Here is a 230,686-nt window from a genome sequence, read left to right as displayed (position 1 = left end):
AGAAGAGCAGGTGATTAAGCCTGAGTTGATGACGTCGAGCGATACACCGGGAGCCGCTGTCGGAACTGGCTGGCAAACTTATCAAACTTTATTATCGGGTCAATTTTCTGGCGCGGAGCGACTCGATTCAATACTTTACCCTTCGGCACGAGATATGCTTGTATATGCGCAGTGGGCATTTGCCAATCGCTGCCTTGTGAGTGCAGAGAAAGCCGAACCGGTTTATCTTCGCGATAAAGTCACTTGGCAGAAGCTTCCCGGTAGAGTTTAAACAAAAGGACGATGAGCGTGAAAATACAGGGCCTTGGCCAGCCCATACCGCAGCAATCGAAAACTCAGCAACGAGTCGCGGGCACCGAACTCAGTGTGGCAACGAAAGCCACTAAAGGCGTGGTACCTTGGGCGGGAATGGATGAACAAAGCGTTGAAAAACTACGTTATGAGCATGCTCAAGGCAGTGCTGATCACGCTGTGTCTCATTATCAGGATGTCGCGAATCAACTCAAACGTCAGCAAGTGAATGAGATGTTTGGCATCGATTTGTTCGCTTAGCCTAGTACATACTCGTCAGCATGTTGATTGAATCACAGTTACCAATAAGCCAACTTTGTTACCTTGAGCAAACCGCAGATAGCCCATTTTGCTTGGTGATGCTTCATGGCTGGATGGACAATGCCGCCAGTTTTATTCCTCTGCTCCAGTCGCTCCCTGATTATCATTGTATTGCTCTTGATTTCCCCGGCCATGGTCACTCACCACATCGCCAAGGTCACTATCATTTTGTTGACTATGTGGATGATCTATTTAGCGCTTTAAGCGAATTGAATTTAAACAAGCCTATTATCTTGGTGGGCCATTCTTTAGGTGCTTTGGTGGCGAGTACTTATGCTGCCGCTTTTGGGGAAGGTTTACTGGCACTGATTGCGATAGACGGGTTGGGGCCTTTGAGTTTGCCGATCTCAAATACGACGACTCATCTGGCAGACGCTATTCGTCAACGCCATCGATCGATGTCGGTCAGGGGGTTTACGGACTTAAATCAGGCGATTAGATTGCGGGCAAGAAGCAATGGTTTGAGTCGGGAAAATAGTCGGCTGTTAGTTACCAGAGCCACCAAGCAGAGCCAGGGTTTATGGTATTGGCGACATGATCCCAAGCTGAAATTGAGCTCTCCCCTGCGCTTTAGTGAGTCGCAAGCAAAACAAATTTGTCAGTCAATTCAACGACCCTGTTTGTTGATTGCGGCACAAGAACATCCTTTGCTGAGCGCCGAATTTATCCGTCAGCGACAAACTTGGTTTAGCCAATTATCTATAGTTGAATTGGTCGGCGGCCATCATTTACATATGCAAAACTCTGCGGCTTGCGCAGCATTGATGACCAACTATATTCAAACGATTGTTTGAACTGCTTCACTGTTTTCGATCTAAATTCATTTCCATATTGTTAAAATATTGTTATTCCAAGGTTGCCGTGAAACAATCGTTTGAAATTTGGCGCGTCGACTCTAATTGGCTCGTTGAGTCAGTGCATTATTAAATTCACAATAAGCCAAATTGGTAAATTATAATTAATGGAATATAAATGTTTAGGAGAGCTGCGTGGATAAGGTTTGGTTAAATCGATACCCCAAGGATGTGCCTGCAGAAATAGACTCTTCGCGTTATCAAACGCTGCTCGATGCATTTGAAGAGGGTGTCACTAGGCATGCCGATAGAGTTGCGTTTATTAATATGGGGCAGGTGCTTACCTATCGCAAGCTAGAGCAGCAATCTCGTGCTTTCGCCGCCTATTTGCAACAAGAGTTACAACTTAAACAGGGTGATCGGGTGGCCCTGATGATGCCGAATTTGTTGCAGTATCCCATTTGTTTATTCGGAGCGTTACGTGCGGGTTTGGTGGTGGTGAATGTCAACCCCCTGTATACGCCGCGTGAGCTGAAACATCAGCTCAATGATAGTGGTGCAAAAGCGATTGTGATTGTGTCTAATTTTGCCCACATCCTCGAAGAAATTGTCGATGAAACTGGCGTTGAACACGTTATTCTGAGTCGTTTAGGTGACCAGCTTTCGGCAACGAAACGAACGTTAGTTAATTTTGTGATTAAGTACGTTAAAAAAATGGTACCCAAGTATCATTTGCCGCATGCGCAATCTTTGCGCTATGTATTAGCGAAAGGTGAGCATCTGCAGTATGTTCGACCGGAGCTTTCTGCTGATGATTTAGCTTTCTTACAATATACAGGGGGCACAACAGGAGTCGCCAAAGGGGCAATGCTTTCGCATTGCAATATGGTCTCAAACTTGTTGCAGGCTTTGGCTATTGTTGGCCCTTGTCTGCGAGAAGGAAAGGAAGTGGTGGTAACAGCTTTGCCGCTATACCATATCTTTGCGTTAACCGCTAACTGTATGGTTTTTTTCGCGCTGGGTTGTCAAAATCTTTTGATTACTAATCCACGAGATATCCCTACCTTTGTGAAGGAACTGGCAAAAGTGCCGTTCACCGCAATTACAGGAGTGAATACTTTATTCAATGCTTTATTGAATGATCCCAACTTTGCTCAGTTGGATTTTTCTCGGCTCAGATTATCTTTAGGCGGTGGGATGTCGGTACAGCGTGCAGTGGCTGAACGTTGGCAAAATGTCACTGGTTCTCGTCTTATAGAAGGTTATGGATTAACAGAGTGTGCGCCGTTGGTGACGGTTTGTCCTTACGATTTAGAGGCCTATAACGGCAGTATTGGTTTACCTGCGCCATCTACCGATATTAAGTTGGTGAATGATGCGGGAGAAGAAGTTGCCGAAGGAGAGTCTGGGGAGATTTTAGTGAAGGGCCCGCAGGTAATGGGAGGCTATTGGCAGCGCCCAGAGGCGACCGCAGAGGCCATGCCCGGAGGCTGGTTTGCCACCGGCGATATTGCGACCATCGATCAACAGGGTTTTTTACATATTGTGGATCGGAAAAAAGATATGATTTTAGTTTCAGGATTTAATGTTTTCCCGAACGAAATTGAAGCAGTGATTGCTGGCAATCAGAAAGTTCTCGAAGTGGCTGCGGTGGGCGTACCAAACGAGGTGTGTGGCGAAGTCGTGAAGGTTTTCATTGTTAAAAAAGATGATTCACTAACCGAAAAACAAGTGTTGTCTCATTGTCGAGAGTTGTTAACGGGCTACAAAGTTCCTAAGTTAATTGAGTTTCGTGATGAATTACCGAAAACAAATGTCGGTAAGATCTTACGTCGAGCCTTGCGTGCCGAGGCATAAACCGTAAAATGAAGGCTAATTAGATGTTTTCCCTTAGGACGCCGCAATTTTGGCAGACGCAAACTTTGAAATGATCGATACAGAGGCGCAACTTGCGCCTCTGTTAGCTTATTTAAATCAACAGCCCCCTCTGACACTGGCCCTCGATACTGAATTTGTTCGAACTAGGACCTACTACGCACATTTGGGTTTACTACAGATTTATGATGGTGTGACTTGTTATCTCATCGACCCGCTTAGTTTAGATATGCAGCCCTTATGGCAGGCGCTAGCCAAGCATCATTGGGTTTTGCATGCCTTTAGTGAAGATTTAGAGATCATTCAGCGGCTTAGTGGCCAGTTTGGACTGTCGGTGTTTGATACTCAGGTGGGGGCGGCGTTCCTCGGTCATGGGATCAGCTTAGGCTATCAGCGGTTTATTGATACCGAGTTAGGCATTCAATTGGATAAAGGAGAGTCGCGCACCGATTGGCTTGCGCGGCCGTTGCGAGCCTCTCAATTAGATTATGCGGCTTTAGACGTTATTTATTTATTGCCAGCGTACCTTAAGATTAAGCAACAGCTGGAACAACTGGATCGTTATGACGCGGCTTTAGAGGAAAGTGCTCGCTTAGCTGCCCAAAAACAACAAGCGAATAAATCGGAAGATGCTTATAAAGAGATCAAGAATGCTTGGAAGTTGAATCCTCAACAACTTGCAGTACTTAAAGTTTTGAGTGATTGGAGAATGAAACAAGCGATGAGTCGCGATTTAGCCATTAATAACGTGGTGCATGGCGATAATTTATGGGCTTTAGCCCGTTATCAGCCAAGCAATATGGAACAATTACAACAACTTAATTTACCTGCACAAGAGTTGCGGATCCATGGACATCGTTTATTGAAGTTAGTGCATCAAGCAAAGCAGCTTACGGCCAGTGATTATCCTCAAGCGATCAAGCGTATTGTTGACTATCCAGATTACAAGCAAAAGATCCAAGCACTGAAATTGGTTGTGACCAAAGTGGCAGAGGAGTCAGGTTTGCCTGAGGATGTATTGGCCAGCAAAAAAGTATTAAATCAGTATCTAGCTTGGTTATGGAAGATGCAACCGTCAGCTACAAAGTTACCTTTGTTGCTGACGGGATGGCGCCAACCGCTATTTGCTAGTCACGTTGCTCAGGAAGCGTGATGTTAAGCTCTAATACGCTGATGTCATCGCTCTTATTATCAAGACTGACTTGGACCTGATCGGACTCGATGGCCACGTATTTTTTTATCACTTCGATGATATCTTGTTTCATCGCTGGCAAGTAATCGGGGCCACTGCGTTGGCCACGTTCATGGGCGACAATGATTTGCAGTCGTTCTTTGGCGGTTTGCGCCGTTTTAGACTGTTTTGAGGTTCGAAAGTAGTCTAAAAGAGACATTGTTATCCTCCAAATAAACGGCTAAATAAGCCTTTCTTCTGTTCTTCTAGGAAACGAAAGTCGACAGTTTCGCCAATTAGTCTGGCCACTGCATCTGAGTAGGCCAGACCTGCGTCACTTTGGGTATCAAGGATCACTGGCTCACCAGAGTTTGATGCCTTGAGAACCGCAGGCGATTCGGGTATGACTCCCAATAAGGGGATCGCCAATATGTCTTGCACATCTTCAACACTAAGCATGTCACCTCGATTCACGCGTTCTGGATGGTAGCGGGTGAGTAGCAAATGTTCTTTCACTGGCTCTTTACCTTGTTCTGCTCGTTGTGATTTACTAGCAAGCATGCCAAGGATCCGATCGGAATCGCGTACCGATGAAACTTCTGGATTGGTGGTGACAATCGCTTCATCAGCAAAGTACAGAGCCATAATCGCCCCAGTTTCGATCCCTGCAGGGGAATCACAGACTATGTAATCAAAATCTTGGGTGGCTAAATCTTCTAATACCTTCTGAACGCCTTCTTTAGTGAGCGCGTCTTTATCACGAGTCTGCGATGCTGGTAAAATAAATAGATTTTCGGTGCGTTTATCTTTAATCAATGATTGACTGAGGTTCGCTTCGCCTTTGATCACGTTCACGAAGTCGTATACGACTCGTCGTTCACATCCCATAATAAGATCAAGATTACGTAAACCGATGTCGAAATCGATGATTACAGTTTTAAAACCTTTGATGGCGAGACCTGTTCCAATTGCGGCGCTGGAAGTTGTTTTCCCAACGCCACCCTTCCCGGAGGTCACGACGATAATTTTAGCCATTATCTTTCCTTTATAAATTGCTTAATTCAGCTAAGCCAAATTATTAAATACGATTTGCTGATTTTCTATTTGAATGCACTGGGGCAAGTTCGCGTGCTCTCCAATTTGTTCATGCAGCATATAAGTGCCTGCAATAGAAATTAGTTCAGCTTGTAAATTTTGACAGAATATTTTGCTATCTTTTCGACCACTGGCGCCAGCGATGGCTCTTCCACGGAGAGCGCCATAAATATGAATGTTGCCATCGGCAATTACTTCTGCGCCATTACCCACTGAGCCAATAATAACTAAATCTGTGTTTTGTGCGTAAATTTGTTGCCCTGAGCGGATTTGACCTCGGACGACTTTGCAAGGGGGCGTTGGAGCTTGGGTGACGATTTCAGCAGGTGGTTCCTGCTTCGGCTCTGGTTTCGCCGCAACTTGCTGTCCACCGCTAGTCATCACAGCTAAACCTGCGGCTCGAGCTGCAATCTTTTGCTCGTTATGACTACAGCCAGTGACGCCAACTAAGACAAAATCTTGAGTTTCAACAACTTCTTTCAACTGTAAGAAGTCAAAATTTGTTTCGACTTCACTCACATTGACAACGATAGGCGCACAATTAAAAAACTGAGGGGCCTGTGCGACCTTCTCCATCAGCTTATTATTTAACGACTCTAAATCATTTTTTCCGAGGTAAACAACAGAAAGGGTGAAGTTTGTCCCTTTAAATTCTATTTCCTGTCCGGACATGAACAGCAGATTCCTTTTTACATTTGTATTGTAGCGATGACGCCACACTAAATATTCTGATATAGTCAGGGTTTTAGCATAACCCGATCAACCCCTAGGATACTAACATTTTCATGTTCTGTGCAGTCTATAAAAGTCTCAAAAAACAGCAAACTTATCTTTATATTGAGAAGAAGGACGATTTTTCTAAAGTTCCCGATTCATTGGTGGCTTTAATGGGGGCTAAAGAGTTAGTCATGTTGGTTCCCAAACGACCCACTAAGGACTTTTCCTGCGTGAGTATTGAGTCGCTAGAGCTGGCTTTTAAAGAACCGGGTTACTATTTACAACTTCCCCCGCCTCCTGAGAATTATCTTAAGCAGCACTTAGCTGCACAAGCCAAGGCCAAGTTATCCAAGAAGGAAAGTGAGTGAAAAAATTTTTAGCAAGTTTGTTATTCTCTGTGGCCTTTTCTGCTCAGGCTGACCCTGGCTTCGACGCTTATGTTGAACAATTGAAAATAGATGCGGCTGAAAGGGGGATCTCTCAAGCAACCATTGAGGCGGCGTTTGATGGCGTTAAGTTTTACCCGCGTGCAGTGAAGGCCGATAAGCAACAACCCGAGTTTAAGTTAACCTTAGACACTTATTTGCCTAGAGCAATACCGAGTTGGAAGGTACAACAAGCGAGAGCCCTCTACAAAAAGCATTACCCTTTGCTCAAACAGTTGGAAAAAAAGTATGCGGTTCAGCCGCGCTTTATAGTGGCTTTGTGGGGGGTAGAGTCTAATTTTGGTAAGTTTACTGGTAACTATAATGTGGTTTCGGCTTTAGCCACTATGTCCTATGAAGGTCGCCGTGAAGCTTTCTTTAAAAAAGAATTGATGCATGCTTTGGACATTTTGCAGCAAGGGCACATCAGCGCTGCGAAGATGAAAGGTTCTTGGGCAGGAGCAATGGGCCAGGTGCAATTTATGCCGAGTTCATTTGTACACTATGCGCAAGACTTCGATGGCGATGGTCATAAGGATATTTGGAATAATACTGCCGATGCCTTAGCTTCCGCAGCAAATTATTTAGCTCAAAGTGGTTGGCATCATGATTTAACTTGGGGACGTCAGGTACAGTTACCGAAAGGCTTTGATTCTAAATATAGTGGCCTCGCGACCAAAAAGAGTTTGAGTGAATGGCAGGCTTTAGGGGTACGCCGTTATGATGGCGCCGATCTACCGATACGAGACATCCAAGCGTCAATTGTTCAGCCAGATGATGCCCACGGCCGAGCTTATTTGGCTTACGCTAATTATGAAGTACTGATGAAGTGGAATCGCTCACACTATTTCGTGGCGGCTGTCGGTACTTTAGCCGATCGTATTTCTTATCCTCCGGTGTTTTAATATGTATCAACATATAGATGAACAAGGACGAGTTTTGCCCCTGGCGGCGAATAAAGCCGTTTGTGTCGGGCAAAACTACTTGGCTCACATGCGAGAAATGGGTGGCCAGCCGGTGAAACAAGCGCTGTTTTTTATTAAGCCAAATAGTGCCTTTGTCAACTTAACCGAGCACTTAGTCATTGCTGGCCTAAGTGGTGCTGTGCACTATGAGCTAGAGCTGGCATTGTTAATTAGTAAACCATTAAAGAATGCTAAACCAGAGCAGCTTGATGCCGCGGTTTGGGGTTATGCTGCAGCGTTAGATCTAACCTTACGTGACCAGCAGGCCGAGTTGAAAAAGCAAGGGCATCCGTGGGAGCGGGCAAAAGCGTTTGATGGCAGTTGTGTACTTAGCTACTTTAAGCCAATAAATGGTTTAAATGAGTTAGCAGACGTGGCTTTGAGCTTTGAGCAGAATGGTCAGGTTAAGCAGCAAGGTTCAACCGGACAAATGATCCGTGACATGTCTAGTTTACTTTGCGAAGCCTCTAGTTGTTTTACCTTACAACCAGGTGACGTTTTGTTAACCGGCACGCCTGCTGGTGTTGGGCCATTAAATCAGGCTGATAATTTAGTGATAAAGGTGGCGGGAATTTCTGCCACAACAGAGGTTGTTTTAAGTGAGTGATGTTCGGTTTTGGGAAACAAAAACGTTGGCGCAGATGTCTGCCCAAGAGTGGGAGTCTTTGTGTGATGGCTGTGGTAAATGTTGTTTATCTAAATTAATTGATGAAGACACCGATGAGTTATATTTTACTAATATTGCTTGTGTCTTATTAAATAGTAAAAGTTGCCAATGTAGCGATTATCAGCATCGTTTTGCCAAGGTTCCTGATTGTGTGAAAATCACTCTCGATGATATCGAGGTGTTTCACTGGTTGCCCCCTAGCTGCGCTTACAAACGTTTGATCGAAGGTAAGAGTTTGCCTGCTTGGCATCCTCTTCTTCATGCAGGTAAGCATTCTGAAATGCATAAACGCGGTGCTTCGGTACGTGGCAAGGTGGTATGTGAGACCCAATTAAACGGCCCTTCACAAAACTATATTGTTCGTTGGCCAATTGACGAATGTGAATAATGATTGGTTTTTATTGTGAAAAAAGCCGATTGCTTAAGTTATCGGCTTTTTTGAATTGAACTAATAGTGACATCGTTTGGAGCCCGTCTATGCGGGTTTAGTTGGTTTTCTGATGGTTATTTTTTCCGCCATTGTAGGACAAAAAACACAATACCCAAGGCGAGGAAACCAGCAAAGATAGCAATTAGCCACTGGGGCATCGACCAGCCTAAAAACATCCAAGCGATCTCATCACAGTATCCGATTGGATTAAACATCCAAGGGAACCACTGATCTAATTTAAACCAATCAGGGAAATTGGCAAAAAAGTCACAGGTGGCAAATGGACTCGGATTCATTTGGTAATCAGTGTGAGTGAGTGCCAATTGTAAGCCCCAAGCGGCACTGGCGATCCAAAGTGCAAATCCGGTCAGGCGGAACAATAAATAATTGGGAGCGATACAGGTAAATAAGCCTGCTAGAGTTAAACCAAGCATTGCTACTCGCTCATAAACACACATTACGCAGGGATCTAACTTCATAACGTGTTGAAAATAGAGGGCGCAAAACTCTAGTGATAAGCCGCCAATAAAAAGCAATAACCAAGGCCCGCGTTGATAGGGCATTTGGTTTAGAAAGCTGAACATAAACAATTAGCTCCAGTTACAAAAAGGCGACGCAAGCATCGCCGTTTTTCAGTTTAATGTCCAGTAGTAACAGCCGATACCGCGCTTGCAACATGATGGCTAATCCAGCCTAGTTCATAGAAATATTGAGTCATGGGAACAAGTGCAAACTCAACCGATAACAAACCGATGCCAGCTAAAACAATCGTGTAGGGCAGGGCCATCCATACCATACGCCCATAAGACAAACGCAGTAAAGGCGCTAACGACGAGGTGAGTAAGAATAAAAAGGCAGCCTGACCGTTCGGGGTCGCAACAGAAGGGAGATTGGTGCCGGTATTAATGGCGACCGCTAACATATCAAATTGGTCGCGAGTTATTTCACCCGCTAGCCAAGCAGATTTTACTTCGTTGATATAAACGGTGCCTACAAATACGTTGTCACTGACCATCGACAACAAGCCATTTGCAATGTAGAACGCAACCAGTTGTCCCTCATTCTCAATGGAAAGCACCCAATGAATGATGGGTTTAAATAGATCTAAGTCGATGATGACAGCAACAATCGAAAAGAATACCGCGAGTAATGCAGTAAAGGGGAGGGCTTCTTCAAAGGCCTTACCCAATTGATGTTCTTCAATGATACCGCTGAATGCAGTGGCGAGAATAATTACTGACAAACCGATTAAACCAACGGCGGCCAAATGTAGCGCTAAACCAAGGATTAACCATACCGCAATCACAGCTTGAATGATTAATTTAGCTCGATCACGGTTATTGCGTCGCTCGTCTTCATATTGATCATAGTCTTCAAGGATGTGTCGTACGTTGTCTGGCAAAGTATGGCCGTAACCAAATTTGTGGGTTTTTTCTAATAAAAAGCAGGTTAGTAAGCCAAAGGCCAATACAGGCATCGAAACCGGGGCCATACGTAAGAAAAACTCGAGGAATTGCCAGCTGGATTGATCGGCAATAATCAAGTTTTGTGGTTCACCAACCATGGTGCATACGCCACCAAGAGCGGTCCCAACACCGGCATGCATCATTAAGCTACGTAAGAATGCGCGAAACCCTTCTAAGTCATCACCACTTAGATCATCGCTGGTGTGGTCGTGATTTTGGTTAAAATCTTTTCCAGAGGCAACTTTGTGATAAATGCTGTAAAAGCCAATCGCTACGCTAATTACTACGGCTATCACCGTGAGCGCATCTAAAAAGGCGGAAAGAAACGCACCTGCAATACAGAAGGCTAAAGACAAAATGGCTTTATCTTTAATCTTTATGAGTAGCTTGGTAAACACGAATAGCAATAATTGCTTCATGAAGAAAATGCCTGCGACCATAAATATAAGTAGCAGAACCACTTCAAAATTCCCCACTAGCTCATGCTTCACTGTTTCTGCTGAAGTCATTCCAATGGCAACCGCTTCGATTGCGAGTAAACCACCCGGTTGCAGTGGGTAGCATTTTAAGGCCATGGCTAAGGTGAAAATGAATTCTGTGACTAACAGCCAACCAGCGATAAAGGGATTTATATAGAAGACGATGGGATTGATAATAAGAAATAAAACGATGGCTTTTTTATACCATATAGGAGCATTACCAAGAAAGTTCTTAGCAAATGCTTCTGAAAGACTAATGTTCATCCTGAATTCTCTTTGTTGATCAAACGGCAGGTGGGATTCTAGTGAAGAAACCCGTAGGGATTGTATGTGAATTACTCAATTTTTGGTAGGCATTAGTAAACTAAACCTTGAATTTATTGAATAATTTAGTAATAAAATAGCTTGACTCTAGGCAAAGAGGTTGGAGCTCAAACCACTTGCTTTTGCTTTGGTTAATGGTTTGTTATTATCAGCATAATAAAATGAAAATAGACTGAGTAATTGATGGTAATTAAAGCAAAAAGTCCAGCGGGATTCGCTGAACAATATATTATTGAATCTATCTGGAATAACCGTTTTGCGCCTGGCACAATCTTGCCTGCTGAAAGAGAATTATCGGAGCTAATTGGCGTTACCCGTACCACCTTGCGGGAAGTATTACAACGTTTGGCCCGAGATGGTTGGTTAACGATTCAGCATGGTAAACCAACTAAGGTTAATAATTTTTGGGAGACAGCCGGATTAAGTATACTCGAAACATTAGCGCGTTTAGATCATGAAGGGGTTCCTGAGCTCTTTGAACAACTGTTGTCCGCTCGAACCAATATTAGCGTTATTTTTATCCGCGGTGCGCTGAAGAATAATCCTCAAAAAAGTAAACAGTTGATCGAGCAGTACCAGACTTTAGCCCAAAGCGGCGAAGCTTATGCTGAATTTGATTATCAAGTGTTACATGGTTTGGCCTTTGCTTCCGGAAATCCTCTGTATGCGCTGATCCTTAACGGTTTTAGAGGGATGTATCAGAGTGTTGGAAAATACTACTTTGATGATCCAGAATCACGAGTTTTAGTGGACACATTTTATCAAGACTTAATTGGCTTGGCTGAATCAGGGGAGCATGATAAGGCCTTGCAGGTAGTTCGTAATTACGGGCTTGCGAGTAGCGAAGTTTGGAAACGGCTACGTGATGGTATGCCGAGCAATATCATGGAAGTTGATTAGCGTTAGTATGCTTGGGATAAAATTAGGCTCCGCAATGCGGTCGGAGCCTAGCTTTTTAAGCTATTTTTCTTTCTAAATAGTCGATAATGTCATTCGATTCATATAGCCATTTAACTTGTTCTCCTTGTGCAATGCGTAAACAAGGCACTTTTCTTGAGCCACCTTGGCTGACCAGCTCTTCCAAGTATTCAGGTTGTGCTTTAATGTCTCGTAAATCGATATAAATACCATTTCGTTTCATGGCTCTTCTCACTTTGACACAAAAAGGGCAAGCCGGCAGTTGATATAGCTGTAAACCCTTTAGTTTTTGGTCGATAAGGGCCTGCGTTGCAGCATCGCGTTCTACCGATTTTGGTGAAAAAATCGCATTTAATAACAAGATCACCCGCCCTAATAGCCAACGAATCGCTTTCATTTAATTACTCTCTATAACAATTTGCGGCAGAGTGTAACATAAAATGGATTGGCTTGAATGCTTGCTACTGATAGAAAATGGTGAGTAATCCCAAACTCAAAAATAGTAGCGAAGTGAGGCGGTGAATTAGTTTCAATGGTAATTTTTCTACACCAAGCTTACCGATTAATACCACCGGAATATTGGCAATGCACATACCAATAGTGGTCCCTAGGATCACTAAGCTTAATGAATCGTATTTGGCGGCCAAAATCACGGTCGCTACTTGAGTCTTATCACCAATTTCTGCGATGAAAAATAACACGAGTGAGGCGAGGAAAGGGCCATACTTGAGCAAAACACTCTCTTGATCTTCGATTTTGTCAGGGATCAGCACCCATAAAGCCATCGCAATAAATGATAGCCCGACAAGCCAGCGTAACACTTCAGGCTGTAACCATTGTTGGAGGGCTGAGCCCAACCAAGCTGCGAGCGCATGATTAAACACCGTTGCAATGATAATTCCGGCGATAATCGGCAAAGGTTTACGAAATTTGCAGGCTAACAGTAGGGCTAAAAGTTGGGTTTTATCACCAATTTCAGCGATTGCGACCGCGGTGATGGAGGTGAACAGGGCTTCCATTTAATTCTCGTTAAGAGGTGGGTAAATAAACCAATGCACAACAGTAGCGCCCACCTCTTAGAATGTGCTGTTGTGCAGTTGGTCTTGCCAGGCCATTAATGGCTGCATTTACCATAGTGATTTTGCACTAAGTATGTTGATAAATGCCTTATTGCTAAACAGCTATAAGCGGCTACTCCCCAAAAGTTCCGAGAATATAGCGAAATAGACGTTGGTATACAAGGCCTTAACCGCCAATTCGCTTGGTTTTATAGTCTCGTTGCTTTAACCAAGCTTCTAACTTGTCCCGTTGATCACCTTGGATTTCAATGATGTAGTCCTTTACGCTACCACCAACTCCACAATGTTTCTTCATGTCTTTACAAAGTGCTTTTAATGCCGATTGCTCGAGACCAAAGTCGCTTAGACAAGTCACGCCTTTGCCTTTACGGCCTTTCGTTTCGCGTCGTAGTTTTATAAAACCATCGCTTGGAGGGATCTGTTCGACTTCAGTCTCAGGCTCAATGCGGCCTTGATCTGTAGAATAAACCAGTTGTGATAATTGATCTTTAAACGACATTTTTAGCTACCATTAGAATGAATAGCAAAATGGTAGCCTATTTCGCTAAGAGCTTTCAAAAAAATAATCTAAAAATTTCATCGTGACATAAAACAACATTTGACATGGATCAATGTTGCGAGTTACATAGTGGCGCACAATCAATTAAATGCTAATCATTGTTATTTAGAATTATTTTCGGAGCAACTATGTCATTGGATGAAATTGTAACTGGCCAGCAAGCTCTGATATTGAGTTTGCAAAGCTTAAACAGGATTAACCGAAAAAAATTTATGTCTTTGGGAATCATGCCTAACACCATATTAACGGTTGTTCGTCGAGCACCCTTAGGTGACCCCATTCAGGTGACTGCACCAGGGATTAATCTGGCTTTAAGTGCTCAGCAAGCAAAATCGATAGAGGTACAATCATTATGAGTGGGCATCTAATCGCAACGGTCGGTAATCCAAATAGTGGTAAGAGTACTTTGTTTAATGCTTTAACCGGCAGCAAACAAAGGGTCGGGAATTTCAGTGGTATTACCGTCGACAAAAAGTCTGGTTTTATATCACAAGACGGCTGGCAAGCTGAAGTCGTTGATTTACCAGGGGTCTACAACATCGACCCGCAACTCGATAATAGCTCGCTAGATGAAAAAATTGCTTGTGAATATTTACAAACTGAAGCGCTTGATTTAGTTATTAATGTCGTCGATGCAAGTGCCGTAGAACGTAGTTTGTACTTGAGTATTCAATTAAAAGAACTGGGTTTACCAGTGGTATTAGTGCTGAATAAAATGGACACCGCAAAAGCGAAACTTTTAAAGATTAAAGTGCAGCAGTTTAGCGAGCGTTTTCAGGTTCCGTTAGTTTGTTTAGCCGCAACCAATAACAAACAAGTCGCAAAATTTAAGCAAGAGCTACCAGCTCTAATGCGTGAAGCTCAGCAAACTGAGGCTTTACAGTTGGTTTATTCTGAAGAGCTTGAACAATTTGTGAGTGATTGGCAAGGTAAATTGGGCCTTTCCCGTGGTCAAGCAATTCGACTGTTAGAACAAGATCCCTTGCAGCTTGAGCCGCTTGACGCTGAGCAGCAACAGCAAGTACAACTGGCTATCGCAAGCTTAGCCGATGTTGATATCGATTTGGCCTTGGCTGGTAGCCGCTATAACCTTATTTATGAGTTAACTCAGTCATCAATTACCAAGAAAGGGGAGTTGAGACGAGATTATTCGATGTATATTGATCGGGTGTTGCTTAATCGCTGGATCGGTATTCCTGCGTTTTTAGTGGTGATGTATTGCATGTTTATGTTTGCCATCAACGGAGGTGCAGTCTTCATCGATTTCTTTGATATTACCGCTGGGACTATTTTTGTTGACGGGGTGAGTGAATTACTTGCGAGTCTGGGAGCTCCGCAGTGGCTTACCGTGGTGCTAGCAAATGGTGTTGGTGTGGGGATCCAAACGGTCGCTACATTTATTCCGGTGATTGCCTGTTTGTACTTATTCTTAGCCTTATTGGAAAGTTCCGGTTATCTGGCTCGCGCTGCATTTGTGGTGGATCGGGCTATGCAAACCATAGGCTTACCAGGCAAGGCGTTTGTGCCGATGTTGATGGGTTTTGGTTGTACTGTTCCGGCAATCATGGCTACTCGTGTTTTAGAGAAGCATCGTGAACGGGTATTAACTTCAGCAATGAGTCCTTTCATGTCTTGCGGTGCTCGCTTACCGGTTTATGCCTTATTTGTGGCAGCTTTCTTTCCAGAGCAAGGTCAGAATATGGTGTTTGCACTGTATATGGTTGGGATCCTTGCCGCAATTGCGACGGGTCTATTGCTCAAGCATACCTTATTGCCAGGCAGCGCCCAAGAATCTGTTCTTGAGCTACCCGATTATCAGTTGCCAACCGCTTTTGGTGTGATGTTATTGACTTGGCAAAAAGTCAGAGGTTTTATTGTTGGTGCAGGTAAAACGATTGTGTTGGTGGTCGCGATATTAAGTGTGCTTAACCATATTGGTACTGGCGGTGAGTTAGATGCTGAAGGCAAAGAAAACTCGTTATTAAGTCGTGCTAGTCAGTTTGTGACACCTGTTTTTACCCCCATGGGGATTGAAAAAGACAACTGGCCAGCAACCGTTGGTATTGTGACGGGTTTATTCGCTAAGGAAGCCGTTATTGGTAGTCTCAATAGCCTATATTCTCAAGAAGGTGAAGCGGAAGAAGAGTGGACTTACTTAGGTCGTTTTCAGGATGCGGGACAAACTATTATCGATAATTTTAATGGTTTGAACTATAGCGACCCTCTGGGGATTGCTATCGATCAGGCGGACGATTTAGCTGGTGCCGCTGAAATGAATGGGGTGAACTTGACCACCATGTCGCAGTTAGAAAAGAACTTTACCGCGGAGTCTGCCGTCGCCTTCATGTTGTTTATTTTATTGTACATGCCCTGTGCTGCGGCGATGGGCGCTTTAGTGAAGGAGCTTGGGTCAAAATGGGCTCGCTTGATAGCGGTATGGTCCACCTTGTTGGCTTATAGCATTTCGACTATTTACTACCAGTTGGCTACATGGCAACAAGCACCGATATCTGCCAGCATATTATTGTTAGCAATGGTGATGATGTTAGCACTCTGGGTGGTATTTTTAAAACGTCAGAAGGTTGAGCATTTTGATATTACACAAGCTTAAAGAGTACATTCAGCAAAATCCTGGCTTAATGTTAAGTCAGTTGGCGAAACATTTCTCACTGAGTGAAGATGCAACGTTGGCGATGTTGCAACCCTGGGTTAAACGACATCGCATAAAATTGGTAAAACTGGCGGCGTGTTCAAGGGGCTGTGGTTGTGGTGCCAATGAAGCGCAGTGGCAATTGTATTGGCAGAGTGAGCAACAGATAGGCATTACTTGCTAATTTGAGGGGGGCTGCACGTTTGCAGAGCTCATTTTAGAGTAAGCATCACTACGCATCAAAAGGATTGTGCTTGCACAATCCTTTTGTTTTCCGGTTTCGATTATTTTGTCTGTTGCTGTGATGCTAGATATAACGCAACAAAATCGCTTATCGCCATTGCTTCACCAAACATTTGTCCTTGGCCGTACTCAACCTTTAGATCTCGTAGAGCTTCGGCTTGGATTTCATTCTCTATCCCTTCAGCCACGATTTTGAGTTTGGATTGACGCGCAATATCTACAATATGCGGAATGAGGCTAGAACGCACCGTTCCATTGGCTAACTCACATACAAAGCTTTTATCTATTTTGAGGTAGTGGCAGCGAAAATGCTTCAGTTGCTTGAGGTTAGAGTATCCAGTGCCAAAGTCATCAATAGCTACTTCGAAACCTTGTTGAATAATCAGATTGATATTACGTCGTGCATTTAATCCGTCGAGTTGCAGGTCTTCGGTGATTTCAAGGGTGATATTGCCTGAAAATTGTTCAAGCTCTGGTTGTTGGCGTAATTCTGCAATTCTGTTGGTTTCAACATCCAAGGGAAAGATATTAAAACTGATTTTAGTTGACGCTTGCATCGCCTGGCTTGCTTGTAGTTCTGTTAGTGCGCCTTTGATGATGTGTAGAGTAAAAGGCCAAGTCATACGTAGTTTAGGCAACAATGGAATAAATTCTTCGGGAGTAAGGCTTCCATGGGGATCGGTAAATCTGGCTAATACCTCACCACCAATGATTTGTTGTGTTTTCAAATCAACCAAGGGTTGGATTTGATAGTAAAAATAGCCTTTCTTAAGCCCCCTACGGAGTCGGGCATTCACACTAAGGTGGCGTTTTATTAGTGTTACTGCCAGCATGCTGCTGATGACGCCAACAGTGACACTCAGCAATAAGCTTAATAGTAAGAAAGTTAGTCTGTTTTTCACCAACGAAGAATTATAAAGCTTTAACGCGATACAAAATTGATAAGTGCTGTTACATTGATGAAAATAATGGTAACTGAGGGTAACTTCACTGTCGTTGTCTCTCCCCACCTGACGAAATAGCTCTGGTGTACCACTTATATGTCGGTATTGTCCTTTAAAACCACTGACCATTTCCCAGTAATTATCACCATAATCAAGGTTAGCAAAAGTTGTATTGGCAATAACGACATTGAATTGGCCCTTCTTCATGATCAAGCCAGAGTTGAGCCTATTTAAGGCAATGAGTTTTTGATTTAGCCAAACATCCAGCCCTTGTTTACTGGTGAAGTCTGGTGGAATGACAACAATAGGCTCTGTTAAGGGCCCCCCAATACTAGTGCAGAGCAATTTATCTTCTTGAAGTACTCCAATATCTTTAATGAAATTACTGAGGAAAACTATTTGCCTGATTTTTATCAGCAGGTCTTTTCCGCAATCATGGTGTTCTAAGCTATTGAGCGTCTCTAGAGTTTGCAGTGATTCGTAGATCACCGCCTGAGCCAGTCCGAGTGATTCGTTGGCGTAATATTGCTGGCTTTTGCTAATGTCTTTCGAGAGTAAAAAAAGGGAAATGAACATGGCCAGCGTTCCCATGAGGATCCCACTGGCGGTGACGACAACTCGTTGCTTTATTTCTTGCACTAATTTCAATCTCTGCGGATGGTTGCGGATATTAAAACATGAAATTAGTGGTAAAACCTAAGGCTAAAAGTGTTTACTGTGTTTTTGTGAGGCGAATTACTTGATAGTGACCTGAGCGCGTTGAGTTGCGCGCTGTCAGCAATATCAGTTTGATGTGAACCAAATTATTGCTCAGCTGAGTTGGGCTTTCTCATTTATCAGCCGGATCAGCAGGCTGCCGTCGAGTAGGGCACGCTTAATTAAGGCTAAACCTCCCATCGTAGGATTGTTTTGAAAATGAGCCATTTCAATCGGCAGGTCTTTGGCAAAAGATTTCAGCGCTTGATGTTGAATACACTGGTTAATGGTCGACAGTAAAATGTCTTTGGCGATCATGATTTCGCCAGCCAATATTATCTTTTCAGGATGAAACAGGTTGATGGTCAAAGCAATACTATTACCCAGCATTTTACCCACTCTTCGTAGTACTTGATGGCATAACATATCGCCTTGATTGGCGGCTAAGCAGATATCTTCTATGCCAAAATTGTTTTCTAAGATCGACGGACAGCCTTGGTCGATTAAGGTTTTGACTCGCTGAACGATGGCCGTATTTGAGACGATGGTTTCTAAACAACCAACGTTGCCGCATTGGCACTTATCACCAAGGGGATCCATTTGAATATGGCCGATTTCCCCAACGTCACGATGTTGGCTCATAAAAACCTTTCCATCGACAATAATGCCTGCGCTGGTACCACTATGAGCGCTGATCAGGATTGAATCGAGACAATCGCGGGTAGCTCCAAAATAGTGTTCAGCGAGCGCCATGGCCCGGGTATCGTTGCCGATGTAGGCTGGTAGTTTAAAGCGCTGCTCAATTAAGTTTGCGAGTGGACATTCACGCAACTGGTAATGTGGTGTGTAAACCACAATACCTTCGCCAGGATTGACCAAGCCCGACAACGTAACCGCGATAGCAATTAATTGCTGGTTTGGATTAAGCCGTTGTTCAATAAATTGTTCTATATTACCTAATAACCGAGCGACCAGAGGGGTTTGCTCCACTTCACTTAAATACAATTTGCTATGCGCATGTTGAATGCCACTTAAATCAAACAACGATATATCCATTTCACCGCGGCCTAAGCGCACTGAAATAAAGTAGTAATGACTTTGCTCGGTCATGAGCGAAATAGCTCTGCGCCCCCCGGTAGAAGCTTGTTGTGCCACTTCTTTAATCAGGCCGGTTGTGAGAAGTTGGCGAGTGATTTTGGTGACGCTCGCGGGGGCTAATTGACTTTGTTCGGCAACTTTGACTCGGGAGATTGGACCTTGTTGGTCGATCATTCGATATACCGCGGCCATGTTGATCCGTTTTACTTGGTCTACATTTACGATTTGTTTGTCATTCATACCATTCATTGCTTAAAACTGAGTCAGTTTGCCATCGCTAACCGTTAAAGTTAGCTTGAAGTCTTTATTAAAGGCGCTTAGGTTTGCACTGTAACCAGGTTTAATTCGCCCTAATATATCATCTATTGAAAGTGCTGATGCTGGGTAGAGAGAGGCCATTCTTAAAGATTCAGTGAGAGATAAGCCAACCGTTTGTACGCAGTTTTCTATCGCTTCTATCATCGTTAAAGCTGAGCCGCCGAGTGTACCATCATCACCTATACAAACGCCATTCTGTACTTGGATCTCTCGGCCAACAAAATCGAAGTGGCTAATGTTCGCGCCTGCTGCTGCGGTCGCATCCGTGACTAAATATAACTTATGCTCGAGTAGGCGCTTCGCGAGGCGAATGTTGGCTGCGGCAACGTGGTGGCCATCCACAATAATACCTGCATAAAGTTGGTGGTCGAATACTGCGCCTACGACGCCGGGCTCTCGACCGGTGATTGAGCTCATGGCGTTAAATAAATGTGTGGCGAAGCTTGCGCCGGCCTTGATTGCGTCGCTGGCTTGCTGGTAACTTGCGTTAGTATGACCAAGTGAAACGAGTATGCCGGCTTCGGTTAATGCTTGAACATCATGGGCGGTTACATGCTCAGGGGCCAAGGTGATCTTTTTAATCGCGTCATGATTGTCTAATAAAAACTGCAGGCGTTGTTGATTAAGTTGACGAATATGTTGTTCACTATGGATCCCTTTTTTGATTTTACTTAAATAGGGGCCTTCTAAATGTAGGCCTAAGTTACCTGAACCATGATTCTGTTGATTGCTACGAGAGACTGCTATGGCTTGTTCCATCTCTTGATCGTCGGTGGTAATTAAAGTCGGTAGAAAATGAGTGGTTCCACTTTTTAAATTGGTGCGATGCATCAGTTCCAGATTTGTGTTGGAAAAGTCACCGTTTAGCATCACCCCGCCACAACCGTTGAGTTGCAAATCGATAAAGCCGGGGCACAGCGTGGCTCCATTTAAATTGATTTGCTTTATCTGAGGTGAAACGTCTTGCTCGGGGCATACGGCCGCAATACGCTCTTTATCGATGATAACCGCGTAGTTATTTAGCAATTCGTTGCCGTCAAAAACTGAGGCATTAGTAAGGGCATACATCATTCGACTTATCCTAAATATTTTTTATGTTATTTGCTTCAAGTTCATGGAAGTAACGCACGGTTTTTACTTTTAGCTCCATGGTGGAGGGTTGGTCGCAGACAATCATCGATCGAGGATGTAATTGTAAAGCAGAAATCGTCCATAGATGATTAACGCTACCTTCTACAGCAGCCTGCAGGGCTTGCGCCTTATTATGTCCGGTCACCAATATTAAAATTTCTTCCGCATCGAGTAAGGTACCGACCCCAACGGTGAGTGCAAGTTTAGGCACTTCATCAAGATGATTGAAGAAACGAGAGTTTGCGATTCGGGTATCTTCAGTCAGGGTTTTAATTCTGGTCCGAGAGGCAAGAGAGGAAGCTGGTTCATTAAAGGCAATATGTCCATCCACACCAACACCACCCATAAACAAATTGATTTTGCCGTAGTGTTTGATCTTTTGTTCGTAACGTTCACATTCTATTTGCAGATCGGGTGCATTACCGTCCAGCAGATTAATATTTTCTGGCTTAATATCAATGTGTTCAAAGAAGTTATTGTGCATAAAGCTACGGTAGCTTTCAGGATGTTCGGCAGGGATCCCCACATACTCGTCCATGTTAAAGGTCACCACGTGCTCAAAGCTAACTTGGTTTTGGCGATGCAGCTCGATTAAGTGCTGATAAGTATATAACGGTGTACCACCAGTTGGACAACCCAGAACAAAGGGCCTCTCTTGGCTAGGATTATAAGACTTAATTTTCTCTGCGATATAAAGAGCAGACCAGCGCCCAACCTGCTCTTTGTTTAGTAATGGTATTAATCTCATTGTTTCTCTCCGATATTTTTAACTTAGCTTAGCAGTTTTATTCTCGCTGAAAAATAAGTTTTATAAAAACTGTGAGAGAATTTGGATTACCGTCTAATTATGCGGGTGTAGATCACGTTTTAGAAGCGCTTTGTTTGTTGCTGTACTTTTATTTATTTACACTGCGAAATAAGTTCTTGGCGAATATAGAAACAAATGATAAGTTGTTTTTCTTCGCAAAGGAGATTTGGCGGAATCGCCAGTTTAACGAAGTTTGCTTAATTACAGCTATGAAGAGGGATGCTATGTTTAGCTATTTACAAAAGATTGGTCGGGCGCTGATGGTGCCTGTTGCAGTATTACCTGCTGCTGCCATATTAATGGGTATTGGTTACTGGATTGACCCCAATGGATGGGGTGGAAACAACGCATTAGCGGCGTTTTTAATTAAATCTGGTGCGGCAATTATCGATAATATGTCGGTATTATTTGCGATTGGTGTCGCCTATGGTATGTCACGCGATAAAGACGGCGCAGCCGCCCTTGCTGGTTTTGTGGGGTACATGGTCATCACCACTTTGTTGTCGCCAGGTGCTGTAGAGCAGATTGGGCTCGTGACCTTAAACGAGTCAAGTACTTTAGCTTTTTCCAAAATTAACAACCAATTCGTCGGTATTATTAGCGGTATTATTGCTGCCGAGTTATACAATCGTTTTTATCAAGTGGAGTTACATAAGGCTTTATCTTTCTTTAGTGGTAAGCGATTAGTTCCGATCCTGACTTCTATCGCAGGTATTGTGGCAGCCTTCGTCCTTATGTATCTATGGCCGTTAATTTTTGGTGGCTTGGTGAGCTTTGGTGAAAGCATCACTGGTTTGGGTTCGGTAGGTGCAGGTATCTATGGTTTCTTTAACCGCCTATTGATCCCCGTGGGTCTGCACCATGCTCTGAATGCGGTGTTCTGGTTTGATATGGCAGGCATTAATGATCTTGGGAAATTCCTCAGCGTATCGCCAGATGCGATCCCTGGAGAAACCGGTCGTTATATGGCTGGTTTCTTCCCAATCATGATGTTTGGTCTGCCCGGTGCTGCATTGGCGATTTACCACACGGCGAAACCCGAGAATAAGCAGAAAGTTGCATCATTAATGATCGCTGCTGCTACGGCCTCATTCTTTACGGGTGTCACCGAACCTTTAGAGTTTGCCTTTATGTTTGTGGCTCCTGCACTGTATGTTGTGCATGCGCTGTTAACTGGCCTTTCGGTGTTTATTGCTTCATCAATGCATTGGATGGCTGGATTTGGCTTTAGTGCTGGTTTAGTCGATATGGTGTTATCGTCACGTAATCCCTTGGCGACTGGCTGGTACATGCTGATCGTACAAGGTTTGGCGTTCTTTGCAATCTACTACTTTATCTTCAAAACGATGATTGTGAAGATGGATCTGAATACTCCCGGACGTGAAGACGCATCAGAAGGTGAAGCGAGTGTTAGTGTTGGAGGCTCACATCGTGATACCGCAGGTCTAGTGCTTCGTATGTTAGGAGGACAAGAGAACTTGGTTCTTGTTGACAACTGCGCGACTCGACTTCGTTTAGAGGTGAAAGACAGTTCTAAGGTACAAGCTTCAGAATTGAAGAAACATGTCCCTGGGGTGATTATTCCAAGTAAAACTGCGGTACAGGTAGTGATTGGACCTCATGTTGAGTTTGTTGCTAACGAACTTAAGATTTTAGCCGCTAAATAACGCGTTGTTTTGTTGGTGTTAGATAAGCCCTCTCTATGTAGAGGGCTTTTTTTTGTTTAGAGAGCTTATTGAGTTGCAGCTAGTGGTGTTTGATAAGCTTTGGTTCCCCATAATGGCACTGTAGACAGGCTGTGCTTGAAACTTCCCTCGGTCTCTTTAGTGGTGTACGACAAATAAAGAAGCGTTTGATTTTCTGCATCGTAGATCCGTCTAACTTTCATCGTTTTAAAGAAAATACTTTTAGACTGTTTAAACACAACCTCACCTGATTTACTTTTGTCGATAGTTGCGATCATCTCGGGGGTGATTTCGCCGGTCTGACGACAGGAGATAGAGCTATCACTTGGATCAGACAAGCTTAAATTGGCTTCAATTGATGCAATATGACAAGTTACACCAGAAATTTTATCGTCATCCATATTCGATATTTTGATGTCCTTGGTGGTGAGTAAACCTAAGGAGACATCGCCAACTTCGTTGTTATCACAGCCGAATAATAGGCATCCAGTGACGAATATAATAAGAGAGTTTTTCATTTTCTGTATGACTTCCTATGGATGAATTTTGAGCTGAATCCCAGCCTAATGACAGGCTTAACTTTATTAGAGGCTCGCGGCTCTTTAATTTAGCTTATATCATCTATTCAACGCTACTGTTTGCTTAAGCTTATGGCAATCAATAATTGTGTTTGGTCGAGGGTTAAAAGAAACAACTGCTTATCCTTAAACTTATCGATATTTTCGTGAATGGAGTTAATCGGTGCCCCTGGGACTTGCCTCGATTTGATTCAACACTCTAAATTATGTCTGTTCTTTAGTTTAGTTCACTGCCAAAAACTAGAATCTAGATTATCTATTGGCTTTGTTGTTAATTATTAGATTTTAATTTTATTAAAACAAATTTGACTGCGCCAGTTTAGTACAGCGTAACTCTATTTTGGTGCAAATACTCTAAACCAGCGTTTCAATCATGTTCCCTCAGGCCTTTCAGTAGGCCTGTTGAGTGGATTTTATTACAATGGCATAGCTTATGCTGTTGGCTTATTAGGATTATAAATTAGTGGATGGATTTTATGAGTCAGCATCAGTTGAAAAAAACTTTGGGGCCAATCATGCTTTGGGGTTTGGGCGTCGGATATGTTATCTCCGGTATGTATTTTGGGTGGAATTTAGGTCTCGCCGAAGGCGGTACTCTGGGCCTTGGCATTGCCACCTTGTTTATTATTACCATGTATGTGTGTTTTACTTTTTGTTATACCGAAATGGCTTGTGCCATTCCCAAGGCGGGTGGCGCATTTGATTACGCTGATCGCGCCTTAGGCAAACGTTGGGGATTTTTAGCAGGTATGGCGCAAAATATTGAGTTTGTATTTGCACCACCAGCGATTGCTTTTGCGATTGCCGCCTATCTTAATCACTTTATTCCCGGCGATCATACCCTCACCATTGCAATCATTACTTATATGATATTTACCCTCGTGAATATTATTGGGGTGCGGTTTGCGGCAACCTTTGAATTGGTGATTACCGTGATTGCGGTTGGCGAACTCCTATTATTCTGCGGTTTAACATTACCTCATGTAGAGTTATCTAATTTGAGCTTGAATGCGTTACCTAATGGCGCTTCGGGCATATTGGCTGCGATACCCTTTGCAATTTGGTTCTTTTTAGCCATTGAAGGTGTTGCGAATGTCGCCGAAGAAACGGTAAATCCACAGCGTAACATTGCCATCGGTTTTGGTGCCGCGCTTGCCACTTTAGTTGCACTATGTTTGTTAGTTTTTATCTCTTCAGTTGGGGTGAGTGGTTGGGAAACCGCGGTTTATTCAGCTGGAAGCACTGAGGCTCAAGATACACCGCTAGTATTGGTATTGTCGTCGGTATTGGGTGACGGTTCTCCTTTTGTTCATCTGTTAGTTGGCATCGGTATTTTTGGTCTAGTGGCTTCGTTCCACGGCATTTTATTAGCTGGTGGACGGGCTACTTTTGAATTTGGTCGAGTGGGTTATTTTCCAAAAGCCTTTAAATATATTCATCCAAAACTGAAAACGCCGGTAGTCGCGCTCGTTGCGAATAGCTTGGTCGGGATTTTAGCGCTGCTCACGGGTAAAACTGGCGAAATTATTACCATGGCTTGTTTTGGCGCAATTGTGCTGTATGCCTTGTCGATGGTGTCGTTTATTCAACTGCGTAAGCAAGAGCCAGAATTGGAACGCCCTTATCGGGTGAAAGGTGGGGTCGTGCCAGCCTATATTGCCTTAGTCATCGCGGTGGTAGCGTTAATAGCTATGACTGTTTATAACTTAAGCATTGCCGCTATTTTCTTTGCTATCATGCTGGGTTCATATGCTTTGTTTATCGCCTTTGGTCGAAAATCTTCCGCTTTGAGCGCAGACCCCGCTTAATCGCGACCGTTTAACGATTAAGATGTCTAATCAAGCGCCTGTGATGGGCGCTGTTTTTTTTAGGACAAATGATGGCTGAATTTGTAATGAACGCTGGTGGAGAGCGCTTTTGCTTTGCCGACCTAAAAGACCTAATGGCAAAAGCTTCGCCATTACGCAGTGGTGATCAGTTAGCCGGGCTTGCAGCTGTTACCGACCAGCAGCGGGTGGCTGCGCAGATGGCTTTAGCCGAACTGCCGCTAAAACACTTCTTAAATGAAGCACTCATCCCCTACGAGCAAGATGAAGTGACTCGGTTAATCATCGATGGTCATGATGCGCAAGCATTTATCAGTATCGCGCATATGACGGTGGGAGATCTCCGTAATTATTTATTGAGTGAAACGGTCACATCGCTTGAACTGCAGGCTCTGGCTCCCGGTTTTACGCCAGAGATGCTGGCTGCGGTGAGTAAGTTAATGCGCATTCAAGATCTTATCTTAGTGGCGAGTAAGTGTGAGGTAGTGACCGCTTTTCGCAATACTTTAGGGCTTAAAGGCAGAATGTCGACTCGGCTTCAGCCAAATCATCCGACTGACGACCCAGCTGGTGTCGCGGCCAGTATTTTAGATGGATTGCTGTATGCCAATGGAGATGCGGTGATTGGGATTAACCCTGCAACTGATAATTTGCAGGCAGTGATGACACTGATGAAGATGTTGGATGATGTTATTGAGCACTACCAAATTCCGACTCAAAGTTGTGTTTTAACCCACGTAACCACGCATTTAGAGGCTATTTCTCGCGGGGCTCCTGTTGATTTAGTATTTCAATCGATAGCGGGTACCGAGCAAGCAAATCAGGGCTTTGGCATTAATTTAGCTTTATTAGATGAAGCCTATAGTGCGGCCTTGTCGTTGAAGCGTGGCGTGAAAGGCCAAAATGTGATGTATTTTGAGACCGGTCAGGGCAGTGCATTAAGCTCAAATGGTCATCACGGGGTCGACCAACAAACTTGTGAGGTGAGGGCTTATGCCGTCGCGCGTCGTTATCAGCCGTTACTGGTGAATACGGTGGTTGGTTTTATTGGACCGGAATATCTTTATAACGGGAAACAAATTATTCGGGCCGGCTTAGAAGACCATTTTTGTGGCAAGCTGATGGGTTTGCCGATGGGCTGTGATATTTGTTATACCAATCACGCCGATGCCGATCAAGATGATATGGATATGCTGTTGGTACAGTTGGTGAGTGCCGGAGTGAACTTTATTATGGGGATCCCGGGATCTGACGATATTATGTTGAATTATCAAACTACCTCTTTTCATGATGCGCTTTTTGCTCGGCAGATTTCGGGTAAAAAGCCCGCGCCAGAATTTGAAGCGTGGTTGCAACAGCAAGGGATTATGGATCGCAATGGGCGCTTGAGTGTGAAACAACAATTGCCGAAGTCTTTTAACTCAATTAGCAAGGAGTTAGGCGCATGAGTGACCACAATATGCAGCCGATGGCGGGCCTCGGGTATGCGGTAACCGCGGATGGTGATCCGCTAGTAAACCAAAATCCTTGGCAATCGCTGAAAAGTTATACCGATGCAAGGATTGCGCTAGGGCGTGCTGGAACCAGTTTGCCAACCCAAGCGCATTTGCAGTTTCAGTTGGCTCATGCTGCCGCACGCGATGCGGTATTAATGCCCTTGGACTATCGGGCCTTAGCAAATCAACTTGAGCACTTTGAGCTCGGTGTGTTTCACTTAAAATCGCAAGCAGATTCCCGATCTTGTTATTTACAACGCCCTGATTTAGGTCGTTTGCTTGATGAAACATCACGTCAGCACTTAGTTGACCATCAACATGGCTACGATATTGTATTGGTGGTTACGGAGGGTTTGTCTTCAAAAGCTATTATCGAAAATGTTCAGAAGATGTTAACTGAGTTACTCCCTAAAATTACCGGTTTAGGTCTGTCTGTTGCTCCTATCGCGCTGGTTGAGCAGGGGCGAGTCGGGGTAGGTGATGATGTTGCTCAGTCATTGGGTGCAAAAATGGTGGCGATATTGGTGGGCGAGCGACCCGGTTTAAGTTCTCCAGACAGTTTGGGAATTTATTTCACCTATCAAGCCTATCGTGGCATTGAAGAATCGAAACGCAACTGTCTGTCGAATATTCGCGATGCAGGGATGTCGGTCAAAGATGCCTCACATCGCTTGGAATATTTGATTAGCCAAGCCAATCAACGGGGTTACTCTGGGGTTGCTCTGAAAGATGAAACTCAATTGAGTCACGCGACTGTCGGTAGAAACTTTCTCTTACCAAAAGCTGATTGATAAAACTTGTAGCCAGCACCTTTGCTCGCTCATTGTGCTGGTTTAACCCGCACCCTAGTGGTTGGTGACTGCGGTGCGGTGTTTCTGCCTCTTTCATGCGATGTTGAAGTATAGCCGCTACAAATTCACTTATTTATCTTTACTTTGTGATTGGCGTTATCAAATAGCGGGGATAAACCGTTTGCTTCGGACTTTTTTCATGCGATGTTGAAGTATAGCCGCTACAAATTCACTTATTTATCTTTACTTTGTGATTGGCGTTATCAAATAGCGGGGATAAACCGTTTGCTTCGGACTTTTTTGCTGTGATTGCTTGAAATAATTTTTGTCATCCCCATATCGTCTATCAACTGACGTAGTATGTTTTAAAGCAAGGAAATATAACGATGACTGATGCAGCACATGCAGAAACTCATGGCTTTCAAACTGAAGTAAAACAATTACTTCAATTGATGATCCACTCCCTCTATTCAAACAAAGAGATTTTTCTCCGCGAATTAGTGTCTAACGCCGCCGATGCCGCAGATAAACTGCGCTTCAAAGCACTAGAAAATAACGCACTTTACGAAAATGACGGCGAGCTATGCGTTCGTGTTAGCTTTGATCAAGATGCCAAGACAATTACTTTGTCAGATAATGGTATCGGTATGACTCGAGATGAAGTGATAGAACATCTTGGTACTATTGCTAAATCAGGCACTAAAGAGTTCTTCGGTCAGTTGAGTGGCGATAGCGCTAAAGATTCTCAACTAATTGGTCAGTTTGGTGTTGGTTTTTATTCTGCTTTCATTGTGGCAGATAAAGTGACCGTTGAAACCCGTGCTGCAGGTGCTGATATAGACAGCGGCGTGCGCTGGGAAAGCGGCGGAGAAGGTGATTACACCGTTGCTAATATCACCAAACAAAACCGTGGTACCGACATTATTTTGCATCTACGTGAAGACGAACAAGAGTTTCTAGATAGTTGGAAAGTTCGCTCTATTATTACCAAATACTCGGACCATATTTCTATTCCAGTACAAATGTGGAAGGACGAGCAACCAGAAAGTGATGGACCTGATGGCGAGAAAATCGCGGCGGTTCCTGGTGTGTGGGAAGCAATTAACAAAGCAACTGCACTTTGGACCCGTTCTAAAAACGATATTTCAGCAGAAGAGTACAACGAGTTTTACAAGCACATCTCTCATGACTTTAGCGACCCACTTAGCTGGGCTCATAATAAAGTTGAAGGAAAGCAGGATTACACCAGCTTGCTGTATATTCCAAGCAAAGCACCGTTCGATATGTGGAATCGCGAGCGTCAACACGGTTTGAAACTATATGTTCAACGGGTCTTCATTATGGATGATGCCGATGAATTTATGCCGAGTTACCTGCGCTTTGTGAAGGGGGTTCTTGATTCTAACGATTTACCATTGAACGTTTCGCGTGAAATTCTTCAGGATACTAAGACAACGGCTAACTTACGTAGCGCATGTACTAAACGCGTACTCACCATGCTTGAGCGTATGGCGAAAAACGATGCCGAGAAATACCAAAGTTTCTGGGCGGAATTTGGTCAAGTATTGAAAGAAGGTCCAGCGGAAGACTTTGCTAATAAAGAACAAATTGCTAAGTTATTACGCTTTGCTTCTACCCACGCTGATAGCGCAACGCAAGATGTTTCCTTTGCTCAATACATTGAGCGAATGAAGGAAGGGCAAGATAAGATCTATTACGTCACTGCCGATAGTTACGCTGCAGCAGCGAATAGTCCGCACCTCGAAATCTTTAAACGTAAAGGTATTGAAGTCTTATTGATGCATGATCGTGTGGATGAGTGGTTGATTAGTCATTTATCTGAAGCTGAGGGTAAAGCGCTGGTCTCTGTGACAAAAGGCGACCTTGATCTTGGTGACCTCGATGATGAAGAAACCAAGAAGCAGAAAGAGCAAGATGAGACTGAATACGCCAGCTTCGTGACTCGAGTGAAAGAAAACCTTGGCGACAAGGTGAAAGATGTTCGTTTGACTTACCGTTTAACCGATACACCTTCTTGTATTGTGGTTGACGACGACGATATGAGCACTCAAATGCAAAAACTGATGCAAGCTGTTGGGCAAGATGTACCCGAGCAAAAATACATTTTTGAATTAAACCCTCAGCACAGCTTAGTGAAACGTGTTGCCGATGAACAAGATGAACAGAAGTTTGTCGAGTGGGTGAACTTGTTGTTGGATCAAGCAACTTTAGCCGAACGTGGCAGTTTAGATAATCCATCAGAGTTCATTAAACGTGTGAACCAACTGTTGAGCTAGTTGATAGCAGGATAAAAACGCTCGCTAAATGGCGAGCGTTTTTGTTTTTAAGGCTTTAAGAACATATAAATATTCGCTTGTTCAAAGTGAGTTCACTCACTGTAATAACAAAGAGCTAGGATGAGTATCGCCTGTTATCATCTCTCTTTGTAGGTTGCCAATCGGCTTGCTGGTCTATGCAATGGTCGCCAAGCATTGATCGTGATTATGGTTTTGAACGTATTTGATATTCATTTAACTTTGTTGATGGCACACCGTGAAAAATTTATCTGTGTTCAAGAAACACAAACCAGGGTTAATCGGGAATGGTCGGTAACCCATTATAATCTGTTAGTGTGAATGACCATTTGCTTTAGAGCGAGTCATTGAGATACTAAAATACGGATCACTTCGCTACCATCTAGTGATACTGTAGAGCTGTTAAATGTTGTTGTCTTGTTGAGACGGATTAGGTGCTGAATTAGTTGCCTGCTTCGTCGGCAGTACGCTCGTAAAATCGGACATGAAGAATGACCATAAGACTTCGGTCTATAACTTTTATTTTACTCATCTTAGTTGCCATCATACCGGTAGCTGTGCTGGCATTTACGCTTTACCAGCAAATGTACAACTTCGCCTATAAATCTGTTGATAGTCGTTTAGCTACCTCACTGAAACAAATTACTGCAGAATTATCTCATAGTCACCAAATTCTCACCAATGAGCTTTGGCTATTGTCTGAACAACCCCGCATTTTAAAGAGCTTAGATAACAACATACCAGCTAAAGAGTTAAGTTCATTTTTAGAACATTTTGTGCTTGATGCGCCCTTGATTGAATCCTTGTATTTGGTGAAAAATGACGGTCAAATTGTTGTTTCCTATGCTGGTAATGGTCTTGCGCTGTCCGCTGCTGATAATCTGTTCGATTACTTGCCTCATCCACCTGCTCATGAGAAGCAGCCAAGTCAACGGAAGGCGACGCTGGATTTGGCTGATGAGTATGCTTTGGTTAAACGTAGCGGTAAGCAACATAGCATCGTCCATATGATTCCTATTCATACCGGAAAAAATATAGGCATAAAAGGCTACTTGATTGCCGTAGTCCCCATGTATCGATTCATCGAAACAGCGAAGAAGCGCTTAGAACCGCATGAAAATTTAGCTATATTCTTCCGTCAAGAACTCTTGGATGATGATTCGGTGGCCGTTGAACAGGACGAGTTATTTCATGTTGCCGCTTTAGTGCTAACGGGGGGCGGTTATCAAAACGCAGTTTGGCTTAAAATTAGGGTCGGTGAAAGTTTACAAAGTTTGAGTTCACGAGTACAAAATTTTATAGCTCCTGGGGTCGCGAATAGCACCATTGTGATTGCGATTATTTTGGTTATTGTGGTGTTGTTTGCTCACTTTGTAGCGAAGTCTTTCGGTCAGCTTTACACGCTTATTAAAGACTTTGAAACGGATAAAGAGGCTTATTGGTTTAATTGTAGTAAATTTAGCATTCGGGAGTTTGCTGATGTCTCACATCTGTTGGTTGAAATGAAACGAACCATTGGTGAACAGCTCAGAACGGTGAATCATAAAAATAAGGAACTCGCAAGAATTGACCAACTTCGTGCGGGCTATTTGGAAGAAGTCCAAACTTTAAATAGTCAATTAGAATTTAAAGTGGAGGAGCGCACTCGTGACCTAGAGTTATCGATGGCAGATTTGGCCCAAAGTCACTTCTTTTTTCAACAATTGGTTCAATTTCGTCGGTCTTTAGAAGCCAGCTCGGGTAACAAACAAATTGTGCATGATGCTTTGCTGGCCTTAGCTGCTTGCTTTCCTGATATCGAAATAGTACTACACCTCCCAGCATCTGGTAAACATAGCCAAGTGACGGATAGTTTATCTGTTTCTGTGGCGAGTTTTGAAGATATAAAGCTGCAAGCATCTGAAGCCTTAAAGCCAAATGTGGAGCGAACCGTCATCGAGTTTGAACAGCAATGGGTGAATTTATTCGCAATTAGCTGTGGCTCTAAAAAAGAGGGGTGGTTATTAGTGAATCACTCGAGCTTAAGTGAACAAGTTTATAACCGACTCTTACTGGTTATTACGGAATTAAGTAGTTTCTTAGAAAATCGCAGTTTACATGAGGAATTAGATACGATTGCACGAACTGATTCACTTACTGGAATTAGCAATCGTAAAGCCTTCGATGAATTGCAATTCACCCTTGAAACTCAACTTGATGCCGAGGTGGGTTTGTTTGTGATCGACGTGAATGGCTTAAAAAAAATGAACGACGAAAAAGGGCATGAAAAAGGCGATCAGCTGATTATCTCGGTGGCTAGGGTGTTGCGCGAATGTTGTGATGGTATCACCGATAATTATTTTCGTATCGGTGGCGATGAATTTGCGGTGGTGCTGTCTGGAGTTCAATTGACGATGGCTGAAGTTTTATTGAAACGCTTGCGTTCTCAGCAAAATAACCGGGTATTTATTGACTTAGATAGTTTTGGAGGAGAGCCATTGGTGAGCTTTTCGGTTGGTTATGCAACAACTGAAGTGGTCCAATTTAGCGGATTATATCGATTGGCTGACCAAAATATGTACCATGATAAACAAAGCTATTACTTGAGGCTTCGTCAAACTGAACTTTAGTCGAGAGTCACTTGTAGTATTTGTCTCAGCAGTGTAAATTCACTTTTCTTAAAAATAAGCACGATAAAACTAGACCAAGGAATAGCAGATTATGCGTATCATTCTTTTAGGCGCACCTGGTGCGGGCAAAGGTACCCAAGCACAGTTTATTATGGAGCGTTACGGCATCCCCCAAATTTCTACTGGTGACATGCTGCGGGCAGCGGTAAAAGCAGGCACCCCCTTAGGCATTAAAGCCAAAGAAGTCATGGACGCTGGACAACTGGTCTCTGATGAGCTGATTATCGGCCTAGTAAAAGAACGTATTTTGGAAGACGACTGCAAAAAAGGTTTTCTTTTGGATGGTTTTCCTCGCACCATTCCGCAAGCTGATGCAATGAAAGAAGCTGCGATTAGTATTGATGCAGTACTTGAGTTTGATGTGGCAGACGAAGAAATCGTAAAACGCATGAGTGGTCGTCGCGTTCATCCAGGTAGCGGACGGGTGTATCATATTGTTTATAATCCACCGAAAGTGGAAGGTAAAGATGATGTCAGCGGTGAAGATTTAGTGATCCGTCCCGATGACGAAGAAAGTATCGTTCGTGACCGCTTAGCGATTTACCATCAGCAAACTAAACCTTTGGTTAGCTACTATGGGAAAGAAGCTGAACAAGGTAACAGTAAGTACTTCAAATTGGACGGCACCCAGTCGGTTGAAGCGATTAGCAAGCAATTAGTCGAATTACTTGATTGAATTTCGAACACTTGATGAGAAAGCGGCTTTTGCCGCTTTTTTTTATGGTCATAAATACCATACACTGAGTGCTGATGACTAGAGGAAGAGCTTAATGGCGCAAATAGATAAAGAATTAAAATGTGCGGTTATTTTGGTGAATTTGGGGACTCCAGAGCAGCCAACAGCGCGAGCAGTGCGAAAATTTCTGGCGCGCTTTTTAGCCGATAAACGAGTCGTTAACTTACCCAAATTATTATGGTTACCCTTACTTTATGGCGTTATTTTACCGCTTCGCTCACGACGAGTCGCTAAGTTATACCAACAAATCTGGCTGAAAAATGGTTCACCTTTACAGGTGATTAGTGAGCAAATTCAACAAAAAGTAGCGGCTAAACTGAATGCAGAGTATGAGGTGTACTTGGCAATGAGTTATAGCGAACCTTACATTGAACAAGTGGTACACGATGTTGTCGCATCTGGTCACCAAAAGGTATTGTTATTACCGATGTATCCACAATATTCAGTATCCACTACCGCGTCTGTCAATGATGCCTATCATCGTGCCTTAGCCAATAGCTATAATCTGCCGGAGCTTCGAACCGTTAAAGACTATTATGCTGAACCTGCCTATATTCAAGCGTTAGCAAACTCTATTCTGCAGCATTGGGAGGTTAGCGAGAGAGCGGAGGTATTGTTATTTTCATTTCACGGGATCCCAGAACGATACGCGCGTAATGGTGACCCATATCCTAAACAATGTGAAGACACTGCGGCTAAGGTTGCCGCTGCGCTCGGTTTAAAACAGCACCAGTGGCGTTTATGTTACCAATCGCGTTTTGGTAAAGATCCTTGGATCCAACCCTATACAGACCAGTTACTGCGTCAATTGGCAGCGCAGGGAGTAACCTCGGTGGATGTGATTTCTCCGGCGTTTGCCGCTGACTGTTTAGAAACCATTGAAGAAGTATCCTGCGAGTTGCGAGATGAGTTTCTCGATGCTGGTGGCAAGCAGTATCAATATATTCCAGCTTTAAATGATAGCCCTGAGCATGTAGCGATGTTTTGTGAATTAATCAAGAAACACACACAAGGCTGGCCGTGAATTGATTCAAGGGCTGCAGCTAACAATTAGCGGGCATTGTGTAAGGCCTGGTCAAACTCATCGGGCGATAGGATAAGGCCTTCTTCGAGATCGTTGGGAAATATCGCGATATACAATTCGTCGCTGCTGAGGCCTTCGGTCCAGCGGCTTCGCCATTTATTTAAAGAAATGGCCTCGGCAGTACAATGCTCCCATTCGCCTGTGGCCCAGGCCTCGGCAAATTCTTTGTTCGGCCATACCGGAACGCAGTCTTCCTCATCTGAGTTCAGCATCACACAACCATCTTGGTCGATTAAGATCCACAGTTGATTATGGTTTTTCACTTGTTTCAGTAAATATTGATAACGGCGCTCGCTGTCATATTGTTGAATCGTGGCAAGTTGAGATGAGTCGATAGTTGCAGACATGGTGGTTGTCCTAAATGTTCGAGTAATAACTTAGCATAATGGAAATTGCTTAAGCCGTCATATAAAGCCGAGTTTTAGTCATTTGTTCGCTTAAAACAACAGCAATTATCCCGCTCACAACGGAAGTTTTTGTGAGCCGTGTCGTTATATGTGCAGTGTTTGAACAAATTGTGGCATAATACGCGACCAAACTTTTAGCACTCTTGTTACGCAGTGTAATTGGCTCGGCGTAACCTAACTAAGCGGAATTTTTTACATTGCTTACTTCTTCTAATGTCACCATGCAATTTGGCGCTAAGCCTTTGTTTGAAAATGTTTCAGTTAAATTTGGCGAAGGCAATCGCTACGGTCTTATCGGCGCCAATGGCTGCGGTAAATCTACCTTTATGAAGATCTTGGGGGGAGATTTAGAGCCGAGTTCGGGAAATGTCTCTAAAGATCCCAATGAGCGGATCGGAAAACTGAAACAAGATCAGTTTGCCTATGAAGAATGCGCAGTGATCGACACTGTGATTATGGGCTATGAAGAGCTATGGTCGGTGAAATCGGAGCGTGATGCGATTTATGCCAATCCTGATATGACTGAAGAAGATGGTATACGAGCCGCCGAATTAGAAGCCGAATTTGCTGAAATGGACGGTTATACCGCCGAGGCTCGCGCTGGAGAATTGTTGCTCGGTGTTGGTATCCCAATCGAACAGCACTACGGGCCAATGAGTGAGGTAGCTCCCGGATGGAAATTGCGGGTATTGCTGGCTCAAGTTCTATTTGGCGACCCGGATATCATGCTACTCGACGAACCAACCAACAACTTGGATATTAATACGATTCGTTGGTTGGAAGGTGTGCTCAACGAGCGTAACTGTACCATGATTATCATCTCGCACGACCGCCACTTTTTGAATAGTGTCTGTACTCATATGGCCGATTTAGACTACGGTGAATTACGGACTTTCCCTGGCTCGTACGATGAATACATGACTGCAGCCACTCAGGCTCGCGATCAAATGTTATCTGATAATGCCAAGAAGAAAGCGCAAATTGCCGAGCTTAAAACGTTTGTGAGCCGTTTCTCTGCCAATGCGTCCAAATCTAAGCAAGCGACTTCTCGTGCTAAGCAAATAGATAAAATTCAGTTAGCTGAAGTGAAACCGTCTAGCCGTCAAAACCCATATATTCGCTTTGAAGAAGAGAAAAAGTTGCATCGCTTGGCTTTACAGGTTGAAGGTTTAGAGAAATCTTACGAGCAAAATTTGTTTAAAGATTTAAACCTGATGGTTGAGGTTGGTGAACGCATAGCCGTTATTGGCCAGAATGGTATCGGTAAAACGACTTTGCTTAAGTGTTTAGTGGGTGATACTGACTTTGACGGTGATATAAAGTGGTCTGAAAATGCCCAGCTTGGTTATTATGCTCAGGATCATTCTGCTGATTTTGAAAACGATAAAACTTTACTTGATTGGATGTGGCAATGGGGTAAAGAAGGGGATGATGAGCAAGTGATCCGTGGTACTTTAGGACGCTTATTATTTTCGCAAAATGATATTCATAAATCGGTGAAGGTGATTTCCGGTGGGGAACAAGGCCGAATGTTATTTGGTAAAATGATTTTACAAAAACCAAATATCTTGGTGATGGACGAGCCGACTAACCACTTGGATATGGAATCCATTGAGTCATTAAACTTGGCCTTGGAAAATTATCCGGGGACGTTGATTTTTGTAAGTCATGACCGAGAGTTTGTCTCAAGCCTTGCGACTCGCGTGATTGAAATGAAACCCGAGGGGATTGTTGACTTCCACGGTACTTATGAAGAGTACTTAAACAGCCAAGGTTTAAATGTTTAAGTCCAATAGCTAAGTGAAAAAAAGCAGCCTAGGCTGCTTTTTTGTATCTGTATGAGAGCTGGCGAAAAACTGAACCTTATTGTTGTTTTTCGCCAACGCTGGTTGTGCGACTTATAATTGGTCGACTAATTTTACTGCTTCGCCAATGTAGTTGGCAGGGGTGAGCTTTTTCAATTCATCTTTAGCGGCTTCTGGCATCTCTAAACCATCGATGAACACGCGCATCGCTTCTGCGTCAACTCGCTTACCGCGGGTCAATTCTTTGAGCTTCTCGTAAGGTTTTTCAATGCCGTAGCGACGCATTACCGTTTGTACTGGTTCGGCTAATACTTCCCAGTTATGGTCTAGATCACTGAGTAGGTTAGCTTCGTTAATTTGCAACTTACTCACGCCTTTAAGGGTCGCTTGGTAAGCAATTAACGAGTAAGCCATTGCTACTCCAAGGTTACGTAAAACCGTTGAGTCGGTGAGGTCACGCTGCCAGCGTGAAACTGGTAGTTTGGCCGCTAAATGACCAAATAAAGCGTTCGCAATGCCTAGGTTACCTTCTGAGTTTTCAAAATCTATCGGATTCACTTTGTGTGGCATGGTAGACGAGCCAATTTCACCGGCAATGGTTTTTTGCTTGAAATGGCCAAGACAAATGTAACCCCAGATATCGCGGTCGAAATCTAACAAGATGGTGTTGAAACGGGCAATTGCATCATAAAGTTCGGCGATGTAATCATGAGGTTCAATTTGAGTGGTGTAGGGGTTCCACTGGATCCCCAAACTGGTGACAAACTCTTCCGAAAATTGATGCCAGTCGACTTCTGGGTAGGCCGATACGTGCGCGTTGTAGTTACCCACCGCGCCGTTGATTTTCCCCAAAATCTCGACAGCTTCGATCTGCTTTAACTGGCGACGTAAACGCGCTACCACGTTAGCCATTTCTTTACCCATGGTGGAAGGCGACGCGGGTTGGCCGTGAGTGCGTGATAGTAAAGGCGTATCGCGTAGTTCCTTGGCTAGGGAAGTAATGGCATCAATTAGCTGTTGTAAATAGGGGACGAGGACCTCGCGGCGCGCTTCACTGAGCATCAGCGCGTGAGATAAGTTATTAATGTCTTCTGAAGTACAAGCAAAGTGAATGAATTCAGAAACCGCATTTAGCTCCGTATTCGCTGCCACTTTTTCTTTTAAAAAGTACTCAACGGCTTTCACATCATGATTAGTGGTGCGTTCGATTTCTTTTACGCGAGCAGCATCAGCTTCACTAAAATTGTCGTTTATTTGCTCTAAAAACGCGATAGCTTGTTGAGAAAAAGCAGGTACTTCAGCAATATTCTGCTGCGCCGCTAGCTTTTGTAGCCAGCGAATTTCTACTCGTACTCGGTATTTTACTAAGCCAAATTCGCTGAAAATACTGCGCAGTTCAAGAGTTTTGTCCCCGTAGCGTCCATCTATCGGGGAAATGGCTGTCAAGGTAGACAGTTCCATGGTGATCTCCTAAATTAACTAATCAATGGTGTTTAAAAGTTGTGTGGTTTGCTGTAAATATTTTTTTCGTGAAAATATAAGTTGGCGACGTTGACCGCCCAGTTGACGCCATAATACACAAGCGCGAATGCCTGCCAGTAATAAAGCGCGAACTTTGTGTTGTACAACTGGCTGTTGCAGGTAACTAACGTTCCCTGCGACTTGGATCCGCGGACCTAAGGGGCTAATAATATCGCTATAAATATCAGCAATGCCGCCCAATACCTGTTGCTCAAGCAAGCTAAAATGTTGTAGTTGGCGATCAAGTTGACTGATCCGCTCTCCCATCATATGCATTAGGTCAGGACGCTTTTGCAGACGTCGTTCTAGAGCGAGCATACTCACGAGATAGCGAGTGATCTCAGAGTTACGTTGTTGTTGTGAGCTATTCAATTGGGCATTCATCACGCTTAAGCCCAGCTTAATTTGGCTTAGGTCGCCGAAGACTTCAATTGTTTGTTGAGGATCGGTCACCAAAATGCTTTTTAAACTGGTACTTAAGTCGGCTTCTTCGCAGCTACTGGTGCGCGCCACATCTTGAACTAACTTGGCGGCTTGGCAAATTCCAGCAAAGGCAATCACTCGGTTAGATAGTTGACTACTCATGGTTGTTATAGGCCAATTTTATGTTCAATAATCGCTCCGCCTAAACAGACCTCATCGAGATAGAAGACCGCCGATTGTCCGGGCGTCACAGCAATTTGCGGTTCATCAAACCACACTTCTATTTCATCGTCACTGATCGGTTTGAGGGTGCAGGGCACATCTATTTGTCGATAGCGAATTTTAACGCTGCAGCGAAGCTCTTCGGTGAGAGGCAGACGATCGACCCAGTGTATTTGCCCGGCAATTAAGGCTTTGGATTTAAGGCGTGGGTGGTCATGACCTTGTCCAACGATCAAGACATTACGTTCAATGTCTTTATCAACGGTGTACCAAGGATTCTCATCACCATCTTTAGTGCCACCAATGCCTAAGCCTTTTCGTTGGCCTAAGGTGTGATACATCAAGCCCTGATGGGTGCCAATGACTTTACCTTCACAGGTTTCAATGTCTCCCGGTTGAGCGGGCAAGTATTGCGATAGAAAATCAGTAAATTTACGTTCACCGATAAAGCAGATCCCGGTTGAATCTTTTTTGCTGGCTGTGATTAAACCTTGTTGTTCGGCAATGCGTCGTACTTCAGGTTTTTCTATCTCACCAACCGGAAATAGTGTTTGGGCAATGTGCTTTTCTTCTAGGGTATACAAAAAATAGCTTTGATCTTTATTGCTGTCTAAGCCTCTTAACATTTGCCAATGTCCATCTTGAAAGCGTCGCTGTACATAATGGCCGGTGGCGATGTAATCGGCGGCCAATTCTTCGGCGGCAAATTCCAGAAAGGCTTTAAACTTAATTTCCTTGTTACACATGATATCAGGGTTGGGGGTTCGGCCAGCCTTGTACTCTTCGAGAAAATGTTCAAATACATTGTCCCAATATTCCGCGGCAAAATTAATCGTGTGAAGTTTAATGCCTAATGTGTCGCAGACTGCTTGAGCGTCGGCTAAATCTTCTGCCGCCGCGCAATACTCACTGTTGTCGTCTTCTTCCCAATTTTTCATAAACAAGCCTTCAACTTGGTAGCCTTGTTCAAGCAGCAAGTAGGCTGAAACGGAAGAGTCGACACCGCCGGACATACCGACAATCACTTTTTTAGTGTTGTTTGAATTCATGTTAAATCTTTGGGAAAAATTTGCGGCAAATTCTACCAGAAATTCTGTGATGAAAACAGCATTTCGCCAGTCTAGCTAAGCTATTTGCTCATCAATTAGCTGCTGGTATTCGCCGTTATTTATTCCTGCCAAGGTATAGCGACCAATTTGATAGCGAATCAAGCGTAAAGTTGGAAAACCGATTGCTGCGGTCATTCTCCGAACCTGCCGATTACGGCCTTCTTGAATCGTCATGCTTAACCATGTCGTCGGAATCGTTAAGCGTTTTCTTACCGGTGGATTACGTGGCCATAAATCTGGCTCGTTAATGAGCTTGACCTTGGCCGGTCGACAGGCCCCATCTTTTAGATGGATACCTTTCCTTAGTCTATCTAAGTCCTTCTCAGAGGGGGAGCCTTCTACCTGTACCCAATAGGTTTTATTGGTTTTATTTTTGGGATCTGCCAACTGGTGCTGCAGTTTGCCATCGTTGGTGAGTAGCAATAAGCCTTCACTGTCTCTATCTAAGCGACCCGCAGCGTAAATATCGGGGATGTCAATATAGTCTTTTAAAGTGGGTCGGCCTTGCCCATCGGTAAATTGGCTTAATACATCAAAGGGTTTGTTAAATAGCACTAAACGGCGCGGCCCGTTTAAGGTTTTTGTTGATTTTGAGTCAACCTTTCGTTTGAAACGGCGTGGCTTAGACGCGGGATTGGTATTTTTCATAGGGCAATTGTAACAGCTATTGGAACGACCACTAGCAAAACAATGTTAATGCGTTTGTAAATGGTTTATTATTTTTTCCGAATTATCGGCCGGTTAGCCCACAGCTGCGAGATTATCGTATGTTGTTGGTCACTGTTAACTAGCGCGCGGACTAGAGCGATTAACCAGTGATAGCCGCGGTGAAAGCAACCACAACTTTAGGGATCGACATGACGTCAAAGATTATTTATACCTTAACGGACGAAGCGCCAGCCTTAGCCACTTACTCACTATTACCTATAGTACAAGCGTTTACCAACGCCGCTGGTGTGCTCGTTGAAACTCGTGATATTTCTTTAGCTGCTCGTATTATTGCTAGCTTCCCAGAGTGCTTAACTGAACAACAACAGACTTCTGATGCCTTGGCTGAATTAGGCGAGTTGGCGAACCAACCAGAAGCCAATATCATTAAATTGCCCAATATTAGTGCTTCGCTCCCGCAGTTAAAAGCGGCGATAAAAGAGCTTCAGGCGCAAGGTTACGATTTGCCCGATTACCCTGAAGAGCCAAGCAATGAGCAGCAACTAACTGCTAAAGCTAAATACGACAAAGTGAAAGGCAGTGCGGTTAATCCAGTATTACGTGAAGGGAACTCTGACCGCAGAGCACCGGGCTCGGTGAAACAATACGCACGTAACAACCCGCATTCGATGGGCGCGTGGGCAAAAGACTCCTTAAGCCATGTGGCGAGCATGAGCCAAGGGGATTTCTATGGTAGCGAAGTGTCTACCACCATTAAGCAAGCCGGTTCGGTGTCTATTCAATTGAAAACAGATGCGGGTGAAGCGCTTGTTTTGAAAGATGCTTTTCCGGTACTCGAGGGTGAAGTGATTGATGCCGCCGCGCTCAATGTTGCCGAACTCGCTTCTTTCATTGAAGCTGAAATTGAAGATGCTAAAGCGAAAGGCGTACTGTTTTCATTGCATATGAAAGCCACCATGATGAAGGTTTCTGATCCAATTATTTTTGGTCACGTGGTGAAAGTATTCTTTAAAGACGTATTTGCTAAATATGGTGAATTATTTGACGAGTTGGGCGTCGATGTTAGTAATGGGTTAGGCGACGTTTACGCAAAAATCAAAAACTTAGATAGTACTCAACAGGCCGAGATAGAAGCGGCTATCGCTGCGGTGTACGCACAGCGTCCTAGCTTAGCGATGGTTGACTCGGATAAGGGGATTACCAACCTTCATGTACCAAGTGATGTGATTATTGATGCGTCGATGCCAGCCATGATCCGCGCTTCTGGTCAAATGTGGAATAGCGAAGGTCAGCAGCAAGATACTAAAGCAGTTATTCCTGATCGTTGTTATGCCGGTATTTATCAGCAAACTATCGATTTTTGTAAACAACATGGTGCATTCAATCCGACCACCATGGGCTCGGTTGCTAACGTGGGCTTGATGGCACAAAAAGCTGAAGAATATGGCTCGCACGATAAGACTTTCGTGGTTCCTGCTAGCGGTAAGGTTGAGGTGGTCAGCGATGATGGGACAGTCTTGCTGAGCCAAGTGGTCAATCAAGGTGATATCTTCAGAATGTGTCAGGTGAAAGATGCGCCCATTCGTGATTGGGTGAAACTGGCGGTTAATCGTGCTCGTTTAACCAATACGCCGGCAATTTTCTGGTTAGATAGTGCTCGTGCTCACGATGCTCAACTGATTGCCAAGGTTGAAACCTACCTAACTGAGCATGATGTGAGTGGTTTGGATATTCAAATCATGTCTCCTGATGAAGCAACCTTGTATTCATTAGAACGAGTGAAGCAGGGCTTAGATACTATTTCGGTGACTGGTAATGTGTTGCGTGATTACTTAACGGATTTGTTCCCGATCCTTGAATTAGGTACTTCTGCCAAAATGTTGTCAATCGTGCCCTTAATGAATGGTGGCGGATTATTTGAAACTGGGGCTGGTGGTTCGGCACCGAAGCATGTGCAACAGTTTACCAAAGAAAATCACCTACGTTGGGATTCTCTGGGTGAGTTTCTTGCTCTGTCGGCGTCACTGGAGCATTTAGGCCAAGTGAGTGACAATGCTAAGGCGAGCGTATTGGCGAGTACCTTAGACAAGGCCACCGGTATCTTCTTGGATAAAAATAAATCACCATCACGTAAGGTGAAAGAGTTAGATAACCGAGGCAGTCATTTCTATCTGAGTTTATATTGGGCTCAATGTTTAGCTGAACAAGATACCGATCCTTCGCTAAAGGCTACGTTCTCAGAACTTGCCGATAAGTTGACTATCAATGAATCTGTGATTATTGGACAGTTAAACTCAGTACAAGGATCAGGTGTAGACCTTGATGGTTATTACTTACCAGATACTGACAAAGCATCTGCCGCGATGCGTCCAAGTCTTAGCTTCAATGCGATCATCGATGATCTTCGCTAAACGTTGATTTAACACAGTATATATAAAGGCCTGCATCGGTTGTTGGCCTTTTTTGTGAGATCAGCAAATAATCATATATTTGTTAGCGCAAAATAAAATGCCAGTCTAGATGACTGGCATTTGTTTTTTTCTTGGCTTGGCGCGGTTTTAGTTTTGACTCTCATCGAATACGATGCTTACCGCGTGACTACCCTTTGGTCCCTGTTGTGTTTCAAATTGAACGGGTTGACCAGCTTTTAGCGTGCGGTAACCTTCCATTTGAATTGTCGAATAGTGGGCAAAGATATCTTCACCGCCTGTATCCGGGCAAATAAAACCAAATCCTTTTGCGTTGTTAAACCATTTAACTGTTCCGCTTGGCATACGACATTTCCCTATAAAATTTACCTACCAGACTCACTTGATTGGTCAATTGCGACACTTTTTCAAGTCAGCTGTGTAACAATCTAGTAAAATATTTACTACAGTCAAGTTTTCAATGAGTTTTTCTACTAGCGTTGTTAACTCAAAGCAGTTATGTTGAAAACAGAGACGCATTTTTAAGACTATAGTTTCATATGACCAAATTATCTGACTGGCTGGATGTTGAAGAAATAACCAAAGAAGCCAAAAGTGTTACCGAACCACCACCAATGTATAAGGTGGTTTTGAATAATGATGACTATACTCCAATGGAGTTTGTTATCGAAGTGTTGCAGTTGTATTTTAATATGGATTTAGACCAAGCAACTCAAGTGATGTTAACCATTCATTATAAAGGAAAAGGAGTTTGTGGGATTTTTACGGCAGAAGTAGCTGAAACCAAAGCTGCCCAAGTAAATCGTTATGCAAAGCAAAATGACCATCCTCTGATGTGTTCCATGGAGAAAGCATAGCTAAGTAGTATTGATTGTCTGTAGGGGGCCTATGCATGCTAAACAAAGAGTTGGAACAAACTTTAAATCAAGCATTTAAAGAAGCAAGACAACAACAACATGAATTTATGACCGTTGAACATCTGTTGTTGGGTTTATTAGAAAATGCCTCAGCAAAAGAAGCTTTAGTGGCTTGTGGCGCTAATCTTAACCAATTGACTCAAGAATTGAGTAGCTTTATTGAACAAACAACGCCTGTTATTTCAGAAGATGATAGTGAGCGTGAAACTCAGCCTACTTTAGGATTTCAACGTGTTTTACAGCGTGCTGTTTTTCATGTGCAATCTTCTGGGAATAGTGAAGTTAGTGGTGCTAATGTTTTGGTCGCTATTTTTAGTGAGCAAGAGAGTCAGGCGGTTTATTTTCTGAAAAAAGCTGATATTAGCCGACTTGATGTGGTTAATTATATCTCTCACGGGATCCGTAAAGAAGATGAATCTGATGCAGAGCAGGGAGCTGTTGAGAGTGACCTTCAATCGGAGGAAAGCAAACAGCTAGAAAATTTTGCCAGCAACCTCAATCAGTTGGTGCTAAAAGGTAAAATTGATCCACTGATTGGTCGTGATCAGGAGTTATCTCGAACTATTCAAGTGTTATGTCGTCGTCGTAAAAATAACCCGCTGTTAGTGGGGGAAGCTGGCGTGGGTAAAACAGCAATCGCCGAAGGCTTGGCTTATCGAATTGTACATGAAGATGTGCCTGATGTTATTAAAGATGCCACCATTTATTCTTTAGATATCGGTTCTTTATTGGCAGGAACTAAATATCGGGGGGATTTCGAAAAACGCTTTAAGTCCTTATTGAAGCAACTCGAGAACGCCGAGAATGCGATTTTGTTCATTGATGAAATTCATACCATTATTGGCGCTGGAGCTGCATCTGGTGGGCAGTTGGACGCAGCTAATCTGATTAAGCCATTGCTTAGTAATGGTTTGTTACGTTGTGTGGGTTCTACAACGTACCAAGAATATAATCAGATTTTTGAAAAAGATCGCGCCTTAGCGCGACGTTTCCAGAAAATAGATGTGGTTGAACCTACCGTTGAGGATACAACCAAAATCTTGATGGGCTTGAAAAGTCGTTATGAAGCGCATCATGAGGTTCGTTATACCAAGCAAGCGATGCGTAGCGCGGCAGAATTAGCGGCTAAGTACATTAATGAGCGTCACTTACCCGATAAAGCAATTGATGTTATCGACGAGGCTGGCGCGAGTATGCGTATGTTGCCGGTGAGTAAACGTAAAAAAACCATTGGTGCCGGTGATATTGAGGCCATTGTGGCCAAAATCGCTCGGATCCCTGAGGCGAAAGTTTCTTCATCCGATCGAGAAGTACTCCGAAATTTAAACGAAACCTTGAAGATGGTGGTATTTGGTCAAAACCCTGCGATTGATGTATTGGTCGATGCAATTCGCCTTAATCGCTCCGGTTTAGGGGCAGAGCAAAAACCAGTTGGCTCATTCTTATTTGCCGGGCCGACTGGGGTTGGTAAAACCGAAGTTACTCAGCAGTTAGCAAAGGCTCTTGGGGTTGAATTAATTCGTTTTGATATGTCCGAATATATGGAGCGGCATGCGGTATCCCGATTGATTGGTGCGCCTCCTGGTTATGTCGGCTTTGATCAAGGTGGTTTATTAACTGACGCAGTATTTAAACATCCTCACTGTGTGATCTTGTTGGATGAAATCGAAAAGGCGCATGAAGATGTGTTTAATTTGCTATTGCAAGTCATGGATCACGGTACTTTAACCGACAATAACGGGCGTCATGCTGATTTCCGCAATGTTATCTTGGTTATGACCAGTAACGCAGGTGTTAAAGAAACCCATCGCTCAAGTATTGGTTTTAAAGAACAAGATCTTAGCTTCGATGCCATGGCCGAAATTAATCGGATATTTGCGCCTGAGTTTAGAAACCGCTTAGACAATATCATTTGGTTTAATCACTTGGATGAACAAATTATTGAACAGGTTGTCGATAAGTTTATTGTTGAACTACAAGCGCAGTTAGACGCGAATGGTGTCTCAATGGAGGTGAATACAGAAGCTCGTTTGTGGTTGGCGGAGCAGGGCTACGATAAATCAATGGGCGCTCGACCAATGGCAAGAGTGATTCGCGAACAGCTACGCAAACCCTTGGCAAATGAGATCTTATTTGGACGTCTTAATCATGGAGGGCATGTTGATATTGCCATGAAAGATGGCCAATTAGATTTTCAATATGAAGATGTGGTTGCAGAGGTATAGTCTGAATGAGTTGAAGGCAAAAAAGCCAGCTAAATGCTGGCTTTTTTAATAATTACTTGCTCTGAGTAATTAGCGGTTTAGCGCGCGCGGAAAACAATGCGCCCTTTTGACAAGTCGTACGGTGTTAATTGAACCGTAACTTTATCCCCGGTAAGAATGCGGATGTAGTTCTTACGCATTTTGCCAGAAATATGGGCAGTAACAACATGTCCGTTTTCTAGTTCTACACGGAACATTGTGTTAGGCAAGGTGTCTAACACTGTGCCTTGCATTTCAATATTGTCTTCTTTCGCCATTGAGTCCTCTGTTTGACACGCACTTATAAAAACGCTGGGAGAATGCCAGATTTAGCGCCTTGTGTAAAGTTTATCCTCCAAAACTATTGCCATTTATCATTAATAAAGCGTTGATGCGGGGTATAATTTTGTTTGTAGCTCATTTTTCTGCAATCATCCACTTGGTATCCAAGGTAAAGCCATCTGCGTTTTTGTTGTTTTGCTTGCTCAATTTGTTTTAATACAGCCAAAGAGCCGAGCGATAAGCTCGCCAGCTCGGGTTCGAAAAACGTGTAAACGGCACTCAAACCATCAGTGAAAACATCGGTTACACATAATGCAAGCAATCTGTCGCCTTGATATAGACGTAAGTATTGGGTGTCTGCCCAATCACAGCTTAAAAATTGATGGAATGCTGCTTCGCTGGTGGGGTACATGCTACCGTCACGATGGCGCGCTTCGATGTAACGCTCAAATAAGCAGTAATCAAGATTACTTAAATGTTTACTCCATACCAGCTGAAGATCTTTGGTTTTGCTCAGGACGCGTTTTTGGGAGCGTGATGGTATAAAGGCATTCACATCGACCCTTAGGGACTGACAGGCCTGGCAGCCGCTGCAATGGGGTCGATACAGCTCTTGCCCGCTACGCCTAAAACCTAATTCAATGAGCTGTGGGTAATAGGCTTGCTTTTCTGGTTTAGAACAAAGCGCAAAACATAGCTGTTCTTGTTGTTCGGCTAAATAGGGGCAGGGCGTTACTTGGCTTAGGCCTAAGGGTAATTGCATTGCTTTAGTTCCTGCGGGTACCAGCACTGTGAACTGATTTGGTCCAATTTTGCTAGGTTGAGCTTGGTTATAAATTGTGCCCGCGGTAGGTTTTGCATTCCGAGGCTAAGTAAATGGGAATTTTCAACCTGTCCATCAATATAACTGCCGCCCCAATATTTAAAATGGTAGCAAAATAAATGAAAGGCCAGCTTGGAGGCGTTACTCTCTAGATGAAACATTGATTCGCCGCAAAACATACTGCCGACAGCGATGCCATATAAACCACCCACCAAATGTTGTTGATGCCACACTTCAACCGAGTGAGCATGTCCTAATTGATGAAGTTTAAGATAAGCCTCTATCATGTTGGGGTTTATCCATGTTTCATTGGCGCGTAGCGCTGCACAGTTGCGAATCACCGCTTCAAAACTGGTGTTGATTGTGACTCGTAAGGGGGTTTTACGGATGAATTTTCGCATACTTTTATTGATGGTATGCATTGATAAACTTAGGCCAATTCGCGGGTCTGGACTCCACCATAACACGGGTTGGTCCTCATTAAACCAAGGGAAAATACCATGGTGATAGGCCGAAATTAATCGTGTTGGGTTTAGATCCGCACCGATAGCTAACAAGCCATTGGGATCATCTAAAGCAAGGTTAACTGCGGGAAAGGGGCTATCGGTGTCAAGTAATATGGCCTGCACAAGTTTCTTTTTATCTGAAGTGATTTGTGGTTGATTATCAAGAAACTTGATTTAAAAGGCAAAATGAAAAAGCCGATAAGATTATCGGCTTTAAATTTAAGGTGTCGCGAGAATAAACTAGTGCTTAGTCGTTTAAGCTATCTAAGTAACGCTCAGCATCTAAGGCCGCCATACAGCCTGCGCCTGCAGAGGTAATCGCTTGACGATAGACGTGGTCAGCGACATCACCAGCCGCAAAAATTCCCGGAATGCTGGTTTGAGTGGCATTTCCTTCGGTGCCAGACTGAATTTTGAGATAACCGTCTTTCATTGCCAATTGACCCTCAAAAATGCCTGTATTGGGTTGATGGCCAATGGCGATGAAGGCGCCCATGACTTCGATGTCTTGGGTACTGCCATCTTGAACTTGCTTGGTACGAACATGAGTCACGCCCATCTCGTCACCCAATACTTCATCTAGGGTTTGATTGAGGTGTAACACAATGTTGCCATTGTTTACTTTATCCATTAAACGCTTGGTGAGGATTTTTTCACTACGAAATTCTTCACGGCGATGAATAAGATGCACTTCAGAGGCAATATTCGCTAGATAGAGTGCCTCTTCAACAGCCGTGTTTCCCCCCCCCACTACAGCGACCTTTTGATTACGATAGAAAAAGCCATCACAAGTGGCACAAGCAGACACGCCTTTACCTTTAAAGGCTTCTTCGGAGGGAAGGCCAAGGTATTTGGCAGAAGCTCCTGTGGCGATGATGAGCGAATCACAAGTGTATTGTTGATTGTCGCCTTTCAATTTATAAGGCTTTGTTTGAAAATCCACTTGATTGATATGGTCGAAAATAATTTCCGTATCAAATTTTTCTGCATGCGCTTGCATCCGTTCCATCAACACTGGTCCGGTCAAACCTTCTGCATCTCCAGGCCAGTTTTCAACTTCGGTGGTGGTTGTCAGCTGACCGCCTTGTTGGATCCCAGTAATAAGCACCGGATTGAGGTTGGCTCTCGCTGCATATACGGCAGCGGTGTAACCGGCTGGGCCGGAGCCAAGAATAATTAGTTGGTGGTGATTCGCATTACTCATGGTGGTTATCATTCCTTATAGTTCTTGCTTAAAATATGAGGGTGTAAATCTCAATATCAAGCGCTAATTACGTAAAATATGCTGTTGGACGCAAAGCTATATTTTCATGGATGCAGCATAATCGGCTTATATAATTCCAGCAAATAATAAAACTTTATATGGATATGCGTATTTATCTAGCTATTAATTCGGCTTTTTACTTGATAGTCGGTGAATTTTGTGGAATAAATAATGCTCGGGCGTAAAACAAAAGTTTAAAAAAGTCTGTTCACTTGGGTTTTAGCTCCGTATCTTGGTTGTAATGACTTATTTATGTGGGAATGGATAAACACATAACATATGCAATGACTGCCAGTTTTAATGCATAAACAGTCAGGTATAACTTAGATATTTAGGGACAATAAACGTATTACCACTAATGGAAGCAAAAGGTCGACCAATGAAGGAACTGGATCGTATTGATCGCAACATACTTAATGAGTTGCAAAAAGATGGCCGCATATCAAATGTGGAATTGTCGAAACGTGTAGGATTAAGCCCTACGCCTTGTTTAGAAAGAGTTCGACGTTTAGAGCGTCAAGGTTATATTTGCGGTTATACAGCAATTCTGAATCCACAATACTTAGACGCCTCGCTGCTAGTGTTTGTTGAAATCACCTTGAATCGTGGCGCTCCGGATGTGTTTGAACAGTTTAACCATGCGGTACAACAACTTGAAGAAATCCAAGAGTGTCATTTGGTCTCAGGCGATTTCGATTATCTATTGAAAACACGTGTAGCTGACATGTCTGCTTATCGTAAGTTGTTAGGTGAAACCTTATTGCGTTTACCTGGTGTTAACGACACCCGTACCTATGTTGTGATGGAAGAAGTGAAACAAAGCAATCGATTAGTCATTAAAAACTAAGCGAGCGGTTTCCCCCTCCAATTCATTTTTGGTAAAGTAAAACAAGCGGCTTAGCCGCTTGTTTTGTTTTTTAGTCAAAGATAAATTTTAGTTGGATTTATTTATATCCTTCAGGATAAGCCGATGGTCAACAAGATGGTTCGCGAAACCAATAAGGATAAGGCTGAGATGGAAGTGAGCGGAGAGTTCAGTTTTTCGATGTTTAAAGCCGTGATTATCGATTTTTAACGGTTAAAATGATTAGAGTATTATTTAAGTTGGTATTAGCTCAAGGGAACGCTTGTGACAGATATGACAGACAATAGATTGTCTGGTTTTGCCCGAATTGCCGAAGTAGGCGCAATTGCTATGGGGGCGCTAGGAGTATACCTAATGGTCGCCTTGTTAAGCTTTGACCCAAGTGATCCAAGTTGGTCGCAAACGGCTATTCAACAAAGCATTGCCAATGCTGCGGGAAGCTCCGGCGCATGGTTTGCTGACTTACTGTTGTTTAGTTTTGGATTCATTGCCTATAGCGTACCGTTGGTTTGTGGCTTTTTAGCATGGGCGCTATTCTGGCGGCCCTGTCCGATAGCCCAAGTTGATTTTTTTACTTTAGGCTTACGTCTTATTGGTTTCATTTTCACTTTCGCCAGCTTAACGACCTTAGCGAGCATTCATATTGACGATTTTTATTATTTTTCATCAGGAGGCTTAGTGGGAGATATTTTCACTCAGTTAATGATCCCGACCTTCGGTTTATTGGGTACTAGCATTATTTTATTGGCCGTATTTGCGGGTGGTATTACCTTGTTTACAGGTGTTTCATGGGTTCAGTTTGTTGAGTTGTTGGGTGAGGGCTTAGGCTCAGTGTTTACCAATCTGATTGATTTACCGAAACGAATTAGTGGTCGCAAACAATCACGGCTTGCCGCGGATGAATCGACCAATGAGACTTATCAAGCGCCTTTGCGTAAACCAGAGCTAGAAGAAGCTGCTATTAACCGAACGATTGACGAGCAAGCTCTTGATGACAGTGAAACTGCCCAGCAAGAGAGCTTTGAAGAGCCATTGGACACCGTCGCCGAGGGATCTTTACACGCTGTTGAGCCACATTTTAATCTTGATGATGATTTCGAGGAGCAATTGAGCCAAGCTAAAGCAGAAGTGGAGTTTGCTTATGAAGCTGAAGCCGTTGACCCTCCGAGTGTTATCCTAGATCAGAGCCCCCCTGAGCCGATGCCAGAAATTCCTTTTACTGAATCAAGTCAGCCAATGACCAATCAACCTTCCACGGCTGCTGAGGCGGTTAAGTCTAAACCGGCTCAGCCTCGTTTAAGCCCATTGCCTGATATGAACTTGTTAGATAGGCCCGACAAGAAACAGAATCCAATTTCCGCAGAAGAATTAGATCAAGTATCGCGACTGGTGGAAGCTAAACTGCTGGATTTCAATATTCAAGCAAGCGTTGTGGCTGTGCATCCCGGACCGGTGATTACCCGTTTCGAGTTGGATTTGGCGCCGGGGGTTAAGGTGAGTAAAATCACCAACTTGTCTAAAGACTTAGCCCGAGCCTTGTCGGCCATTAGCGTACGAGTCGTGGAAGTGATTCCCGGCAAGTCGGTGATTGGTTTGGAGCTCCCCAATCGTTATCGAGAAATTGTTTATTTGAGTGAAGTGGTTGATAGCAGCGTATTCCATCAATCTAAATCTCCGTTAACGATGGTACTAGGCAAGGATATTGCTGGCCAACCAGTGGTGGTTGATTTGGCTAAGATGCCGCACCTGTTAGTCGCGGGAACCACCGGTTCTGGTAAATCGGTTGGGGTTAACGTGATGATCGTTAGCTTGTTGTATAAGTCGACACCAGACGATGTTCGTTTGATTATGATCGATCCTAAAATGCTGGAGTTGTCGGTCTATGAAGGGATCCCGCATCTGCTCTCAGAAGTTGTGACAGATATGAAAGAAGCGGCCAATGCACTGCGTTGGTGTGTTGGAGAAATGGAACGCCGTTATAAGCTGATGTCGGCTATGGGCGTACGTAATCTTAAGGGTTTCAACCAGAAAGTTGTTGATGCCATCAATTCAGGAAACCCGATCATTGATCCGCTGTGGAAACCTGGTGATAGTATGGACGAAACGGCGCCCTTATTAGAAAAGCTGCCGCATATCGTGGTCGTGATTGATGAATTTGCCGACATGATGATGATTGTTGGTAAAAAAGTAGAAGAACTGATTGCTCGAATTGCCCAAAAAGCGCGGGCGGCGGGTATCCATTTAATATTAGCGACTCAACGTCCTTCGGTGGATGTGATTACTGGTCTAATTAAAGCGAATATCCCAACACGAATGGCTTTTCAAGTTTCGAGTCGTATTGATTCTCGAACCATTCTTGACCAACAGGGAGCAGAAACGTTACTCGGGATGGGCGATATGCTCTATCTACCAGCAGGTACTGGAGTCCCTACGCGTGTGCATGGTGCGTTTGTCGATGACCATGAAGTGCATGCGGTGGTTTCCGCTTGGAAGGCGCGTGGTGAACCAAACTACATCGATGAAATTTTGAATGGTGAAGCTGGACCAGATGCAATGCTCCCCGGGGAAGTGGCTGATTCAGATGAAGAGCTTGATACTTTGTTTGATCAAGCGGTGATGCATGTGACAGAAACGCGCAGAGGCTCGGTGTCGGGCGTACAACGTAAATTTAAGATAGGTTATAACCGTGCAGCGCGGATCGTTGAACAAATGGAAGTGCAGGGTATTGTCAGTGCGCCTGGACACAATGGTAATCGTGAAGTACTTGCGCCCCCACCGGTAAGAATTGATTAAGAAGAATTATTTATGAAAAAACTGGGTACAGTGATTGTGGCGTTGTGTTTATCCTCTGTTGCATTGGCGAATGATGCGGCAACCGAATTGAAGCAACATTTGTCGACGTTAAGTAGTTTCCAAGCCGAGTTTAAGCAAACGGTGCTGGATGCTGATGGTAGTCAAATTCATCAAGCCGAAGGCAAGCTTAGTTTAGCGCGTCCTGCCAAATTAAATTGGCAACAGGTTGCCCCAGAACAAGACATGATTGTTTCTGATGGTACGACCATTTGGTATTACAGTCCATTCGTTGAGCAAGTGACAATTATGAGTGCAGGTGAAGCGATCCGTCAGTCACCATTCATTTTGTTGGCCGATGACCGTAACGAGAGTTGGCAGCAATACCAAGTTGAAAAGGTTGATCAGGGTTACTTGGTAAAATCTAAGCGCGATCCTCTACAAGCAGCATTTTGGGTGAAGCTCAATGCTGATAATAGTATTGCTCGCTTTGATCTTATTGAAAGTACTGGCCAGCGAAGTGAGTTTAGCCTGCAAGCCTTTAAGGCGAACCCTAAGTTGAGTGACCGTTTGTTTCACTTCGACATTCCCAGCAATACTATGATTGATGACCAACGTTAATGAGTTTCGAGTTAAACTTCGACGCCGATTTTAGACCTTTGGCGGCGCGGATGCGCCCTACTGAGCTGGCTCATTATGTGGGTCAAAAGCATATTTTGGCTAAAGAGCAGCCGCTGTATAAAGCGATAGCTTCAGGTCAGCTACACTCGATGATCTTGTGGGGGCCACCTGGCACAGGAAAAACCACAATCGCTGAGTTGGCCGCATATTATGCGGATGCTGAAGTTGAAAAAATCTCGGCTGTAACTGGCGGTATCAAAGAGGTGAGAGCGGCTATAGGGCGCGCGCAGCAAAATCAGCAAGTGAGCCGACGGACGATCTTATTTGTTGATGAAGTGCATCGCTTTAACAAAAGTCAACAAGATGCGTTTTTACCTTATGTAGAAAATGGGACGGTAATTTTTATTGGTGCGACTACCGAAAATCCTTCCTTTGAACTGAACAATGCCTTGTTGTCTCGGGCTAAAACCTACGTGCTACGGTCTTTAGATAGTTCGGCGATTTTGCAGCTACTGGAACGCGCGATTCGTGATGATGAAATTTTAAAACAGCAGAATTTGCAGTTTGAATCAGGGGTGTTAGAAGCGCTAGCAGAGTTAGTCAGTGGTGATGCTCGTCGAGCTTTAAACTTGCTGGAAATGATGGCTGAGTTAGCGGAAGTTAGCAGTAGCGGTAAACAGCTTTGTTTTGATTTGTTAAAGCAGGTGGCTGGCGAACGTTATAGCCATATCGATAAGGGAGGAGACAAATATTACGATTTATTGTCTGCCTTGCATAAATCTATTCGGGGCTCATCTCCCGATGCAGCCTTATTTTGGTATTGTCGGATTTTAGAAGCCAGTGGGGATCCTTTAGCGGTGGCGAGACGCTGTTTGGCGATTGCCTCTGAAGACATTGGTAATGCGGATCCTAGAGCCATGCAAATCGCAGTGAGTGCTTGGGATTGTTATACTCGGGTTGGGGCCGCTGAAGGAGAGCGGGCGATTGCTCAAGCCGTTGTTTATTTGGCATGTGCCGCTAAAAGTAATGCCGTATATACGGCATTTAAAGCCGCACGAGCGGCGGCAAAAGAGTACGGTGATACCGAGGTGCCAGTGCACCTGCGAAATGCTCCGACCCAGCTAATGGCTGAGTTAGGCTATGGTGCGGAATATCGTTATGCACATGATGAGCCCAATGCTTATGCCGCCGGACAACAATATTTACCTGACGGGCTTACGGGGATGCAATTTTACTATCCACAAAGTCGTGGGTTAGAGCAAAAGATTGCAGAGAAATTGGCTTATCTAAAACAGCTCGATCAGCAAGCAGAATAGGCTGTGAGTATAGCAGTGATGATGTCGTTTAAACCGGGGGCCTCAGGATCGCTGAATCGTGGCTTTCAGGCTTTAGTTTATTTGTCGTCTGGCTAGCAAGGCTGATTATTCCTAGTTCAGCTTATTTACGGCATTTTATTGTTAAAACAAGTAGAAAGCCCGATTGTGTCTGCTATGAGTTGCTTTATAATGGCGACTTATAAATTTTATTGAAGCAGCGTAAATGTGGCTAACTAGCAATTGCAAGCCGCATCCACTGTTTTTTACTCATTGAATTGGAAGTAGGTTATTGAATGTTAGACGCTAATTTGTTGCGAAGCGATATAGAGAGCACTGCTCAGCGCTTAAAAACTCGAGGATTTGAACTAGATGTAGCTCGTTTGACGACTTTAGAGAGTCGCCGTAAAGAATTACAAGTTCTTACCCAAGAACTGCAAAATGAGCGTAACACTCGTTCCAAATCCATCGGGCAAGCGAAAGGGCGCGGCGAAGACATTGCCCCCTTGTTAGCCGAAGTTGGCCAATTAGGTGAAAAGCTCGATGCTGCTAAAGCCGAATTAAATGCGCTATTAGACGAAATTAAAGATTATTCTCTAGCGGTGCCTAATCTACCGCATCCGAGCGTACCGCTTGGTAAAGATGAGTTGGAAAATGTAGAGCTGCATACCTGGGGCGAGTTGCCGAGCTTTGACTTTGAGCTGAAAGATCATGTGGATGTTGGCTCCGATTTACAAGGTTTAGATTTTGCTAATGCGGTCAAAATTAGTGGCTCTCGTTTTATTGTCATGAAGGGTAAAATTGCTAAGCTGCATCGCGCTATTGCTCAATTGATGCTTGATACGCATACCGAAGAGCATGCATATCAAGAGATGTACGTACCTTACTTGGTTAATGCTGATTCACTCTACGGTACTGGTCAGTTGCCTAAGTTTGGTAAAGATCTGTTCCATACCCAGCCTGCAACAGAAGAAGGGATCGGCATGAGTCTGATCCCAACTGCCGAAGTGCCCTTAACTAATATGTTGCGCGATAGTATTGTGGAAGAAGCCGAGTTGCCGATCCGTATGACCGCTCATACGCCTTGTTTTAGAAGCGAAGCGGGTTCTTATGGGCGAGATACACGCGGTCTGATCCGCCAACACCAATTTGATAAAGTTGAAATGGTTCAATTGGTTCATCCCGAAAAATCTTACGCAGCCTTAGAAGAAATGCGTCAACATGCAGAAAATATTCTACAAAAACTGAACTTACCTTACCGTGTGGTGACTTTGTGTACTGGTGATATGGGCTTTGGTGCAGCGAAAACTTACGATTTAGAAGTGTGGGTTCCTGCGCAAAATACTTACCGTGAAATCTCATCGGTGTCTAACTGTGAAGATTTTCAAACTCGTCGAATGCAGGCTCGGTTCCGTCCTAATGGCGCTAAAAAGCCAGAGTTATTACATTCATTAAATGGTTCTGGTTTGGCGGTGGGTCGCACCCTAGTAGCAATTTTAGAAAATTATCAAAACGCAGATGGTAGCATTACTATTCCAGAAGCATTAGTTCCCTATATGGGCGGGCTAGAACGAATTAGTGTATAGTTTCATAGAATTATAAAAAAAGCGCCCGAGGCGCTTTTTTTATATGCATTTGACTGGTTTGGGTAAGCCCGCAATTTTTGTGGCCTGCTTGGCGGGCCCATCGGGAAATAATTTATATAAGTAGCGGCTATTGCCTTTGTCGGGGCCAAACTTTTTGGCCATTGCTTTGACTAAGGCACGCATTGCAGGGGAGGTATTAAACTCTAGGTAGAAATTTCTTACAAATATGACGACTTCCCAGTGGGCTTCACCCATCTCGATACCTTCTCGTTGGGCAATATGTGCTGCGAGCTCTTTTGACCATGCCTCTAAGTCGAGTAAGTAGCCATTCTTGTCAGTTTGATAACGCTGCCCATTAAACTCAATCATTGTGTCTTAATAAACCTTTTGAATCACTATAAGTTGCCGCTAAGTTTACCATCGACCATTTAATAATAATTGGCGAATTTGCTGTAAGTCTTTGCATATTAGTTGTAACTGGTAAGCAATTAGCAATTCGTCACCGACTAGTTTTGGCAATAATTTATTGATTTCGGTAAGTAGTCGCTCATGTTGTGGTTTTAAACTGGGTCGCTGGTCAGAAAATAATAGTAGGTAATCGTGCATTAGCTCCAACTCGCCATTTATTTGCTCGCCTAATTTAGCCAATTGATTCGCCGCATATCCAGATTGTAATTGGCTTCGATGGGTTGATAAGGCTGACAAGTGAGATAGTAAATTGTGGCTCATACCAACTAAGTGGTAGAGATCAGGAGAAAGTCGACGTTTGTCACTAGGCTCGGCTAGCATGTATTGCCAATGACGAACCAATTCGGCCTCGCTTTGATAAGCGTGGTAACGATTTAAGCGAAATTCGGTGCTTTCTGCCGGAGACGTACTGAAATATTGCTGGAAAATGGCACCTTGATAAGCTGCTATATTGGCAAATAGTTGACTCACAATTTTACGGCTGATCTTATGTTGCCAGTCAGGCCAGAAATAACGCATTGATGCTAAAGCCATTAACGCGCCAATCAAGGTGACAATGGTTCTAATGGTTAGAGCTTCATTGGCGGGATAACCTTGTAAATCCAGAGACATTGCAACAAAAATGGTGATAAAAGCCACTGAAATTGCATAGTTGAAATGAAAAAATAAAAAAAACATCAACACTAATATCGGCAGCAAACCGATACTCACTGAATCGGGAAGGTTTAAATAACTTAAACCTGCGGCGACAAATACTCCTGCGATGGTTCCGAATACCCGTTTCCCAACTCGCTTTTTAGTCTCATGGTAGTTGGGCTTAATGACTAATAGACAACTTAGCATCAACCAAAATGCGTGCTCGTCATTCATGATCAAGATTAAACCATAGGCAATCACCATGGTGCAGGCCATTCGCAAGGCGTGACGATTGACCTGTAGCTTTAGATCAAAAGCTTGTTGTAAATATTGTTTTATCGATAGGGTCTTAAAAGGAGAAAACCGATTTTCTGGTTCGGGAAAAGCTTGTTCGTTAAAGCACAATGCAGTGACTTTTTTTAAGTTTTTTAATAAATATTCAAAACGAGGAGGCAACAGGGGAAGTTGTGCTCGTTGTTCTTCTAAGGTATCGATGGCTTGATTGAGTTGTAATTCTACATCTTTGTCAAGTTGACTGGCACCAATGGCTCGTGCGATACGGACCATGATGGCTCGGGTGTCAGTTAACAATTGCCGAGGAAGAACGTTTTGTAGCCGCTCATAGTCGAGGTGAGATGAGTTGAGCCTTTCGTGGAGCAGCTGCGCTTTAAAAAATCGGTCCATTTGGCTAGAGCCCACCAGCTGCTTATTCCGTTGCTGATAAACGTAAAGGCCGTGACGAATCACCCCGAGTTGCTCTGCAATGTCTGCACTTTGGCGAGTTAAGCGGACCTGGATGTCGCTAATATTAGCCCCCCGTCGAAATAAACGAGTTTTGGTCAGTTGATAAAGACTAATTTGCCGAAATACTTGAGCCAGTTGCGCATCTAACCAGCGATTAGGGGCGACAGCATTAGCAACTAAGGAGAGTAGCGCATAACAGAGCGCACCTAATACCAACCACAGAGGTTGCATCCATGGGTTGCTGTAAGTGCTATATCCCAGCATGGTATAAATACCAATTATCAACGAACACATGGCAATGGAGCCATACTTTTGTCCTAAAACAGGCATTCGCATAAACAAGTAGGTGGAACTGAATAAGCCAATAGCAAACAGCCAAGGCCAGGGGTAAAGCAAGGTCACGGAAATGCAGGCGAGGGTAAAGCACCCCATCATTAGCAGGGTACTTTGTAGGCGCTGCTGGTAAAAGTCGGGACTATCAGCTAATCCTGCGGCAACGACCCCAAGGGTTAGGGATATTGCCAGTTCCAAGTCAAACACTAGACTTAGGCTTAGCATTAAGATCGCAAGACTCGCGGCCTTTAATGCCACAGCCCAATTTAAGCTAGAGGGATCGATTTTATATTTAACTAAAGCCATAAATGAAAACGCCCCGTATAAAACAGGGCGTGGGTATCCTTACCTAGTCGACTTAGTCGTCGTTTAAAAAGCCTAAAATGTGGAGTAGTGATATAAAGATATTAAACACATCTAAGTACAAACGAATGGTTGCGCTGATGTAATTTGTTTCGCGACCGCTGATAATATCGCTGGTGTCATACAAAATATAACCAGAGAATAGCAACACACACGCACCGCTGATAGTGAGACTTAGCATTGGTACATGCAAAAATATGTTCAGTAGGCTAGCAACCACAAGAACGATCAAACCGGCGAATAAGAAGCCGCCCATGAATGAAAAATCTTTCTTGGTGGTCAGCACATAACCGGATAAGCCAAAGAAGACCAAACCGGTCATTCCCAAGGCTTGCATCACAATCGCAGTACCTTGCGGAAACTGTAGGTAATGGGTCAGTAGCGGACCTAATGAGCCCCCCATAAGGGTGGTGAATACAAAAGTCCACACAAGTCCCATCGAAGAGTTGATGCTACGGGGGAGGACAAACCACACAATTCCCATCGCACCAAGCATCATTACCATTGATGCCATAGAGCCGATACCGGCAATGACCGCAAAAAATGCTGCAAGAGCACTGGTAAACAAGGTCATCGATAGTAAGGCGTAGGTATTACGCAAAACCTTATTGGTTTCCAGTGTCGATGCAGCGCTATAGTTTATCGTGCTGGGCTGATTCATTATTTCACTCCGTATTATGACTGAGTTAATGGTAAGTTTTGATAGAATGAATTTCTAGTATAACGATATTTTTGCTAAAGAGAATCAAATCTAAGATCTAAAACCGTACCGCTGGTTGATTAGAATGTCACAAAAACATATAGATAGCTGCTTGTTGTTGATTCTTGAGAGCGTTTTGCGACTAGATAATACGAAGGCACAGTTGCACTCGATGGCGCATAGCCCTATGATCACCGCTAACAGGGCGCTTTGCCTTAATCCTTAATCGTTCAAAGTGAGACGGATAACCAATGTTAGTTTTAGGACACACTAATCCAGACTGTGACAGTATTGCTGGCGCAATATCTTTAGCAGAGTTATTAACGAAGCAAGGCACACCAGCAACTGCTATAGCTCAAGGCGCGCCGAACCCTGAAGCGCAATTTTTACTTGATAAAATTGGCTTTGACGCGCCTGAGATCCGCAGCGAAATTGCTGGTGAAGAAGTCTGGTTAATTGATTACTCTGATTGGGGGCAAGCTCCTAAAGATGCTAAAAAAGCGTCTATTCGCGGTATTGTTGATCACCATAAACTGGGTGATATTACGACGGCGGAACCACTAGAATGTTGGATCCGTCCCGTGGGTTGTAGCTGTACGATTGTTTATAGCATGTACCAAGCAGCTAATATTACGCCAAGTAAAGAAGCCGCAACTTTAATGTTAGGTGCTATTTTAAGTGATACCGTTAAGTTTAACTCCCCTACTTACACCCCTGTAGACCGTCAAGCCGCCGAGGCTTTGGCTGAACTTGCTGGGGTTAGCGATATCAATGCTTTTGCTGACGAACAGTTTGCAGCTAAATCAGACGTGGCTTCTGTAGCCGCTGAAGAATTGGTGTTACGCGATCAGAAGGTTTACGAAATTAATGGTAAACAGTTTGCTATCGCTCAGTTGGAACTTACGTCGGTAAAACCAGTGCTTGCGCGTTTAGATGAGTTGGAAACAGCTCTCGTTGCGCTAAAGCAAGCCAATGGTTATCACACCGCTTTAGTGTTGCTAACAGATATTACAACTTTGAATTCAACGGGTTTAATTTGTAGTGATGAAGCAGAGCTTGTTGCCAGTACTCTAGGTGGCAAACTTGAGGGGAGTGTGATTGATTTACCTGGCGTGGTAAGCCGTAAGAAGCAGGTCATGCCGCCTCTACAGCGCCAATTTGACGTCTAGTCTGCATATCTTGTACTTTTAAAAGCCAGCGCAGAGTCGCTGGTTTTTTTATGTTTAAAATATGGGAGAGTCGATAGAGAAAGCTTGAAAGGCTTCTTTCTATTATACGGGCAAGTATTTTTAACACTCTTTAGATGAATATACCCGCAGACTTTTATCATTCTTGGATGCGTTTAAATAAGTCGTGTCCGCCGCGATGATTTACTTTTTAATGGTGAACTGTATTGACAGACTCCAATTTGTATGATGAATTGATGGGCAGGCAAAAAAACTAATACCAATCTGATTAATTACATGACCAGCTTATTGAGCAAATAAATCTGCTGATAACGAACCATGAAGCGCAGTAATTCGTGGCTCTAATCACAAAATATATAACGCTGTTGTGGTGATTTAGGCTAGCAAGAATGAACAGTTCATGACTTAGATTGGTATAAGGTGAGTCCTTTGGTTTGTATTTAGTACAAAATCTATCACGAAAGGGCTTTCTGCCAGATCATAGTCTGCGCTGTTGGCAAATTACGTTATTTTATTACCTTTGTGATTTATTTGACCTTTGTTAACTATTGATAGTGAATTTTTCTGCACAAAATGTGAAAAAAAACTCGTTTTTTTAGTTTGTTAGCAACTATTTTGAAAAAAAAATGCGTTTTATTTCAAATCAAGTCTGAAATTCGCTTTATATCTGTGGTAGCATTTCCTTTACTTTCGTGACGAATGGATTAACTCCTGCGTTATTGAATGCTGTTGTTTTGGAGGTTTAAAGGATAATCATCTAGCAAAGGCGATTGTTCACACATCATCGACAGATGGCGTGGCTCCTCTTTAAATGAAAATACTATTGAAGTTAACAGTCGCATTGTCTGAATAACTTTAATATGGCAGTAAATAGGAATTACTGGATGACAAACATAACTCAACACAATAAGAGCCTTTATCGGCCTGAATTCGAACACGATAGCTGTGGTATCGGATTTGTTGCCCATTTAAAAGGGCGAAAAAGTCATGATGTGATCGAAAACGCATTGACTATGCTAACTTGCATGGAGCATCGTGGCGGCACTGGGTGTGACGTCGATAGTGGAGACGGCGCTGGTATTCTTATTCAGCTTCCTCACGAGTTTTTCAAAGAAGAAGCAACTCAACTGGGTTTCGCTTTACCGAATCCCGGTGAGTATGGCGTGGGTATGGTTTACTTTCCTGCTGATGAAGCCATTCGTCGTGAATGTCGAGAAATTTTAAATCGAAATATTAATAAACTAGGTCTAAGTCTACTAGGCTACCGTGTGGTGCCTAAGGACAATTCTAGTTTGGGTCAAGCATCACTTGACAATGAACCTAAAATTGAACAAGTTTTTGTGGCTCGTCCTGCGAATATTGACCAACAAGTATTCGAACGTAAACTGTTTGTGTTACGTAAATACTCGCTACACTTGGCTGACGCCACAGTTACTGGTGTCGATGAAAGCTTTTATATGGCCTCGATGTCCTCGCGAACCATCGTTTATAAAGGTCAGTTAACCACGGCGCAAGTACGCAAGTACTATTTGGATTTACAGGATCCGCGTGTGGTATCGGCCATTGCCATGTTCCATTCTCGTTTCTCAACCAATACTTTCCCCGCGTGGCGTTTAGCGCAACCGTTCCGTTACATCGCTCATAATGGTGAAATTAACACGGTGAAGGGCAACGTGAACTGGATGCGAGCACGTGAATCTTTGCTTGCAAGTGTTAATTTTAGTAAAGAAGAGCTGGATATGATTCATCCAGTGTGTGATATCACGCGTTCAGATTCAGCTAACTTAGACATGTGTGTTGAGTTGCTGGTATTGAGTGGTCGTCCGCTTGAGCAAGTGATGATGATGGTGGTTCCGGAAGCTTGGCAAACTCAAGAAAACATGGACCCAGTGAAACGTGCATTCTATGAATATTACTCTTGCATCATGGAACCTTGGGACGGCCCAGCTTCTATTTCTTTTACCAATGGTAAAGTGATTGGTGCAACACTGGATCGAAACGGTTTGCGTCCATCACGTTATTTAGTGACCGACGATGGCCTAGTTGTGATGGGCTCAGAAACCGGTGCTTTAGTGGTTGATCAGTCTAAAGTGGTCCAAAAAGGCCGTTTACAGCCCGGTAAAATTTTCATTGCTGATTTAGAGCAAGGTCGCATCATCGCCGATGATGAAGTAAAACACACGGTTTGCTCCAAGCAACCCTATGGAAAATGGGTTGAAGAAAATAAAATTGTTATCGACGACCTGCCTCTTCCTGATGGATATAACGATCGTTTTGCCACTTTGCATAGTTTAGCCAAGCGTCAAAAAGCATTTGGTTATAGTCAAGAAGACGTTAATGCGGTTTTGAAGCCAATGGTCGGTACCACTAAAGAGCCGCTTGGCGCGATGGGAACGGATACACCATTGGCGGTGTTATCGGATAAAAACCCACATTTATCCCATTATTTCAAACAGTTGTTTGCTCAGGTCACCAATCCGCCTATCGATCCTATTCGTGAAGAGATGGTGATGTCGTTACGTACCTATGTGGGTGCGGATTTAAATTTATTGGAAGAGACACCGCTACACTGCCGTAAAGTTGAAATTAAGCAACCGGTGTTAACCAATGATCAATTGGCCAAGTTACGAAGTATTGACCATAACCACTTCCAAGCGGCAACGATTCACACCACTTTCCATGCCTCTGGCGAAGAGGGTGAACTAGAAAAGGCGTTAGAGCGGATTTGTCGACATGCAAAAGATGCCGTGGATGATGGTTTCTCGATATTAATTTTGAGTGACCGTAAAGTTGATAGCGACCACGCGGCTGTACCTTCAGTACTTGCGACAGCGGCGGTTCACCATTACTTAATTCGAGAGGGTATTCGCGCTCATGCCGATTTAGTCGTTGAATCGGGCGATATTCGTGAAACCCATCATTTTGCCACTGTATTAGGTTATGGTGCGGCAGCGGTTAACCCATACTTGGCGATAGAAACCTTGCTCGATATGCGAGACCAGGCAATCATCGATAGTAGTTTATCTAATGACGCGGTGATCTCGCGTTATACCTATGCAATTAATAGTGGTTTGTTGAAGATCTTCTCTAAAATGGGAATATCTACGTTGCAATCCTATCAAGGTGCACAAATCTTTGAAGCGCTCGGTATTAACTCTGAGGTTGTGAACAAGTATTTCACTGGTACCGTGACCCGTATTGAAGGCATGGATTTAGATTCGATTGCTACCGAAGCCTTAAATCGACATCGCGAAGGTTTTCCGACGGATGATAATCCATTTAGGGACTTGATCTTAAGCACTGGCGGCGATTATGCCTGGCGAAAAGATGGCGAGCGTCATTTATTTAATCCAACCACGATCCGTTTATTGCAAAATGCATCTTCGACCAATAACTATCAAGTATTTAAAGAATATGCGGCAGAAGTTGATCATCAGGCGAAAGAAGCATTCACCTTGCGTGGCTTACTTAAATTTAAGTCCGATCGCCCTAGTGTTCCATTACATGAAGTGGATTCAGCTGAAACGATCCTAAAACGTTTCGCTACTGGTGCGATGAGTTTTGGTTCGATTTCTTGGGAAGCGCATACCACCTTAGCCATTGCCATGAATCGCATTGGTGGCAAGAGTAATTCTGGTGAGGGCGGTGAAGATCCGATTCGTTTCGAACCGATGGAGAATGGCGACTCAATGATCTCTAAGATCAAACAGGTTGCATCGGGTCGCTTTGGGGTAACTAGTCATTATTTGGCGAATGCCGAAGAATTACAGATCAAGATGGCGCAGGGCGCTAAGCCTGGTGAAGGTGGTCAACTTCCTGGTGATAAGGTGGATGCATGGATTGGTAAAACCCGTGGTTCAACGCCAGGTGTGGGTCTCATTTCACCCCCACCACACCACGATATTTATTCAATCGAAGATTTAGCTCAGCTTATTTACGATTTGAAAAATGCTAACCGTGATGCTCGGATTAACGTTAAGTTAGTGTCTGAAGCGGGTGTTGGTACGATTGCTTCGGGTGTGTGTAAAGGCTACGCCGATGTGGTATTGATCGCTGGCTACGATGGCGGTACGGGTGCATCTCCTCTGAGCTCTATTAAACATGCTGGGTTACCATGGGAATTAGGTTTAGCTGAAACGCATCAAACCTTGATTCAGAATAAATTACGCAGTCGTATTACGGTACAGGCCGATGGTCAACTGAAAACACCTCGTGATTTGGCGGTCGCCACTTTGCTAGGTGCCGAAGAGTGGGGGGTGGCTACCGCAGCACTTGTTGTTGAAGGCTGTACGATGATGCGTAAGTGTCATTTAAATACTTGCCCAGTTGGGATTGCCACTCAAGATCGCCGTTTACGTGAACGTTATGCTGGTCAAGTTGATCATGTGGTCAACTTCTTCAAGATGATGGCGGAAGGTTTACGAGAAATTATGGCTGAACTTGGTTTTCGCAGCATCAATGAGATGGTTGGGCAAAGCCAATGTTTGACTCAGCGTGATGACATTGATCACTGGAAGTACCAAGCGGTTGACCTATCGCCAATCTTGTATAAAGCAGAAGTGGATGGTGACGAGACACTTTATCGTAGCCAAGAGCAGAAGCATTTGATTCACGATATTGTTGATCGTGAGTTAATTAAACAAGCCAGCGAAGCCTTAGAAAGTGGTAAAGCGGTAGCGCTTAGTTCTCCAATTATTAATACCAACCGAAGTGTGGGTACGATGTTGTCGAACGAAATCTCGAAACGTTATGGCTCAGAAGGGCTACCGGAAGATACTATTAAGGTTAAATTTAACGGTAGCGCAGGCCAAAGTTTTGGGACCTTTGCAGCGAAAGGTATTAAGTTTGAGTTAGAAGGCGATGCTAACGATTACTTCGGCAAAGGTTTATCCGGCGCGAAGCTGATTGTTTATCCTGATCGCAAAGCTCCATTTGAAGCACGTAACAACATTATTGTTGGTAACGTGGCCTTCTTTGGCGGTACCTCAGGCGAAGCCTATATTCATGGGATTGCAGGAGAGCGTTTCTGTGTCCGTAACTCTGGGGTCACTGCCATTGTCGAAGGTGTTGGTGATCATGGTTGTGAATATATGACTGGCGGTAAGGCGATTATTCTTGGCGAAACTGGTCGTAACTTTGCAGCAGGGATGTCTGGTGGGGTCGCCTATGTGCTCGACCGTAGTCAGCAGTTTGCTTCGCGTTGTAACATGGAAATGGTCCGACTTGGTGGCATTGAAGATGCCGCAGAAGCTGCCGAGCTGAAAGATTTGCTTGAAAAACATCTCGCTTATACGGGCTCAGACGTTGCCAAAGAATTGCTAGCCGATTGGGACAAGGCTCTGGCTATGTTTGTTCGCGTCATGCCAACGGACTATGAACGGATGCAAGACTACATGAAGCAGGCGAAAGCCACGGGTGACTATGAAACCGATTATGATGTCGCGGTTGCAGCATTCGATATGCACTTAGACAGTGTTGCCCAAGCAAAAAAAGCCAAGGCTGAACAAGCCAAACAAAAAGCTGAAGCGGTTTAGGAGAGAGACATGGCAAATCCAACAGGATTTATGGAAATAGATAGGAAGCTATCGGCAGACCGCGATCCAGCAGAACGTTTGATAGATTGGTTAGAAGTGAAATCGCCCATGAGCGAACAAGCTGTCAAAGACCAAGCTTCTCGTTGTATGGATTGTGGGATCCCGTTTTGTCATTCTGGTGACTCAGCTTACGCTCCGCGCGTGGCTGGTTGTCCGATTAATAACTTGATCCCCGAGTGGAATGATTTGGTTTATCGTGGTCGTTGGAAGGATGCTATCGATCGTTTACACAAAACCAATAACTTTCCTGAGTTTACAGGGCGAGTGTGTCCGGCACCTTGTGAAGACTCCTGTGTGCTTGGGATTAATGCGCCACCAGTAACCATTAAAAGTCAGGAAGTAAATATTATTGAGCGCGCATTTAAGGAAGGTTGGGTTAAACCAAATATTCCCAAGTGCCGCAGTGGTAAAACAGTGGCTGTAATCGGCTCAGGACCCGCTGGCTTAGCGGCAGCAGCTCAGCTTAATTCTGCTGGTCATCAGGTCACGGTATTTGAACGAGCCGATCGTATTGGTGGATTGCTAATGTATGGCATTCCAAATATGAAGCTGCAAAAAGAAATTGTCGAGCGCCGTATCGATATCATGCGAGAAGAAGGGATTACTTTTAAAACTTCGGTTGAAGTTGGCAAAGATATTTCAATTAACCGCCTAGATGAAGACTTCGACGCGCTACTCATTGCTACCGGCGCAACAGTACCTCGGGATCTGCCAGTCCCTGGTCGTGAGTTAAATGGGGTTCATTTCGCGATGGAGTTCTTAGCGAAAAATACCAAGAGTCTATTAGACAGCCAACTTCAAGATGGTCAATTCATCAGCGCTAAAGATAAGCATGTGGTGGTAATTGGTGGGGGTGATACAGGGACTGACTGTGTCGGTACCTCATTACGTCATGGTTGTAAGAGTGTGATTCAATTAGAAATTATGCCTCAACCACCGTTGGAACGTGGGCAAGATAATCCATGGCCAGAGTTTAAGCGTACCTTGAAACGCGATTATGGTCAGGATGAAGCGATTGCCATCCAAGGTGAAGATCCTCGTCGCTACTTGGTTATGACGCAAAAAATGGTCGGCAATGAACAGGGCGATGTCAGCGCTATTCATACCACCAAGATTAATTGGGTTAAAAATCCAAATGGACAAATGATCCCAGAGCCAATTAAGGGCAGTGAAGAAGTGCTTAAGGCTGACTTAGTATTACTGGCGATGGGCTTTATGGGTCCAGAAGCAGGGATTATTGATAGCTTAGGCGTAGAGAAAGACGAACGTTCCAACGCAAAAGCCGTTTATGGCCAATACGCGACCAATGTAAGCGGTGTATTTGCTGCGGGTGATGCGCGTCGTGGCCAGAGCCTCATTGTATGGGCGATTAATGAAGGTCGTGGTGCAGCGAAAGCAATTGATACCTTCTTAATGGGTAAGAGTTACTTACCTTCGTAAGCGACGGCATTCAAGGCCATCAAATAACCCAGCTTCGGCTGGGTTATTTGTGACCAACGATGACTTGGTTTCGCGACAAAGCAGTTGATTTTCAAAAAAACCATAAAAGACAGTTTACAAGCGCAAATTTGCTAGGTAATATGCGCCCCGTTGCTGCGGAGGGGTGGCAGAGTGGTCGAATGCACCGGTCTTGAAAACCGGCAAGGGTTAATAGCCCTTCGAGAGTTCAAATCTCTCCTCCTCCGCCATTTTGAAAAACCATGCATTTGCATGGTTTTTTTGTTTATAGCGCCATCCGATTTTAGCTCTCCCATTAAACTGCACTCGAATAAATTTCTTTCCAGCCTTTCAAAATAATATCAATCGGATTCATTATATGATCAACTTATTGCGCAGAATAAATCTGCCGATAACCTGACTTGATGTGCAGTAACTAGTGGCTCTAATGACAAAACACACCACGCAGTTAGCGGTGATTTAAGCCCGCAAGAATGAACAGATAATGAGTTAGATTGGTATCAGTCCTTGAGTTATGCCTGCTTCAACTATCGGTTTGTCGAACACCGCTAAAACTGCAGTTGTCATTAGAGTGCTTCGTTATAGGTGTTCACCAGTCTTAACAGTACCTTATGTATGATAAGTGACCGAGTTGGCTAAGGTTATTTTGTTGCTGATTTATTGTACGACAACTTCGTTTCAATCAACTAAAAAGTGAATAAGCAAAGATCTACGCATAACTTATAAAGTTTAACGCTTTAAATTCTCATCTTGATGGGATATAACGTCTGCTGCGTAGGTAAATTGAAGCCTGCCAACCCGCCCAATTAGTTGATTGATGTTTTAGTTACAGCGGAGAGAACGCTTGATAAACGTATTTCTGGTTGACGATCATGAGCTAGTGCGTACAGGGATCCGTCGCATTTTAGAAGACGTTAGAGGATTTAAAGTCGTTGGTGAAGTCGAGAGCGGTGAGAAAGCCGTTCAATGGTGTCGAAATAACCAAGCCAATGTTATCCTAATGGATATGAACATGCCTGGTATTGGGGGCCTAGAAGCTACGCGTAAAATACTACGCTATGATCCAGATGCCAAAATTATTGTATTAACTATACATAGCGAAAACCCATTCCCAACCAAAGTGATGCAGGCAGGGGCATGTGGTTATTTAACCAAGAGTGCCGCGCCGGACGAGATGCTAAAAGCAATTCGAGCGGTTAATTCTGGCCAACGTTACTTGTCTCCAGAAATTGCGCAACAAATGGCCTTAAGTCAGTTTAGTCCTGCGGAAGACAATCCTTTTCAACATTTATCAGAGCGTGAATTACAAATCATGTTGATGATAACCAAAGGTGAAAAAGTTACCGATATTTCTGAGCAGCTTAATCTTAGCCCTAAAACTGTGAATTCTTACCGTTACCGTTTATTTAGTAAACTCGATATTAACGGCGACGTGGAGTTAACTCATTTAGCTATTCGTCACGGTATGATTGATACTGACAAGTTGTAAGTTGTTTTGACTGACTCTATTTTTGATAGTAAAACCTTTTTAAGTCAAGTTTCTGAGTCTAGCGGCATATACATGATGTATAACGCCGCAGACGAGGTGATTTATGTTGGTAAAGCGAAGTCTTTAAAAAAACGTTTAACCAGTTATTTTCGAAAAACGGTCGATAGCAAGAAAACCCGCGCCTTAGTCACTAACATTGCCCGAATTGAAGTTACGGTCACTCATACCGAGACCGAAGCTTTGATTTTGGAGCACAATTTAATTAAGAAATATCTGCCTAAATATAATGTATTATTGCGAGATGATAAGTCTTACCCTTATATTTTAATTAGTCAGCATAAACATCCACGGATCTCGATGCATCGCGGTGCTAAGCGGGCCAAAGGACACTATTTTGGACCTTACCCTAACGGCAGCGCAGTGCGTGAAAGTTTGCACTTGATGCAGAAATTATTTCCGATCCGCCAGTGCAGTGATAGTGAATATGCCAATCGTCAGCGCCCCTGTCTGCAATACCAGTTAAAACGCTGTTCTGCACCTTGCGTCAACTTAGTGAGCGAGCAAGACTATTGCCAGCAGGTCGAGCTGGCCAGCCTCTTCTTAAAAGGTAAAAGCCAGCAGGTGATTAATCAGTTGGCAGATAAGATGTCACAGGCGAGTGAACAACTTAAGTTTGAAGCCGCTGCGACTTTTCGCGATCAAATTCAAGCCTTACGTAAAGTGCAGGAACAACAATTTGTGAGCGGTAATACAGCCCAAAGTGATGTGCTGGGTTTCGCGTTTAGAAATGGCATTGCGGTGGTGCATCTACTGTTGATCCGTGACGGTCAAGTGTTAGGTAGTCGTTCGTATTATCCAAAGGTCCCCAAACAAACTGAACTCCCTGAGGTATTGCGTAGTTTTGTTATTCAGTACTATCTCTCTGAGCAGCGCAAGGGTAACCAGCCGAATGAAGTGTTGTTACCTGATGTCGAAGGAGACTGGCCAGAGATTGAGAATGCGATAGAAATCGAATTGGGTGTGAAAGTTAAACTGAGTATCCCAAAACGTGGCGAAAAGTTTAGATTTGTTGCTTTAGCAAATACTAATGCTGAAAATGCATTATTAACCAAGCTCAACCAGGAAGCGACAATTCATCACCGGGTGACTGAGCTTGAGAGTTTGCTTAAACGAGATACGCCAATTAAACGGATGGAATGTTTCGATATTAGTCATACGCAAGGCGAACGTACGGTAGCTTCTTGTGTGGTGTTTGATCGCCAAGGGCCGAATAAATCTGAATATCGACGATTTAATATTGAAGGTATTACTGGGGGGGATGACTACGCTGCAATGGCACAAGCACTGAAACGTCGTTATCAAAAAGCCCAGTTAGCTGAAAAAATGCCCGACATTTTGTTTATCGATGGCGGAAAAGGTCAGTTATCGGCGGCTTTTGCTAGTATTGAGCCGTTGAACTTGGTACCGATGCCTTTGTTGGTGGGGGTCGCGAAGGGGACGACTCGTAAACCTGGTTTGGAAACATTGCTTATCGGTAAGGCAATGACCGAGTTACATTTACCCAGTGATTCAGCTGCGCTGCACTTAATTCAACATATTCGAGATGAAAGTCATCGCTTTGCCATTACAGGACACCGTAACCGTCGCGACAAGGCTCGCAAGACCAGTATCTTAGAAGAGATCCCCGGGATCGGTGCGAAACGTCGTCAAGCTTTGTTGACTCATTTAGGTGGAATGCAGCAAATGAAGAGTGCAAGTGTTGATGAATTGAAAAAAGTACCGGGAATTAGCCCTGCATTGGCGCAAAAAATCCATGATACGTTGCATCACTAAGCAAGATTAGGCAACATAGCGCCAGTAGTTTTATAAATGAAAAATAATGATAAATATACCAAATATACTAACCGCGTTTAGAGTTGTGTTGATTCCGTTTTTTTTGGTCGCCTTTTACCTTCCGGTAGAGTGGGGAATGTTAGCTGCAGCATTTATTTTTGGTTTAGCGGCAGCAACTGATTACTTAGATGGCTACTTAGCACGCAGGCTTGGCCAAACCACACCCTTTGGTGCCTTTTTGGATCCTGTGGCGGATAAGGCGATGGTGGTCGCTGCATTGGTGGTACTGGTTGAACATTATCAGTCGATGTGGATAACCATTCCCGCTTTAATCATGATATCTCGAGAAATTATAATTTCTGCGTTACGCGAATGGATGGCTGAACTTGGTAAACGCTCTAGTGTTGCGGTTTCTTGGATCGGTAAATATAAAACCGCGGCGCAAATGGCTGCGATAACTGGATTAACCGCTCAGCTTAATCCTTTGATCGATCAACTTAGTTTTGGGCTCTTTTTTGCCGCCACTGTACTTACCTTGTGGTCAATGATCAGTTATTTGGTTTTAGCATGGCCAGATTTACGACAAAGTGGCCAATAAATAGCGGCTTTCGACTAAAAATCAGGCGAACAGTTAGAAAGTTGGAAAAAGACTGTTGACGTAAAGATTTAGCTCGCTAAAATGCACAGCACATTCAGCGGGAACGCAGTTCTCTGGTGGATTTAGCGAAACGACTTAGGGAACTGTTTAGTGTTTTAAGTACGGAGCAACTTCGGTTGAAGGCTCAGTTTACTAAACAGTAAAATAAGTTAAGCGGCACTAGCTCAGTGTGGGTATAGAGAGTAGCGCAACCTTGGTTGAACTCTGATTCACACTAAATAGTGATTGTAAGTTAAGCGGCACTAGCTCAGTGTGGGTATAGAGAGTAGCGCAACCTTGGTTGACTCTGATTCACACTAAATAGTGATTGTAAGTTAAGCGGCACTAGCTCAGTGTGGGTATAGAGAGTAGCGCAACCTTGGTTGACTCTGATTCACGCTAAATAGTGATTGTAAGTTAAGCGGCACTAGCTCAGTGTGGGTATAGAGAGTAGCGCAACCTTGGTTGACTCTGATTCACGCTAAATAGTGATTGTAAGTTAAGCGGCACTAGCTCAGTTGGTAGAGCGCAACCTTGCCAAGGTTGAGGTCATCGGTTCGAACCCGATGTGCCGCTCCAAATTTACAGTAATAGAAAAACCATAGTATGGCGGGTTGGCAGAGTGGCTATGCAGCGGATTGCAAATCCGTGGACCTCGGTTCGACTCCGGGACCCGCCTCCATTACTATAAAATTGTGTCGCCCGGGTGGTGAAATTGGTAGACACAAGGGATTTAAAATCCCTCGTCTGAAAGGACGTGCCGGTTCAAGTCCGGCCCCGGGCACCAACTCCTTCTTTGAGTTGAGATTAAGCGGCACTAGCTCAGTGTGGGTATAAAGAGTAGCGCAACCTTGGTTGACTCTGATTCATACTAAATAGTGATTGTAAGTTAAGCGGCATTAGCTCAGTGTGGGTATAAAGAGTAGCGCAACCTTGGTTGAACTCTGATTCATACTAAATAGTGATTGTAAGTTAAGCGGCATTAGCTCAGTGTGGGTATAAAGAGTAGCGCAACCTTGGTTGAACTCTGATTCATACTAAATAGTGATTGTAAGTTAAGCGGCACTAGCTCAGTGTGGGTATAAAGAGTAGCGCAACCTTGGTTGACTCTGATTCATACTAAATAGTGATTGTAAGTTAAGCGGCACTAGCTCAGTTGGTAGAGCGCAACCTTGCCAAGGTTGAGGTCATCGGTTCGAACCCGATGTGCCGCTCCAAATTTCTAAAACTGCGTGGCGGGTTGGCAGAGTGGCTATGCAGCGGATTGCAAATCCGTGGACCTCGGTTCGACTCCGGGACCCGCCTCCATATTGCAGTAGTAACCAGCATTGAAGCTGGTTTTTTTGTGTCTGCTATTCCAACATTCCGCTTCGCTCTAAGCCTTATGGCAATCTGCAAAATGAACTGGTCAGGTCAATCCATTTCCTAGAACACATCTTTTCGACCTGCTGCGTGCATTGCAAAAACCTATTCCATGCTGCATAAACGTGTCAACAAATTCATCATAATCACTGCAGCTTTGATTGGCTAGGCGGTGTTGGCTTAACCAACTCTATACCTGTTCTATAGGGTTTAACTCTGGGGAGTATGGTGATAGTTTGATGATAGTGACGTTATTAAATTGATTGGCAATATCTTTCGTATGCCATCCTGCGCCATTCACAACAAGGGCTGACGTCCCTGTTCTGTGACTAATGGTATTTGCTTTAAATGTTCTATCATATGTCTTTATTGGCCTAAGGGACGACGATAGCCTCACCAGGTTGAACCAAATAGATAGGCATACTCAACTTCAAATTGTTGTTGCTTCACCGCTCTTGGGCGCTTTCCTCTTTCAGCCCATAAATTGCTTTTTGTTGCCCAAATCTGGCTTCATCCTGAAACCACTCATCAACCCACTCTAGAGCCTTATGCCCTAGGATTTTAAGGGTCGTTTCGAGTTTCAATTTTTTAAAATAGTCCTGTGTTTCTTGAAATTACTTAAGGCGTTTAGAGCGGGAAGTTATCTATGAAAGCCCATATGGTCGAGCAGACAATAGATGGAGTCTGGGTGGTCATGCTTGCCAAATTCTTTCACGACATAAGCGTGGATATTGGCATCTGTCAGTCGTCCACTTTGTGCATTATGAGCTTTGTCTTTGATATTGAACCAATTGCTCTCTTTGCTCAAAAGTTAAAAACGGTAGCCTTCTGGTTTTTGGTTTTTCCTGAAGTCTTACCAAGCCTTAATTAGGTCATGTTTTTACTTAGCTTGGTATAAACTAGCGAAGTTAAACGCAGAGTTCAGCATCAATAATCTCGCTTTATTGATCTATCACTGCAGCAGTATTAAACATTTTCCGTGATGACGCTAAATAGTGAGGCCTGATTTACATCTGTTCAATTGGCGGTGCCGAGAAGCAGAATTAGCCATGCAGATCGCTTTTTGAGCACTTGAACAAAAATCTTTAATTTATGGTTGACTCATTTTTTGAATACGTTAAAGTACGCCTCGTTCTCAGGCAATCGCGCTGAGACGAAGATTTAAACTTTTTGCCCGGGTGGTGAAATTGGTAGACACAAGGGATTTAAAATCCCTCGTTTGAAAGGACGTGCCGGTTCAAGTCCGGCCCCGGGCACCAATTCAAAAAAGCCAGTAGCATTTGCTACTGGCTTTTTTACATCTTTCGCTCAAGTGTTTATTTGTGGTGCCAGTCGTCGAGTATTTAAGCTAGCGCTAATTGGCATTAAAAAATGCCGCCATGTGTACAACATGCGACTTCAATTCTTACATTATCTCTTAGACTTACCACGAGTCGCTTTATGATGCATTTATCCCGGTTAGTCAGAATTTAACTAATTTAAATGGCAACGGCGTTTGTTGTTATTGGCCTATGCGGGCTAAAGTAGCAAGTATCGAAGGGGTGAGGAGGACGAGCAATGGAAAGCAGCATGATAAACTTATTTGTGACCAGCTTAGTCATCGTAATGATTGTTGGCTTGAGCGTATTGTGTTTGATTCTGATCCCGCAGGTTCCAAGCCGAGTCGAGAACCATTCAGGACTCGATTATAAACGACTGACTCAGGTAAAGTGCTTAGCCAAGTGCTCGCGTTATATTGCAAGAGATGGGACTTCCCTAGATTATCGGTATTATCCAGCGGATAGTGACATCGTTTTGATCTTGTTACATGGCTCTGGATGGCACAGTGGCTATCTGGAGCCTTTAGCCTCTCATCTTGCTCGCCAAGGTATCGCGAAGGTTTATACGCCGGATTTACGGGGTCATGGGATGAATCCATGTCGTCGTGGTGATGTGGATTATATTGGTCAATATAATGATGACTTGACTGATTTCATTGATTTGATTCACGAAGCTTCGCCTCAGACAAAAATCCTGCTGGCAGGACACTCTTCTGGTGGCGGTTTAGCCTTGCGCTTTGCGGGCAGTGCGCCAGAACGAGCCATCGACGGTTATTTATTGTTGGCGCCTTATCTTCACTATCAAGCCCCTACCATGAGGCACAACTCGGGGGGATGGGCTCGCCCCTTTATTCGCCGAATTATTGGCTTAGAGTTGGTGAATCGATTCGGTTTTAAAGCACTTAATCATCTTAAAGTGATTAGCTTTAATCTCCCCAGCGCATTTCGTGATGGCAGCGAAACCGATAGTTATAGTTATCGTTTGAATAAATCCTATGCTCCTAAACATTATCAACGGGAGTTACAAGCGATTAAGGTGCCGCTGTTGTTGGTTGTGGGTCGCCTAGATGAGGCATTCATGGCTGAGCAATACCAAGCATTGATCCGCGCCAACAGTGATGGCGATGTAAGTATCATCGAAGATGTTGGACATTTAGATCTTGTAAGTAATTCCGCGGCAATGCAAGTGATCGGCAAATGGATTTCGGAGCAGTTTAGCGACCATGTCTGAGCTAGTTGGTGGTGTTGCGATCTTTTGAGCGGTATCTTGGCTGTCTAGATATACCGTATATCGTCTCCGTAACAGCATCAGTGAATGAAGGGAGTTGAGCGGCTACCTTGATCAGTGCTTCTGTTGCCAGCACCACACAAATTGCGCATGCATCGATTAGCTAGGACCATCTATGTTGGTTGGATGCCATGGGATTATGGCGCTGCAACGGGCATCGTTAGAAAATGGGCTGATAAATACAATATCAATATCGATATGGTGCAAGTAAACGACTATATCGAGTCAATTAACCAATATACTGCCGGGGTTTTTGCTGCCACGGTAATGACCAGTATGAATGCACTGACCATTCCTACGGCAAGTGGCGTTGATTCCACTGCCTTAATCGTTGGCGATTTCTCTAATGGCAATGATGGGGTGGTGCTGAAAGGTGACAAGTCTTTAGCGGATCTCAAAGGCCAAAAAGTCAATCTAGTTGAGTTAAGTGTTTCCCATTATCTACTCGCGCGTGGTCTTCCCTTTGGGATCATTCAGTTTAGCCAAGCTCTCCATGACCGTAAGTTGCTGAGCATTGCGGCCTTGTTGCAGCAACACGATGGCTATCCCCTCGGTGCCACCGGACAGCCTTTGCCGCCCTTAGCTGAGCTCTCAACACTTGCGTCCTCAAGCGAGACAATTGAGCTGGCAGTCTGTGGCGCACATTTATCTGGTTTGGCCTTAAACCACCAGTTATTGGAACGCGGTGCGAGTCTGCTGAAACAAACCACCAGCGCAAGTTGCTATCATTTGTATGCTTTAGCAGGAGGGCCGCCTGCTCGACCTGGTTTAATTCGCGATGAAGCCCAGGGGCAGGCGATTGAACTCGAAGTATGGCGTATGCCCAGTGAACAGTTGGGCCGTTTTTTACAGGGCATTGCTCAGCCACTTGGCTTGGGCAAGGTGGAGCTGGCTGATGGTCAATGGGTGAACAGTTTTATCTGTGAAGGTTATGCGATTGCTAATGCTCAAGAGATCACCGCTTATGGTGGGTGGCGCAACTATCTGGCGAGTTTATAACGCATGGCGTATCAACAAAAAACCGGCTCAAGCCGGTTTTTTGTTGTGAGTACCTTGGCTGATGCGCTTAGAGCAAGTGCGAGATTAGCTGGATATTAACCAAATCCCTACGCAAATCATTAAACTGCCTGAAATCCGGTTAAGCAAACGAACATTACCACTTTGATTTAAAAACACTCGCAGGGTTTTACCGCCGGTGGCGTAGAGACTCATACAAACAAATTCTGAAACTAGAATAATTCCCACTAATAGACCCAATTGCAGGCTCAGCGAATAGTTGGGTTGGATGAAGGGGGGGAGTAGCGAAATCATAAAAGCCCAACCTTTGGGATTGGCAATAGCTGTCACAAAGCCTTGGATCACCAGTTGTGAGCGTTGCACTTGCTGAGGCTCAGCGATGGTATCCGGGATGGCCATCTTGCCCCTGGAACGCCACATTTGAATCCCTAAGTAGCCGAGATAAGCGCCGCCAATCCATTTCAATATCATAAATACCTCAGGGTAGCGCAACATGATTGCGGCCACCCCTAACACCGCCAAGATAGCGACAATGCCAACCCCTAGCATTTCCCCAAGCATCATCCATAAGGTACGACGCAGGCCAATGGTCATACCTAAGGTCATGGCGAGCGTCATACACATGCCCGGGGTTATCGAAACAAAAAAGAAAGTAGGGATAAATATTAATAAAATGGATAAATCCATATTGATTCCGTAAATTGGCGCAAAGTCCCCAGTTTACACAGCTCTGTTTTACGACAAAAGCGCTATTTGTTGCTAACTACATTGTTGCTGCATTGAGTGAATAGTCATTTTAAGGCGACAGTACCAATACTAAATTTCGTAAAAACCGATTAAGTTGTCACTCGTGCTGGTGCTACGCAAGATTCATATTTGGGAGAGGTGAGACTAAAAAATGAGCTAAGAGTCGACTTATCTATTGTCTGAAAATTAACTAAAATACTAATGGCTGTATATACTTAATTAAAAATAACCTGTAGTCGGCGGTTCTGCTGCGGTCCAAAGCTTGTTTGACAAGCGCGAGTCATATAGGTGTGCTACATGAAGATAAAAAATGTTAATTTAGGACAATCGCAAGCCGTCGACGCGACTGTAGCCGTTGCCGAATTTTATCAAGCTGTGAAGCAGCCTGATATGTCTTTCGTGCTATTTTTTTGTTCTAGTCAATATGACCTTGAGCGCTTGAGCCAGGAGATGAACCGCTGGTTTCGAGGCGTTCAGGTGGTGGGGTGTACCACCGCTGGTGAAATAGGCCCTGTTGGTCTTTTGCAACATAGTTTAGTTGGCGTCAGCTTTGCCGCAGATCATTTTACCGTCGCGTGCGGCTTGCTCAATGATTTGCAAAACTTTGAGCGCAATCAGGGGCATCAGTGTGTGCAAAGCTTATTGCAGCAACTCAAAAGTAAAGAGCCGAAATTTGATGTGGCGAATAGTTTTGCATTCATGTTGATTGATGGTTTGTCCAAACAGGAAGAAATGGTGGCGCATGCCCTGCAAGATGCCTTGGGAGATATTGTCTCGCTGGGTGGCTCTGCGGCTGATGACCAACGGTACAGCAATACTTATGTGTTTTTCCAAGGGCAGTTTCATGTTAATAGCGCAGTGCTGATGGTGGTTCACACTCGTTTGCCTTTCCTTGTATTTACCACCCATCACTTTGTTGGTAATACCGAACGTTTGGTGGTCACTAAAGCCGACACCCAAAGCCGCAGAGTTATTGAGATTAATGGATTACCAGCCGCTTCTGAGTACGCAAGATTGGTTGGAGTGGCGGAACACCAGTTGAATAGTGCGGTGTTTGCTGCTTCCCCTATGGTGGTCTTAATTGGTACTTGCGAGTATGTCCGTTCCATTCAGAAGGTTAACTCCGATGGCAGTTTGTCGTTCTTTGGTGCCATCGAAGAGGGCGTTGTCTTTAGAATTGGGGAGAGCGGACACATGCTTGAGAATGTAAGGCACAGCTTGGAGTGCGTGACCGAAAAGCTTGGTTCTATTCAGCTGGTGATCGTGTGTGATTGTATTCTACGCAGATTGGAAGCTGTTGAGAAAGGCATTAATCTTTTGATCGCCGAACAACTCGATGCACACCATGCTATCGGCTTTAACAGCTACGGCGAACAATATTACGGTGTCCATATGAACCAGACTTTAACTGGTATTGCGATTGGTTCGACCTCTCAGAACGCGGAAAACAGTCAGTCATGGTGAAACTCTTATCTCCTTCATATGCGGACTTACAGGCGGAGGTGATCCGTTTAAACAAAATGGTCGAGTCTTTAATGGATCGCGCAGAGTGTGACGCCAGCGCTGTAGAACGAAATTCGGGATTTTATTTATTTCAGACCGCCGCCGCGTTAGAGCAACAAGTGCGTCAGCGTACCCGCCAATTAGAAGCCGCGCTAAAAGAGAACGAAAAAATTAATCGAGTGTTACGCGAAAATGAACGTAATCACCGTTTGTTTCTGGATAACTCCCCGGTATGTATTCATGAAATCGATATGGGTGGCAAAGTTACATCGATGAGTAAAGCCGGGTTGCGGATGCTTCATGTGCAGCAGGAACAGCAAGTGATAGGTTGTTCCTTTTTAAACTTTATAAGTTTTGCTGATAGAGCGCGAGTGGCAGACTTGTTGAAAAGAGCTTATCAGGGGGAAATTGTTCACTTTGAATTTCACCCCATTGCGGCTTATCTCGACACCTTGAAGTCTTGTTTTGTTCCGATCAAAAACAATTTTGGAGATGTGCTCAGAATTATGGGGATCACGGAAGATGTTACCGAGCAGAAAAAGGCCGAAGAAGAGATCCGGGAGCTGGCATTTAAAGATACATTAACCCAATTGCCAAACCGTCGATTATTACATCAGCGCTTGATTCAGACGATGCTTGCTAGCGAGCGCAGTCGTCTTTATACGGCTTTACTGTTTTTAGATCTGGATAATTTCAAACCACTCAATGACCATTTTGGCCATGAAGTGGGTGATGAATTGTTAATTGAAGTGGGTCGACGTATTAGTGCAAGTGTCCGAGCAATGGATACGGTTGCACGGGTGGGGGGAGATGAATTTGTGGTGATGTTGAATGAATTACATTGTAATCGTCAATGTGCGGTCAATCAGGCTGCACTGGTCGCCGAAAAAATTCGCGAAGCGTTGGCTAAACCTTACTTCATTCAGCGGCGAAACGCTGGCAAACAAGCGTCTACGATTGAACATCACTGCAGCTCAAGTATTGGTGTTGCGTTGTTTGTTGGCCTAGAAGTGGCTGAACAGGATATTCTTAAATGTGCCGACGTTGCGATGTATCAGGCAAAGGCGAAGGGGCGTAATGCTGTGGTGTTTTGTTCTCGAAATGAGTCGAGCTAAAATATTGAATTTGTCAGATGAATTGAAAACAACCAAGCCAAGCTTATCAGAGAGCCTCAGACTGCGAGTGACTTCTGTCAGCAAGTAAAGTTGGTTTTTGCCCGGTCTTGTTGAATACCACGATGCTTGCTCTCAAGTGACTGACGGCTTTAGAGCTATCCGCCAACATTGCGTGACCTATTTGAATCATCACTAGGCAAGGTCGGTAAAATTAACACTTAAGCTTAAGTGTCGCGGGTGTATCAATATTGCGATAAATAAATATACAGTTACAGACAGGCTTCCCTGATTTGTTATAAAGTTAAGCTTAATAATATGTTTTTATAATAAGGTTGTGAGATGGACATGCTTGAGCCTCTGATCGTTGCTTGTGGTGGCAAAGATAATCTACAACGGATCCAAAAAGTTCATAACTTGTTAATTGCGGAGTTAGTTGATCCAGAGTTAAGGATGGTTTCTTCGCTCCCACTTACTTTTAATGCACCACAAGAACAAATCGTTTGGCAACCCGCGCCTCCCTTATCAACTCAGCAATGGCAAATACTCGGTAGTATAGTGGATACAAATTTGCGAAAACAGCTTCAAGAAAAAGCGGCGTCTGTTTCTTCACCGTATCGGCCAACTTGGCATATTTCTGCCGAGCAAGGCTTTCTCGGTGATCCGAATGCTTTTGTTTATTTTCAAGGGGCTTACCACTTGTTTTATGTGCTCAGCCCTGATTGTGAGGATAAGCGCATTGCTTGGGCACATGTAACTAGTACCGATTTAGTGAATTGGATAGAGCATCCGATTGCTCTGATGCCCAGTGATTGGTTTGATAGCCATGGCGTATATTCAGGTCATTGCATTGTGCATGACGAACAATTGATGCTTTTTTATACTGGTAATGTGCGGATTGGTGAGCAGCGACAACGAATGACTTATCAATGCCTAGCGACTTCAACAGATGGTTTCAACTTTCGCAAACAGGGGCCAGTTATTGAAGACTTACCGCCTCAGGTAACCGCTCATTGTCGTGATCCTAAAATTGTACGTAATGGCGATCATTGGTTGATGTTTGTTGGGGCTCAGTTGACCTCTGGTTTAGGGCGTCTAGCGAGCTATCGTTCAGCCGATCTGCATCATTGGGAGTTTGCCGGGATATTTGGTGACGAGCTCGGTGATTTTGGTTATATGTGGGAATGCCCTGACTTGATTGAAGTTGACGGGCAGCTGATAGCGATTATTTGCCCACAAGGCATCGTCTCTAACAGTCCCCACTATCAAATCGACCATCATAATGGTTATCTGAAGGCCAGTCTGGATCCGCAAGATGAACTGCATTTAGATGGCTTCTCAAGACTTGATTATGGTTTCGATTTTTATGCGATGCAAACGGGAAAAAGCCCCGATGGTCGCGCCTTATTAGTGGCATGGATGGGGCTTCCCGATGAGAATCAACACCCGACAAAGGCGCAGGGCTGGTTACATCAACTAACTTGTATTCGGGAACTGAGTTTTGAAGATGGTAAACTTTATCAACGTCCTGCCCGCGAATTACAGGCCTTACGCAGCGCTTATCAAGATTTTGAGTTAAGCGTGGCCGCTGAACAGCAGATAACACTCCCCAAAGGCCGAAGTTATGAACTGCAAATGAATTTGAGCTGGCTGATGGAGGGCGCTGTTGATTTGCACTTTATGAGCGACGAGCAGAGCTACTGTCGTTTTAGCTTAGATGGCCTGCGGCAGAAAATTGTACTGGATAGGAGCGGGGCTCTGCCTACCGACGGCGAAAAAATTCGCGAGCTGGACATGGTCAACCAACAGGATGTAAAACTGCAAATATTGGTCGATCAGTCTTCCATTGAAATTTTTATTAATGATGGGGAGTTTGTGATGACCGCGGTGGTGTTTACTGAGCCTGGAGATAGTCGCTTAAAACTGAGCGCAACTCAGCCGATGCCATGGCAGCCCATCCACTACTGGACCTTAGCCAAACCAGGGATGGGCCGATAAGGCTGCTGCAATAGCACTCATCTTTGAGTGGTATGGTATGCTGAAATAAAAGGCTCTCAAGTTTACGCGTGTCGGGTTGAGCCTTTAAACTATCTCGGCGCTTTCGCTCAGGCTTGGGCAAGCCAGGTGGGAAACAGGAGGTTAGGCACCTTTGTTAAATGGTATTCCGTCTAGTTTCCCAGCCGCAGCGGGATCCGACGGCGGCCAAAGCTGCCACAGTGCTCCGTCCAGACCCCCGCGATAGTTGTGCCACAATCGGGGCAGAGGCCTTGCGAGTTGAGCCGGTATTTTCCCAGTTGATAGCAATTTCTTTCCAATAATAGGTTGCCGCAGCCGGGACAATAGGTGCTTTCGTGGGACGGGTCGTAGACATTTCCCACATAGGCGTAGTGAAGTCCATGGTTAAGGGCTATTTCTCTCGCTCTTAACAGGGTGGCGATGGGGGTTTGGGTTTTATTTCGCATCTTAAAGTCAGGATGAAAGGCGGTGAAATGGATCGGGACATCAGCGCCCAAGTGCTCAGCTATCCAGGCGCACATTTGTTGTAGCTCTTGATTGGAGTCATTCTCTCCGGGGATCAGTAAGGTGCTTAGCTCAAACCACACATGGCTTTCATGTTTAAGGTACAGCAGCGTATCCAATACATCCGTCAGGTGGCCACTGCATACTTTTCGGTAAAAGGGTTCGCGAAAAGCTTTTAAATCGATGTTTGCAGCATCCATGTGAGTAAACAATTCAGCTCTTGGCTCAGCACAAATATAACCAGCGGAAACCGCGATGGATTGCAAACCAAGGGCTTTTGCGGCCTGCGCCACATCTACGGCATATTCTAGAAAAATCACCGGATCGTTGTAGGTGAAAGCAATGCCGCTACAGCCATATTTTTGTGCCAGCTGGGCCAGAGCGTCTGGCATGGCGGAGTCGGCGAGGGTATCCATTTGGCGTGATTTACTGATATCCCAATTTTGACAAAACTTGCAGCCCAAGTTACAGCCAGCGGTGCCAAAAGATAGCACCGCAGAGCCGGGATAAAAGTGATTTAAGGGTTTCTTCTCAATCGGATCGATACAAAAGCCACTGGAGCGACCATAAGAGGTCAGCACAATTTGCTGCTGATGATTCATTCGAATGTAGCAGACGCCACGTTTTCCTTGGCGCAGTTGGCAATGGCGGGGGCAAATATCGCATTGTATTCGGCCGTCGTCTAATTGCTGCCAATGCTGAGTGGGAAAGTACTCAGGAGGACTATATTGACTTGCCATAAGCGCTTCACCGTAACGGACTGAACTATACTTAACTTTAGTTGAAATAAACGGAATTGAGCGATGAAAAGTCGACCCGCAGCCGTGGCTGGACAGTTTTATCCCGCTGGTGCTGAGCATATCAAACAACAGCTTAGCCCCTGGTTGTTAGCGACACATTCAGAGTCGGCTCGGCTGAAGGCGTTGTTGGTTCCCCACGCTGGTTACCAATATTCGGGACAAATTGCCGCCGCCGCTTACCGATATTTAGTCAATCACCAACCAGCGTTTCGCCGAGTGCTTATCGCCGGCCCGAATCATCGGGTTCCATTGGCTGGGGTGGCCATTTCGTCGGCGGAACAGTTTGAAACACCCTTGGGAAGCTTGCCAGTTGAGCAACAGTGCTTATCTGAATTAACTCAGTTCGATTTTGTTCACTACTCTGATGAAGCGCATCGTCTGGAACATGCGATTGAAGTACAGCTGCCTTTTTTGCAACTTTGTTTAGCGCAGTTTGCCATTGTGCCATTAGTGGTGGGGAATGTCGCACCGGCGCAACTGGCGGCCCTATTTGAGGTGTTTTGTTCAGATCCACAAACCTTGCTGGTGATCAGCAGCGATTTAAGCCACTTTTTATCTTACCGAGATGCCCGTTTGAGCGATGAGGCTACTCTTAAAAATATCATCTCAGGGCAGGGCGGTTTGCAGGGGGAACAAGCCTGTGGTTACCAGGTTATTAATGGATTTCTAGCAGCGGCCAGGCAGCATCAGCTGCAAGCAAAATTAGTGGCGAAAGGCAATTCAGGGGATGTAACGAAGGATCATCAAAGGGTGGTGGGTTATGCCAGTATTGCGTTTTTCGAGCATTAAGCGCGAGCATCAACAAGCGCTACTGAAAGTTGCCCGATATGCGATTGAGCACTATCTGAGTGAGCAGCAGCGCTGGCAAGCCGAGCCTGAGCAATATCCCACAATCCTTCAGGCGCCGGCGGCAAGCTTTGTGACTTTGCACAAAAATGCGCAACTCCGAGGTTGCATTGGTACATTAGAAGCTTATCAAGCGCTGGTTCAGGATGTTGCCTTACACGCTTATCAGGCCGCTTTTGAAGATCGCAGGTTTGCAGCTCTGAACCCACAAGAGTTGCCACTCATTCATATTAGTATCTCTATTTTAAGCCCAAGCCAAGCGCTTCCCTCTCAGTTGAATGAAGCCGCATTAATCGCGCGACTTCGCCCCAATCAGGATGGCCTTATTTTGGCACAAGGCAACAAACGAGCGGTGTTTTTACCGCAAGTGTGGCAACAGCTGCCAAAGCCCAAGAACTTCATTCAACAGTTAAAACACAAAGGTGGATGGTCGCTCAATAGTCCAGTTGAGAAGATGCGCTGCTTCAAGTTTCAGGTTCTAGAGTTTGGTGAGTAACAGCCTGAGAACACAGCGGGTCACTTACAGGCCTCAATCACGGCTAACTGGTTATGGTATCTTGTATAGAGCCACCAGTGACTGCGCTTCATGCCTGGGTATCGGCAGACTAATTCTGCGCAATGAGTTGATTATATAATCAATCAGATTGGTATTAAGCAGGTATAGCTGAACATTTGATAACCAAACCAAGCTGACGAGTTTCAGTCATCACCCGATAGTTCAGAGGCATTCAAGGTTAATGTGAATTAGCGATTTTTAATGCAAATACATCGCGGCGGTTTGCAAACTATCAGTGACTGATTCAATAGGAATTTTCACTGTGGTTGGTTGTTATTATAAATTTCGATACGGTTACGCCCCTTGTGTTTGGCTTGATACAAAGCGTGATCCGCTAATTTCAGCAGCGAGCTGTAATCATCACAATGATCACTATCACAAATTCCCATGCTCACGGTAATATTGCGTTTACCTTTCAGCGCATCTAAGGTCATCGCCTGAATCTGCAGTAATAGCGCTTGAAAATAATCTCTTGCCTGTTGCTGGTTGCCCAAATAAAGGATAGTAAATTCTTCACCGCCCCAGCGTGCGACTTTGTTTGTGTCACCCACATAGTCGACTAAGGTGGTGGCTAATGCTTGAATCACTTTATCGCCCACCAAGTGGGAGTAGTTGTCGTTAATCGATTTAAAATGGTCGATGTCCAGCACCACCAAGCTAATGGTCTGCTGTTGCTGACTACACTGGCTAAATTGAGCGCTTAAATTGGCATCGAAGGCTCGTCGATTGGGAAGTTTGGTTAATGCATCTTCGTTCGATAAACGCTCGAATTGTGCGGATTGTTCTCGCAATGCTTTGACTTGTATTTCCACTTGTTCAGTCAAACGTTCTTCATTGCGTTTGAGTAAATAAATCCGGAAATAGACCATGCCACCAATCACCAACAGCAGTAACAAAGCCAATAAGGCCTGAATCTCTCTACGTTGCCAAAACAAGGGTTCAATTTTAAACTGATAGATGAAGTTGCTATCGTTCCATTCCCCATAAGGGTAACGAGCGCTGACCAGAAAGCGATAGCTTCCTGGCGGAAGGTTGGTGAATTCTGCCACTCGTTGAGTCCCGCGGTATGACCATTCACGGTCAAATCCTTCCAGTTTGGTTCTGAACTGCAAGCGCTTGGGCATAACGTAGCCTAAACCTGAATAAATAAAACGAACCAAGTTGGTTCCTGCAGGGGCTATCGATTGGGTATCGGGAGAGATGGATTGACTGTCAAATTGAATCGAATCTATCGTCACCGGTAGCGGGTGAGCAGAGAATATCGCTAAATCTTGCGGTTGGATACTTATTAAACCCTTAGCCGAGGCGAAGAGTAGCTGGCCTTGTTCAGTGATTGCCGCCGCAGGATTGGAACCACCATTGGCTTGGCTACTCGCCATGCCGTCTATTTCACTGTATAGCTCAAAATTAATTTGTTTTTGCTGACCGCTCGCGACTAAATGAGCCTGCTGATAGCTGATTTTCCATAGTCCTCGATTACTCGAAAGCCACAGGCTGCCCTGTTGGTCGTTCACGATTTGAAAAAACTTATCAATGGGAAGCCCTGCTGGGCGGCCAACCAGACCCATTTGTTGGGTGTGTTGCTGGTAGCGAATGATCCCGCGGTCGCTTGCTATCCATACATAACCAGGCTCAAGGTAAAAGCCGAAAGCATATTGCGCTTGCTCCAAGTTGTTAATTGGAACATTTGATACCTTATCGTCTCGAATAAATGCTAAGCCAACTCCAGTACCAACCCAAATTTTGCCAAATTCATCTTCAGCGATGGCTAGAATATAATTATCGGGTAAATTAGAATTTTGCTTGGTGAAATACTGCATTTCGCCTTGCGGTTTTACTTTGACTAAGCCATTGGGGGTGCCAATCCATAGGTTGTTATGGCTATCTTTGAGTAAGGCGCGGACTTCATTATGTGGCAGTCCTGAATCCTCATTCCAAAGCTGCTGTAGCTGATGGTTTTGCCATTGATAAACTCCATTTCTGTAGGTACCAACATAAGCTCCCCCCTGATGATTCTTAGCAAGGCTTAATATGCCTTGCCGAGAAACGGGGTCTTGCGTGGCTGCCATGGCCTGACCATCTTCGAGTAGGCTTAAGCCCTGACTGGTTCCAACTAGCACTTGCTTTGAATTAATTGGCAATACCGTTCGAACGTAATTGCCGATCAGCCCATCTTGTTCCGTGAATGATTGAAATGCCGCATTCCTAAATCGTATCAGGCCGCCATTGGTGCCAACCCAAATACTGCCTTCTTGATCTTCAAATAGCGAGATCACTCGATTATGTGGTAAGCCGCTGTTGGCATTTTTAAATTCAAGCTGATGATTTGCAATCCGTCCTACGCCTTGAGTGGAGGTTCCAAACCAAATATTACCCTCACGGTCTTCGATAATTGCGGTGGTAATTACATGATCTAAGGTGTTATTCAGTCGAGTAAATTGTTGGCCATCATAGCGCCAAGGTCCATGATTCGATGCTAACAGCAGCCGGTCTTGATGATCGAAAGCCAGAGAATAAACCCGAGTTCGATCGCCTAATAAGGGCAACTCGAGTTTATGGTAGCTTTTTGGTGTGACTCGATAGAGTCCATTATCGGTGGCCGCAAAAATGTCGCCAGAACTAGACTGGGCCAAGTGATAGGCACTAAATCCAGAGAGTATATGAACATCCGGTAAGTAGTTTCCATCTTTGCCTCGCGCTCGATAATAAACCCCCAGACCTTCAACCGCTATCCATAGATTTTTATGCTGATCCACCAGTGCATGATTCACTAAGCTGGCGGCATTGGCTTGATTTGACCATTGGTAACCTTTGCGCAGCGCCATGCTGCCTCTGGCACCCGCAAGCCAAAGGCTATTGTTGCTATCCGCGACCAGGGTGCGCGTGCCGGAATCTTTCATGCCTGTCGTTTCACCTCTACCAAATAAGGTAAAATGTAAGCCATCGTAACGAGCCACACCCTCCCAAGTGGCAAACCACAAATAGCCATCGTCGGTTTGAGTAATCGCATTAATACTGTTATGCGGCAGTCCATCAACCGAGGTCCATACATCGGTATAATAATCAGCCAACTTGAGTGCCGTAGCATGACTGGTGAAACTAAAGGTAGAGAGAATGGCAAAACAAATAAGCCAAGCTATACGAATATCTAACATAAATAAAATTATCCTTCACCAATCGATATGTTGGTGAGGACAACACGAGAGTAGACATCGGGCCACTTGGAGATGAAGGAACGAGGGATAACACAGCATGCCACAAACATTATTATTTCCATATTCATTCAAATAGATAGACTCACGAGAGCCACTCCGTGAGAGTTCATCGTCTCGAGTAAAGATTTGTGTTGAAATCATTTTGACCTAAAACAGCACATAAAGCGGCCTTACATTTTTGACTTAGCGGTCAGATATTATAAGTTCTTCATATCGGCCAATACTAAAAAATCTGAAATAATATTACGTAATAATAATGAATAAAAGCTTAATTGTCGTACTTTAAAATTTTTCAATTTCTGAATTGTTGGCCAAGATTCACCGACGAAACTTTTAACTAGTTACTTGCCCTAACAGCGATAAGAGGCCATTGGAAACGCCGTATCTTTGATAATATTTGCTGTATTTGAGCAAAATCAACGACAGCTAGTATCCTCTTATCAAATCAACTGATTCAGGAATAAGGCCGTCTTTTCTATAGGTGTGGATATTGTTCGCGACAATTTGAGAGGCGGTGTCTATATTGGTTGTGGCGGATATATGCGGTAATACCGATATTTTGGGGTGATACCAAAAAGGACTGTTTACTTCTAGAGGTTCTTGTTCAAACACGTCTAAGACGGCGTGTGATAAGTGATCGGAATCTAACATTGCTAGTAAATCTTGGTGGTTAATAATGCCACCCCTTGCGAAGTTTATCAGTTTGGCACCTTTCGGCAAAAGGTTTAAGGTTTGTTGGTTGAGTAAATGATGGGTTTGATCGGTGAGAGGGAGGAGGCAGATCAATATCTGGGTTTTTTGAAGAATAGCAGCTAAACCGTCATCTCCCGAATAGTGGGTTACATGGGCAATCTCTTTGTGACTTCGGCTCCAACTATTTACCGTAAAACCTTGATGAACAAGGGCTTTCATCGAAGCGCTTGCAAGTTTACCCGCTCCTAAGATGGATACTTGTACGGTATTCACTGAAGGGCTGGGGATTGGGCGCCAAATCCCTTGTCTTTGTTGAGCGATGTAGTCTGGAATATTGCGATATAAATACAAACTCCAAGTTAATACGGCTTCGGCCATGGTGTCGGCAAGAAACGGGTCGATGAGCCTTACCAATTGAGTTTGATATGTTTCTTTGTCGTGATTGAAGCTTCGAAAGCCGCTAACTAGTGCTTCAACACCTGCCCACAAACTTTGCACCCAGATTAAGTGAGGAAAGCGCTTTAGTTGATCGACATTTGGGTTGGCAACGATGGCTATTTCGACAAGCTGGGCTTGCTCATCGCTTAAATCTGTGGCTAATACAATGCTTTCATTGGGTAACAGCGTTTCGAATTTAAGTAGCCACTGCTTTTCTTCTTCGGCAGCGATGTTGTGAATAAAAGCGATGGTGTTCATGACAGAAATCCCTTGTCCAAATGGATAAATTTTTTAGTGCGACTGGATAAATCACCGAGTTTAACTCCAATTCTTGCCGCTTTCAGCTGATTCATGCCATTGATATAACAATAAAGCGGCAGAGTGACCGAGGTATAATAGATTTTGTTGTGTGAGGGATGTGAGCTAACGTCTGTGAATAAAAAAATGTTTGTCCGTAGGAACGATATGCAGTGTTCCTTTGGAGCTTAGGTTGTCGACACTATGACGCTTTGATCTATGGGGGGTTTTTGTTAGGTTTCTCGATTTGACTCGTCATATTGTAACGATATTTAGGCTGTCCATTGGGCTAAATGTTGTTACTTGTTGATAGTGACGTTGTCGAAAGTTTTATCTTCGCGTCTTTGAAAGGTCGCTTTGAACGGCAAAATAAAAGTGACTACTTTGTCGCTAGTTGTCTATGTACTGGGTTTTAGTTGAGCATTGCATATGTTTGCTTGATGTCGTCTTGCAGTTGCATTAGACAGGTTAGCGTTGTACTTGGGAAGTACCATTGGGGGGCTTTGACTCGGTATAGCGGCTAAGTTTTCAGCTCAAAATTGGAGTGAATTTCACTCAACAATTAAATATTTTAAAGGCATATATGCAGAGATTAACTTTTGTAGTTTGCTCATAAACAATGTGTTTGATCATCAATTTTGCTTGGGGGCATCCTAGTTTCACTGCTAGTTCTATAGGGATTTCCATATCAACTTGTTTGCACTTGAACCAAGATTGATACTGGAATGTTGAATGATGAAATGAGTTAACTATCTAAATGCATAAGAAAATTATTGACCTAAGCAATTATTTTACAAATAATTGTTGCATTAAAATTTGTAAGCTTGTAAATAATTAATTACAGGTGGATGTATTCGTGTGATATATGTGCTGCACATTCAGATTAAATGAATAGTCTGAAATGGGGTGAATAACAACGGAAGTTTAGAGTTAATACGGCATGACCCTTAATAAAAATGTGCTCACTCGCGCAGTTCTTACAACAGTATTTATCTTATTGGTCTTTATCGTTGACCCTTTAGGTATAAGAAATGCTGCGGAAAAGCATTATGAAGATCATATTCTTCGAATGTGGTCACCGTTTTATAGTCAAACGGTATCAAAAGATATCACAGTTGTTTTGTTAGATGATGAATTCTTACAACAAATTGAAACTTATCCTGTTAATTACGCCACGCTTTCACGACTTCTAAAAGTTATCAGTGCTCACCATCCACAATCTGTTTTTTTTGACATTTTACAACACCATGAACATTCTTCTCGACTCAACAAATGGCTTAAAACGCTTAACTCTCGCTCCTTTCCGGTGTTTATGGCAAGTGATACGGAATATGATACGGCAGCGGTTCTAAATGATCCAGATTCATTACGCCACAAGATTTCAGCAGTTAGTCAACTGACAGCGGTATCGTGGAGTGGTTATCAGCATTACTACCCTCTATCTGTTGATTGGCAGCAACAGCGCATGGATACTCCTGCGTTGGCTTTATACAAGTCATGGTGTCGAATTACATCTCAATGCTCCCCTGCGGAACAGTCTCAATATTTAGATCCTATGATCGTACAATGGAGTAATAAATCGGCGCTTAATCAGATTGATTACGACAACATAAAAAACTGCATTCCAGAGCATATGAGTCGGTTCAAACAGTTTATCAATATTACTTTTTTAAGTTTGACACAGGGCCTACGAAGTGATCAAGAACTGGATAAACAATTGCGGGAACGCTGTCCTCCATTCCTTACTTTGTCTGCCACTCGGTTATTTGAATCAGGGGCTGTTAAGTCTGCTCCTCTAAATGACGCTATCAAAGATCGAGTTATCATGATTGGTTATGATTTATCAGGTGGCGTTGATATTGTTCGGTCTCCAGTACATGGGACACTGCCAGGAGTGTTCTATCATGCAATGGCTTTAGATAATTTAATGACTTTAGAAGATGACTATTGGCGAGTTCCAAGTGCGACTGGATTCTTTAAGTTAAGTATTGCCGATATGCTAGAAATAGTGGTGCAAATAAGCACCTTATTTTTAGTCATTTGGTATCGGTATACTCATTTGGAGCAAAAGCAGAAGTTAGACACGCGAAAACAAATTATTTCGGGTTTGATGCCTGCCTTTATTATCTTATTCATTATTTTGAGTTCAGTACTTATTTCTCAGTTTATTCTTAAGGTTGGTGCGCCCAATTGGTACGGATTAATCCTCATTATATTTTTTGATTTACCTATTTTTTTATTTTATTTGTTCGAGAGCATGAAAAATAAATGCCAGAAATATCTAACAATACTCAATAAGTTTAGAAAGAAATTCCCCCAAATTTCAATAATAAAACGCAAGATAAAGGAGCATCTATGACAATGTCTAAAGTACTGTTGATTGGACTTATATTAAGCGCAACCTCGTTGTCCTCTTACGCGAAGAATGACCGTGTATTGATAATCGATTTTTTGCTTGATGAAGTTGAGATATGTAGCTCTGAATTTGACTGTATCGATGTAGCTAAAAGCAGTTTGCCTGATGCGACAAAACAAGCCATCCCTGTAAAAAAATATGATAAAAAGGAAGGTATGTTGATGTTTGAGGATGATGGAGAGGAAAAGTGGGTACATATCACAGAAGTCGAACTTAATATGAAAGCAATTGCTTCGGTGACTTGTACCGCAACAACCATTTCTAAAGCGAGTGATAAAGTTACTTTTGCTTCGTTTGGCTTAGGAGAAGGGTGTTAAATATGCGACTTATTTTCCTTTTAATCATTGCTACTTCTTTATTTGGGTGTGCTAGTGATAGCTTGAGCCGTTTAAATTTGAACAGCTTGAATAGTTTAACTGGTAGTACCTATGAATCTTTTGACGGTAAATATATTGACTATCAAACTCAACAAATTAGAGCTGAAACTGAAGTTGAAAAAACTGCCGAGCTGGGCTCGTTAAGTTCCAGAATGCGTTCGGCTGCAGACAAAAACTTGATCGTCAATCCATATGCAGAATTGTATCTAAATGAGATTCTTGAAAAGTTATTAGCGCAATGGGATCAACCATTAGAAAAAAAAGTGAATATCGTTATTTCTGCTGATAGAAATTACAGCGCCCTTGCGACACAAGATACAATTGTGGTGACTCAAGGGGTTTTAGCGGATGTTGAATCTGAAGACGAGTTGGCTTTTATTATTGCTCATGAGCTTTCGCATATTCTTCTAAAGCATCAGAATTCGAATGAGTACTTTGAGAAGCAAAGTGCGTTAGTGAGCAAAGCCACTAATGTTGCGATGGCCGCCGCCACTATCAAAGATTTGGACTCAAGTAAAACAGCCAATGGTTACAAGATTGTTGCTAGAAATTCTCGAGAATCTCAAGAGATGGTTGAGAAGTCATATAGAATTGGTGTATCAATAAACCGCTTGAGTCGAGATGTTATTAGCTCTTCGATGAGTCGTACTGATGAAGATGAAGCCGACTTACTCGGTATAGATTTACTTGTAAAAGCAGGCTACAGTCCAAGGGCTTATAAAGACACCATGGAACGTTTAGAGAGCAGTTTAGTATTTAATAAAACGCAGCTTGAAGAGAAGAAAAAAGATTTTAAGTCGTTTGTTTCCATGGCGACTAAAGCCAATAAGAATGTAACTGGTTTAAATTGGGAGACTGTGGGATATATGGCGGCAAATGAAGCTGCAACCAATTTGTTGCAGAAATTTGCGGATCGACATAATTCACCTGCAGAACGCAAGATAGATATTACCGCATATGTGAAACGCGAATATCGTAAAGAAAGGCGGCAGAATCTTACGACTAAAAGCTTAGATGCTGCTTTAAGAAAAGGTAAAGGGAAGCAAGTATTCGAAAATTATTGGGCGGCCTCTGAAGCGTTTCGAGCTCTTGAATACGGCGATATTAAGGCGGCTGAAAAGTTGGCCAGAAAGGCGACGACAGGCGTAACCAAGTACGATGCCTACACTCGTTTAGCATTTTATAGCGTGCGTGAGCGGCAAAATAAACAATCGAAAGCTTTACAGAACTTAGCGCTCATTAAAAATTGGGACAGCGCTTCAATTCAAACCTTTAGTTTGGCGGCTCAAGCCTATCGACAACAGGGAAAATTAGACAAGGCGGAGGAAATTCTGAATAAAGGGCGACAAATTATTGGAATTAGTGATCCATTTCTTCCGCAATATATCTCAGTCTATAAAGCGCGCGGAAGCGAACAAGAAGTACAGCATTATTTGGAGCAGTGTAAAGCTTTAGATGCGGAAAATATTGTTGCTCAGTGCTACGTTGCCGCCGATTTACAAATCCCTAAAAAATCAGACTCGAAAATAGGTTTTTTAGAATCATTAACCAAAATGATTGAAATTTAGAATTGCCACTAAAGTTTAAATGAACGCCTTTGTGATAACCGTCATTCAGGTGTTCAATATACGAGGATAATTGATAATTAATCTCTGAAACATGGCTATTTCTATATACCTGGACTCAGTTAAACATCTCCACCCACTAGCTACTCTAGTTGTGATTAGCCATTGATACCTTTTTGGTGAGAGCTATAGAAGTGCAGCAAGTCTGGTTGAAAGTTGAAGTTGGAATGTTGCAGTTAAGCTGTTTTTATGTTCTGCAATATAGGCTATCTTTTTGAATCTTTTCATGGCGTAATTATTCGAATACTTGTTTGTTTTGTGATGAGCAAGAGCTTGAGTTAAAAAATAGCGGGGCACTCGTGTGGAGTTAAATTTTATGGCGGATTATCTATCGAATGCTGTGGTGCCCATACTCCAGTCAAAGCAAGAGATTATCTGGCTAAATTCCAACAAAGTTTTGTTTCAGCAGAGCCAAGCAGAGCTCGCCTTAAACTGGAGCGATTTACTTGATGCGTCGCAGCGCTTGTCTCGTTTTGCGCCTTATCTGGCGAAGGTCTTTGCAGAAACAACGGTAACCAAAGGGATTATTGAATCCCAGTTGAAAGCCATTCCTAAGATGCAAGCAGCGCTTAAACAATGGCATGGCTTCGAGATCCCTGGGCGTTTATGGTTGAAATGTGACCACCAACTGCCGGTGGCTGGCTCAATTAAGGCGCGTGGTGGTTTTTATGAAGTATTACTGCACGCTGAAACGTTGGCGCTAGCCAATGGCTTGTTAAGGACGGGGGATAATTATCGAGTTTTTAACGACGCTCCATTTAAACAGCTATTTGCCAAACATAAAATAGTGGTGGGCTCCACTGGGAACCTCGGTTTAAGCATCGGCATGATGGGCGCGCAGCTGGGTTTTCAGGTCATCGTGCATATGTCTGCCGATGCACGCGAGTGGAAGAAAAATTTATTGAAAAGTAAAGGTGTTCAGGTTGTTGAACATCAGAGCGACTACAGTATTGCGGTGGCGCAAGGGCGTGAACAAGCGATGGCTGATGCGCAGGCCTATTTTATTGATGATGAAGATTCACGATCGCTATTTCTAGGCTACAGCGTGGCAGCATTGCGTTTGAAGGCGCAGCTTGCCGAGCAGGATATTACTGTCGACGCAGCGCATCCGCTCTTGGTTTATTTGCCCTGTGGCGTAGGCGGTGCACCTGGCGGCATTACCTTTGGGCTGAAGCAGGTTTTTGGTGATTATGTACATTGTTTTTTTGTCGAGCCGACCCATTCACCGTGCATGTTATTAGGTATGGCAACGGGTTTGCAGAATAAGATCGCGGTGCAGGATATTGGCTTAAATAACCAAACCTGTGCCGACGGTTTAGCCGTGGGCCGGCCATCGGCATTTGTTGGCTCGATGATGATGCATTTGCTTAGTGGTATTGTGACCGTCTCCGATGAAAACTTATATCGTTATTTGACGATGTTTGAGGATAGCGAACATATCTCGCTGGAACCTTCTGCGACAGCGGGCATTGCCGGTGTGACTCGTTTGCTTACCGAGGGCAAAGCTTATCTTGAGGCGGAACAACTGACAGACAAATTGTCTCAGGCGACGCATATTATTTGGGCGACAGGTGGTCAGAAAGTTCCCCTTGATGAGCACAAAAACGATTATCAGCAGGGGCTTGTTTTATTAGGCGCTTAAGCAAAACACCGTTTTTTTTAAGTATCGCTTGCTTCGTTGCACATATCTCTGTTGGGAGATTCATTGTTGCAGTGTTTTACCAGCAAATACTTAGCGCTTGTCGAGAGGCTCTCTGCGCAGACTAAGTGACCTTAGCTTTCTCGCAGTCTTGCTTGAAAGCTGAATACTGGGCTGGCGTTTAGTTTAAACATCTCTGTTGCTTCCCATGATAAATTTTGAGGATGCCGTTGCAGGTAAGCAATCCTACCGCCAGCCATATTGGGATATACGTTAACCATTGCTCTTGTCGGATCTGCTCACCGAGATACAGCGATATCGCAACCAGTAATACCGGCTCTACGTAGCCTAATAAACCAAATAAACTCAAAGGTAACAAACGACTGGCAATAATGTAGAACATAAATGACGTTGCACTCAAAATTGCTAGCCCGATTAATAGAAGATACAGCACAACATGACTTGGAAACGTAATGGTTGCACTGTGGCGAGTAATAATAAACCCAGCCACTGGTAACATCAGTAGTAAATCAAGCCAAAATCCACCGAGGTGATTAGTACCTAGCTTGCGTCTCAAAATAAAATAGCAAGGAAAACCCAGGGCGACTAATGCCGCTTCCCAGGGAAATCCCCCGAATAAATAGATTTCGTGAGAGACTCCTAACAGCGCACATAGCGCAGCCAGCCACTGTAAGCAAGAAAGGCGTTCATGATAAATAAATCGGCCAACCAACAGCATGCTAAGCGGGAGTAAAAAGTATCCAATGGAAACTTCTAAAGCCTGGCCGTTTAAAGGTGCCCACATAAATAGCCATTGCTGAATACCAATTAGAAAACTGCTGAGTATGAGCCCAAAGATCAGGCTTGGTCTTTGTAATAGTGCCGTAAATACAGATTTGATTAGTGGCAAATCTTTACTCATCAACATGAATAACGAAACAAAGGGGAGGGTAAGCGCCATTCTCCAGCCAAACACCTCTACGCCATTAAGCGGCGTGAGCAGTGTCGAATAGTAATAAATAGCGGCAAACAAGCACGACGAAGCGATGGAGAGTAAAATGCCATGAAACATAGTTAGATCCTCAATATTTTAAATAAGTAGGACGATGTTTGAAACGCTTATAGCAGCCCCGAGCTTGCCTTGGCGCTAATCCATTGTTTGAAGACCTGGACTGATGCTGGAGTATACTTAGCTGAGGTTCTGACAAAATAAACGCCGCCTTCGCCATCCAATATCCAATCTTTAAGAATATGGATGAGTTGGCCTTCAGCAATCGCTTGTTGAAACAACCATTCTCCGGCGCAGAGTATCCCGAGATCAGATTTGGCTGCTGCCAGAAGGGTGTCGTTATCGTTAGATATTAAATTTCCAGAAACCACTATTTTTTCTGATTGTTTACCCTGAAACAGTCGCCATTCGGGATAACTTTTAAAGCCACTAAATTGCAGACAGTTGTGCTGAGTAAGCTCTCGCGGATGCTGTGGCTCTCCAAATTGCTGGAGGTAGTCTGGACTGGCGCAGAGAATGCGACGGTGGGGTGCGAGTTTATTGGCGACCAGTCGGCTGTCCTTAAGTTCGCCAACCCGGATAGCAGCATCATAACCCTCGCTTATAATATCGACAAAACGATTGCTGTAATCTGCCGTGAGGCTGATCTTCGGGTACATCTTGATAAATTCAGGCAATAGTGGCGCGATACAACGTCGCCCCATTTCTGCGGGGAGTGCTAAGCGTAATCGGCCTGCAACCTCAGCGGCACCGCACAGCGCTCTTTGTTCGGCGGTGCTAATGATATCAAGCGCAGATTTGAGTTGTTCAACCAGTTCTAATGCAGCTTGGCTTAACCGTAGCTGGCGAGTTGAGCGTTCCACCAGGCGGATCCCTAAACGAGTCTCCATGGCTGCAATTCGTTTGGAAATAATGCTGGGATGACGTCGTAAGGCTTTTCCTGCCTGGGCAAATGAATGATGGTGAGCCAGGCTAATCAGTGCCGCTATTTCATCTGCATGTTGTGACGTGAATGAAGTCGATGTCCCAATTTTTGTTGTCACCATCGGTCTTATCTCCAAATCATCTATTTAAGCAAGGAATAACAGTATTGCACTGCAAATAATGCATGACAATACCGGTTATTTGCAGTTCATTGCTGCAAATAATGCAAGCATGCTTCGACGAATAATGCCCTGCGTTGATGCCGATACCTCGGCCTAAGGCTTTATGTTGATGTTTGTGAGGGCTCATTGCGTAGCCAAATGATTCGTTTGTTCATCATCACATTGTCTCTTCCTTCGCTGTTTTGTCGGTTTTACTACAATCTAAAACACTTATTTATCAATGTTTTAACTTTGGTTTGTAAGTTGCATTGTGCTTGATGTGAGATGTTTTAGTCACTCTGAGTATCGTCTGACAGAAGTAAAACCAATGTAATGAGAGGTCGCCATGAAGCGTAGTGATATAGCTGAATTATTAGACGAGCCCGCTTGCGAACATAATAGCGGTGAGAAAAGTGGCTGTGCTCGACCTACCCCAGGCGCCACTGCGGGTGGTTGTAGTTTTGATGGAGCACAAATTAGTTTGCTGCCCATCGCCGATGTCGCCCATATTGTGCACGGTCCCATCGCGTGTGCCGGAAATAGTTGGAATAATCGCGGTACCCGCGCCTCGGGTCGTAACTTGTTTCGTTTGGGCTTTACCACCGATCTGAATGAGCAAGACGTGATCATGGGGCGGGCCGAAAAGCGGTTATTGCACGCGATTAAAACCGTGGTGGAAAAACATCAGCCCCCCGCAGTGTTTGTATATGTGACCTGTGTGCCAGCCTTGGAAGGTAACGATGTGGGCGCAATTTGTAGTTTGGCGCAACAACGCTGGCAGATCCCGGTGGTGGCGGTGGATGCGGCAGGTTTTTATGGCAGTAAAAACTTAGGCAATCGGATTGCCGGCGAGGTGATGGTGAAACAGGTCGTTGGCAGCGCCGAGCCGCCAGCCAAACCGATGATGCAGCACGACCCGAGTCGTCTAGTGAACGACATTGTGCTGATTGGCGAATACAACATTGCTGGTGAATTTTGGCATGTATCCCCATTGTTAGAGCGTTTGGGTTATCGCGTGCTTAGCTGTATGTCGGGAGATACGCGTTACCACGAAATACAAACCATGCACCGTGCCGACGCCGCGATGGTGGTGTGTTCGCGGGCGCAAATTAATGTCGCCCGTTTGTTGCAAGAGCAGTGGAATATCCCGTGGTTTGAGGGAAGCTTTTATGGGGTAGAAGATACCTCGGCGGCGTTGCGTCAATTTGCCCAACTCATTAATGAACCTCGCTTACTGGCGGAAACGGAAGCTTTAATTGCCGAGCAAAAATCGAGGATCCGCCAACAACTGGCCCCTTACCAGCAACGCTTAAAGGGCAAGAAGGCGCTGCTGTATACCGGTGGTGTGAAATCGTGGTCGATTGTTTCGGCGCTACAAGAGCTGGGCATTGAAGTGGTGGCAACTGGGACTAAAAAATCCACCGCCGAAGATAAGGCGCGAATTGTCGACATTATGGGGGAGCAAGCCTTAATGCTTGACGAGGGCGGCGCGCGTAAGCTGCTCGATGTGGCGCAGCAACAGCAAGCCGATTTGATGATTGCTGGTGGCCGTAACATGTATACCGCGTTAAAGGCGCGACTTCCGTTTTTAGATATCAACCAAGAACGCGAACATGCCTATGCCGGTTATCAAGGGATGTTGACCTTTGCCAAAGAGCTTTGCCGTACCCTGGAGAGCCCGATATGGCAGTTAGTCAATGATGCACCACCTTGGGCAAATCAATCCCATCAAGATTGCCAGTAGGAGAGCTAATATGAGCAGAGTGATCGAACAAAATCGAAGTCCTTTAGTGGAGCAGCCACTGAAAACCAGTGCTGCAACGGGGGCGACTTTGGCCTGTATGGGGCTGGCCGACAGTATTCCGTTGATGCATGGCTCGCAGGGCTGTGGTGCCTTTGCTAAAGTATATTTAATTCAACACTTTAGAGAACCTATTCCGCTACAAAATACCGCCATTGACCATATCGCAGCGGTGATGGGTGGGGATGATAATCTGGCACAAGCACTGTTGTTGTTATGCGAACAACATCAACCACGCTTGCTGATGATTATGACCACTGGGCTAACCGAGATGCAGGGCTGCGATGTGACACGGGTGATACGGGAATTTCGAGCCACATATCCTCAATATCAGCATATTTACATTGTGCCCGTGAGTACCCCCGACTTTGTCGGTTCGATGCAGAGCGGTTTTGCCGCAGCGCTTGAGTCCTGCGTCGAGCAGCTACTGGCTGCGGCGAGCAACAAGTCCGAGTTACCAGCAACGCAAAGTAAGCAATTGAATGTATTTTGTTCGGTGGCACTAACTAGCGCCGATCTGGAACTGCTAGAGCGTTATTGCCATGCCTTTGGTTTTGAGCCGATCTTTTTACCCAATATCGCGCATTCCCTCGACGGTCATTTAGCTGCGGACGATTTTTCGGTGACCTCCACCGGCGGCACCACTATTGAGCAACTCACTCGGATGCAGTCTAGTGTTGCCAGCCTCGTGTTTGGCACATCGATGAACGCTGCCGCAGGCTTATTAGAGAAGCAATGTCAGATCCCCAGTTACCCTTTAGGCATGGCGATGGGTTTGGCGGCGACCGACCAACTGGTGCTGATTTTATCACAGCTTTCTAAGCAAGCCGTTCCCGGCTGGATCGCTCGCCAGCGTCAACGACTGCAAGATGCAATGCTCGATACTCACTTCTTGTTATCGGCCAGCCCGATGGCGTTGGCGCTGGAGCCAGATGCGGCCGAGGGTTACGCCAATTTACTGTCTGAAGTGGGCGCGGAACTAAAACTGGTGGTTACCACGATGAATAGCCCTGCTCTGAAACAACTCAAGGCTGAGCGTATTGTGGTTGGCGACTTATCTGATCTTGAACCCGATTTAGCCGTGCTTGAGATGGTGGTGGGCAATACCCATTGTGCCAATTTATGTGAGCCTCAGGTGCCGGTATTGCGCGCTGGCTATCCCTGTCATGATCAATTTGGCAATAGTGATGTATTGCAGCTGGGTTACGAAGGGGCAAGGGCAAGGTTGTTTGCGATGGCGAACTTATTCAAAAGTCACCATCAAGATGAAGTACCGGTCCATGTGAGTGCTTACCGTTTTGGCCCCGAGCAAACACAGACCAAATCACAGTGAGGCCGATATGCCACAAATACAACGCAAACTGCGGGTGATCGAAGATGTTCAGCAGCGTGAACACTGCTTTAAGGTCGCCTTCGCCAGCGACAGTAAACAGCACTTAGACCAGCATTTTGGCAGCGCTCATACCTTCTTGGTGTATGGCTTTGGTGATCAACATATTCAACTGATCGAGGCTTTGCAGTTTGAACCAAGCCTGCCGGGGCACGACAGTAAACGGCTGCAACAACGAGTCAACGCCTTAAAGGGTTGTGCTGCAGTGTTTAGTACTGCCTGTGGGAGAGGGGCGATGCAGCAACTGAAGCAGGCCGGGATCTTGGGGATTATGGCGGATGCTGGCGAGCCCCTGAGTGCTCTGCTGGAAGAATTACATCAACAGTTTGTTGAGTATCCACTACCGTGGATGCGTGCCACGGATGACTGCGCAGAGCAACAGCAGCAACGTCTCAACGAGCTACTCGATGAACCCTGGTAAGCCAACATTTGTGTTTTAAGTTAACAAAGGAAATAGCAATGAGTGAAAGTAAACATATGGGACTCAACCGCGAGGGAACGCCTTGGGAGCCACAGTTTGTGACCGATCTTGATCAAGCCGTCTGTATTGGTTGTGGTCGTTGTTACAAAGTATGTCCTCGGGATGTGTTTGACTTAGTGGAGCGGGAAATCGATGAAGACGATGACGCCTACGATGATTATGACGATGATGTGGTGATGGTGATGGCATTGGATAATCAAGGTGACTGCATTGGCTGTGGATCCTGTGCCAAGGTTTGTCCCAAAAATTGTCATACGCATACCTCGGCGAGTAGTTTGGCTTAAGTAATAGGAGCGAGCAATGGCGCAGTTGAAGATGCAAGTGGTGAATATTCATCAGAATTCTGTACAGTTGCAGGGGCAACGCCAAAGTGCCTGCAGCGCCTGCGCCAAGCAACAAACTTGTATTAGCTTCGAATCTGATTCAGGCGTGATGCATCGTGCAGAATTTAAGCTGACCGAACCTTTAGAAGTTGGCCAACAAGTGGCGGTGAATTGTGACGATGGTTTTTTATTGAAGGCGATTATCGTGCTGTTCATCCCCCCTTTAATCGGGATGTTATTGTTAGCCATTACTGTGCAACTGTACTTAAGTGATGCTACCAGCGATCTGCAAAACATTGGCTCAGGGCTCGCCAGCCTATTGGGGTTTGGCCTGGGCCTGTTGATTAGTCGTTTCTTAGCACACAATGTGGTTTCACAATTACGTCAACGCTTATCCATTTATCCTACCCATAGCACCTCAGTTAAAGCCGACAATTCGATGTCGCAAAACTAACATTAGTGACTTAATGTGATGTAGCTCACAGGATGCGAAGTTGCTCACCCAATACTAAATCCATTAAAAACAATATGTTAGTAATTATGTTCGTTTGGGTATCTTGCTTGCAACAACCTCTGTAGGCAATGACCAACTCGTGTAAGACCTTGACCCTTTCAGCAAGAAATGCTGTGTTTTAGGTTCCCAATGGCTTATCGACACTGAGCGAAGGCGTCATGATTGTTTTACCGTTTGGTCATTGCCTTTATTTAACAATAATCATCGTGGGGTAGCGTATGTGGAACTATTCAGAAAAGGTAAAGGAACACTTCTTTACACCTAAAAACGCCAAAGCCGTAGAACAAGCCAATGCGATTGGTGATGTCGGCTCAATCTCTTGCGGTGATGCTTTACGCCTGAGTTTGAAAGTGGATCCAGATACTGACGTGATCGAAGATGCGGGCTTTCAAACCTTTGGCTGCGGCAGTGCTATCGCATCATCTTCGGCATTAACTGAAATGATCATTGGTCGCACCATCGACCAAGCGCTGCAGATTTCTAATAAAGATATTGCCGATTACTTAGATGGTTTACCGCCAGAAAAGATGCATTGTTCGGTGATGGGCATGGAAGCCCTACATGCTGCAGTAGCGCAGTATCGTGGTGAAGAGATCGCCGAAGAACATGAAGAAGGTGAGCTGATTTGTAAGTGTTTCGCCATTGACGACGCAATGATTAAGCGAGTTGTTGCACAAAACCAATTATCAAGCTTGGAAGAGGTGATCAATTACACCAAGGCGGGTGGGGCCTGTGCTGCTTGTCATGAAAAAATTGAATGGGTATTGGAAGAATGTTTGGGTGAGCCCTTGCAAGAAACTAGCAAGGTGGTGAAGCCAGTTGTTGCCGCCAGTACCATTGTGGCAAGGATCCGCATCATTGAGCAGACTCTAGATGACATTCGTCCGCAGTTGCAAGCCGATGGTGGCAATGTTCAGCTCTCGGATGTGGAAGACGATATGGTGTTTTTGTCACTCAGCGGTGCTTGTTCTGGCTGTGGATTGTCGGCGGCCACCTTAGCCATGATTGAACAAAAAATCAGTGAAGCCCTAGGTGAAACCATTACTGTGTACCCAACAGGTGCGCCTAGCTTAGTGTAAGGGAGAACAGATATGAGCGAATTAAAGCCATTGGCTTATCTAGATAATAATGCGACCACCCAAGTTGACCCTAAAGTATTGGAAACCATGCTACCTTACTTAAGTGAACACTATGGGAACCCATCGTCGATCCATCAGTTTGGTGAGCAAGTCGGCAAAGCCTTGGAATTGGCGCGTACTCAGGTTCAGACAATGATCGGTGCCAGTCACAGCAGCGAAATTATTTTTACTTCCTGTGCCACGGAGGCAACCACCACCGCCATCATGTCGGCACTGGAAGCCTTTCCTCAGCGTAAAGAAATTATCACCTCGGTGATCGAGCATCCCGCCACTTTAGATCTGTGCCAAACCCTAGCGCGTAAGGGTTATAAAATTCATTGGATCGAAGTTGATTCTCGGGGACGTTTAGATATGGAGGCCTATAAAAAGGCGCTAAGCCCCAATGTCGCGATCGCGAGCTTTATGTGGGCAAACAATGAAACGGGTAGTTTATTTCCAATCCGCGGGATGGCCGAATTAGCCAAGCAGCACGATGTATTGTTTCATACGGATGCGGTTCAAGTTGCCGGAAAACTTCCGATCCAAGTTGCCGATAGCGGTATTGATTTGTTGTCTTTATCGGGTCATAAGTTTCATGCACCTAAAGGTGTTGGTGCTTTGTATTTACGTCGCGGCGCAAAATTTAGACCCTTGTTGCGAGGAGGCCATCAAGAACGTGGTCGCCGTGCTGGCACCGAAAATAGCAGTGGTATTGTTGCTTTGGGTAAGGCTTGCGAGTTAGCGCAGTTCTCGATTGAACAAGATTCACCTCGAATTAGTATGTTACGAGACCGACTCGAGCAAGGTTTGTTGGCGAAAGTGCCAAATTGCTTTGTGACCGGCGATCCCCGTCATCGTGTCCCCAATACCAGCAATATCGCCTTTGAGTTTGTGGAGGGGGAGTCGATTTTGTTGATGTTAGATCAACATGGTATCGCCGCCTCTTCAGGTTCAGCCTGTACCTCGGGGTCGCTAGAGCCTTCGCATGTGATGCGAGCGATGGACATTCCTTATACGGCAGCGCACGGGGCTATCCGTTTCTCATTATCGCGCTTTACCACCGATACCATGATTGATCAGGTATTAGCGGTATTGCCGGGAATTATTGCCAAGTTGCGGATGCTTTCTCCTTATTGGGATGCCGCAGCGGATCAACCTGCGCAGGAAAGTTTTAGTCCAGTTTATGGCTAACTTAGGCTTATTGTGGAATAACGGAGGTAAGCATGCTGATCATTAACGATACAACGCTACGTGATGGTGAACAAACGGCAGGCGTCGCCTTTAGTGCCAGTGAGAAGCTACAAATTGCGCAAGCGTTACAGGCCGCGGGGGTGAGCGAGTTAGAAGTGGGGGTGCCCGCAATGGGCGCTGCCGAGCGTGAAGTGATTCAAACCATTACTGGCCAGTTAAGCCAGACTAAAACGATGGGCTGGAGCCGTTTACATCGCGATGATATTGCCGCCGCCGCCAATTTAGGTCTGGATTATTTGGATATCTCGGTGCCAGCGTCGACCCAGCAACGCCAATCTAAAATGGCGATAAGTCAGGCAAGCTTACTACACCGTTTGCAATGGCATATCGCGCAAGCACAGGATCTGGGTTTGCAGGTTTGTGTTGGGATGGAAGATGCTTCGCGTACGCCGCTCGATGAACTCTATAGAATTGCTGATGCCGCGCAACGGGCCGGAGCTCTGCGTTTACGTTTTGCCGACACTTTGGGAGTGTTAGATCCATTTACCACCGAAATCTTGATCGCTGGGCTGAAAAGCCATTGTGATTTGCAGATCGAAATGCACGCCCATGATGACTTGGGCATGGCCACGGCCAATAGCTTGGCAGCAATTCGGGCGGGCGCTGACTCGGTTAATACAACAGTGATTGGCTTAGGCGAACGTGCCGGTAATGCGGCCTTAGAAGAAGTGGTTATGGCATTAAATGTGACTCAATTGGTGGATAAGTGCCAGCTTCCAGATATTCAATTAGCAAGTTTGCCCTCGATTTGCGCCATGGTGGAGCGGGCATCGGGTCGCGCAATTGGAGTGAATAAAAGCATTATTGGCCAACAGGTGTTTACCCATGAATCGGGGATCCACGTTGATGGTCTACTCAAAGACCCGAACAACTATCAGGGTTTTGCACCCGAATTATTGGGGCGCAAACATCACTTGGTATTGGGTAAGCACTCTGGCACAAAGGCGATCCGCTCAGTGTACCGTGAGCTGGGGATTGCTGTAGATTTAAAGCAGTGTGGTTTGCTCAAAGCCATCTTGAGTGATTGGGCGGAAACCTACAAGCGGAGTCCTTCTAATCAAGAATTAGTCGATTTTTATCAATACAGTCTTAAAAGCTTCAGTCCCTTAAGTTTGGAACTTAGCGCCTAACAGAGTGGAGTTACAGTGTGGCATTAGCAAAGCAGCAAGCGGCCCAGACGCAAGATATTGAACAATTGGTGGCCTCCTTAGACGGCGCCGAAGCGTTTTTACAGTGTTTTGAGGTGAGCTATCAACCCGCTTTATTGCAAGCTAAGCGGGTGGTGTATTTACGTTTATTAGGGCAGTTGTTGGAAAAAAAACCAGCCACGACTTATCAAGAGTATCAAGCAGCGGTCGCAAAGGCCTACTGTTTGTTGGAAAAAGGTGTGGTGGTGGCGCATGCCGCCCCAGCATGTAGTACCTGTAAAGGATGTTGAAGTTATAGAGGTAAAGCCGATGTATACAGCAAAATTTGGTTATGGATGTAAGGTTAGGGTGATTGAGAACATCCGTAATGACGGTAGTTTTCCAGGGTGTAAGAAAGGTGCGCTGCTGGTTCGACGTGGTGCCACTGGTTACGTTCGTCAATCGGGATATCATTTACAGAATCAAATTGTTTATCAAGTTCAATTTCTTAGCCGCGGTTTAACCATTGGCTGTAAAGAAGTTGAGTTGATGGATGCTGAACTGGTATGGCAGCCTAATCAATTTGAATATGGGGACAAGGCCGCTTTAACACTATCCTTGTCGCAGCAGGGGGAAGTGGTTGCGAGTAAAGGTAGTATTGTTGATGTACTGGCGGTAAGGCGAAAACCGCAGATGCAGCCACATTACCGAATTCAGTATGGCGAAATTGATGTGGAAGTACCGGAGCGAGCCTTGATGCCTTTAGAGGAATTGGCCTATGTTGGATGAATTAGGTTTATTAGCGCCAGTCTCGGAAGAAACTCAGGCTTACCTCGTGATGAAAACTAGCTTAGCGCTGTTTGAGTTAAATCCGGATCAATTGGATGCTGCGCAAACTAAAGAATTAGCCAGAGTGGTGAGCAAAACCCAAACCATTCAGCAAAAGGTGCTTGGCTCTGCCGAGGCCAGCCAGGTATATATCACTCCAGAGCAATTGGACAAGGCGATTGAGCTGGTTGAACACAGCTTTGATTCGCCAGCTGAATTTGCCAAAGCCCTGAGTGCCAATCAGCTCAGTGAGCAAAGCTTACGCAGTGCGGTGGCTCAGGAGCTGACCAGTGATGCGGTATTAGCCTATGTGTGCCGTGATATTTTACCGGTGAGTGAGCAGCAAGCCTTAGACTACTACCAACACAACATCGCCAAGTTTACTCAGGTGCAGCGGCGTGAAGCTCATCATCTACTGATCACCATTAATCCCCAATTTAAAGAAAATACTCCGGCTCAGGCGAAGGCGCGGATTTCTCAACTGGCTAAGCAAGTCAATGCGGACAACTTTGAGCAGCTGGCAGAGCGACATTCAGAATGCCCAACAGCGGTAAACGGTGGCTATTTAGGCTTAGTCGAGCAGGGGCAGCTGCTACCTGAGTTAGACATGGTGCTGTTTAATATGGCAGCAGAAAGCTTCAGCCCTGCTATTTTGTCGGACATGGGTTATCACCTAGTTTGGTGTAAGCAGCATGTTGCCGAGCATCAGGTGCCTTTTGCACAAGCCAAGCAAAAAATCCAAGATGGTTTGCTCAATCAGGCGCATAAGTTGCGCCAGCGGCAGTGGTTAACTCGGCTTTGTCAGGGCGGACAGTTGAATTAGCAGGTGAGGGGCGCAATATCATTTGTAAATAGGTCTATCTAACTTAGATATAATTTTTGCACCACGACAGTTCTAAGGGGCTGGCGACGCCGTCGGCCCCCATATTCAATACATGAGTATAGATTTGGGTGGTTTGGATATCGCTACGCCCCAGTTGCGTTTGAATGGTGCGAGATCCCTTTGTTTAGCTCACTTAAAAAGCGCTCAACTTCTCGGTTGTGCATGTCTTTGGGATGGCGTTTTGGGTTGAACAAAATAAAGCGCTTTATCCATGCTAAGTCCCTTCGAATTGTTGTTTCTCTAAAGCGCTTTAAGCGCATTTGTTCCTCGATAAACGCGAGATATGGTGGGCTCATATGTCGACCTTTGTACTGTGATTATATGGCTCTTCACCGTTCTTGGTGGAAAGTCATATCAAGCCCTCCAAAGTGAAATAAAATAGCTCGCTTAAAGCGTTCTTTATTTCTAAAACCCATCGAACGTATTTTTAGGCGCTGAATGTTTCCATTTATCGCTTCCGCTAAGCCATTTGATACCTTATAACGCATCGCATTGATGATGCCCTTTAAGTGCGTTTTCACGGTTTCTGCTGCTGTCATCATCGGCCTGATTTGACTGACCTTTATGAGTGCCAACCAATCATTCCAAGCCGCTTTGGCGTTAGCTGCATCGCCATACCAAATGGCTCTTGCTTGCTCTTTAAATATCCAACTCAAGCCAGTATTTTGCATCATTTTGGCCAGCGCATTCACTCTTTCTCTCAATGTCCCATGTAGGTGGCTGTTTCGTTTTAACCATCCATACCGTGTTTGGTGGCACTCTCTTTTTAAATGCTGGGGCAACGCCATGAGTTCGCTTTTTCTCACTTCATTCACCGCTTTAGTGAGCACCTTTGCGATATGAAAATGGTCTATGGCTATCATCTGCTTAGCCCGCTCACCGAAGTAGTCATAGGCTGCGCTTATATACGCTCTGCTCATGTCCATCGATATGGAACGTGTAACCATTGTTGACTCAGGGGGCAATGCCTTAAAGCAAGCTGATAAGCTCAGGCCTGTTCGACCGTCTTCAACCGATATCACCTGACCATCACGATTGGATAATACCGTGACATAGTCATGGCCTTTCTTAAATGCCGTTTCATCGACCAACAGGTCTTGGTAGTTGATGGTGGTTCTGGCTGTCAGGCCGCGTTGAACGGCTCGTGCCATAATACGGTCGATGGCTCCCCAGCTAAGCCGATAGGTTTTACTCACCGCGTATAAGGAACTGACTTTAAGCATCTCTATAACGCGAGCCTCAAACAGCTCTGTGTAGCGGCTCTTACTCGTGGCCCAAGGCACTTGAAGTGTTTATACCCCATGCTCGGGGCAATCAGCTCGAGGGACTTCAGCCTCAATACGTGTTTCAAACTGACAGGTATCTAAATGTCGCCAAACCCGCCGCCGAGTATCGTGTCGACGAACAGCCTTACCGCAAGAGGGGCAAGCCGTTAATGAAGCTCGGTCATAGTCAACGCGTACGGTGATGGTTTGGGTTGACTCATTGAGTTCAACAGATGAAACAGCCCAAGGATGAGTTAATCCAAGAATGGATTGATAAAGCGTCGTGTCTTGCATAGTCGCGAGGTATTCATGAACGTTTACTTATTATCTCGCTCATTAATGTTTGTTGAAAGTGTTTCCACTACATTCGGTGAAGAGCCGTATTTGCACAGTGTTTCTGGTTTTGTTTGCGTCATTTGTCAAAGCAATCAATGAAAGAAATGGATCGACGATTGATTGATGCCGAGTAAAAAACTATGGTAGACAATGGGTTAATATCAAATCACTAATTGATGAGCGAATGTGATGAAGGTCATGTTTTTTGTGATAGGCCGCGCGCTCATTGAACGGGATAGGCCGCACGTGCGACCTACTTAGCGTTAGAATTTTATGGGGCATTATGAAATATCCTCTATTTTTTTATAAATTCGTTTCTTTTGAAAGAAAAGATATTTTAGAAAATGGCTTGATTCGTTTTTCCCCTATTGGGGAGTTTAATGATCCATTCGAACTTGAACCTACAATAACTCCATATTCTAGGAAATTTGTTGAGCATTGGTATTCTTCAGATGGAGATCTTAGAAGCATCGATTTCAATGGTGAAGATTATAGGTTTTCTTCTGAGCGTTCTGAGCAAGTAGGATATTACAAGGAACTGTATAAAAAAGAGATCGGTAAATATGGTGTGCTAAGTCTTAGTTCTAATAAAGAAATTAATCAACTGCATACAGTTTCTGTCCCTAGTAAAAAAGACCCAAGAACAAATATATTGATGTGGTCACATTATGCTGATTCGCATAAGGGCTTTGTAATAGAGTTCTTTTCTGACTTTATAGACGGAATAGAATTAAAACGTGTAGATTACTCCAATAGTAGGGGCTATTTAACTTTTGAAGACGTGAAAGAAAATTCGTTTAGCCATATCTTTTATAGTAAATCAAGCGAATGGTCTTATGAGCAAGAGTATAGGGCTGTTTTGCCGTTAAAACAGGCTTATGAAACTAAAGATGGCAAATACCACTTATACAAAATAAAGAAAAGCTGCATTAACTCAATTACATTTGGATGTGCAATGAGTGAAAGTAACAAAGCAAGTATTATGAGCTTAATTAATAAAGATAAGGAGTTTCAAAATGTGAAACATGTTCACGCATGCTTAGCTGACGAAGGATTTTTCCTAGATTTTTATGCTGATGATGGTCGTTGGACAAATAATCCAGATGTTACAGGGGTGAGAAAAATACCTATACAGAAAAAATTCTAATCGGGTAGCCGGAGGTATCTAACCTCCAGCCCCCACAACACCCTGCATGCGGCTCCGCACAGGGCGTTTCACTTAGAATGGTGAAGCTTAATCCATCCATCTCGAAGCGCAAATAGACCTTGGGATTTCAAGTAAGCATTCGATAATGCTTGTTGGATCCCCGGTGTTTTCGAGCTTCTCCATGGGCCTTTACTGGTTATGCCACAGGCTACCGCGGCTTGAACATGTACTCCTCTACGCATCAGATTTCTTACTTTGGTTCTCGGTTTTCGCCACTGTCGCCAGTAGGCCATTCGCACTCTGCGCCTTATCCAGTGATCTAGATCTACGCACAGTTAATAGCAATTCGCGATCCCAAAGTAGTTTATCCATCCTCGCAAGTATTGGCTTACTTTAAATAGCTGATAGCCCATCGACACGCCCCAGTTACGGTTTGTTAGACGCCTAATTTGTTGTTTAAAACGGTGTAACGTTTTGGCATGAATTTGCAGCCGTCCCGCTTTAAAGGTAAACCCTAAGAACTTACTCTTCGCCGTTTTAACCACCTGACTTTTGGCTGTATTAACCACAAGTTTTAAGCGCCGTTGCAAGAAGCTACTAATGCTCGTAAGCACTCGTTCACCCGCACGCTGACTTCTCAGCAAAATGGTAAAATCATCGGCGTAACGAGCAAACTTATGCCCTCGCTTTTCCAGCTCTTTGTCCAATGGATCGAGCATGATATTGGCCAGCAAGGGCGATAATGGTCCCCCTTGCGGTACACCTTCTCGACTTTCCTGATAGCACTGGTTATGGATAAAACCCGCTCTCAGGTATTTTCCAATCAGTGTCAGTAGCCGTTTATCTTGCACGCTTTGTCCCAGTTGACTCATTAATAGATCATGGTTAACTCGGTCAAAGAATTTAGATAAATCGACATCAACGGCAAAGCGTCGGCCTTGCTTGATGATGCTTTGCACTTGTTTCACCGCTTGTTGCCCATTCTTGTTTGGCCTAAATCCAAAGCTGTTCGCTGAGAAGCTAGGGTCAAAGGTAGGCGTTAGCACTTGGGCAATGGCTTGCTGGATGACACGGTCGAGCACGGTTGGGATCCCCAGTAGGCGCTTCCCGCCATCGGGTTTATCTATCTCCACACGGCGTACCGGTTTAGGCTGATACTGGCCATTACGCAGCGCAGCAGCAACCTGCTTCCAGTGTAGTTTTGCCCAAGAAGGAAATGCATCAATGGACATGTTATCCACTCCAGCCGCCCCTTTATTGGCTCGAACACCTTGCCACGCGAGCTGAATATTCTGCCGCGTTAGCATATGTTCGAATAGATGTTGGCTAAAGGTTGGCTGCGAGTTATTACGCTGAATCGCATCTACGCCGGACGGCGAATGGGTGTTCAAGTTTAACAAGGCACCTCCTTTATTCTAAGTGTTCAGGCCTTCACCGTGTCCCAACCATTACGATGGGCGTTGGGCTACTATGCCGTCTGCTGACTTCTGCTTAATCACCGTTTGAGTTACCCCAAATAGCGCTATCGTTGTTCATCGTATTTGCTCACTTAAGTTGATGAGACTTAAGTGCCAGGCCTGTTGAACTAGCGGCCAAGCTAGTGAGTTTAACGATCGCCTGTTAAGCAGACCTCCCCAGATAAGAACATGCACTGTCTCTGCACTGCTGCATCATTTACGGTGGCCGTTAGATCACATGGCTTCGTTGTCTTGTGCCAACTCGCCTCCAGCCTACGCCTCATATGATGTTCTTGTTCATCAGCTCGCAGATTTGCGTCCGGCTTCCTTCAGACATTCCCTCGCGGCAATGCCCTTGCCATTCGCTAGTAGTTAGCGTTTAATAATCAGAATGTTATTAAACGGTGACCTTCCTACAGAGGACTTTCACCTCATAAGTTCATGCCCATGCTGGGCGTACACAAGTCATTTCAGCAGGACAAAAATTAGCTGGTTTTTGCTCGTGCCTCGCTAATTTTAACCAGCTATTTTATTGCCTCTGAATGAGGCGTTAAATTTTAAAGGGTAAGCTCGACAAAAATGATTAATTTGTCTGATTATGAACACTGGATCGCGATTTCAATTACTGGAGTAATTACGGCTCCAATTGTACCTTTGGGGCTTGGGCCTGACATGTACATTTGTCGTGAAAGCCATATGCCAAGTAGCCTGAAAGGCGTATTTACAGAGTCCTTAAGACTGTCTTTTGAAAGTTTTGGCTTGGAAGCATCTACTAAGCTAACTCTCAATGACCCAAAGTTACTGCTGGTTCCTATTTGTAATAGCGATGAAAAGACGATTAAAGAGGCTTTGATCGTTGCTGATATGGCATTAGCGTTATTTAATAAAAAGTACTTTTCTGCGAAGGCAAAGTTTATTAATTGGGATCGCAGAACTGGGGAAGCTGTGGGTGTTATTAGTACTAAAGGAAAGTTGACCCCGATTTTGGCGAACAGTCAGTTACATGGACCGGCAATTGCGCACCCGTTAGGTCAAGATGTATGGGACTGGTTACTAGGTTCTTTTTTAAGAGGAAGCCTTACTGAACTGGGCAGTCGTGTATATCGATGTTTAGAGTGGGAGCGAGAAGCACAGTTTTCATCCCATATTACTCATAAGTTTGCTTTTAACTGGATTGGACTCGAGGCTATGTTGCCGGACGGAGAGGTGAGTCAAGCTTATCTAGTGCAAAGATATTCATTGGTTATCGGGGCTCCTAGGGGCTCTGATTCTAAGAAATTGATGGACTCTCCCTCGAAATCATTATTCTTGGAACATAGAAACCCTGAAGGAAAGAAATGGGTAAAAGAAATAGAAAATATGTACAACTATCGTTGTGCAATTTTTCATGATGGGTCGAGTGACTTGACGTCCGAAGACATTAATCCTAAAAAGGTAGATTGGTATTACCATTTATCAAATCACTTAAGCATGCGGGTTATTGGCTATGCGATCGCAGCTATATGCGATGGCGTCGAAACAGTTGAAGATTTTTGGGGAGACTACATGCTCCATAAGGTTTTCCATGAAGACAACACGTGGTTAAAAAATGGAACTTTTCACCTAAATGATGCAATTAATTTTGATTGGGATGGTGAAGAGAAGTTTTACGAAATATAAAATTTAATCGGGTAGCCGGAGGTATCTAACCTCCAGCCCCCACAACACCCTGCATGCGGCTCCGCACAGGGCGTTTCCTGAAAACGGTTAAAATACAACGGCCGATTAGCTCCTTTGCATTCCAATGATGGCTTCTGTTTTTGCGCCATGACTCCTCAGTCCGGTCGGATACGGAGACAATGAGCTGCACAGGCTCCTCATTGATTTTCAGGTTCAGGCCTTCACCGTGTCCCAACCATTACGATGGGCGTTGGGCTACTATGCCGTCTGCTGACTTCTACTTAATAAAAGACTATGGACATCCATGATAATAACCATAGAGACAGCAACACCGTTTGTGAAAGAACAAAGACTATGGACATCCATGAAAAAAAGACTATGGTAAAGACTATGGACATCCATGATAATAATCATGGAAACAGTTACGACGTTAGTGAGCTGAACACCACTGCAACCATTTAGTCCTCAGGCTGTTGTCATGCCGATTAACGGCTTAATTCATCATTTATGACTCATCTTGATGATTTTTGACGCAATGAGGGCCTCAGCAAGACTGATGATTGAGGGAGGTTCGAAAGTAAACTCGCACTTAAGTGCGATTTAGTGTGTTAAAGTGGACATCCATATTAAAAACCATAAATACAGTAACAGCGTTGGTGAAGTGAACACCACTACAATCATTTAGTTCTGAGGCGATTGTCATGCCGATTAACGGCTAAATTCACCGTAGGTGACTCGGTTTGATAATTTCTGGGCCAATGTGCGTCTCAGCAAGGCAAGGTATCCCCCCATACAAGGCTGATGATTGAGGGTGGTTCGAAAGGAAGAGCATGGACATCCATCATAAGAACCATGGAGACAGCAACACCGTTTGTGAAAGTAATTCGACTGTAATTATTTAGTTCTGAGGCTGTTGTCATGCTGATTGGTGGCTGAATTCACAGTAAGTGACTCATCTTGATGATTTCTGAGGCAATGCACGCCTCAGCAAGGCTGATGATTAAGATATTGTTCGAAAGTAAACTCGCGCTTAAGCGCGATTTAGCAAACGTTTGCTGTGTTAAAGTGGACATCCATATTAAAAACCATAAATACAGTAACAGCGTTGGTGAAGTGAACACCACTACAATCATTTAGTTCTGAGGCGATTGTCATGCCGATTAACGGCTAAATTCACACTAGGTGGCTCAGTTTGGTGATTTCTGGGCCAATGTGCGTCTCAGCAAGGCAAGGTATCCCCCCATACAAAGCTGATGATTGAGGGTGGTTCGAAAGTAAGCTCGCGCTTAAGCGCGGTTTAGCAAACGTTTGCTGCAACTTAAACCGGCCGTTCGTTGATGCCCCATATGCTGATGGTATTCCCTGAGCAAGCGCTCTTGACCAACAGCCCCAGAAAAGTGCCGTTCAAACTCACCGCTTAAAGTCAGCCACTGCGCTTCATTTATCCCTAAGCGTTGGATTATGGAACTTTCTCCACTGTCGATGTAACCCCGTTTATCTTCTCTTACCATGCGTCCGGTCATATCGACTAACTCAAGGTAGTCTTTCAGCTCAAAGGGTAAGCCTTGGGGCATCGGCTCTCTTGGGTTACCCACAAAGGGAAACAGGTTTGTTGCCTGGGCTTGTTTTAGCTGAGCTGCTTTTGCTCGTCGCTGTACGCTGGTATGGGCCGAGTCCTCCGGAGTGCTCGCCATCTTGGCTCTGATGGGGTTTAAGTCTACGTAAGCCATACACGCCATGAGTGCGGCTTCATCCAAAAGCGCTTGGGATTTAAAGCGTCCTTCCCAAAATCGACCGGTACATTGGTCTTCTTGATTGGCGGCTCGCGCAATGTGTTCGTTTAAATGGCGCATAAACCAGCTTAAGTCATACAGGCGAGTCCGATACACTTCAGCGGTGGCGCTGATGGCTTGTAGTTGCACCTCACTCAACTGCGGACGTAATTCAAGGTTGAGATACATCTGAGTCAGTAAGGTGCCCTGATGCAAGCTATGCCAGCGTTCTAACACTTCATCCATTGACCAGGCTTCTGCTTGTTGCGGATTAACATGTAGCACGAGGTGGGTATGATTACTCATGACGGCATAAGCACAAACATCAATGGCGAACACTGACGCTAATTTGAGTAGATAATCCTCGACCCACTGGCGGCGGTGCTCATAGCTTTTGCCGGTTTGTTGGTCTTCGCCACACAGAAACGCCCGTCGAACACAACGGGAAACACAATGATAGTAGGGGGTATCCGATAAGCTCACTTGCGAGCGTCTTGGCCGAGGCATAATGATAACTCCCCAAATAAATCACTATTGATAGTTTAGACTATTAAAAGCGTTTCGTTAGTTGGAGTGGGTGTCTCGTTTGACGTTGTCTAGGAGTGGGTGTCTCGTTTGACGTTGTCCTGGGGTGGTGCACTTAGATCTTGAATTCGGATGTTTGACGTTTATAGCCGAAGCCTGAGTCGACTGTATGGCGATGTATTGCATAGTCTATTTAAGTGGTTAAATCGCAGAAGTGGACGGCGAAGTTACAATTGGCTGGGGCTTAAGCAAATGTTACAGTGTTTTCATATTGAGAAGTTACGCGTTAGCAAACGAGCTATTGTTGTTGACTGGTACTAGGGTCGTGTTTTACACGAGCGAATATAACTGAGGAGCCGGATGCGGTCGTTCTACCACGACGGCATTCAAGGATGAGTATGATTAAATTTAAAATGGTAAGTGTAATTACCGCAGTTATAGCACTTACATTGTGTCTGGTTTTTCTGATCACGCCTGAAGTTATATTTATGTTGTTTAATATCGATGAGAATAGCTCGGCTTTCTTTATTGGTAGAAGAGCTGCAATGTTATTTTTGGGGATTTCATTAATAACTTGGGTCGGTCGAAATGCCTCCCATTCAGACTCTAGGCAAGCAGTATGCCTGGGCCTTGCCATTTCTATGTTTTCGTTGGCTGTACTTGGGACTATAGAATACCTTCGTGGGTTTGCTGGTTTCGGTATTTCTTTAGCCGTTATGACAGAAACTTTTCTTGCTTTACTATATTTTAAAATATGGTTTAGTTGTAAAAATGCCATACAATAAGAATAGGTGTCGCGTAGCCGCCACCTTATTCGGGTGTTGAACAAGCCCGATGCTCCCTTCTATAGTAAATAACGGTATTGATGTTGGCGGGGCCAAGGCCTTGTTACTTTTTACAAGGCGAGTTTGGCAACAGTCAAACAAGACACCCACCCCAACTACTCAAACGCAGCCCCATGGAATACAAGATCAAGAAGAAGACTTGATAGCGGTCTAGCTTCACGGTTCTTCACGAATGGGTAACGGAGGTAATCCGTGACGAAATTTATTGGAATGCGATCAAACTAAATTGTCTTCCGACAAGGTCTGGCTACTGAATAACAAGCATATAGCCCTTGGTTTAGCCACATTTTTTTAGTTTGAATTAGCGCTTAGCTCCAAGCCCAACTCAGGTTTACTATTCACTAGAAACGCGGTTGTTGCGGACCAGACCCCGTTTAACATTTCTACACAATTTGCCAAAACGAGAGAGATCATCAAAGCTGGGGATCACCCCTCGCCGAATCGCATGTTCCCAGTAAGTGAGCTGATCGTCTACCAGTTCCATTAATTTCTTAGGGCAGCCAATACAGCTGTTATCTGGTCCGCATACAAAGGTATCTTCTTGATAAAGCGGGAATTCTTGTTTAACTGCGTGAATTATTTGTAGCATGGCGGTCACTCGGTCGGGCTTTTTACTCAAGGCTTGAATCATTTATTGTCTTTAGTCATACAATTAATTTCTCATTTACTCTAAAGTTTTTCAAGTCTGGTCGTTACTGGCTAAACCGAGGGTGTCGACGCGGAGGCTTTAGCACGGCAGTTGAGCTGTATTATTAGGTATTTCAGTCGCTCTTATAAAAAATTCATCAAGTTATGAATATTGAAGAATTATTTTACTAAACAATCACTTCTGCTTGTCTCTATACTGTTTACATAGAGTTTTAAAGGAATGAATCATGAGACGTATTTTTTGGTCTTTGTTGATGTTGGGGGGCCTGAGTGCTTGCGACTCTTCAACACCATCTCAGGCCCTAGGGACCATAGAGCGTGATCGCATCACGCTTAGTGCCACCAGCAATGAAATTATTCGCAGTTTGCCAATGACCGAAGGTTCAGCGGTAAAGCAGGGGCAGCTGTTGGTGCAGCTAGATAACCTTAGCCAAACGGCAATTGTCGCTCGAGCGAAGGCTGAACAGGCAAAAGCCCAAGCTTACCTATTACGCTTAAGTAATGGTGAGCGGAGCGAAGATATTGCGAGTGCTCAAGCAGAGGTTAATCGGGCTCAGGCTCGGGTTGTAGAAATGCAAAAAAGTTATTTGCGAGCCCAACAATTGGTGAATCAACAATTAGCGAGTCAATCGAGTTTAGATAGCGCTTTGGCCGAGCGAGATAGTGCTCAGGCTAGTTTAGCCGCTGCGCAGGAAGGCTTTGCTAAGCTGACTGCAGGGTCTCGATTTGAAGATGTAGAACAAGCCAAGGCCGCTTTAGATGCCGCTCGCGCCGAAGTTGCCTTACAACAACATAAATTGGATGAGCTGAGCATTGTGGCTACCCGAGATGGGATCTTAGACAGTCTCCCCTTCAACTTGGGGGAGCGAGTGACTAACAATGCGGTGGTGGCGGTGTTGCTCGCCGATCGTTTGCCCTATGCACGCGTGTATGTGCCCCAGTCATACCGGGCTAAGCTACAGCTTGGTCAGGCCTTAACGGTACATGTGGATGGCGTCGATCGCAGTTTTAGTGGGGTGGTGCGTTGGTTAGCGACAGAACCCGCGTTTACTCCCTATTATGCACTCACCGAGAATGAACGCTCGCGCCTTATGTATTTAGCCGAAGTCGATCTAGAAGCCGCCGCTGGCGCATTACCCTCGGGTTTACCGGCACAAGTAGATTTGCCTGAGGCCAGCCAATATGAGTGAGTACGCGATTGTTGCTAATAATATCAGTCGCAAATTTGGCGATTTTACCGCCGTAAACCAGGTGAATTTGAATGTTACCAAGGGTCATATTTATGGTTTCTTGGGACCGAACGGTTGCGGAAAATCCACCACCATTCGAATGTTAACTGGTCTGTTAAGCCCGAGTAGCGGTGAAGTGAAAGTCTTAGGATTGGATATTCCTAAGCAGGCCGAGACCTTGCGTTTAAAAATTGGTTATATGACGCAGAAGTTCTCCTTATATGATGATTTAACGGTGCAGGAAAATTTACAATTTATGGGACAAATTTTTGGTATGCCCAATAAGTCCTTAAATCATCGTTTAGAGCAACAGTTGAGTACCTATGGTTTGACTCAGCGGCGTAAGCAGCGAGTGGGAGGAATGAGTGGTGGACAAAAGCAACGTTTGTCTTTAGCCGCAGCCACCATGCATCAGCCAGAACTGTTATTTTTGGATGAACCTACCTCGGCCGTGGATCCAGAAAATCGTCGCGAGTTTTGGGAGCAATTGTTTGATTTAAGTGATCAGGGCACCACTATTTTGGTGGCCACCCACTATATGGATGAGGCCGAACGTTGTCATCGATTGGCGATTTTGGAATCAGGAGAGATGCGCGCCGACGGCGATCCAGAAACGCTGATGAACAATATGGGGGTGAACGTGGTGGAATTAAAAGCCGCCAACTTGCGGGAGTTAAAACAACAGTTAATTCAGCATCCAGAAATTCGTTCAGCTGCACAATTAGGGATCCGCTTGCGGGTCTTGGTCGATCAGCAAGTTGCTGATCCTATTGGCTGGCTAGTGAAGCATTATCCACAGCTGCAAGGGGCTGAGCTAAGCCTTGCTCGGGCGAGTTTAGAAGATGTATTTGTAAGCGTGACCGGTAAGGGACGCCAATGAAATCTGTATTTCGAATTAAGGCGGTGATGCTTAAAGAGTTTCGTCAACTGGCCAGAGATAGAATTACCTTTGGTATGGTGGTGATGATTCCTTTGATCCAGTTGTTGCTGTTTGGCTTTGCAATTAATACCGATGTGCGCAATATCCCAGTGGCGGTGGTGGATCAAAGTGGCAGCAGCAGTGGTCGCCTCATTGTAGAGTCGCTCAAGGTGGCTCAGGTTGTCCAGGTGAACCAGTTCTATGCAAGCATTGCTGAAGCTGAGCAAGCGATTGAACAAGGTAGGGTGCGCGCGGTACTCATTTTACCGAAGGATTTAGAGCAACGCTTAGCGCAAAATAGAGCCTTGGGACAGTGGCTGGTAGATGGTTCAGATACCATGGTCAGCTCCGCTATTATGCAGTTACGGATGATGCCTTTAAATGATTTACAATGGCGAATCAATACTCAGCCTAATACTTTTGATGTGACCCTGTTGTACAATCCAAGCCGCCGTTCGGCGGTGAATATTGTACCGGGTTTGCTCGGTGTTATTCTTACTATGACGATGATTCTATTTACCAGTGCCGCGATTGTTCGCGAGCGAGAACGGGGCAATTTGGAGTTGTTGATTGCGACCCCAATCCACTCTATTGAGCTAATGATCGCTAAAATTGTGCCCTATGTGTTTGTGGGATTGATTCAAGTGACCATTATCTTGGGTTTAGGGCATTTCATTTTTTCGGTGCCGATTAACGGTGCGCTCAGCCAAGTTTTATTCGGGACGCTGCTCTTTATAGCGGCCAGCCTTACCTTGGGTTTGGTGATATCCACCATTGCTCAAACTCAGTTACAGTCGATGCAAATGACGGTGTTTATTTTACTGCCTTCAATTTTATTGTCAGGATTTATGTTTCCCTATGAAGCGATGCCCGTTGCCGCTCAATGGATTTCTGAAATTTTGCCCGCGACTCACTTCATGCGGATGATCCGCGGGATTGTGTTACGAGGTGCTGATTTGAGCGATTTATGGCGAGATAGCCTATGGATGGTGGCCTTCACGATCATTGGTTTAGTGGTGGCCTCATTCCGCTTTAAGAAAAGTCTTGATTAGTGAATGTTCAGTCAATTATTGGCTTAACCAACGCCGAAAGGCGCGACGAAAATTACTGACATCAAAAAAGTTCATCGCGGTGCTTAGCTGATTATCGCTGTAGTTATATTGCGCTTGTAGAAAAAATGCATGTTGCTGGCGAACTTCATCACACAGTAAGCGGTAACTGCTGTGGTGACTTTTTAATCTGCGCTTTAAGGTCGCTGGACTCAACGCGAGTTGTTGGGCGATTTGTTCTAGACTGGGTAATTGGCTGATGTTTTGTCGTAGCAGCTCACGAATGATACTCAGTAGACTGTCGTGCTGGCTAAGGTTTACTTTGCTGTGGGCCAGTTGATAAATGATGGCTGAATGTTGTTGCCAAGGTTTATCCAAGTATTGTTGAGCGATGCTCAAGGCACTATAAGTTTGGCTAAATTTTACTTGGTCTCCAAGGTGAACTTGATATTCTGCCCGCCAGCTGGGGGCGGGGTAATCAAATTGGATCTGCCAAGGCAGGGGCGCAGCGGCTCGCCATTCACATAAGGAGACAATTGCGCTCACCAGCGCTTCTTGTATCCAGCGCCGATAGGCGAGTTGTTCTGGTTGTTGGTTGGGTCGAAGGCTTTCGCCAAAGGGATCTTCAAACAATAAGTGAGTCTGCTCGCGGCAGTCAACGAGGCGTGGTTTTAGCAGTGGAAAATAGTCAGTAAAATGCCGACAAAGAACGCCGAGTAAGCTTCTAAGGTTGGGGGCGTGTGTCAATAAGTGGGAGTACTGTTCAAATACGCCGGGAAACAAACGTTGACCAAATACAAAGCTAATGTCTCGATCGTTCGACTGAAGACTAATATTTAAACATAGTCGGGCTAATTGTTTAGGGCTGATCTTTAGCTCGCCGCCTAAAATATCTTGATAAAAAATTCCCGTTTTACGGAGTAAAAAGTGCGGCTCAGCCCCGCGCTCAAGCAGCAGATCGAGTAATAGGGCTAACTGGTGTTCGGCGGGGATGAAACGTTGCTGGTTTTCCAAGACCTGAATGCTGAGATTAATTGGCAAGGACTTCACCATGACTTGCTTGTTTGAGAATCGTTAGCTGTTGATTAGCTTGTTCTAGGAGTTGTTGAACCGCCTGTTGCGGCGAATCGGCAAGTTCTGCTGACACTTTTACCCAGTGAAAACTGGGGTGAATTGCTTGGTTTTGCTGATTGCGAAAGCAAAAATGTTGCAGTAGCGTGGATAGTTGCTGACTGAGTATCGCGGCTTGTGGCGGCGAGTGATTGAGCAAAATCGCAAATCGTTGTCCAGCGTAACGGCACAACAGTGCATCCGGTGGCAAAGCTAACAGTAATAATTCGGTGATGGTCATTAATAGCTTATCGGCTGCGCTGCCGCCATAGCATCGACTGAGCGCATTAAAGTCGGCAACTTCTAGCAACAACAGTTGGTTATTTAGCCAAGTTTTCGGCTGTTTGGCGCGTTGCAATAACTGTTGCTGTAAATATTCAAAGCCAGGAATGTTCAATCCACCATCGATTGCTGTCGGAGCAGGGCTTAACAATTTACGACGGCTCAAGTAACGGCTAATTTGTTGTTGTTCGGCCCGCCAAAACCATAGCGCGGCGGTGAGCAATAAAAATCCAACAGGCATCGACTCTAGCCAACTGTCCCAGCGGATCCCAGATTCAAGTTGAAAAAACTCATCTAATAGATCTTGGCTAAGTGCTAATACCATGGCGATTAATCCGCAAGCAAATAGATCGGTAAGCCAACCCTTAGCACGTACTGAAAGAATAATTATCAGCCAACATACAATCAGCAGCGCCGTCGCGCCTTCTCCAACAATGTCGACCCAGTCTAATTGAGCCCATGATTTTATTTCGCCATGGTGAGCATTTAAGCCAATTAATCCCACTAAGCTCACCACTTGTAACAACAACCACCAGCGATGTGGCTTTAAAGCATAATAAAGTTCGGCACACACGTAGCCTAAATTTTTTCGATGATTCAATCTTGTTTAACCTTGCTTAACCTTCGCCTCTCGCGGGGAAAAATGAAAAATAGTCCGATTAGCTCATATTGTTTTTCATTGAACCCCGTTATTCGTGGCGGATCCATAGTTTAGGCATAGTTTAAACCGCTTTTATGACGGTTTTAATTTGATTCAATTAGTCTCAATAGCTCACTTCTCGTTGAGTATGTGCACTTCAACGCTCTGTACAGGGAGTACGCCAACTTACTGTCATAAAAGTGCCATTTGGGCTGCTTAAGGTCGCTGGCAATCTTCATTACAAAGGAATATCGAATGCGTCATTTAGGATTAAGTAGTTTAACCATTATCTTGAGCATTGGTGGTTTAAGCGCATGTGGCAACAGCGATACAACTGCTGCAGTCACAACGCCCTTGAGCACCGAGCTTAAAACAACGCTCACTTATGATGACTTCGGCGATGCAGCTTATTGGTTTAATCACAGTGACTCGAGCAAGAGCCTATTAATTGCGACGCTTGAAGACGACGGTTTAGCGGTGTTTTCAAGCCATGGAGAACAGCTACAGCAGTTGCAGGGTATTGCACCGACCAGCGCTGATATTCGTTATGACATTAGCGATCAACATGCCGGCAGTGCCGATATTTTAGCAGTGGCTTTACCCGAGCAGCAGTCTTTCGGATTTTATGCGATTAGCGATGGCCAAAGTGGGCCGTTGACTGATTTAGGCAGCTTTGATGTTGGCTTCAATGCCGAAGGTTTATGTTTATATAAAAATATCACCACGGGTGAGCTGATGGTCACTGGTGTAGCCGATGACGGGATGGCGAAACAATTTAAATTGAGTTTTGATGGCAGCCAAGTGAGCAGTCGATTGCAAGATGTGAACGGAGTGGCACTGCCAGTTCGCGAATTTTCAGTGGGGGGGAAGTTAAGTGCATGTATTGCCGATGACGAATTGGCAAACTTGTATATCGCCGAGCAAAATATAGGGATTTGGGCTTATGGTGCAAATCCCGAGAATGTGAAAGAGCGTCAGCTGGTGGATGGGGTGGCACCACTTGGTCACTTACAAGAAATTGAAGGTTTAGAGCTTATCTATCAAGCACAGGGGAAAGGTTACTTAGTTGCTGCTGATGAAGGTGCAGGCCTACTGTTTTATCAGCGTGATAACTGGGTTTTTAATTCGCAGCAGCGGGTTGCTGGTATCGATGAAACCAAAGCGTTAGCCGTGGCTGAAGATGGCTTATGGTTGGCTAACTCCGAATTAGAACAACCAATTTATGAGAAATTGAGCTTTACGGCGCTTAATCAGCAAAATGGCTTAAGTGCTCGGCCAATCAGCGATGTATTAGCGCATCGAGAACTTTCCCTCTCCGGGGTGGCTTTAGTCGCGGCGACAGGAGAAACCGCAGCGGTTGACGACGATGGTGATGCAGCCGATGATCCAGCGTTTTGGTTAAATCCCGACGATGCCGAACAAAGCTTGATTATTGCGACCAATAAACAAGGCGGCTTGCTTGCTTATAACTTGCAAGGTCAGCAAGTACAGTACTTGGCTCAAGGTAAACCCAATAACGTCGATATCCGTTCCAAGGTGCAAAATTTCGCGGGGCAAGACATTAGCATAGCGGCAGCCAGCAATCGTGAACTGAATACCATCGCTCTTTATCAAATACGCTCTGCTGATGGCCAAGATCCAATCGTGCCGCTTGCTGCTTTGGGTAATGCCGTGCATCCAGATGCGGCGGAACTTCAATCTTCACTCGATGAAGTTTACGGTCTGTGTATGTACCAATCGGCAGACAATACCGCCTATGTGTTTGTGAATGGTAAAAACGGTCAAGTTGAGCAATGGCGCTTAACACCAGTTGAGGGGGGCTTTAGTGGTGAGGTGGTTCGAACGCTGAGTGTGGCCAGTCAGCCGGAAGGTTGTGTAGTGGATGACAGTAGCGCTACCTTATATCTAGGCGAAGAGGACCAGGCAATCTGGCAATTTAGCGCCGAAGAAGGAGCCGATACTCAAGCGAGCTTATTTGCCAAAGTTGATGGAGAGAACTTGGTTGCCGATATTGAAGGCTTAACCCTATATGATGATGGCATTCATAAATATCTACTGGCTTCGAGCCAAGGTAATAATACTTATGTGGCCTACGATCTGGCTCAGAATAATCGTTTGGTGGGGCATTTTGCGATTATCGGTGATGATAATCTGGGGGTCGATGGTGCCAGTGATACAGATGGAATTCACGCGGTATCGGCGAATTTGGGAAGTGCTTACCCTAAGGGATTATTTATTGCGCAGGATTGGTATAATATCGATGCCAACTACCAACAGTTGAACCAAAACTTTAAACTAGTTGATTGGCAGACGATCCAAGCCAGCTTTGATGACTAAGATTGACCGATTATATCGCCGTTAGCCTTTGGTTAACGGCGATAGCTATTGCCTTGGTTATAAGCACCAGCTTGCGCTTATTGTTACTTGAAGCCGCTTTCATGCACGACTTATCTAGGTTTGTCTAAATCATCAACAAGCACAGAACCATCCGAACGCTTCGTCCTCATTAACCGATAGGCTTGAACATAACTGGTGGTGTTGGCTCAAGATTACAGCGAGCTAACTTGATGGACTGTTGTTGTAAGTTCTAATTTAAGTGCTGACTCCAGTGCGCTTTTCTATACTTAACTGTATTCTTATTCATTTGAACCCTCGCTTTAAGCCCATTCACTTTTGGAGTTTTATGAAGTTTTTATGGAGATTAAGCCTAGGTCTTTGGCTCTTGTTGAGCCCTTATTGCTATGCCAATCATTTGAAGCTGTTAATTCTGGAACAACCGCCAATTGAGTATCAACAAAATGGTTATAATAAGGGAATTGCGGTCGACATTGTAAAAGAAGTATTTGCCCGTTTGCATCGATCGGTCACCATCGAAGTTTATCCTTTTGCTCGAGCGCTGCGCATGCTTGAAGAAAGCAAAGCGGATGGAATTTTTGCCATTGTAAAAAAATCAGAGCGACAAGTTTATCTTAACTACAGTGATGAAGTGTTGATTGAGCAAGCCGCAGTATTATATGTGCAAGCACAATCTGAAATTACCTTTAATGGACAATTAGGCGATCTGGGAGCCTATCGCTTTGGGGTACTACGCGGTGCGACTTATGGACCGATGTGGGAGCAGGTTATCGATAGTGGTGGCATTTCTAAAATAGAAAGAGTTGCCGATTATCGTCAGAACGTTATGAAGTTGGTTAACCAGCGGCTCGATGTCATTATTGGCCCAGATTATACCATGGCTTATATTATCAAGGAGCTGGGACAAGAGGGACGCTTAAAACAACTGTCGCCGCATATTGAGGTTGTTCCTACTTATATCGCTTTTTCTAAAAATACGGTTGCGCCTGAACTGGTCGCTGCGTTTAGTGATACTTTAAAGGCGTTAAAGCGTGACGGAACCTATCAGCGGATCATCAACCGATACATTGAGTAATACCGTGGCTACAAATAATGTCGTTTAAGGTCGTTGTCTTAAGAAAATGCCCACCTTGTTGGGGCGGGCGAGGGATTTAATAGCTCAAGCCGAAGCCAAGTTGGTAGAGTGGGTTGGCCGAGTCATGTGCTACATCTTCATCTTGTTCTAATACGGCTTGCCAACTTGAAGGGAGCTCGAAGGGTAAATGTCCTTGCGGTGGTGTCTTGCCAAGCAAGACATCGAAAAAAGCGCTGTCTAAAGCCCCAAAGTTTGCCAACAATGCGCTTGCACTGGGCTCAATTGCCGTGAGAATAGCAGGGCGGTCCAAGTAAATGGAAATAACCGTGGGGATGGCTGCTGCAGTGGCAGCCTGGATTGCTGCGTAGTCTTCACTGCCCGAATAAACACCTTGATGGTCTTGGTCTTGGATCAAGTTGGTTTGGTCGAAAAATCCAAGTTGACCAAAATGTACGTTACCAAATGGTAAGCGCGGATCAGTTTCGTAAGGTGTATTCACCCGTAAGATTGCGATATCGGCATCTTCTAGTTTATCTACAACGGTAAAACCATAGTCTGTCGCCACTTGAGCATTGACTTGATATAAGTAAACCTTCGGGGTCTTGTTTGGACTGAGCGGCAAAGTTTCCGCGTCGTTTTTTAGCAATACATGAGCACGGCTCTGGGTCTTGGTTGCGACGCGTTGAAAATCCTCATTGCCGACAAAATTTGTCACAATAGAAGTGTCAACATAGGGATTTTCAAATAAGCCAAGGTCAAATTTTTGAATTAAGATCCGTTGCGCTGCTTTATCGATTTGTTCATTTGTTATTAATCCTGCGGCTATCGCTTCCAGTAAATGAGAAGGATCTTGTACGCCACCAAACTGGTCAACGCCAGCATCGACGCTTTTGGCATAACGTTCGGCGATTGATAAAGGCTCAACGCCCCAGGACATTCCAAAAGGAACCGTCCAAACGCTCACACCATCGGTAAGCTCTTGATCGCTTAAGCCGAGCTGACATTTGTCATTACAGTCATTCACTATCCCCCAGTCGCTGAGCACGACGCCTTTAAAGTTGTATTTACCTCGCAGCAAAGTGTCGAGTATTTGTTTGTTAAAGCCAAAGCCAACTGCTTCAATGTGCTGGTCGTTATAGTTTAATCCGATAGGCTGGCCGTAATAGGGCATCACCGAGCCCACGTTTGCATCAAAGGCGCCTTCAAAGGGGAGTAAATGATATTGAAAGTTACTGCCGGGATAGACTTGTTCTTTACCAAAGTGGTTATGCGCATCAAAGCCGTTGAGTTGTGGGCCCCCGCCAGCAAAGTGTTTCACGACAGAGATGACACTGTTTGGATTGAGCCCTTCGATACCACGCTGAAAACCTTCAATGTAAGCTCCCACCAAATTTTTGGCAATTATGTTATCTTCACCAAAGGTTCCGGCGCTCCTACCCCAACGAGGTTCGGTGGACAAATCAGCTTGAGGAGAGAGCGCTTCATGGATCCCTACCGTACGATATTCCTGACGAGCAATATCGGCAAATTCTTTTACCAGCTCAGGATCATTCAGGGCGGCAAAACCTAATAACTCAGGCCACTGTGAAAAACCGCCAGCCCCAACGGCGGTGGCGTTTGGATCGTTGATAAAATGATTTCGAGGATCGGTGCTAATGGTAACCGGGATCCCAAGACCAATCGCTTCTGCCCGTTGTTGTAGGGCATTGTTATCTTCGGCGATTGCGAGAGGGTCGCCAGCCATGCGCGTAATAAAGGTATTTACATAGTTGTTGAGCAGTGGTGTCATCGCATTGCTGGATATGCGGCCAGCGGAGTCTAGGGGCAAGGTGCCATGCATCATTAAGCCCGCTTTTTGTTTGGTGTTCATTTGGCTGACGAGATCTGAGGCTCGTTCTGCACTAGTTAAACGCCAATCTTCATAGGGGCTGAGCTGCCCGTCTCTATTAAGGTCTTTAAAATGGTAATTGTCCACTTCAATGAGACTCAGTGTTTTATAGCCGAGAGAGGGTTGAAAGTAGATTCTATCATCGGATCCACAGCCATTGAGTAGTGAGAAGGTAACGGCTGTGAGGATTAACACTAGCATTGTTATTTTCATCTTAGTTCCTGTGATTCGGGGTGAGTAAACGGAATCATTTGTCAGTCATGATTTCGGTTCACCATCGACTATATCTAGGAGACGAAAATTTGTTTTTGCAATATGGAGCATGCAACACTCAAAATGGTGCGAGTGTAACGAAGTGTGAATAATATGCATTTTTTACCCTATATTACAATCCGTTACATATATTTGTGAGTATCGTCTAAGGTCTGTAGATCGATCTAGCTTAAGCTTTGTTCTATTGATACATCTCTTGCTTGGAAAGTGTAGAATGCAGCAAAATTTTTTATCCTGAATTGCTCATGATTTACTGAATGTTCGCATCATGTATCGGTTGTTAAATTGAGCGAAAAGCATTTACACGCAGACTACCTAAGGATTACATATTACTTACTATTTGTTACATCTGATTATTGTGAAGCATGAACCGTCTCACAACCTTTAGCGAGGTCTCCGCAAATAATAGCGCTTTACAAAAGATAAGAGTTTATGGGATGAAAACTGTTTCCAACCGTATTGCGCAAATTTATTTAGAGCAAGTTTTCAGTGCGAATGTGGATGAGCGTCAATTATTGCAGCGCACAGGGATTAATATGCAAGAGCTTAGCGTTGCAAATGGTAGGCTTGACGCTCAGCGGCATTTTCGTTTTTTTGAACTGTATACTTCTATATTCCCCGAAGTACAGTTTGATTCAGAACCGGATTTAAGCTTCTTATTTTCAAACTTTAATGTGTTAGGAGCCGTGTGTGGGAATGCACCCACTTTGCTTGAAGCGTTAAAGGCGTATGTCCGCTATCGAGCTTTGATCGGAGAATGTGATGACATCGAGTTTGTCATTCAGGATCATTATTTAAAGATCGTATATCATTCTGAAAGTGATAATCCTTTGATCACCAAACTCGTCGTTCTTAATCATTTTTATGTTTTTTACGCAATTGTTCGTGAATATGTGGATGACAACTCTGCGAATTTAGGTTTGCGGCTAAATTTCCCAATATCGATTGAAGAAAAGCGTAACTTGAGTGAAATTTTTTATTGTTCGGTGGAATCGGGCATACAGAACAGTTATTACATTCATCGCCAATGTTTACATTTACCCCACAAGTCGAGTAATTCTGCCTTACAACCTTACTTGTTGCAGCAAGCGGAAGAGCAGTTACAACAGTTACGCCCGGCTCTTACTTATTCAGCTCAAGTGGAAAAAATCTTACAAAAGTTGATATGGACTGAGTTAGATATCGATTGTCACGCTGAATCGATGCAAACACTGGTTTGTGAGCAACTTAGGATAAGCCGTTGGACTCTTGCTCGGCGGCTCAATCAAGAAAACATAAATTTTTCAGGAATTTATACAAAGGTTCGGTGTGCTGAAGCATCTCGTTTATTGGCCGAACCACAATTTTCTCTGTTGTATATTAGCCAGAGTTTAGGCTTTACCAATCAAAGTAGTTTTAATCGTTTTTTTCGGGAACAGTTTGGCTGTACGCCCTCTCATTATCGGCAGCATCACGTTGCCGAATAAATCAATGTTTAGATAGGATCTTAAGCTGAGTCGATTTTTAAACCGTTTATGCATTGTTTTCTCATCATTAAGTTTGAATTAGTTATAAGGAAAATCTATGAATTCCTCCTCGTATTTGTCATCGGTGGCCGCTTGTATTTCACTATTTTTTATTTGTTCTTCGGTCTCCGCCAATCTGTATCAATTGCCAGCCTCGGCTCGTGCGGCAACACCCGATCTAAATGGCAATGGGCTTCTTGAGCCCTACGAAGATACTACGCTGCCAGACGAGCAGAGAATAGATGATCTTATTTCGCGAATGACTTTGATTGAAAAAATTAACATGTTAACGGGGACTGGCTTTAGTGTTGGGGCCTCCGGAGGTTCACAAAAAGTACCGGGCGCTGCGGGGGAGAGTTATGCCCTTAAGCGATTTGGAATTCCTTCCATTGTATTTGCCGACGGTCCCGCTGGATTACGTATTAAACCAACGCGAGAAGATGACCGCAAAAGCTACTATGCTACGGCATTTCCTATTGCAACGGCTTTAGCTTCAACTTGGGACCCTCATCTAGTGGAGCGGGTGGGGCAAGCAATGGGCAACGAGGTGAAAGAATATGGGGTTGATGTATTATTAGCTCCGGCGATGAATATTCAATTGAATCCTTTGGCAGGACGAAATTTTGAATATTACTCTGAAGATCCCTTAGTGAGCGGCACGCTGGCGGCGTCGATGGTTAACGGGGTTCAGTCACAAGGCGTTGGCGCAACCATTAAGCATTATGTTGCGAATAACGTAGAAACCAGCCGGATGGTACTTGATGCCAAAATTGGCGAAAGGGCAATGCGCGAAATCTATTTGAAAGGTTTTGAATTGGCTATAAAAAATGCCCATCCATGGGCCGTTATGAGTTCATATAACAAGGTGAATGGGACCTATACTTCACAAAGTTTTGACTTACTTCATTCGGTGCTGCGAGGGGAGTGGGGATATACCGGTATGGTCATGAGTGATTGGTTCTCGGGAGATGATGCTGCGGAACAGGCAGCGGCGGGGAATGACTTAATTATGCCCGGGATCCAGCCCGATAGGGATGAAATAAGCAAGGCGATAGAGCTTGGCAGATTAAGTGGAGCGGAGTTAGATCGAAATCTGAAGCGGGTACTACAATTGGTATTTCGTTCACCATCAATGCAAAACTATCAATACAGTGATCATCCCGCATTACTTGAGCACGCACAGCTTGCGCGTCAGGCGGCGGCTGAGGCTGTGGTTTTACTAAAGAATGCCCACCAAGTGCTCCCCTTTAGTAAAGATATTCAGCAGATAGCCGCTTTTGGTAATACTTCTTATGATTTTATCGCTGGAGGCTCTGGCAGCGGAGATGTGAACGAGGCTTATACCGTGTCTTTGGTTGAGGGCTTAAACCAGCATCATTTAGTTGTCGATGCTGAGCTAGCGGACATCTATCAACGCTATGCAAAACAACAAAAAGCCAAGCGAATCAAACCGAAAACGATGTTTGAATTAGTACCGCTCATCCCTGAAATGCCAATTGATCCAGCCTTAGTTGAACAAAAAGCAAAAACTGCTGATATCGCCTTAATCACCTTAGGTCGGAACTCCGGGGAATTTCAGGACCGAGAATTGAGTGATTTTAACTTATCTCCCTCGGAACAAGCGTTGATCACTCAGGTATCCAAGCATTTCCATCGGCAAAACAAGAAAGTTGTGGTGGTGTTAAATGTGGGCAATGTGATTGAAACCGCCTCTTGGAAGGATAAAGTTGATGCAATTGTTTTGCCTTGGCAGGGGGGGCAGGAAGCAGGCAATGCGGTGGTTGATGTGCTCAGTGGTGAGGTTAATCCTTCTGGCAAGTTAGCTGTGACATTTCCGTTAAAATATCAACAGCTTCCTTCAGCAAAAACCTTCCCTGGTAAAGCGACTAGCGAACAAATCGTGATGGATCCTTACTTAAAATTTGCATTAGGTATGCCTTCAGAAATTCAATATAACGAAGGTATTTATGTGGGTTATCGTTATTTTGACAGCTTCGCTCAAGATGTCTCTTTTCCTTTTGGTTACGGTTTGTCTTATACCAATTTTGCATACGGCAATGCGAAACTAAATCGCGCTACTTTTAACGGTGAAATCAAGGCTTGGCTTACGGTTACCAATACAGGGGAACGAGCTGGAAAAGAAGTGGTTCAACTTTATGTCAGCGCGCCTCAAGGTCAGTTAGAAAAACCGCAACAAGAGTTGAAGGCTTTTGCTAAAACGGTGTTGTTAGAACCTGGCCAATCACAAACACTGAGTTTTACTTTAACTGCTGAGCAACTCGCTTCGTTTGATGATTTTGGTTCGCAGTGGCTGTTGGAAAAAGGGGAATACCTGTTGGCCTTGTCCAGTTCCTCTCGAGAACGAAAACTGAGTTTACCTTTCTTCGTGGATCACACCCAGCCTTTAGGGCATCAATTGCTAAGCCTTAAACCTCGACATGAGTTAAAGTTATTGAATCAACAGTAAAATACCATCTCCTCGCAGCGTAGTTGTGAGCTTTAGTTGTGAGGTTTAGTTGGACGCTTCCGTTTTGGTACGGTGACTGATACAGTGCCATCTCGGAGGTAAATTAAATATGCAAATCAGAGCAACCACCTACGCAGATTTCCTGATATTTTGGCCAAGCTTCCAAAAAATAGTCAGTGATCGGCAAAGCTATGCCTTTGACCCAGATATCAATATTGAACAAGCTTATGAGCTGTGGTGCCTTAGCCCACTTAAAAGTTATGTTTATGAAGAGAATGGCCATATCTTGGGTACTTACTATATAAAAGCCAATGCCATGGGGCCGGGCAGCCATGTATGTAACTGCGGTTACATGGTTGCTGAACTTGCCCGTGGTAAGGGGATCGCGGCGTTGTTGTGTTTACATTCACAGCAAGTTGCTTTAGATCTTGGCTTTAAAGCGATGCAGTTTAACTCTGTTGTGTCGACGAATGAGGTCGCGGTGCGCTTGTGGAAGAAATTGGGTTATCAAATTTTAGGTACGATACCTCAAGCTTATCTCCACTCTGACCAAGGCTATGTGGATAGCTACATTATGCATAAGCTGCTAGTTCCGCTGAATTAGTCTGCTCGTCAACGGTTCGAATCATCATTAATGGTGATGGCTATTGATGATGCTTAGCAGCTCGCTTGAGAGAAGTTCAGATTTAAAAATAAAAACCAACCCGCCTAAGCGGGTTAGTGGGGCGCTAGTCTGGTGGTTTATAGTTTATAACGGTCGACTAGTTGTTGTAGCTGGTTGACCTCTTGACGAATGCTTTCGCTGGCTTGACTGGCTTCTTCGGCAACTTGTAAGGCCGCATTTGCGCCGTCGGATATTTGCACAATATTGTGTTCAACTTCATCCATAACCTTGCTTTGTTCCTCGATTGCGCTAGCAATATTGGTATTGAGGTCGACCACTTCATCCACCCGCTCGGTGATATTATTAAAGGCTCCACGCGCCTCTTCCGCTTGCTCCACACCACTTTGTGCTCGATTACTGGCATTGGCCATAGCGTTCACCGAGCTTAGTGATCCAGACTGTAAGCCTTCGATCATCTTTTGTATTTCATCAGTAGACGTTTGGGTGCGACTGGCTAAGGTACGAACTTCGTCAGCTACTACGGCAAAGCCGCGGCCCTGCTCGCCAGCACGTGCAGCTTCGATGGCGGCGTTAAGCGCTAATAAATTGGTTTGTTCGGCAATGTTGCTAATTACATCAATCACACTGCCAATCGCATTGCTTTGTTGTTGTAGCTGACTTAATGAATCTGAAGTGGTCACCACTTCCTCATTAATTAGGCCAATTGTGGTGATTGTACCGCCAACGATCTCTTGTCCATTCACCACCGCTTGTTGCGAGGCGAGCGTTGAGTCTGCCGCTTTGTTCGCGTCTTCGGCCATGTTATTGACGGTCGCATTCATTTCGGCAACCGCAGTCGCCACTTGCTGAGTTTCTTGTTGCTGTTGATTAATCGCATCACGCACGGCTTGTGATTTATCACCAATTCGCTGAGTTGCGTTGAGCATTTCCAGAGAGCTGGCGGTCACTTGTTGCAGTAGATGACGCAAGGCTTGCAGAGTTGTTTTGTAATCTTGAGCAATATCGGCCAGCTCATCTGAACCATGAACCACTAAATCTGCGCTTAGATCACCTTGGTTGACTTTACCGGCCACTAAGCGAATTTGTTTCACGGTACGTTTGACGGAGAGGTAAGCACCAATCATGAAATAAGCACAGACGAGCAGGATCAGGCTGAGTGCAACCAGCAGTACAATCCGTTTATTTTCGGCATTATACTTCCGGGCGGTGAGTTCTTCACCGAGGTAACTCATGGATGCCGTCGCCAGTTGTTCTATATTATCGAGGCTGAGTTGAGTGCTTTGGAAAACCGCCTCGGTATTGGTTTTTACCTGCTGGTCTTTTAGGATGTTATCGCGAATTAATGAGATGCTCGCACCGATAGATTCAACAGACTGTGTCGCTTGGTTGCCGAGCTTTTCCTGGAAAAGTGGGTCATGATTGCCTAACAGGGTTAGGGCTTTTTGCATATTTTTTAATTCTTCGTTGGCCAGGTCGGTTCTAAAGTTGAGATCAGCATTGCCTTCGGCATCTAGGATCCCAAAATCGGCGATGTCGCCGCCTTTATCTCTAAGTCTGGCGATATTACTTTGTAAAATAGGTAGATTATTTACTGAGACAGCAATCAGGTAATAACTGGTGACTTGGGGGTCTCGTGTTAATCCACTGTCGGCACCAATACTATGAGTCAATCCTCTGATATCACTTAATAATGCTTCGTGTTCGACTAAGAGATCATTTAAGGAACCATGCTGCTTGCCTTTTAACGCCAGCCATTGCTGTTGAACTTGTTGTAATTCTGTTTGATGATTTTCTGACATCATGGATGCGAGTTGAGCAAAAATACCATCAATGGACTGGTCGAGTGAAACGAGTTTTTCAGGCTCAAACTCTCTATCCATTGATTTTAAAGTCATCAAGTGTTGATGTTGCACGATCGAGGCTGATAATTCGGGGATTTTACTGACAAGTTGGTAACCGGAGAATTCCCGTTTCGCAGACTCAATATCTTCGTTCATGGTTAAAATAAGGGAACTAAAGCCGTAGGCGATAGGTACTAAAAACAAACAAGTCCATAATAGGAATTTATACTTAAACCCGATGCGGTCACTCAGATAGACCGCCGGGGAAAAAAAACTTCCCATGAAACTCTCCTTTTTTTGCAGCAAAATATGTTGTGTTAATTCTGTATTATCGGCATTAACTTAAAATAGTTTATGCCATTATGAGTGGTGTTTGCCTAGCGCCATTTCATTTTTTATCAGTATAATCGTTTGAAAAACAAACAATAAATAAAATCATAGCCAAAGGTGTTGATAGTTTAAGCCAAGCGGCTCACATCTAAATAATACGCTTAGCCTAACACAGTTCACTTTTTTTAAACTAAATCGGAATCACTGAGGTTAACGGTATGGTAATTTATGCTGGGCTGTTGGCTGAATCATAAACCACTAAGATTCGATCGGTAAAGTGGTCCGCTGATTGGTTTGCCGCTGGACCTAGACCTTGCGGGAGTATTGGACGGTCTATTTCGTCGTATAACTTACAATATAGCGAATTTTGTTGTTACTATGACAAGCCACGGAACCTTTGGCTATCAATTATTTCCATTATATACAATGCCTTAGAACTTACTTACTGAGTGGAATTGGACTTGCAGTAAAACGCTAGAAGAGTCTTGAGCGGTGATTCACTTCATCCAAAAGACTTTGGTTTACAGCATGAAAATATGTTTAACACTAGCGTTATATAGGTGAAACTATGACGGAATCAACAAAGTCAGTCATCACCCAACCCTTGTTGGGGAAAATAAAACTGTGTAGTGAGTTAGGGCCTTTTCTCAGTGATAGCCGGATCCGTTTATTGGATGGCATTCAACAGCACGGCTCATTAAGTGCGGCGGCTCGCGCCTTACCCATGTCTTATAAGGCTGCCTGGGATGCCTTAGATGCAATGAATAACCTGTCTGAGAAGGCTTTGGTGATTAAGCAAAGCGGCGGTAAGAATGGGGGGGGAAGTGTACTAACCGAATATGCCAAGCGCTTAATCGCCTTACATAAGGCGCTAGAGTTAGAATACCAGCAGGCCTTCGAGCAACTTAAACCGCAGCTGAGTCAACCTCTGAAAATTAGCAATCACGAAGTGGCACACTTTCGTCAATTGATGCGTCGCTTGAGCTTTCGCAGCAGCGCACGTAACCAATTATTTGGTCAGGTAAAAGCGATCCAGCTGGGGCAAGTTAATTCGGTGATAAAAATAGCCGTATCGGAGCATTTAACTGTCACTGCCATGTTGAGCTGTGAGTCCATGGAGTGTTTAGGTTTGGTACTGGGCTCAGAAGTGCTGTGTTTAATTAAAGCACCGCAGCTGATGCTCTATCAAGGTGAAGGACTTAAGGTGGCGGCTGACAATCAGTTTACGGGACGGGTATCGCGAGTTATTCGTGGGGCGGTGTGCGACGACATTAGTATTGAGTTAGCCGACCAAAAAACGCTTGCTGCAATGGTTCCTAGTGAAAGTGCAGCGAATTTAGATTTAAGCGAAAATACTGAGATTAAGCTATGTTTCTCTGCGTCTTCGGTCATTGTGTGTTGTTATGGATAAGTCGTCAACGGAGCTTTCATCATGAAATATAATATGAGCATTTTTAAAACAATGACCTTGGTTTTTAGTTTTTTGTTAGGTCAAACAGTCGCCTTTGGGGGGCATGCCGAAGGCTTAAAAGTGGCGGTTGCTGGCAATTTTTATAAGCCGCTACTACAAATCGCGGCGCGGTATCATCAAGATACGGGCCATCGGCTGCTTATTTCCACCGGTTCTACCGGCAAACTGTATGCGCAAATTCGTAATGGGGCGCCCTTTGAGTTTTTTATGGCGGCCGATCAAGTTCGACCGAGTCAGCTGGTTGCCGAGGGGATGGCGCTGGCCGACAGCCAATTTACCTATGCCCAAGGACGTTTAGTGTTGTGGTCGAATCAAAATGATTTGGTGGATCAACAAGGCAAGGTATTAAACAATTTTCAGTTACCTTATTTGGCGATAAGTAATCCCAAAACGGCCCCCTATGGCGCTGCCTCGGTGACCGTATTGAAAAACTTGGAACTATATCAACAATTACAGCCTAAATTGGTGGAAGGTCAATCGGTAGGACAAACCTTTCAGCAAGTGAGTTCAGGGGCTGCGCCTTTAGGTTTTGTGGCGCTTTCTCAGGTATATGTTGATGGTGAAATCAGCCATGGTTCGGCGTGGATTGTACCGAGTGACTTATATCAAGCGATCAAACAAGATGCGGTGATCCTTAAAAAAGGCGAGGGGAATCCGCAGGCCAAAGCGTTTTTAAGCTATCTACAAACACCACCCATTCAAGCCTTAATTAAAAGTTTTGGTTATCAAGTGAATGAGTAAGTAGCAATGAGCCTTGTCGCTCGAAAATGTTGGTATTTCTAAATGAAGGATAGTTGTCGATGACTGATTTTTCGGTGGTGTGGTTAACCTTGAAGTTAGCCGCCGTAGTCACCCTCATTTTGCTATTGTTGGCGACGCCCTTGGCATGGTGGATGGCACAAACCCGTTCGCGTTTCAAACCCATTGTGGGTGCCTTGTTCGCCTTGCCTTTGGTATTGCCGCCGACGGTGTTGGGATTCTACTTATTACTTGCTTTGGGGCCTAATGGCACGGTTGGCAAGTTGTTTAATGCTCTCGGTTGGGGCAGTTTACCGTTTACCTTTACCGGTATTGTGATTGCCTGTGTGATCCACACTTTTCCGTTTGTGGTGCAACCGCTGCAAAATGCCTTTGAAGCGATAGGGAAGCGGCCTTTGGAAGTTGCAGCAACCCTACGTGCCGGACCGATTGCCAGTTTCTGGCAAGTGGCTTTTCCGCTGGCCCGTCCAGGTGTATTTGCCGCCGCCATTCTGGGATTTTGTCACACCATCGGTGAATTTGGCGTGGTGTTGATGATTGGTGGGAATATCGCTGGGCAAACGCGCGTAATGTCGATAGAAATTTATAATCATGTGGAAGCCTTAGAATACAGCCAGGCACATTGGTTAGCTGGTGGCATGTTGGCTTTCTCTTTTATCGCTTTGCTCTTAATTTACAGTCTTAATGATGCCGCGCGGCGGAGGGTCATGGCATGACACAAATACAAGTTCGTTTTGTGGCCGATCGCGGCGACTTTTGTTTAGATGTCAATATGACGTTTCCCAGCCAAGGAGTGACCGTATTATTTGGGCCCTCGGGATCGGGCAAAACCACCTGTTTACGTGCCATGGCGGGGTTAGAGCGACTACCTCAGAGTTACTTTGCAGTGAATGGCGAAGTCTGGCAGGATCATCAAACGGGACAATTTGTGCCGACTTATCAACGTGACATCGCTTACGTTTTTCAAGAAGCCAGCTTATTTCCTCATCTGAACGTGCAACAAAATCTGCTCTTTGGTTATCAACGGTTGGCTGCGGATAAACAGAAGTTGGACATTGGCGAAATCTCTGCGCTGTTAGGCATTACCGAACTCTTGCAACGTCACCCTCGAGCGCTATCGGGGGGCGAGCGACAACGGGTGGCTATCGCAAGAGCCTTGCTCACCTCTCCCAAGTTATTGTTAATGGATGAACCCTTATCGGCCCTCGATCTCAGTTTAAAACAAGAGATCATGCCTTATTTAGAGCGTTTACATCAACAGCTGGCGATCCCCATCGTTTACGTTAGTCATTCGCTGGATGAAGTTGCGCGTTTAGCCGACCATGTGGTGGTTCTCAATCAGGGCAGGGTAGTGCTGCAAGGGCGCCTCGAAGAAGTGATGCTGAATGAATTATCTGGTCCACTATTTAGCGGCCAAACTAATACCTTGCTTACAGGGAGGGTGGTCGCGAATCATGAGCATGGTTTAACTCAATTGACGGTGAATGGCTTAGCTTTTTATTTAGTCGGGCAAAACTGGCAGCCGGGAGAAACGGTGCGCTGTCGGATCAACGCTCGCGATGTCAGCATTTGTCGAGTGAAGCCGCAGCAAAGTTCAATTTTAAATGTGTTTCCTGCCGAAGTGCAGAGCATTCATCCGGGGCTAAGAGCGGGAGAGTCTTTGGTAAAAGCAAAACTGAGTTCTTCACAGCTCGTTCAAGCGTTGATTTCGGAATATTCAGTGGCGCACTTACAATTGAAACTCCAGCAGCAAGTTTGGTTGCAAATTAAATCAGTGGCTATTTTGTAGCTTGCCAAGCTAGCGCTGGCTGATAAGGAAACCACCATCGATGCACACTTTTTGGGCAAACTTGGTTTGAATTGGTGCTTGGCGGGGTGCTGCACGCCCGACTTCATTGTTCCGTTGAGTATCGTTAGTTCTTCCTTTGTGCATTTGGTATGTTTTCTTTGCTTGGCTTTGCTCGCCGTGCACAGTTTTTAAGATTTGGATTTAGGCACTACTTATGGCACAGCTCTTGATACTTATTCGCTGAAGGGATCACTTATATTCAGGAGATACAGCATGAGTCAAACAAACGATTTTCCTTTATCAGCTGTGCCAGATGACCAACGAAAAGGTCTTTGGTCGATGGCCTCAGTTTTACTCGGTTTTACTTTTTTCACCGCAACGATGTGGGCTGGTGGTAGCTTAGGTGCTGCATTTTCCTTCTCCCAGTTGCTGGTTATTATTGTGGTGGGTAATCTGCTGTTAGGCGCCTACGCCGCAGGGCTAGCCTATGTCGCCTATAAAACTGGACTAAACTCGGTGCTATTAGGACGATACTGCTTTGGTTTGAAGGGCAGTATGTTGTCAGATTTTGTCTTGGGTTTTACTCAAGTGGGTTGGTATGCCTGGGGCACTGCGACTATTGCGATCGTATTGGTTAAATTGCTGGCTTTGCCAGAGAGTTTGACCATTCCTTTGATGGTGGTATTTGGTTTTGGTTTTTGTATCACCGCCACTATTGGTTATAAAGGCATTGAGTTATTGTCTAAGGTGTCGGTACCTGCCATGTTGGTGTTTATCGCACTGTCTTTGTATCAAGGCTTGATTGATGTCGGCGGCTTGAGCGAGCTGATTGCGGTTGAACCCACTCAGGCGATGCCGATTGCCGCTGCGATTACCATGGTATTTGGTACTTTTGTGAGTGGCGGTACCCAGGCGACCAACTGGAGTCGCTTCTCCAAGAGTGGCAAGATCGCAGTGTACACCACACTGGCTGCGTTTTTTGTGGGCAACGGTTTAATGGTATTTGTTGGCGCCTTTGGCACCTTAATTTATCAGCAGGCGGATGTGGTGGATGTATTGGTGGTGCAAGGCTTTATGCTGGTGGCAATATTGATGTTGTTTACTAATATTTGGACCACTCAAGATAACACGATTTACAATTTTGCTGCTGCGGGGTGCAACTTATTGCGAACAGATAAACGTCGCTTAGTCACCGTAGGTGGCGCCGCCATTGGTACTTTGCTGGCCATATTTGGGATGTATAATCTATTGATCCCTTTCTTGATCCTGTTAGGAACCTTTATTCCACCGATTGGTGCGATTATCATGACTGATTTTTGGGTGAAGTATAAGGCTGCGCCACCCGCCTTGGAGCAGGTTAATTTACCGCAATTTAATCTACAAGGCTTAGCCGCCTATGTCGTGGGTTCGGCTGCTGCCTATTTCTCTCCATGGATTGCGCCTTTGGTGGGGATTGTGGTGGCAAGCGCCTTCTATAGTCTGTTGGTGTTTATTGCTTCGGCTCAACCGAGCCTTGCTAAAGAAGCTTAATGTGGCCTTAAAAGTTAGTGAGATCACCGCTATCGCCGGATTGGAAGCCTTTGTTCTTCGAGCCGGTGCTGGTGGTGCAGACAATTCAGTTCGTTGGCCCTATGTGGCAGAAAACCTCGAGGTAGGTCCTTGGCTACTCGGCGGTGAGTTGATTTTTGTTACCGGGATCAATTTGCAACGCAGTGTTGAAGATTATCAGCAGCTAATCGTAGAGGCTCAAGCTAAGTACGCGGCAGGTATTGTGATTTTGACCGGCTCGGAATTTATTCCTATGATCCCTGAGGCAGTATTGGCCTTTGCCGAACAACGTGATTTTCCGTTGTTTGAGCAACCCTATAGTTTGCCGATGGTGAAGGTCACCGAGCTTATTTGTAATCGGATTATCCAAGCCGATCTGGCCGAACATTCTCTGCGTTGGTTTTTAAGCCATGTGATCGAGTCCCCTCGAAAACTACCCGCTTTAGCTCGGCAACGGGCCAACAGTCTTGAACTTGATTTGCACCAGCCACTGTTAGTGGCGTTGGTGCTGCCCATGGTGAGCGATGATGTCGACTTAAGTGCTTGGGCCTTTAGCTTGAACCGTCAACTGGAAGCTTATCCCCATCGTTTGCCGATTTTAGAGTATCAAGATGGCTGGTATTTGTTTCTGGCAAATCCTGAGGGCTTGAACCACGAGCAACAAATTCACTTGTGGAGCGAACTTGCGACACAGTTAGCGGCGGCTCATCTTAATTGTGCTTTAGGGGTGAGTGCGAGTCCTCAAGGGATAATTCATTTAGGTTTGGCGGCGCAGCAAGCCAAACAAGCTGCTCAATTTGCCCGTAATAGTGCGCGCCAAACGGTGTTGCATTATGCCGATCTCGGTATCAATCAAATTTTTTCCGCAGTGGACAATCATGAGTTGTTAGCCGATTTTTGCCGCCAGCAGCTGGGTCCTTTGTTTGCCAATCGAGAGCCGCAGGCGAAACTTTTAAAACACACGCTGGCAGTTTATTTTGAAAACCTATGTAGCGCCCGACAAACGGCGCAAAGTTTAGGTATTCATCGCAATACCCTGCAGCATCGTCTGCAAAAGTTTGAAAGCTTAAGCCAGCGGCAACTAAACAATGCGCAACAGCGTTTAGCGCTACAAAATGCGCTGATGATGGAAGCCTTGATTTTAGATGAGAACAATCACTATGGATGATCATCCGATGAAAATTATTAATGCTCGGCTACGTGGCCAAGAATCGCTATTTAGTATCAGCATTCGTGATGGTTGCTTTAGCCAAATAGAGCAACAACAAAGTACCCTAGCGATCAGTGCAGGTAGTTATGATGCTAAGGGAAATCTTTGCTGCGCCCCCTTCGTTGAACCACATATTCACCTCGATGCAGCCCTCACGGCAGGGCAACCCAATTGGAATATGAGCGGAACGTTATTTGAGGGGATCGAACGTTGGGCCGAGCGCAAACCGATGTTAAGTGCCGAAGATGTTGAGCAAAGGGTGCTTAAAACAGTCGAACTGTTGGTGGCCAATGGCGTGCAGTATATTCGTACCCATGTGGATGTTACCGATCCGCAGTTAGTGGCGCTAAAAGCGATTGCTAAGCTCAAGTCTCGTCTTCAAGATAAGATATTGTTGCAAATAGTGGCCTTTCCTCAGGAAGGTATTTGGTCTTATCCTAATGGTCGCGAGTTAATGCTACAGGCGTTGGAAGAGGGCGCCGACGTGATTGGTGGGATCCCGCACTTTGAATTTACTCGTGAATACGGGGTGGAATCGATGCGTTGGGTGATAGAGTTGGCGCAGCAAACCGGTAAATTGGTCGATGTGCATTGTGATGAAATTGATGACGATGCGGCGCGTTTTCTGGAGGTTCTCGCCACCGCAGCTTTGGAAGCCAATATAGGACCACGGGTAACCGCCAGTCATACCACTGCCATGCATTCCTATAATAACGCCTATTGCTCCAAGCTGTTTCGCTTACTAAAAATGTCGAAAATCAATTTTGTTTCTTGTCCAACCGAGAGCATTCATTTACAAGGTCGTTTCGACAGCTACCCTAAGCGGCGTGGTATCACTCGGGTTAAAGAACTACGTGAAGCCGGTTTAAATGTATGTTTTGCCCAAGACTCCATCCAAGATCCTTGGTATACCCTTGGCAACGGTAAGCTGTTGCGGGTATTGGACTCCGGGATCCACAGCTGCCATATGATGGGCTACAGTGAACTTCAAAACTGTTTAGATTTGATCACTGATAATGGTGCAAGAACCCTACAGGTAGAAGATGAATACGGTATTGAGCTGGGCAAACCAGCAAATTTCATCGTATTAGAAGGTGGGAATGATGTCGAGGTCTTGCAAAAGCAAGGTGAGGTATTGTTGTCGGTGCGCCAAGGTCAGATCCTAATTGAGCGCAAACCTGCCGAGCTGCTGCAATCACCGATTTTTTGAAGCTGTGGTTTAGAGATCGTGTTGGTCGCTAGACACTGTCGTTTGCAATCACCGAGCTACAAAAAGGCCTTGTCAGTGACAAGGCCTTTTGCAACATTTAGTTTGTGATTGGCTCGCGGGTTTAGTGGCTGACTTTGTTTCTTGGCTTGTAATGCCCCGAACCCTTGTTTGATTTGGGCCGATAATTCAGGATAGAAATTGGCACTTCTTTTTTCGGCTCTAAGCCTTCAACGACCCGGCGTTCTATCAGCTGACCGAGGCGACTCTCAATCGAACAAAGGTTTCTAAAGTCATCTTTTGAGACAAAAGAGATCGCTTCGCCAACAGCGCCAGCCCGGCCGGTTCTGCCGATGCGATGAATATAGTCGTCGGCTTGATCGGGCAGATCATAATTGACCACACGACTTAATTCATCGATGTCGATGCCGCGCGCTGCAATACCAGTAGCCACCACAAACTGGACTTCACCAGATTTAAAATCGGCGAGTAACTTACTACGTGAGGCCTGGCTTCGGCCGCTATGAAAGGCTTCGGCTTGAATGCCACGCTTCTCCAATTGGCTCACCAGTTTGGCCGAGCCATGTTTGGTTTGAATAAAGATCAGCGCCTGTTGCCAGTTGTTATCAACGATCATCTGGCTGAGTAATGCCGACTTTTTGTCTTTGTCGACGGTAATTAACCATTGCTCGATTTTAGGGCTGTTATCCGCAGACGACGCCACATTGATTTCCAGCGGATTTTCGATAGTCGTTTTGGCTAAGCGCTTAATTTGTGGAGATAAAGTTGCCGAAAACAACAGACTTTGACGCTGCTCGGGCAGGCGCTGCAAAATTTTCTCAAGGTCGTCGATGAAGCCCATATCCAGCATTCGGTCGGCTTCATCGAGCACCAAAGTATCAAGTTGGTCGAAGTGCAGGGCTCGTTGATGGATCATATCCAGCAGGCGCCCCGGGGTTGCGACCAGAATATCTACGCCGTAGATTAGGGCTTGTTTCTGTGGTTCTGCGTCAACACCGCCAACCATTGCCAGTGAGCTGATTTCTAAATGTTTTGCGTAATGGCCAATATTCTCTTCAACCTGAACCGCCAGTTCACGGGTGGGGGTAAGGATCAGCACCCGAATCCGTTTACCGCGCAGGGGCGTTTGCGCTTTACTTAGTTTTTGCAAAATGGGCAATACAAAGCTGGCCGTTTTGCCGGTGCCGGTTTGCGCCGCGGCGAGCAGGTTTTTACCCGCTAAAATAGCCGGAATGGCTTGTTGCTGAATGGGCGTGGGCTGTTGATATGCACGCTCGCTCAAAGCTTGTAAGATCGGCGTACTTAATCCAAGTTTAGAAAATGGCATGAAGGGTCTCAGATGACGAACAATAGGGCCGCGATTAAGGCAAATAGCACTAAGCGCAGATAAGCTTGCGATTGTAGCACGAAGCGCGCGCTTTGCTTAGCGGGGCTAATACTTACTATATAAATACCCAGTTTAGAGAGATATTGCGAATCGTGCAGGGGATTATGTTCTTAGCCTCGATAAGGATGCTTAGTGGCGCGGTTAACTATTTTTTTATAAAATATATTTTCTTTTAATATCAAGGACGTTGTAAATGAATTATTTTGTTAAAAGCATTATTTCTTTGGCCGTTTTGTCTTTTTCTTCTTGGAATGCTCAAGCTCAGTGCGTTATGAACGAACAAGGGTATGTCGATATCGCAGGTTACTATGTTTGTACTGGGTATTGTCAGGTTTATGGTGGTGCCACTTATGTGACTCAGAATGCAGATAAAATTGTTTTGATAAATGAAAAAAGTCAAACGGCAACCGGAGAAATCGATCACTTGGGCGGTAATTCAACTGATTGGGGAGTAACATTTGAAATTACTAACAATTGTAAGCAAATTGTATTTTCTAATTCTACCATTTGGTTGAAAAATAAATAATTAGTCTTGTTGGTTGCGTTTTGTTTTAGCATCTCAGTCGTGAATACAGAAAGTAATCAGTTGTTATTCGTTAATATGTGAATAATTAGGTTCAAATGGAAACTATCATCCAGCTGCTGCAAAACGATCAACAACGTTTGCAGGCACTTGACTGTGTTCACCGACTTGGCTTGCCTCAGGGGTATTTAGCGGCTGGTTTTGTGCGTAATATGGTTTGGGATCATCTGCATCATAAACCAGTTGCTACGCCTCTCAATGATGTGGATGTGATTTACTTTGATGCCGAGGAGACGGATCCAGAAAGGCAGCTGAAACTTGAAGTTAAGCTTAGATCTTACATGCCCCAGCTTCACTGGCAGGTGCGCAACCAAGCCCGGATGCACCTGCGTAATCATGATCGACCGTACTTAAGTACTTTGGATGCAATGAGTTTTTGGCCGGAAAAAGAAACAGCGGTGGCGATCCGTAAAACTTCTCAAGGCTATGAGTGTGTTTCGGCCTTTGGCTTTGAGTCGTTATTTCAATTGAACATTACCCATAATCCTAAGCGGTCTCGTGAAGTCTTTGAGCAGCGAATACAGGCCAAAACGTGGTTGGCGCAGTGGCCTAAGCTAACGATTGAGGGGTAATTGGACACCGGTTTTGAATACTACGCGGATCTTTTGAGTTGAGCTTTATAGCTTTGGTTTACTCGTTATTTACAGCCATTCTTTTTCGATCAGTTCATGAATGGTATATAGGCGCTGCTCCAATTGGTGGTTCTCAATAGCGTGTATGACTTTTAAAACCCCCGATGCATAGGGAGAATCTCCGTACACCCGCGATTCCAAGGAGATGCTGCATGAACTATCTTGAATCGTTATTTGATGGACTGCGTGTCTGGATAGATGTTCCGAAGGAACTCCGCATAAGTGTTGCTGCTGTTCTGGATTTCTGATGGAGTGAATGTCCTCAACAGGCAGGTCGAATGCATTCGCTAAATAAACTGCAGTGCCCGGCACCGAGGTTTTTTCTGACTGATGCGATTCACTTAGTTGGATGTTATATTGTTGGAATTGTTGTCCGTGGTTTGAAATCATATGCATGAATTTGAGCATCAATATATTGATATTCGGACAGACTACTGCGCTAAAGTCGATAGCTATCTCCTCTATCTGCGATCCTGTTGAAAGCTCAACCAACACCGAATTTGTATTTCGGCAATAGGTCATGATTTCTTCGAGTTCTCTGCCTGAACCCGCATGTACAATAATCGCCGGGTTGTTGTTCGCTCTTTCGTGCCAAGCCTTCACTTGGTTAAACTGCAATTGACTGAGTAGCTCGTTTGCTAGTTTTCCATTCCCAACTACAAAAACATTCATATGATTTATATTGCCTATTTAATAAGGGATTACGCCGTAATCCGTTCTTGAAAATATTAGATCTGAATTTCTCGCTTAGTGTATAAAAAGCCGTGTCATGATTGATCCAGCTCCGCTCGAATAATGTTTGTGCTCTTAGCTTACATCAACGACTTAGGTGAACGTCTGGATGACAAGGCTCACCGCTTCATCGATGCTTAATGAAGCAGTGATTTTGAATTTTAATCAGCACTTATTTTAATGAGTTTTTCTTCATTAAATCCTGGTCGATACCTTTTAGTTTCATCTCATCCATGATGAAGTTAACAGTGTTCAGCAGGCGTTGTTCACCATCTGGGATCAGGTAACCAAATTGACTTTTGGTGAATGGATTGTCTTCGCGCACCGCTTCTAGTTTTTTATTAATCACTTGATAATAAAGAGCTTCCGGTGTTTCGGTTACCATCACGTCGATTTTCCCCGCTTCTAGAGCTTTGGGGACATCTAGGTTGTTATCAAAGCGTACCAAAGTGGCTTTACTCAGGTATTTTTCGGCAAATTTTTCGTTGGTTCCGCCAATATTTATCCCAACTTTAACTTCTGGACGGTTTACTTCTTCTAAGGTATCAAATAGAGAACCGCGTCCCTGAGCGACTAAGAAGCACTTGCCAAAAGTCATGTAACCTTGACTTTGTTCTGCGGCCATTTGACGAGAGATACGACGTGTAATGCCGCCCATAGCGATGTCATACTGGTTTTCATCTAAGCCCAACAGTAGGTTTTTCCAGGTGGTTTGAACAAATTTAACTTCTACGCCCATTTCATGGGCCAAGTGTTTTGCGACGTCGATGTCGTAACCTTTGAACGTTGCGCCATCGTAAAAAGAGAAAGGCTTGTAATCACCAGTGGTACCGACGGTGATGTAGCCTTGTTTTTGAATGTCTTGTAAACGGTCTGCTTGGGAGGCTGCGCTGAACAAAAGGCTAACAGCTGTAATGAATGTGACGAGTTTCATAAATAGGAATATCCGTATAGTTGCGTTTATGTGTGTTGTATTAAGCCGAAAATTGAATTTCTCCGGTCTTTTTAGTTCGACGATATGAGTAAGTTTTATACAAGTGATATCAGCCTCACCATAGAGAGGGTGAAAGCATTCTAGTTCTAAGTCAATATCACGCTGAATATCATTTTTAGGGCGAGTCCAGTTAACAATGCTTTAATGAGCCATATGAGTCGCTGATTTCCGACCAGCCTGCGCATTTTGGTCCCTAAATAAGAGCCGAGTACCGAACCAAGCACCATGCTTATCAGTAAGTTAAGATGCTCAGTGTAGCTAAAGCCGATAAAGCCAAATACCAATATTTTAAGTAAATGACTAATCGTCATAAACATTGAACTGGTAGCAATCAGTTGGTTATGGTCGCTCAGCTTTTTGGCTAACACGCTGGTACCGATAGGGCCAGTTGCACCCACGACTAAACCCAATCCGGTTTGCAGGACACCAATCAGGTAATAACTCTCATATCGATTGATGAGGCGAGAAAACTTGCTGCTCCATAAGTTCAACACAATGTAGGAGCCTATAAGCGCAGGAATATATTTGCTGGGTAGATGGCTTAGTACTAAGCCAAATAAACCAACGCCGAGGATTGAGCCAATTAAAAACGGGACGATGAGCGGCCACTGTACGTGCTTGAGCGAAAACAAACTTCGCGAGATATTGCTGGCGAGTTGTGTGACCCCATGAATGGGAATGATGGTACTTGGACTTAGGTATAAAGGCAGTACGGCAATCAATAACATGCCACCACCAAAGCCAAATATGGCGGCAATCAATGATGTAACTAAGGCGCTTAAGCCCAAAATAGACTCTGTTGACAAATGCTTAGCTTCGCTTTTTTGGGTTTGTTTGATGATACTAATCATTAATCCATTGCTCGTACAAGCTTCAGGTCTATCGCAATGACAATACTTTGCTGGTTAACTCTAGTGAATTTCTGATATAAATCTGTTACTTCATAGGCTTGCGGTAAAAACTTACCGGCAATCCCAGTTCGTCCATTAGGTGTTAAGACACGGACGGGTATTGTTTGACTCGAGTTATTGAAGCGACCAAGTTGAATTTTAAAGAGGATGAGTTGATGCGAATTGCGGTATTGTCAGATATCCACAGCAACCTGTACGCACTTGAGGCGGTGGTGGCAGATATTGAGAACCGAGGGGTTGATGTGGTGGTCAATCTAGGTGATATTTTATATGGACCGATTGCGCCTCGGGCGACTTACGAGCGCCTGAGGGAACTTGATTTTGTGACGATTTGTGGAAATCAAGATCGCCAGATTTATCAAGCAAGTGCTGCTGATTGCGCGACGAACCCAACGATGCAGTTTATTTTAGACGATTTAGGGCCTGAGCCACTCCAGTGGATGCAGCAGCTTCCTTTTGATCTGCAATTGAACGAGCAGGTTTATTTGTGTCATGCAAGCCCTGGGGATGACTTGATCTACCTCGTAGATGACGTGAGTCAAGGCTTTGCCCAGCTACGTTCAGAGCATGAAATATTAGCTTTACTCGAAGGGCAAACATCACCATTAATTTTATGCGGTCATAGCCATACGCCAAGGGTGGTGAACATAGGGGAGCAGCAATTGCTGGTGAACCCCGGCAGTGTCGGCTTACAAGCTTATCGAGATGATTGGCCCAATTCACATGTGATGGAAAATTTTAGCCCGCATGCACGTTATGCCATTGTAGAGTTGACGGCGCAAGGTTGGACAGTGGCGCAATATCAGGTTGCCTACGATATACAAAAAGCTGTTGCACTGGCGGAGCTGCGCGGTCGCGATGATTGGGCCTATGCTTTGGTTTCGGGTCGAGCAAGTAATTGAGCGCATGGGGCTGGTAAGTCTACTTTAGGTTTGGGCTTTGCTGGGGGAGTGTTGCGCAGAGTTGCTGGTTGCGTCAGTTGTTGTTTCCACCAAACCAGATCTTGACAGCCATTGCCTTCAGCTAAGGCCGTTTGTTCTTGGCACAGTGGTTGATCGATAGGGCAGTGAAGCCTGATGTGCATATGTTTGGTATGCCCCCACCAAGGTCGAATTTTAGCCAACCAGTGTTGTTTGGCTTGAGTGTGAGTGCAGAGCTGCTGTTTGATGACCTGATTGACGAAGATCCTCGCGACTCGCGGGTCTTGCGCGGCAATTTTTAGCATTTGCTGATGCGTACTTGACCAAGCAGATTCAAGTCGGAAGTTTTTTGAGTCAACTAAGTTGATAGGCCTAAGGTTTGTCTGTTGGGATGGCGTGAGTTTGTCTGTGGTGGTTTTAAACCAAATATCCACATCTAAGCCGATTTGATGACTACGATGACCATGACTAAATGGTCCGCCTCGCGGCATTGACATATCGGCAATGAGAATATTCTGCAGGCCCTTAGCTTTTAGCGTTTTGGCATAGTCTTGAATAAATCCGAGTAAGCTTGGATGACCATAATTGCGTCGACGTTCGGGGTGAACCACCCGATAGCCTTCGCCGGTGAGCGCTAAGGGCTGGCCTCCGGCTAGACAACCTTGGTTATAGGTGCCTATGGCATTAGGGCTCCCATGTGAGGGGCTATTGATCTGCTCCCAAGGGTGACTGGCTGCCATCACCGAAATATTGACCATAACACTCAAGCTAATTACCAGTTTGAATCGCTCCAGCATATTGACTTGATTTCCTTTATTAGCGGTTGGTTCGCAAAGTTTAGCGCACTTAGCTAAGCGCGTACGGTATTGTTTATCGCAAACCATTTGATTTGATGGTTGAGGGATCTCTCGTGATAGTTTGCGCTTATTGCTTAGATCATTTATGTTGATATTTGGTTGGTAATTTGTAGCTGATGTGTTGCCTAGCTTGTTGTGAAGCTGATCGTTGTGGTATGGGAGTACTTCAAGCCACTCTGTTTTGGGTGAAGGACAAGCAACATGCTTGGCGTTTATTAATGATTGCCGTTTGGGCAATCGATTGATGCTGAACCAGAGTAACGATTGTTGGTAAATGGAGATGCCGCAGCTCAGAAGCAACTGTGTGAGCCGTCGCATTGGATGCAAATTTATTTTTACGTGAGGGTATGATAGTGGCTCAATCTAATCAGTTTTCTAGCACAGCAGCAAGTATCGATGCTCAGTCTTACGCGATTCCGCAAGAGGCTTTTGACTGGTATGACGAATATGCACATGGCTTGATTGACCGGCGAACCTTTCTGGCGCGTTTGGCAAAGCTGACCGCTTTGGGTTTTTCTATGGCGATGTTGTCTTCCGCTCTACTTCCTAATTATGCCTTGGCTGAGCAGGTGTCGTTTAATGATCCCGAGATTAAAGCCGAGTATGTCTTGTTTGATTCACCAATGGGACATGGTGAAGGGCGAGGTTATCTGGTCACACCGAAGAATGCCGACAAAACGCTGCCGGTGATCTTAGTGATCCATGAAAACCGGGGCTTAAATCCTTATATTAAAGACGTTGCGCGGCGCTTAGCCAAGGCTGGCTATATTGCATTTGCACCCGATGCATTGCATATATTAGGCGGCTATCCGGGGAATGATGATCAAGGGCGTAGTATGCAAAAGTCCCTTGATAAAGGTAAAATTGAACAAGACTTTTTGGCCGCCGCCGTTTTTTTGAAGGAACATCCCGCCAGTAACGGTAAGTTGGGCGCGGTTGGTTTTTGTTTTGGTGGTTATGTGGTGAATATGCTAGCAGCAAGAATGGCCAAGCAGCTGAATGCAGGCGTAGCATTTTACGGAACGCCATCCGCGAAAGAGCTTCGGTCAAATATTAAAGCGCCCTTGTTGATCCACCTGGCTGAGTTAGATAAACGGGTGAATGCTACCTGGCCCGATTATGAACAAGATCTGCTGGCGAACAAGGTTGCTTACCAGATGCATATGTATCAGGGGGCCAATCATGGTTTTCATAATGACTCCACTGGCCGTTATGACGAGCTGCAGGCCGAACTCGCCTGGAGTCGCACGCTAGACTTTTTTAAACAGCAATTGGGATAAAAACTTGAAGGCGCAACCTTGCTTGTGTTTGTGCCTTCTATTTGTCGCTACCGAAAAATACTTGCTTATTTTTCGGTAGCGAGGGTGCTGATCGGTTGTTAGTTTAGCTTCATCCGAACTGATTACAGCGCAGCAAAACCAATGTTTGAGCTAAGCTTTCAGTTTCAGCAGAAGTATAACGCAATGAATCGCCGTGACACCCAGTATGAAGGGGGTAATACCACTTTTTGTCGGTCAAGTTGTCGCGTCTATCAAGCTATGCTAGATGAATTCGGCGTGTGGCGATATTTAACAAGCGACAATCGGTAACTAATTCAGCTGTCTATAATGGTTGTCAGTCACTCAGTGGCTTTCACCAGTAATATCGTCTTTTGTTTGGTAAAGCCCCTTACTCAATACATCATCAGGTGGTGATTCATATGACTCGTTTTTTATGTCATTTGGGCCGATGTACGCCTGCGCTTCGCAATGAGGTTTATGTTTATTGGTGTTTACCGCTCGGAAGATGCTTGAAACCGAGTTGAAGGGCTTCGCCAAATGCTTGAAGGCGCTTTAGATAAGCCGAGTAGCGAACTTGGCCAGCAGCTATGACGAGGTCGACAAGTGATACCTTATGGAGAAACCCGGAGTGATCAGCAACAAGCGGAGTATTTTATGATGCCAAAAGCGTGTCGAGCTGTTGCGGCCGCGAATGGCTAAAATAGAGTGAGTATTATCATACCTTGTCATTGGGTGAGCGGTGTTAAAGAGTTGCTCACTGGTTATACCGGGGTTTTTATCGAGAGTATTGGTCACTGCAGTACCAACAGGCCATCCTCAATATGGATTGAACTCCGCCATAAATTAATATTAACTTATTGTATTGCATATTGAGGGTGGGCTTTGGCTTCAACTTGCTTTAATGGCTGATTGTAATTCACAGATAAGCAATGGCCAAAACCCATTAAATACTCACCTGATGGCAATTTTCTTAGATTAAGTGAAGAGAGTCATAGCCGAAATAGGGCGTACTGATGATTTTAAAATTGGCTGTCAAATTAAACTTAATCATCATACAAGTAAGCTGATTTGTTACCAATTTTCGTAAAATTACGACTACGATTTGTGGATTCGGATTCACAAGTGTATTGAAAAAAATACAGTATTATCAAATTATTAAATCATTACCTATAGAGAAAAAATAAAATCATGCTACCGTAGTGACGCTTTAGTCATTATAGATGAGCGAGCTGTTTTCATATTTATTTTGGATTAAATCATAGGAAAGTATAAGGATCCCTATGGCTAGTGAATTTTCAACGATCGAAGGTGCTGCTCGGAGTTTGCACTTACAAGTGGCAAGAGAAGTTGCTAAAAGTATTTTATCGGGAGCACTTGCGCAACATAGTATTATTCCATCCGAGATGGAGTTGTGTGAACAGTTTGCGGTGAGTCGAACGGCCTTGCGAGAAGCGATTAAACATCTTAGCTCCAAAGGCTTATTGGAGTCGCGACCTAAGATTGGGACTCGAGTTAGAGCTCGAGAACACTGGAATATGCTCGATCCTCAGTTATTGAGTTGGATGTCTGGCCTGGGAATGCAACAGCAAGCAATGGATGAATTTATTGCTTTACGCCAAGCTATTGAACCCCAAGCTGCGGCTTTGGCTGCGAAGAATGCCACGTCCCAGCAACGTAGTGCATTAACCGAAGCTTTTTTACAAATGTCGGCGGTCGCTAAAAAACAAGATTGGTCTGAATGGGTCGAGGCGGACTTGCGTTTTCATCGTTTAATCTATTTGGCGACCGGAAACTGCTTCTTTATTCCTTTCGCGAATGTCTTACAGGTGATGTACGTACATTACTTTAAATATGCTTCTCAGGATGGTCATACTTGTATGCCTGAACATACGGCTATTTATCAATCGATTATGGCCGGTGATGCAGAGCAAGCTCGACAGGCAAATCTTGCTTTATTAGCTTTGGGCCCACAGCAGTTGGCAAAAGGTGCTGTGGCTTAATCCAGGTGCTTATTTCTGGTCTTTATTGTAGATAGAGACCAATTCTCGTCTTTAGGAAATGGCGTAACCTTTCTCTATTTTGGGTTACGCTGAGCGTTCTGTCATAAAAGCGATTCTCAGGTTCTTTCTTGTTCTTTGGTTTCGCCCATTCACTGTGATGTTTCAGCCTCTAGGGATATGACAATTCAACAAAATAGACGGTAAACAAGCATAAACCGAGGTGTTTCTAGTCACCTGCCTTTGGAGTTTCTGGCCCTTGATTTGGTGAATCAATAAAAGTGGCCTTGGCTGCTAAGATCCGAGTTAATGTGGTGATGAAACACAGAGCGGCAAAACCTAGAGCCAAGGTGGGGAAATGCTCCGGATATATGCAAAATAGCAGGAATAAAGCGATGGTTTCACTACCTTCGGTGAGTCCTCCCAAGTAATATAAGGACTTGTGTGGATATACCGTATTCTCTATATCTCTTTTGGCGGCCATAATGGCAAAAGTGAGGAAACTTGAGCCAGTCCCCATAAAAGTCCAGATGAGTACATTGGCTGCAATGGAATTTTGCTCAGGAGCGGCCAGAGCAAATCCCAAAACGACACCAGAGTAAAAGATAAAATCACAGACAATATCAAGGTAGCCGCCAAAATCGCTACAACCTTGACGCCTTGCCAATGCGCCGTCTAAACCATCGAATATACGGTTGAGTATGATCAAGCCTAAGGCCCAATCATAGTGTTGAAAGGCCAACATAGGAATGGCTGCTAAGCCGAGCACAAATCCGCTGAGGGTGATTTGGTTGGCATTCAAACCCGCCTTATCTAAATGCTTGGCGACGTAGTCCAGTGGTGCTTTAATCAGTTTTACGGCGTAGCGATCTAACATAGATATCCTATTGTTCAGCCTTTATTTAACGAAAGTCGCGGGAGTGGATCGATAAATCGGCCAATAGCCATGAGCAATCCTCTAACTTTCCGGCGATAATATGCAATACATTATCACAGCGTTCTAAGCGCCCTGTCACTTTAAGTAAGCGAGATGAAATAAGCGCTTTACGCTGAGCTTTGGCGGTTGCTGGCCAGACTATCACATTGCTATTACCAGTTTCATCCTCTAGGGTGACGAAGGTGACATCGGCCGTTGCCCCTGGGCGTTGACGTCCTACCACTAAACCAACGACGGTAACTAATTGACCGTGTTGGCAGCCTTGTAATTGCAATTGTGACAAACAATTTTTTAGGGCTTGGTGTTCGCGCAACAGCTGCAGAGGGTGGTGGCGTAAACTCAGGTTAGTCGTGAGATAATCTTGGGTGATATCTTCAATTTCACTCGGGACAGGCAGTTGCACTTTTGCCTCAGAGGGCATTGCAAATAGCGGTAGATCTGGCTCGATACCACTCATTTTCCAACGTGTTTGATGGCGATGACCGGCAAGACCCGCGAAAGCATCGGCTGAAGCTAAGGCGTTTAAACTACTTTGGTCTAAGCAGGCGGTGATTTGCGCCAGATGAGTGAAGCCTTGAGCGGGGCGCTGTTGTAGCAAGCGATTGATCTTATGTCGATTTAAGCCTTTGATTTGTTTTAAGCCTAAGCGGATCGCTCCCTTAGCTGCGCTTTGGTAATCTAGGTGATGCTCCCAAGCGCTGTGGTTAATGTCGATTGCTAAGATGCTAACCCCATGGCGTTGAATATCTTGTATCAGTTGACTAGGACTATAAAATCCCATTGGTTGGCTATTGAGCAATGCACAGCAAAAGGCGGCGGGTTCGTGACACTTTAACCAAGAAGAAATGTAAACCAACAGAGCAAAGCTGGCGGCATGGGACTCCGGAAAACCATATTCACCAAAGCCCAATATTTGTGAGAATAAGCGTTCGGCAAAATCGAGTTGATAGCCGCGACTAAGCATACCGTTGATTAATTTATCTTTAAAATAGCGGAGCTTACCATTACGTTTCCAAGCGGCCATCGCGCGACGTAATTGATCGGCTTCGCCGCCACTAAATCCGGCCGCGACCATCGCTAATTTGATGACTTGTTCTTGGAAAATTGGGATCCCGAGGGTTCGACTTAATACCGATTCGACCTCTGGGCTAGGATAGCTAACGGTTTCTTCTCCGTGACGTCGTCGTAGGTAAGGATGCACCATATCGCCTTGGATGGGGCCGGGACGTACGATGGCGACTTCGATCACTAAGTCGTAATAGCTTCTGGGCTTTAAACGCGGCAACATACTCATTTGTGCTCGCGACTCGACTTGAAAAATCCCAATGCTGTCGCCACGACATAACATATCGTAGGTGCAAGGGTCGTTCTGTGGAATGTCGCTCAGGCTAATACGGCGCTGTTCCCGTTCACTCAAACTCCTCAGACAGCGGCGGATCGCGCTTAGCATGCCAAGCGCGAGAATATCGACTTTCATTAAATGTAGTGCTTCTAAATCATTCTTATCCCACTGAATAATCGTGCGTTCGGCCATGGCAGCATTTTCAATCGGCACTAAGTCACAAAGTTGCCCTTGCGCGATAACAAATCCCCCGACGTGTTGCGAAAGGTGGCGCGGAAAGCCCCGTAATTGTTCCACTAATTCGGCAAAGTGATGTGCGTGAGCGGCGGGTAGTGAGCCAGATTTAATAATCTTTTCACGGGTGTTGGAACTTTTATCGCGCCAGTCGATATGATGGTTGAGACTATGCAGAATATGTGCAGGGATCGCTAAGGCTTTGCCGATGTCATTGATGGCGCTACGGGTTCGGTAGGTCACAATGCTGGCAGCAAGAGCCGCGCGGTCACGACCATATTTTTGGTAGATATATTGGATCACTTCTTCACGGCGTTGGTGCTCAAAATCAACATCAATGTCGGGTGGCTCATCTCGCTCTTTGGAGATAAAGCGTTCAAATAATAAACCTGCTTGCTGGGGATGAACTTCGGTAATATATAAACAGTAACAGACCACCGAATTAGCGGCTGAGCCTCGCCCTTGGCACAGGATCTGTTGGTTCCGTGCGTAATCGACGATGTCATAAATGGTTAAAAAGTAATGCTCGTAGTTGAGTTCGCTAATTAAGGCTAATTCGTGGTCAATCTGTTGACGGATCTCGTCCGCTAAGGTTTTACCAAAACGCTTTTTTGCCCCCCGTTCTACGAGTATTCGTAAGTAGTCTTGGGCTGTGTAACCCTTTGGAACACAGTCTTTTGGGTATTGGTAACGAAGCTCATTTAAACTGAATTGACATTGTTCTGCCAATTCACTGCTTAGTGCTAGTTCTTCTGCTCGGTAACGCTGCTGTAGTTGTGGCCATCTTAAAAGGCGGCGTTCGGCATTGGGGGAGAGTAAAAATCCAGCCTGTTGTACACAGGTATGGTGGCGGATCGCATCGAGCACATCGGCCAGCTTTTTCCGCTTGGCTAGATGCATGCGAGGATTCATTGAGGCAACACAGCGAACTTGGTTAGATTTTGCTAAGTGGCGGTAGTCATTAAGCTGTTGACTGGTTTCGGTTAAATCATTGTGCAATAGCAGATATAGCGGTTGTTTTCGAACTATTTGTAGCTGGTGGAGCTGGGCAGTCGTTAGTTGTGGCGTAGCTTTTATGAGCAGTATGCAGTTGTCTAAGTCTTTTTCAAACTGACTCAAGTTGAGTTGGTAGTGACCCTTATGACTATTTTTTCTAGCTGCTGTAATCAAGCGACAAAGCTGTTGATAGCCTTGTAGATCTTTGGCAAGCAACACGATTTGGCATTGTTCCTGACAAGTAAATTGGCTACCAATGAGCAGTTTGATCCCGAGTTGAGTCGCTTGTTGGTGGGCGCGTACAACACCACTTAAGCTACATTCGTCGGTGATGGCAATCGCTTGATATTGATATTGCTGGGCCTGTTCGACCAACTCCTCAGGGTGGGATGCGCCATATAAAAAACTAAAGTTACTCTGAGCATTGAGTTCGGCAAAAGGAATCGTATTCATCTTACTGCTTGTCTATTTCTGGTAATGATGGGACCGCAGCTTGTATGAGGCCGAGTCTGTGTGATGGCGTCATAGATAAGCCGCTAAAATAAACGAGGTCATGTTGATAAGCGCATTTGGAAAGCGGGGCTAAATACATTTTCTTCCTCATTGAGAATAGAGAGTGATAGCTGCGGCATTAAGCCGCTTTTTCTGCGACTAAGTACTTGATTAAAAATCATTAATTAAGTGCAACAGCCTAGCCAAACCAACCATGTAAAAACCATTGCTGATTCTCTTGGCATATCCAAGCAAGCGCCTCATGCTGACTTTTCGCCAAATAATAATCGCGGTTAATTTGGTGCTCATCCCACCATCCGCTGGCAATACGCTCTGGAGCTGAGAGCAGCTCATAATGCACAATATTGATTGGCTTAAGCTGGGGCAGTAACCAGCATGGTCGAGGAAAGTTACTCGGATAATTAAGTGCGGAGGCATGTTCTAAGGGTTGATATTGGCTGGCTAGTTCAGGCCGATAATCAGCTCGACAGCTTAAACGATGGATCCGTTGGCTACCTAAACGGATGTTGAGTTGATCAAATAACAGATCATCGAGTTGAGTTTGGTCTTGGTCAAATAGCCCATTGCTCGAATGATTTAAAGGGTAGAGCGCTTCGCTACTGAGGTTAAACTCGAGCAACGCCGCTGGTAATCTCAGAGTCTCTAGTTTCAGCTGAAATAAGGCAAACCAGTCGTGACGACTTTGTAGCATACGGGCACTGCGTAACAGGAGCCTTTGTTTGGCCTTATCACGAAAACATAATTCAAGGACGATTTCATTACAGCAATACTGGCGTTCTCTTAGCCAGTGTTGTAAATGTTGGCAAGCTTGCTTCAAAGGAAACATTAAAGCTTGAGTGGTATTGATTTCACTCAGCAGTGGAAACATTTGCTGGTAACGGTCTTGTGCTTGAATAAAAGCGAGCGGGTATGGCTGCTTACCTCGCGCCTGATCTAAGCTTTTTAGGCTTTGTTCTCCTAAACGTTTTCGCAGTTCTGGGCGAGGTAATGCGCAAAGCTGTTTAAATGTGTAAAGCCCCATGGCTTGTAAGCTGGCAATTTGTGCTTTTGGCAAATCACAGGCGCTTAGTGGTAGAGCGTCGAGTGTTTCGACCCCTCTATAGGGTGCTTGTTTATGCTTTGAGCAAACCAGCCAGCGAGCAGCGAGCGCGGTGTTGGCCCAGGCCAGTCGAAAGCTCAAGCCTTGTTGTTGATAGATGATGCTTAGTTGTTGAGCATGAGTCTGGGGGGTGGGATAAATACTTTGCATGCCAGAACCATTAATAAATAGGCCATGGTCTTGGTGCAGGGCGACTTGCGCAGCATAGCTTAAAGCTTGTTGGGCTAAGTTTTGAAACAAATCATCAGTAACTTGCGTTTGTTGTTCATAGAGATGGAGCTGTGGTGCCAGCTGATAGGCGGTATTGAGCGAACAGCCAAAGTAGAGCCCTAGCTGATGCGCAGCCTTGTTGAACTGAGTGAGTTGTTGCTTATGGTGAATAGCTAAGGCTTCGGAGGGCGAATGTTCGCGCTGTAGCAAGTCCAGCGCGAGTTGTGGGAAATCAAGGTAAATCCAATACATGCTTTAGTCACATTGAGGGCTTTGCTATTAAACTTGACGAGGAATATGTTGCCCGTAGAGCGGAGCTGCGCCGCGTCGTTTTAATAGCTGGTAGCTGATTTGGTCGGTATTTCTATTGGGATGTAGTGTAATGCGAACACTAGCGCTGGAGCTTTGTTGTTGTTGCTGCAAAGGTCTAAATAAATAACTGAGACAGTCGCCTTGTTCGGCAGCTAGTTGCAAGCGGCGACTGGCTTTTAAATCTAAATGATCAACCCAGCCTAACACGGCGCTGCAACAGCCACTTTTAAGGGCTTGTTCAATGGTCCAGATAATATCGCTGCACTGTTCTGGGCGGATCACAATCACCTTACTTATATCAATGTTGTGTTGTTGCAGTGCTGGGGCATTTGGCATGAACGGAGGCGCCACCCATATGATCCATTGTGATTTTTTACTTAATTTAGCCAGGGCCGGTAACAGCAGTTGTAGTTCCCCAATACCTTGTTGTTCATAGAGGACTTCTGTCATTGCGCCTTGTGGCCAACCTTGGCCTGGGAGCTGTTGATCAAGCTGTTCAAAGCCGCTTGCTTGTACCGTTAGCTGGCTGCGATGCCATTGCTTACCTTGCCAAACTTTGTTGTTCTGTAGCAGTTGATTGATTTGTTGTGCCATTGTTTGCTCCATGCTTTCAGTCGATGCCAAATTTAACGGCCTTACAATTACTGTATGGATATACAGTAGTGTTAATTTTATGCATTTGCAAATATTTTTTTGCTTATATGTATTACAATTGACTAATGATGCTAGTAATTTTTAATAAATACTTGCAAAATAACTGTGGAGATTGAAAAGGTTTTCATGGGCGAGTCAATAAATAGGGATACAAATGATAACTCTGGGTGAATACATAATTGAGAAGCAGCACCAGTTTCCTGAAGCTACGGGAGAGCTGACCCAACTGCTTGGGGCGATTCGTTTAGCCGCAAAGGTGGTTAACCGCGAAATCAATAAGGCTGGTTTAGTCGATATTATTGGCGCAACTGGCGTAGAAAATGTACAAGGAGAAGTACAACAAAAGCTCGATCTTTATGCCAATGAAATGTTTAAAGCGGCATTGGAAGCAAGGGGTGAAGTATGTGGTGTCGCTTCTGAAGAAGAAGATGAATTTGTTAGTTTTGATAGTACTCGTTCTATCGACAGTAAATACGTTGTTCTGATGGACCCCTTAGATGGTTCTTCTAATATTGATGTGAATGTATCGGTAGGCACTATTTTTTCTATTTATCGACGGATCAGTCCTTGTAGTTCCCCTGTTGTATTAGAAGACTTTTTGCAACCAGGCTATCGTCAGGTCGCGGCTGGTTACGTGGTTTATGGTTCATCAACTATGTTGGTCTATACCACGGGTCATGGCGTACATGGTTTTACCTGCGATCCATCTTTAGGTGTATTCTATTTATCCCACGAGAACATGACGATCCCTAAAGATGGGATTATCTATTCGATTAATGAAGGGAATTACCTTAAGTTTCCAACTGGGGTGAAGAAGTACCTCAAATATTGTCAAGAGATTGAACCGAATACTAATCGCCCCTATACCTCTCGTTACATTGGGTCTTTAGTGTCTGATTTCCATCGTAATTTGCTTAAAGGTGGGATCTACATTTATCCTTCAACAGCGTCTGCGCCCTCAGGGAAGCTACGCTTATTGTATGAGTGCAACCCAATGGCCTTCCTTATTGAGCAAGCAGGCGGTAAAGCCAGTGATGGCTTTAATCGAATTATGGATATTGAGCCGACCGAGTTACATCAACGTGTTCCTTTTTTCTGTGGTAGTACCAACATGGTTGAAACGGTTGAAGCGATGATGCGCGAATATTCTCTGGACGAGAATAAAGCTTAAGTTATCTCTTATTCCTAACTCGCTTTTGCCCTGATGAACCATTCGTCAGGGCAAACAAAAATTCTTTTCTGTTGTTGTGGACAATACAGTTGCATTGGCCGATCGATTTGCCAGCTTGTTGATTTAATGGGCTCTAATTGATGAGCAGGCGGGCTTAACCATTGCTGTTTATTGAGTTCACACCAATCTTCTCCTCGATGATTTTTTCGCCATTGTTGATGACTATACCAATGGCGACTCTGCAGTGTTTCACTGTGTTCCGGCGCTTGCTCGAATAGATAACCTGACAATATGATGCGCTGTTTAAATTGATAGTGTGAGTAAACTTGTCGTAGTGCTTGGATTTGTGGATGACGGCCGAGAGGGATCTGTTTGAGTAACAGTTTACTTAGCTTGTTGCTTAGCCGATCTTGCAGGTTTGGGCCAACATAATCGTAGGCACTACTGTTACTTTTTACGGCCAAATAAAATTTTAGGGCTAATTCCCAATGTTCAACCTTTTGCTGCCGATGATTTACGAGTAAGAAATCAATCGCACCCAGCGTCTTTCCATTTTCTTGTACGGGGATATTATCGGCTAATAATTGCCAATCGGGATGTCGTTTTATTAAGGCTCGCCATAGCTGTTCAAAATATAAACCTAAACGTGGGTGAGGTTTAATCGAAGGTAATCTGTTTAATTGCTTGAATAGGGCACTTTTCCATTGCTGCTGCCAAGCCAGATTTACACTATAGGGTAGTGAATAGGGAAGTAATGGCCGTGCATTTAAGCACCATTGCAAATCTTCTTGCAAGCTATTTGAATCCATTTATGTTTCTCTTTTGTTATTATATTTACAAATAATCAAACTATAAGTGTTTTTTTTAGTCAGCTTCAATGATTTTTGTAGTTTAATTACTAAAATGCAGCTAATATTTTCTGGTCTAACCAGTTGAGGTCGTTCTATGAGTAAACAATATTCTCTCCCGCTTATTTGGCTGCGTCGTAGTGTATTACTACTTGTGGGTACTCTATTGTTCCCATGGATCGCACTATTAGGATTACGAGCTCCATTTTATAGTGCCTTACATCGACAATGGGTTAAACGTAATAATTTGCCAGCTTGGATGCAGCAGGCTGAGCGGATCAATCAGTTTGTTCTGTATTAAGTGAGCTACAGTGATGATATTTAGGCTAAGTACTTGTTTCTAGAGCTTGCTGCTACTTACAATACAGACAAACCATTGTGAGTGAGCCGAATGAAAAATACTCGATTAGAAAATATCCTGAATCAACATCTCGATAGCTTTAAATTTAAAGATTATTGCCCGAATGGTCTACAGGTTGAAGGGCGTGAATCGGTGCAGTGCATCGTTACCGGGGTGACGGCTTGCCAAGCCTTGATCGATCAGGCGATTGCTCATAAAGCTGATGCTATTTTAGTGCATCATGGCTTTTTCTGGAAAAATGAAGCAGCGGTTGTCACTGGTATGAAGCGCCGTCGCCTGCAGGCTTTGCTCAAGCATGATATTAATCTCTATGCCTATCACTTACCTTTAGATGTTCATCCGGAATTAGGCAACAACGCTCAATTGGCTAAGCGACTGGGCATGACACTGACACGGGGTTTAGAACCCTGGGATCCTCGCAGCGTGGCGATGGTAGGCAAGTTGGCTGAACCCATTTCCGGAGAGGCTTTTGCTGCGCAGATCGAAGCCGTGTTACAGCGTAAGCCCTTACATATTTCGAATCAGCGAAAAATTCATAAAGTGGGTATTTGCACGGGGGGTGGCCAGTCGTATTTAGGTTTAGCTGCGGAGCAGGGACTTGATGCCTTTGTGAGCGGAGAGATCTCTGAAAATACGGTACACACTGCCAGAGAGATGCAGATTGATTATTTTGCAGCTGGGCACCATGCCACCGAACGTTATGGGGTTCAAGCCTTAGGAGAATGGCTCGCCGAGCAGCATCAGTTAGATGTTCGTTTTATCGATGTCGATAACCCTGTTTAAACAAGCTACATGGCTTAATTGCGCTGTAAATTTTAGTTGGTTTATTATAGTTCTACAGTGGCGATTATCTGATTTTCTGCTAAATTGTAAAAAAATATTGCGAATGATAATAGTTCGCAATATAATTTAGCTATTGATGGGGATGAGGATTAATTCATGTTTGTATGTTTATGTCATAGCATCACAGATAAGCAAATTAAGCAGGCGGTTGAACAAGGCTGCGAAAGTTTGAGCGACGTGCGTGAACAGCTCGGGGTTGCTTCCGAATGCGGTCGTTGTGCGCGTATGGCGAAACAGATCATCAACAAACAATTAGAAGTGACACCTAAATATTACCAAGTCGCTTAAATTCCCCGCGGGTAGTTATTTTTGTTTTAATTACCCCCTCCCTCTAAGTTTGAGCTAACGCTTCATCTTCTAAGCCGTTTTCATCATCGTTGTGATGGTTCTATCTAATACCAATCTGATTCATTATATGCTCAACTTATTGCGCAGAATAAAGCGGCTGATACTAGGCACGAAGTGCAGTAACGAGTGGCTCTAATCACTAGATACATCACGCAGCTAACGGTGATTTAGCTCAGCAAGAACGAACTAATCATCAGTTAGATTGGCACCATGTTTAAACCGCGTCGCAAACGTTTTTCGAGTCCGTCCATCAAGTCTCATCAATCAACTATCGCAAACTTAGTTTTGAATTTAATCACTGCTTATGGCCGACCTTATGGTCTAGAATTGTGAGACCTGTTGCAGCGGCACAATGACTCCAATATGATGGTAGCCTGATGATAAGAAGACAGTAATTAGGAGACGCACATATGTCGATGGCAGACCGCGACGGATTGATTTGGTTTGATGGTGAAATGGTACCTTGGCGCGAAGCGAAAGTTCACGTGTTAACCCATACCTTACATTATGGTTTAGGTGTGTTTGAAGGCGTGAGGGCTTATGCCACCGATGATCAGGGCGCGTGTATCTTTAAGTTGCAAGAACATACTGATCGTCTATTCCGTTCTGCGCACATCTTAAATATGAAGCTGCCTTATTCTAAACAAGACATAAATGAAGCGCAGCGGGCAGTGGTAAGAGAAAATAAACTTGCGCATGCCTATTTACGTCCAATGTGTTTCTATGGTTCGGAAGGGATGGGCTTACGGGCTGATAATTTAAGTACCCACGTGATCGTTGCTGCCTGGGAATGGCCAGCCTATATGTCACCAGAGTCTAAAGAATTGGGGATTAAGATCCGCACCTCGTCTTATACTCGCCATCACGTGAATATTGCAATGACGAAAGCCAAAGCCAATGGTAATTATATTAATTCGATGTTGGCTTTAAAAGAAGCCTTGGATTGTGGTTGTGAAGAGGCTTTGTTACTCGATCCAGAAGGTTACGTTGCAGAAGGCAGTGGTGAAAACTTCTTTATGGTGCGTGATGGTGTTATCTATACACCGGAGTTAACCTCTTGCTTAGATGGGATTACTCGCAAAACCGTCATTCAAATTGCGCAAAGCTATGGTTATCAAGTGATTGAAAAACGAATTACCCGCGATGAAGTGTATATCGCTGACGAAGCTTTCTTCACTGGAACTGCGGCTGAAGTATTACCAATTCGCGAATTGGATGGCCGTCAAATTGGTAATGGTCAACGTGGCCCAATTACCGAGCAGTTGCAATCGACCTATTTTGAAGCCGTGACTGGAAAACGTGCTAATTTACTCGATTGGTTAACACCAGTAGCTTAATGATTGAAATAATTGTGATTGAGGCATGCTAAATTTTTTGGCATGCCTGCCATTTTTATACACTCTTGAATCAATCAAAGGTAAGCAATCACCCCTTACAATGAATCATTCCTCCCAACATCAACTATCCTTCGGCTTAACGATTTGATCTTCTTCTCGATGGATCAATAAATCAAAGCCTTTATCGCGCCAGTATTGAATTAGATTAGGCTGTACGCCAAGAATGGCAAGCGCAATATGATGTTCCTGGCAATGCAGCTTTAGTTGTTGCCAAAAGTCTTTATTATCGTTGTTGATATTCAGTAAGATCCACATATCTAAGGATAATACCAAGATGTCGATCAGTTCGAATACGGTTACTTGATTCTTTAATTGAGCGATTAAGTTGGGCTGCCAAGCCAGTTGAAAGTGCTGTTGCTTTAAGCGGATTAATCTCGAAAGATGATCCATCGGTAAATCTGGACTAAAGACTAAAATTTGTTGAGGATAATGCGTTGCGAGGTGATTCAGGGAAGCGTGATTGCTTGTTAGCTGCTGTTTAAAATAAGGCCAATAGTTGGCATTGAATAGCGCTGGCTTGCTTGACGGTCTATCGGAGTCGGATGGTTGCTTGAGAATCGGCCAATCCCAATAACCAAATAATTGTTGATCATCAATATTTTTAATCAGGTAACAACGATGCTCGGCGACTTGTTCTTGCTGGTTGAGTTTATGGCGGTAACGTCGGAAAAATTGACGGCTCAGGTAAGCCACTTGTTGTTGGAATAAGCTTTGCTCGAAACAGGTGTAGAGATTTAAGCCATAATGTTTTGCTAGCAAAATAATGCTACTGCGTAGTCGAGAGTTGCTTTGAAAAACTAAAAATAAGCCGGGGCGATGTAGTACAGAAGCTAAGATTTCGATAACCTCAACCAAATTAGGGTCATTGTCATATACCACGACTAATACTAGATTGGCCTGCCGTAATTGATGTCTTAAATTCTCTTGTGGGGGCCACCAGCGGTGATTATTGGTAAATTGTAAGTGGGACAGTTGTTCTGCGAACGATGAGTCTGGCTCCGAACTATACCAGTAAAGTCGTTTATTATTGAGCCATCGTTGATATTGCCGATTAATTTTGTAACACCAGAAAGTGAATTGTTCTTCAAACTCAACTTGTTCAGCGCAATAGGTGAAATCCGCAATATCGAAGGCCATATCTGGCAGTTTGCCAACCAAAAATACCGACATTTGCGATTGCTCTTCTAGCAAGTTAGCTAACAGGCTTAACTGAGCACTATTGAGTTGGATGCAGTTAAATACAATGGCATCAAATTCGTTGGTTTGTTGAAGTTGCAGCTGTAGCTCTTCTAAGTGAGAGACTTGAATATGATCGATAGGATAATTGACTTGAAAAAGAGGCTGCTGAAACCACAATACTCGGAGTAGCTTTGAATTAGCGGGGAGAGTAGTTGGCGCTAATAATAGCGCCAGCTCCTCTTCATTTAAAGAAAATGAGTCCGCCGTCATTGTTAGTAATGAACCTTGACCGCTGCTGCAATTTGTTTGGCATGACTAACCGCTTGCTCGATGCTATCGGCGCGATTGAGCGCGACGCCCAAGCGGCGTTGGCCATTAATTTCGGGTTTAGAAAATAAGCGTACCTGGCTATTGGCTAAGTCTAAAGCTTCGCTTAATCCGCTAAACTTAATATCTTTGGATTGGCCTTCTCCCATGATCACCGCCGAAGCGCTGGCGCCAAATTGGTGGATTTGTTTGATCGGCAGGCCCAAGATGGCTTTGGCATGCAGGGCAAATTCAGATAAGTCTTGAGAAATTAAAGTCACCATTCCAGTATCATGTGGGCGAGGGGAAACCTCACTAAAGTAAACCTGGTCGCCTTTAATAAATAGTTCAACACCAAACAGACCATAGCCGCCTAATTCGCTAACAATCTTATGCGCTATTTCTTGAGATTTAGCCAGCGCTTGCTCAGACATTTGTTGTGGCTGCCAAGACTCGCGGTAATCACCATCTTGTTGGCGATGGCCAATAGGTGCGCAAAAATGAATGCCATCGATGGCACTTACCGTGAGTAAGGTGATTTCGTAGTCAAAATCAACAAAACCTTCAACGATAATTCGTCCTGCACCGGAACGGCCGCCTTGCTGCGAGTAATCCCAAGCCGCAGTGACATCATTACTATTACGAAGTGTCGACTGGCCTTTACCTGAAGAGCTCATTACCGGTTTTAATACACAAGGTAATCCTACCTTGGCGACCGCCTGTTGGCAGTCCTCCAAGCTATCGGCAAATTGATAAGCAGATGTTGGCAGCTGCAATGTTTCTGCGGCTAAGCGGCGGATCCCTTCGCGATTCATGGTTAATTGAGTCGCTCTTGCGGTGGGCGTTACAGCAAAACCTTGTTGCTCTAACTCAACGAGGGTTTGAGTCGCAATCGCTTCAATTTCTGGAACAATGTGTTGCGGTTGTTCTTTGATGATGATGGCTTTTAAGGCTTCGCCATCTAACATATCGATGACATAACTGCGATGAGCAAGGTGCATCGCTGGGGCATTTGCATAACGGTCAACGGCGATAATTTCAACGCCATAACGTTGTAGTTCAATGGCAACTTCTTTACCGAGTTCGCCCGCCCCAAGTAATAACACTTTCGTTCCAGAAACGCTAAGCGCAGTTCCTAACATTTAGATGCTCCTATGTTTTAGAGTAACCATGATGAGTCATGGTTTTTTCAGAATATTCTGCGAAATTCTGTAATTCTTGCTTAAAACTAAACCGATTGTCGTTATGTTCCCATAATTCAAAGCGCTCAACTTTGTCTAAGCTCAGATGATTTAAATTCAGTTGAGATAATAAAGTGAGAAGCGGAGAGAGAGAAGGGCTAAAAGCAACGTTTTCGATATAACAGCTCCAAGCGAGCAATTTATCGCCTTGATAAGCGAACATTGCGCTTTGGGTGTGGCTATAGGGAGCATAACTGGCTTTGGCAAAATCACTCGGCTTATGTGCATCGCTGAGCGCTAAGTGATGTAAAGGAGCAGTAATGCCAAGATCGTCTGGGCCAAATGATTCAGGGAGTAATTGCGGTAGGCGGTAGTTTTGCTGATTAAAGCGGATCTGCAAGTCTTTTGCATTTTCCAGTTCATTCATGAATTGGCGGCAATAACCGCAAGGGGCGGCATTAATTACCAGACTTTCTATCGAGCTGGCTTGATGGCTCAAAGCATTGAAAATAGCACTTTGTTCGCCATGTAGGCTGCCCGTTAATGGGCCATAAGCTAACTCATAGTTTGCGCCCAAAAACAGCTGTTGTTGTGTATCGATAGCAATCGCGCCAACGTTAAAATGAGATTTTGGTGTTACCGCGAAGCTTGCTGCTAAAGGAAGCATTCTTTCAGCAAGCTCGAGAACACTACAACTTAGTTGTTTGCATAAAGCCGCACTTTGAGCACTGTTTAGCATGTGAGGCACTTGTTCAGTGAATAAAACTCGTTGTAAGGCTTGTAGTAAGGCTGGATCTTGGAGCTTGTTAGGTGACATATAAGGTTCCTCGATATTGCTCGCGAGCGATAACAATCATTCGTGTATCAAGTCTTTGATTATAATTGTCGCAACGATCATTGACTTAACATTTCTGTCTATTTTCACCTTAACTCAACTACCGAGATACCAAGGTAACTAAAGATGTTGATCATTGATGATTTGGTTTTTCACGATTGAGCGTAAGGCATTGAGCAAAGTTAGTGAATGAGGATCGAGCTTTACAAGTTATGGATGGGAGACTGGAGTATTTCAAGTTGTTAGCGTTTTAGTACTTAAACTCAAAACCTAAGGAAAACTTACTATCGCCATAACCAGGAATATCGTGATTAGAAATAATGGTTTTTAGTGAGAGATATTCACTTAATGGGGCAACAAAACCTAGACCAACGGCAAACTCAGATTTGTCGGCTAAGTAGGCTAATTGGCGACGGCCCAAACCATGGTAGATGGAGTCTTTATGTAGCTGAGTATAGACTGAGTACTTAGGGTCGTAGATATGGCTAAATAATTCTAAACGAAATGAGTTAAAGGGCGTTTGAACCACTGGAATTGCAACCAGTTCGTATAAGTCAGATTCTGCAAAGTAACTATTGGTTAAGGTGGGAGAAAAATCAGTTTTTTGATAGGCCTGTTCGAATAGATGACCTAACAATGCAAATTGTTCTGCACTCAGCCTCAATAATGAAGAAGGGCGTATGGGTTGCTTATTTTCTGTGGCCTGACAAGTTGTAATACAACCAAACAACAAGCTAAGCGCCAAGGCAAATGCCTTGACTGTCGATGCTTCTAATTGCTGAGTTTGTTCCATCAATCGTCAGTAATTGTTGTGATCTAGTGAATCAATTATAGCGAAAGGTTTGGCTTAAGCTAGTTGTTTGCTCACATTTTAAAGTAATTGTATATAGTCATAGAGCCTTTTTAAGATCTGAGTCTTGTTCGGGTCATTTTGATGCTCAATTAATAAGTCCTCTAAGTTTGGTAATATTTGACTCATTTGTTCACTTAATACGATTTGTCGCTGAGCTTGCCATTGCTGAAGTTCGTCTTCGCTTAAGCACTCGGGGTAATTTCTTGCTTTAAAACGCAATAGCAAGCGATTTAAGCGAGGATCGGCAAATTGAAACCGTTCCTTGGAAATTAGATTGGGGTCACTATCGCGTAATACTTGCATTAAATTTTTGTCTGCGTTGCCAACAAATCCTCGGTATAAACTGGTATCAGGATTGTCATCCTCGGCGAATTCACTCTCTAGCGAAAATACTTGGTTCAATTTTTCTTGAATTAGCAATTTATTGTTAACTAATAGATCGAGGCTTTGGCGACATTGTGATCGATTTAAACCCAATTGTTCCGCTCGTTCAGGCGTTAAGGTACTGGCGGGGGCTAACACCGGACACTTATTGGTGTGGACCAGTTTGACCGGGATTGGTAGTTCATCTGCAGCTAAATTGGCACGGGCAGTATAAAGGCGTTGGTTAATTTGCTCAGCGTTGAGCGCGAGTAATACACTGGCGTCTTGGTTCAAATCCACCACAATCATTGCATTTTTATTAACCGGGTGCCAAGCGATAGGGAGGATCCAAGATGCGCAGCCTTGTGTGGCACCAAACATGCCGGAAATATGAACTAAGGGTTTGTTATTTAATAAATCAAATTTTTCTGCAACCACCTTTTTATTCCGCATATTAAGTAAATAGCTGAACAACTTAGGTTGTTTATCTTTGATCAGTTTAGCCATAGCAATGGTTGCATACACATCGGAAACAGCATCATGAGCATTGGCATGGCTTAAACCGTTGGCCGCAGTGAGTAATTCGAGTCGAAAACTCACGATACCGTTCGCGTCAGTGGGCCACTCGATACCATCGGGGCGTAGCGCATAACAAGCACGAACCATATCAATCAGATCCCAACGTGAATTACCATTTTTCCATTCGCGTTCATAGGGGTCGAGAAAGTTTCTAAATAAAGTGTAGCGGGTCACTTCATCGTCAAAGCGAATGCTGTTGTAACCTACGCCACAGGTTCCTGGTTGACTAAACTCTTGGTTAATTTTGTCGATGAATTCGCTCTCTATCATCCCTTTTTGTAATGCCTGCTGCGGGGTAATGCCAGTCACTAAGCAAGCGTGTGGTTGAGGAATGTAGTCATTTGCCGGTTGGCAAAATAATTCAATTGGTTCGCCAATCGGATTTAGCTCCAAATCGGTCCGAATTGCGGCAAATTGGCAGGGTCGATCTCGGCCCGGGTGAATTCCGAAAGTTTCATAGTCGTGAAATAAAAAAGTTTGTTGGTTCATTGGTCTATCGTCACGCTTTGTAGATGCTTCACTGTTTTAATAAAACTAACCTTACCATAAAACAGAGTGAACAAACTCGCTCTCAGGATTGAGTGTTTAGTTTGCATACAGTAAGTCACTTTTTTAATGCTGCTACTTTCATCATTTGAAGTAGCGGGTATTGCTCTAGATTCACAGACTCATTTTGAGGGCCTTTGTTGCAAGTTATTGACTGAGGAACCCATGAAGATGACCTCGAGACCACAAAATGGATTATATAAAGATAAACCGCTTCGAGAGTAACTAAACTATATTTAGAAATATATCAGCAATATAGTTAAGTTTGTTGGTTTTAGCTGTTGTGTTCACTGAGCTGTATGCTATTTCAAGGATGAGATATGACAATGTTGCAGTCGTTATTGACCCTACTGATTTTGTTAATTGTGGTCGGTTTCTTTTTAAATAAATTACGTACTAGTTCTATCGAAAATTTGAGTGCTCTTTTTAGTTCTCGTAAAAGTATATTGGTTATTTTAGTGGTGGTGGTGTCCGCCATTGGTGTGATTGCGGCGATCACCAGTATTGGATTGATGCAATTAAAACATCATCGCTTCGTACAAGTGGAAAATGTGGTGGAGTCGATACTCGATACCACTGATGCAGGCTTGGATGAATGGATGCAATCGTGGCAAGCGAAAGTTGATATCATTGCTCACGATCCAGCTTTTCAACATTTCTCATATGTGTTACTTGAAGCGGAGCATTCCAAACAAAGTTTAATCGAAAATCCTGCCTTGGCGGGCCTGCGTCAAACCGTTGCTAATTACCGTTCTATTTTTGATGATCTTGGTTTTGTCATTATTTCACAGCAGCGGATTAATATCGCATCGATGCATGATGATGAGATAGGCGAAATCAATGACATTACTCGCTATTATCCACATTTATTAACCCGAGCATTTGCAGGTGATACCGTGTTAATTCCACCGATCAGGCTGCAAGAGGGTGATCAAGAGCGATTTAAAGGGCCGCGGGGCAACAGCCATTCGACAATGTTTATTGTTGCACCCATTCGAAATGGCGATGGGCAAGTGGTGGCATTACTTAGTTTACGCTTGGATCCAGAGCAAGAGTTTAGCAGTCTGTTAGAGGGTGCGAGGGTTGGTGAAACGGGTGAAACTTATTTAGTGAGTCGCTCCGGATTTCTAGTCTCACCAAGTAAATTTGAGGCGCAGCTACGCGAACTAGGGCTATTAGAGACTGGTCAATCCTCAGTTTTAAATATTAAGTTAAAGGTTCCGAATGGTGGCTCAGTACAACAAGAGTGGACGGAGAGTGGTTATGGGGTCCTAAATAAGCAAACTGGAGGAAATTTCGTTCACTATCTTGATTATCGCGGTGTTGCGGTGGTAGGTGCTTGGCACTGGGATAGGGACATGGAGATCGGCATTGTTTCTGAGATCGATTATCAAGAAGTGATGCAAGGCTATTCTCATTTTCGCAACATTGTGTTGTTGCTACTTGCTGCAACTCTTACATTTAGTTTGTTTCTGTTTGTCTTAGTGTTTGGTTTAGTGAGAAAGCTTAATTTGCGGCTGAAGCGATCGAATATCGATTTGGAACAACAGGTGAAGCAACGAACTGCGGAGTTACAAGAGCGAGAACAAACCTTATGGGATCTATATGAAAATGCCCCTGTGGCCTATGCCTCGTTGTCAACGGAAGGCGTATTTTTAAAGCACAATCATAATTTTGCAGAATTGTTAGGTGTCGAACGCAGTTTTTTTGAACAGCACCGGTGGCAAGATTTTGCTGCTGACCCACAGCAACAGCAAAAGTCGCAACAGCTATTAGATGAGGTGATAGGTGGCCAGAGTCTGACGGATAGAAACTTGATGATTAAGGCACCAGATGGTCGTGAATTACATCTGAGCGTTAGTATGACACCGCGAAGAAAGGGGAGTAATCAAGTAGCGGAAGTGAAAGTGTCACTTACAGATGTCACCGAACGTTACTTAGCACGGCTTGCGTTAGCGGATAATGAAGAGCGGATCCGAACCATCGTCGACACGATTGCAGATGGTATTATTTTAATTGACCAGCGCGGGATCATCAGTAGTTTTAGTCCCGCAGCCGAGCATATTTTTGGCTATCGTGAGGCAGAAATTGTTGGTAAAAATGTTAATCTATTGATGCCAAATGATATTTCCGTCGACCATGATGCTTATTTGAGCCAATATCAGTCAACAAATGGTTCCTTTGTATTTAGCAATGAACGAGAAGTGTTTGGACTTCGTAAGGGCGGTGAACCGTTTCCTATGGAATTAACGGTTAAAGAGATCTATTTAAAGGGTAAGCGTCATTTTACAGGGGTGGTTCGAGATATCACTGCTCGCAAAAAAGCTCAGCAAGAATTGGCGGATAGTGAGCGGCAATTTAGAACGTTAACCAATAATCTGCAATGCGTGGTGTATCGTATGCAATTACTCGAGGATGGCGGAAAAGATTGGTTATACCTGAGTGAACGTATTGAAGAACAGACTGGCTACCCACATCAAGACTTTATCGGGAAACATCCAAAACGCAACTATCGAGACTTAATTCACCCGGAAGATAAAGCGCATGCCTTAGCATCGGTGAGTGAGGCTTATCGCCATGGCGGTCAAATATCCCAAGAATTTCGAATTATTGATGCGGCAGGTACTGTACGGCACGTATTACACAAAGCGGTGGTATCACATGACCAAGATAGCCAGCACAGCTATTCCGATGGGGTGATCTTCGATATTTCAGACCTTAAGCAGGTTGAGGCACAACTGCGTGAGAGTGAAGAGCGTTTAGATTCTGCTGCTTCTGGCGCAGGTTTGGGAATGTGGGATTATTACCCGCAAGAAGATCGGATCGAGGTGAATAATATCTATGAAAGCATGCTTGGTTATCAAGCCGGTGAACTTCGGGATGGCGTGGGTTTATGGGCCCGTTTGAAAAATGATACTCACACTTGGTTAAGTTTGATTCACCCGCATGATGTATTGAGTACCGAAGAAAAGTTAGCCGAACATTTAGCCGACAAAAGTGATTTTTTGCGTAACGAAATACGTCTTCGTTGTAAAAACGGCGAGTATCGGTGGATATTAAGTATTGGCCGTGTGTCTGAAGTCGACAGTGAAGGTCGGCCACTGCGGATTAGTGGTATTCATGTCGATATTGATGAAATCAAGCAATTAGAGGAGGCGCTGAATGATGCGAGAGCGCAGGCTGATGCGGCAAGTCAGGCGAAAAGTGACTTCTTAGCCAACATGTCACATGAAATTCGTACCCCTATGAACGCAATTATTGGGATGTCTTACCTCGCTTTGGAAACGCAACTCGACCCAAGACAGCGTAATTATATCGATAAGGTTCATCGCTCTGCGGAAGCCTTGTTGGGGATCATCAATGATATTTTAGATTTTTCGAAAATAGAGGCGGGAAAACTGGATATTGAGTCGGTGGGATTTCGCTTAGAAGACGTGTTAGATAATTTAGCTAATTTGGTGGGCTTAAAGGCCGAACAAAAAGGCTTAGAGTTACTGTTTGATATCGATCCCAATATACCAACGGCGCTGATTGGTGACTCCTTACGACTCACTCAAGTATTGGTTAACCTGTGTAACAATGCTATTAAATTTACCGAACAAGGCGTTGTGGTGTTGAAAATTGAGGGGGCTGAACTGACGGAAAATGCAATACGATTACACTTTGCGGTGACTGATACAGGGATTGGGATGTCGCCGGCACAACAAGAGAAGCTATTTAAACCTTTCTCTCAGGCCGACAGTTCGACCACTCGTAAGCATGGCGGAACTGGTTTGGGCTTGGCTATCTGTTTGAAATTAACAGAGCTTATGGGAGGGAAGATTGCGTTGAAGAGTGAGGTTGGTCAAGGGAGTAGTTTTTATTTTGAGTTACCAATGTTGACTCAAGATAATACACTGCTGGTCAATGCCACCACGCATGCCAGCCTATCGCATTTAACCGCCCTAGTTGTGGATGATAACCAAAGTGCTCGACAAATTAACGTACAAGTCTTGCAAAGTTTTGGCTTAAGCGTCCACTCGACCGCCGGGGGAAAAGATGCTTTGGCTTTACTGCAATCCTTTGCACCGGACGTAACGGTAGACATGGTGTTTATGGATTGGAAAATGCCGGATATGGACGGTGTGGAAACGGTTCGGCGCATCAGACAACAGGGATTGAATCCAGACGTGATCATGATTACTGCTTTTGGTCGAGAAGAGCTGAGTCAAGAGGCCAAAGGGGTACCTCTTGACGCAATATTAACCAAACCAGTTACGCCTTCTCATTTATTTGACACCATTATTCAGGTAAGAAAAATTGAAATATTTGAACAAACACGACGAGAAGTTAAGTTGCAGGGGGCTAATCAAGATATTGCCAACTTAGTCGGAGCCAATATATTGGTGGTTGAAGACAATGATATTAACCAAGAGTTAATTATTGAACTGCTCGAATCAAATCAAATTCATAGTCAGCTATGTTGTGATGGGGCAGAAGCCGTTGAATACCTCAGGACTCACCATGTGGATGGGGTGTTGATGGATTGCCAAATGCCGATTATGGATGGTTATACTGCAACCAAAGTTATCCGCCATCAATTAGCGCTTGCTGATTTACCAATTATTGCACTTACGGCTAACGCTTTGGCTGGCGATCGGCAAAAAGCCATCGATGCGGGGATGAATGATCACATTTCTAAACCGATTAATGTGAATAACTTGTTTGCGGTGCTGGCTAAATGGATCAATCTAGGGGAGCGTCCGCCGGAGACGCAAATACTCGAGCATCGCTTGGTACAGCATCATGTTGATATCCCCTTACCAGACATAGAAGGTATAGACACGGTTGTTGGCCTCGCGAATGCCAATGGTAGCCAACCCCTCTATTGCAAACTTCTTAGCAAGTTCTCTCAGCAGGATGTGATTGATAGCTTAGTATTGGCTAATCTAGAGGAGCGACTTCAGGATGCTGAACGGATCGCACATACCATAAAAGGGGTGAGTGCGACTTTGGGTATGGCGTCTTTATCACAATTGGCAATGTTAATCGAAGGTCAAGCTGAGAGTGGTTTTATTAACGCTATCGACATTGAACAGTTACAAGCCAAGATGGTTCCTTTGCAACAGAGCTTACGAGAATATTTTACAGATAATCCAGAGACGTCGAATGGGGTCGATGATGAGTATACTCCTGAGGTCTCAGATAAAGCCTTGAGTCTTTGCTTAGAAAAACTCGCGACTTTATTAGAAGATTTCGACAGCGAAAGTAATGAATACTTGGATAATCATCATGAAATATTATCTCGATTTCCTCCATTGGCTAAAGAATTACAACGGCTTATTGAAGAATATGACTACGAGGCTGCTGGGCAGATTGTATTAAGTATGCAACGTCAGTTAAACACCAATCCTGAATGATGAAGATGTCCAAGCAAGACTTGCGAAACAACTTGGGGTAGACTTTCACGATTTCATATTGAATTAGGGGAACGTTGTGACGCAAGAGTTGACTATTATTCGGCCTGATGATTGGCATTTACATTTGCGTGATGGAGCAATGTTATCAGTTGCCGCGAATGCAACCGCTAAACATTTTTCCCGAGCGATTGTGATGCCAAATTTAACTCCGCCAGTGACTCGAGTTGAAGATGCTCGAGCGTATTTGCAACGGATCAAACAGGTTCTTCCCCAGGAGAGCTCTTTTGAACCACTGATGACTCTCTATTTAACCGATGCGACAAGCCCACAATTGATTGAAGAGGCGGCAGCCAGTGGCATCATTAAAGCCTGTAAATTGTATCCAGCCAATGCCACGACAAACTCAGCTCATGGTGTGACCGACGTCGATGCCTTGCGCCCAGTGTTTGAAACAATGGCAAAGCATAATATTTTACTGCTGGTGCATGGGGAAGTGACACATGCCGATATCGATATTTTTGATCGTGAAGCAGTATTTATCGATAGCTATATGCGGAATTTGGTCAAGTCCCTACCGGAACTGAAAATTGTTTTTGAACATATCACGACTGCCGAAGCTGCGGAATTTGTCCTCAGCGCGCCAGATCATGTCGGGGCAACAATTACGCCTCAGCATTTAATGTATAACCGCAACCATCTTTTGGCGGGGGGCTTAAGACCTCATAACTATTGTTTACCAGTATTAAAGCGTCAAAACCACCAACAGGCTTTACAACAAGCGGTTGCCAGCGGAACGCCTAAGATTTTTTTGGGAACGGATTCAGCGCCACATTTACAAGGTGCAAAAGAAAGCGCCTGTGGTTGTGCCGGCTGTTATAGTGCGCCAGCTGCTATCGAGTTATATGCAGAAATATTTGAGCAACTGGGAATTTTGGACAAGTTGGAAGCCTTTGCTAGTTTTAATGGTCCTGATTTTTATGGATTACCCCGTAATAAAGAGACCATTACCCTAAGCAGGCAGGCTTGGCAGGTCCCATCACAGGTGATGGTCGAGGAACAAGCCTTGGTACCATTCTATGCTGGTGAAACTCTGCAATGGCAAGTCAGATAAAAAAAGCCCTTTGCTTAATAAAGCAAAGGGCCGCATAAATTGTATAATTACAAACACTGCAATAGGTAACTAAACGCGAAGACTGAATTAGCAAATCAGTCTCTTTAACATTACAGCGGGATCAAGTATTACACCATGCCCCAAATGGGTGAATTGAGTTAATATTGGCTTTTGTTTGGTGTTTTCATGAGGCTTGCGGGTCGCGAATCACAGAGAAAAAAAGCCCTCTGTTTAATATAAACAAAGGGCATGCATAAATTGTGTAGTAAACACAGCAATAGGTAACTAAACGCGATGACTGAATTAGCAAATCAGTCAGTTAAATCATATAGTGAGGCCATCTAGCTATCCATTCCCCAAATGGGTGAATTAAGTGGATATTCATAAGAATAGCGATGGCGCATAGGGAAAGGCGTATGTTTGCTGATTTCTGGCGATTTCACTGCGGCCAGAATATAAAAAAGCCCTTTGCCTAATATATAAGCAAAGGGCCTGCATAAAATGTGTAAAAATTACACCGCAATAAATAACTAAACGCGATAACTGAATAAACAAATCAGTTGTGTATAGGATATAGTTCAGTGCTTAGACTGACCATTCCCCAAATGGGTGAATGAAGTCAACATTGAGATTTTCTTGATGTATTTTGTTTTTCAACTGGTTGCTTTTTAGTCCAGCTGAGGGTCGATGATGAACAGAGTCATCATCATTTCGCTGCAGCTGGTGTTACTCGATGTGCTTGTTGCTATAAACAGGTGGCTTAGACTTGTTTTCTTAGCGATTGTTGTTAGCATTTGCGCCTCGTATGCAACCCTACGAGGTTTTATTCTTGCAGTCCGCTCTATCAAACTTGAAACAACAAATCAGCTTCGCTTTGGCAAAGGATCGTTATCGTCTTCAGCGGCAGCTGACTAAGTTAACATCCGACGATCTGGAACAAAAAAGTGCCGCTTTTGTTAAACTTGCTCAGGCTCTCGATCGCTCTTGTCAGTTAGCAAGTCGTCGACGAGCGACTATTCCTGTCATTCATTACCCTCCGCAGCTACCCGTCGTTGAGCAAAAACAAAAACTTTATGAAGCGATCCGTGATCATCAAGTGGTGATCATCGCTGGTGAAACGGGCTCGGGTAAAACAACCCAGATCCCAAAAATTTGTTTAGAGTTAGGCTTAGGGAGTCGTGGTTTCATCGGCCATACTCAGCCTCGGCGGTTGGCCGCCCGTAGTGTAGCCGCTCGTATTGCAGAAGAATTAGAGACTCCAGTAGGCGATTTGGTCGGTTATAAAATTCGTTTTAACGATCAAATTAAAGCGGATAGTTTAATTAAGCTGATGACTGACGGGATGTTGCTTGCCGAGATGCAACAGGACCGTTTTCTTTCTCAATACGAAGTTTTGATTATTGATGAGGCCCATGAACGTAGTCTGAATATTGATTTCATCCTCGGAGTGCTCAAGCAATTATTGCCCAAGCGACCTGATTTAAAAATTATTATCACTTCGGCAACCATTGATCCGCAACGATTTTCTAGGCATTTTAACGACGCTCCGGTGATTGAAGTCTCAGGCAGAACCTATCCGGTTGATACTCGATATCGCCCGCTTAACGAAGCAGAGCAAACCAAAGATGTCCTAGAAGGTATCGCCGATGCGGTTGACGAACTATATCGGGAAAAACCCGGTGACATATTAATTTTCATGAATGGCGAACGTGAAATTAGAGATGCGACAGATTACTTACAGAAGCGCCAGTTACGTGACACTGAAGTATTGCCTTTATATTCTCGTCTCTCTAATGCGGAGCAAAATCGCATTTTTGCAGCCCATCGTGGTCGTCGTATCGTGTTAGCCACGAACGTTGCCGAAACTAGTTTAACGGTGCCAGGGATCCGTTATGTTATCGACCCCGGTTCCGCCAGAATTAGTCGCTATAGCTATCGTTCTAAAGTTCAACGCTTGCCAATTGAAGCGATTTCTCAAGCGAGTGCCAATCAGCGTAAAGGACGTTGTGGGCGGGTGGCAGAAGGGATCTGTATTCGTTTATATAGTGAAGATGACTTTGCTGGTCGGCCGGAGTTTACCGATCCTGAAATTTTACGAACCAATTTAGCCTCGGTTATTTTGCAAATGCTTGGCTTAAGGCTTGGTAAGTTGGAAGACTTTCCATTTATTGATATGCCCGATCAGCGAAATATTAAAGATGGTTTGAACCTACTCGAGGAAATTGGGGCTTTACATCAGCAGCACGGGAAGCCAAGCCTTAGCGCTTTAGGGCGTGAGGTGATTAAGTTTCCCATCGATCCTCGCTTAGCGAGAATGATGGTGGCTGCGAAGAGTTTTGGCTGTGTTCAAGAAATGATGGTGATTTGTGCAGCCTTATCGATCCAAGATCCGCGAGAGCGACCTAGTGACCGTAAACAAGCGGCAGACCAACAACACGCACGCTTTGTTGATAAAGATTCCGATTTCTCGAGCTACTTATTACTATGGCGTTATTTACAAGAACAACAAAAGGCTTTATCAAGTAACCAATTTCGTAAACAATGTAAGCAAGAGTTTTTAGCTTACATGCGGATTCGCGAGTGGCAAGACTTAGTGTTTCAGCTTTCAACGGTGGTAAAAGAGTTAGGTTATCCACTGAGTCAAAATGAGGCGAATTACGATGCCATTCACCAGGCAGTGACCGCTGGTTTGCTCAGTCACTTTGGTTTTAAAGACAAAGAGCGAGAGTTTTTAGGCGCACGAAACGCACGCTTTGTGGTATTCCCGGGATCTAGTCAAGCGAAAAAGCCCCCTAAATGGGTGGTGGCTGCCGAGCTGGTGGAAACCTCTCGTTTGTTTGCGCGTGGCGTAGCAAAGATTCAGCCTAATTGGTTAGAAGCGCAGGCTGAACACCTGATTAAAAAGTCTTATAGTGAGCCGCACTGGTCGACCAAGCAACAAGCGGTGATGGCTTACGAAAGCGTGCGTTTGTATGGTGTAAGTTTAGTGAGCAAACGTCTGATTAATTATGGTCGAATTGATCCCGTTGTGGCCCGAGAAGTCTTTATTCGCTCCGCTTTAGTCGAGGGGCAGTGGTCAAGTAAACACAGCTTTTTTAAACAAAATCAGCGCTTACTCGAGGATGTCGAAGCCTTAGAGCAAAAGCAACGTCGCCGCGATGTGCGGGTGGATGATCAGGTGTTGTTTGATTTTTATGCCGCACGTTTAGCAGAAGATATTGTCTCTGCTTCTCACTTTAATCGCTGGTGGAAGCAAGCGCAGCGACAACAGCCAGACTTACTCAATTTTTCAAAACAAATGTTGTATCAACATGATGCGAGTCATGTGACTGAGCAGCAATATCCAGATAGCTGGCAGTTAGATGGCTTTGCGTTGGCCCTTAGTTATGTTTTTGAACCAAGTGAAGTAGACGATGGGGTGAGTGTCCATATTCCATTGGCATTATTAAACCAGATTGATTACTCACGTTTCGATTGGCAGATCCCAGCGTTTAGAGAAGCTTTAATTAGCGCTCTGATTAAATCTTTGCCTAAGCCTATACGACGTAATTTCGTACCAGTACCGAATTACGTTCAAGCCTTTATGCAAGCGGTCCCGCAGGCCGAAGGCGAGTTGTTACCAATATTGACCAAGCAATTACTCAGAATGACCGGCTGTAAGATCCCCGAGGATGCCTGGAATCTAGATGCTGTACCAGACCATCTTAAGGTCAACTTTAAGGTGGTGAATGATCAAGGTAAAGTCGTTTCTCAGGGGCGAAGTTATCAAGTATTGCAAACCAAACTTCAGGACGAAGTTGAGCAAACGCTTGCTGAAATTGCGCCTAGTGCGTTCGCCGAGCAAGCGAGTGTTAGTCAATGGAGCTTTGGTGAGTTGCCGACGATGATAGAAGAACAACGTCAAGGTTATCAAATAACCGCTTATCCGGCATTGGTGGATGAGGGGAAAACAGTGGCCCTTAAGTTGTTTGATAAAGCCGAAGAAGCGAGTTGGAGTCAGTCTCGTGGCTTAAGTAAGTTATTGCAACTGAATATTCCTTCACCGCTGAGTTATTTGCAGCAGCATCTGCCTAATAAAGCCAAACTTGGTTTGTACTTTAATCCTTTTGGTCGGGTTGATGTGTTATTGGATGACTGTTGTTTAGCGGTCATCGACAAATACTCGCGACTACAGCCGGTGGATAATCAAGCGGACTTTGTTGCCTTATGTGATACCGTACGGGCCGAGTTGGCAACTGAAACTTTAGCTGTAGTCGTACAGGTAGAGAAAATTTTAAGTTTGCATTACCAAATTAATAAGTCCTTGAAAGGTAAAGTCGGTTTTGATCGAGTGATGGCTCATGCTGATATTAAAGCGCAGCTTGCTAGATTGGTTTATAAAGGATTCGTGCGAGAGGTTGGCGTAGCGCGTTTAGCCGATTTACAGCGTTATTTAAAAGCAATTGAAAAGCGCTTGGAAAAATTAGCGATCGACGCGCATAAAGACCGTTTAGCCATGCAACAAATTGAAACGGCGGTTGAACGGGAACAAGTCTTAGCCTTACCCATATATAATGAACAGGGTCAAGAACTTCGCTGGATGATAGAAGAGCTGCGGGTATCGCTGTTTGCTCAGCAATTGGGCACTAAATATCCAATTTCCTTAAAAAGAGTGCTGAGTCATATGAGTGAGTTACAAAAAGGGAAATAACGATGGCATTACAACAATCAAAAGACCAGCCTCGCGTCGTAATTTATTATTGTAGTTTGTGTGGTTGGTTATTACGCGCCTCTTGGTTGAGTCAAGAGCTACTTACGACATTTTCACAAGAGTTGGCAGAAGTGGCTTTAAAACCAGCGAGTAAAGGACGTTTTCAAATTTACCTCGATGGAAAATTGATTTGGTGTCGAGTGGCTGATGAAGGTTTTCCGGAAGCTAAAATTCTAAAGCAACGAGTACGCGACCTGATCGCACCGGAAATGAATTTAGGACACAGTGACAAAAATAAAAAGGGCGCTGATTAGCGCCCTTGGTTCTTAGCAAGCTTTTTTGCTTAAGCAAAATTTGCTGAGGCAAACTCCCAGTTTACCAATGCCCAGAATGCATTGAGGTAATCAGGGCGAACGTTACGGTAATCGATGTAGTAAGCATGTTCCCATAAGTCACAGGTTAGCACTGGCGTAACCGTTTCGTCAGTCAGTGGTGTAGCTGCATTACTGGTATTTACGATCGCGAGACTGCCGTCAGCATTTTTGACTAACCAAGTCCAGCTGGAGCCAAAGTTGTTGACTGCGCTATCGGTAAATTTCGCTTTAAATTCTTCGAAAGAACCAAAACTTGCGTCAATGGCTGCTGCAAGTGCTCCACTTGGTTGACCGCCAGCATTTGGCGCCAAGCAGTTCCAGTAAAAGGTATGGTTCCAAACTTGCGCTGCGTTGTTAAATACGCCGCCAGTGGAATTTTTAACGATTTCTTCTAAACTTTTCTCAGCTAAATCAGTGCCTTCGATTAAACCATTTAGTTTTACCACATAGGTATTGTGGTGTTTACCGTAGTGGAAAGATAAGGTCTCAGCAGAGATGTGCGGTTCTAACGCGTCTTGTGCATAAGGTAGTTCAGGTAGTGTAAAAGCCATGTTTCTCTCTCCTTGTAATAATTGGCTGAAGCAACAGCACAATATTTTATATAGTAAAAACTTTACAAACTAGTTTAGCATTACAACAGTAGGCGGAAAAGCAAAAATATTAAAAAATATTGATCTAGCTCAAAGTGGTGAAATCAGAGATTTTTTTTGCTACGGTATAGTCATAGCACCTAGAATAGACTTAGTGTAAAAAATTAGAGAATTTTAAAATGGAAACTGTTGATAAAATTAAGCAGCAAATTGCTGAAAACCCGATCCTACTCTACATGAAAGGTTCTCCGAAGTTCCCTAGTTGTGGTTTCTCAGCGCAAACGGTTGAAGCTTTAATGCAATGTGGTGAACGTTTTGCCTATGTCGATATTTTGCAAAACCCTGACATTCGCGCTGAACTGCCTAACTATGCTGATTGGCCAACTTTCCCACAACTGTGGGTTGAAGGCGAATTAGTTGGCGGTTGTGACATCGTGATGGAGATGTTCCGCAGTGGCGAATTACACCCTTTAATTAAAGATACGGCGGCAAAACATCCTGCGCCAGAAAGTGAGGCTGAATAGACTAATATTCAGCTCTAATTGAAGGAATCAACCGCTCTTTATTCGAGTGGTTTTTTTTGTCTCATATCAAGTTGCTTAAAATTTTTCCATAAAAAGCTAAAATCAATGAGACATTTTGTGATCAAAAGCGTATAGTGCGCATCCTTTAAATAATCGTGGGCCAAATATGACAGAATCCAGCAGTACGAGTTTTGAGCAATTTGCTCTCCCTGAAACAATTTTAAAAGCAATTGCCGAGATTGGATTTGAGACGCCGTCTCCAATTCAGGAAAAAACCATTCCATTACTGCTGGAAGGACACGATGTACTTGGCTTAGCGCAGACCGGAACGGGTAAAACTGCAGCTTTTTCTTTGCCTTTAATCGCAAAGCTTGATCCACAATTAAATGTGCCGCAGATGTTGGTGTTAGCACCAACTCGCGAATTGGCGAATCAGGTTGCGGATGCAATTAAAGACTTTAGCCGTCATGTACCTGGTTTACGCGTACTTGCCATTTATGGCGGTGCCGATTATGGACAACAAATTAAAGAACTGCGTCGTGGCCCTCAAATTATTGTAGGAACACCAGGACGTACGATTGACCACTTAGAACGTGGTAAGTTGAAGTTAGATCAACTTAGAGCCTTAGTATTAGATGAAGCCGACGAAATGTTGCGTATGGGCTTTATTGATGATGTCGAACGCATCATGCGTGACATGCCAAAAGAACGCCAAACAGCGTTGTTTTCAGCAACCATGCCGCCAGCAATTAAAAATCTGACTAAGAACTACATGTCAGCTCCGAAAGAAGTAAAAATTGCCAACAAGACGCAAACAGTGTCTAACATTGACCAATACTATTGGAATGTTGCTGGTTTAAACAAAATAGAAGCTTTGGCTCGGATCCTTGAAGTGAATAGTGATGGTGCTGCGATTATCTTTTCGCGTACCAAAAGTTCGACCACTGAAATTGCTGAGCGCCTCGAAGCGAAGGGCTTTAGTGTTGCCGCTTTAAACGGTGACATGAACCAAACCATGCGTGAGCGCACCATCACCCGTTTAAAATCGGGTAAGTTGGATATTGTTGTCGCTACCGATGTTGCCGCTCGTGGTCTTGATGTAGAGCGTATTGGCCTCGTGGTTAACTTCGATATTCCTTATGATGCTGAGGCTTACGTTCACCGCATTGGCCGTACGGGTCGAGCAGGACGTAGTGGTAAAGCGATTATGTTTGTGGGTTATCGTGAGCAGCGTTTGTTGCGCAATATCGAGCGCACCACACGACAAAAGATTGAAGCGATGGAGTTGCCTACTCGTGAACAAATCGAAAAACAACGTATTGCGAGTTTTCAAGATAAATTAACCACCGCGGTTAAAAATACTAAGTTAGAAGATTATCAAGCCATTGCTAGCGAATTAGCGACAAACCTTGGTATGACTGAATTAGAATTAGCGACAGCCTTATTGTTCCAAAGTCAGTTAGCACGACCATTCAAGCTGCCAGCCGATCCTGAACCTCGTTCAGCTCGTTTCGCTGGTAACGATCGTGGTGATCGGTCTCGCGCTCCTCGTGGTGAGCGCAGTGCTCGCGGCGAAAGAGGCGAACGTCCTAGCCGCTCTGAAGCTGGCGCGACAAAACGTAAACGCCGTACCGCTGATGTTGAAATGAACACCTATCGAGTTGATGCTGGTCGTGAACATGGTGTACAAACCAAGCATATCGTAGGCGCGATTGCTAACGAAGCCAACATTAGCAGCGATTACATCGGTAGCGTGAAGTTATTTGATAGTTATTCAACGGTTGAATTACCGAGCGGTATGCCAGAGAAAACTTTTAATCATCTTAAGCGTAGCTTTGTTCGCCAACGTGCAATGCGTTTAGAGCTGATTGCTCAATAGCAATAATCGCTAAAATTAATAGGAAAAGGTGAACTTAGTTTCACCTTTTTTTATATACTCTCGGTACCATTGGTGCACTGCGAGTTAAGATGCGTTTTTTTCCCCTTCTTGTTATTTCTCTATTGTTGGTTTGTGGTTTATCGCAAGCCGAGACAAAGCCCTTACGGGGCGCAACACTTAGTTATATTGGACCAGTCAGTCAGGCGAATAGCCAACAGTTACTGGTGCCTGCCAGTACCTTAAAAATTGTAACGGCAACTGCTGCAATGAAAATTTTAGGCGCAGATTTTCGTTTTAATACTCAACTCAGTATCAAGTTGAGCGAGCAGGGCTTAGACCTTCACCTTCATATGAGTGGCGATCCTAGTTTAAGCAGCAAAGATCTGAATGCATTACTGACCAGAGCCTTCAGCCGTTATGGCAAAAAAATTCATTCAATCACCATCGACGATGGTGTCTTTAGTGGTCACAATCGCAGTCGTGGTCAGGTGTGGAACGATATTGGGATTTGTTTTGCTTCGCCAGTATCGGCACTGAATATTGATGGCAATTGTATTAATGGCAATTTGAAACCAGGTAAAATCGGGCAATTGAGTGATTTACATATTAGTGATCCGAGCTTGCTTAATATGGACAATCAAATTATGACGGTGGCGGCTGATACTGCAGATTGTGAACAACGTCTGGTGGTTAAAGATCATAATCACTACCAGCTTTCAGGCTGTATACCAAAAAATGCCAAAATGATGCCATTACGCTTTTCGATTACCGATGAGCATCGTTACTTTTCGTTGAAGCTAGGCCGAGTGCTGGCGCAACTGGGGGCGAAGTATAGCGGACAAATACAATATCGTTCTCGGTTAGCTCCGTTTCCAACAGTTTTTACACATCAGTCAGTACCGCTGATCGATTTACTGAAATTTATGTTGGTTGAGTCTGACAATTTGACCGCAGATAGTATTTTTAAAAGTCTAGCCGCAGCACAAGGACGTAAAGCGAGTTACGCAGTTGCGAGTAAAATTGTTTTGGCTCAATTGACTGCTTTGGGTTTGGATGTGAGTCAGGTCGTGATGCGTGATGGCTCGGGGTTGTCACGGGAGAACTTGATTAGTGCCGAGTTGTTATATCAGCTTTTGCAACGCTGGCAAACAGACCCGCAACTACAAGTTTTGCCTAGTATACTCGCCATCGCTGGAGAAAATGGCACGCTTAAATATCGCCGCAGTGTCACCAAATCTCCGTTAAAACATCATATTCACGCTAAAAGTGGTTATGTGACAGGCGTGATGAACCTAGTTGGATTTATTGAAAAACAAGGTCACCTAAGCCCGTTTGTATTTATGAGCAATGGGGTTGCTCTCAACGAACAACAGCGCCAAGCCGTGAAAGAGCGTCGTGTGGTGCATCCAATATTAGTTTATGAGAGAGATTGGTTGGAAAAGCAGTGGCAAGCTCTCAATTAGAAACATGCTTTGTATATGCATGAACATTCAGCGTTTAATACTCATTACTGAGTCTTTACTAGATTGTATATGGAGATAGCCCCCTGATTATTAGCATAAAGATTCATTTTTTCTGTAATTTACATGTGCTTTATGCTTAGATCTGCGGCCAATAACAAGAACGCAATTCGCATACACAATTATTAAGAGAAAATATGAGTAATAACACCTCAGTGAATAATCGCTGGTCGAGTAATTTTGCCTACGTTTTAGCGGCAACAGGGGCCGCAGTAGGGCTTGGTAATATCTGGAAGTTTCCCTATATCATGGGAGAGAACGGCGGCGGTGCTTTCGTACTCGTTTACCTTTTATGCATTATGTTCATCGGCATTCCGGTGATGATGGCAGAGGTTTACTTAGGTAAACAAGGGCGTTCTACACCAGCCAACGCGGTCGCGAAAGTAGCGCTTGAACATGGACGTTCTAAACATTGGGCATTTATTGGTGGCATGGGGGTATTGGCTGGGTTCTTGGTGTTAAGCTTTTACATTGTGATTGCTGGCTGGGCAGTGGCTTATGTATTTAAATCGTTATCAGGAGATATCTCGGCAGCTGCAGGTAATGCTGAGCAAGTTGGAGCAATGTTTGGTGCTTTAACTTCAGATCCTTTGCAACTCACCTTGTGGGCAAGCATTGTGATTGGGGCAACCATTCTGGTCTTAGCAAAGGGGGTCACTAAGGGTTTAGAACGGGTGGTCTATTTGTTGATGCCTGCGTTGTTTGTATTGTTGGCAATGATTATGGTTTATGCCGCAGTGACCGGTGATTTTGCTGCCGCAGTTAATTTTATGTTTAAACCTGATTTTTCTAAATTAACTGTTCATGGCGTGATGATAGCTCTCGGTCATGCTTTCTTCACCCTCAGCTTGTCATCTGGGATCATGATGATCTACGGTGCTTACTTGCCTGAAGGCACTTCGATAGCTAAAACTTCTATTTATATCGCGATTGCCGATACCGTGGTTGCGCTGATGGCTGGTTTAGCTATTTATCCTATTGTGTTTGCTCACGGTATTGAGCCGAGTGCTGGACCCGGTTTATTGTTCGTGTCATTACCGATTGCTTTTGGCTCCATGCCAATGGGATCGCTTGTCTCTGTGGTATTCTTTGTGATGGTGGTGGTCGCTGCATTTACTTCTGCAATCGCCTTGCTTGAATCGAGTGCTGCTTACTTGGTTGAGCGTCGCGGCTTACGTCGTAACGTTGCCGCCGTTATTGCTGGCTTTGCCGTTTGGCTACTCAGTTTGGGAACGATTGCTTCATTTAGTGGTTGGGAATTTGCACAGATAGATGCCGGGCCCATGGGAAGCAACTTTTTTGAGATCCTTGATTATCTAACGGCAAGCGTATTACTACCATTAGGCGGATTACTCATCACTATATTTGTCGGTTGGATGATGCAGGGGGAGCGTGTTAAACAGGGGATTGGTATGAAAAGCCGTAACTTTAGCTTGTTCATGAAGAGTGTTCGTTTTATTTCTCCAATTGCCATCGCACTGGTGTTTTTAAACGCCGTTGGTTTGCTGGCATTTTGATATACAACACTTGATAAGTCGGCTTAGGCCGACTTTTTGCTTTTTAGTCCCTTTAAAATCGTTAGCAGCAGTCGCCAATATCTCTTACAATACAACTCGGTCTGTTTATCTTTTACGATTGTAGTCACTCGATTGACACTTCTTTGCCCAAGTACTCATTGATGTCGCTTTTTTAGTTTAGATTCATCAGCATATTGTTTTAAAATGGTTTTTTTAAACCTGAGCGTTTATTACAATTTTACGACTGAAGATAAACCGACTTAAACACGTTTTAGTTTATTTTTGAATTTCTACTAAAAGGAAGAGTCATGGCAGAACTAGCAGCCCAACCCGTCGCTAAATATCGTGCAGATTATCAAGCACCTCAATATACCATCGAGCAGGTGGATTTAGAATTTGACCTCGAGCCTAATCATACTAAGGTGACAGCGGTATCCAAGGTGCTTCGGGTCGATGCCTCCGCCGAAGATTTAGTCTTAGATGGGGAAAAGCTGCAACTGCTGTCCATCAAGGTCAATCAGCAAGCACACACCGATTACCACGTTACTGACAGTCAATTAGTGCTGAGTAACTTGCCGACAAGTTTCGATTTAGAAATTGTGACTCAAATTAATCCGGTCGAAAACAAGGCCTTTGAAGGTTTGTATCAGTCAGGGAATGCTTTTTGTACTCAGTGTGAAGCCGAAGGATTTCGACGGATCACCTACTTCCTCGATCGGCCAGATGTTTTAGCGACCTATCACACCAAAATTATTGCTGACAAAGCAGCTTATCCGTATCTACTCGCTAATGGTAATAAGATAGAGCAGGGCGACCTCGACAATGGTAAACATTGGGTGCGCTGGCAAGACCCATTTCCCAAACCATGTTACTTGTTTGCATTAGTTGCGGGTGATTTTGATTTACTTGAAGACAGTTTTGTTACCCAATCGGGGCGGCGGATTGCGCTCGAGTTATTTGTCGATAAGGGTAATTTGGATCGAAGTGAACACGCGATGCAATCCCTGAAAGAGGCGATGAAGTGGGACGAGCAACGTTTTAACTTAGAATATGATCTCGACATTTATATGATTGTAGCTGTCGATTTCTTCAATATGGGCGCGATGGAAAATAAGGGCCTTAATGTCTTTAATTCAAAATATGTTCTAGCGAACAAACAGAGCGCCACCGATAGTGATTTCTTAGGCATAGAAGCGGTCATTGGTCACGAGTATTTTCATAACTGGACTGGTAACCGAATTACCTGTAGAGATTGGTTTCAACTCTCTTTAAAAGAAGGCTTGACGGTATTCCGAGATCAAGAATTCAGCTCTGATTTGGGCTCAAGGGCCGTCAATCGGATCAAAAATGTACGTATTTTACGTAGTCATCAGTTTGCCGAAGATGCGGGACCAATGGCCCACCCAATTCGCCCTGATAAGGTGATTGAAATGAATAATTTCTACACTTTAACAGTTTACGAAAAGGGCGCAGAAGTGATCCGCATGTTACACACCTTATTAGGTGAAGCGGCCTTTCAAGCTGGGATGAAAACTTATGTTGAGCGTCACGACGGACAAGCAGTCACCTGCGATGACTTTGTGAATGCGATGCAAGATGCCAGCGGCAAAGATCTTAGCCAATTTAAGTTATGGTACAGCCAATCGGGTACCCCTATTTTAAATGCCATTGGCAATTACGATAAACAAGCGCAGCAGTTTAATCTTAGTATTTCGCAACATACTGCGGCCACCGCAGATCAAACGCAAAAGCAGGCCTTACATATTCCGGTGTCTATCGAGTTATTAGCCAGTGATGGTCAAAGTTTAGCGCTTACTGCTCAAGGGCAAACGCTATCTTCAGTGCTTGAGTTAACATCGGCTGAGCAAAGCTGGGTATTTGATGGCATCACTAGCCAACCAACCGTGGTATTGCTGCAAGATTTATCTGCACCTGTAAAACTAGAAATGGATTATTCACTAACTGAATTGTTACTGATCATTAACCATGCGAGTAATACTTTTGCTCGTTGGGATGGCATGCAAAAGTTAGTCGCACGTTGGATGCAGCAAGCGGTTGGGCTGTTACAGCAAGGCCAAACGCTGAATGTTGCCGATGAAATTGTTGAAACCTTCCGACAATTACTCAATGATCGTCAGCTCGATAATGGTTTATTGGCTGAATTATTAACGATTAGTAGTGAAAACGAAATCGCCGATAGCTTTGCCGCGGTGGATGTCGATGCGATTGCTGAGTCGAGAGACTTCTTTATTTCTGTACTGGCCAATCGTTTAAGTGAAGAATTTGTATCCCTTGAGCGTTTATGTGCCGGATCTGAGCAGCAAACTCTGGCGCATTCTGATATCGCGTGGCGCTCTTTACGTGCCGCTTGCTTACAGTATGTGGCATATATTAAGCCAGAAGTGGTCTTGGCAGCCTATTTTGAGAGTTCATTAATGACCGATAAGCTGGCGGCAATGGCAGCGGCTAACAATGCCCAAATTGAGCAGCGGCAGCAGATGTTTGATGATTATGAGCAACACTGGCAACATGATGGTTTAGTCATGGATAAATGGTTTGCCTTACAGGCTAATTTTGCACAAGGAGATAGTCTCGCTCGGGTTAAAGCCCTCACCGAGCATCCGAGCTTTAGCATGGAAAATCCCAACCGTGTTCGCGCCTTAATTGGAAGTTTTGTAAATAATAACCTTCGAAAGTTTCACGCAAAAGATGGTTCTGGCTATTGTTATTTAACCGATGTTTTGTGTATCTTAAATCAACAAAACCCACAAGTGGCATCGCGTTTGATTACGCCTTTGATCCAAACGGTAAAACTTGATCAACCACGTAAAGACTTGATTATTGAGCAATTACAACGTTTAGCAGATTTGCCAGACTTGAGTAAAGATCTTTATGAAAAAGTCACCAATGGTTTACAACAACTCAGAGCTTAATCAGTATCGTTTGCAGTATGAAACAGTATTATTTTAATTTACATATTTCATATCTGGAGTTTGAGCGGGTCTACCGAGGTAGTGCCCGTTCGGTGATCGCTGTTGATGATAAAGGCACGCGGGTGCAAATTCCCGCGTTGCGTTTTTTGTCCTTTTTAAATGCTTCAGGCATTAGCGGTCGTTTTGTATTATCGACCGATAACCAAAATAAATTCATATCTCTTCAAAAAATCTAGTGAACAATGTTGTATATATGTAAAAACATGGTTTAATTGCCGCTGTAGTTGTTCGAGTTATTTTTCGATTAATTTTTAAACCCGACTACACTCAAATAAACAATAAGCTGTTGTTTTACACAATAATAATATTACTCTACTTAGAAAAGGAATGCGTTATGACAAGAGCGCAGCAACACGCCTCCGTATTACTTAAGAAAGTCTATCAAATTGTTAACCAGAAACTGGATGCAAGGGCGGCGCCCTTAGCTGAGCAGTTTTTAACTCGGCTGTTTTCTGGGCTAGGCAGTGACGACCTGGCCAATCGCAGTGACAGCGACTTATATGGGGTCGGAGTTGGCTTATGGAATACGCTAAATCTTACAAAAACTTGTGACCGACATATTAAAGTCTATAACCCTGAGTTAAGCCGTCACGGTTGGCAATCTACCCACACGATTATCGAAATTGTTGTACCAGATTCACCGTTTTTAGTTGATTCGGTTCGAATGGCCTTGGTTCGCAGTGGCATTAATACTCACTTATTATTGCATCAACCAATGCGTTTAGACCGCGATGAGAATAATCAAGTGACCGCTGTATATGACGTGCAGCATAGTGAGTTTGGCAATCAAACCATATTCATGATTGAAGTTGACCGCCAAAGCGACGAAACAGCCTTGCGTAAGTTGAGTAACGAACTGAGTAAGGTCTTGGACGAAGTCGCAGTGGTGGTTAATGATTGGCAGGTGATGCTGCAAAAGTTAATTGATGTCACCGCAGACTTGGCCAAAACTAAAGGGCCAATAGACAACTATTTACTAGCTCAGAGCTGTGCTTTTTTAGAGTGGATGTCTGATCACAACTTTACGCTGATGGGTTATCGTCACTACGCACTCAAAGAAGTGAAAGGGGACTTTCAGTTGATTCCCGATGACGAAGGCAGTTTAGGTCTCTACCGAGAATACGTGACGAGTCAGGTAGTCTCTTTATCGAGCTATACCGAGGCCGGTCGTGAACTGGCGACGAATCAGACGCCGTTGGTGTTGAACAAGAGTAATCATAAGTCGCGAGTGCATCGTCCCGCTTATATCGATCACGTTGGGATTAAAGTTTTTAATAAAGCGGGTCAGGTGATTGGAGAGCATCGTTTTGTCGGTTTATATGCTTCTTCTATCTATAATCGCAGTCCTCTAGAAATCCCCTTGATTAATCAAAAGCTTGCTCGAATTATGGTTAACTCGGCTCTACCCGAAGGGTCTCATGCATATAAGTCATTGCTGAATATTATGGAAACTTATCCCAGAGATGAGTTGATCCAGGCGAGTGAAGAGGAATTGTTGGATATTGGTTTAGGTGTCGAGCAAATTCAAGAGCGCGACTTAGTGAAGTTGTTTGTGCGAAAAGATTTATACGGGCGTTTCTACTCTTGCTTGGTTTATACCAGCAAAGACCGTTATAACACGGCTTTAAGGATAGATAGCCAAGAGATATTCAAGCAACACTTTAAATCCACGGAAGAAGTCGAATTTACAACCTATTACACCGAAGGCTCAATGGCGCGCACTCACTATCTAGTGAGAGTAGAAAATAGCAATCAGGAGTTTGATTTGAGCCAGTTACAAACCAACCTAATTGAAGCCGCTAGAACCTGGGAAGACCGTTTATCAGATTCTTTGGTATCTAATTTCGGTGAAGAGCGTGCGATTCAATTAAGCAGTAAATATCAAAGTGCTTTTCCTCGTTCATATAAAGAAGACGTGCTACCGGGTTCGGCTGTTGCCGATATCATGCAATTTGAAGAACTCAGTGATGAGAATCAATTGGGGATGTTGTTCTATCGGCCCCAAGAAGAGAATATTAATAACAATCATGTCCGCTTAAAATTATTTCATTTGAATGAACCGTTACATCTTTCTGATGTATTACCGATGTTAGAAAATATGGGCTTGCGGGTGATTGGTGAAACACCATATCGCTTAACCAGCAGCGATAATAAAGTATATTGGTTGTTGGACTTTTCGATGTTGTTTGTGGGCGAACAAGCTTTGGACATCGAAAAAAATCGTGATAATTTCCAACAAGCCTTTGCTGAAATTTGGTCTGGACAGCTTGAAAACGACGGTTTCAATCGCTTGGTTTTGGCTGCGCAAGTGTCCGGTAGAAATGTTGCCTTACTCAGAGCCTACGCGAAGTATATGCGTCAGATCGGCAGTAATTTTAACCAAAGCTATATTGAAGAAACCTTCGCAAGTTACCCGCAAATATCTACCTTATTAATGGATTTATTCCATCGTCGTTTTAATCCCAGTCTAAAGCGTTCTGAAAAGACCGAAGAAAAGATAGAAGCGAAGTTGATTAGTTTGTTGGATGGTGTCGAAAACCTAGATGATGACCGAATTATTCGTCGTTACTTAGAGATGATTAAAGCAACTTTACGGACCAATTTTTACCAGCTTACTGCAGACAAACAAGTTAAAGACTATATCTCCTTTAAAATTGACCCTCGGCAAATTTCGGATATGCCGCAGCCTGTGCCAATGTTCGAAGTTTTTGTTTATTCGCCGAGAGTCGAAGGGGTTCACCTACGGGGAGGTAAAGTTGCTCGAGGTGGATTGCGCTGGTCTGATCGACGTGAAGACTTTAGAACTGAGGTACTGGGTCTAGTCAAAGCTCAACAGGTGAAAAACACGGTGATCGTACCAGTCGGTGCTAAAGGTGGTTTTGTTTGTAAGCGTTTGCCTGCGCCGAGCGATCGAGATGCTTGGTTAACCGAAGGCAAACAGTGTTATCGCACCTTTATTCGCGGTTTATTGGATATTACCGATAATAATATTAAGGGAGAGATTATTGCGCCTCCCCAAGTGGTTCGACGTGACCCTGATGATCCTTATTTGGTGGTGGCCGCCGATAAAGGTACCGCAACTTTCTCTGACATTGCCAACCAAATTAGTCAGGAGTATCAATTCTGGATGGGGGATGCCTTCGCATCCGGTGGCAGTAACGGTTACGATCATAAAGGTATGGGGATTACTGCTCGAGGGGCTTGGGAGTCGGTAAAACGTCATTTCCGAGAAATTGGCGTGAATTGTCAAACCTCCGACTTTAGCTGTGTCGCAGTTGGGGATATGGCAGGTGATGTATTTGGGAATGGGATGTTGCTTTCGGAACATACCTGTTTAGTTGCTGCCTTCAACCATATGCATATCTTTATTGACCCCAATCCTGATGCAGCGCGTTCTTACCAAGAACGTAAACGGCTATTTGAATTACCGCGTTCCTCATGGCAAGACTACGACAACAGTTTAATCTCTGAAGGTGGAGGCATTTTCTTACGTAGTGCTAAGTCGATTAAGCTAAGCCCTGAAATTCAGCGTCTACTTGATACCAAACTAAGCAGTGTTACGCCAAATGCTTTGATTCAGTTGATCCTATGTGCATCTGTTGATTTATTTTGGAACGGTGGTATTGGGACTTATATCAAAGCCAGTTCCGAATCCAATACCGACGTTGGTGATCGCGCTAATGATTCGTTGCGGATCAATGGTAAGCAACTTCGCGCGAAAATTGTTGGTGAAGGGGGCAATCTTGGGATTACTCAGCTTGGCCGTATTGAAATTGCCGAGAATGGCGGTCGAATTAATACCGATTTCACCGATAATGTGGGTGGTGTAGATTGCTCCGATAATGAAGTGAATATTAAAATTTTGCTCAATGGCTTGGTGACAAATGGTGATCTTACAGAAAAACAACGTAACAAATTGTTAGTTGAAATGACCGAAGATGTGTCACTCATTGTATTAGAAAATGCCTATCGTCAGAGTCAATCGATCAGTGCGACGGAACAACTTGGTGAGAGTACCGTTAAAGAAGTTAGCCGCTTTATGCATATTTTAGAGCGGGAAGGGCGTTTAAACCGAAGTTTAGAGTTTTTGCCTAGCGATGAAGAGTTATTAGAGCGAGAGGCAAATGGTCAAGGGCTCACCAGACCCGAATTAGCGGTGTTGGTTGCATATGGCAAAATGGCCTTGAAAGAATGGTTTAATGTTTCCGAAGTAACCGAGGATCCCTATCTTAGTCAAACTTTGATTAAGTCTTTCCCTGCTTTATTGCAGCAACGTTATGTTGAACAGATGCATCAGCATCCACTTCGCCAAGAGATTGTGGCGACTCGTTTGGCGAACCAGGTGGTTGATGATGTTGGCTTTAACTTTGTCACTCGCCTGATTGAAGAAACGGGGTCGAGCGCCGCAGAAATTTGTACTTGTTATATGACTGCTTGTGAAGTCTTTGGCGCATGGGAGCTTTATGAGCAAATTGAAGCCTTGGATAATCGAGTGAATGCGCAACTTCAATTGAGCATGATTAACAGCTTGCGCAGGACTATACGTCGAGCCACGCGACGTTTCTTAACACTAAGAGATCGCTCCTTGACCATCGCAGAGCAAATAGAACGTTATCGCCCGAGTTATTTGCAACTAAATCAGCAGTTACTGGACGTACTTGCCAGCGATGAGGTGGACTTGGTAAATCAGCAAGCAGATAAGCTGCAGCAGCAACATGTGCCAGCAGAGTTAGCCAGTACCATGGCCAAGATGGATTCGATGTTTTCGATCTTAGACCTCACCGAGATTGCTGAACAAGGCGAGCAAGATATTGTTGCGGTGGCAAGACTGTACTTTAATCTTGGTGCAAATATCGGCTTACATTGGTTCCTAGAGCAAATTAATATCCAAGCGGTAGATAACCATTGGCAGGCCTTAGCGCGTTCTTCTTTTAGAGAAGATCTCGACTGGCAACAACGGCAGCTTACCATGAGTGCTCTAAAATGGGCGACTCAGATGGAAAGTGAAAATGCTTTGGATGATTGGTTAGCCGCTCACGAGAGCCTTTTGCTTCGCTGGAATCAGATGTTGGCCGACTTCAAAACCGGAAATATCCATGAATTTGCGAAATTTTCAGTATTATTAAGGGAATTGAATCTATTAAATTTAAATTGCTCGGTAAACTAGTATAAAATACTGCCCCCGAAGCCCTGCATCTTCGGGGGTCTTATACTAGGAGTCTAAATGTATTACCCACTCGCTCGTAAACTAATTTTTCAACTAAATCCTGAATCCGCTCATGATCTGACTATCGAGATGTTTAAGCGTACTGGCGGAACCTTACTTGACAGACTGTACCGCCAACAAGTTCCAGCCAACCCAGTAGAACTAATGGGACTTACGTTTCCTAATCCGGTCGGCTTAGCGGCTGGTTTAGATAAGAATGGCGAGTGTATTCAAGCTTTTGCTGCAATGGGCTTTGGTTTTATAGAAGTTGGAACGGTAACCCCTCGCGCTCAGTCAGGTAACGAAAAGCCTCGTATTTTTAGGGTATTAGAAGCCGAAGGTTTAATTAATCGAATGGGCTTTAATAATAAAGGGATCGATTATTTAATCAATCAGGTTGAGCAAAGCCAGTTCAAAGGGATCCTTGGGATCAATATTGGTAAAAACTTTGATACGCCTGTTGAAAATGGTAAAGACGATTATTTAATCGGTATGAATAAAGCCTTTGCCCATGCCTCTTATATCGCAGTTAATATTTCTAGTCCAAATACTCCCGGTTTAAGATCTTTACAATATGGTGAAGCGCTAGAAGATCTATTAAAGGATCTTACTGAGCGAAAAGATCAACTTAGCCAGCAATATAATAAACATGTACCACTGTTGATTAAAATAGCACCTGATTTATCAGAAGCGGAAATTGAACAAATTAGTGACAGTCTGATCCGTTATAAATTAGATGGGGTGATTGCAACCAATACCACCCTAGAGCGCTCAATGGTTGAGGGGATGAACCATGCTAGTGAGGCTGGAGGTTTAAGCGGGCGTCCTTTGCAATTAAAATCGACAGAAGTTATTCGTAAATTAGATCATTATTTAAAATCGGAGATCCCGATCATTGGTGTTGGCGGAATAGACTCAGGGATGGCTGCAAAAGAAAAAATGGAAGCGGGAGCCAAACTAGTTCAAATATATAGTGGATTTATTTATAAAGGTCCCGAATTAATTAAGCAGATTTCCAAAGTTATATAAAAAATTTTTAAATTTATTTGTTATTATTGAGTTCACGTAGTACATTTGTTTATTAAGTGAACTCACATGGATAGATCTGTCTTTTTAAAATGTTAATACAACCTAATAAACAATGGCACTGGATATTTGATACCAATAAAGGAGTAATGACTCTGGACTTGGGGCCTAATATGCTGTTTGTGTCTAAGTTGTGTAAAAAGCGTTGTGTTCTACATGCTCAAGAAGACAGTCCTTTCACGACCGAACAGACTCAGCTTTATTATCAATTTTTAGAGCAATTAGAAGAGGTTAATTGGTCTGAAGCGATTAAAGTTCAAATTTGTTTAAATGCTTTAGCCGCCGCGCAATTTCTTAAACCGTTGATGCCGCAAAGTTGGTTTTTCAAGAGTATCGGCACCGTTCAGCAAAGCGATTTGCAATTGGGTCAACTGGTGGTACTACAAAGTGATTCCGCGCATAGTCGCTGTGTGATTGTTGAGCGCAGTGAGCAAAGCTATACGGTGATGACCATTGAAGCAGGCTTGCAATTGGACCCGCGTAAAAGTTTAGGTCAATTTGAAGCCATTAAAGTGATGCACGATCGGGTCATGCCTCTCTCTCGTTTACTTCAACCATCTCGCGGTTTCGCCCAAACAGCTTAGGCCTGTAAAGCTTTCGCCTCAATTGCTTCATTTCGGGCATAAGCTTGGTTTCACATTCAAATATAGTTACCACAAACTGATTGATGGACAATTGAGCGTTCTGATTCAAATCAAGCTTGTCGGTTATCAGCGTCAGTTCGGTCTAATCAATTGACTGTTTTACGGACGAATAAGCCGTGTCTAGAAGCATTAATTATTTAAAGTTACTGTGGCTAATCTTCAACTAATTCAAGTAATTGCTGCTGCATCCGCCGACTAATCAAGGCTTGCGCCTGCTGATTGGGATGGATCCCATCGTTTTGCATCAATTCGCTTTGGGTCGCGATATCTTCAATAAAAAAAGGTAAGTAATTGATCTGTTGTTGTTCTGCCAGCGTTTTATATAAGCTTTCAAAGGCAGTGGTGTAACGTTTGCCATAGTTTGGCGGGATGCGGATTTGCATCACCGCCACTTGTATACCTTGCTGTTTGGCGAGTTGCACCATTGCTGTAAGATTATCGGTGATACTGTTAATCGCCTGGCCTTGTAGGCCATCATTACCACCAAGCTCAATAAGTAGCCAATCGACAGGATGTTCTGCCAATAAATCTGGTAATCTTCGTAAAGCACCGGCGCTGGTTTCACCGCTGATACTTGCATTAATTAAGTATAACGGCTTATTGTTGTCTCGATAGTGTTGTTCAGTGAGTGATACCCAGCCTTGCTCAAGAGTCATACCGTAGGCGGCACTTAAACTATCACCGAGGATTAACATCGATTTGGTATTTGCTCTAGCTTTGGTATTTATTGTCAAACAGAGTAAAACCAGCAATAAGCTGAATACGTAATACCCAGTTTTCCGAGTAACAATCATTATCGAGTACCTATTTATGTCAGTAGAATCACAGTCGTCTCCCTCTAAGATAATCATAAATGCAACTGGACTCAATCATCAGGTTGCCACTCCAAATGGGAGTTTGAGCTTATTAAAAGATATCAATGTGCAAATTAACCAAGGAGAATCACTTGCCATTGTGGGCGCATCTGGTTCAGGAAAAACTACCTTACTCAGTATTTTAGCTGGCTTGGATAGCGCCAGCCAGGGAGAGGTTGAATTATGCAGCGAAAAATTGTCGGCCTTAGATGAAGAGCAACGGGCACGTTTAAGACGCGATAAAGTGGGTTTTATTTTTCAACAGTTTTTATTAGTTCCAGCCTTAACTGCTCTGGAAAACGTTATGTTACCGGCAGAATTAAAAGGGATCACCAAGGCTAAGGAGTTGGCGGAACAGTGGCTAAATAAGGTGGGCTTAACCGAGCGCCATCATCATTATCCTAATCAACTGTCTGGTGGCGAGCAACAAAGGGTCGCAATTGCGAGAGCCTTTATTTGCCAGCCCGAGGTCTTGTTTGCGGATGAACCTTCCGCCAATTTAGATAGTGACAACGGAAAAAACATTGAAGACTTGTTATTTGCATTAAACCAACAATCGGGCGCGACCTTAGTTTTGGTGACCCATGAACGAGGTTTGGCGGAGCGTTGCTCAAGGCAAATAACCTTACAAGCTGGGCAAATGATTGACGGATAAGGAATCTTCGATGAATAAGCTGATTTGGCGTTTATTTCGTGCTGAACTGCGGCGTGGGGAACTGACGATTATTGCCGCTGCTATTGTGCTTGCGGTGAGCTCAGTATGGTTGTTCAGTAGTATTACTGATCGTTTAGAACAGGCCATTTTTTCTAAGAGCGGAGACTTTATTGCCGCCGACCGCTTGGTTCGTAGTGGACATCCCGTTGATCTTGATTTGGCGCAGCGAGCAAGCCGCTTACAATTAGATTACGCGGAGCAATTGCTCTTTCCATCGATGTTATATGCCAATGATAAGTTAGTTTTGGCGAGTGTGAAGGCGGTGTCGAATCACTATCCACTGAAGGGGGCGTTGCGAGTGAGTAAACAGCCGACTGGTAGTGGTGGTGCCTCGATAAAAGGCGTTCCGATAGGACAAGTGTATTTAGCCGAACGTTTGTTTTATCAGCTTGGCGTAAATATTGGCGATCAAATTGAGATAGGCGAGGCGACATTAAAGATCGCCGGGCGTATCGTGAATGAACCTGATGCGCCATTTAGCGTATTTATGACTGCGCCTCGGGTCATGATTAATATCGCCGATGTGCTTCAAACCGAGGTGGTTCAGCCTGGCAGTCGCTTATCTTACCGCTACATGTTCGCAGGAAGTAAATCTCGTTTAGCCGACTTAGAGCTGCAATTAAAGCCCTTGCTCGCGGATAATCAACGTTTCATTAACGTCAGTAGTGGTAGCTCTCCGCTAGCCAATGCCTTAACCAAGGCGCAGCAATTTTTATTGCTTGCGGGCTTAATTGGGGTTTTGTTGGCTTGCGTGGCGATTGCGGTCGCCAGCAGGCTGTACTGTCAACGTCATTACGATACGGTGGCGATGTTTAAAGTTGTTGGGGCAAGTAAAGTACAGATCAGACGCATTTACATTGGACATTTATCTAGCGTCGTTTTGTTATCAACATTGCTGGGATTGGGACTTGCCTCCATTTTGCAATGGCCTGTGGTCAATTATGTGGAAGCTAGTATTAACATTACCTTGCCAAGCGCAGGTTTGAAACCTTATCTGATGGCGGTGGGTAGTGGTTTGATTTGTGGCTTTGCCTTTACTTTGCCAACTCTCTTACAGTTATTTAATGTGGCACCAATGCGGGTGATCCGTCGTGACAGCGACGATGGTGTGGTGAAGCCGTTATGGGTCGGCCTATGGATGCTGCTGAGCGTGTTTGGCTTATTATGGTTGTATAGCGCATCTTTATCGCTCAGCCTTATTCTATTGGGCGTAGGTTTATTGGCGGTGTTGGTGCTGTTGTTAACCAGCCAGCTATTGCTGTGGCTACTTAAAAAACGTTCAAGCAATTTAGGTCACGTGAGCCTTAAAATTGCGGTCTCATCGCTTTATAAAAGAGCGAAACAGAATCGGGTTCAGTTGATTGGCTTTACCGTTGCCATCAAACTTGCTTTAGTGGTGTGGGTGATTCAACAGGATCTCATTAGCGAATGGCAGCAACAACTGCCGGCCGGGGCTCCTAACCATTTTGTTTACAATATTAGCCAACAGCAAAAACAGCCATTAATCGATCGTTTCGCGGCCGAGAATATTAATTTGGGCCCCTTGTTTCCGATGTTGCGTGGGCGCTTAGTGGCGATCAATGATGAGCTAGTGAGTCAGCAAGCCAATGGCGAATATTCAGATAAGGAATCGTCGCGTCGTCGTGGGGCTGGTCGGGAACTTAATTTAAGTAGCACTGCAGACTTACCCTATCGAAATCAAGTAATTGATGGCCAGTGGTTAAGCCCTCAAAGCCAGCAGCAAGCTTCGGTGGAGCAAGATTTTGCCGAGCGTTTAGCGATTAAACTCGGTGATACGCTGCGTTTTATGGTGGGGGCCAGTACCTTTGAAGTAAAGGTAAGCAGTATTCGCAGTGTTGATTGGAATACCATGCAACCAAATTTCTTTGTGCTATTGAGTCAAGATGTGATGGCCTCTTTTCCAAGTGGATATTTGAGCTCTTTTAATTTACCAGCCAATAAAAGTGCTTGGATGGCTGAAACTATGGCGAGTTTTCCTACCTTGGTATTAATTGATGTGAAGGCTCTGATTCAGCAGTTGAGCCAAGTGGTTGACCAAGTATCACTGGCGCTTCGATTGGTGTTGGTGGTGGTACTGTTAGCCAGTAGTTTAGTGCTATTTGCTCAAGTGCAGGGCTCGTTACAAGAACGCCGACTGCAAACGGTGATTCTACGCACTCTAGGTGCCAGCGGTAAAGTATTGAGAAATGCCGTGATTTACGAATTTGTTATCCTCGGTCTATTATCTGGCTTCATCGCCGCGTGCGCAGCTCAAGGGGTATTATTGTTACTACAAACTCAAGTGTTTGAGATCCGACCGATGTTGAACTGGAGCCTGTGGTTGATTGGCCCAGTGTTGGGAATGGTGGTGATTGCCAGTATGGGGGCGAGTTCAACCTTACGTTTACTGAAGCGAAACTCGGCTCAGTTGGTGAGAAGTTTGCGTTAAGCTTTTCTCGCTTTAGTGGTCTTTGTATTCACTTAAGTGGTGAGTCGCAGCCCAATCTAAGCTAATGTTGCTTCCGCTTTGTTAAAATCAATGGAAAGTGATTTCATTATGGTCTGCAATGGCTATATACTTATGAAAAAATGTAATAAGAGCTTAACTCGCGGGTATATTTGTGGTTAAGACAGTTTGGCGCTAGAGAATCTAACAAAATGAAATTGCAGCAATTACGCTATATCGCAGAAGTCGTTAATAATAACCTTAACGTATCTGCAACTGCCGAAAGTTTATATACCTCGCAACCGGGGATCAGTAAGCAGATCCGCTTGTTAGAAGACGAGTTAGGGGTACAAATCTTTAAACGTAGTGGCAAACATCTTAGCCAAGTCACCCCTGCTGGCCAAGAAATTATACGGATCAGCAATGAAATTATGGCGAAGGTGGAGAGCATTAAAGCTGTGGCTAGTCAGCATACTCATCCTGACCAAGGCTCATTAAACATTTCCACCACCCATACTCAAGCACGTTATGCCCTACCAGAAGTGATTCAAGGTTTTATTCATCGTTATCCCAATGTTTCGTTAAATATGCATCAAGGCACGCCCAATCAAATTAACGAAGCGGTTGCCAAGGGTAGTGCAGACTTTGCGATTGCGACCGAGGCCTTGCATATCTTTTCCGATTTGGTGATGTTGCCGTGTTATCACTGGAACCGGAGTATTCTCGTACCACCCGATCATGAGCTGGCGAAGAAACATCTGAATGGTGAAGTTGTGACCATTAATGATTTAGCTAAACATTCAATAGTCACCTATATTTTTGGTTTTACTGGACGCTCAGACCTTGACGACGCCTTTGGCCGTGCGGGTAAGGTACCCAAAATTGTCTTTACTGCCACCGACGCCGACGTGATTAAAACTTATGTGCGAATGGGCATTGGTGTCGGGGTATTGGCAACGATGGCGATTGATAAGCAACAAGATCAGGACTTAGTCGCGATTGATGCGAGTCACTTATTTAGAGCGAGTACCACTAAAATTTGTTTCCGAAAAGGAACCTTCCTACGGACCTATATGTATGATTTCATCGAACGCTTTGCTCCTCATTTGACTCGCGATTTAGTCGATAGGGCAGTACAAGCAAAATCATTCGATGAAGTTGAAGCTTTGTTCAACGAGATCCAATTACCAACCATTTAAGTGTTCAAAAAAGCAGTCGAAGTGACTGCTTTTATTGTTTCTGATTTGAACTCGCCAGTTAGCTGGCTGCTTTAACACTCGATAATGTTGACCGCTAAACCACCGCGCGATGTTTCTTTGTACTTACTCTTCATATCACGACCAGTTTCCCACATCGTTTTTATCGCTTTGTCTAGCGATACCTTGTGTTCTCCACTCCCGCGAAGCGCTAAACGTGCGGCATTAATCGCCTTCAATGCGCCCATCGCATTGCGTTCGATACAAGGAACTTGTACCAAACCACCGATGGGGTCACAGGTGAGTCCTAGATTATGTTCGATGCCGATCTCGGCTGCATTTTCAATTTGTTCGGGTTTGCCGCCAAATAGAGCCGTTAAGCCAGCTGCCGCCATTGAGCAGGCGACGCCCACCTCGCCCTGACATCCAACTTCGGCACCAGAAATTGAAGCGTTGGTTTTATATAAAGAGCCAATTGCGGTGGCGGTCAAAAAAAACTGATTTAGGGCATCTTGGTCTAAGGCTTGTACAAAATTGTGATAGTAATGTAATACGGCAGGAATGATCCCCGCGGCCCCATTGGTCGGGGCGGTAACCACGCGTCCACCTGCGGCATTTTCTTCGCTAACGGCAAGCGCATATAAATTGACCCAGTCCATAACATTGAGGGGGTCAGAGCTTAGGTTTTGTTGCGAATTGAGCTGACGCTTTAAGCAGGGTGCTCGTCGAGCTAGCTTGAGGCCGCCGGGTAAGATCCCCTCTTCTCCCATACCGCGAGCCACACAGGCTTGCATTGTTTGCCAAATTTGTTGGGTGTACGCGCTAATGCTACGCGTAGAACAATGTACTTGCTCATTGCAAGAAACCACCGCAGCGATGCTTTTACCGCTTTCTTTACAGCGTAATAGTAAGGAATCGGCACTGTCGTAAGGGTAGGGGTAGTTAGCCTCATGGGCTGCAACGGCTTCGCCATCTTCAATAATGTAACCTCCACCAATCGAGTAGTAGGTTGCCGAAATGGTTTTACCATTGTCGAGTGTGGCGGTAAAACGTAAGGCATTACTGTGCACAGGCAAGCTTTTACGTCGGTGAAAAACAATCGCGCCAACTTTTGGAAAGTTAATTATTTTAGAGTTTAATAAATTTAACTCTTGGCTTTGTTCTACCTCTTGTAACATTTGCTCAACGGCATCAATATCAATAGACTCGGGAGTTTCGCCTAATAGGCCAAGAATGACAGCCTTACCTGTGCCGTGGCCTTTCCCGGTGGCGCCTAACGAGCCAAATAGCTCGACTTGTAAGTGATTGATCCGCTGGAATTGCGGTTGTAAATTTTCAGCAAATAGTTTCGCCGCCTTCATGGGGCCTACGGTATGAGAGCTGGATGGACCAATACCAATGGAAAAAAGGTCAAATAAACTTACCATTTATGTTGTTACCTAAAAAATCGAATCGAATAAGTTATTAATTCTGTTGTGCTAAGTATATCTAGTTATCCGCAACAATGAGAGGCCAAATTATACAATATTTGCGCGGTTGCTCCCCAAATGACGTGCTTTTCGACTTCGATGAAATAAACCTGTTTCACGCGGCCTTTGCGATAAAAACGATAGCCCTGATAATTGCTTAAAGACAAAAAAGGCTGCAAGGGTAAAACAATCACTTGAGCCACTTCGTTGTCGTTGATCTTAAACGCAAGGTCTTGCTTGGCGGTCGCGATAAAGGGACTCACCGAGAAATTGCTGACAGTATTTAACTGCGGAAGTTGCCCTAGAATGGTAAATAACTTGGGGTTAATTCCTATTTCTTCTTCGGTTTCTCGCAATGCGGTGTGTTGTAAGTTGTGATCGGTGCTGTCGTATTTTCCGCCGGGAAAGCTGATCTCCGAGGGGTGATGCCGTAACTGAGCGCTGCGCTGAGTCAGTACCAGTTGCTCCGTTTGTCCTGGCTGGGCGATGATTGGCACCAAGACTGCCGCAGCTTGCTTTGTTGACTTGGCTGAGTTGGCGACAGCAGGATGCAATAGATAGCGTTGTAGGTAGTGGTGGGTATGCATAAATACAATTGGATCCTTGAGTCTCAGCCTTACTGTAAGGCTGGCAAAATACGACTGAGCTTATCGAAACATTCTTGGTATTCGGCATCGACCTCAGAGTCAACCACAATCCCGCCGCCAGCCCAACAATAGATCTGCTGTTGTTCACATACCAAAGTTCGGATCGTGATATTGGTATCCATATCGCCATTGGCGCTGATATAACCGATAGCTCCACAATAGGCGTTACGGCGGTTTGCTTCAAGTTCTTCAATAATCTGCATCGCCCGGATTTTAGGCGCGCCAGTGATTGATCCCCCAGGAAAACAGGCCGCTAGAAGTTGTTCGCTTGAGTACTGTTTGGCAAGTTCTGCGCGAATGGTACTCACCAGATGGTGCACCGCAGGGAACGATTCTATATTAAATAACTTGGGCACTGTCACACTACCAGACTTGGCGACTCGGCCAATGTCATTTCGCAATAGGTCGACAATCATCAAGTTCTCGGCTTGATCTTTTTCCGCGATGGCCAGTTCTTCGGCTAAAGTTCTATCTTTAGCCGGATCGCTACTGCGCGGGCGAGTGCCTTTAATTGGTTTGGTTTCGATCATTCCTTGTTTCAGGCGAATAAAACGTTCGGGCGATACACTCAGAATACAGCTGTCTTCGAGGCGTAAAAACGCCGAAAATGGTGCTTTGTTGGCTGCAATCAGTTTTTGATAAGCAGTGAGTTCACTACCTTGATAGCTGGCTTGAAAGCGTTGGGTTAAATTAATTTGGTAGCAGTCGCCACTGAGTAGGTATTGTTGCACCTGAGCAAAACGTTGCTGATACTGTGCCTGACTAAGGTTGCTCTGCCATTGGCTGGTTAAACTAAATGTTTGCTCAGGTGCCGCTTGCTGTTGTAATAACCATTGCTCGCGTTCTACCAGCTGCGCATAGGCGCTTAATTGATCATCATGATCAGCGTAGTGCACGAGAGTACTACGTTGTTGTTGGTGGTCATAGATCAAGGCCCAGTCATAAAATCCGACTGCCATATCCGGGCTACGCAGATCAGCTTGAAGACGTTGTGGTAGCGGCTCCAATTGGCGACCCAAATCGTATGACCAAAGTCCCAGAGCACCACCGCAAAATGGGAGCTCAAGTTGCTGATCCGTCGCCTTAGAAAATAATTGCAGCCGCAGTTTTTCTAATAAATCGAAGGGGGCTTGTTTGCTTTGGTAGTGTTGCTCGCCAAGTCTAACCGTGGATATTTCCGCTCGAGTACAAACCGTGGCGATGGGATCAGCCACTAAAATGTCGTAACGGCTATTCTCATGCTCACTGGATGCGGATTGCAAGAAGCAACACCACTGTTGGTTGGCGATCCGCTCGAATAGCGTTGCCGATTCTAAACAAAAAGATTTACTAACAATCATAGGGTTGGTTTTTACTGGCCATTAGCTAAAGGTATTATAAATACGTAGATAAATTGTAAAAATTTCGGACTAGGTTATAGCAGGCTTTATAGCGCAAGCGTATTATAGGCGGGAAGGATAACGATTATAACCCGAATAGCCAAGGACTGAGTTCACTCAATGTACCAAGGCAAAATAAGGACCTGTGGAGACTTTATGACCATCATCCGAAAACAAGACTTTATTGACAGTGTCGCTGAATCACTGCAATTCATTTCTTATTACCATCCCCTCGATTTTGTGAAAGCGATGGCTGCGGCTTACGAGAAAGAGCAAAGTACCGCGGCAAAAGATGCCATCGCACAAATTTTAATTAACTCACGAATGTGCGCCCAAGGTTTACGACCGATTTGTCAAGATACCGGCATTATTACAGCCTTTGTCAAAGTCGGTATGCAGGTTCAGTGGGACAGCGACCTTACCGTGCAGGAAATGGTCGACGAGGGCGTGCGACGAGCCTATACCAATCCCGATAATCCACTGCGCGCTTCTATTGTCGCCGACCCGAATGGGGCGAGGAAAAATACCAAAGATAATACGCCCGCGGTGGTTCACATCGATTTAGTCGCTGGTGATAAAGTGGAAATTATGGTCGCCGCGAAGGGCGGTGGTAGTGAAAACAAATCAAAAATGGCGATGCTTAACCCTTCTGACTCTGTGGCCGAGTGGGTACTTAAAACCTTGCCGACCATGGGAGCCGGTTGGTGTCCTCCCGGCATGGTTGGAATTGGCATCGGTGGCACCGCAGAGAAGGCTGCAGTGATGGCAAAAGAATCGCTGATGGATCCGGTAGATATTCAAGACCTACAGGAGCGTGGCGCAACTAACGCCGATGAAGAGCTGCGTTTAGAATTAATGGAAGGTATTAATAAGCTGGGAATTGGTGCGCAAGGCTTGGGGGGGTTAACCACGGTTTTAGATGTCAAAGTAAAATCTTGCCCAACTCATGCGGCATCCAAGCCGGTGGTTTTGATCCCCAACTGTGCGGCGACTCGGCATGCTCATTTTGTTTTGGATGGTAGTGGTCCAGCACTGCTAACGCCACCGAAGCTGGAAGACTGGCCAGAAATTACCTGGGATGTGGGTGACAATGTACGCCGTGTTGATGTAAACAGCATTACTAAAGAAGAAATAGCCAGTTGGAAAATGGGCGAAACGGTATTGCTTAATGGTAAGATTTTAACGGGTCGCGATGCCGCGCATAAGCGTATTAAAGAATACTTAGAGCAAGGTAAACCATTCCCCAATGGCGTCGATTTTAACGGTCGCTTTATTTACTACGTAGGGCCAGTTGATGCGGTACGCGACGAAGCTGTAGGCCCTGCAGGCCCAACTACCTCGACTCGGATGGATAAGTTTACCGACATGATGCTTGAAGAAACCGGTTTGTTGGGCATGATTGGTAAGGCAGAACGCGGCCAAGCAACCGTTGATTCTATCGCGAAGCACCAATCGGTTTACCTAATGGCAGTAGGTGGCGCCGCCTATTTGGTGTCTAAAGCGATTAAGCAAGCCAAAGTCGTCGCGTTTGAAGATTTAGGTATGGAAGCCATCTACGAGTTTGAAGTTGAAGATATGCCAGTCACGGTAGCGGTAGATAGTGATGGCAACTCAGCTCATCAACAAGGCCCTGCTATATGGAAGGCCAAGATTGAAGAGCTGGATGCAAAAATGAAAGCTTAATGAAAAAGCGGCTTAGGCCGCTTTTTTTTGTGCCATTTTATGCGTGAGGTAACGATCCAATGAAAGAGGACCTGCGCCCCATATTAAGTTGATCAGTAACATCAGTCCCCATAATTGGTGATCATAGAATCCGCCCGGCCACAGCACAGGATAAGACACGACCGCAATAATGTTGAATACGAACAGTTTTAAGGAAAATATACGGGTAAATAAACCCAAGACTAAAAAGATTGGCAAAATTAATTCTGCGGCGGTGCCCAAGTAAGCGGCTAACTCCCAAGGAATAATCGGAACCTGATATTCTTCTTCAAATAAGTAAAGAGTTGAATCCCATGAACTGATCTTAAGATAACCAGAACGAAAAAACACCGAAGCAACCCACAGTCGGGTGATGGTGAGTAACAGCGGGATCAGAAGTGATTGCATCGCCGTGACAGCTTTTAAATAGAGATTATAGATTGCCATGCTCTGGCCCTCCGGTGGCGTTTGCGTCGCTAAAGCTGGCAAACCTTTGTTGATGGATGGCATCACCCAATAAGGCTTCTAGTTCAAACAGACAATGTTCCGGTAATTGTTCTAAAGGCCGTTGCTGATGACAGTGGGCTAAGAACTCAAAACTAAGAGCCGATATTTGTTCTATGGCAACTTCAAAGTTGGCTTGTTTAGTGAGTAATAGATAGTCATTTTGTTGTAGCTCGATCGCCTCAACTTGCTCGGTCTGTACCATCTGATAAATATCAAAAATAGGATACTGGCTGGATAACAAGGTATATTGCGGGGCTAAGTGCAAAACCACAGACCCCAAGTTTTCAGGCGCAATGGTTTGCAGTTCAGCGATAGACAAAAAGGTGGAACTCAATGCTTGCCCGGCGGTTTGCTCAATCAGCCAATCGAGTTGAGCAACTGCTGGCAAATAGGGGAGCTCGGCTAACTCGGGTTGTTGTTGCAGAAATAAATCAAAACCTTGACCAAATAAATTCAAGTCGCCTTGATCGTGTCCTTTGGCCAAGATGAAACGCTTAGCCGATTGACAAAAATATTCTTCACCAACCAATTTTTGGATGGTTGGGTAGCTCGCAGAGAGGGCTTCGCTTAAACTCAACAAGTAGTTGTTTTGGTATATCTGCATCGATTCGTCGGCAGTCAACTGGCCTTGCTGAAGATGTTGATGGATGGCGTTTTCTTGATGGTTTAGTGCATTTGAAAACTGCTGTTGTAATTGTTTAAGCACAAGCCACCTCTGTCACTCGTTTATCAATTGCGCGCGCTCGATCCATTTCCTGGCACAGTACTTCTAGCGCAGGGAAGTCACTATCCCATTCGATGAGTACAGGAATCTGGTTTGTAAAGTTTTGCTGGAAGTATTGATATAAATCCCAAACGGGTTGATGGACGGCTTGGTTATGGCTATCAATCAGCACCGTTTTTCCATCAAATTGTTTTTCGGTGTAGCCCGCTAGATGGATCTCTTGTACGGCGTTAAGATTGAGGTGCTCGAGGTACTGCCGATAATCCCAGCCTAAGTTATAAGCACTCACATATACATTGTTAATATCAAGCAAAAGCCCACAGCCCGTTTGCGCCACGAGTTGGTTTAAAAATTCGGGTTCAGGGATATGGCTTTCTGCATAGGCCAAATATGCGGAAGGGTTTTCGATTAATAGCTGTCGTCCTAGAAAATCTTGGGCTTGATTCACGTGGTCAACAAATACTTTTAAGCATTCTTCAGTATAAGGTAGGGGTAGCAGGTCGTTGTAATAACGGCCATTTATACTGCTCCAGCTTAAATGTTCGGAAATTATGAAAGGTTGAATGTGATCAATTAAGGTTTTTAGTTTGCTTAAATGAGCAATACTCAATGCATCGCTAGAACCTAGTGATAGCCCAACGCCATGTACGCTAATAGGGGTGTGTTCAGCAATTTGAGTCAGCTGGTGATAGTCGTAGCTATGTGGATTGAAATAATTTTCGGCGTGAATTTCTAGCCAATCGATGTTGGGATGTTTGGCTAATAGCTGTGTCGCAAAGGCGGATCGTAAACCCAAGCCGTATTGTTTTTTAGTCATATTTATCGTCATCTTTACGGGGTGGGAAGGGACTGTCGAACCAAACTTGGTTCGACATCATCAACTTAGCTAGCTTCGGTGCTACCGCCAGCTAATTTGCCACAAAGACCCTTAGGTAAAACCACAAATGCATCTTTCTGGCTGTCAGATTTTGCAGTGCCAGCACAAGAGCTATTTTTAGTCGCGCAGTCATTTTGGCCTGCTTTGGCAACGCCGTAGCATTTTTCTTTATCGGCGGCGAATGCAGGGCTTGCACCTAAAGTTCCTAAAGCGATTAAACCTGAAACAGCAGTGGCGATGGCGAGGTTAGATTTTTTCATAGTTGATTCCTAATGTAGTGATCTTTAAATGTTGGTTTGCTTATTCAATGTTATTTATTAGCTAGCTTGGGTACTGCCGCCGGCCAATTTGCCGCAGAGACCTTTGGGTAAAACCACAAATGCATCTTTCTGGCTGTCAGATTTTGCAGTGCCAGCACAAGAGCTGTTTTTAGTGGCACAATCATTTTGACCCGCTTTGGCAACGCCGTAGCATTTTTCTTTATCTGCTGCGAATGCAGGGCTTGCACCCAAAGTTCCTAAAGCGATTAAACCTGATACGGCAGTAGCGACGGCGAGGTTAGATTTCTTCATGGTTGTTCCCTTATTCATTTAGTCTGGTGTTTGTTACAACTTGCTTACTTCGTTGTAACTAATGAAACCGAGTTTATTAAAAAAAGATTTCACGATGCATGAAAAAAATATTAATTATTTAATGATAATGGCTGTTTTAGTTCGGTTGGTTTTTACAATAAATGTATATTTAACAGATGCTTGCTGGTATTAATTGGAAATTAGATTATATTTTGTGAAGTCGAGTCAATTGTGTATTAAGTAGCCAGAATGTTAGCTGGAAGTGAAACGAAGCATAGGAAAAAACAGGGGGCTCTCGATATTTTGAGGCGAGTTGACAGCGGGTATTGGGCAACAATGCTTGTGGAACCGCCATTCATAGTGAATCATGTAAGTACTCAATAAATAGAGGCGAACGATATGAAACTGGCAATTTGCTGGAGTGTAGGGGTTTTATTGTTAGGCGCTTGTAGTCCGCAGGTGCCGCTAAACCAACCGCAACGCAGTGCTCAGCAACAGCGCGACACGATAGTGGTGAGCGCCGACACGGGTTTTGCTTTAATAGCCCAACAAACCGTATGTGACCATCCAATGTTGGCCGAAGCGCTGCGTAATCCACAATTGTCGGATTTAGCAGCCTATGATCTGATGCACCACGCACTTACCAATGCATTGCTCGAGCGCGGGCTTGCTTATCAAAGTAAGGCGAGCGAAAGTTGTGACTATTGGTTGGCCTTTGCTATTCCTAGCAGCCAGCAACTTAGTGACCTGCAACTGATGAGTTTATTTGGGGTGTCTCCCGGTTTAGCCGATGATGGCAATCAAGATTTTCAGCGAGCAACTCTATACCTCAGTTTATATCAGCCTGGTTCAGGTCGCCCCAGTTGGCAGTTAAGTATGCAAGCCTTTGCTGCGGTGGAAATCGATCAACAGGGACGTAGAAAGCTGAAGCTTAAGCCTGAGGGTGTTGATTATGTGATAAACCGTATCTTTGCGCATTTGAAAGTCGACGTTATTCGGCCTTAAGTTTTCGAAGGCAAAAAAAAGCCCAGCTACAGGGATGCTGGGCGTTCAATTTAAGTGTTTAATTGCAGTGGCATAGATTAAGACCCGCCGTTTTCTAGAAAGTTTCAAATTTTTTTATTTTCTATATAAAAAAGTCGACGACAGTTCTCGTTTTTTGTTCTCTTCACCAAATATCCATGCCATAAACATTGACATCGCGGGGTCTTAAACGTAGTTTTTAAACAGTTGTTTAATTTTAAAAGGTGTGATGGTGAGACAAGGAACAAAAAGTAAGATCCTCGATGCAGCAGAGCGTTTATTTGCAGAACGCGGTTTTGCCGATACCTCATTGAGACTAATTACTTCGGAGGCAGAAGTGAACCTTGCTTCGGTGAACTATCATTTTGGTTCAAAAAAAGAGCTGATCCAAGCAGTGTTGATGCGCTATTTAGAGCAGTTTATGCCGTTAGTTGACGAGGCGATGCTCGTACATACGCAGAGCAAGCACGCGCCCAGTCTGGAGCAGGTGTTCAATTCATTTATTGAACCCTTGCTGGCGATGAATCAAATTAAAAGGCACGGCACTGCAATGTTGTTGTTACTGCTAGGTCGAGGTTATACCGATAGCCAAGGTCATCTACGAAAATTTATTACTCACCATTTCGGAGAAGTATTAAGTCGTTTCCAGCAAGCGGTGAAGCGTGCTTATCCGGAGTTATCTGACAGTGATATCTTTTGGCGTTTACACTTTACCCTCGGTACGGTGGTATTCACCATGGCATCAAGCGCGGCCTTAAAAGATATCGCCAGCGTCGACTTTAACGAACAAATTAATACCGAAGGACTGATCCGTAAGGTGATTCCTTATCTGGCCGCCGGGGTCGGTGCGCCAAATAACCCATAATAACGATAGGCTAGTGAGCCAAAAATACGACGTGAAATAAAGGATACAGCCATGACAATTATACTAATGTTGCTGACCGCTATCGTGGTGCTGTTAAGTATTACCGAGACACGGATCAAGCTGGTTTCGCGACCAGCCTTTAAGATGTTTAAAAAGATTTTGCCCCCCCTGTCGCAAACTGAAAAAGAAGCCATGGAAGCGGGGTCGGTATGGTGGGACGGCGAACTATTTGGAGGAAAACCCGACTGGAGTAAATTGCATCAATATCCTAAAGCGCGTTTAAGTGAAGCCGAACAAGCCTTTATGGATAATCAGGTTGCAAGCTTACTCAAGCTACTAGATGACTTCGAGATTGTGCAAAACCAACGCGATTTGCCCAAACCGGTATGGGATTACTTAAAAGCCGAAGGTTTTTTTGCATTAATTATCCCTAAAAGTTATGGCGGACGAGAGTTTTCGGCAATTGCTAATTCAACCATTGTTAGCACCATTGCCACTCGCAGTTTATCGGCTGCGGTAACGGTGATGGTGCCTAACTCTTTAGGCCCAGGTGAGCTGTTACTGCACTATGGCACCCAGCAACAGAAAGATCATTGGTTACCCGGCTTAGCCGATGGCACTCATGTGCCTTGTTTTGCCTTAACTGGCCCAGAAGCAGGCTCTGATGCAGGAGCGATACCCGATAAAGGGATTATATGTAAGGGGGAGTTTAACGGTGAAGAGGTTGTGGGGATCCGCTTAAATTGGAATAAGCGCTACATTACGCTGGCACCTGTTGCTACGGTTCTTGGCTTAGCCTTTAAACTGTATGATCCCGAACATCTGCTCGGTGAGCAGCAAGAGCTGGGTATTACCTGTGCGCTGATCCCAACCGACCATCCCGGTGTGCGTACCGGCGATCGCCATTTTCCGTTAGGTTTAGCCTTTATGAATGGCCCAACTTTTGGTGATGATGTATTCATTCCCTTAGATTGGATTATTGGTGGCTCTGATTACGCCGGTAAAGGCTGGCGAATGCTGGTTGAATGTTTATCGGCCGGTCGCGGTATTTCGCTTCCAGCCTTGGGTACGGCAGTGGGCCATATGAGTTCACGAACTACCAGCGCTTATGCCTATGTTCGTAAGCAATTTGGTTTATCGATTGGGCGTTTTGAAGGCGTTGAAGAGGCCTTGGCTCGGATTGGCGGCATGACCTATCAATTAGAGGCTGCCCGTCGTCTTACCGCAGGCGCTTTAGATTTAGATCAAAGCCCTGCCATTGTCACCGCGATTGCTAAGTACCATATGACCGAAATGGCGCGTACCGTGTTAGATGATGCCATGGATATTCATTCGGGACGGGGGATCCAACTGGGTGAAATGAACTACTTAGGCCATGCATATAACGGGATCCCAGTTGCGATCACGGTGGAAGGTGCCAACATTCTCACCCGTAACTTAATGATCTTTGGTCAGGGCGCTACACGCTGTCATCCATATGTTCTCAAAGAATTGCAGGCGGCTGCTAATCCAGACGAAGCCGCAGGACTCGCCGAATTCGATGGCCTGTTAATCAAACATATCGCTTTTGGCGCAGGCAACTTTGTGGGTAGCTTATTCCAAGGCTTAACCGGTGCTTATTTTAATTCAAGCCCGGTTTCGGGAGAAACCGCTGTTTATTATCGCCAATTAACCCGGATGAGCCGAGGATTAGCTTTGTGTGCCGATATGTCGATGTTGATTCTAGGTGGAGAATTAAAACGTAAAGAACGGATCTCTGCGCGCTTAGGTGATGTGCTGAGTCATCTTTACTTAGCGTCAGCCACCTTAAAACATTATGAAGATCAAGGGCGTCCGGCAGAAGATCTACCGTTTGTGAAGTGGGCGATAGAACGTAATCTTTACGAAATTGGTATAGCTTTTGAAGGTTTCTTTCAAAACTTCTCGAGTCGGGTGGTGGCACGAGTATTAAAATCGGTGGTGTTCCCATATGGCAATCGCTTTAAGCTCGCGGACGATGCAATTGGCCATAAAATTTGTGAAACCATGATGACACCAGGCTCCGCTCGCGAGCGCTTAAGTCAGTTATGTGTGACCGATGGCAGTAAAGGAGATGCGGTTGCAATTATTGAGCAGGCATTTTTGGCGATGTATAAAGTGAGACCACTCGAGCGGAAGATTGCCAAAGCTCAGAAAGCGGGTCAATTACCACGTAAGGTTGAACTTGCAGAAATCGTTGCTGCTGCTCAGGCGCAGGATATCTTAAGTGAGACCGAAGCCGCTGAGTTACTCAAAGCAGATGCTTTACGTTCCAAGGCGATTCAGGTTGACCACTTCGAACCTGGCGTATTAGAAGAGAAAAACGCGCCAATTAGCGCTGTGCATGTTGCCTAATTCATTTGGCGACTACAAATAAAAAAGGATGCCATTGCATCCTTTTTTTGTATTCACAAAGATAGAATCACGAACTGTGGTAACAGTTCAGGGAACATCTAATGGTAAGCCTGCTAAAAGTTAGTATAAAGACTAGCGCTTAGCAGGCTGCGTTTGATTATTCGATACCTTTATCGGTTCTAGAGTCTTTTAAGCTTTGTTTCACTTTACGCAGATTCTCTCTGAATCGTTCACCACGACGCAGTGTAAAGCCTGTTGCGAGTACGTCGATAAGCGCCATTTGCGCAATACGTGATGCCATTGGCATATAAACGTCAGTATCTTCCGGAACATCCATCGACAACACCAAATTACATTCTTTGGCGAGTGGGGAGTCTTTAGTGGTGATGCCAATAACCATCGAATCATTTTGTTGGGCAAGTATTGCAATATCGATCATCGCTTTGGTGCGACCAGTATGTGAAATTAAAATAATCACATCTTCTTCGGTGGCCACAATACAGCTCATGCGCATCATCACAACATCATCAAAGTAGCTTACTGGCACGTTGAAGCGGAAAAACTTATTTAATGCATCTTGGGCAACCGAGGCTGAAGCGCCTAAACCAAAGAATGAAATCTTCTTCGCCTGAGTGAGTAAATCGACAGCACGATTCACCGCCACCGGATCTAAGCTATTTTTTGCCGCTTCTAAACTGGCCATCGAAGATTCGAATATTTTGGCAGTGTAGGCTTCTGGTCCGTCTTCCTCATCTACATGGCGGTTCACATAAGGTGTACCGTTAGCCAAGCTTTGCGCTAAATGTAGTTTAAAGTCGGGAAATCCCTTAGTATCTAAGCGACGACAAAAGCGGTTAACGGTCGGTTCGCTTACATCAGCTAATTTAGCCAATGCGGCAATACTTGAATGGATTGCCGTTTGAGGAGAGGCAATAATAACTTCAGCAACCTTTCGTTCGGACTTACTAAAGTTCTCTAAATTTTTTGTTATTTTTTCAAGCGTATTCATAATACTCGTTATATTAAGCGCATTTGTTAAGGTTAAATTGTCAAATGTAATAATTTTTCAACATATAGATATGTAATACAATTACATAGACCGCTGGCTGAAACAAGATAAATTAGCATGAATGATAGACCAGACAACGTTTTCATAGTATGAGCTAGGTCTAATATTTTTGAAATCAATCTAAATATTAGTAATTTACTAACGAAATTCCAGTACAAAAGCGCTAAAATCCACAGATAATTAAGAACAACAGCTATTTAATGATAGTTTGTTAGAGTTATTTAATGATATTTTTGTTTTTATTTTTTAATTTGTTATCGAGGAAAACATAATGGCCGGTTTTGGGTTGATCGCTGATGTAGGTGGCACAAATATTCGTTTGGCGTTAGTCGAGTTAAAGACTGGCGAAATAGGTCGTTTACAGAAGTACCTGTGTGGTGACTTCCCCAGCATTGCTGATGTTATGTCGTTGTACTTGAGCGAACAACAAGAAACGGTCACCCAAGCCTGTATCGCCATTGCTTGCCCAACCGATCAAGACTGGATTGCGATGACCAATCATAGCTGGGCATTTTCTCGCAAGGCGGTTCAAGAGCAACTGGGCTTTGAAAACTTTTATGTGATCAACGATTACACCGGCATTGCCATGTCGATCCCAACCTTGAGCGATAGCCAGAAAATACAAATTGGTGGTGAACCCGCCAAATCTGGAGAGCCTATCGCGGTATACGGCCCCGGCACTGGTTTAGGCGTGGCGCATTTAATTCATCACGACAGCGAATATGTGTGCATTCCGGGTGAGGGAGGGCATGTTGAATTTGCACCCAATGATGCACTTGAAGCACATGTTTTGAGCTTCCTACAACAGCGTTATGATCACGTTTCAGCAGAACGCTTGTTATCGGGACCCGGTTTGGTCAATATTTATCTCGGCTTAATGGACTTCCATGGCAAAGCAGCCGAAGACTTACAGCCTGCCGACATTACTACCCGCGGTTTGCAAGAAAGTTGCCCGGTATGCGTTGAAGCGATGCAAGTATTTTGTCGCGCCCTTGGCTCTTTTGGTGGCAACCTTGCCTTAAACATGTCGACCTTTGGCGGGGTTTACATTGCAGGCGGTATTATTAGTCGCTTTATGGAATTCTTTAAACATAGTGAATTCCGCGCGCGCTTCGAAGCTAAAGGACGTTTTGCAGATTTTGTCGCTAAAGTACCCGTTTATGTGATTACCGAAGAACAACCAGGTTTACAAGGCGCATCGGCTTATTTGCGTCAAAGCAATGGCTACCGTATCTAAAGTTGATCGATTCAAAGCATGGATAAAGGGATAAAAGGAAGCATCGGCTTCCTTTTTTGTAAGTACTTTTATCGTTGCAACAGCAATACTTGTGCAAGAAGTCAGCAACCAACGCCTTTTTAGAAAAAAATAGTTGACCCTCGCCAACGCTATCCGTAATCTAGCGCCTCATTATCGCCCCGAGCGAAAAACAATTTAGGTGACGTGTCCGAGTGGCTGAAGGAGCACGCCTGGAAAGTGTGTATACCGCAAGGTATCGAGAGTTCGAATCTCTCCGTCACCGCCATATTCTTGAATCAAGACGTCCTAGGACGTCTTTTTTGTTTCAATGTACACTCTAATATCTGCATTTATCTTCGTAATCTATCCTTAAAATTTGTTGGCATCTTCTACGCAGCTCACTTTGCATTTGGTAAAACAATGACCTTTGTCATATCACCTTTGGGTAAAGCTCGGTTTTACTATATTTATCAGTTATATTAATAGCCTATGTTTGTAAGGCGAGCTGCTACATGGTCACTCGTTTTTTGTAATGACATTGATCATGCAGAACGAATGCGCCGTGCCTTGGTTAACTTAAACCCAGACTAGGTTAAGAAAAACGAAAAGTATGTAATGAAGATAACCGGTGACGATGAAATCGGTAAAGCTCAGCTTGATAATGAGCTAATGGCACTGTGCGACCAACTCAAAGCCCATTTAAGCGACGCCAAAACCACCCAACTCCACCTCACCGCCGCCATCGTTGAACAGGCTGTATAACCCATTTTATTAACGAATATTATTAATTAAAGAAGTATAAATATGGAAACATTAGAAAGTCTATTACGCGGGTTTAATACTGGCGTGGTTAATAGCAGTATATTAGTTGCTATGGTAGTTGTATTTGGCTTCGGCCTTTGGTTCACCAAAAAAGCCCAACAAGTTGAGTTCGTGCAATATGCGCCAACACTATTAACCACTATGGGTATTTTTGGTACGTTTTTAGGCATTGTGCTGGGCTTACTAGAGTTTAATCAGCTAGATATAGAAGCGAGTATTCCGCCACTGTTAGAAGGACTAAAAACAGCATTTATCACCAGTTTGGCAGGTATTCTCTTATCGCTGATTTTTAAAACACTGTTGACGTTTTCATTCTTAAAGCCGAAGCAAGTTGAAGAGAGTATCTCGCTGGCAACACCAGAGGCGATTCTTGGGGCCATGCAAGCGCAAGTTGCTGAAACTAAAATACTTAAAGACGCGATTGTCGGTAATGAAGAGTTTACTTTGTTTGGTCAGTTAAAAATTCTTCGTGGCGACATTAATGATAACGCCAAAATCTCTGTAAAAAATGCTCAAGATCATGCTGTTCAACAACAAGAGAAATTTGATGCGTTTTCAGAAAAGCTGTGGCTTAAGTTGCAAGATTTTGCTGATACATTATCAAAATCAGCTACCGAACAAGTGATTGAAGCGCTGAAACAGGTAATTACAGATTTTAACAATAAACTCACTGAACAGTTTGGTGAAAACTTTAAACTGCTTAACGAGGCGGTACATAAGTTAGTTGATTGGCAAGAAAACTATCGGGTTCAACTTGAGCAAATGCAACTGCAATATGCTCAAGGTGTTGAGTCTATAACGGCTACTGAATCATCGGTTGCGCACATTAGTGAGCAAAGCAAGGTGATCCCTGAATCAATGAGTGAGTTGAAAGGTGTTATGGAGGTGAATCAGCATCAATTAGCTGAATTAGAGCACCATCTAGAAGCCTTCAAGTCGATGCGTGATGAAGCGGTTAAAGCGGTACCAGAGATCAGAGAGCAAGTTCAAAATACGGTGAATGATATTTCGGCTGCGGTTTCAACTGCCAGTGAACATTACAAGTCACTGCTCATAGAGTCTGATGACTACATTAAGGCGCATGTACAAACCTCTAACGAATTGCTTGAAAAATTTGCCAGTGAAACTGAAAAAGGCATTAGTAGTGTCGGTACACGGTTAACTGAAAGCTCTGAACTGATCAGTAAAAATATCGATACCGCTGCCAATGAATTTACTGATAACACGGCTCGTACGAACCAGAGTTTACAGACGAGTTCAGATCACCTTCAATCGCAGACTGAAATGATAAAGCAGCATCTTCAAGATGCGGTAAGCGATCTTAATAACACTATGCGCGACATGATTGAAAAACTAGTTGTTGATGCCAAAGATATTACTTCAACCATGAAAGAGGCGAACCAAAATCTGGTTACCGATACTGAAAATGTTCGTGATACTGTGATTAAGTCAGCTGATAAATTGCAGCAAAGATTGAACGAAGTGATTGATGACGCCGCGACACAACAGATTAATCAAGCTAAGCGCACATTTGATGCGATGGAAGAGCAAGTTAAGCAGCAAGTTGGTTTAACCGGTGAGGCGGTTGACTCACAACTTAAGCTTATTGATTCGGCGATGCAGCAGGAAATAAACCGAGTGATGAATGAGATGGGGCAGGCATTGGCCCAGGTCAGTGGCAAATTCGTTGAAGACTATGTGAAATTAACCCAAGCAATGAATGAAGTTGTGAACCAGCGAGTAGCCTAATGGACAAGATATTTGGCACGAGAAATGTCAATCAGGATAGTGGTGAGCACTGGTTGACAGTTTCTGATCTAATGGCTGGTTTGATGATGGTGTTTCTTTTTATTGCCATTGTTTTCATGATGATCACCCAAAAGGAAAACGACAAGATTAAGAATGTGGCTGTCGCGTATCAGGAAAATCAGGTCGCGATATTTGAAGCACTAGAGACCGAGTTTGCAAAAGACCTCTCTAAATGGGGCGCAACCATTGATAAAGAGACCTTAGCATTTAACTTTCAATCGCCGGATGTTTTATTTGCTAACAATGAAACTAAATTAAGTGAAGCTTATAAGGCGATTCTTAATGATTTCTTCCCTCGGTATATTATGGTTTTAACACCTTACCGAGATTCGTTAGATGAAATAAGGATCGAAGGACACACATCAAGTGTTGGCTTACGCGGCTCTACAGAAACGCAGGCTTACTTTTATAACATGCGGTTGTCACAAGGGCGAACTCGCTCAGTGCTAGAGTACGGTTATGCCCTGATGCCTGATGAGGCTAATTGGATTAAAGCGAATATTGCGGCCGTTGGTTTTTCATCGTCTCGTGCGATTATTCATGATGGTGTTGAAGATGCTGCTATGTCTCGTCGAGTGTCTTTTCGAGCCATTACTAATGCTGATATTCAGATTAAGCGGATATTGGAGAGCAACTAAGTGAAGCTTACTGTTGATTTGAGTGCTCTGCACCGTGCTGTTGCGCCACTTGGTCGAGTGGTGACTGACTTTTCAATAACGAGTCGTGCAGATGAATTAGAAAGTATTGGAAGTCATTTAATCAAAGGGCTGATATTAGGTAAGGATATTCAGCTTGGTGATATTGATGGTTCTAACGGAATTCTAAATTACGACGGCCATCAAGTGATGCTTTATATACCTGACCAAGGTAGTAATATTTCTATGGTTATGGCTGATGGTAAAGGTAAAGGTGCAAAAAGAGTTCATGTTGCTGAATGCAAAACCATCATCGGCATGCGAGAACGAGGACGTTTCAATGACCGATATGATGTAATTAGTCGCATTGATGGGGCTTTTCCTGTGTTTGGTATTGATTACCACACTCAGAAAGAGATTCAAGAGGAAGCTGATTTAGCAGTCTGTCAGAATTGTTTATGTTTGCTCAATCATCGAAACTTCCCGAATTTGACTTGGGGGGATAAAACTAAATTTATAAAAGAGTTTTCTTACTCAAAGTTTTTTGAAACTTATAGTTCTTACTTTAAGACATTACCTAAGTCGACAGTTGGTTTTCAATCTAGTGATTATACAGCAGATTGGCCGTCCATTTCATCAAAAGTTAGAAATGAACTCGATTATACCTGTGAACAATGTGGTGTAGATTTGACTCATGATTCTAAGCTATTGCATGTGCATCATATCAACGGTAATAAAGCTAATAATCACCGTGATAATTTACGAGCGCTATGTGCCGACTGCCACAAAAAACAACCTCATCACGGGCACTTGTATATCAGTAATGAAAGTGTATTAAAAATAAACCAACTACGCCGAGAACAGAATAAATTTGATGTGTTTGATTACAATAATCTTCGAGAATGTGCTGATAGTGCTTTAGATGGTTTGCTTCAAAAGTGTCAATCAACAAGATTACCAGGTGCAGAACTAGGTATCGTAATTAGCGATAATGGGAACATGGTTGCTATCGACCTTTGCTGGCCAAGAAGGAAGGTTGCAGTGCTAATCAACATGGCAAATGCACAAGTGTTGCGAAACCATGGATGGAATGTATTTACTGCTTTTGATGCCTTAAATGAGTTTGAAATATTTCAGGCAAAGGTCAGGTAGATTAAGTGACAGAAGGGAAGTATCACGAACAAGGAATGATGGACTCGGGTTTTGGCGATTATGGTAAATTGTTCAGGGGTTTCTTGGGTAGTTGAGGGTAGGATAAACTTTTTAAATTTTGCTAAAAGTAATACTCAAAGTAATATTTTATTAGTCTCCTTATTTTTATCTGTATAAATTACAAACAGTTACAGATTTAACTCATCTGTCGCCATTTTCAAATGAAAAGACGCTTAAGGGCGTCATTTTTATGGATTTATTTAACAGATTAAAATCATTCTTTATCTTTGGAGTTAAATACTCTAATGGAAGAAACAAGCAGACATCTATTTCAATTAGCGAAATGACCTTAAATTTCTTGCTTCGGCAAGTAAGCTAGCGAATGACCTACCGAACCCCACTCAGCAAGTTTAGTAATAGCGAGCCCTCAATACGCTTGATTCCAAAACGCTGTTAGTAAACTCAGATTATTAAACAGCGTGAAGCATTCAAAATAATTCATTTCAAATAACGCATAAGCTTGCCGCATCTTCATTATTTTTAATTAGAAGCGTGTACTTTTGAGGCATATGTATGGGAAATAGCGTGAATGTATGGTCAGAGACAATTGTTTTGCCAACATACCCCACCGGTTCTGTGGATCCCAATCCACTATTTCTTGAGAAGCGGGTTTACCAAGGCTCTTCTGGGGCAGTGTATCCCTACGGGGTGATTGATTCGATTCGCGAGCAAGCGGTCGACCAAGAATACCAAGCCATCTATTTAGAAAATGACTATATCAAAGTAATGCTGTTGCCAGAGCTCGGTGGTCGCATTCATCGCGCTTACGATAAGGTCAATCAACGAGATTTTGTTTACTACAACGAGGTGGTAAAACCGGCGCTGGTTGGATTAGTTGGTCCGTGGATATCTGGCGGGATTGAATTTAACTGGCCGCAACATCATCGGCCTACCACTTATATGCCGGTTGATGTGAATATTCGCAGCTTGAACGATGGTAGCGCAGAAGTATGGCTGGGTGAAGTCGAGCACATGTATGGCTTACAAGTAAGTGCAGGCTTTAAGCTTTATCCCGATAAGGCGCTTATTGAGATCACGGGTAAAGTGTATAACGGTAATGCTGTGCCTCGGCATTTTCTATGGTGGTCTAACCCAGCGGTGAAAGGCGGCGACGATCATCAAAGCATTTTCCCGCCCGATGTTACGGCAGTTTATGATCACGGCAAGCGCGATGTGAGTGAATTCCCGATAGCTAAGGGCACTTATTATAAGGTGGATTACTCGCCGGGTACCGATATATCCAGATATAAAAACCTGCCAGTACCGACCTCTTATATGGCTGCTGGTTCCGATTACGATTTTGTGGGAGCCTATAGCCATCATGAACAAGGTGGCCTTTTACATATCGCTAACCATCATTTGTCTCCGGGGAAAAAGCAGTGGACCTGGGGAAATTGCGATTTTGGCCTCGCTTGGGATAAAAATCTCACCGATAGCAGTGGCCCTTACATTGAGTTAATGACTGGTGTATTTACCGATAATCAGCCTGATTTTACTTGGATCGATCCCAACGAAGAGAAGATCTTCGTACAAAACTTCCTTCCTTATAGTCAACTTGGCATGGTGCATCAGGCCAATACTGATGTTGCATTAAAGCTGCAACGTGATGCAGATGAAGTGCAGTGGGGACTATATGCTATCTCGAAGATTGAACATGCACGGGTAGTGATCCGTAACGATGAAGAGATCTTGGTTGATGAAGTGTTCTCGTTTGAGCCTTGCGAGGTGTATTTACAAACCTTGGATTATTCTGCCGATGAGCGATTAAGTATCACGGTGACTACTCAGAATGGTCAAAAGGTGCTTGTTTATCAGGAACACAGGGCTTCGGATCAGGCTATTCCAGATCCCGCCGATGCGCCTTTGCCACCTAAGGAGGTGTTGTCCGTCGACGAGCTGTATTTAATTGGACAACACTTAGAACAGTATCATCATGCTAGTGGTAAGCCAGAAGCCTATTATCTAGAAGCTTTGGCCAGAGACCCCTTAGATTATCGCTGCAATCTCGCTTTGGCACATCAAGAGTATGACCGTTGCGATTACCAACAAGCATTGGCCTTACTCGATAAAGCACTCCAACGAGTGCATCGTTACAATAAGAACCCCGCTTGCGGCCGCGCTAGTTTTCTTCGGGCTTGTGTACATGAAAAACTGGGTCAGTTGGATTTGGCCTATGCCGATTATTATAAATCGACTTGGAGTGGCAACTGTCGTGATAGCGGTTTGTTGGCGGCTGCGCGGATCTCATTTATTCAACAGCGTTACTTAGACGCATTGGATGAAATTAATCGTTCGTTAGCGCTCAACGGAACCAGTTACCAGGCCGCGTTTGTAAAAGCTGCGATTTTGATCGCATTGGGCCACCAGCAACAAGCGAAGGCGCATATCGAATCGGCAATTCAGCAGTTTCCATTGGGTTACGCGCTATTTATGGAGCGTTACCGGCTTGAACAAACTCATGAATCGAAGCAGCGATTTATCACGCTGTGTCAGGGCAGACAAGCTAATGCGGTTCATGTGAGCGGTTTGTATCATTCTTTAGGCTTAACTCACTTAGCCATTCAGGCCATCGATTTAATCGATGCGGCAGGGGCAAATGCCTTGCTCATCAAAGCGGGATTAAGTGAACAGCATCCACAAGCCTTGTTGGCGCTGGCGGAACAACAATTTAATCAAAATGTATTGTTTCCGAATACGCCTATCGAGTGCCTTGCATTAAGCAAGTTAGCTGGTCAGCCCTTTGCCGATTATCTGCTAGGTTGTTTTTTCTATGCGAAAAAGTCTTACGCAAAAGCGGTTAAGTTATGGGAGACAGCTTTATCCAATAGGCCTAGTTTTAAAGCTTGTCATCGTAACTTGGCGGTGTACCACGCTAATAAACATGGGGATTATGAACACGCGATTAGCCATATGTCCTATGCTTGGGCGCTAGATTTAAGCGATGCGAGGGTTTTGTTCGAACTCGACCATTTAAGAAAGCTGGCCGCTTATTCACCGCAACAGCGTCTCGAGGCATTGGATCTGCATCAAAATGTGGTGTTGCAGCGAGATGATTTAACTGCGGAATGGATCAGCTTACTCAATATTGAAGGGCGTCATGAGTTAGCTTTTTCAGTCCTTCAACAGAAAAAGTTTCATCCTTGGGAGGGGGGCGAGGGGAAAATAACCGGTCAATACATTAATGCGCTGATCCGAAAAGCTTGCAGCTTGATGATGAATAAAGACTACGCCGAAGCCGAACAAGCGTTGTCCGATGCCTTTGCTTATCCTGATAACCTCAGCGAAGGTCGTCTGGTAGGCCAAACCGACAATGATGTTTATTTTTTGTTAGGTTGTGTTGCTGAATGGAGAGGAAATTTACAGCACGCACAGCAGTGTTGGCAAAAAGCGATGCTCGGTTGTTCCAGCTTAAGCGAAAGCCGTTACTACAACGATCAACCAGCCGATTACCTTTTCTTTCAGGCACTAGCCTTAGCCAAGTGTGGTCAACGAGAGCAAGCACTGGCGCGTTTCACCGAGATGAAGCGCTGGGCCGATGCGCACTTGAGTGACCCAGTTGTTGAGGACTTTTTTGCGGTGTCGCTGCCAGAACTGATCGTATTTGATCGCGACATTGCTAAAAACCATCAAATTCATTGTCGGTTTATTCGCTATTTGGCATCACTTGGCTGCTGTCTACTTAGCAATAGTGGTGTCGCAGAAACAAACCAAGACCGATTAGCGGTTCTTCAATTGGAGCCGGGGCACGCCAAGATCAGTCTGATCGAAAGCCTTTATCCATTGTTATTGCCGGCTTGTGTTTAATAAGCCAACTCTATTGCAGTTTTTTAAAAGCGAATGAGGAGGGACATTAATACTAAACAAAGATTACTATATAGCGTGATTGAACTTCACAATATATAGCAAACATTACATTAACATCAGCATGAATAATAACGATAGCTGTTAAACAATAACGGCAGTTTATAAATATAAAATACGACGTGAAATGTGTGAATTTCAGTTGAACAAGGGCTGAACGCATTACCATTTGGGGTGATTAAAATAGGTCAAATTATGAATATACTCTACAAAAAAATTGGTACCGCATTACTAACTGCATCGCTTTGCTCTATGTCTTTAGGCGCAGCTGCTGAAGCGAAAAAGAAAATTGGTTTTATTGTTAAACAACCCGAAGCAGGCTGGTTCCAAGATGAATGGAAGTTTGCAGAGGTAGCGGCCAAAGAAAAAGGCTTCGAGTTAATTAAAATTGGCGCGCAAGATGGTCAAAAATTGATGTCGGCGTTGGACAACTTAGGCACTCAACAGGCTGATGGGGTGATTGTGTGTGTCCCTAATGTAAAATTAGGTCCAGCCGTTGTTGCTGCTGCCAACAGAAACGGACTCAAGTTAATGTCGGTGGATGACCGACTGATTGATGGCAAAGGTAATCCCATTGAAGATGTGGTTCATATGGGGATTTCTGCTTATAACATCGGACGTGAAGTGGGGGACGCTTTATTGGCCGAAATAGATGCGCGTGGCTGGGACCGCAACGAAGTGGCGGCGATGGCACTCACCTACAAACAGCTACCAACTGCTTACCAACGAACCAAAGGGGCGACTGATGTTTTAAACGAGGCAAACTACCCAGCCGCCAATATGTTTGAAGCACCGCATCGACTCGATAATACCGAACAAGCATTTAATGCCGCGAATAGTTTAATCACCCAGAAAGGCCAATTTAAAAAATGGATTGTCTATGGCATGAATGATCAAGTGGTGATCGGTGGCGTTCGGGCCTTAGAAGGGAACGGAATTGCTTCATCGGACATTATTGGTGTTGGTATTAACGGTACCGAAGAAGCGATTAATGAATTCCGCAAGCCTGTTTCTACCGGATTCTACGGGACCATTATTTTAAGTGCCAAAGCACATGGCTATCAAACCTCGATCAATATGTATAACTGGATCGCCAATGGAGTAGAGCCTGAGAAGTTAATTTATACCTCAGGGTATCTGGCAACCCGAGATAACTATCAACAAGTGCGTAAAAGTTTAGGTTTGTAATTGTACAATGTTCGGGGTGTTTCACCCCGATTTCATCAAGGATTGTGTGAATGAATAACAAACTCGAATTTTGCGATGTATCTAAAAACTTTCCCGGAGTGAAAGCCCTCGACGCCATTAGTTTCTCGATAGGCCATGGCGAAGTTCACGGTCTTATCGGTGCTAACGGCGCTGGCAAAAGTACCTTGATGAAAGTACTTGGGGGAATTTACCCAGCGAGCTCGGGACATGTGGCCATCAACGACCAAAGCGTCAACTTTCGTTCTCCCAGTGAAGCGATTAAAGGCGGTATCGCTATTATTCATCAAGAGCTGCAATTGGTTCCAGAACTGAGTGTTGCAGAGAATATTTTTTTGGGTCGCTTTCCGTCACATCGGGGAAAAATTGATTGGAAAAAGATGAATCAACAGGCCGACATTCAGTTGCAAAGCCTTGGCTTGAGCTTTTCTTCCAAAGATAAAGTGAGTGGGCTATCGATGGGTCAGCAACAAATGGTGGAGATAGCCAAAGCGCTGATATTAAATGCCAATATTATTGCATTAGACGAACCGACCAGCAGTTTGTCGTCGGCCGAAACCAAAGTTCTGTTTAGAGTGATCCGCCAGTTACAAGCCGAAGGTCGGATCCTGATTTATATCTCACACCGAATGGCGGAGATATTCGACTTATGTAGTTCGTGCACCGTGATGAAAGACGGGAAGCATGTGATTTCTTATGACGATTTGAAACAAATTGATCGCAAAACCATTATTGAAAAAATGATCGGCCGTAACTTGGGCGATATGTATAACTATTCCCCAAGAGAACTCGGAGCAATTAATTTTTCGCTGGACAGCATTCATAGCCATCAGTTTCCTCAAAGCGTTGAATTTAATGTTCGTAAAAGTGAAATTCTAGGTTTTTTTGGCTTGGTTGGTTCGGGCCGTACCGAATTGATGAAGTCGATCATTGGCGCGATATCGAGTCAGCAGATCAGTGCTTCATTCAATCATTGTAAGCTGCCGTCGTTAACGCCTAAAAAGGCGATTCAAAAGGGGATCTTGTATTGCTCTGAAGATCGCAAAAAAGAGGGCAATATCACCTTTCGTTCGGTTTGGGAGAACATCACTGTCAGTAGCCGCCGAAACTTCTGGCGGTTCGGTGGGATCCTTAATCTTGCTAAAGAGTTGTCGGAAGCGGAACGCTTTGTAAAACGGCTGGATATTAAAACGCCATCTTTAGAGAAAGAGATCCAATTTTTATCCGGTGGGAACCAGCAAAAAGTGATCCTTGCCCGTTGGTTGGCAGAGCCCAGTATTAATGTATTGATTGTCGATGAGCCAACGCGGGGCATTGATGTCTCGGCAAAGAACCAAATTTATAACGTGTTATACGAATTAGCGAACAAGGGAATATCGATTATTGTGATTTCCAGCGAGTTACCCGAGATTATGGGCATTACTGATCGCTTGTATGTGATGCGAGAAAATCAGATATCGGCCCAATTTAAACGTGAAGAATATCAAGAAGAAAGCATTCTTTCTAAAGCTTTCCCTGAACAGGAGATGAGCGCATGACCGCTTTAAATAAAACGGCCCAGATCGATCTGTCTAGCCCGGCAAAAACCTCGACTTGGTCGTTGATCCGCAGTAGTGAGAACTTCAATATTATTGTGGTGTACATATTGTTGTTTATTGCACTGGCAATATTTGTCCCTTACTTTTTCTCACTGAGGAATATGGTGGGCCTTGGGCTTTCAATTTCACAAATTGGCATGGTGGCCTGTACGATGATGTTCTGCCTCGCATCGAAAGATTTTGATCTATCGGTGGGCTCTCAGGTCGCATTTTATGGCGTATTGGCGGCACTCATTGTGAATGCCAGCGATAGCTTTATCTTGGGGATCTTTGGTGCGCTTGTCGCGGGTATTTTCATCGGTCTCATGAATGGTATTTTTGTGACCAAAGTTCGGGTGAATGCGCTTATCGCAACCTTAGCGATGATGGAAATTGTCCGCGGCGGCGCTTATATTATCTCCGGTGGGAATGCGGTAGGCGTGGTTAACATGAACTTCTTTATGTTAGGCCAGTCGACGGTTCTGGGAGTACCAACGCCAATTGTGATCACTATATTGTGCTTTATTGTATTTGGCTTCTTGCTGAAAAATACCGCTTATGGGCGAAATGCTTTAGCAGTGGGTGGGAATGCTGATGCGGCAAAACTCGCCGGGGTGGATGTTGATAAAGTTCGAATTGCCAATTTTGCGATACAAGGGGCAATTTGTGCCATTGCAGGTGTCATACTGGCGTCGCGTATTACCAGTGGCCAACCCAACGCATCCTTAGGTTTTGAGCTGAGTGTGATATCGGCTTGCGTGCTGGGCGGTGTATCGCTAAACGGCGGGAAGGCCAGTATTGTTGGGGTTGCGGTCGGGGTACTTATTATGGGAACGGTGGAAAATGCACTGAACCTGCTTAATATTGACTCGTTTTACCAATACTTAGTACGCGGTGGTATTTTGTTGCTTGCAGTTGGCGCAGACCAATATCGTCAACGATTAGCCGAAAGAGGGTAACTTATTTAGTGGATGAGCAAGGAGTCTAAAATGCTGAAAGGCATGAATAATCAGTCGGTGAGAACTTATAACGCAAAGTTGATTATTAGGCTCCTTTTTCAGTACCAACAATTAAGTAAGTCACGCCTGTCTCGCTTACTTGAATTGAGTATACCTGCCATTAGTAAAATTTTACTGTTTTTGGAAGACAAGGGCTGGGTAGAGCATGTACATACCGAGCATATCGGAAGAGGTAACTCTAGCGGTGTGTATCAAATATCTCACAAATCCAGTCCAATCATTTGTATACACATCACGCCCAGTAAAATATCCGCGTTAGTGGTTAATGGTAAAATGGAGTTGCTACTTGAGCTGCGTGAGTGGTATATAGCGCCAGCCATTCCCGAAGAGTTGGTGCAGTTGGTGATTAAGGCATATCGGCAGTGCGCTAACGCGGCTGCGGTTGGTAAATTAAAAATTGCCTTGGCTCTGCATGGTCAGGTAGATGTCCATGCTGGTACTTCAATGTTTATGCCCCAAGCACCTTGGGATAGTCCTATTGATTTTAAGTATATTCTCGAAGCTGAATTAGAGACTCAAGTGGCGGTTGATAACGACTGTGTAATGCTGGCTCTGGCGGAGAAGTGGACCAATCCCGAGCATGTTCGTGATTTTTGCGTGATTAATGTCGATTATGGGATTGGCTCTTCATTTTTGATTGATGATCAAATATTTAGAGGGCCACTTTATGGCAGCGGACAGATCGGCCATTCAATCATTGATCAAGATGGTCGAAAATGTGGCTGCGGTCGCTATGGATGTCTGGAAACCATATCGTCAACTAAAGCCATGTTGGCAGATATTAGAAAACAAATAAAAAACCGATTTTCTGACGAGTTGTACCAGTTCGATGAGCTGGAATTTGAGCAAGCGGTTCAACGGTATTTTGAAAACGATCCGCTGGTTCGTCGCGTCTGTAATAAAGCGGCAAGCACATTGGGGATCAGTATTTATAATTTTTTGGTCACGATGAGTGTGAATGATATCGTTATTTATGGCGAAGCCAGAAAATTAGGCGAGCAGTGGTTAGCTCTGGTTAAGGACCAAGCTCATTTCAATCCTTTTGAAGACAATGTAGCCTCGGTTAAAGAACAAAAAGCCAGTATTCGATTTGGAGATTTGAGTGATACAGAGTTACTCAAGGGAATTGGATACTTGTTTATCGAAAAAATATTGGAAGACTTTTAGTGACTTGATACATCTCATCTTTACGATAAAACACACCAACCGTAAGGCTTAAAAATAGCCCCAAAAGCTCAACATTACCGCCC

General features: G+C 44.3%; 181 protein-coding genes, 8 tRNA genes, 3 pseudogenes and 1 riboswitch (1 of these 193 only partly in view). Of the genes and pseudogenes, 125 read left to right on the top strand and 67 right to left on the bottom strand.

Annotation, left to right across the window (positions count from 1 at the left end; genetic code table 11):
• The 5 genes from tsaB to rnd all read left to right on the top strand — a co-directional run.
• On the top strand, positions 1–271 hold the 3' end of the coding sequence (gene tsaB, locus ACRRSW_RS12965) for a tRNA (adenosine(37)-N6)-threonylcarbamoyltransferase complex dimerization subunit type 1 TsaB (protein WP_432459534.1). It extends 419 nt beyond the left edge of the window; the window shows 271 of its 690 coding nt (coding positions 420–690); its start codon lies beyond the left edge, outside the window; the stop codon is at positions 269–271.
• A 17-nt stretch (positions 272–288) separates the two neighbouring features.
• A complete protein-coding gene (locus ACRRSW_RS12960; protein ID WP_432452805.1) occupies positions 289–552 on the top strand; it encodes a hypothetical protein in 264 nt (87 codons plus the stop codon).
• Between the two features lie 20 nt (positions 553–572).
• A complete protein-coding gene (locus tag ACRRSW_RS12955; protein WP_432459533.1) occupies positions 573–1,406 on the top strand; it encodes an alpha/beta fold hydrolase in 834 nt (277 codons plus the stop codon).
• A 195-nt stretch (positions 1,407–1,601) separates the two neighbouring features.
• Positions 1,602–3,263 carry a long-chain-fatty-acid--CoA ligase FadD gene (fadD, locus tag ACRRSW_RS12950; protein ID WP_432459532.1) on the top strand — a complete coding sequence of 554 codons (1,662 nt, stop codon included), beginning with the start codon at positions 1,602–1,604 and terminating at the stop codon, positions 3,261–3,263.
• A gap of 49 nt (positions 3,264–3,312) precedes the next feature.
• On the top strand, positions 3,313–4,434 hold the full coding sequence (gene rnd / locus ACRRSW_RS12945) for a ribonuclease D (RefSeq protein WP_432459531.1): 1,122 nt from the start codon (positions 3,313–3,315) through the stop codon (positions 4,432–4,434).
• On the opposite strand, the gene minE is transcribed toward rnd, so the two are convergent.
• From minE to minC, 3 genes are read right to left on the bottom strand one after another with little or no spacing between them, the layout of a single operon-like run.
• Positions 4,409–4,672: a cell division topological specificity factor MinE gene (minE, locus tag ACRRSW_RS12940; RefSeq protein WP_432452809.1), complete on the bottom strand. Its 264-nt coding sequence runs from the start codon at positions 4,670–4,672 to the stop codon at positions 4,409–4,411. The genes rnd and minE overlap by 26 nt on opposite strands.
• Before the next feature lie 2 nt (positions 4,673–4,674).
• The gene (gene minD, locus ACRRSW_RS12935) at positions 4,675–5,487 is read right to left on the bottom strand and encodes a septum site-determining protein MinD (protein WP_432452810.1); all 813 of its coding nucleotides are present in this window, start codon (positions 5,485–5,487) and stop codon (positions 4,675–4,677) included.
• 30 nt (positions 5,488–5,517) lie between these two features.
• A complete protein-coding gene (minC, locus tag ACRRSW_RS12930) occupies positions 5,518–6,219 on the bottom strand; it encodes a septum site-determining protein MinC (RefSeq protein ID WP_432459530.1) in 702 nt (233 codons plus the stop codon).
• Between the two features lie 113 nt (positions 6,220–6,332).
• On the opposite strand from minC, the gene ACRRSW_RS12925 reads away from it, so the two are divergent.
• From ACRRSW_RS12925 to ACRRSW_RS12910, 4 genes are read left to right on the top strand one after another with little or no spacing between them, the layout of a single operon-like run.
• Positions 6,333–6,632 (top strand): YcgL domain-containing protein, encoded by a 300-nt coding sequence (locus ACRRSW_RS12925; RefSeq protein ID WP_432459529.1) that lies wholly within the window; start codon positions 6,333–6,335, stop codon positions 6,630–6,632.
• Positions 6,629–7,594 carry a lytic murein transglycosylase gene (locus tag ACRRSW_RS12920; protein WP_432452815.1) on the top strand — a complete coding sequence of 322 codons (966 nt, stop codon included), beginning with the start codon at positions 6,629–6,631 and terminating at the stop codon, positions 7,592–7,594. The genes ACRRSW_RS12925 and ACRRSW_RS12920 overlap by 4 nt, the downstream gene beginning before the upstream one ends.
• 1 nt (position 7,595) lies before the next feature.
• Complete coding sequence (locus ACRRSW_RS12915; protein WP_432452816.1) at positions 7,596–8,261, top strand: fumarylacetoacetate hydrolase family protein; 666 nt, start codon at positions 7,596–7,598, stop codon at positions 8,259–8,261.
• Between the two features lie 34 nt (positions 8,262–8,295).
• The gene (locus ACRRSW_RS12910; protein ID WP_432469379.1) at positions 8,296–8,709 is read left to right on the top strand and encodes a YcgN family cysteine cluster protein; all 414 of its coding nucleotides are present in this window, start codon (positions 8,296–8,298) and stop codon (positions 8,707–8,709) included.
• A 116-nt stretch (positions 8,710–8,825) separates the two neighbouring features.
• Here ACRRSW_RS12910 and dsbB read toward each other — a convergent pair whose 3' ends face one another.
• Positions 8,826–9,335, bottom strand: a complete 510-nt coding sequence (gene dsbB / locus ACRRSW_RS12905; protein WP_432459528.1) for a disulfide bond formation protein DsbB — start codon at positions 9,333–9,335, stop codon at positions 8,826–8,828.
• A 53-nt stretch (positions 9,336–9,388) separates the two neighbouring features.
• Positions 9,389–10,960 carry a sodium/proton antiporter NhaB gene (nhaB, locus tag ACRRSW_RS12900; protein ID WP_432452819.1) on the bottom strand — a complete coding sequence of 524 codons (1,572 nt, stop codon included), beginning with the start codon at positions 10,958–10,960 and terminating at the stop codon, positions 9,389–9,391.
• 243 nt (positions 10,961–11,203) lie between these two features.
• Between nhaB and fadR the strand changes: the two genes are divergently transcribed.
• Entirely contained in the window at positions 11,204–11,920 is a 717-nt protein-coding gene (gene fadR / locus ACRRSW_RS12895) for a fatty acid metabolism transcriptional regulator FadR (RefSeq protein ID WP_432459527.1), read from the top strand.
• Positions 11,921–11,975: 55 nt separating this feature from the next.
• Here fadR and ACRRSW_RS12890 read toward each other — a convergent pair whose 3' ends face one another.
• From ACRRSW_RS12890 to ACRRSW_RS12880, 3 genes are all read right to left on the bottom strand, one after another.
• Positions 11,976–12,335, bottom strand: coding sequence for a glutaredoxin family protein (locus tag ACRRSW_RS12890; RefSeq protein WP_432452822.1), 360 nt, complete (start codon positions 12,333–12,335; stop codon positions 11,976–11,978).
• Between the two features lie 64 nt (positions 12,336–12,399).
• Complete coding sequence (locus tag ACRRSW_RS12885) at positions 12,400–12,957, bottom strand: TMEM165/GDT1 family protein (RefSeq protein WP_432452823.1); 558 nt, start codon at positions 12,955–12,957, stop codon at positions 12,400–12,402.
• Between the two features lie 14 nt (positions 12,958–12,971).
• A riboswitch (yybP-ykoY riboswitch) is annotated at positions 12,972–13,140 on the bottom strand.
• 43 nt (positions 13,141–13,183) lie between these two features.
• Entirely contained in the window at positions 13,184–13,516 is a 333-nt protein-coding gene (locus ACRRSW_RS12880) for a translation initiation factor (protein WP_432459526.1), read from the bottom strand.
• Between the two features lie 188 nt (positions 13,517–13,704).
• On the opposite strand from ACRRSW_RS12880, the gene ACRRSW_RS12875 reads away from it, so the two are divergent.
• From ACRRSW_RS12875 to ACRRSW_RS12865, 3 genes are read left to right on the top strand one after another with little or no spacing between them, the layout of a single operon-like run.
• Positions 13,705–13,932: a FeoA family protein gene (locus ACRRSW_RS12875; protein ID WP_432452825.1), complete on the top strand. Its 228-nt coding sequence runs from the start codon at positions 13,705–13,707 to the stop codon at positions 13,930–13,932.
• Positions 13,929–16,187 (top strand): Fe(2+) transporter permease subunit FeoB, encoded by a 2,259-nt coding sequence (feoB, locus tag ACRRSW_RS12870; RefSeq protein ID WP_432452826.1) that lies wholly within the window; start codon positions 13,929–13,931, stop codon positions 16,185–16,187. Before ACRRSW_RS12875 ends, feoB begins: the two co-directional genes overlap by 4 nt.
• Positions 16,168–16,410, top strand: coding sequence for a FeoC-like transcriptional regulator (locus tag ACRRSW_RS12865; RefSeq protein WP_432452827.1), 243 nt, complete (start codon positions 16,168–16,170; stop codon positions 16,408–16,410). The genes feoB and ACRRSW_RS12865 overlap by 20 nt, the downstream gene beginning before the upstream one ends.
• Before the next feature lie 100 nt (positions 16,411–16,510).
• Here ACRRSW_RS12865 and ACRRSW_RS12860 read toward each other — a convergent pair whose 3' ends face one another.
• From ACRRSW_RS12860 to nagB, 4 genes are all read right to left on the bottom strand, one after another.
• Positions 16,511–18,052 carry an EAL domain-containing protein gene (locus tag ACRRSW_RS12860; RefSeq protein WP_432459524.1) on the bottom strand — a complete coding sequence of 514 codons (1,542 nt, stop codon included), beginning with the start codon at positions 18,050–18,052 and terminating at the stop codon, positions 16,511–16,513.
• 171 nt (positions 18,053–18,223) lie between these two features.
• Positions 18,224–19,447, bottom strand: coding sequence for an ROK family protein (locus ACRRSW_RS12855; protein WP_432452829.1), 1,224 nt, complete (start codon positions 19,445–19,447; stop codon positions 18,224–18,226).
• Between the two features lie 12 nt (positions 19,448–19,459).
• Positions 19,460–20,596: an N-acetylglucosamine-6-phosphate deacetylase gene (gene nagA / locus ACRRSW_RS12850; RefSeq protein WP_432459523.1), complete on the bottom strand. Its 1,137-nt coding sequence runs from the start codon at positions 20,594–20,596 to the stop codon at positions 19,460–19,462.
• Between the two features lie 10 nt (positions 20,597–20,606).
• Positions 20,607–21,404, bottom strand: coding sequence for a glucosamine-6-phosphate deaminase (gene nagB / locus ACRRSW_RS12845; RefSeq protein ID WP_432452833.1), 798 nt, complete (start codon positions 21,402–21,404; stop codon positions 20,607–20,609).
• A 284-nt stretch (positions 21,405–21,688) separates the two neighbouring features.
• On the opposite strand from nagB, the gene nagE reads away from it, so the two are divergent.
• Positions 21,689–23,131 (top strand): N-acetylglucosamine-specific PTS transporter subunit IIBC, encoded by a 1,443-nt coding sequence (gene nagE / locus ACRRSW_RS12840; protein ID WP_432452834.1) that lies wholly within the window; start codon positions 21,689–21,691, stop codon positions 23,129–23,131.
• A gap of 65 nt (positions 23,132–23,196) precedes the next feature.
• Here the strand turns inward: nagE and ACRRSW_RS12835 are convergent, their stop codons facing one another.
• Complete coding sequence (locus ACRRSW_RS12835) at positions 23,197–23,667, bottom strand: CreA family protein (RefSeq protein WP_432452835.1); 471 nt, start codon at positions 23,665–23,667, stop codon at positions 23,197–23,199.
• 536 nt (positions 23,668–24,203) lie between these two features.
• Between ACRRSW_RS12835 and eat the strand changes: the two genes are divergently transcribed.
• The 7 genes from eat to hemH all read left to right on the top strand — a co-directional run bounded on the left by eat (position 24,204) and on the right by hemH (position 34,584).
• Positions 24,204–25,535, top strand: coding sequence for an ethanolamine permease (eat, locus tag ACRRSW_RS12830; protein WP_432452836.1), 1,332 nt, complete (start codon positions 24,204–24,206; stop codon positions 25,533–25,535).
• A gap of 68 nt (positions 25,536–25,603) precedes the next feature.
• A complete protein-coding gene (locus ACRRSW_RS12825; RefSeq protein WP_432452837.1) occupies positions 25,604–27,001 on the top strand; it encodes an ethanolamine ammonia-lyase subunit EutB in 1,398 nt (465 codons plus the stop codon).
• Positions 26,998–27,840 carry an ethanolamine ammonia-lyase subunit EutC gene (gene eutC, locus ACRRSW_RS12820; RefSeq protein ID WP_432452838.1) on the top strand — a complete coding sequence of 281 codons (843 nt, stop codon included), beginning with the start codon at positions 26,998–27,000 and terminating at the stop codon, positions 27,838–27,840. Before ACRRSW_RS12825 ends, eutC begins: the two co-directional genes overlap by 4 nt.
• Before the next feature lie 386 nt (positions 27,841–28,226).
• Positions 28,227–30,137, top strand: a complete 1,911-nt coding sequence (gene htpG, locus ACRRSW_RS12815; RefSeq protein ID WP_432452839.1) for a molecular chaperone HtpG — start codon at positions 28,227–28,229, stop codon at positions 30,135–30,137.
• 509 nt (positions 30,138–30,646) lie between these two features.
• Complete coding sequence (locus ACRRSW_RS12810) at positions 30,647–32,764, top strand: GGDEF domain-containing protein (protein WP_432452840.1); 2,118 nt, start codon at positions 30,647–30,649, stop codon at positions 32,762–32,764.
• Between the two features lie 91 nt (positions 32,765–32,855).
• Entirely contained in the window at positions 32,856–33,500 is a 645-nt protein-coding gene (adk, locus tag ACRRSW_RS12805) for an adenylate kinase (RefSeq protein WP_432452841.1), read from the top strand.
• Between the two features lie 94 nt (positions 33,501–33,594).
• Entirely contained in the window at positions 33,595–34,584 is a 990-nt protein-coding gene (gene hemH / locus ACRRSW_RS12800) for a ferrochelatase (RefSeq protein WP_432452842.1), read from the top strand.
• A gap of 26 nt (positions 34,585–34,610) precedes the next feature.
• Here hemH and ACRRSW_RS12795 read toward each other — a convergent pair whose 3' ends face one another.
• Positions 34,611–34,991, bottom strand: coding sequence for a DUF2750 domain-containing protein (locus tag ACRRSW_RS12795; RefSeq protein WP_432452843.1), 381 nt, complete (start codon positions 34,989–34,991; stop codon positions 34,611–34,613).
• 257 nt (positions 34,992–35,248) lie between these two features.
• On the opposite strand from ACRRSW_RS12795, the gene ACRRSW_RS12790 reads away from it, so the two are divergent.
• Positions 35,249–36,838, top strand: coding sequence for an ABC-F family ATPase (locus tag ACRRSW_RS12790; RefSeq protein ID WP_432452844.1), 1,590 nt, complete (start codon positions 35,249–35,251; stop codon positions 36,836–36,838).
• A gap of 111 nt (positions 36,839–36,949) precedes the next feature.
• Here the strand turns inward: ACRRSW_RS12790 and purB are convergent, their stop codons facing one another.
• The 4 genes from purB to ACRRSW_RS12770 all read right to left on the bottom strand — a co-directional run bounded on the left by purB (position 36,950) and on the right by ACRRSW_RS12770 (position 40,779).
• Entirely contained in the window at positions 36,950–38,317 is a 1,368-nt protein-coding gene (gene purB / locus ACRRSW_RS12785; RefSeq protein WP_432452846.1) for an adenylosuccinate lyase, read from the bottom strand.
• A gap of 18 nt (positions 38,318–38,335) precedes the next feature.
• Positions 38,336–38,962 (bottom strand): high frequency lysogenization protein HflD, encoded by a 627-nt coding sequence (gene hflD / locus ACRRSW_RS12780; protein ID WP_432452848.1) that lies wholly within the window; start codon positions 38,960–38,962, stop codon positions 38,336–38,338.
• A gap of 5 nt (positions 38,963–38,967) precedes the next feature.
• Entirely contained in the window at positions 38,968–40,071 is a 1,104-nt protein-coding gene (mnmA, locus tag ACRRSW_RS12775) for a tRNA 2-thiouridine(34) synthase MnmA (protein ID WP_432459522.1), read from the bottom strand.
• A 75-nt stretch (positions 40,072–40,146) separates the two neighbouring features.
• The gene (locus tag ACRRSW_RS12770; protein ID WP_432452851.1) at positions 40,147–40,779 is read right to left on the bottom strand and encodes a pseudouridine synthase; all 633 of its coding nucleotides are present in this window, start codon (positions 40,777–40,779) and stop codon (positions 40,147–40,149) included.
• Between the two features lie 209 nt (positions 40,780–40,988).
• Between ACRRSW_RS12770 and ACRRSW_RS12765 the strand changes: the two genes are divergently transcribed.
• Positions 40,989–43,211, top strand: a complete 2,223-nt coding sequence (locus ACRRSW_RS12765) for an NADP-dependent isocitrate dehydrogenase (protein WP_432452853.1) — start codon at positions 40,989–40,991, stop codon at positions 43,209–43,211.
• A 147-nt stretch (positions 43,212–43,358) separates the two neighbouring features.
• Here ACRRSW_RS12765 and cspD read toward each other — a convergent pair whose 3' ends face one another.
• On the bottom strand, positions 43,359–43,574 hold the full coding sequence (gene cspD / locus ACRRSW_RS12760; RefSeq protein WP_432452855.1) for a cold shock domain-containing protein CspD: 216 nt from the start codon (positions 43,572–43,574) through the stop codon (positions 43,359–43,361).
• Positions 43,575–43,768: 194 nt separating this feature from the next.
• Here cspD and clpS point away from each other — a divergent pair, with 194 nt between their 5' ends.
• Entirely contained in the window at positions 43,769–44,086 is a 318-nt protein-coding gene (clpS, locus tag ACRRSW_RS12755) for an ATP-dependent Clp protease adapter ClpS (protein ID WP_432452856.1), read from the top strand.
• 35 nt (positions 44,087–44,121) lie between these two features.
• Positions 44,122–46,371, top strand: a complete 2,250-nt coding sequence (gene clpA, locus ACRRSW_RS12750) for an ATP-dependent Clp protease ATP-binding subunit ClpA (protein WP_432459521.1) — start codon at positions 44,122–44,124, stop codon at positions 46,369–46,371.
• Positions 46,372–46,448: 77 nt separating this feature from the next.
• Here the strand turns inward: clpA and infA are convergent, their stop codons facing one another.
• From infA to trxB, 4 genes are all read right to left on the bottom strand, one after another.
• Positions 46,449–46,667: a translation initiation factor IF-1 gene (infA, locus tag ACRRSW_RS12745; protein ID WP_016401030.1), complete on the bottom strand. Its 219-nt coding sequence runs from the start codon at positions 46,665–46,667 to the stop codon at positions 46,449–46,451.
• Between the two features lie 83 nt (positions 46,668–46,750).
• Positions 46,751–47,434 (bottom strand): arginyltransferase, encoded by a 684-nt coding sequence (locus ACRRSW_RS12740; protein ID WP_432452858.1) that lies wholly within the window; start codon positions 47,432–47,434, stop codon positions 46,751–46,753.
• A complete protein-coding gene (gene aat, locus ACRRSW_RS12735; RefSeq protein ID WP_432459520.1) occupies positions 47,419–48,123 on the bottom strand; it encodes a leucyl/phenylalanyl-tRNA--protein transferase in 705 nt (234 codons plus the stop codon). The genes ACRRSW_RS12740 and aat overlap by 16 nt, the downstream gene beginning before the upstream one ends.
• A gap of 124 nt (positions 48,124–48,247) precedes the next feature.
• Positions 48,248–49,204, bottom strand: coding sequence for a thioredoxin-disulfide reductase (gene trxB, locus ACRRSW_RS12730; RefSeq protein ID WP_432459519.1), 957 nt, complete (start codon positions 49,202–49,204; stop codon positions 48,248–48,250).
• Positions 49,205–49,622: 418 nt separating this feature from the next.
• Between trxB and lrp the strand changes: the two genes are divergently transcribed.
• The 5 genes from lrp to serS all read left to right on the top strand — a co-directional run bounded on the left by lrp (position 49,623) and on the right by serS (position 56,439).
• Positions 49,623–50,111, top strand: a complete 489-nt coding sequence (gene lrp, locus ACRRSW_RS12725) for a leucine-responsive transcriptional regulator Lrp (protein WP_432452861.1) — start codon at positions 49,623–49,625, stop codon at positions 50,109–50,111.
• A gap of 291 nt (positions 50,112–50,402) precedes the next feature.
• Positions 50,403–52,922, top strand: coding sequence for a DNA translocase FtsK (locus ACRRSW_RS12720; RefSeq protein WP_432461119.1), 2,520 nt, complete (start codon positions 50,403–50,405; stop codon positions 52,920–52,922).
• A gap of 12 nt (positions 52,923–52,934) precedes the next feature.
• On the top strand, positions 52,935–53,540 hold the full coding sequence (gene lolA, locus ACRRSW_RS12715; protein WP_432452863.1) for an outer membrane lipoprotein chaperone LolA: 606 nt from the start codon (positions 52,935–52,937) through the stop codon (positions 53,538–53,540).
• Positions 53,540–54,856, top strand: coding sequence for a replication-associated recombination protein A (locus ACRRSW_RS12710; RefSeq protein WP_432452865.1), 1,317 nt, complete (start codon positions 53,540–53,542; stop codon positions 54,854–54,856). The genes lolA and ACRRSW_RS12710 overlap by 1 nt, the downstream gene beginning before the upstream one ends.
• Before the next feature lie 293 nt (positions 54,857–55,149).
• Positions 55,150–56,439: a serine--tRNA ligase gene (gene serS, locus ACRRSW_RS12705; RefSeq protein WP_432452867.1), complete on the top strand. Its 1,290-nt coding sequence runs from the start codon at positions 55,150–55,152 to the stop codon at positions 56,437–56,439.
• Positions 56,440–56,478: 39 nt separating this feature from the next.
• Here serS and ACRRSW_RS12700 read toward each other — a convergent pair whose 3' ends face one another.
• The 3 genes from ACRRSW_RS12700 to ACRRSW_RS12690 are packed head-to-tail and all read right to left on the bottom strand — an operon-like array spanning position 56,479 to position 59,644.
• A complete protein-coding gene (locus ACRRSW_RS12700; protein WP_432452868.1) occupies positions 56,479–56,808 on the bottom strand; it encodes a TusE/DsrC/DsvC family sulfur relay protein in 330 nt (109 codons plus the stop codon).
• A gap of 45 nt (positions 56,809–56,853) precedes the next feature.
• A complete protein-coding gene (locus ACRRSW_RS12695; RefSeq protein WP_432452869.1) occupies positions 56,854–58,926 on the bottom strand; it encodes an FUSC family membrane protein in 2,073 nt (690 codons plus the stop codon).
• Positions 58,927–58,978: 52 nt separating this feature from the next.
• The gene (locus ACRRSW_RS12690) at positions 58,979–59,644 is read right to left on the bottom strand and encodes a Bax inhibitor-1/YccA family protein (protein WP_432452870.1); all 666 of its coding nucleotides are present in this window, start codon (positions 59,642–59,644) and stop codon (positions 58,979–58,981) included.
• A 290-nt stretch (positions 59,645–59,934) separates the two neighbouring features.
• On the opposite strand from ACRRSW_RS12690, the gene ACRRSW_RS12685 reads away from it, so the two are divergent.
• The 16 genes from ACRRSW_RS12685 (at position 59,935) to ACRRSW_RS12610 (ending at position 76,849) form a co-directional block, all read left to right on the top strand.
• Positions 59,935–60,852 carry a manganese-dependent inorganic pyrophosphatase gene (locus ACRRSW_RS12685; RefSeq protein ID WP_432452871.1) on the top strand — a complete coding sequence of 306 codons (918 nt, stop codon included), beginning with the start codon at positions 59,935–59,937 and terminating at the stop codon, positions 60,850–60,852.
• Positions 60,853–61,754: 902 nt separating this feature from the next.
• Entirely contained in the window at positions 61,755–66,404 is a 4,650-nt protein-coding gene (gltB, locus tag ACRRSW_RS12680) for a glutamate synthase large subunit (RefSeq protein ID WP_432459518.1), read from the top strand.
• Between the two features lie 9 nt (positions 66,405–66,413).
• Complete coding sequence (locus ACRRSW_RS12675; protein WP_432459517.1) at positions 66,414–67,904, top strand: glutamate synthase subunit beta; 1,491 nt, start codon at positions 66,414–66,416, stop codon at positions 67,902–67,904.
• Positions 67,905–68,061: 157 nt separating this feature from the next.
• Positions 68,062–68,152 (top strand) — tRNA-Ser (locus tag ACRRSW_RS12670).
• A gap of 614 nt (positions 68,153–68,766) precedes the next feature.
• Entirely contained in the window at positions 68,767–69,411 is a 645-nt protein-coding gene (gene uvrY, locus ACRRSW_RS12665) for a UvrY/SirA/GacA family response regulator transcription factor (protein WP_432452874.1), read from the top strand.
• A gap of 72 nt (positions 69,412–69,483) precedes the next feature.
• Positions 69,484–71,244 (top strand): excinuclease ABC subunit UvrC, encoded by a 1,761-nt coding sequence (gene uvrC, locus ACRRSW_RS12660; protein WP_439037775.1) that lies wholly within the window; start codon positions 69,484–69,486, stop codon positions 71,242–71,244.
• A gap of 43 nt (positions 71,245–71,287) precedes the next feature.
• Positions 71,288–71,842 (top strand): CDP-diacylglycerol--glycerol-3-phosphate 3-phosphatidyltransferase, encoded by a 555-nt coding sequence (gene pgsA, locus ACRRSW_RS12655; protein WP_432456176.1) that lies wholly within the window; start codon positions 71,288–71,290, stop codon positions 71,840–71,842.
• Positions 71,843–72,384: 542 nt separating this feature from the next.
• Positions 72,385–72,460, top strand: a tRNA-Gly gene (locus ACRRSW_RS12650).
• Between the two features lie 29 nt (positions 72,461–72,489).
• Positions 72,490–72,563 (top strand) — tRNA-Cys (locus tag ACRRSW_RS12645).
• A gap of 18 nt (positions 72,564–72,581) precedes the next feature.
• A tRNA-Leu gene (locus tag ACRRSW_RS12640) sits at positions 72,582–72,668 on the top strand.
• 354 nt (positions 72,669–73,022) lie between these two features.
• Positions 73,023–73,098: transfer RNA gene (locus tag ACRRSW_RS12635), tRNA-Gly, on the top strand.
• Positions 73,099–73,115: 17 nt separating this feature from the next.
• Positions 73,116–73,189, top strand: a tRNA-Cys gene (locus tag ACRRSW_RS12630).
• A 700-nt stretch (positions 73,190–73,889) separates the two neighbouring features.
• Positions 73,890–74,114 (top strand): hypothetical protein, encoded by a 225-nt coding sequence (locus ACRRSW_RS12625; RefSeq protein ID WP_432452876.1) that lies wholly within the window; start codon positions 73,890–73,892, stop codon positions 74,112–74,114.
• A gap of 301 nt (positions 74,115–74,415) precedes the next feature.
• Positions 74,416–74,502, top strand: a tRNA-Leu gene (locus ACRRSW_RS12620).
• 310 nt (positions 74,503–74,812) lie between these two features.
• On the top strand, positions 74,813–75,793 hold the full coding sequence (locus tag ACRRSW_RS12615; RefSeq protein WP_432452877.1) for an alpha/beta hydrolase: 981 nt from the start codon (positions 74,813–74,815) through the stop codon (positions 75,791–75,793).
• Between the two features lie 183 nt (positions 75,794–75,976).
• A complete protein-coding gene (locus ACRRSW_RS12610; protein ID WP_432459515.1) occupies positions 75,977–76,849 on the top strand; it encodes an allophanate hydrolase-related protein in 873 nt (290 codons plus the stop codon).
• 84 nt (positions 76,850–76,933) lie between these two features.
• Here the strand turns inward: ACRRSW_RS12610 and ACRRSW_RS12605 are convergent, their stop codons facing one another.
• The gene (locus tag ACRRSW_RS12605) at positions 76,934–77,554 is read right to left on the bottom strand and encodes a LysE family translocator (protein WP_432459514.1); all 621 of its coding nucleotides are present in this window, start codon (positions 77,552–77,554) and stop codon (positions 76,934–76,936) included.
• A gap of 357 nt (positions 77,555–77,911) precedes the next feature.
• Here ACRRSW_RS12605 and nosP point away from each other — a divergent pair, with 357 nt between their 5' ends.
• The 3 genes from nosP (at position 77,912) to ACRRSW_RS12590 (ending at position 82,227) form a co-directional block, all read left to right on the top strand.
• Complete coding sequence (gene nosP / locus ACRRSW_RS12600; protein WP_432459513.1) at positions 77,912–79,078, top strand: nitric oxide-sensing protein NosP; 1,167 nt, start codon at positions 77,912–77,914, stop codon at positions 79,076–79,078.
• Positions 79,072–80,232 carry a diguanylate cyclase gene (locus ACRRSW_RS12595; RefSeq protein ID WP_432459512.1) on the top strand — a complete coding sequence of 387 codons (1,161 nt, stop codon included), beginning with the start codon at positions 79,072–79,074 and terminating at the stop codon, positions 80,230–80,232. Before nosP ends, ACRRSW_RS12595 begins: the two co-directional genes overlap by 7 nt.
• A gap of 339 nt (positions 80,233–80,571) precedes the next feature.
• The gene (locus ACRRSW_RS12590) at positions 80,572–82,227 is read left to right on the top strand and encodes a glycoside hydrolase family 32 protein (protein WP_432459511.1); all 1,656 of its coding nucleotides are present in this window, start codon (positions 80,572–80,574) and stop codon (positions 82,225–82,227) included.
• 170 nt (positions 82,228–82,397) lie between these two features.
• Here ACRRSW_RS12590 and amrS read toward each other — a convergent pair whose 3' ends face one another.
• A complete protein-coding gene (gene amrS / locus ACRRSW_RS12585; protein ID WP_432459509.1) occupies positions 82,398–83,489 on the bottom strand; it encodes an AmmeMemoRadiSam system radical SAM enzyme in 1,092 nt (363 codons plus the stop codon).
• A gap of 63 nt (positions 83,490–83,552) precedes the next feature.
• Between amrS and amrB the strand changes: the two genes are divergently transcribed.
• On the top strand, positions 83,553–84,338 hold the full coding sequence (amrB, locus tag ACRRSW_RS12580) for an AmmeMemoRadiSam system protein B (protein WP_432459508.1): 786 nt from the start codon (positions 83,553–83,555) through the stop codon (positions 84,336–84,338).
• Complete coding sequence (amrA, locus tag ACRRSW_RS12575; protein WP_432459507.1) at positions 84,310–84,891, top strand: AmmeMemoRadiSam system protein A; 582 nt, start codon at positions 84,310–84,312, stop codon at positions 84,889–84,891. Before amrB ends, amrA begins: the two co-directional genes overlap by 29 nt.
• 317 nt (positions 84,892–85,208) lie before the next feature.
• On the opposite strand, the gene ACRRSW_RS12570 is transcribed toward amrA, so the two are convergent.
• Positions 85,209–88,106, bottom strand: a complete 2,898-nt coding sequence (locus ACRRSW_RS12570) for a two-component regulator propeller domain-containing protein (protein WP_432452887.1) — start codon at positions 88,104–88,106, stop codon at positions 85,209–85,211.
• A gap of 486 nt (positions 88,107–88,592) precedes the next feature.
• Positions 88,593–89,555, bottom strand: a complete 963-nt coding sequence (locus tag ACRRSW_RS12565) for a 2-hydroxyacid dehydrogenase (RefSeq protein ID WP_432452888.1) — start codon at positions 89,553–89,555, stop codon at positions 88,593–88,595.
• A gap of 979 nt (positions 89,556–90,534) precedes the next feature.
• Here ACRRSW_RS12565 and ACRRSW_RS12560 point away from each other — a divergent pair.
• From ACRRSW_RS12560 to ACRRSW_RS12545, 4 genes are all read left to right on the top strand, one after another.
• Positions 90,535–91,953 (top strand): CHASE2 domain-containing protein, encoded by a 1,419-nt coding sequence (locus tag ACRRSW_RS12560; protein WP_432452889.1) that lies wholly within the window; start codon positions 90,535–90,537, stop codon positions 91,951–91,953.
• Positions 91,954–91,955: 2 nt separating this feature from the next.
• Complete coding sequence (locus ACRRSW_RS12555) at positions 91,956–92,327, top strand: hypothetical protein (protein ID WP_432452890.1); 372 nt, start codon at positions 91,956–91,958, stop codon at positions 92,325–92,327.
• 2 nt (positions 92,328–92,329) lie between these two features.
• Positions 92,330–93,955 (top strand): M48 family metalloprotease, encoded by a 1,626-nt coding sequence (locus ACRRSW_RS12550; RefSeq protein ID WP_432452891.1) that lies wholly within the window; start codon positions 92,330–92,332, stop codon positions 93,953–93,955.
• 373 nt (positions 93,956–94,328) lie between these two features.
• On the top strand, positions 94,329–95,654 hold the full coding sequence (locus ACRRSW_RS12545; RefSeq protein WP_432459505.1) for a D-serine ammonia-lyase: 1,326 nt from the start codon (positions 94,329–94,331) through the stop codon (positions 95,652–95,654).
• Positions 95,655–95,832: 178 nt separating this feature from the next.
• Here the strand turns inward: ACRRSW_RS12545 and rarD are convergent, their stop codons facing one another.
• Both rarD and ACRRSW_RS12535 read right to left on the bottom strand, forming a co-directional pair.
• Entirely contained in the window at positions 95,833–96,723 is an 891-nt protein-coding gene (gene rarD / locus ACRRSW_RS12540; RefSeq protein ID WP_432459504.1) for an EamA family transporter RarD, read from the bottom strand.
• Between the two features lie 47 nt (positions 96,724–96,770).
• Positions 96,771–97,706: a LysR family transcriptional regulator gene (locus ACRRSW_RS12535; protein WP_432459503.1), complete on the bottom strand. Its 936-nt coding sequence runs from the start codon at positions 97,704–97,706 to the stop codon at positions 96,771–96,773.
• Between the two features lie 385 nt (positions 97,707–98,091).
• Between ACRRSW_RS12535 and nifE the strand changes: the two genes are divergently transcribed.
• The 11 genes from nifE (at position 98,092) to ACRRSW_RS12480 (ending at position 107,401) form a co-directional block, all read left to right on the top strand.
• Positions 98,092–99,489 carry a nitrogenase iron-molybdenum cofactor biosynthesis protein NifE gene (gene nifE, locus ACRRSW_RS12530; RefSeq protein ID WP_432459502.1) on the top strand — a complete coding sequence of 466 codons (1,398 nt, stop codon included), beginning with the start codon at positions 98,092–98,094 and terminating at the stop codon, positions 99,487–99,489.
• Positions 99,490–99,499: 10 nt separating this feature from the next.
• Entirely contained in the window at positions 99,500–100,879 is a 1,380-nt protein-coding gene (nifN, locus tag ACRRSW_RS12525; RefSeq protein ID WP_432459501.1) for a nitrogenase iron-molybdenum cofactor biosynthesis protein NifN, read from the top strand.
• Between the two features lie 7 nt (positions 100,880–100,886).
• Positions 100,887–101,357, top strand: a complete 471-nt coding sequence (locus tag ACRRSW_RS12520; protein ID WP_432459500.1) for a NifB/NifX family molybdenum-iron cluster-binding protein — start codon at positions 100,887–100,889, stop codon at positions 101,355–101,357.
• Between the two features lie 38 nt (positions 101,358–101,395).
• Entirely contained in the window at positions 101,396–101,701 is a 306-nt protein-coding gene (gene fdxB, locus ACRRSW_RS12515) for a ferredoxin III, nif-specific (protein ID WP_432459499.1), read from the top strand.
• Between the two features lie 16 nt (positions 101,702–101,717).
• The gene (locus tag ACRRSW_RS12510) at positions 101,718–102,194 is read left to right on the top strand and encodes a SoxR reducing system RseC family protein (protein WP_432459498.1); all 477 of its coding nucleotides are present in this window, start codon (positions 101,718–101,720) and stop codon (positions 102,192–102,194) included.
• A 278-nt stretch (positions 102,195–102,472) separates the two neighbouring features.
• On the top strand, positions 102,473–103,333 hold the full coding sequence (gene nifU / locus ACRRSW_RS12505; RefSeq protein ID WP_432452901.1) for a Fe-S cluster assembly protein NifU: 861 nt from the start codon (positions 102,473–102,475) through the stop codon (positions 103,331–103,333).
• Between the two features lie 12 nt (positions 103,334–103,345).
• Positions 103,346–104,563 carry a cysteine desulfurase NifS gene (gene nifS / locus ACRRSW_RS12500; protein ID WP_432452902.1) on the top strand — a complete coding sequence of 406 codons (1,218 nt, stop codon included), beginning with the start codon at positions 103,346–103,348 and terminating at the stop codon, positions 104,561–104,563.
• 32 nt (positions 104,564–104,595) lie between these two features.
• A complete protein-coding gene (gene nifV, locus ACRRSW_RS12495) occupies positions 104,596–105,753 on the top strand; it encodes a homocitrate synthase (protein WP_432459497.1) in 1,158 nt (385 codons plus the stop codon).
• A 17-nt stretch (positions 105,754–105,770) separates the two neighbouring features.
• A complete protein-coding gene (locus ACRRSW_RS12490; protein WP_432452904.1) occupies positions 105,771–106,061 on the top strand; it encodes a nitrogenase-stabilizing/protective protein NifW in 291 nt (96 codons plus the stop codon).
• A gap of 19 nt (positions 106,062–106,080) precedes the next feature.
• The gene (locus ACRRSW_RS12485) at positions 106,081–106,539 is read left to right on the top strand and encodes a nitrogen fixation protein NifZ (RefSeq protein ID WP_432452905.1); all 459 of its coding nucleotides are present in this window, start codon (positions 106,081–106,083) and stop codon (positions 106,537–106,539) included.
• Positions 106,529–107,401 (top strand): peptidylprolyl isomerase, encoded by an 873-nt coding sequence (locus ACRRSW_RS12480; RefSeq protein ID WP_432452906.1) that lies wholly within the window; start codon positions 106,529–106,531, stop codon positions 107,399–107,401. The genes ACRRSW_RS12485 and ACRRSW_RS12480 overlap by 11 nt, the downstream gene beginning before the upstream one ends.
• Positions 107,402–107,544: 143 nt before the next feature.
• Here ACRRSW_RS12480 and ACRRSW_RS12475 read toward each other — a convergent pair whose 3' ends face one another.
• Together ACRRSW_RS12475 and ACRRSW_RS12470 are read right to left on the bottom strand one after the other, a co-directional pair.
• Positions 107,545–107,721: a phage integrase N-terminal SAM-like domain-containing protein gene (locus tag ACRRSW_RS12475; protein ID WP_432461117.1), complete on the bottom strand. Its 177-nt coding sequence runs from the start codon at positions 107,719–107,721 to the stop codon at positions 107,545–107,547.
• A gap of 69 nt (positions 107,722–107,790) precedes the next feature.
• Positions 107,791–109,020: pseudogene (locus ACRRSW_RS12470) on the bottom strand (ISL3 family transposase).
• A gap of 325 nt (positions 109,021–109,345) precedes the next feature.
• Here ACRRSW_RS12470 and ACRRSW_RS12465 point away from each other — a divergent pair.
• A complete protein-coding gene (locus ACRRSW_RS12465) occupies positions 109,346–110,209 on the top strand; it encodes a DUF2971 domain-containing protein (RefSeq protein ID WP_432459496.1) in 864 nt (287 codons plus the stop codon).
• A gap of 68 nt (positions 110,210–110,277) precedes the next feature.
• Here ACRRSW_RS12465 and ltrA read toward each other — a convergent pair.
• A pseudogene (gene ltrA / locus ACRRSW_RS12460) lies at positions 110,278–111,609 on the bottom strand (group II intron reverse transcriptase/maturase).
• 636 nt (positions 111,610–112,245) lie between these two features.
• Here ltrA and ACRRSW_RS12455 point away from each other — a divergent pair.
• Positions 112,246–113,325: a hypothetical protein gene (locus ACRRSW_RS12455; protein WP_432459495.1), complete on the top strand. Its 1,080-nt coding sequence runs from the start codon at positions 112,246–112,248 to the stop codon at positions 113,323–113,325.
• A 1,286-nt stretch (positions 113,326–114,611) separates the two neighbouring features.
• Here ACRRSW_RS12455 and ACRRSW_RS12450 read toward each other — a convergent pair.
• Positions 114,612–115,604, bottom strand: a complete 993-nt coding sequence (locus tag ACRRSW_RS12450) for a transposase (protein WP_432459494.1) — start codon at positions 115,602–115,604, stop codon at positions 114,612–114,614.
• A gap of 416 nt (positions 115,605–116,020) precedes the next feature.
• Between ACRRSW_RS12450 and ACRRSW_RS12445 the strand changes: the two genes are divergently transcribed.
• Positions 116,021–116,407 carry a hypothetical protein gene (locus tag ACRRSW_RS12445; RefSeq protein WP_432452911.1) on the top strand — a complete coding sequence of 129 codons (387 nt, stop codon included), beginning with the start codon at positions 116,021–116,023 and terminating at the stop codon, positions 116,405–116,407.
• Positions 116,408–116,801: 394 nt separating this feature from the next.
• Here ACRRSW_RS12445 and ACRRSW_RS12440 read toward each other — a convergent pair whose 3' ends face one another.
• Positions 116,802–117,098, bottom strand: a complete 297-nt coding sequence (locus tag ACRRSW_RS12440) for a hypothetical protein (RefSeq protein ID WP_432452912.1) — start codon at positions 117,096–117,098, stop codon at positions 116,802–116,804.
• Positions 117,099–117,342: 244 nt separating this feature from the next.
• Here ACRRSW_RS12440 and ACRRSW_RS12435 point away from each other — a divergent pair, with 244 nt between their 5' ends.
• The 3 genes from ACRRSW_RS12435 to ACRRSW_RS12425 are packed head-to-tail and all read left to right on the top strand — an operon-like array spanning position 117,343 to position 120,315.
• Complete coding sequence (locus ACRRSW_RS12435; RefSeq protein WP_432452913.1) at positions 117,343–118,305, top strand: HlyD family secretion protein; 963 nt, start codon at positions 117,343–117,345, stop codon at positions 118,303–118,305.
• Positions 118,298–119,224, top strand: coding sequence for an ABC transporter ATP-binding protein (locus tag ACRRSW_RS12430; RefSeq protein ID WP_432452914.1), 927 nt, complete (start codon positions 118,298–118,300; stop codon positions 119,222–119,224). Before ACRRSW_RS12435 ends, ACRRSW_RS12430 begins: the two co-directional genes overlap by 8 nt.
• Positions 119,221–120,315 (top strand): ABC transporter permease, encoded by a 1,095-nt coding sequence (locus ACRRSW_RS12425; RefSeq protein WP_432452915.1) that lies wholly within the window; start codon positions 119,221–119,223, stop codon positions 120,313–120,315. The genes ACRRSW_RS12430 and ACRRSW_RS12425 overlap by 4 nt, the downstream gene beginning before the upstream one ends.
• 15 nt (positions 120,316–120,330) lie before the next feature.
• Here ACRRSW_RS12425 and ACRRSW_RS12420 read toward each other — a convergent pair whose 3' ends face one another.
• Both ACRRSW_RS12420 and ACRRSW_RS12415 read right to left on the bottom strand, forming a co-directional pair.
• Positions 120,331–121,353: an AraC family transcriptional regulator ligand-binding domain-containing protein gene (locus ACRRSW_RS12420; RefSeq protein WP_432452916.1), complete on the bottom strand. Its 1,023-nt coding sequence runs from the start codon at positions 121,351–121,353 to the stop codon at positions 120,331–120,333.
• Positions 121,343–122,305, bottom strand: coding sequence for a diguanylate cyclase domain-containing protein (locus ACRRSW_RS12415; protein WP_432452917.1), 963 nt, complete (start codon positions 122,303–122,305; stop codon positions 121,343–121,345). The genes ACRRSW_RS12420 and ACRRSW_RS12415 overlap by 11 nt, the downstream gene beginning before the upstream one ends.
• Before the next feature lie 294 nt (positions 122,306–122,599).
• Here ACRRSW_RS12415 and ACRRSW_RS12410 point away from each other — a divergent pair, with 294 nt between their 5' ends.
• Together ACRRSW_RS12410 and ACRRSW_RS12405 are read left to right on the top strand one after the other, a co-directional pair.
• Positions 122,600–124,681: a phytase gene (locus ACRRSW_RS12410; protein ID WP_432452918.1), complete on the top strand. Its 2,082-nt coding sequence runs from the start codon at positions 122,600–122,602 to the stop codon at positions 124,679–124,681.
• A gap of 346 nt (positions 124,682–125,027) precedes the next feature.
• On the top strand, positions 125,028–125,774 hold the full coding sequence (locus ACRRSW_RS12405; RefSeq protein WP_432452919.1) for a substrate-binding periplasmic protein: 747 nt from the start codon (positions 125,028–125,030) through the stop codon (positions 125,772–125,774).
• Positions 125,775–125,850: 76 nt separating this feature from the next.
• Here the strand turns inward: ACRRSW_RS12405 and ACRRSW_RS12400 are convergent, their stop codons facing one another.
• Entirely contained in the window at positions 125,851–127,875 is a 2,025-nt protein-coding gene (locus ACRRSW_RS12400; RefSeq protein ID WP_432452920.1) for a glycoside hydrolase family 3 N-terminal domain-containing protein, read from the bottom strand.
• Positions 127,876–128,372: 497 nt separating this feature from the next.
• Between ACRRSW_RS12400 and ACRRSW_RS12395 the strand changes: the two genes are divergently transcribed.
• From ACRRSW_RS12395 to ACRRSW_RS12385, 3 genes are all read left to right on the top strand, one after another.
• Positions 128,373–129,401: a helix-turn-helix domain-containing protein gene (locus tag ACRRSW_RS12395; RefSeq protein WP_432459493.1), complete on the top strand. Its 1,029-nt coding sequence runs from the start codon at positions 128,373–128,375 to the stop codon at positions 129,399–129,401.
• A gap of 97 nt (positions 129,402–129,498) precedes the next feature.
• Positions 129,499–131,907 (top strand): beta-glucosidase, encoded by a 2,409-nt coding sequence (locus ACRRSW_RS12390; RefSeq protein WP_432459492.1) that lies wholly within the window; start codon positions 129,499–129,501, stop codon positions 131,905–131,907.
• A 109-nt stretch (positions 131,908–132,016) separates the two neighbouring features.
• Positions 132,017–132,511: a GNAT family N-acetyltransferase gene (locus ACRRSW_RS12385; RefSeq protein WP_432452923.1), complete on the top strand. Its 495-nt coding sequence runs from the start codon at positions 132,017–132,019 to the stop codon at positions 132,509–132,511.
• 137 nt (positions 132,512–132,648) lie between these two features.
• Here ACRRSW_RS12385 and ACRRSW_RS12380 read toward each other — a convergent pair whose 3' ends face one another.
• A complete protein-coding gene (locus ACRRSW_RS12380; protein ID WP_432452924.1) occupies positions 132,649–134,655 on the bottom strand; it encodes a methyl-accepting chemotaxis protein in 2,007 nt (668 codons plus the stop codon).
• A 616-nt stretch (positions 134,656–135,271) separates the two neighbouring features.
• Here ACRRSW_RS12380 and ACRRSW_RS12375 point away from each other — a divergent pair.
• The 7 genes from ACRRSW_RS12375 (at position 135,272) to codA (ending at position 142,690) form a co-directional block, all read left to right on the top strand.
• On the top strand, positions 135,272–136,114 hold the full coding sequence (locus tag ACRRSW_RS12375) for a TOBE domain-containing protein (protein ID WP_432452925.1): 843 nt from the start codon (positions 135,272–135,274) through the stop codon (positions 136,112–136,114).
• A 21-nt stretch (positions 136,115–136,135) separates the two neighbouring features.
• Positions 136,136–136,915, top strand: a complete 780-nt coding sequence (gene modA, locus ACRRSW_RS12370) for a molybdate ABC transporter substrate-binding protein (RefSeq protein ID WP_432452926.1) — start codon at positions 136,136–136,138, stop codon at positions 136,913–136,915.
• A 59-nt stretch (positions 136,916–136,974) separates the two neighbouring features.
• A complete protein-coding gene (gene modB, locus ACRRSW_RS12365; RefSeq protein WP_432452927.1) occupies positions 136,975–137,649 on the top strand; it encodes a molybdate ABC transporter permease subunit in 675 nt (224 codons plus the stop codon).
• Complete coding sequence (gene modC / locus ACRRSW_RS12360; RefSeq protein ID WP_432459491.1) at positions 137,646–138,722, top strand: molybdenum ABC transporter ATP-binding protein; 1,077 nt, start codon at positions 137,646–137,648, stop codon at positions 138,720–138,722. Before modB ends, modC begins: the two co-directional genes overlap by 4 nt.
• A gap of 273 nt (positions 138,723–138,995) precedes the next feature.
• The gene (gene codB / locus ACRRSW_RS12355; RefSeq protein WP_432452929.1) at positions 138,996–140,252 is read left to right on the top strand and encodes a cytosine permease; all 1,257 of its coding nucleotides are present in this window, start codon (positions 138,996–138,998) and stop codon (positions 140,250–140,252) included.
• 1 nt (position 140,253) lies between these two features.
• The gene (locus tag ACRRSW_RS12350) at positions 140,254–141,438 is read left to right on the top strand and encodes a PucR family transcriptional regulator (RefSeq protein WP_432452931.1); all 1,185 of its coding nucleotides are present in this window, start codon (positions 140,254–140,256) and stop codon (positions 141,436–141,438) included.
• Between the two features lie 7 nt (positions 141,439–141,445).
• Entirely contained in the window at positions 141,446–142,690 is a 1,245-nt protein-coding gene (codA, locus tag ACRRSW_RS12345; RefSeq protein WP_432459490.1) for a cytosine deaminase, read from the top strand.
• Positions 142,691–142,811: 121 nt separating this feature from the next.
• Here the strand turns inward: codA and ACRRSW_RS12340 are convergent, their stop codons facing one another.
• Positions 142,812–144,035, bottom strand: coding sequence for a DEAD/DEAH box helicase (locus ACRRSW_RS12340; RefSeq protein ID WP_432452933.1), 1,224 nt, complete (start codon positions 144,033–144,035; stop codon positions 142,812–142,814).
• A 253-nt stretch (positions 144,036–144,288) separates the two neighbouring features.
• Between ACRRSW_RS12340 and ACRRSW_RS12335 the strand changes: the two genes are divergently transcribed.
• Both ACRRSW_RS12335 and ACRRSW_RS12330 read left to right on the top strand, forming a co-directional pair.
• Positions 144,289–144,621 (top strand): hypothetical protein, encoded by a 333-nt coding sequence (locus ACRRSW_RS12335; RefSeq protein WP_432452934.1) that lies wholly within the window; start codon positions 144,289–144,291, stop codon positions 144,619–144,621.
• 95 nt (positions 144,622–144,716) lie between these two features.
• Positions 144,717–145,250 (top strand): nucleotidyltransferase family protein, encoded by a 534-nt coding sequence (locus ACRRSW_RS12330; RefSeq protein ID WP_432452936.1) that lies wholly within the window; start codon positions 144,717–144,719, stop codon positions 145,248–145,250.
• 69 nt (positions 145,251–145,319) lie between these two features.
• Here the strand turns inward: ACRRSW_RS12330 and ACRRSW_RS12325 are convergent, their stop codons facing one another.
• The 3 genes from ACRRSW_RS12325 to ACRRSW_RS12315 form a co-directional block, all read right to left on the bottom strand.
• The gene (locus ACRRSW_RS12325) at positions 145,320–145,982 is read right to left on the bottom strand and encodes a dihydrodipicolinate reductase C-terminal domain-containing protein (RefSeq protein ID WP_432452937.1); all 663 of its coding nucleotides are present in this window, start codon (positions 145,980–145,982) and stop codon (positions 145,320–145,322) included.
• A gap of 232 nt (positions 145,983–146,214) precedes the next feature.
• The gene (locus ACRRSW_RS12320) at positions 146,215–146,976 is read right to left on the bottom strand and encodes a transporter substrate-binding domain-containing protein (protein ID WP_432452938.1); all 762 of its coding nucleotides are present in this window, start codon (positions 146,974–146,976) and stop codon (positions 146,215–146,217) included.
• 146 nt (positions 146,977–147,122) lie between these two features.
• On the bottom strand, positions 147,123–147,887 hold the full coding sequence (locus tag ACRRSW_RS12315) for a sulfite exporter TauE/SafE family protein (protein WP_432459489.1): 765 nt from the start codon (positions 147,885–147,887) through the stop codon (positions 147,123–147,125).
• Between the two features lie 164 nt (positions 147,888–148,051).
• Here ACRRSW_RS12315 and ACRRSW_RS12310 point away from each other — a divergent pair, with 164 nt between their 5' ends.
• On the top strand, positions 148,052–148,849 hold the full coding sequence (locus tag ACRRSW_RS12310; protein ID WP_432459488.1) for a metallophosphoesterase family protein: 798 nt from the start codon (positions 148,052–148,054) through the stop codon (positions 148,847–148,849).
• Here ACRRSW_RS12310 and mepA read toward each other — a convergent pair.
• A complete protein-coding gene (gene mepA / locus ACRRSW_RS12305) occupies positions 148,816–149,664 on the bottom strand; it encodes a penicillin-insensitive murein endopeptidase (RefSeq protein WP_432459487.1) in 849 nt (282 codons plus the stop codon). The two genes, ACRRSW_RS12310 and mepA, sit on opposite strands and share 34 nt — an antisense overlap.
• A gap of 413 nt (positions 149,665–150,077) precedes the next feature.
• Here mepA and ACRRSW_RS12300 point away from each other — a divergent pair, with 413 nt between their 5' ends.
• Together ACRRSW_RS12300 and ACRRSW_RS12295 are read left to right on the top strand one after the other, a co-directional pair.
• Positions 150,078–151,004 (top strand): dienelactone hydrolase family protein, encoded by a 927-nt coding sequence (locus tag ACRRSW_RS12300; RefSeq protein WP_432459486.1) that lies wholly within the window; start codon positions 150,078–150,080, stop codon positions 151,002–151,004.
• Between the two features lie 1,280 nt (positions 151,005–152,284).
• On the top strand, positions 152,285–153,004 hold the full coding sequence (locus ACRRSW_RS12295) for a FadR/GntR family transcriptional regulator (RefSeq protein ID WP_432452946.1): 720 nt from the start codon (positions 152,285–152,287) through the stop codon (positions 153,002–153,004).
• 226 nt (positions 153,005–153,230) lie between these two features.
• On the opposite strand, the gene ACRRSW_RS12290 is transcribed toward ACRRSW_RS12295, so the two are convergent.
• The 4 genes from ACRRSW_RS12290 to imuA form a co-directional block, all read right to left on the bottom strand.
• A complete protein-coding gene (locus ACRRSW_RS12290) occupies positions 153,231–153,878 on the bottom strand; it encodes a CDP-alcohol phosphatidyltransferase family protein (protein WP_432459485.1) in 648 nt (215 codons plus the stop codon).
• Between the two features lie 25 nt (positions 153,879–153,903).
• Entirely contained in the window at positions 153,904–156,963 is a 3,060-nt protein-coding gene (locus tag ACRRSW_RS12285; RefSeq protein ID WP_432459484.1) for an error-prone DNA polymerase, read from the bottom strand.
• Positions 156,964–157,201: 238 nt separating this feature from the next.
• A complete protein-coding gene (locus tag ACRRSW_RS12280) occupies positions 157,202–158,584 on the bottom strand; it encodes a Y-family DNA polymerase (protein ID WP_432459483.1) in 1,383 nt (460 codons plus the stop codon).
• Positions 158,585–158,611: 27 nt separating this feature from the next.
• Positions 158,612–159,238 (bottom strand): translesion DNA synthesis-associated protein ImuA, encoded by a 627-nt coding sequence (gene imuA / locus ACRRSW_RS12275; protein ID WP_432459482.1) that lies wholly within the window; start codon positions 159,236–159,238, stop codon positions 158,612–158,614.
• Between the two features lie 214 nt (positions 159,239–159,452).
• On the opposite strand from imuA, the gene fbp reads away from it, so the two are divergent.
• Positions 159,453–160,469, top strand: coding sequence for a class 1 fructose-bisphosphatase (gene fbp / locus ACRRSW_RS12270; protein ID WP_432452951.1), 1,017 nt, complete (start codon positions 159,453–159,455; stop codon positions 160,467–160,469).
• Positions 160,470–160,483: 14 nt separating this feature from the next.
• On the opposite strand, the gene ACRRSW_RS12265 is transcribed toward fbp, so the two are convergent.
• Positions 160,484–161,278 carry a DUF1853 family protein gene (locus tag ACRRSW_RS12265; RefSeq protein ID WP_432459481.1) on the bottom strand — a complete coding sequence of 265 codons (795 nt, stop codon included), beginning with the start codon at positions 161,276–161,278 and terminating at the stop codon, positions 160,484–160,486.
• A 136-nt stretch (positions 161,279–161,414) separates the two neighbouring features.
• Between ACRRSW_RS12265 and ACRRSW_RS12260 the strand changes: the two genes are divergently transcribed.
• The 4 genes from ACRRSW_RS12260 (at position 161,415) to ACRRSW_RS12245 (ending at position 164,206) form a co-directional block, all read left to right on the top strand.
• A complete protein-coding gene (locus tag ACRRSW_RS12260; RefSeq protein ID WP_432452953.1) occupies positions 161,415–161,618 on the top strand; it encodes a DUF2517 family protein in 204 nt (67 codons plus the stop codon).
• 90 nt (positions 161,619–161,708) lie between these two features.
• The gene (locus tag ACRRSW_RS12255; protein ID WP_432459480.1) at positions 161,709–162,461 is read left to right on the top strand and encodes a Nif3-like dinuclear metal center hexameric protein; all 753 of its coding nucleotides are present in this window, start codon (positions 161,709–161,711) and stop codon (positions 162,459–162,461) included.
• A gap of 156 nt (positions 162,462–162,617) precedes the next feature.
• On the top strand, positions 162,618–162,809 hold the full coding sequence (locus ACRRSW_RS12250; RefSeq protein WP_432452956.1) for a bacterioferritin-associated ferredoxin: 192 nt from the start codon (positions 162,618–162,620) through the stop codon (positions 162,807–162,809).
• Between the two features lie 470 nt (positions 162,810–163,279).
• Positions 163,280–164,206: a branched-chain amino acid transaminase gene (locus tag ACRRSW_RS12245; RefSeq protein ID WP_432452957.1), complete on the top strand. Its 927-nt coding sequence runs from the start codon at positions 163,280–163,282 to the stop codon at positions 164,204–164,206.
• 120 nt (positions 164,207–164,326) lie between these two features.
• Here ACRRSW_RS12245 and ACRRSW_RS12240 read toward each other — a convergent pair whose 3' ends face one another.
• The 5 genes from ACRRSW_RS12240 to sbcB all read right to left on the bottom strand — a co-directional run bounded on the left by ACRRSW_RS12240 (position 164,327) and on the right by sbcB (position 170,051).
• Positions 164,327–165,715 carry a hypothetical protein gene (locus tag ACRRSW_RS12240; protein WP_432459479.1) on the bottom strand — a complete coding sequence of 463 codons (1,389 nt, stop codon included), beginning with the start codon at positions 165,713–165,715 and terminating at the stop codon, positions 164,327–164,329.
• A gap of 2 nt (positions 165,716–165,717) precedes the next feature.
• Complete coding sequence (purT, locus tag ACRRSW_RS12235; RefSeq protein ID WP_432452959.1) at positions 165,718–166,893, bottom strand: formate-dependent phosphoribosylglycinamide formyltransferase; 1,176 nt, start codon at positions 166,891–166,893, stop codon at positions 165,718–165,720.
• 10 nt (positions 166,894–166,903) lie between these two features.
• Complete coding sequence (cdd, locus tag ACRRSW_RS12230) at positions 166,904–167,749, bottom strand: cytidine deaminase (RefSeq protein ID WP_432452960.1); 846 nt, start codon at positions 167,747–167,749, stop codon at positions 166,904–166,906.
• A gap of 268 nt (positions 167,750–168,017) precedes the next feature.
• Positions 168,018–168,560, bottom strand: coding sequence for a hypothetical protein (locus ACRRSW_RS12225; protein WP_432452961.1), 543 nt, complete (start codon positions 168,558–168,560; stop codon positions 168,018–168,020).
• A gap of 78 nt (positions 168,561–168,638) precedes the next feature.
• Positions 168,639–170,051 carry an exodeoxyribonuclease I gene (gene sbcB / locus ACRRSW_RS12220; RefSeq protein WP_432452962.1) on the bottom strand — a complete coding sequence of 471 codons (1,413 nt, stop codon included), beginning with the start codon at positions 170,049–170,051 and terminating at the stop codon, positions 168,639–168,641.
• A 377-nt stretch (positions 170,052–170,428) separates the two neighbouring features.
• Here sbcB and ACRRSW_RS12215 point away from each other — a divergent pair, with 377 nt between their 5' ends.
• The 4 genes from ACRRSW_RS12215 to ACRRSW_RS12200 all read left to right on the top strand — a co-directional run bounded on the left by ACRRSW_RS12215 (position 170,429) and on the right by ACRRSW_RS12200 (position 181,622).
• Complete coding sequence (locus tag ACRRSW_RS12215) at positions 170,429–175,507, top strand: PAS domain S-box protein (RefSeq protein WP_432452963.1); 5,079 nt, start codon at positions 170,429–170,431, stop codon at positions 175,505–175,507.
• A gap of 139 nt (positions 175,508–175,646) precedes the next feature.
• Positions 175,647–176,618, top strand: coding sequence for a dihydroorotase (gene pyrC, locus ACRRSW_RS12210; RefSeq protein WP_432456177.1), 972 nt, complete (start codon positions 175,647–175,649; stop codon positions 176,616–176,618).
• A gap of 829 nt (positions 176,619–177,447) precedes the next feature.
• Positions 177,448–181,308 carry an ATP-dependent RNA helicase HrpA gene (hrpA, locus tag ACRRSW_RS12205; RefSeq protein WP_432452964.1) on the top strand — a complete coding sequence of 1,287 codons (3,861 nt, stop codon included), beginning with the start codon at positions 177,448–177,450 and terminating at the stop codon, positions 181,306–181,308.
• Between the two features lie 2 nt (positions 181,309–181,310).
• A complete protein-coding gene (locus ACRRSW_RS12200; RefSeq protein WP_432452966.1) occupies positions 181,311–181,622 on the top strand; it encodes a SelT/SelW/SelH family protein in 312 nt (103 codons plus the stop codon).
• 29 nt (positions 181,623–181,651) lie between these two features.
• Here ACRRSW_RS12200 and sodB read toward each other — a convergent pair whose 3' ends face one another.
• On the bottom strand, positions 181,652–182,233 hold the full coding sequence (gene sodB / locus ACRRSW_RS12195) for a superoxide dismutase [Fe] (protein WP_432452967.1): 582 nt from the start codon (positions 182,231–182,233) through the stop codon (positions 181,652–181,654).
• A gap of 218 nt (positions 182,234–182,451) precedes the next feature.
• Here sodB and ACRRSW_RS12190 point away from each other — a divergent pair, with 218 nt between their 5' ends.
• The 9 genes from ACRRSW_RS12190 to ACRRSW_RS12150 all read left to right on the top strand — a co-directional run bounded on the left by ACRRSW_RS12190 (position 182,452) and on the right by ACRRSW_RS12150 (position 197,581).
• Positions 182,452–182,796: a Grx4 family monothiol glutaredoxin gene (locus ACRRSW_RS12190; RefSeq protein WP_432452968.1), complete on the top strand. Its 345-nt coding sequence runs from the start codon at positions 182,452–182,454 to the stop codon at positions 182,794–182,796.
• A gap of 166 nt (positions 182,797–182,962) precedes the next feature.
• Positions 182,963–184,675: a DEAD/DEAH box helicase gene (locus tag ACRRSW_RS12185; protein ID WP_432459477.1), complete on the top strand. Its 1,713-nt coding sequence runs from the start codon at positions 182,963–182,965 to the stop codon at positions 184,673–184,675.
• An 89-nt stretch (positions 184,676–184,764) separates the two neighbouring features.
• Positions 184,765–186,138, top strand: coding sequence for a D-alanyl-D-alanine carboxypeptidase/D-alanyl-D-alanine endopeptidase (gene dacB, locus ACRRSW_RS12180; RefSeq protein WP_432459476.1), 1,374 nt, complete (start codon positions 184,765–184,767; stop codon positions 186,136–186,138).
• 194 nt (positions 186,139–186,332) lie between these two features.
• Positions 186,333–187,712: a sodium-dependent transporter gene (locus ACRRSW_RS12175; protein ID WP_432452971.1), complete on the top strand. Its 1,380-nt coding sequence runs from the start codon at positions 186,333–186,335 to the stop codon at positions 187,710–187,712.
• A gap of 308 nt (positions 187,713–188,020) precedes the next feature.
• A complete protein-coding gene (gene pepN, locus ACRRSW_RS12170; protein ID WP_432459475.1) occupies positions 188,021–190,645 on the top strand; it encodes an aminopeptidase N in 2,625 nt (874 codons plus the stop codon).
• 17 nt (positions 190,646–190,662) lie between these two features.
• Entirely contained in the window at positions 190,663–190,881 is a 219-nt protein-coding gene (locus ACRRSW_RS12165; protein WP_432452973.1) for a DUF2835 family protein, read from the top strand.
• A gap of 158 nt (positions 190,882–191,039) precedes the next feature.
• Positions 191,040–195,872 carry an NAD-glutamate dehydrogenase gene (locus ACRRSW_RS12160; RefSeq protein WP_432459474.1) on the top strand — a complete coding sequence of 1,611 codons (4,833 nt, stop codon included), beginning with the start codon at positions 191,040–191,042 and terminating at the stop codon, positions 195,870–195,872.
• Between the two features lie 57 nt (positions 195,873–195,929).
• Positions 195,930–196,940: a quinone-dependent dihydroorotate dehydrogenase gene (pyrD, locus tag ACRRSW_RS12155; RefSeq protein WP_432459473.1), complete on the top strand. Its 1,011-nt coding sequence runs from the start codon at positions 195,930–195,932 to the stop codon at positions 196,938–196,940.
• Positions 196,941–197,029: 89 nt separating this feature from the next.
• Positions 197,030–197,581, top strand: coding sequence for a cell division protein ZapC domain-containing protein (locus ACRRSW_RS12150; RefSeq protein ID WP_432459472.1), 552 nt, complete (start codon positions 197,030–197,032; stop codon positions 197,579–197,581).
• A 212-nt stretch (positions 197,582–197,793) separates the two neighbouring features.
• Here the strand turns inward: ACRRSW_RS12150 and ACRRSW_RS12145 are convergent, their stop codons facing one another.
• Entirely contained in the window at positions 197,794–198,435 is a 642-nt protein-coding gene (locus tag ACRRSW_RS12145; protein WP_432459471.1) for an arylesterase, read from the bottom strand.
• A 16-nt stretch (positions 198,436–198,451) separates the two neighbouring features.
• Between ACRRSW_RS12145 and ACRRSW_RS12140 the strand changes: the two genes are divergently transcribed.
• The 3 genes from ACRRSW_RS12140 (at position 198,452) to cysB (ending at position 202,855) form a co-directional block, all read left to right on the top strand.
• The gene (locus tag ACRRSW_RS12140; protein ID WP_432459470.1) at positions 198,452–199,150 is read left to right on the top strand and encodes an ABC transporter ATP-binding protein; all 699 of its coding nucleotides are present in this window, start codon (positions 198,452–198,454) and stop codon (positions 199,148–199,150) included.
• Between the two features lie 10 nt (positions 199,151–199,160).
• Positions 199,161–201,659, top strand: coding sequence for an ABC transporter permease (locus ACRRSW_RS12135; RefSeq protein ID WP_432459469.1), 2,499 nt, complete (start codon positions 199,161–199,163; stop codon positions 201,657–201,659).
• A 209-nt stretch (positions 201,660–201,868) separates the two neighbouring features.
• Positions 201,869–202,855 carry an HTH-type transcriptional regulator CysB gene (cysB, locus tag ACRRSW_RS12130; RefSeq protein ID WP_432452980.1) on the top strand — a complete coding sequence of 329 codons (987 nt, stop codon included), beginning with the start codon at positions 201,869–201,871 and terminating at the stop codon, positions 202,853–202,855.
• Positions 202,856–202,926: 71 nt separating this feature from the next.
• On the opposite strand, the gene ACRRSW_RS12125 is transcribed toward cysB, so the two are convergent.
• From ACRRSW_RS12125 to pabB, 3 genes are all read right to left on the bottom strand, one after another.
• Positions 202,927–204,279 (bottom strand): L-serine ammonia-lyase, encoded by a 1,353-nt coding sequence (locus tag ACRRSW_RS12125; protein WP_432459468.1) that lies wholly within the window; start codon positions 204,277–204,279, stop codon positions 202,927–202,929.
• Positions 204,280–204,344: 65 nt separating this feature from the next.
• The gene (locus ACRRSW_RS12120; RefSeq protein WP_432452982.1) at positions 204,345–204,908 is read right to left on the bottom strand and encodes a CoA pyrophosphatase; all 564 of its coding nucleotides are present in this window, start codon (positions 204,906–204,908) and stop codon (positions 204,345–204,347) included.
• A 29-nt stretch (positions 204,909–204,937) separates the two neighbouring features.
• Positions 204,938–206,308, bottom strand: coding sequence for an aminodeoxychorismate synthase component I (gene pabB, locus ACRRSW_RS12115; protein WP_432459467.1), 1,371 nt, complete (start codon positions 206,306–206,308; stop codon positions 204,938–204,940).
• A gap of 195 nt (positions 206,309–206,503) precedes the next feature.
• On the opposite strand from pabB, the gene ACRRSW_RS12110 reads away from it, so the two are divergent.
• Entirely contained in the window at positions 206,504–208,030 is a 1,527-nt protein-coding gene (locus tag ACRRSW_RS12110; RefSeq protein WP_432452984.1) for a fumarate hydratase, read from the top strand.
• Positions 208,031–208,042: 12 nt separating this feature from the next.
• Here ACRRSW_RS12110 and ACRRSW_RS12105 read toward each other — a convergent pair whose 3' ends face one another.
• The 5 genes from ACRRSW_RS12105 to ACRRSW_RS12085 all read right to left on the bottom strand — a co-directional run bounded on the left by ACRRSW_RS12105 (position 208,043) and on the right by ACRRSW_RS12085 (position 210,728).
• Positions 208,043–208,495 (bottom strand): DoxX family protein, encoded by a 453-nt coding sequence (locus tag ACRRSW_RS12105; protein ID WP_432452985.1) that lies wholly within the window; start codon positions 208,493–208,495, stop codon positions 208,043–208,045.
• A complete protein-coding gene (locus tag ACRRSW_RS12100) occupies positions 208,482–209,261 on the bottom strand; it encodes an HvfC/BufC family peptide modification chaperone (RefSeq protein WP_432459466.1) in 780 nt (259 codons plus the stop codon). Before ACRRSW_RS12100 ends, ACRRSW_RS12105 begins: the two co-directional genes overlap by 14 nt.
• A complete protein-coding gene (gene bufB / locus ACRRSW_RS12095; protein WP_432459465.1) occupies positions 209,254–210,096 on the bottom strand; it encodes an MNIO family bufferin maturase in 843 nt (280 codons plus the stop codon). Before bufB ends, ACRRSW_RS12100 begins: the two co-directional genes overlap by 8 nt.
• 65 nt (positions 210,097–210,161) lie before the next feature.
• Complete coding sequence (locus ACRRSW_RS12090; protein WP_432452989.1) at positions 210,162–210,416, bottom strand: BufA1 family periplasmic bufferin-type metallophore; 255 nt, start codon at positions 210,414–210,416, stop codon at positions 210,162–210,164.
• Positions 210,417–210,473: 57 nt separating this feature from the next.
• On the bottom strand, positions 210,474–210,728 hold the full coding sequence (locus tag ACRRSW_RS12085; RefSeq protein WP_432452990.1) for a BufA1 family periplasmic bufferin-type metallophore: 255 nt from the start codon (positions 210,726–210,728) through the stop codon (positions 210,474–210,476).
• Between the two features lie 399 nt (positions 210,729–211,127).
• On the opposite strand from ACRRSW_RS12085, the gene ACRRSW_RS12080 reads away from it, so the two are divergent.
• The 3 genes from ACRRSW_RS12080 (at position 211,128) to ACRRSW_RS12070 (ending at position 214,989) form a co-directional block, all read left to right on the top strand.
• Complete coding sequence (locus ACRRSW_RS12080; protein ID WP_432459464.1) at positions 211,128–211,733, top strand: hypothetical protein; 606 nt, start codon at positions 211,128–211,130, stop codon at positions 211,731–211,733.
• A gap of 244 nt (positions 211,734–211,977) precedes the next feature.
• Positions 211,978–212,616 (top strand): TetR/AcrR family transcriptional regulator, encoded by a 639-nt coding sequence (locus ACRRSW_RS12075; RefSeq protein ID WP_432459463.1) that lies wholly within the window; start codon positions 211,978–211,980, stop codon positions 212,614–212,616.
• 51 nt (positions 212,617–212,667) lie between these two features.
• Positions 212,668–214,989 carry an acyl-CoA dehydrogenase gene (locus tag ACRRSW_RS12070; RefSeq protein ID WP_432459462.1) on the top strand — a complete coding sequence of 774 codons (2,322 nt, stop codon included), beginning with the start codon at positions 212,668–212,670 and terminating at the stop codon, positions 214,987–214,989.
• A gap of 157 nt (positions 214,990–215,146) precedes the next feature.
• On the opposite strand, the gene ACRRSW_RS12065 is transcribed toward ACRRSW_RS12070, so the two are convergent.
• Positions 215,147–215,998 (bottom strand): MurR/RpiR family transcriptional regulator, encoded by an 852-nt coding sequence (locus ACRRSW_RS12065; RefSeq protein ID WP_432452995.1) that lies wholly within the window; start codon positions 215,996–215,998, stop codon positions 215,147–215,149.
• 331 nt (positions 215,999–216,329) lie between these two features.
• Between ACRRSW_RS12065 and ACRRSW_RS12060 the strand changes: the two genes are divergently transcribed.
• The 11 genes and pseudogenes from ACRRSW_RS12060 to ACRRSW_RS12010 all read left to right on the top strand — a co-directional run bounded on the left by ACRRSW_RS12060 (position 216,330) and on the right by ACRRSW_RS12010 (position 230,603).
• Positions 216,330–217,295: a glucokinase gene (locus ACRRSW_RS12060; RefSeq protein ID WP_432459461.1), complete on the top strand. Its 966-nt coding sequence runs from the start codon at positions 216,330–216,332 to the stop codon at positions 217,293–217,295.
• Positions 217,296–217,493: 198 nt separating this feature from the next.
• Positions 217,494–217,581, top strand: a tRNA-Ser gene (locus ACRRSW_RS12055).
• A 230-nt stretch (positions 217,582–217,811) separates the two neighbouring features.
• Positions 217,812–218,057, top strand: a pseudogene (locus tag ACRRSW_RS12050) (hypothetical protein); the annotation flags it as partial.
• Between the two features lie 42 nt (positions 218,058–218,099).
• Positions 218,100–219,866: a hypothetical protein gene (locus ACRRSW_RS12045; RefSeq protein ID WP_432459460.1), complete on the top strand. Its 1,767-nt coding sequence runs from the start codon at positions 218,100–218,102 to the stop codon at positions 219,864–219,866.
• The gene (locus ACRRSW_RS12040; protein ID WP_432459459.1) at positions 219,866–220,564 is read left to right on the top strand and encodes an OmpA family protein; all 699 of its coding nucleotides are present in this window, start codon (positions 219,866–219,868) and stop codon (positions 220,562–220,564) included. Before ACRRSW_RS12045 ends, ACRRSW_RS12040 begins: the two co-directional genes overlap by 1 nt.
• Entirely contained in the window at positions 220,565–221,713 is a 1,149-nt protein-coding gene (locus ACRRSW_RS12035; protein WP_432459458.1) for an HNH endonuclease, read from the top strand.
• Positions 221,714–222,298: 585 nt separating this feature from the next.
• Positions 222,299–225,577 (top strand): DUF5107 domain-containing protein, encoded by a 3,279-nt coding sequence (locus tag ACRRSW_RS12030; RefSeq protein ID WP_432459457.1) that lies wholly within the window; start codon positions 222,299–222,301, stop codon positions 225,575–225,577.
• A 252-nt stretch (positions 225,578–225,829) separates the two neighbouring features.
• Positions 225,830–226,822, top strand: coding sequence for an arabinose ABC transporter substrate-binding protein (locus ACRRSW_RS12025; RefSeq protein WP_432453000.1), 993 nt, complete (start codon positions 225,830–225,832; stop codon positions 226,820–226,822).
• 50 nt (positions 226,823–226,872) lie between these two features.
• The gene (locus ACRRSW_RS12020; RefSeq protein ID WP_432459456.1) at positions 226,873–228,378 is read left to right on the top strand and encodes an ATP-binding cassette domain-containing protein; all 1,506 of its coding nucleotides are present in this window, start codon (positions 226,873–226,875) and stop codon (positions 228,376–228,378) included.
• Positions 228,375–229,376, top strand: coding sequence for an L-arabinose ABC transporter permease AraH (araH, locus tag ACRRSW_RS12015; RefSeq protein ID WP_432453002.1), 1,002 nt, complete (start codon positions 228,375–228,377; stop codon positions 229,374–229,376). Before ACRRSW_RS12020 ends, araH begins: the two co-directional genes overlap by 4 nt.
• Positions 229,377–229,406: 30 nt before the next feature.
• On the top strand, positions 229,407–230,603 hold the full coding sequence (locus ACRRSW_RS12010) for an ROK family protein (RefSeq protein WP_432459455.1): 1,197 nt from the start codon (positions 229,407–229,409) through the stop codon (positions 230,601–230,603).
• The last annotated feature ends 83 nt before the right edge of the window (positions 230,604–230,686 follow it).

The organism is Agarivorans sp. QJM3NY_25 (assembly GCF_050870875.2).
GTDB lineage: Bacteria > Pseudomonadota > Gammaproteobacteria > Enterobacterales > Celerinatantimonadaceae > Agarivorans.
The sequence above is the reverse complement of the archived record's forward strand: the minus strand, read 5'-3'. Positions and strand labels throughout refer to the sequence as shown.

What these genes read in the sequence shown, in the direction of transcription:
- ACRRSW_RS12955 (WP_432459533.1), top strand. Translation starts at nt 573, where the DNA reads ATGTTGATTGAATCACAGTTACCAATAAGCCAACTTTGTTACCTTGAG.
- minE (WP_432452809.1), bottom strand. Translation starts at nt 4,672, where the DNA reads ATGTCTCTTTTAGACTACTTTCGAACCTCAAAACAGTCTAAAACGGCG.
- minD (WP_432452810.1), bottom strand. Translation starts at nt 5,487, where the DNA reads ATGGCTAAAATTATCGTCGTGACCTCCGGGAAGGGTGGCGTTGGGAAA.
- minC (WP_432459530.1), bottom strand. Translation starts at nt 6,219, where the DNA reads ATGTCCGGACAGGAAATAGAATTTAAAGGGACAAACTTCACCCTTTCT.
- ACRRSW_RS12925 (WP_432459529.1), top strand. Translation starts at nt 6,333, where the DNA reads ATGTTCTGTGCAGTCTATAAAAGTCTCAAAAAACAGCAAACTTATCTT.
- ACRRSW_RS12915 (WP_432452816.1), top strand. Translation starts at nt 7,596, where the DNA reads ATGTATCAACATATAGATGAACAAGGACGAGTTTTGCCCCTGGCGGCG.
- ACRRSW_RS12910 (WP_432469379.1), top strand. Translation starts at nt 8,296, where the DNA reads ATGTCTGCCCAAGAGTGGGAGTCTTTGTGTGATGGCTGTGGTAAATGT.
- dsbB (WP_432459528.1), bottom strand. Translation starts at nt 9,335, where the DNA reads ATGTTCAGCTTTCTAAACCAAATGCCCTATCAACGCGGGCCTTGGTTA.
- nhaB (WP_432452819.1), bottom strand. Translation starts at nt 10,960, where the DNA reads ATGAACATTAGTCTTTCAGAAGCATTTGCTAAGAACTTTCTTGGTAAT.
- fadR (WP_432459527.1), top strand. Translation starts at nt 11,204, where the DNA reads ATGGTAATTAAAGCAAAAAGTCCAGCGGGATTCGCTGAACAATATATT.
- ACRRSW_RS12890 (WP_432452822.1), bottom strand. Translation starts at nt 12,335, where the DNA reads ATGAAAGCGATTCGTTGGCTATTAGGGCGGGTGATCTTGTTATTAAAT.
- ACRRSW_RS12885 (WP_432452823.1), bottom strand. Translation starts at nt 12,957, where the DNA reads ATGGAAGCCCTGTTCACCTCCATCACCGCGGTCGCAATCGCTGAAATT.
- ACRRSW_RS12880 (WP_432459526.1), bottom strand. Translation starts at nt 13,516, where the DNA reads ATGTCGTTTAAAGATCAATTATCACAACTGGTTTATTCTACAGATCAA.
- ACRRSW_RS12875 (WP_432452825.1), top strand. Translation starts at nt 13,705, where the DNA reads ATGTCATTGGATGAAATTGTAACTGGCCAGCAAGCTCTGATATTGAGT.
- feoB (WP_432452826.1), top strand. Translation starts at nt 13,929, where the DNA reads ATGAGTGGGCATCTAATCGCAACGGTCGGTAATCCAAATAGTGGTAAG.
- ACRRSW_RS12855 (WP_432452829.1), bottom strand. Translation starts at nt 19,447, where the DNA reads ATGAATGACAAACAAATCGTAAATGTAGACCAAGTAAAACGGATCAAC.
- nagA (WP_432459523.1), bottom strand. Translation starts at nt 20,596, where the DNA reads ATGATGTATGCCCTTACTAATGCCTCAGTTTTTGACGGCAACGAATTG.
- nagB (WP_432452833.1), bottom strand. Translation starts at nt 21,404, where the DNA reads ATGAGATTAATACCATTACTAAACAAAGAGCAGGTTGGGCGCTGGTCT.
- nagE (WP_432452834.1), top strand. Translation starts at nt 21,689, where the DNA reads ATGTTTAGCTATTTACAAAAGATTGGTCGGGCGCTGATGGTGCCTGTT.
- ACRRSW_RS12835 (WP_432452835.1), bottom strand. Translation starts at nt 23,667, where the DNA reads ATGAAAAACTCTCTTATTATATTCGTCACTGGATGCCTATTATTCGGC.
- eat (WP_432452836.1), top strand. Translation starts at nt 24,204, where the DNA reads ATGAGTCAGCATCAGTTGAAAAAAACTTTGGGGCCAATCATGCTTTGG.
- ACRRSW_RS12825 (WP_432452837.1), top strand. Translation starts at nt 25,604, where the DNA reads ATGATGGCTGAATTTGTAATGAACGCTGGTGGAGAGCGCTTTTGCTTT.
- eutC (WP_432452838.1), top strand. Translation starts at nt 26,998, where the DNA reads ATGAGTGACCACAATATGCAGCCGATGGCGGGCCTCGGGTATGCGGTA.
- htpG (WP_432452839.1), top strand. Translation starts at nt 28,227, where the DNA reads ATGACTGATGCAGCACATGCAGAAACTCATGGCTTTCAAACTGAAGTA.
- ACRRSW_RS12810 (WP_432452840.1), top strand. Translation starts at nt 30,647, where the DNA reads ATGACCATAAGACTTCGGTCTATAACTTTTATTTTACTCATCTTAGTT.
- adk (WP_432452841.1), top strand. Translation starts at nt 32,856, where the DNA reads ATGCGTATCATTCTTTTAGGCGCACCTGGTGCGGGCAAAGGTACCCAA.
- hemH (WP_432452842.1), top strand. Translation starts at nt 33,595, where the DNA reads ATGGCGCAAATAGATAAAGAATTAAAATGTGCGGTTATTTTGGTGAAT.
- ACRRSW_RS12795 (WP_432452843.1), bottom strand. Translation starts at nt 34,991, where the DNA reads ATGTCTGCAACTATCGACTCATCTCAACTTGCCACGATTCAACAATAT.
- purB (WP_432452846.1), bottom strand. Translation starts at nt 38,317, where the DNA reads ATGGAACTGTCTACCTTGACAGCCATTTCCCCGATAGATGGACGCTAC.
- hflD (WP_432452848.1), bottom strand. Translation starts at nt 38,962, where the DNA reads ATGAGTAGTCAACTATCTAACCGAGTGATTGCCTTTGCTGGAATTTGC.
- mnmA (WP_432459522.1), bottom strand. Translation starts at nt 40,071, where the DNA reads ATGAATTCAAACAACACTAAAAAAGTGATTGTCGGTATGTCCGGCGGT.
- ACRRSW_RS12770 (WP_432452851.1), bottom strand. Translation starts at nt 40,779, where the DNA reads ATGAAAAATACCAATCCCGCGTCTAAGCCACGCCGTTTCAAACGAAAG.
- ACRRSW_RS12765 (WP_432452853.1), top strand. Translation starts at nt 40,989, where the DNA reads ATGACGTCAAAGATTATTTATACCTTAACGGACGAAGCGCCAGCCTTA.
- cspD (WP_432452855.1), bottom strand. Translation starts at nt 43,574, where the DNA reads ATGCCAAGCGGAACAGTTAAATGGTTTAACAACGCAAAAGGATTTGGT.
- clpS (WP_432452856.1), top strand. Translation starts at nt 43,769, where the DNA reads ATGACCAAATTATCTGACTGGCTGGATGTTGAAGAAATAACCAAAGAA.
- clpA (WP_432459521.1), top strand. Translation starts at nt 44,122, where the DNA reads ATGCTAAACAAAGAGTTGGAACAAACTTTAAATCAAGCATTTAAAGAA.
- infA (WP_016401030.1), bottom strand. Translation starts at nt 46,667, where the DNA reads ATGGCGAAAGAAGACAATATTGAAATGCAAGGCACAGTGTTAGACACC.
- ACRRSW_RS12740 (WP_432452858.1), bottom strand. Translation starts at nt 47,434, where the DNA reads ATGCAATTACCCTTAGGCCTAAGCCAAGTAACGCCCTGCCCCTATTTA.
- trxB (WP_432459519.1), bottom strand. Translation starts at nt 49,204, where the DNA reads ATGAGTAATGCGAATCACCACCAACTAATTATTCTTGGCTCCGGCCCA.
- lrp (WP_432452861.1), top strand. Translation starts at nt 49,623, where the DNA reads ATGGAAGCAAAAGGTCGACCAATGAAGGAACTGGATCGTATTGATCGC.
- ACRRSW_RS12720 (WP_432461119.1), top strand. Translation starts at nt 50,403, where the DNA reads ATGACAGACAATAGATTGTCTGGTTTTGCCCGAATTGCCGAAGTAGGC.
- lolA (WP_432452863.1), top strand. Translation starts at nt 52,935, where the DNA reads ATGAAAAAACTGGGTACAGTGATTGTGGCGTTGTGTTTATCCTCTGTT.
- ACRRSW_RS12710 (WP_432452865.1), top strand. Translation starts at nt 53,540, where the DNA reads ATGAGTTTCGAGTTAAACTTCGACGCCGATTTTAGACCTTTGGCGGCG.
- serS (WP_432452867.1), top strand. Translation starts at nt 55,150, where the DNA reads ATGTTAGACGCTAATTTGTTGCGAAGCGATATAGAGAGCACTGCTCAG.
- ACRRSW_RS12700 (WP_432452868.1), bottom strand. Translation starts at nt 56,808, where the DNA reads ATGATTGAGTTTAATGGGCAGCGTTATCAAACTGACAAGAATGGCTAC.
- ACRRSW_RS12695 (WP_432452869.1), bottom strand. Translation starts at nt 58,926, where the DNA reads ATGGCTTTAGTTAAATATAAAATCGATCCCTCTAGCTTAAATTGGGCT.
- ACRRSW_RS12690 (WP_432452870.1), bottom strand. Translation starts at nt 59,644, where the DNA reads ATGAATCAGCCCAGCACGATAAACTATAGCGCTGCATCGACACTGGAA.
- ACRRSW_RS12685 (WP_432452871.1), top strand. Translation starts at nt 59,935, where the DNA reads ATGTTAGTTTTAGGACACACTAATCCAGACTGTGACAGTATTGCTGGC.
- gltB (WP_432459518.1), top strand. Translation starts at nt 61,755, where the DNA reads ATGACAAACATAACTCAACACAATAAGAGCCTTTATCGGCCTGAATTC.
- ACRRSW_RS12675 (WP_432459517.1), top strand. Translation starts at nt 66,414, where the DNA reads ATGGCAAATCCAACAGGATTTATGGAAATAGATAGGAAGCTATCGGCA.
- uvrC (WP_439037775.1), top strand. Translation starts at nt 69,484, where the DNA reads ATGATGTATAACGCCGCAGACGAGGTGATTTATGTTGGTAAAGCGAAG.
- ACRRSW_RS12625 (WP_432452876.1), top strand. Translation starts at nt 73,890, where the DNA reads ATGAAAGCCCATATGGTCGAGCAGACAATAGATGGAGTCTGGGTGGTC.
- ACRRSW_RS12615 (WP_432452877.1), top strand. Translation starts at nt 74,813, where the DNA reads ATGATAAACTTATTTGTGACCAGCTTAGTCATCGTAATGATTGTTGGC.
- ACRRSW_RS12610 (WP_432459515.1), top strand. Translation starts at nt 75,977, where the DNA reads ATGCCATGGGATTATGGCGCTGCAACGGGCATCGTTAGAAAATGGGCT.
- ACRRSW_RS12605 (WP_432459514.1), bottom strand. Translation starts at nt 77,554, where the DNA reads ATGGATTTATCCATTTTATTAATATTTATCCCTACTTTCTTTTTTGTT.
- nosP (WP_432459513.1), top strand. Translation starts at nt 77,912, where the DNA reads ATGAAGATAAAAAATGTTAATTTAGGACAATCGCAAGCCGTCGACGCG.
- ACRRSW_RS12595 (WP_432459512.1), top strand. Translation starts at nt 79,072, where the DNA reads ATGGTGAAACTCTTATCTCCTTCATATGCGGACTTACAGGCGGAGGTG.
- ACRRSW_RS12590 (WP_432459511.1), top strand. Translation starts at nt 80,572, where the DNA reads ATGGACATGCTTGAGCCTCTGATCGTTGCTTGTGGTGGCAAAGATAAT.
- amrS (WP_432459509.1), bottom strand. Translation starts at nt 83,489, where the DNA reads ATGGCAAGTCAATATAGTCCTCCTGAGTACTTTCCCACTCAGCATTGG.
- amrB (WP_432459508.1), top strand. Translation starts at nt 83,553, where the DNA reads ATGAAAAGTCGACCCGCAGCCGTGGCTGGACAGTTTTATCCCGCTGGT.
- amrA (WP_432459507.1), top strand. Translation starts at nt 84,310, where the DNA reads ATGCCAGTATTGCGTTTTTCGAGCATTAAGCGCGAGCATCAACAAGCG.
- ACRRSW_RS12570 (WP_432452887.1), bottom strand. Translation starts at nt 88,106, where the DNA reads ATGTTAGATATTCGTATAGCTTGGCTTATTTGTTTTGCCATTCTCTCT.
- ACRRSW_RS12565 (WP_432452888.1), bottom strand. Translation starts at nt 89,555, where the DNA reads ATGAACACCATCGCTTTTATTCACAACATCGCTGCCGAAGAAGAAAAG.
- ACRRSW_RS12560 (WP_432452889.1), top strand. Translation starts at nt 90,535, where the DNA reads ATGACCCTTAATAAAAATGTGCTCACTCGCGCAGTTCTTACAACAGTA.
- ACRRSW_RS12555 (WP_432452890.1), top strand. Translation starts at nt 91,956, where the DNA reads ATGTCTAAAGTACTGTTGATTGGACTTATATTAAGCGCAACCTCGTTG.
- ACRRSW_RS12550 (WP_432452891.1), top strand. Translation starts at nt 92,330, where the DNA reads ATGCGACTTATTTTCCTTTTAATCATTGCTACTTCTTTATTTGGGTGT.
- ACRRSW_RS12545 (WP_432459505.1), top strand. Translation starts at nt 94,329, where the DNA reads ATGGCGGATTATCTATCGAATGCTGTGGTGCCCATACTCCAGTCAAAG.
- rarD (WP_432459504.1), bottom strand. Translation starts at nt 96,723, where the DNA reads ATGTTTCATGGCATTTTACTCTCCATCGCTTCGTCGTGCTTGTTTGCC.
- ACRRSW_RS12535 (WP_432459503.1), bottom strand. Translation starts at nt 97,706, where the DNA reads ATGGTGACAACAAAAATTGGGACATCGACTTCATTCACGTCACAACAT.
- nifE (WP_432459502.1), top strand. Translation starts at nt 98,092, where the DNA reads ATGAAGCGTAGTGATATAGCTGAATTATTAGACGAGCCCGCTTGCGAA.
- nifN (WP_432459501.1), top strand. Translation starts at nt 99,500, where the DNA reads ATGAGCAGAGTGATCGAACAAAATCGAAGTCCTTTAGTGGAGCAGCCA.
- ACRRSW_RS12520 (WP_432459500.1), top strand. Translation starts at nt 100,887, where the DNA reads ATGCCACAAATACAACGCAAACTGCGGGTGATCGAAGATGTTCAGCAG.
- fdxB (WP_432459499.1), top strand. Translation starts at nt 101,396, where the DNA reads ATGAGTGAAAGTAAACATATGGGACTCAACCGCGAGGGAACGCCTTGG.
- ACRRSW_RS12510 (WP_432459498.1), top strand. Translation starts at nt 101,718, where the DNA reads ATGGCGCAGTTGAAGATGCAAGTGGTGAATATTCATCAGAATTCTGTA.
- nifU (WP_432452901.1), top strand. Translation starts at nt 102,473, where the DNA reads ATGTGGAACTATTCAGAAAAGGTAAAGGAACACTTCTTTACACCTAAA.
- nifS (WP_432452902.1), top strand. Translation starts at nt 103,346, where the DNA reads ATGAGCGAATTAAAGCCATTGGCTTATCTAGATAATAATGCGACCACC.
- nifV (WP_432459497.1), top strand. Translation starts at nt 104,596, where the DNA reads ATGCTGATCATTAACGATACAACGCTACGTGATGGTGAACAAACGGCA.
- ACRRSW_RS12485 (WP_432452905.1), top strand. Translation starts at nt 106,081, where the DNA reads ATGTATACAGCAAAATTTGGTTATGGATGTAAGGTTAGGGTGATTGAG.
- ACRRSW_RS12480 (WP_432452906.1), top strand. Translation starts at nt 106,529, where the DNA reads ATGTTGGATGAATTAGGTTTATTAGCGCCAGTCTCGGAAGAAACTCAG.
- ACRRSW_RS12475 (WP_432461117.1), bottom strand. Translation starts at nt 107,721, where the DNA reads ATGCGCTTAAAGCGCTTTAGAGAAACAACAATTCGAAGGGACTTAGCA.
- ACRRSW_RS12465 (WP_432459496.1), top strand. Translation starts at nt 109,346, where the DNA reads ATGAAATATCCTCTATTTTTTTATAAATTCGTTTCTTTTGAAAGAAAA.
- ACRRSW_RS12455 (WP_432459495.1), top strand. Translation starts at nt 112,246, where the DNA reads ATGATTAATTTGTCTGATTATGAACACTGGATCGCGATTTCAATTACT.
- ACRRSW_RS12450 (WP_432459494.1), bottom strand. Translation starts at nt 115,604, where the DNA reads ATGCCTCGGCCAAGACGCTCGCAAGTGAGCTTATCGGATACCCCCTAC.
- ACRRSW_RS12445 (WP_432452911.1), top strand. Translation starts at nt 116,021, where the DNA reads ATGATTAAATTTAAAATGGTAAGTGTAATTACCGCAGTTATAGCACTT.
- ACRRSW_RS12440 (WP_432452912.1), bottom strand. Translation starts at nt 117,098, where the DNA reads ATGATTCAAGCCTTGAGTAAAAAGCCCGACCGAGTGACCGCCATGCTA.
- ACRRSW_RS12435 (WP_432452913.1), top strand. Translation starts at nt 117,343, where the DNA reads ATGAGACGTATTTTTTGGTCTTTGTTGATGTTGGGGGGCCTGAGTGCT.
- ACRRSW_RS12430 (WP_432452914.1), top strand. Translation starts at nt 118,298, where the DNA reads ATGAGTGAGTACGCGATTGTTGCTAATAATATCAGTCGCAAATTTGGC.
- ACRRSW_RS12425 (WP_432452915.1), top strand. Translation starts at nt 119,221, where the DNA reads ATGAAATCTGTATTTCGAATTAAGGCGGTGATGCTTAAAGAGTTTCGT.
- ACRRSW_RS12410 (WP_432452918.1), top strand. Translation starts at nt 122,600, where the DNA reads ATGCGTCATTTAGGATTAAGTAGTTTAACCATTATCTTGAGCATTGGT.
- ACRRSW_RS12405 (WP_432452919.1), top strand. Translation starts at nt 125,028, where the DNA reads ATGAAGTTTTTATGGAGATTAAGCCTAGGTCTTTGGCTCTTGTTGAGC.
- ACRRSW_RS12400 (WP_432452920.1), bottom strand. Translation starts at nt 127,875, where the DNA reads ATGAAAATAACAATGCTAGTGTTAATCCTCACAGCCGTTACCTTCTCA.
- ACRRSW_RS12395 (WP_432459493.1), top strand. Translation starts at nt 128,373, where the DNA reads ATGAAAACTGTTTCCAACCGTATTGCGCAAATTTATTTAGAGCAAGTT.
- ACRRSW_RS12390 (WP_432459492.1), top strand. Translation starts at nt 129,499, where the DNA reads ATGAATTCCTCCTCGTATTTGTCATCGGTGGCCGCTTGTATTTCACTA.
- ACRRSW_RS12385 (WP_432452923.1), top strand. Translation starts at nt 132,017, where the DNA reads ATGCAAATCAGAGCAACCACCTACGCAGATTTCCTGATATTTTGGCCA.
- ACRRSW_RS12380 (WP_432452924.1), bottom strand. Translation starts at nt 134,655, where the DNA reads ATGGGAAGTTTTTTTTCCCCGGCGGTCTATCTGAGTGACCGCATCGGG.
- ACRRSW_RS12375 (WP_432452925.1), top strand. Translation starts at nt 135,272, where the DNA reads ATGACGGAATCAACAAAGTCAGTCATCACCCAACCCTTGTTGGGGAAA.
- modA (WP_432452926.1), top strand. Translation starts at nt 136,136, where the DNA reads ATGAAATATAATATGAGCATTTTTAAAACAATGACCTTGGTTTTTAGT.
- modB (WP_432452927.1), top strand. Translation starts at nt 136,975, where the DNA reads ATGACTGATTTTTCGGTGGTGTGGTTAACCTTGAAGTTAGCCGCCGTA.
- modC (WP_432459491.1), top strand. Translation starts at nt 137,646, where the DNA reads ATGACACAAATACAAGTTCGTTTTGTGGCCGATCGCGGCGACTTTTGT.
- codB (WP_432452929.1), top strand. Translation starts at nt 138,996, where the DNA reads ATGAGTCAAACAAACGATTTTCCTTTATCAGCTGTGCCAGATGACCAA.
- codA (WP_432459490.1), top strand. Translation starts at nt 141,446, where the DNA reads ATGAAAATTATTAATGCTCGGCTACGTGGCCAAGAATCGCTATTTAGT.
- ACRRSW_RS12340 (WP_432452933.1), bottom strand. Translation starts at nt 144,035, where the DNA reads ATGCCATTTTCTAAACTTGGATTAAGTACGCCGATCTTACAAGCTTTG.
- ACRRSW_RS12335 (WP_432452934.1), top strand. Translation starts at nt 144,289, where the DNA reads ATGAATTATTTTGTTAAAAGCATTATTTCTTTGGCCGTTTTGTCTTTT.
- ACRRSW_RS12330 (WP_432452936.1), top strand. Translation starts at nt 144,717, where the DNA reads ATGGAAACTATCATCCAGCTGCTGCAAAACGATCAACAACGTTTGCAG.
- ACRRSW_RS12325 (WP_432452937.1), bottom strand. Translation starts at nt 145,982, where the DNA reads ATGAATGTTTTTGTAGTTGGGAATGGAAAACTAGCAAACGAGCTACTC.
- ACRRSW_RS12320 (WP_432452938.1), bottom strand. Translation starts at nt 146,976, where the DNA reads ATGAAACTCGTCACATTCATTACAGCTGTTAGCCTTTTGTTCAGCGCA.
- ACRRSW_RS12315 (WP_432459489.1), bottom strand. Translation starts at nt 147,887, where the DNA reads ATGATTAGTATCATCAAACAAACCCAAAAAAGCGAAGCTAAGCATTTG.
- mepA (WP_432459487.1), bottom strand. Translation starts at nt 149,664, where the DNA reads ATGCTGGAGCGATTCAAACTGGTAATTAGCTTGAGTGTTATGGTCAAT.
- ACRRSW_RS12295 (WP_432452946.1), top strand. Translation starts at nt 152,285, where the DNA reads ATGGCTAGTGAATTTTCAACGATCGAAGGTGCTGCTCGGAGTTTGCAC.
- ACRRSW_RS12290 (WP_432459485.1), bottom strand. Translation starts at nt 153,878, where the DNA reads ATGTTAGATCGCTACGCCGTAAAACTGATTAAAGCACCACTGGACTAC.
- ACRRSW_RS12285 (WP_432459484.1), bottom strand. Translation starts at nt 156,963, where the DNA reads ATGAATACGATTCCTTTTGCCGAACTCAATGCTCAGAGTAACTTTAGT.
- ACRRSW_RS12280 (WP_432459483.1), bottom strand. Translation starts at nt 158,584, where the DNA reads ATGTATTGGATTTACCTTGATTTCCCACAACTCGCGCTGGACTTGCTA.
- imuA (WP_432459482.1), bottom strand. Translation starts at nt 159,238, where the DNA reads ATGGCACAACAAATCAATCAACTGCTACAGAACAACAAAGTTTGGCAA.
- fbp (WP_432452951.1), top strand. Translation starts at nt 159,453, where the DNA reads ATGATAACTCTGGGTGAATACATAATTGAGAAGCAGCACCAGTTTCCT.
- ACRRSW_RS12265 (WP_432459481.1), bottom strand. Translation starts at nt 161,278, where the DNA reads ATGGATTCAAATAGCTTGCAAGAAGATTTGCAATGGTGCTTAAATGCA.
- ACRRSW_RS12260 (WP_432452953.1), top strand. Translation starts at nt 161,415, where the DNA reads ATGAGTAAACAATATTCTCTCCCGCTTATTTGGCTGCGTCGTAGTGTA.
- ACRRSW_RS12255 (WP_432459480.1), top strand. Translation starts at nt 161,709, where the DNA reads ATGAAAAATACTCGATTAGAAAATATCCTGAATCAACATCTCGATAGC.
- ACRRSW_RS12250 (WP_432452956.1), top strand. Translation starts at nt 162,618, where the DNA reads ATGTTTGTATGTTTATGTCATAGCATCACAGATAAGCAAATTAAGCAG.
- ACRRSW_RS12245 (WP_432452957.1), top strand. Translation starts at nt 163,280, where the DNA reads ATGTCGATGGCAGACCGCGACGGATTGATTTGGTTTGATGGTGAAATG.
- ACRRSW_RS12240 (WP_432459479.1), bottom strand. Translation starts at nt 165,715, where the DNA reads ATGACGGCGGACTCATTTTCTTTAAATGAAGAGGAGCTGGCGCTATTA.
- purT (WP_432452959.1), bottom strand. Translation starts at nt 166,893, where the DNA reads ATGTTAGGAACTGCGCTTAGCGTTTCTGGAACGAAAGTGTTATTACTT.
- cdd (WP_432452960.1), bottom strand. Translation starts at nt 167,749, where the DNA reads ATGTCACCTAACAAGCTCCAAGATCCAGCCTTACTACAAGCCTTACAA.
- ACRRSW_RS12225 (WP_432452961.1), bottom strand. Translation starts at nt 168,560, where the DNA reads ATGGAACAAACTCAGCAATTAGAAGCATCGACAGTCAAGGCATTTGCC.
- sbcB (WP_432452962.1), bottom strand. Translation starts at nt 170,051, where the DNA reads ATGAACCAACAAACTTTTTTATTTCACGACTATGAAACTTTCGGAATT.
- ACRRSW_RS12215 (WP_432452963.1), top strand. Translation starts at nt 170,429, where the DNA reads ATGACAATGTTGCAGTCGTTATTGACCCTACTGATTTTGTTAATTGTG.
- pyrC (WP_432456177.1), top strand. Translation starts at nt 175,647, where the DNA reads ATGTTATCAGTTGCCGCGAATGCAACCGCTAAACATTTTTCCCGAGCG.
- ACRRSW_RS12200 (WP_432452966.1), top strand. Translation starts at nt 181,311, where the DNA reads ATGGCATTACAACAATCAAAAGACCAGCCTCGCGTCGTAATTTATTAT.
- sodB (WP_432452967.1), bottom strand. Translation starts at nt 182,233, where the DNA reads ATGGCTTTTACACTACCTGAACTACCTTATGCACAAGACGCGTTAGAA.
- ACRRSW_RS12190 (WP_432452968.1), top strand. Translation starts at nt 182,452, where the DNA reads ATGGAAACTGTTGATAAAATTAAGCAGCAAATTGCTGAAAACCCGATC.
- ACRRSW_RS12185 (WP_432459477.1), top strand. Translation starts at nt 182,963, where the DNA reads ATGACAGAATCCAGCAGTACGAGTTTTGAGCAATTTGCTCTCCCTGAA.
- dacB (WP_432459476.1), top strand. Translation starts at nt 184,765, where the DNA reads ATGCGTTTTTTTCCCCTTCTTGTTATTTCTCTATTGTTGGTTTGTGGT.
- ACRRSW_RS12175 (WP_432452971.1), top strand. Translation starts at nt 186,333, where the DNA reads ATGAGTAATAACACCTCAGTGAATAATCGCTGGTCGAGTAATTTTGCC.
- pepN (WP_432459475.1), top strand. Translation starts at nt 188,021, where the DNA reads ATGGCAGAACTAGCAGCCCAACCCGTCGCTAAATATCGTGCAGATTAT.
- ACRRSW_RS12165 (WP_432452973.1), top strand. Translation starts at nt 190,663, where the DNA reads ATGAAACAGTATTATTTTAATTTACATATTTCATATCTGGAGTTTGAG.
- ACRRSW_RS12160 (WP_432459474.1), top strand. Translation starts at nt 191,040, where the DNA reads ATGACAAGAGCGCAGCAACACGCCTCCGTATTACTTAAGAAAGTCTAT.
- pyrD (WP_432459473.1), top strand. Translation starts at nt 195,930, where the DNA reads ATGTATTACCCACTCGCTCGTAAACTAATTTTTCAACTAAATCCTGAA.
- ACRRSW_RS12150 (WP_432459472.1), top strand. Translation starts at nt 197,030, where the DNA reads ATGTTAATACAACCTAATAAACAATGGCACTGGATATTTGATACCAAT.
- ACRRSW_RS12145 (WP_432459471.1), bottom strand. Translation starts at nt 198,435, where the DNA reads ATGATTGTTACTCGGAAAACTGGGTATTACGTATTCAGCTTATTGCTG.
- ACRRSW_RS12140 (WP_432459470.1), top strand. Translation starts at nt 198,452, where the DNA reads ATGTCAGTAGAATCACAGTCGTCTCCCTCTAAGATAATCATAAATGCA.
- ACRRSW_RS12135 (WP_432459469.1), top strand. Translation starts at nt 199,161, where the DNA reads ATGAATAAGCTGATTTGGCGTTTATTTCGTGCTGAACTGCGGCGTGGG.
- cysB (WP_432452980.1), top strand. Translation starts at nt 201,869, where the DNA reads ATGAAATTGCAGCAATTACGCTATATCGCAGAAGTCGTTAATAATAAC.
- ACRRSW_RS12125 (WP_432459468.1), bottom strand. Translation starts at nt 204,279, where the DNA reads ATGGTAAGTTTATTTGACCTTTTTTCCATTGGTATTGGTCCATCCAGC.
- ACRRSW_RS12120 (WP_432452982.1), bottom strand. Translation starts at nt 204,908, where the DNA reads ATGCATACCCACCACTACCTACAACGCTATCTATTGCATCCTGCTGTC.
- pabB (WP_432459467.1), bottom strand. Translation starts at nt 206,308, where the DNA reads ATGATTGTTAGTAAATCTTTTTGTTTAGAATCGGCAACGCTATTCGAG.
- ACRRSW_RS12110 (WP_432452984.1), top strand. Translation starts at nt 206,504, where the DNA reads ATGACCATCATCCGAAAACAAGACTTTATTGACAGTGTCGCTGAATCA.
- ACRRSW_RS12105 (WP_432452985.1), bottom strand. Translation starts at nt 208,495, where the DNA reads ATGGCAATCTATAATCTCTATTTAAAAGCTGTCACGGCGATGCAATCA.
- bufB (WP_432459465.1), bottom strand. Translation starts at nt 210,096, where the DNA reads ATGACTAAAAAACAATACGGCTTGGGTTTACGATCCGCCTTTGCGACA.
- ACRRSW_RS12090 (WP_432452989.1), bottom strand. Translation starts at nt 210,416, where the DNA reads ATGAAAAAATCTAACCTCGCCATCGCCACTGCTGTTTCAGGTTTAATC.
- ACRRSW_RS12085 (WP_432452990.1), bottom strand. Translation starts at nt 210,728, where the DNA reads ATGAAGAAATCTAACCTCGCCGTCGCTACTGCCGTATCAGGTTTAATC.
- ACRRSW_RS12080 (WP_432459464.1), top strand. Translation starts at nt 211,128, where the DNA reads ATGAAACTGGCAATTTGCTGGAGTGTAGGGGTTTTATTGTTAGGCGCT.
- ACRRSW_RS12070 (WP_432459462.1), top strand. Translation starts at nt 212,668, where the DNA reads ATGACAATTATACTAATGTTGCTGACCGCTATCGTGGTGCTGTTAAGT.
- ACRRSW_RS12065 (WP_432452995.1), bottom strand. Translation starts at nt 215,998, where the DNA reads ATGAATACGCTTGAAAAAATAACAAAAAATTTAGAGAACTTTAGTAAG.
- ACRRSW_RS12060 (WP_432459461.1), top strand. Translation starts at nt 216,330, where the DNA reads ATGGCCGGTTTTGGGTTGATCGCTGATGTAGGTGGCACAAATATTCGT.
- ACRRSW_RS12045 (WP_432459460.1), top strand. Translation starts at nt 218,100, where the DNA reads ATGGAAACATTAGAAAGTCTATTACGCGGGTTTAATACTGGCGTGGTT.
- ACRRSW_RS12040 (WP_432459459.1), top strand. Translation starts at nt 219,866, where the DNA reads ATGGACAAGATATTTGGCACGAGAAATGTCAATCAGGATAGTGGTGAG.
- ACRRSW_RS12025 (WP_432453000.1), top strand. Translation starts at nt 225,830, where the DNA reads ATGAATATACTCTACAAAAAAATTGGTACCGCATTACTAACTGCATCG.
- ACRRSW_RS12020 (WP_432459456.1), top strand. Translation starts at nt 226,873, where the DNA reads ATGAATAACAAACTCGAATTTTGCGATGTATCTAAAAACTTTCCCGGA.
- araH (WP_432453002.1), top strand. Translation starts at nt 228,375, where the DNA reads ATGACCGCTTTAAATAAAACGGCCCAGATCGATCTGTCTAGCCCGGCA.
- ACRRSW_RS12010 (WP_432459455.1), top strand. Translation starts at nt 229,407, where the DNA reads ATGCTGAAAGGCATGAATAATCAGTCGGTGAGAACTTATAACGCAAAG.